General features: G+C 66.7%; 190 protein-coding genes and 2 pseudogenes. 77 read left to right on the top strand and 115 right to left on the bottom strand.

Annotated elements, in window-relative coordinates; genetic code table 11:
* The 15 genes from U858_RS0129335 to U858_RS0129265 all read right to left on the bottom strand — a co-directional run.
* On the bottom strand, window positions 1–210 hold a 210-nt coding region (locus tag U858_RS0129335; RefSeq protein ID WP_198529764.1), incomplete at its 3' end, for a hypothetical protein.
* A 346-nt stretch (window positions 211–556) separates the two neighbouring features.
* On the bottom strand, window positions 557–1039 hold the full coding sequence (locus U858_RS0129330; RefSeq protein ID WP_025140682.1) for an RES family NAD+ phosphorylase: 483 nt from the start codon (window positions 1037–1039) through the stop codon (window positions 557–559).
* On the bottom strand, window positions 1036–1431 hold the full coding sequence (locus U858_RS0129325; protein ID WP_232786629.1) for an MbcA/ParS/Xre antitoxin family protein: 396 nt from the start codon (window positions 1429–1431) through the stop codon (window positions 1036–1038). Before U858_RS0129325 ends, U858_RS0129330 begins: the two co-directional genes overlap by 4 nt.
* 19 nt (window positions 1432–1450) lie before the next feature.
* A complete protein-coding gene (locus U858_RS0129320; RefSeq protein WP_029954470.1) occupies window positions 1451–2524 on the bottom strand; it encodes a peptidylprolyl isomerase in 1074 nt (357 codons plus the stop codon).
* Between the two features lie 99 nt (window positions 2525–2623).
* Window positions 2624–3100, bottom strand: coding sequence for a YbjN domain-containing protein (locus tag U858_RS0129315; protein ID WP_025140679.1), 477 nt, complete (start codon window positions 3098–3100; stop codon window positions 2624–2626).
* Window positions 3101–3142: 42 nt separating this feature from the next.
* Window positions 3143–3850 carry a DNA repair protein gene (locus U858_RS0129310; RefSeq protein ID WP_232786628.1) on the bottom strand — a complete coding sequence of 236 codons (708 nt, stop codon included), beginning with the start codon at window positions 3848–3850 and terminating at the stop codon, window positions 3143–3145.
* Window positions 3851–3860: 10 nt separating this feature from the next.
* Entirely contained in the window at window positions 3861–5555 is a 1695-nt protein-coding gene (locus U858_RS0129305; protein ID WP_025140677.1) for a putative porin, read from the bottom strand.
* Window positions 5556–5591: 36 nt separating this feature from the next.
* A complete protein-coding gene (locus tag U858_RS0129300; RefSeq protein ID WP_025140676.1) occupies window positions 5592–6305 on the bottom strand; it encodes a TonB C-terminal domain-containing protein in 714 nt (237 codons plus the stop codon).
* A 17-nt stretch (window positions 6306–6322) separates the two neighbouring features.
* On the bottom strand, window positions 6323–6742 hold the full coding sequence (locus U858_RS0129295) for a biopolymer transporter ExbD (protein WP_025140675.1): 420 nt from the start codon (window positions 6740–6742) through the stop codon (window positions 6323–6325).
* Window positions 6743–6754: 12 nt separating this feature from the next.
* Window positions 6755–8686 carry a DUF2341 domain-containing protein gene (locus U858_RS0129290; RefSeq protein WP_025140674.1) on the bottom strand — a complete coding sequence of 644 codons (1932 nt, stop codon included), beginning with the start codon at window positions 8684–8686 and terminating at the stop codon, window positions 6755–6757.
* Window positions 8687–8723: 37 nt separating this feature from the next.
* On the bottom strand, window positions 8724–10343 hold the full coding sequence (locus U858_RS0129285; RefSeq protein ID WP_025140673.1) for a ShlB/FhaC/HecB family hemolysin secretion/activation protein: 1620 nt from the start codon (window positions 10341–10343) through the stop codon (window positions 8724–8726).
* A 372-nt stretch (window positions 10344–10715) separates the two neighbouring features.
* On the bottom strand, window positions 10716–23267 hold the full coding sequence (locus U858_RS0129280) for a filamentous haemagglutinin family protein (protein ID WP_081821760.1): 12552 nt from the start codon (window positions 23265–23267) through the stop codon (window positions 10716–10718).
* 101 nt (window positions 23268–23368) lie between these two features.
* The gene (locus U858_RS0129275) at window positions 23369–24361 is read right to left on the bottom strand and encodes a DUF4880 domain-containing protein (RefSeq protein ID WP_369797748.1); all 993 of its coding nucleotides are present in this window, start codon (window positions 24359–24361) and stop codon (window positions 23369–23371) included.
* Window positions 24337–24957: an RNA polymerase sigma factor gene (locus U858_RS0129270; RefSeq protein WP_025140670.1), complete on the bottom strand. Its 621-nt coding sequence runs from the start codon at window positions 24955–24957 to the stop codon at window positions 24337–24339. The genes U858_RS0129275 and U858_RS0129270 overlap by 25 nt, the downstream gene beginning before the upstream one ends.
* Complete coding sequence (locus U858_RS0129265; RefSeq protein ID WP_232786627.1) at window positions 24947–25642, bottom strand: STN domain-containing protein; 696 nt, start codon at window positions 25640–25642, stop codon at window positions 24947–24949. The genes U858_RS0129270 and U858_RS0129265 overlap by 11 nt, the downstream gene beginning before the upstream one ends.
* Before the next feature lie 216 nt (window positions 25643–25858).
* Between U858_RS0129265 and U858_RS0129260 the strand changes: the two genes are divergently transcribed.
* Entirely contained in the window at window positions 25859–26242 is a 384-nt protein-coding gene (locus U858_RS0129260; protein ID WP_025140668.1) for a hypothetical protein, read from the top strand.
* Window positions 26243–26249: 7 nt separating this feature from the next.
* Here U858_RS0129260 and U858_RS0129255 read toward each other — a convergent pair whose 3' ends face one another.
* The 5 genes from U858_RS0129255 to U858_RS0129235 form a co-directional block, all read right to left on the bottom strand.
* Window positions 26250–26615 (bottom strand): cupin domain-containing protein, encoded by a 366-nt coding sequence (locus U858_RS0129255; RefSeq protein ID WP_025140667.1) that lies wholly within the window; start codon window positions 26613–26615, stop codon window positions 26250–26252.
* A gap of 17 nt (window positions 26616–26632) precedes the next feature.
* Window positions 26633–27190: a helix-turn-helix domain-containing protein gene (locus U858_RS0129250; protein ID WP_025140666.1), complete on the bottom strand. Its 558-nt coding sequence runs from the start codon at window positions 27188–27190 to the stop codon at window positions 26633–26635.
* A 62-nt stretch (window positions 27191–27252) separates the two neighbouring features.
* The gene (locus U858_RS0129245) at window positions 27253–28035 is read right to left on the bottom strand and encodes an aldolase (RefSeq protein ID WP_025140665.1); all 783 of its coding nucleotides are present in this window, start codon (window positions 28033–28035) and stop codon (window positions 27253–27255) included.
* A gap of 12 nt (window positions 28036–28047) precedes the next feature.
* Window positions 28048–28707 (bottom strand): glutathione S-transferase family protein, encoded by a 660-nt coding sequence (locus U858_RS0129240; RefSeq protein ID WP_029954464.1) that lies wholly within the window; start codon window positions 28705–28707, stop codon window positions 28048–28050.
* 53 nt (window positions 28708–28760) lie between these two features.
* Window positions 28761–29723, bottom strand: a complete 963-nt coding sequence (locus U858_RS0129235) for a tripartite tricarboxylate transporter substrate binding protein (protein WP_025140663.1) — start codon at window positions 29721–29723, stop codon at window positions 28761–28763.
* Window positions 29724–30153: 430 nt separating this feature from the next.
* Here U858_RS0129235 and U858_RS0129230 point away from each other — a divergent pair, with 430 nt between their 5' ends.
* The gene (locus tag U858_RS0129230; RefSeq protein ID WP_025140662.1) at window positions 30154–31647 is read left to right on the top strand and encodes an aldehyde dehydrogenase family protein; all 1494 of its coding nucleotides are present in this window, start codon (window positions 30154–30156) and stop codon (window positions 31645–31647) included.
* A gap of 7 nt (window positions 31648–31654) precedes the next feature.
* Window positions 31655–33442, top strand: a complete 1788-nt coding sequence (locus tag U858_RS0129225) for a thiamine pyrophosphate-binding protein (RefSeq protein ID WP_025140661.1) — start codon at window positions 31655–31657, stop codon at window positions 33440–33442.
* A gap of 54 nt (window positions 33443–33496) precedes the next feature.
* Here the strand turns inward: U858_RS0129225 and U858_RS0129220 are convergent, their stop codons facing one another.
* The gene (locus U858_RS0129220) at window positions 33497–34798 is read right to left on the bottom strand and encodes a citrate/2-methylcitrate synthase (RefSeq protein WP_025140660.1); all 1302 of its coding nucleotides are present in this window, start codon (window positions 34796–34798) and stop codon (window positions 33497–33499) included.
* 185 nt (window positions 34799–34983) lie between these two features.
* Here U858_RS0129220 and U858_RS0129215 point away from each other — a divergent pair, with 185 nt between their 5' ends.
* The 4 genes from U858_RS0129215 (at window position 34984) to U858_RS0129200 (ending at window position 38845) form a co-directional block, all read left to right on the top strand.
* On the top strand, window positions 34984–35988 hold the full coding sequence (locus U858_RS0129215) for a tripartite tricarboxylate transporter substrate binding protein (RefSeq protein ID WP_025140659.1): 1005 nt from the start codon (window positions 34984–34986) through the stop codon (window positions 35986–35988).
* 5 nt (window positions 35989–35993) lie between these two features.
* Complete coding sequence (locus U858_RS0129210; RefSeq protein WP_025140658.1) at window positions 35994–36611, top strand: hypothetical protein; 618 nt, start codon at window positions 35994–35996, stop codon at window positions 36609–36611.
* Window positions 36611–37618: an ornithine cyclodeaminase family protein gene (locus U858_RS0129205; protein ID WP_025140657.1), complete on the top strand. Its 1008-nt coding sequence runs from the start codon at window positions 36611–36613 to the stop codon at window positions 37616–37618. Before U858_RS0129210 ends, U858_RS0129205 begins: the two co-directional genes overlap by 1 nt.
* Window positions 37619–37726: 108 nt before the next feature.
* Entirely contained in the window at window positions 37727–38845 is a 1119-nt protein-coding gene (locus U858_RS0129200; protein WP_025140656.1) for a cupin domain-containing protein, read from the top strand.
* Between the two features lie 72 nt (window positions 38846–38917).
* Here the strand turns inward: U858_RS0129200 and U858_RS36550 are convergent, their stop codons facing one another.
* From U858_RS36550 to U858_RS0129175, 6 genes are all read right to left on the bottom strand, one after another.
* Window positions 38918–39076: a hypothetical protein gene (locus tag U858_RS36550; RefSeq protein WP_369797747.1), complete on the bottom strand. Its 159-nt coding sequence runs from the start codon at window positions 39074–39076 to the stop codon at window positions 38918–38920.
* The gene (locus tag U858_RS33985) at window positions 39039–39656 is read right to left on the bottom strand and encodes an AraC family transcriptional regulator (protein WP_232786626.1); all 618 of its coding nucleotides are present in this window, start codon (window positions 39654–39656) and stop codon (window positions 39039–39041) included. Before U858_RS33985 ends, U858_RS36550 begins: the two co-directional genes overlap by 38 nt.
* Window positions 39657–39811: 155 nt before the next feature.
* The gene (locus U858_RS0129190; RefSeq protein ID WP_025140655.1) at window positions 39812–40783 is read right to left on the bottom strand and encodes a tripartite tricarboxylate transporter substrate binding protein; all 972 of its coding nucleotides are present in this window, start codon (window positions 40781–40783) and stop codon (window positions 39812–39814) included.
* 82 nt (window positions 40784–40865) lie between these two features.
* The gene (locus U858_RS0129185) at window positions 40866–42209 is read right to left on the bottom strand and encodes an NAD(P)H-dependent oxidoreductase (RefSeq protein WP_025140654.1); all 1344 of its coding nucleotides are present in this window, start codon (window positions 42207–42209) and stop codon (window positions 40866–40868) included.
* Entirely contained in the window at window positions 42206–43114 is a 909-nt protein-coding gene (locus U858_RS0129180) for an NAD(P)-dependent oxidoreductase (protein WP_025140653.1), read from the bottom strand. Before U858_RS0129180 ends, U858_RS0129185 begins: the two co-directional genes overlap by 4 nt.
* Window positions 43114–43494, bottom strand: coding sequence for a VOC family protein (locus U858_RS0129175; RefSeq protein WP_025140652.1), 381 nt, complete (start codon window positions 43492–43494; stop codon window positions 43114–43116). Before U858_RS0129175 ends, U858_RS0129180 begins: the two co-directional genes overlap by 1 nt.
* Before the next feature lie 104 nt (window positions 43495–43598).
* Here U858_RS0129175 and U858_RS0129170 point away from each other — a divergent pair, with 104 nt between their 5' ends.
* Window positions 43599–44519, top strand: coding sequence for a LysR family transcriptional regulator (locus tag U858_RS0129170; protein WP_025140651.1), 921 nt, complete (start codon window positions 43599–43601; stop codon window positions 44517–44519).
* 24 nt (window positions 44520–44543) lie between these two features.
* On the opposite strand, the gene acnA (U858_RS0129165) is transcribed toward U858_RS0129170, so the two are convergent.
* From acnA (U858_RS0129165) to U858_RS0129140, 6 genes are all read right to left on the bottom strand, one after another.
* Window positions 44544–47156, bottom strand: a complete 2613-nt coding sequence (acnA, locus tag U858_RS0129165; RefSeq protein ID WP_025140650.1) for an aconitate hydratase AcnA — start codon at window positions 47154–47156, stop codon at window positions 44544–44546.
* A 15-nt stretch (window positions 47157–47171) separates the two neighbouring features.
* Window positions 47172–47957, bottom strand: a complete 786-nt coding sequence (locus U858_RS34465; protein WP_025140649.1) for an IclR family transcriptional regulator — start codon at window positions 47955–47957, stop codon at window positions 47172–47174.
* A 68-nt stretch (window positions 47958–48025) separates the two neighbouring features.
* Window positions 48026–48760 (bottom strand): amino acid ABC transporter ATP-binding protein, encoded by a 735-nt coding sequence (locus U858_RS0129155; RefSeq protein WP_025140648.1) that lies wholly within the window; start codon window positions 48758–48760, stop codon window positions 48026–48028.
* 22 nt (window positions 48761–48782) lie between these two features.
* Window positions 48783–49466: an amino acid ABC transporter permease gene (locus U858_RS0129150; RefSeq protein WP_025140647.1), complete on the bottom strand. Its 684-nt coding sequence runs from the start codon at window positions 49464–49466 to the stop codon at window positions 48783–48785.
* Between the two features lie 13 nt (window positions 49467–49479).
* Window positions 49480–50232: an amino acid ABC transporter permease gene (locus U858_RS0129145; protein ID WP_025140646.1), complete on the bottom strand. Its 753-nt coding sequence runs from the start codon at window positions 50230–50232 to the stop codon at window positions 49480–49482.
* Between the two features lie 50 nt (window positions 50233–50282).
* Window positions 50283–51212: an amino acid ABC transporter substrate-binding protein gene (locus U858_RS0129140; RefSeq protein ID WP_025140645.1), complete on the bottom strand. Its 930-nt coding sequence runs from the start codon at window positions 51210–51212 to the stop codon at window positions 50283–50285.
* 181 nt (window positions 51213–51393) lie between these two features.
* Between U858_RS0129140 and U858_RS0129135 the strand changes: the two genes are divergently transcribed.
* The 3 genes from U858_RS0129135 (at window position 51394) to U858_RS0129125 (ending at window position 54638) form a co-directional block, all read left to right on the top strand.
* Complete coding sequence (locus U858_RS0129135; RefSeq protein WP_081821757.1) at window positions 51394–52737, top strand: PrpF domain-containing protein; 1344 nt, start codon at window positions 51394–51396, stop codon at window positions 52735–52737.
* A 19-nt stretch (window positions 52738–52756) separates the two neighbouring features.
* Window positions 52757–53695: an ornithine cyclodeaminase family protein gene (locus tag U858_RS0129130; RefSeq protein WP_025140643.1), complete on the top strand. Its 939-nt coding sequence runs from the start codon at window positions 52757–52759 to the stop codon at window positions 53693–53695.
* 79 nt (window positions 53696–53774) lie between these two features.
* Window positions 53775–54638, top strand: coding sequence for an alpha/beta fold hydrolase (locus U858_RS0129125; RefSeq protein ID WP_025140642.1), 864 nt, complete (start codon window positions 53775–53777; stop codon window positions 54636–54638).
* Window positions 54639–54693: 55 nt separating this feature from the next.
* Here U858_RS0129125 and U858_RS0129120 read toward each other — a convergent pair whose 3' ends face one another.
* The 4 genes from U858_RS0129120 to U858_RS0129105 all read right to left on the bottom strand — a co-directional run bounded on the left by U858_RS0129120 (window position 54694) and on the right by U858_RS0129105 (window position 57812).
* On the bottom strand, window positions 54694–55065 hold the full coding sequence (locus U858_RS0129120; RefSeq protein ID WP_025140641.1) for a RidA family protein: 372 nt from the start codon (window positions 55063–55065) through the stop codon (window positions 54694–54696).
* Complete coding sequence (locus U858_RS0129115) at window positions 55062–55784, bottom strand: GntR family transcriptional regulator (RefSeq protein WP_025140640.1); 723 nt, start codon at window positions 55782–55784, stop codon at window positions 55062–55064. Before U858_RS0129115 ends, U858_RS0129120 begins: the two co-directional genes overlap by 4 nt.
* A gap of 66 nt (window positions 55785–55850) precedes the next feature.
* Window positions 55851–56921 (bottom strand): pyridoxal-phosphate dependent enzyme, encoded by a 1071-nt coding sequence (locus U858_RS0129110; protein WP_025140639.1) that lies wholly within the window; start codon window positions 56919–56921, stop codon window positions 55851–55853.
* A gap of 57 nt (window positions 56922–56978) precedes the next feature.
* Complete coding sequence (locus U858_RS0129105) at window positions 56979–57812, bottom strand: tripartite tricarboxylate transporter substrate-binding protein (RefSeq protein WP_157838870.1); 834 nt, start codon at window positions 57810–57812, stop codon at window positions 56979–56981.
* A gap of 383 nt (window positions 57813–58195) precedes the next feature.
* Between U858_RS0129105 and U858_RS0129100 the strand changes: the two genes are divergently transcribed.
* The 9 genes from U858_RS0129100 (at window position 58196) to U858_RS0129060 (ending at window position 66516) form a co-directional block, all read left to right on the top strand.
* Window positions 58196–59338: a 4-oxalomesaconate tautomerase gene (locus tag U858_RS0129100; RefSeq protein ID WP_029954458.1), complete on the top strand. Its 1143-nt coding sequence runs from the start codon at window positions 58196–58198 to the stop codon at window positions 59336–59338.
* 43 nt (window positions 59339–59381) lie between these two features.
* On the top strand, window positions 59382–59744 hold the full coding sequence (locus U858_RS0129095) for an antibiotic biosynthesis monooxygenase (protein WP_025140636.1): 363 nt from the start codon (window positions 59382–59384) through the stop codon (window positions 59742–59744).
* Between the two features lie 208 nt (window positions 59745–59952).
* On the top strand, window positions 59953–61344 hold the full coding sequence (locus tag U858_RS0129090; protein ID WP_025140635.1) for an MmgE/PrpD family protein: 1392 nt from the start codon (window positions 59953–59955) through the stop codon (window positions 61342–61344).
* 24 nt (window positions 61345–61368) lie between these two features.
* Window positions 61369–62259 (top strand): transporter substrate-binding domain-containing protein, encoded by an 891-nt coding sequence (locus tag U858_RS0129085; RefSeq protein WP_081821754.1) that lies wholly within the window; start codon window positions 61369–61371, stop codon window positions 62257–62259.
* A 107-nt stretch (window positions 62260–62366) separates the two neighbouring features.
* Window positions 62367–63215 (top strand): transporter substrate-binding domain-containing protein, encoded by an 849-nt coding sequence (locus tag U858_RS0129080; RefSeq protein ID WP_115597039.1) that lies wholly within the window; start codon window positions 62367–62369, stop codon window positions 63213–63215.
* Window positions 63212–63961, top strand: coding sequence for an amino acid ABC transporter permease (locus U858_RS0129075; RefSeq protein ID WP_025140632.1), 750 nt, complete (start codon window positions 63212–63214; stop codon window positions 63959–63961). The genes U858_RS0129080 and U858_RS0129075 overlap by 4 nt, the downstream gene beginning before the upstream one ends.
* A gap of 52 nt (window positions 63962–64013) precedes the next feature.
* Window positions 64014–64769 carry an amino acid ABC transporter permease gene (locus U858_RS0129070; RefSeq protein WP_369797749.1) on the top strand — a complete coding sequence of 252 codons (756 nt, stop codon included), beginning with the start codon at window positions 64014–64016 and terminating at the stop codon, window positions 64767–64769.
* Complete coding sequence (locus tag U858_RS0129065) at window positions 64756–65604, top strand: amino acid ABC transporter ATP-binding protein (protein ID WP_025140630.1); 849 nt, start codon at window positions 64756–64758, stop codon at window positions 65602–65604. The genes U858_RS0129070 and U858_RS0129065 overlap by 14 nt, the downstream gene beginning before the upstream one ends.
* A 12-nt stretch (window positions 65605–65616) precedes the next feature.
* A complete protein-coding gene (locus U858_RS0129060; RefSeq protein ID WP_029954454.1) occupies window positions 65617–66516 on the top strand; it encodes a transporter substrate-binding domain-containing protein in 900 nt (299 codons plus the stop codon).
* A gap of 50 nt (window positions 66517–66566) precedes the next feature.
* Here U858_RS0129060 and U858_RS34460 read toward each other — a convergent pair whose 3' ends face one another.
* A complete protein-coding gene (locus U858_RS34460) occupies window positions 66567–67490 on the bottom strand; it encodes a LysR substrate-binding domain-containing protein (RefSeq protein WP_025140628.1) in 924 nt (307 codons plus the stop codon).
* A gap of 166 nt (window positions 67491–67656) precedes the next feature.
* On the opposite strand from U858_RS34460, the gene U858_RS0129050 reads away from it, so the two are divergent.
* Both U858_RS0129050 and U858_RS0129045 read left to right on the top strand, forming a co-directional pair.
* Window positions 67657–68631, top strand: a complete 975-nt coding sequence (locus U858_RS0129050; RefSeq protein WP_157838869.1) for a tripartite tricarboxylate transporter substrate binding protein — start codon at window positions 67657–67659, stop codon at window positions 68629–68631.
* Window positions 68628–69839, top strand: coding sequence for an aminotransferase class V-fold PLP-dependent enzyme (locus tag U858_RS0129045; RefSeq protein WP_025140626.1), 1212 nt, complete (start codon window positions 68628–68630; stop codon window positions 69837–69839). The genes U858_RS0129050 and U858_RS0129045 overlap by 4 nt, the downstream gene beginning before the upstream one ends.
* Before the next feature lie 52 nt (window positions 69840–69891).
* On the opposite strand, the gene U858_RS35130 is transcribed toward U858_RS0129045, so the two are convergent.
* Window positions 69892–70239: an Ada metal-binding domain-containing protein gene (locus U858_RS35130; protein WP_081821752.1), complete on the bottom strand. Its 348-nt coding sequence runs from the start codon at window positions 70237–70239 to the stop codon at window positions 69892–69894.
* 298 nt (window positions 70240–70537) lie between these two features.
* On the opposite strand from U858_RS35130, the gene U858_RS0129040 reads away from it, so the two are divergent.
* Complete coding sequence (locus U858_RS0129040) at window positions 70538–70747, top strand: DUF4287 domain-containing protein (protein ID WP_025140625.1); 210 nt, start codon at window positions 70538–70540, stop codon at window positions 70745–70747.
* A gap of 162 nt (window positions 70748–70909) precedes the next feature.
* A complete protein-coding gene (locus tag U858_RS0129035; RefSeq protein WP_157838868.1) occupies window positions 70910–71167 on the top strand; it encodes a hypothetical protein in 258 nt (85 codons plus the stop codon).
* Between the two features lie 9 nt (window positions 71168–71176).
* Here the strand turns inward: U858_RS0129035 and U858_RS35785 are convergent, their stop codons facing one another.
* Both U858_RS35785 and U858_RS0129025 read right to left on the bottom strand, forming a co-directional pair.
* On the bottom strand, window positions 71177–71389 hold the full coding sequence (locus U858_RS35785) for a hypothetical protein (RefSeq protein ID WP_157838867.1): 213 nt from the start codon (window positions 71387–71389) through the stop codon (window positions 71177–71179).
* 180 nt (window positions 71390–71569) lie between these two features.
* A complete protein-coding gene (locus U858_RS0129025) occupies window positions 71570–72475 on the bottom strand; it encodes a LysR family transcriptional regulator (RefSeq protein WP_081821751.1) in 906 nt (301 codons plus the stop codon).
* Window positions 72476–72691: 216 nt separating this feature from the next.
* On the opposite strand from U858_RS0129025, the gene U858_RS0129020 reads away from it, so the two are divergent.
* Window positions 72692–74077 (top strand): MFS transporter, encoded by a 1386-nt coding sequence (locus tag U858_RS0129020; protein ID WP_232786625.1) that lies wholly within the window; start codon window positions 72692–72694, stop codon window positions 74075–74077.
* Here the strand turns inward: U858_RS0129020 and U858_RS0129015 are convergent.
* Together U858_RS0129015 and U858_RS0129010 are read right to left on the bottom strand one after the other, a co-directional pair.
* The gene (locus U858_RS0129015) at window positions 74040–74798 is read right to left on the bottom strand and encodes an alpha/beta fold hydrolase (protein WP_025140621.1); all 759 of its coding nucleotides are present in this window, start codon (window positions 74796–74798) and stop codon (window positions 74040–74042) included. The genes U858_RS0129020 and U858_RS0129015 overlap by 38 nt on opposite strands.
* Before the next feature lie 16 nt (window positions 74799–74814).
* Window positions 74815–75789, bottom strand: coding sequence for a tripartite tricarboxylate transporter substrate binding protein (locus U858_RS0129010; RefSeq protein WP_025140620.1), 975 nt, complete (start codon window positions 75787–75789; stop codon window positions 74815–74817).
* Between the two features lie 508 nt (window positions 75790–76297).
* Between U858_RS0129010 and U858_RS0129005 the strand changes: the two genes are divergently transcribed.
* The 5 genes from U858_RS0129005 (at window position 76298) to U858_RS0128985 (ending at window position 83080) form a co-directional block, all read left to right on the top strand.
* Complete coding sequence (locus tag U858_RS0129005; protein ID WP_025140619.1) at window positions 76298–77236, top strand: ABC transporter permease; 939 nt, start codon at window positions 76298–76300, stop codon at window positions 77234–77236.
* Window positions 77233–78138 (top strand): ABC transporter permease, encoded by a 906-nt coding sequence (locus tag U858_RS0129000; protein ID WP_029954448.1) that lies wholly within the window; start codon window positions 77233–77235, stop codon window positions 78136–78138. The genes U858_RS0129005 and U858_RS0129000 overlap by 4 nt, the downstream gene beginning before the upstream one ends.
* 52 nt (window positions 78139–78190) lie before the next feature.
* Window positions 78191–79768 carry an ABC transporter substrate-binding protein gene (locus U858_RS0128995; protein ID WP_025140617.1) on the top strand — a complete coding sequence of 526 codons (1578 nt, stop codon included), beginning with the start codon at window positions 78191–78193 and terminating at the stop codon, window positions 79766–79768.
* 70 nt (window positions 79769–79838) lie between these two features.
* Window positions 79839–81293, top strand: a complete 1455-nt coding sequence (locus U858_RS0128990) for an amidohydrolase family protein (protein WP_025140616.1) — start codon at window positions 79839–79841, stop codon at window positions 81291–81293.
* 11 nt (window positions 81294–81304) lie between these two features.
* On the top strand, window positions 81305–83080 hold the full coding sequence (locus tag U858_RS0128985) for an ABC transporter ATP-binding protein (protein ID WP_025140615.1): 1776 nt from the start codon (window positions 81305–81307) through the stop codon (window positions 83078–83080).
* Between the two features lie 66 nt (window positions 83081–83146).
* On the opposite strand, the gene U858_RS0128980 is transcribed toward U858_RS0128985, so the two are convergent.
* On the bottom strand, window positions 83147–83809 hold the full coding sequence (locus tag U858_RS0128980) for an aspartate/glutamate racemase family protein (protein ID WP_025140614.1): 663 nt from the start codon (window positions 83807–83809) through the stop codon (window positions 83147–83149).
* 76 nt (window positions 83810–83885) lie between these two features.
* Between U858_RS0128980 and U858_RS0128975 the strand changes: the two genes are divergently transcribed.
* A complete protein-coding gene (locus tag U858_RS0128975; RefSeq protein ID WP_025140613.1) occupies window positions 83886–84842 on the top strand; it encodes a LysR family transcriptional regulator in 957 nt (318 codons plus the stop codon).
* Between the two features lie 36 nt (window positions 84843–84878).
* Here the strand turns inward: U858_RS0128975 and U858_RS0128970 are convergent, their stop codons facing one another.
* Complete coding sequence (locus U858_RS0128970) at window positions 84879–85811, bottom strand: N-carbamoyl-D-amino-acid hydrolase (RefSeq protein WP_025140612.1); 933 nt, start codon at window positions 85809–85811, stop codon at window positions 84879–84881.
* 80 nt (window positions 85812–85891) lie between these two features.
* Window positions 85892–87358, bottom strand: coding sequence for a dihydropyrimidinase (hydA, locus tag U858_RS0128965; protein WP_025140611.1), 1467 nt, complete (start codon window positions 87356–87358; stop codon window positions 85892–85894).
* A 326-nt stretch (window positions 87359–87684) separates the two neighbouring features.
* On the opposite strand from hydA, the gene U858_RS0128960 reads away from it, so the two are divergent.
* Window positions 87685–89382 carry a hypothetical protein gene (locus U858_RS0128960; protein ID WP_025140610.1) on the top strand — a complete coding sequence of 566 codons (1698 nt, stop codon included), beginning with the start codon at window positions 87685–87687 and terminating at the stop codon, window positions 89380–89382.
* Between the two features lie 18 nt (window positions 89383–89400).
* Here the strand turns inward: U858_RS0128960 and U858_RS0128955 are convergent, their stop codons facing one another.
* Together U858_RS0128955 and U858_RS0128950 are read right to left on the bottom strand one after the other, a co-directional pair.
* Entirely contained in the window at window positions 89401–90534 is a 1134-nt protein-coding gene (locus tag U858_RS0128955) for a DKNYY domain-containing protein (protein WP_025140609.1), read from the bottom strand.
* Between the two features lie 47 nt (window positions 90535–90581).
* The gene (locus tag U858_RS0128950) at window positions 90582–91061 is read right to left on the bottom strand and encodes a hypothetical protein (RefSeq protein WP_025140608.1); all 480 of its coding nucleotides are present in this window, start codon (window positions 91059–91061) and stop codon (window positions 90582–90584) included.
* A 122-nt stretch (window positions 91062–91183) separates the two neighbouring features.
* On the opposite strand from U858_RS0128950, the gene U858_RS0128945 reads away from it, so the two are divergent.
* Window positions 91184–92218 (top strand): DUF1254 domain-containing protein, encoded by a 1035-nt coding sequence (locus tag U858_RS0128945; RefSeq protein WP_025140607.1) that lies wholly within the window; start codon window positions 91184–91186, stop codon window positions 92216–92218.
* Window positions 92219–92507: 289 nt separating this feature from the next.
* Window positions 92508–93875 carry an amino acid permease gene (locus tag U858_RS0128940; protein WP_232786632.1) on the top strand — a complete coding sequence of 456 codons (1368 nt, stop codon included), beginning with the start codon at window positions 92508–92510 and terminating at the stop codon, window positions 93873–93875.
* Window positions 93876–94032: 157 nt separating this feature from the next.
* On the opposite strand, the gene U858_RS0128935 is transcribed toward U858_RS0128940, so the two are convergent.
* Genes U858_RS0128935 through U858_RS35780 form a run of 3 tightly spaced genes read right to left on the bottom strand, consistent with a single transcriptional unit; the run spans window position 94033 to window position 95307 of the window.
* Window positions 94033–94227 carry a hypothetical protein gene (locus U858_RS0128935; protein ID WP_025140605.1) on the bottom strand — a complete coding sequence of 65 codons (195 nt, stop codon included), beginning with the start codon at window positions 94225–94227 and terminating at the stop codon, window positions 94033–94035.
* 58 nt (window positions 94228–94285) lie between these two features.
* Window positions 94286–94945: a zeta toxin family protein gene (locus U858_RS0128930; protein ID WP_025140604.1), complete on the bottom strand. Its 660-nt coding sequence runs from the start codon at window positions 94943–94945 to the stop codon at window positions 94286–94288.
* Window positions 94945–95307 (bottom strand): type II toxin-antitoxin system prevent-host-death family antitoxin, encoded by a 363-nt coding sequence (locus tag U858_RS35780; protein WP_025140603.1) that lies wholly within the window; start codon window positions 95305–95307, stop codon window positions 94945–94947. The genes U858_RS0128930 and U858_RS35780 overlap by 1 nt, the downstream gene beginning before the upstream one ends.
* 368 nt (window positions 95308–95675) lie before the next feature.
* On the opposite strand from U858_RS35780, the gene mqo reads away from it, so the two are divergent.
* The gene (gene mqo / locus U858_RS0128920) at window positions 95676–97388 is read left to right on the top strand and encodes a malate dehydrogenase (quinone) (protein WP_025140602.1); all 1713 of its coding nucleotides are present in this window, start codon (window positions 95676–95678) and stop codon (window positions 97386–97388) included.
* Window positions 97389–97489: 101 nt separating this feature from the next.
* Here mqo and ligD read toward each other — a convergent pair whose 3' ends face one another.
* Both ligD and U858_RS0128910 read right to left on the bottom strand, forming a co-directional pair.
* On the bottom strand, window positions 97490–100012 hold the full coding sequence (ligD, locus tag U858_RS0128915; RefSeq protein WP_025140601.1) for a DNA ligase D: 2523 nt from the start codon (window positions 100010–100012) through the stop codon (window positions 97490–97492).
* Window positions 100013–100014: 2 nt separating this feature from the next.
* Window positions 100015–101031 (bottom strand): Ku protein, encoded by a 1017-nt coding sequence (locus U858_RS0128910; RefSeq protein WP_025140600.1) that lies wholly within the window; start codon window positions 101029–101031, stop codon window positions 100015–100017.
* Window positions 101032–101246: 215 nt separating this feature from the next.
* Here U858_RS0128910 and U858_RS0128905 point away from each other — a divergent pair, with 215 nt between their 5' ends.
* Window positions 101247–101846, top strand: a complete 600-nt coding sequence (locus U858_RS0128905) for a DUF4304 domain-containing protein (RefSeq protein ID WP_025140599.1) — start codon at window positions 101247–101249, stop codon at window positions 101844–101846.
* 59 nt (window positions 101847–101905) lie between these two features.
* Window positions 101906–102691, top strand: coding sequence for a helix-turn-helix domain-containing protein (locus U858_RS0128900; RefSeq protein ID WP_025140598.1), 786 nt, complete (start codon window positions 101906–101908; stop codon window positions 102689–102691).
* A 10-nt stretch (window positions 102692–102701) separates the two neighbouring features.
* Here the strand turns inward: U858_RS0128900 and U858_RS0128895 are convergent, their stop codons facing one another.
* The gene (locus U858_RS0128895; RefSeq protein WP_025140597.1) at window positions 102702–103079 is read right to left on the bottom strand and encodes a hypothetical protein; all 378 of its coding nucleotides are present in this window, start codon (window positions 103077–103079) and stop codon (window positions 102702–102704) included.
* A 377-nt stretch (window positions 103080–103456) separates the two neighbouring features.
* Between U858_RS0128895 and U858_RS0128890 the strand changes: the two genes are divergently transcribed.
* Both U858_RS0128890 and U858_RS0128885 read left to right on the top strand, forming a co-directional pair.
* Window positions 103457–103612 (top strand): hypothetical protein, encoded by a 156-nt coding sequence (locus tag U858_RS0128890; RefSeq protein WP_369797746.1) that lies wholly within the window; start codon window positions 103457–103459, stop codon window positions 103610–103612.
* A gap of 126 nt (window positions 103613–103738) precedes the next feature.
* Window positions 103739–104425 carry a hypothetical protein gene (locus U858_RS0128885; protein ID WP_025140596.1) on the top strand — a complete coding sequence of 229 codons (687 nt, stop codon included), beginning with the start codon at window positions 103739–103741 and terminating at the stop codon, window positions 104423–104425.
* A 52-nt stretch (window positions 104426–104477) separates the two neighbouring features.
* On the opposite strand, the gene U858_RS0128880 is transcribed toward U858_RS0128885, so the two are convergent.
* On the bottom strand, window positions 104478–105374 hold the full coding sequence (locus U858_RS0128880; RefSeq protein WP_025140595.1) for a LysR family transcriptional regulator: 897 nt from the start codon (window positions 105372–105374) through the stop codon (window positions 104478–104480).
* An 85-nt stretch (window positions 105375–105459) separates the two neighbouring features.
* On the opposite strand from U858_RS0128880, the gene U858_RS0128875 reads away from it, so the two are divergent.
* The 5 genes from U858_RS0128875 to U858_RS0128855 all read left to right on the top strand — a co-directional run bounded on the left by U858_RS0128875 (window position 105460) and on the right by U858_RS0128855 (window position 111317).
* Window positions 105460–106425 carry an esterase gene (locus U858_RS0128875; RefSeq protein WP_025140594.1) on the top strand — a complete coding sequence of 322 codons (966 nt, stop codon included), beginning with the start codon at window positions 105460–105462 and terminating at the stop codon, window positions 106423–106425.
* Between the two features lie 46 nt (window positions 106426–106471).
* Entirely contained in the window at window positions 106472–107443 is a 972-nt protein-coding gene (locus tag U858_RS0128870; RefSeq protein WP_025140593.1) for a tripartite tricarboxylate transporter substrate binding protein, read from the top strand.
* A gap of 174 nt (window positions 107444–107617) precedes the next feature.
* Window positions 107618–108916, top strand: a complete 1299-nt coding sequence (locus tag U858_RS0128865; RefSeq protein WP_025140592.1) for an ArgE/DapE family deacylase — start codon at window positions 107618–107620, stop codon at window positions 108914–108916.
* Entirely contained in the window at window positions 108913–109992 is a 1080-nt protein-coding gene (locus U858_RS0128860; protein WP_025140591.1) for a phosphotransferase, read from the top strand. Before U858_RS0128865 ends, U858_RS0128860 begins: the two co-directional genes overlap by 4 nt.
* The gene (locus U858_RS0128855) at window positions 109989–111317 is read left to right on the top strand and encodes an aspartate aminotransferase family protein (protein WP_025140590.1); all 1329 of its coding nucleotides are present in this window, start codon (window positions 109989–109991) and stop codon (window positions 111315–111317) included. Before U858_RS0128860 ends, U858_RS0128855 begins: the two co-directional genes overlap by 4 nt.
* 24 nt (window positions 111318–111341) lie before the next feature.
* Here the strand turns inward: U858_RS0128855 and U858_RS0128850 are convergent, their stop codons facing one another.
* Window positions 111342–112844: a PLP-dependent aminotransferase family protein gene (locus tag U858_RS0128850; RefSeq protein ID WP_025140589.1), complete on the bottom strand. Its 1503-nt coding sequence runs from the start codon at window positions 112842–112844 to the stop codon at window positions 111342–111344.
* Between the two features lie 128 nt (window positions 112845–112972).
* Here U858_RS0128850 and U858_RS0128845 point away from each other — a divergent pair, with 128 nt between their 5' ends.
* The 4 genes and pseudogenes from U858_RS0128845 to U858_RS0128830 all read left to right on the top strand — a co-directional run bounded on the left by U858_RS0128845 (window position 112973) and on the right by U858_RS0128830 (window position 118596).
* Window positions 112973–114301, top strand: a complete 1329-nt coding sequence (locus U858_RS0128845; protein WP_025140588.1) for an MFS transporter — start codon at window positions 112973–112975, stop codon at window positions 114299–114301.
* A 146-nt stretch (window positions 114302–114447) separates the two neighbouring features.
* A complete protein-coding gene (locus U858_RS0128840; RefSeq protein ID WP_025140587.1) occupies window positions 114448–114951 on the top strand; it encodes an RNA polymerase sigma factor in 504 nt (167 codons plus the stop codon).
* Between the two features lie 77 nt (window positions 114952–115028).
* Window positions 115029–115652 (top strand): annotated as a pseudogene (locus tag U858_RS36545) (FecR domain-containing protein); the annotation flags it as partial.
* A 745-nt stretch (window positions 115653–116397) separates the two neighbouring features.
* On the top strand, window positions 116398–118596 hold the full coding sequence (locus U858_RS0128830; protein WP_025140585.1) for a TonB-dependent siderophore receptor: 2199 nt from the start codon (window positions 116398–116400) through the stop codon (window positions 118594–118596).
* A gap of 38 nt (window positions 118597–118634) precedes the next feature.
* Here the strand turns inward: U858_RS0128830 and U858_RS35775 are convergent, their stop codons facing one another.
* The 8 genes from U858_RS35775 to U858_RS0128790 all read right to left on the bottom strand — a co-directional run bounded on the left by U858_RS35775 (window position 118635) and on the right by U858_RS0128790 (window position 125897).
* On the bottom strand, window positions 118635–118790 hold the full coding sequence (locus tag U858_RS35775) for a hypothetical protein (protein WP_157838866.1): 156 nt from the start codon (window positions 118788–118790) through the stop codon (window positions 118635–118637).
* Between the two features lie 143 nt (window positions 118791–118933).
* Window positions 118934–119470, bottom strand: coding sequence for a hypothetical protein (locus tag U858_RS0128820; protein ID WP_025140584.1), 537 nt, complete (start codon window positions 119468–119470; stop codon window positions 118934–118936).
* A 129-nt stretch (window positions 119471–119599) separates the two neighbouring features.
* Window positions 119600–121762 carry a TonB-dependent receptor gene (locus U858_RS0128815; RefSeq protein ID WP_025140583.1) on the bottom strand — a complete coding sequence of 721 codons (2163 nt, stop codon included), beginning with the start codon at window positions 121760–121762 and terminating at the stop codon, window positions 119600–119602.
* Window positions 121763–121795: 33 nt separating this feature from the next.
* Window positions 121796–122422 (bottom strand): hypothetical protein, encoded by a 627-nt coding sequence (locus U858_RS0128810; protein WP_025140582.1) that lies wholly within the window; start codon window positions 122420–122422, stop codon window positions 121796–121798.
* Window positions 122419–123021, bottom strand: a complete 603-nt coding sequence (locus U858_RS0128805) for a hypothetical protein (RefSeq protein WP_025140581.1) — start codon at window positions 123019–123021, stop codon at window positions 122419–122421. The genes U858_RS0128810 and U858_RS0128805 overlap by 4 nt, the downstream gene beginning before the upstream one ends.
* Window positions 123022–123027: 6 nt before the next feature.
* Window positions 123028–123765, bottom strand: coding sequence for an ABC transporter ATP-binding protein (locus tag U858_RS0128800; RefSeq protein WP_025140580.1), 738 nt, complete (start codon window positions 123763–123765; stop codon window positions 123028–123030).
* A complete protein-coding gene (locus U858_RS0128795) occupies window positions 123758–124834 on the bottom strand; it encodes an iron ABC transporter permease (RefSeq protein ID WP_029954438.1) in 1077 nt (358 codons plus the stop codon). The genes U858_RS0128800 and U858_RS0128795 overlap by 8 nt, the downstream gene beginning before the upstream one ends.
* Window positions 124818–125897 (bottom strand): ABC transporter substrate-binding protein, encoded by a 1080-nt coding sequence (locus U858_RS0128790; protein WP_025140578.1) that lies wholly within the window; start codon window positions 125895–125897, stop codon window positions 124818–124820. The genes U858_RS0128795 and U858_RS0128790 overlap by 17 nt, the downstream gene beginning before the upstream one ends.
* Before the next feature lie 110 nt (window positions 125898–126007).
* On the opposite strand from U858_RS0128790, the gene U858_RS0128785 reads away from it, so the two are divergent.
* Entirely contained in the window at window positions 126008–126706 is a 699-nt protein-coding gene (locus U858_RS0128785) for a Crp/Fnr family transcriptional regulator (RefSeq protein ID WP_029954435.1), read from the top strand.
* Between the two features lie 20 nt (window positions 126707–126726).
* Here the strand turns inward: U858_RS0128785 and U858_RS0128780 are convergent, their stop codons facing one another.
* A complete protein-coding gene (locus U858_RS0128780; protein WP_025140576.1) occupies window positions 126727–127485 on the bottom strand; it encodes an alpha/beta fold hydrolase in 759 nt (252 codons plus the stop codon).
* Between the two features lie 126 nt (window positions 127486–127611).
* Between U858_RS0128780 and U858_RS0128775 the strand changes: the two genes are divergently transcribed.
* Window positions 127612–129060, top strand: a complete 1449-nt coding sequence (locus tag U858_RS0128775; RefSeq protein ID WP_025140575.1) for an HD domain-containing phosphohydrolase — start codon at window positions 127612–127614, stop codon at window positions 129058–129060.
* Here the strand turns inward: U858_RS0128775 and U858_RS0128770 are convergent.
* Complete coding sequence (locus tag U858_RS0128770) at window positions 129032–130225, bottom strand: serine hydrolase (protein WP_232786623.1); 1194 nt, start codon at window positions 130223–130225, stop codon at window positions 129032–129034. The genes U858_RS0128775 and U858_RS0128770 overlap by 29 nt on opposite strands.
* Before the next feature lie 201 nt (window positions 130226–130426).
* On the opposite strand from U858_RS0128770, the gene U858_RS0128765 reads away from it, so the two are divergent.
* Window positions 130427–131470: an alpha/beta hydrolase gene (locus U858_RS0128765; protein ID WP_025140573.1), complete on the top strand. Its 1044-nt coding sequence runs from the start codon at window positions 130427–130429 to the stop codon at window positions 131468–131470.
* Between the two features lie 741 nt (window positions 131471–132211).
* Here the strand turns inward: U858_RS0128765 and U858_RS0128755 are convergent.
* The 3 genes from U858_RS0128755 to U858_RS35120 form a co-directional block, all read right to left on the bottom strand.
* Window positions 132212–134053: an ATP-binding protein gene (locus U858_RS0128755; protein WP_081821750.1), complete on the bottom strand. Its 1842-nt coding sequence runs from the start codon at window positions 134051–134053 to the stop codon at window positions 132212–132214.
* Window positions 134050–135339 carry a dsDNA nuclease domain-containing protein gene (locus tag U858_RS35125; protein ID WP_081821749.1) on the bottom strand — a complete coding sequence of 430 codons (1290 nt, stop codon included), beginning with the start codon at window positions 135337–135339 and terminating at the stop codon, window positions 134050–134052. The genes U858_RS0128755 and U858_RS35125 overlap by 4 nt, the downstream gene beginning before the upstream one ends.
* Before the next feature lie 265 nt (window positions 135340–135604).
* On the bottom strand, window positions 135605–136957 hold the full coding sequence (locus U858_RS35120) for an SIR2 family protein (protein ID WP_081821748.1): 1353 nt from the start codon (window positions 136955–136957) through the stop codon (window positions 135605–135607).
* Window positions 136958–137114: 157 nt separating this feature from the next.
* Here U858_RS35120 and U858_RS36540 point away from each other — a divergent pair.
* Together U858_RS36540 and U858_RS36300 are read left to right on the top strand one after the other, a co-directional pair.
* Window positions 137115–137162 (top strand): annotated as a pseudogene (locus tag U858_RS36540) (hypothetical protein); the annotation flags it as partial.
* Between the two features lie 222 nt (window positions 137163–137384).
* Complete coding sequence (locus U858_RS36300; RefSeq protein WP_232786622.1) at window positions 137385–137867, top strand: GyrI-like domain-containing protein; 483 nt, start codon at window positions 137385–137387, stop codon at window positions 137865–137867.
* Between the two features lie 55 nt (window positions 137868–137922).
* Here the strand turns inward: U858_RS36300 and U858_RS0128735 are convergent, their stop codons facing one another.
* Genes U858_RS0128735 through U858_RS0128725 form a run of 3 tightly spaced genes read right to left on the bottom strand, consistent with a single transcriptional unit; the run spans window position 137923 to window position 140511 of the window.
* Complete coding sequence (locus U858_RS0128735) at window positions 137923–138822, bottom strand: IclR family transcriptional regulator (RefSeq protein WP_025140569.1); 900 nt, start codon at window positions 138820–138822, stop codon at window positions 137923–137925.
* Window positions 138823–138848: 26 nt separating this feature from the next.
* On the bottom strand, window positions 138849–139703 hold the full coding sequence (locus U858_RS0128730) for a fumarylacetoacetate hydrolase family protein (protein WP_025140568.1): 855 nt from the start codon (window positions 139701–139703) through the stop codon (window positions 138849–138851).
* 37 nt (window positions 139704–139740) lie between these two features.
* Window positions 139741–140511, bottom strand: a complete 771-nt coding sequence (locus U858_RS0128725; RefSeq protein ID WP_025140567.1) for an SDR family oxidoreductase — start codon at window positions 140509–140511, stop codon at window positions 139741–139743.
* A gap of 253 nt (window positions 140512–140764) precedes the next feature.
* Between U858_RS0128725 and U858_RS0128720 the strand changes: the two genes are divergently transcribed.
* Genes U858_RS0128720 through U858_RS0128690 form a run of 7 tightly spaced genes read left to right on the top strand, consistent with a single transcriptional unit; the run spans window position 140765 to window position 146437 of the window.
* On the top strand, window positions 140765–141091 hold the full coding sequence (locus U858_RS0128720; RefSeq protein ID WP_025140566.1) for a UxaA family hydrolase: 327 nt from the start codon (window positions 140765–140767) through the stop codon (window positions 141089–141091).
* 9 nt (window positions 141092–141100) lie between these two features.
* Window positions 141101–142333, top strand: a complete 1233-nt coding sequence (locus tag U858_RS0128715; RefSeq protein ID WP_025140565.1) for a UxaA family hydrolase — start codon at window positions 141101–141103, stop codon at window positions 142331–142333.
* Window positions 142334–142370: 37 nt separating this feature from the next.
* Window positions 142371–143054: an amino acid ABC transporter permease gene (locus tag U858_RS0128710; protein ID WP_025140564.1), complete on the top strand. Its 684-nt coding sequence runs from the start codon at window positions 142371–142373 to the stop codon at window positions 143052–143054.
* An 11-nt stretch (window positions 143055–143065) separates the two neighbouring features.
* Entirely contained in the window at window positions 143066–143725 is a 660-nt protein-coding gene (locus tag U858_RS0128705; RefSeq protein WP_029954430.1) for an amino acid ABC transporter permease, read from the top strand.
* Window positions 143709–144440: an amino acid ABC transporter ATP-binding protein gene (locus U858_RS0128700; RefSeq protein WP_025140562.1), complete on the top strand. Its 732-nt coding sequence runs from the start codon at window positions 143709–143711 to the stop codon at window positions 144438–144440. The genes U858_RS0128705 and U858_RS0128700 overlap by 17 nt, the downstream gene beginning before the upstream one ends.
* 55 nt (window positions 144441–144495) lie before the next feature.
* On the top strand, window positions 144496–145311 hold the full coding sequence (locus tag U858_RS0128695) for a transporter substrate-binding domain-containing protein (RefSeq protein WP_025140561.1): 816 nt from the start codon (window positions 144496–144498) through the stop codon (window positions 145309–145311).
* A gap of 22 nt (window positions 145312–145333) precedes the next feature.
* The gene (locus tag U858_RS0128690) at window positions 145334–146437 is read left to right on the top strand and encodes a mandelate racemase/muconate lactonizing enzyme family protein (protein WP_025140560.1); all 1104 of its coding nucleotides are present in this window, start codon (window positions 145334–145336) and stop codon (window positions 146435–146437) included.
* Here the strand turns inward: U858_RS0128690 and U858_RS0128685 are convergent.
* The 4 genes from U858_RS0128685 to U858_RS0128670 are packed head-to-tail and all read right to left on the bottom strand — an operon-like array spanning window position 146434 to window position 150694.
* Window positions 146434–148035, bottom strand: a complete 1602-nt coding sequence (locus U858_RS0128685; protein WP_025140559.1) for a GMC family oxidoreductase — start codon at window positions 148033–148035, stop codon at window positions 146434–146436. The two genes, U858_RS0128690 and U858_RS0128685, sit on opposite strands and share 4 nt — an antisense overlap.
* 17 nt (window positions 148036–148052) lie before the next feature.
* Window positions 148053–148862, bottom strand: a complete 810-nt coding sequence (locus U858_RS0128680; protein WP_025140558.1) for a shikimate dehydrogenase — start codon at window positions 148860–148862, stop codon at window positions 148053–148055.
* A 29-nt stretch (window positions 148863–148891) separates the two neighbouring features.
* Window positions 148892–149878 carry a transketolase family protein gene (locus U858_RS0128675; RefSeq protein ID WP_025140557.1) on the bottom strand — a complete coding sequence of 329 codons (987 nt, stop codon included), beginning with the start codon at window positions 149876–149878 and terminating at the stop codon, window positions 148892–148894.
* Window positions 149879–150694 (bottom strand): transketolase, encoded by an 816-nt coding sequence (locus U858_RS0128670; RefSeq protein ID WP_232786621.1) that lies wholly within the window; start codon window positions 150692–150694, stop codon window positions 149879–149881.
* Window positions 150695–150874: 180 nt separating this feature from the next.
* Here U858_RS0128670 and U858_RS0128665 point away from each other — a divergent pair, with 180 nt between their 5' ends.
* A complete protein-coding gene (locus U858_RS0128665) occupies window positions 150875–151579 on the top strand; it encodes a GntR family transcriptional regulator (protein WP_025140555.1) in 705 nt (234 codons plus the stop codon).
* Window positions 151580–151588: 9 nt separating this feature from the next.
* Entirely contained in the window at window positions 151589–152656 is a 1068-nt protein-coding gene (locus U858_RS0128660) for a glycerol dehydrogenase (RefSeq protein WP_025140554.1), read from the top strand.
* Between the two features lie 95 nt (window positions 152657–152751).
* Here U858_RS0128660 and U858_RS0128655 read toward each other — a convergent pair whose 3' ends face one another.
* From U858_RS0128655 to U858_RS0128645, 3 genes are read right to left on the bottom strand one after another with little or no spacing between them, the layout of a single operon-like run.
* Window positions 152752–153687 carry a 3-keto-5-aminohexanoate cleavage protein gene (locus U858_RS0128655; RefSeq protein ID WP_025140553.1) on the bottom strand — a complete coding sequence of 312 codons (936 nt, stop codon included), beginning with the start codon at window positions 153685–153687 and terminating at the stop codon, window positions 152752–152754.
* Complete coding sequence (locus U858_RS0128650) at window positions 153680–154684, bottom strand: 3-hydroxyacyl-CoA dehydrogenase (RefSeq protein WP_025140552.1); 1005 nt, start codon at window positions 154682–154684, stop codon at window positions 153680–153682. The genes U858_RS0128655 and U858_RS0128650 overlap by 8 nt, the downstream gene beginning before the upstream one ends.
* A complete protein-coding gene (locus U858_RS0128645; protein ID WP_025140551.1) occupies window positions 154684–155466 on the bottom strand; it encodes an SDR family oxidoreductase in 783 nt (260 codons plus the stop codon). The genes U858_RS0128650 and U858_RS0128645 overlap by 1 nt, the downstream gene beginning before the upstream one ends.
* Before the next feature lie 331 nt (window positions 155467–155797).
* On the opposite strand from U858_RS0128645, the gene U858_RS0128640 reads away from it, so the two are divergent.
* The 6 genes from U858_RS0128640 (at window position 155798) to U858_RS0128615 (ending at window position 162272) form a co-directional block, all read left to right on the top strand.
* The gene (locus U858_RS0128640; RefSeq protein ID WP_025140550.1) at window positions 155798–156997 is read left to right on the top strand and encodes an ABC transporter substrate-binding protein; all 1200 of its coding nucleotides are present in this window, start codon (window positions 155798–155800) and stop codon (window positions 156995–156997) included.
* Window positions 156998–157123: 126 nt separating this feature from the next.
* Window positions 157124–157990 carry a branched-chain amino acid ABC transporter permease gene (locus U858_RS0128635; RefSeq protein WP_025140549.1) on the top strand — a complete coding sequence of 289 codons (867 nt, stop codon included), beginning with the start codon at window positions 157124–157126 and terminating at the stop codon, window positions 157988–157990.
* Between the two features lie 22 nt (window positions 157991–158012).
* Window positions 158013–159794 (top strand): ATP-binding cassette domain-containing protein, encoded by a 1782-nt coding sequence (locus U858_RS0128630; protein WP_025140548.1) that lies wholly within the window; start codon window positions 158013–158015, stop codon window positions 159792–159794.
* Window positions 159787–160491, top strand: a complete 705-nt coding sequence (locus U858_RS0128625; RefSeq protein WP_025140547.1) for an ABC transporter ATP-binding protein — start codon at window positions 159787–159789, stop codon at window positions 160489–160491. The genes U858_RS0128630 and U858_RS0128625 overlap by 8 nt, the downstream gene beginning before the upstream one ends.
* A 21-nt stretch (window positions 160492–160512) precedes the next feature.
* Window positions 160513–161508, top strand: coding sequence for an NAD(P)H-quinone oxidoreductase (locus tag U858_RS0128620; protein ID WP_025140546.1), 996 nt, complete (start codon window positions 160513–160515; stop codon window positions 161506–161508).
* Window positions 161505–162272 carry an SDR family NAD(P)-dependent oxidoreductase gene (locus tag U858_RS0128615; protein WP_025140545.1) on the top strand — a complete coding sequence of 256 codons (768 nt, stop codon included), beginning with the start codon at window positions 161505–161507 and terminating at the stop codon, window positions 162270–162272. Before U858_RS0128620 ends, U858_RS0128615 begins: the two co-directional genes overlap by 4 nt.
* A 97-nt stretch (window positions 162273–162369) precedes the next feature.
* On the opposite strand, the gene U858_RS0128610 is transcribed toward U858_RS0128615, so the two are convergent.
* Window positions 162370–164577, bottom strand: coding sequence for a TonB-dependent siderophore receptor (locus U858_RS0128610; RefSeq protein WP_025140544.1), 2208 nt, complete (start codon window positions 164575–164577; stop codon window positions 162370–162372).
* A gap of 186 nt (window positions 164578–164763) precedes the next feature.
* Window positions 164764–165744 (bottom strand): pirin family protein, encoded by a 981-nt coding sequence (locus tag U858_RS0128605; RefSeq protein WP_025140543.1) that lies wholly within the window; start codon window positions 165742–165744, stop codon window positions 164764–164766.
* 121 nt (window positions 165745–165865) lie between these two features.
* Between U858_RS0128605 and U858_RS0128600 the strand changes: the two genes are divergently transcribed.
* Complete coding sequence (locus tag U858_RS0128600) at window positions 165866–166774, top strand: LysR substrate-binding domain-containing protein (protein WP_025140542.1); 909 nt, start codon at window positions 165866–165868, stop codon at window positions 166772–166774.
* A gap of 23 nt (window positions 166775–166797) precedes the next feature.
* Here the strand turns inward: U858_RS0128600 and U858_RS0128595 are convergent, their stop codons facing one another.
* From U858_RS0128595 to U858_RS0128585, 3 genes are all read right to left on the bottom strand, one after another.
* On the bottom strand, window positions 166798–167781 hold the full coding sequence (locus tag U858_RS0128595) for a tripartite tricarboxylate transporter substrate binding protein (RefSeq protein WP_025140541.1): 984 nt from the start codon (window positions 167779–167781) through the stop codon (window positions 166798–166800).
* A 71-nt stretch (window positions 167782–167852) separates the two neighbouring features.
* A complete protein-coding gene (locus U858_RS0128590; protein ID WP_025140540.1) occupies window positions 167853–169388 on the bottom strand; it encodes an AMP-binding protein in 1536 nt (511 codons plus the stop codon).
* Window positions 169385–170272, bottom strand: a complete 888-nt coding sequence (locus tag U858_RS0128585) for an SDR family oxidoreductase (protein WP_025140539.1) — start codon at window positions 170270–170272, stop codon at window positions 169385–169387. The genes U858_RS0128590 and U858_RS0128585 overlap by 4 nt, the downstream gene beginning before the upstream one ends.
* A gap of 118 nt (window positions 170273–170390) precedes the next feature.
* Here U858_RS0128585 and U858_RS0128580 point away from each other — a divergent pair, with 118 nt between their 5' ends.
* Window positions 170391–171311 (top strand): LysR family transcriptional regulator, encoded by a 921-nt coding sequence (locus U858_RS0128580; RefSeq protein ID WP_232786620.1) that lies wholly within the window; start codon window positions 170391–170393, stop codon window positions 171309–171311.
* A gap of 314 nt (window positions 171312–171625) precedes the next feature.
* Window positions 171626–174331, top strand: a complete 2706-nt coding sequence (gene acnA, locus U858_RS0128575; RefSeq protein WP_025140537.1) for an aconitate hydratase AcnA — start codon at window positions 171626–171628, stop codon at window positions 174329–174331.
* A 117-nt stretch (window positions 174332–174448) separates the two neighbouring features.
* Here acnA (U858_RS0128575) and U858_RS0128570 read toward each other — a convergent pair whose 3' ends face one another.
* Complete coding sequence (locus U858_RS0128570) at window positions 174449–175414, bottom strand: OmpA family protein (RefSeq protein WP_025140536.1); 966 nt, start codon at window positions 175412–175414, stop codon at window positions 174449–174451.
* Window positions 175415–175588: 174 nt separating this feature from the next.
* Entirely contained in the window at window positions 175589–176362 is a 774-nt protein-coding gene (locus U858_RS0128565; protein ID WP_025140535.1) for a class III extradiol ring-cleavage dioxygenase, read from the bottom strand.
* 256 nt (window positions 176363–176618) lie between these two features.
* Here U858_RS0128565 and U858_RS0128560 point away from each other — a divergent pair, with 256 nt between their 5' ends.
* The 3 genes from U858_RS0128560 to efp all read left to right on the top strand — a co-directional run bounded on the left by U858_RS0128560 (window position 176619) and on the right by efp (window position 179715).
* Window positions 176619–177821 carry a DUF2863 family protein gene (locus U858_RS0128560; protein WP_025140534.1) on the top strand — a complete coding sequence of 401 codons (1203 nt, stop codon included), beginning with the start codon at window positions 176619–176621 and terminating at the stop codon, window positions 177819–177821.
* 9 nt (window positions 177822–177830) lie between these two features.
* Window positions 177831–178946 carry an elongation factor P maturation arginine rhamnosyltransferase EarP gene (gene earP / locus U858_RS0128555; RefSeq protein ID WP_025140533.1) on the top strand — a complete coding sequence of 372 codons (1116 nt, stop codon included), beginning with the start codon at window positions 177831–177833 and terminating at the stop codon, window positions 178944–178946.
* A 208-nt stretch (window positions 178947–179154) separates the two neighbouring features.
* Window positions 179155–179715 carry an elongation factor P gene (efp, locus tag U858_RS0128550; protein WP_006220534.1) on the top strand — a complete coding sequence of 187 codons (561 nt, stop codon included), beginning with the start codon at window positions 179155–179157 and terminating at the stop codon, window positions 179713–179715.
* Between the two features lie 137 nt (window positions 179716–179852).
* Here efp and U858_RS0128545 read toward each other — a convergent pair whose 3' ends face one another.
* The 17 genes from U858_RS0128545 to U858_RS0128465 form a co-directional block, all read right to left on the bottom strand.
* Window positions 179853–180311, bottom strand: coding sequence for a DUF1178 family protein (locus U858_RS0128545; RefSeq protein ID WP_025140532.1), 459 nt, complete (start codon window positions 180309–180311; stop codon window positions 179853–179855).
* A 150-nt stretch (window positions 180312–180461) separates the two neighbouring features.
* Window positions 180462–181169 carry a DUF2968 domain-containing protein gene (locus U858_RS0128540; protein ID WP_025140531.1) on the bottom strand — a complete coding sequence of 236 codons (708 nt, stop codon included), beginning with the start codon at window positions 181167–181169 and terminating at the stop codon, window positions 180462–180464.
* Between the two features lie 175 nt (window positions 181170–181344).
* Window positions 181345–182751 (bottom strand): sigma 54-interacting transcriptional regulator, encoded by a 1407-nt coding sequence (locus tag U858_RS0128535; RefSeq protein ID WP_025140530.1) that lies wholly within the window; start codon window positions 182749–182751, stop codon window positions 181345–181347.
* A 49-nt stretch (window positions 182752–182800) separates the two neighbouring features.
* A complete protein-coding gene (locus tag U858_RS0128530) occupies window positions 182801–184912 on the bottom strand; it encodes a pilus assembly protein TadG-related protein (RefSeq protein ID WP_025140529.1) in 2112 nt (703 codons plus the stop codon).
* A 26-nt stretch (window positions 184913–184938) separates the two neighbouring features.
* Window positions 184939–185394, bottom strand: a complete 456-nt coding sequence (locus U858_RS0128525; protein WP_025140528.1) for a DUF3613 domain-containing protein — start codon at window positions 185392–185394, stop codon at window positions 184939–184941.
* Window positions 185395–185415: 21 nt separating this feature from the next.
* Window positions 185416–186315, bottom strand: coding sequence for a tetratricopeptide repeat protein (locus U858_RS0128520; RefSeq protein WP_025140527.1), 900 nt, complete (start codon window positions 186313–186315; stop codon window positions 185416–185418).
* A complete protein-coding gene (locus U858_RS0128515) occupies window positions 186315–187313 on the bottom strand; it encodes a type II secretion system F family protein (protein ID WP_025140526.1) in 999 nt (332 codons plus the stop codon). The genes U858_RS0128520 and U858_RS0128515 overlap by 1 nt, the downstream gene beginning before the upstream one ends.
* 11 nt (window positions 187314–187324) lie before the next feature.
* On the bottom strand, window positions 187325–188254 hold the full coding sequence (locus U858_RS0128510) for a type II secretion system F family protein (RefSeq protein ID WP_029954418.1): 930 nt from the start codon (window positions 188252–188254) through the stop codon (window positions 187325–187327).
* Complete coding sequence (locus U858_RS0128505) at window positions 188254–189615, bottom strand: CpaF family protein (protein ID WP_025140524.1); 1362 nt, start codon at window positions 189613–189615, stop codon at window positions 188254–188256. Before U858_RS0128505 ends, U858_RS0128510 begins: the two co-directional genes overlap by 1 nt.
* A gap of 21 nt (window positions 189616–189636) precedes the next feature.
* Complete coding sequence (locus U858_RS0128500; protein ID WP_025140523.1) at window positions 189637–190977, bottom strand: MinD/ParA family protein; 1341 nt, start codon at window positions 190975–190977, stop codon at window positions 189637–189639.
* On the bottom strand, window positions 190974–192356 hold the full coding sequence (locus U858_RS0128495; protein ID WP_025140522.1) for a type II and III secretion system protein family protein: 1383 nt from the start codon (window positions 192354–192356) through the stop codon (window positions 190974–190976). The genes U858_RS0128500 and U858_RS0128495 overlap by 4 nt, the downstream gene beginning before the upstream one ends.
* A 66-nt stretch (window positions 192357–192422) precedes the next feature.
* Window positions 192423–193379, bottom strand: a complete 957-nt coding sequence (gene cpaB, locus U858_RS0128490) for a Flp pilus assembly protein CpaB (RefSeq protein WP_025140521.1) — start codon at window positions 193377–193379, stop codon at window positions 192423–192425.
* Complete coding sequence (locus tag U858_RS0128485) at window positions 193376–193867, bottom strand: TadE family protein (RefSeq protein WP_025140520.1); 492 nt, start codon at window positions 193865–193867, stop codon at window positions 193376–193378. The genes cpaB and U858_RS0128485 overlap by 4 nt, the downstream gene beginning before the upstream one ends.
* Window position 193868: 1 nt before the next feature.
* Complete coding sequence (locus U858_RS0128480) at window positions 193869–194309, bottom strand: TadE/TadG family type IV pilus assembly protein (protein WP_025140519.1); 441 nt, start codon at window positions 194307–194309, stop codon at window positions 193869–193871.
* The gene (locus U858_RS0128475) at window positions 194276–194797 is read right to left on the bottom strand and encodes a prepilin peptidase (RefSeq protein ID WP_025140518.1); all 522 of its coding nucleotides are present in this window, start codon (window positions 194795–194797) and stop codon (window positions 194276–194278) included. The genes U858_RS0128480 and U858_RS0128475 overlap by 34 nt, the downstream gene beginning before the upstream one ends.
* A gap of 161 nt (window positions 194798–194958) precedes the next feature.
* Complete coding sequence (locus tag U858_RS0128470) at window positions 194959–195135, bottom strand: Flp family type IVb pilin (RefSeq protein WP_006390266.1); 177 nt, start codon at window positions 195133–195135, stop codon at window positions 194959–194961.
* A 120-nt stretch (window positions 195136–195255) separates the two neighbouring features.
* Window positions 195256–196086 carry an MHYT domain-containing protein gene (locus tag U858_RS0128465; protein ID WP_025140517.1) on the bottom strand — a complete coding sequence of 277 codons (831 nt, stop codon included), beginning with the start codon at window positions 196084–196086 and terminating at the stop codon, window positions 195256–195258.
* A gap of 601 nt (window positions 196087–196687) precedes the next feature.
* Between U858_RS0128465 and U858_RS0128460 the strand changes: the two genes are divergently transcribed.
* The 3 genes from U858_RS0128460 to U858_RS0128450 all read left to right on the top strand — a co-directional run bounded on the left by U858_RS0128460 (window position 196688) and on the right by U858_RS0128450 (window position 200935).
* Window positions 196688–198286 carry a ShlB/FhaC/HecB family hemolysin secretion/activation protein gene (locus U858_RS0128460; protein ID WP_232786630.1) on the top strand — a complete coding sequence of 533 codons (1599 nt, stop codon included), beginning with the start codon at window positions 196688–196690 and terminating at the stop codon, window positions 198284–198286.
* A gap of 357 nt (window positions 198287–198643) precedes the next feature.
* The gene (locus U858_RS0128455) at window positions 198644–200368 is read left to right on the top strand and encodes a collagen-like triple helix repeat-containing protein (RefSeq protein ID WP_025140515.1); all 1725 of its coding nucleotides are present in this window, start codon (window positions 198644–198646) and stop codon (window positions 200366–200368) included.
* A gap of 27 nt (window positions 200369–200395) precedes the next feature.
* Window positions 200396–200935 (top strand): MarR family winged helix-turn-helix transcriptional regulator, encoded by a 540-nt coding sequence (locus tag U858_RS0128450; protein WP_025140514.1) that lies wholly within the window; start codon window positions 200396–200398, stop codon window positions 200933–200935.
* A gap of 118 nt (window positions 200936–201053) precedes the next feature.
* Here the strand turns inward: U858_RS0128450 and U858_RS0128445 are convergent, their stop codons facing one another.
* The 12 genes from U858_RS0128445 to U858_RS33980 all read right to left on the bottom strand — a co-directional run.
* Entirely contained in the window at window positions 201054–202211 is a 1158-nt protein-coding gene (locus U858_RS0128445) for an NAD(P)/FAD-dependent oxidoreductase (protein ID WP_029954415.1), read from the bottom strand.
* A 238-nt stretch (window positions 202212–202449) separates the two neighbouring features.
* Window positions 202450–204144: an ABC transporter ATP-binding protein gene (locus tag U858_RS0128440; RefSeq protein ID WP_025140512.1), complete on the bottom strand. Its 1695-nt coding sequence runs from the start codon at window positions 204142–204144 to the stop codon at window positions 202450–202452.
* On the bottom strand, window positions 204141–205649 hold the full coding sequence (locus U858_RS0128435) for an ABC transporter permease (RefSeq protein WP_025140511.1): 1509 nt from the start codon (window positions 205647–205649) through the stop codon (window positions 204141–204143). The genes U858_RS0128440 and U858_RS0128435 overlap by 4 nt, the downstream gene beginning before the upstream one ends.
* A gap of 5 nt (window positions 205650–205654) precedes the next feature.
* Window positions 205655–206632 (bottom strand): ABC transporter permease, encoded by a 978-nt coding sequence (locus tag U858_RS0128430; RefSeq protein ID WP_025140510.1) that lies wholly within the window; start codon window positions 206630–206632, stop codon window positions 205655–205657.
* Window positions 206629–208866 carry an ABC transporter substrate-binding protein gene (locus U858_RS0128425; RefSeq protein WP_025140509.1) on the bottom strand — a complete coding sequence of 746 codons (2238 nt, stop codon included), beginning with the start codon at window positions 208864–208866 and terminating at the stop codon, window positions 206629–206631. The genes U858_RS0128430 and U858_RS0128425 overlap by 4 nt, the downstream gene beginning before the upstream one ends.
* Window positions 208867–208955: 89 nt before the next feature.
* Window positions 208956–209612 (bottom strand): thermonuclease family protein, encoded by a 657-nt coding sequence (locus U858_RS0128420; protein ID WP_025140508.1) that lies wholly within the window; start codon window positions 209610–209612, stop codon window positions 208956–208958.
* A gap of 94 nt (window positions 209613–209706) precedes the next feature.
* Window positions 209707–210714, bottom strand: a complete 1008-nt coding sequence (locus tag U858_RS0128415) for a magnesium and cobalt transport protein CorA (RefSeq protein ID WP_025140507.1) — start codon at window positions 210712–210714, stop codon at window positions 209707–209709.
* Window positions 210715–210836: 122 nt separating this feature from the next.
* Window positions 210837–212933: an ATP-dependent helicase gene (locus U858_RS0128410; RefSeq protein WP_025140506.1), complete on the bottom strand. Its 2097-nt coding sequence runs from the start codon at window positions 212931–212933 to the stop codon at window positions 210837–210839.
* A gap of 138 nt (window positions 212934–213071) precedes the next feature.
* Entirely contained in the window at window positions 213072–213632 is a 561-nt protein-coding gene (locus tag U858_RS35110; RefSeq protein WP_157838865.1) for a DUF3304 domain-containing protein, read from the bottom strand.
* 2 nt (window positions 213633–213634) lie between these two features.
* Entirely contained in the window at window positions 213635–215773 is a 2139-nt protein-coding gene (locus U858_RS0128400) for a DUF2235 domain-containing protein (RefSeq protein WP_025140504.1), read from the bottom strand.
* On the bottom strand, window positions 215770–216636 hold the full coding sequence (locus tag U858_RS0128395; RefSeq protein WP_025140503.1) for a DUF4123 domain-containing protein: 867 nt from the start codon (window positions 216634–216636) through the stop codon (window positions 215770–215772). Before U858_RS0128395 ends, U858_RS0128400 begins: the two co-directional genes overlap by 4 nt.
* Window positions 216629–217010 (bottom strand): DUF2345 domain-containing protein (locus U858_RS33980; RefSeq protein ID WP_042885708.1); only part of this gene is annotated, 382 nt, incomplete at its 5' end. The genes U858_RS33980 and U858_RS0128395, both read right to left, overlap by 8 nt.

Genomic DNA, 217010 nt, shown 5'->3' with positions numbered 1-217010 from the left:
GACGTTGAACTGCGTGTAGCGGTTGTTGGACACCCCACCGGCCGAAGGCGGTGCGATATTCACCACCGGCACACCATTGGCCACGCCCACCACGGGCCTTTGCCCGCCGACGCTCTGATCTACCGAGATGGGCAAGGTCTGCGCCAGGACGGGCGTCCAGACCTGCGCAAAGACCAACAACCAGGCAATCGTGCGGCGTAACGTCGACATATCGGGCAAGACTCGGCAAGGGGTGAAACCACAACCGTTGCCAAGACAGCCGACCCTCAGCCCGCCCAAACCCCGCGGACTATCGACAAAGCCAAAAGCACCGATCCGGAAATTGCCCGCTTACGCTACGCAACCCGGATCAGATAGAACATTGGAAGATTCTGATTTTTAACCAAGCGGGAGGAACCGACGGAAATCGGACCCAACGAAGATTGACCCGTGACCCATGGGCTGGCCGCACATCACGCGCGGCCCACCGACGATTCGGTTACGCGTGTGCCGGGCGCCTCGTCCATGTCGACCAACCCCGCGCCGACCCATCCCGCGCCAACCAATCCCGCACCGATCAATCCCGCGCCGACGCCAGCCACCCCGCCCCGTCCAGCACCGCCCCGTCGATGCCCGTCAGATGCGGCGTGAACGGGTACGCCACCGACGAGACAATCTGGCATTGCGCCAGCTGCGGGTGGTCGGCATTGAGCAGGTACTGGCAGCCGCCGGCCGCGGACGGCACCTTCAGCAGCAGGGCCTCGCCCTGCGCCAGCCAGGCGTTGCCGAAGGCGCGGGATGCCTGCAGGTCGGTCTGCCAGGCCGCAGGCGGGCGCGGGTCGGCCACCGCCTGCGGCGGCACCCGCACTTCCAGCAGGAAGTAGTTGCGCGGCAAGGCCCGCGGGTGCGCGACCTCGGCTTGCGCCAGGCGCGCGAATACCGCGGCCGCGGGGGTGGCATCCAGCACCACCACCGCGGCGCCCGCGCCATGCCAGCGACCGGCTGGGCGCGCGCGCGGCAGCAGGTCCTGGCTGTTGCTCAAGCGCCAAAGCGCGGTCATGGGCCGTTTCCTTCGTCGATGTTGATCAGCCACTGCTCGATCATGGCGGCGTAGCGGCCGTGCTGGCACAGCAGCATCGGCACCCGGCCGTGCAGCCGGCGCTTGGGGCTGCACAGCCAGCGCCGTGCGCCGTCCGCGCCGCCGAACACCAGCTCGGCCAGCCAGGCCACCCGCAGCGCCCGGTAGAGCACGCGCAGGTCGGCCAGGTCCAGGCTGTGGTCGCGCAGCGGATCGCGCGCGCGGCCGGCCTCGACCTGCGGCACCAGCGCCAGCCAGTGCAGCAGCTCACCGGCAAACGTGGTGCGCAGCGACTGCAACAGCGCCGGGGCGCATTGCAGGCTGGCCGGGGGCCCGGCCTGGCCCAGGGCCAGGTCCAGCCGCGCGTCCAGCAAGGCGGCGACGCCGTCGCCGTCAGGGCGCGCGGGCCGCGAGGGCGGGCTGGGCTTGCGCGGCGGACGCGCTTTGTTCGAAGGCGGCATTGAGGGCCGCGCCATCAATGCTGACGGTTCCTGCATTGAGCAACCCCTCCAGGTAAGCCCGTGCCGCCAGTTCCTGGCGTTGGCTGCGCAACGCGGCGCGCAGTTCTTCCTTGACCTGTTCGAACGGCGTGACGCTGGCCGCGCGCAGATCGACCACCTTCAGGATGTGGAAGCCCGCCGCCGATTGCACCGGCGCCGAGACCTCGCCGGCCTTCAACTGCTCGATGGCCGGACGCATTTCCGGCGTCAGCTGCGCCAGCGGCACGTAGCCGATGTCGCCGCCCTGGGCGCGGGTGGTCGTGTCCTGCGAATAGGTCTTGGCCAGCGCGGCGAAATCGGCCTTGGGCGCCTGGGCCCGCTTGACCAGGTCCAGCGCCTGCTTGCGGGCGCTGGCCACGGCGTCGTTGTCGCCCAGCGCGGCGGGCAGGAAGATCTGGCTGACGCGATACATGGCCGGCTGCGCCAGCTGCGGCTTGGCCCGTTCGTAGGCGGCTTGCAGGTCAGCGTCGGCCGGATAGCCGTCGGGCGCGCGGCTGACGGAATCCAGGTAGGTCTGCAGCACGATGCGTTCCTGCGCGGCCTGGAAGGCGCGCTTGAGTTCGGGCTTGTCTTGCCAGCCCTGGGCGCGGGCCTGTTCGACCAAGGCCTTTTCGGCCAGGCGCGAGCGCAGCCATTGGTCGAGCCCGGCGCGGTTGCCCTGCAATTGGGCGCGGGCCTCGGGCGGCATGGCTTGCAGCTGGCGCACCAGTTCGTCGCGGTCCACCTGCACGGCACCCAGCGTGGCGACGGCGGGGGCCTGCGCGGCGGCGGGGGCTGCCGGGTTGGCAGCCTTGGCCGGCACGGCGGCAGGTTTGGCCGGGTCGGCCGCGGCGACCTTGGCGGGCGCGGCTTCGCTGCTTTGGGCTGGATTGCCGCGCATCAGCGCCACGGCGCCGGCCAGCACCGCGATCAGCAGCACGGCGGCGGTGACGCGCAACCGGGTGGGCTTGTCGGAAAGAATAGTCATGGTCGAAACCTCGCTTGCTTGAATGCGCCATTCACCCGGAACGGCGGCCGGTGGTTGGGGTCATCGCCCCCGCCGCCGGGCGCCGGCCCGGCGGATGGATCAGTTCGCCGCCTCGGCGACGGCTTCTTCCTGCGGTGCAGGTGCCTCGGTGGCCGGGCTGGTGGCGTTGGCGCGCAGGAACAGCAGGAATTCCTGCAGCAGGCGGTCCCACAGTTCGGCGGTGGCGCGCAGGTAGTTCTCGGACACGCCGCCGGCCAGGATCACGTCCAGTTCCAGCACCAGCAAGGCGCCTTGCACGGTCAGGCGGGCAAAGCGCTTTTCCACGTTCCAGCGGTCGGCCAGGCCGGCAGGCAGCTCGCCCTGCACGCGCAATGCGCAGCTCAGCGTGTAGTCCAGGTAGTGGCCGTCTTCGGCGGCCGGGTTGCCCAGGCGCACGGCGAAGCCCACGCCCTGGCTGGCGCTGAGCAGTTGCACCATGCCGTTCTGCTCGGACACGGTGACGCGGTAGCCGGCGGATTGCAGCAGTTCCTGCAGGCGTTCGGCGTTCACGTCGAGAATCAGGCTGGAGTCGGTCATTACAGTTTTCCTAGATGAAGAAATGAAGACAGGTCTTGAAAATCAGGGTTGGGCGGTCGGGGAGGCAGCCGAGGCAGCGGCCGGGGCCGCCGACACCTGCGCGTCGTACAGCTTGTCGCCGTATTCCTGCGCCTGTTCCTCGAACTTGACGCGGGCGCTGCCGGCAAAGGGCTGTTTCATGGCCAGGATGCCGCCGGTGCTGATGCGTTCGTAGGCGTTCAGGATTTCCTTGCCGGCCTCGTACATCTCGCGGTTCTTGGTGACGCAGGTCTTGACCTGCTCGTCGCGCTGCGCCAGCGTGCGGGCCAGCGCCACGCGCTCGGTTTCCTTGGCACGCGACAGCGCCAGCAGCTCGTCGTAGGCGCCCTTGAACTTGCCCAGCTGGGCATGGCTGGCCGCCACCTGCGCCTGCGCGCTTTCCATGACGGCGCCCTGCTGCTCGGCCAGCTTGTCGGCCTGGCCCTTGGTCTTGGCGAGCTGACCGCGCAGCGCTTCCAGCTCTTTCTGGGCGGCATCGCGCTGGGCCTCGGCCGCGGCCTTGGCGGCGTTGACCTGGGCCTGCTCGCTTTGCAGCTGCTGCAGTTGCTGGGTGGTGCTGCGCAACTGGGCGCGCAGGCGCTCTTCCATGGTTTCTGCCTGCGCCGGGCCGGTCAGGCTCAGGCCCGCCGCGCACAGGGCCACGGCGGCGGCCAACCGCCGGCCGCGGCCCAACGCCTGGGGTTGGCGGGATTCATCCCATACGATGTGCATGTCCATGGCCTCAGAACCTGGCGTTGATCTCGAACTGCATCGTGTCGATGGACAGCGGCGCGCCGTAGACTTCGCGGGTGCTCATCCAGCGCAGGACGCCGTACACGTTCTTGTCGAAGGCGTAGCTGCCGCCGATGTAGTAGCCGCGCGCGTTGGTGCCGCCCTGGTGGAACGACGAGTCGTTGAAGGCATCGGGCAGTGCATCGGGCTGGATGTACTTGTAGCCCACGAAGGCCAGCCAGTCGCCCTTCTCCTTCATGTCGTACGAACGGCCCAGCGTGGCCTGCAGCATCCAGGCGTTGGGGCCGCTTTCCACGTCGCCGTTGTCGCCGAAGTTGTTGACGATATTGCCTTGCGAGCGGCTGGCCATCTTGCTCTTGCTGTAGGCCAGGTTGCGGATGTAGTTGGCGTTCAGGCGCAGGCCCAGGCCGTTGAACACGCGCGTGTCCCAGCGCAGGTTCAGGTCCAGCAGGTCAAACTTGGACGCCAGGCCCACGTATTGCGGCTGCGGCGTGTTGGCCGGATCCAGCGGGTTGGCGGTGATGTTGCGCAGCAGGAAGAGCGTGTTGCCCTTCTGCATGAAGGCCGGACGCGACCAGTCGGTGTCGCAGTTTTCCTGGCCGGCCCACGGCGAGCAGGCGCTGGAGCGCTTGCCCGCGATGTTGTCGAAGTGGTAGTAGGCCAGCGCGCCGCGCACGCTGTTCTGCTGGTTGATCTTCCAGTCGGCGCCGGCCTGGGCGGCCAGCAGCCACTTGTCTTCGCTCTTGCCTTCCGAGAACGACGACGAATTCCAGCCATTGGAGCCGTACTCGGTCGAGAACGCGCCCAGCGTGCCGAACAGGGTCACGTCGCGGCCTTCCAGCGGCTGCTTGAAGATCGCGGCCACGCCGTCGAAGTTCAGGTCGTTCGAGAACAGCATGTCGGTGGATTCGAACGGGTTGGCGATGCGCCCGCCGGTCACCGTGGCCCACTTGGCGGGGCGGTAGGTCAGGTAGGCCTGGTCCAGCCAGATGTCCTTCTTGCCCATGCCGCCACCCAGCGTCTGCGACGTGGACACCGGGCTGTCGTCGCTGCCGGTGGCCAGGCGGATGCCGGCCGACCACGACTCGGAGATTTCCGCCCGCACGCCCAGCCGCGCGCGGATGCGCAGCTGGTTGCGGCGGTCTTCCCGCGTGTTCAGCATCGGCGGGTAGTTGTTGTTGGTGTTGCGGTTCAGGTCGTACGGACCCTTCGCATTGAGCTTGGCGAAATCGACGATTTCATTGCTGTTGTTGCCCGAGTACAGGCGCGATTCGTCGCGCACGCGCACGTCGCCGTCGATGGTGATGCGCGACACCCAGTCCGGGAAGGTGTTGGGCTGGGCCCAGTTCTCTTCCTTGGCCTGCACCATCACTTCCGCCTTGACCTCGTCGCGGATCTGGTCGCGCACGGTCTGCGGAATGTAGGGCACGCGCACGTCGCCGGGCTGGGCGGCGGCCGCGCCGCGGTCTTGCGGCGCGGCGCGCGCGGCTTTGGCTTCGGCTTCGGCCTGGGCCACCAGGGCTTCGGCCTGGTCCGCCTTCAGCACGCCCTGCTGCACCAGCAGGCGGATCAGGTTGATGGTGGCGTTTTCGGACGGGGCGGGCGCGGCGTGGGCCGGCAGCGCGGCGGCGCCCGCCGCAGCCAGGGCCAGCGTTGCCGCCAACCGGTTCATTTGGAACTTCATTCTCTTGGCACTCCAGGATCGGTTCAATTCAGCACTTCAGGAGGGGCGGCGGCCGGTCAGCGATGCGCGTATGGGCATGCTGGCCGAGGCCGGCGGACGTTCATCCAGGCCAGGCACCGCGCGCAGCGCCGCCACCACGCGGGCATCGACGTCGGCATCGCCGCTGGAACGGGTCAGTTCCACCCGCGTGATCTGGCCGCTGGCCGTGAGCCAGATGTTGGCTTGCAGGCGGAAGGTCAGATTGCGCGTGCGCTCGTCTTCGCGCAGGATCTTCTGCAGCGCGTAGGCGAGGTACTGGCTGTAGGTGGCGTTGCCGGCGCGGCCACCGCCACCGCCCGCCATGCCCTTGCCCTGCCCCGCGCCGATGTTGAACGCGTCGCTGCCCGCCTGGGCGTCGCCGTCGATCTGCATCGGGTTGGCCAGGTCGTCGGCCGGGCGCGGCGGCGCCTCGTCCTGCGGCTTGGGCGGTTCGGGCGTAGGCTGCGGCTCGGGTTCGGGCGTGGCCACGGGCTCTTCCTTGGGCGGCTCGGGCTCGGGCGGCTTTTCCGGTTCGGGCGGCGGCGGAGGCGGCGGGGGCAGCGGGATGATCGCGGTGACCTTGGGCGCGTCGCGGCGCACGCCGGCCATGTCATTGGCCCAGCGCCACAGCGCGTAGGCGGCCGCGATCAACACCACCGCCACGGCCGCCAGCTTGAGCCAGCGAAGCGCGGGGTGCGGGGTGCGCGGGGTATCGGATGCGTGTTGCGGCATGGCGGTAGCCTCGGCCCCTATCTCGGCTTGCCGGTGACCAACCCGACCTGGGCCAGTTCCAGGCGGCGCAGCAGATCCAGCACTTCCACGACCTTCTGGTATTGCACGGCGGCGTCGCCGCGCACGATCACCGGAAAATCGGGATTCAGCGCTTTCTCCGTGCGCAGCCGGTCTTCCAGCTCGGGCAGGGTGACCGGGTAGGCGTCCAGGAATACCTGGCCGGCGTCGTTGACGGAAATGGCCTTGGTCTTGGGCTGCGACAGCGCGATGGACGAGCTGGCCTTGGGCAGGTTCACCTTGATGCCGGCGATCTGCGCCGTGGCGGTCAGGATGAACATGACCAGCACGACCATCAGCACGTCGACCAGCGGCGTGATGTTGATGCCGTCGACAGGCGCGTCATCATCATCGTCCTGGGAAGCGGATACGGAAGCCATGGGGTCGTCTCCTTACGCTTCGGCGGGCTGCGGCTCGCGCACGGCGGGGCGGGCGGCGGACGCGCGCGCGGCGCTGTGGTGGGCGGCTTCCTGGGCCTGGGTCTCGCCATGCACTTCGGCCAGGCGCGTCACGAATTCGTCGACGAACACGCGCATGTCGGCGCTGACTTCCTTGTTGCGCGAGACCAGGCGGTTGTAGCCAAACAGGGCGGGGATGGCGACGAACAGGCCCATGGCGGTGGCCAGCAGCGCGGCGGCCATACCCGGGGCGATGGCGTTGATGTTCACGTCACCGGCCATGGCCGTGCCCAGGAACACCACCATGATGCCCAGCACCGTACCCAGCAGCCCGATGTAGGGGCCGCCGGCAATGGCGTTGGACAGCACGCCGAGCTTGGCGCCCAGCAGCTGGTTTTCCTTGGTGCGCACGGCGTCCAGCGAGGCGCGGATGGCTTCGATGGTGGCGGCCGAGATCGAGCTGGTGTCGGCGCCCTGCTCGCGGCGGGTGCGGATTTCGTTGATGGCCACGCGGTACAGGCGCCACAGCGAAGCGTGTTCCAGGCGGGTGGCCAGGTTCTTGTCGTCGGCCAGCAGTTCCAGGCGTTGGCCGACCTTGGCGAAGGACTCGCGGAACTGCTCGTTGGCACGCGCCACGCGGGCCACGTTGCGGCTCTTTCGGATCATGATGATCCACGACTGCACCATCATCAGCACCAGGATGGCGATGATGACCCAGGCGTCGATCGGCACGGCCTTGAGCAGGAAGCCCAGGCCGCCGAAGCCGAAGCCCGATTGTTCTTCGTCGGTGCCGTAGGCCACCAGGCGCGATTCCGACCCCTGCGACAGCGCGTCGGCCAGGATCAGCGCGGCCGGACGGGCCACGCGCGACAGGCGCACTTCGTCGATGGCGCCGACGAACGGCGCGTAGACGTGCGGGGCGGCAGCGGGTGCAGCGTCGGCAGCCGGGGCGGCCGGGTTGGCGGCGCCATTGGCAGCGGCGCCTTCAGCAGCGGCGGGCGCCACGGCCACGGCCGGGGCCGGCACGTCGCCGCCCAGGGCGGCGGGCGTGTTCAGCGGCGGCAGGCTGGCGGCCAGCGACGAGGTGGCGCGGCCATTCACATACAGCGTGACGCGGCTGCCGTCGGCCGTCACGGCCAGGTGCTGCCAGGCGGCCGGGGTCAGCGACTGGCCGGGCTGGCTGCGCTGGCCGTTCACTTCCACGAAGGGCACGCCCTGGTTGATACCGATCAAGAGCGCGTTGCCGGCATCGCGGCGGGCATAGACCAGCTGTTCGCCGGCCGGTTGGTCGGCGCGCACCCAGGCGCTGAAGGTGAAGGCGCCGGCGGCCGGCACGGCCAACGACGGGCTGGCGGGCAGCATCAGCGGGGCGCCGCCCGTGAACTGCGCGGCACGGCCGATCACGCCGTCGACGGCAGCGGCCATCGGCGTCTGGGCATTGTTGCTGTTGCCGGTGGTATCGCGCGGCGGGGCGCCGGCGGCGCCGTCGAAGTGGTAGACCAGCGTGTAGTTGGGGTCGAACGTCAGTTGGCCATTGGCGGACGCCGGGGCCTTCTGGTTGCCGTAGTACATCCAGATGTCCTGGCGCTGGCCGTCGGCCAGCTCGGGCAGGTCCACCCACACCAGCGCCATGCCCAGCAGCGGGTCGAAGGCTTCCAGCTGGTGGTTCAGCACGGTCTGGTCGTCGCCCGCCACGAAGCGGATGTCGGCGCCCTTTTCGTTGATGCCGTCGAACGAGAAGTTGCCGGTGTGCAGGCGCACCAGCAGCGGCGTGCGGCCCGCGGCGCCGCCCAGCGGCGCGCCCTGCGGCGTGCTGTCGACGGTGATCTGCTTGCGGTACTGCCAGTCAGGCTGCCACCAGGCATGGGCGGCGGACGGCAAGACGCCGGCCAGCACGGTCAGTAGGAGCATCAATAAGCGTTGCATGGTCAAGACTCCGGGGTAAATACGGTTTCGCGAGCGCTCAGAAGCTGGCGCGTACGCTGAAGTTCAGGCGGGGATCGTGTTTCTTGGTGTTGGGGCCGTCTTTGAGCGGATAGCCCCAGTCCAGCGAGCCGGACAGCCAGTCCAGCACCTGCAGGCGCGTGCCCAGGCCGACGCTGGCCAGCGAGTAGCTGGAATCCTGCTCGGGCAACGGGTCGCGCAGGCGCAGCGTGGCGGCGTCGGCAAACGCATAGAAGCGCCATTCATTGACATTGCTGCCCAGCCAGCGGGCCAGCGACGGCGTGCGCCACTCGACCGAGCCCAGGAAGCCGTCGTCGCCGGTGCGTTCGGCGGCCAGGTAGCCGCGCACGCTGGTGCTGCCGCCGGCCGAGAACTGTTCGTTGGACACCAGCGCGCCGGACGACAGCTGAAAGCCCGTGCGCAGGCCCAGCTGCCAGTCGCCGAACAGGTTCTGCGTGTGGGTGCCGTCGCCGCGCAGCAGCGCGAAGCTGGGGCTGGCGCGATAGCGCTTGTCGTCGAATTCCTTCCAGTCGCTGCCCATGCCGAAGAACGAGCGGCTGGCGCCCACGACCGACAGGCCCAGGCTGCTTTGCGACGATTCGGAATAGCGGTAGCCGTTGTACGAGAACGTGAACGGCACGTATTTCAGGGGAATGCGGTCTTCGTTGTTGCCGAAGCGCGTGGTCTCGTCGAACTTCTTGTAGTCCAGCCCGACGGACAGCGAGTTGTACCAGTCGCCCTGCGGCGCCAGCGTGTAGATGGCGCTCATGCCGAACGAAAAGCCCTTGCCCAGCACGTTGGTGCCGCCGATGGTGGCCACGTTGCTGTCGCTCTTGTAGCCGGTGAACTGCAGGCTCCACTGCTTGTCCAGCGGCATCGAGTACGAGCCGGACCAGACCTTGGCGTTGTCGGTTTCCTGGGGCGCGGTAAAGAAGGTCAGGCTGACCGAATGGCCCAGCTGCCACAGGTTGTCGTAGCCCAGCGAGGCCGTGCTGCGCAGGCGCTTCGTGTCGGCGCTGTAGTCGTTGTTCAGGCCCAGGCTGGCGTGCCAGGGGTTCTTGTCCTCGACCTTCAGGTCCACGTCCATCGTGCCGGGCACGCGGCCTTCCTTGACCAGCGGCACCACCTGGCGGCTGGCGCCCTTGTTCAGGTCGGTCAGCTGGGCCTGCGCCTGGTTGAAGTTGGGCACGGCGCCTTCCTGCAGCGCGGGCACTTCGTCGCGGATCGTCAGCGGCGAATAGTGCTTGGCGCCCACCACCCGCACCCGGCCCACCTTGGTCTCGGCCACTTGCAGGAACACGATACCGTCGGCCACCTGCTGCTCGGGCAGGTCCACGTACACCGACTGATAGCCGCGTTCCTGGTAGATGGTCTGCAAGGCCTCGCGCGCCGATTCGATATCGGCCAACGTGCGGTCCGGTCCCAGGTAGGGGTAGACGGCCTTTTCGATGTCGCGCGCATCCAGTACGGTGTTGCCGCGCACGATGTATTCGTTGATGTTGACGCGGCGCGCGTTGCTGTCCGCGGCCGGCGCGGGCTGCGCCCAGGCCGCGCCCGCGGCCAGCGCCAGCACCATCGCTCCCGGCGCCCGTCGCATCATGGCGCGCAGCGCGCCGACCCTGCTCTCGAAATCATGCATAGCGATGCACTCAGTTCCTTGTGTGATAACCGGTCTGGCACCGGCCGCTACCGTGCAGTGCGCTTGCGACATTCCCGTTACGGTTTTCTGCCCGCATACCCGCGTCTACAGCTTCTGCTTGTTACTAGACGTTCCGGGACCGCACGGACTGCGCGTTGTAAGAAAAATTTCATGAAACAGCGCCGGCCTGGGGAAACGGTGCGCAGAAATGAATCAGGGCCCGGTTTTTGCCGGACCCTGATGCGCTTTTTGCCTGGGGTTCATATGACGCCCGCATTACAGGCCGTATTACAGGCCGACGGTCTTTCACGCGCGGCCGTCAAAGGCGCCGGGCGGACAGCCGCCACGGCCGTCGTCCCGGCGCGCCACTCCCTACATCGCCAGCTTGCTCCTTTCCTGCGCGGTCAACGCGCGCATCTCGCTGTCATCCAGCGTGCCGGCGCCCAGCACCTGCACGGCGCTGGCAGCGTCGTAGCGCGGGGCGGCCGCCGATGGGCCGGGCGGCGAAATGGCGGCGCCGGCCACCGGCTCCTCGCCATACCCCAGGATCTGCACATTGATCACCGACGGCTGGTTCTGGCGCGCCTGGTTCTGGGCGCGCTGCGCCGATTCCTGCGCGGCGCCCACCGCCGAGGTCGCCGCCGCGCTGGCCGACGACATCGCCCCGGTGTTCACCGCCGCCGTTACCGGCACCCCGCGGCTTTCGCCCTGGGCCTGGATGTTGGCCGCGTTCACCACCTGCAAGGCGGCAATGTTGACGTTGCCCGATACCCGGATGCCGGCCTCGCCCGCGTCGATGGTGCCCAGCGGCGCGTACAGGTCCACGTCGCCCGCCGGCACCTCCGGCAGCGGCGCCAGGGTGGCGATGCCCGCGCCGGTGGCCGGCGCGTTGGGCGACAGGGTGACGTTGCCGACCGCGTCGTACACCCGCTTGGGCGGGGTGTACAGCACCGTCGTCTTCGAGCCGCGCCCGGCGTTGATGTCGCCTTGCGCCGACCACGCGGTGATGCCGCCGCCAAAGGTCGTCATGACCCGGCTCTGGCCCAGCAGGATGCTGCCCTGCGCATACAGCTGGATGTCGCCCTGGCCCTGCGTGATGATGCCGGCGCTGGCGGGCGGCGCCGCGCCTTCCACGCCGAACACCTGCTGGCCGCCGGGCGTGAGCAACTGGATGTCGCCGCCGAAGCTGCTGCGGATGCCGGCCGCGCCGTACAGCGTCAGGTCGCCCTGCCAGGCGCCCGGCGCTGTCTCGGGGAACAGCGCCGCGATGGCCTGGCGGCCGCGCAGGTAGCTGCCCTGGCGCGGGCTGGCCTTGTCGTTGTATTCGCGTCCGCCGGCCCGCAGCTCGGCGAAATACACCTGCCGCGCGAAGATGCGCTGCTGTTCGGCCGGCAGCGCGCTGAAATACGCCCGCGCGTCGTCGCCATTGCCGGCAAAGCCGTAGCGCTGCGTCAGCCACAGCAGCAGTTCGGCCTCGTAGGTCTTGAACGCCAGCCCCTGGTCCGCCAGCGGACGGCTGGCGTCGGCCTGGCGCGACGGGTCCAGGTAGCGCGCCAGGAAGCCCGCGTAGTCCGGACCGCTCTCGCCCACGCCCGCCAGCACGGCGATCGATGCGCCCGGGCGGCGATCGCCCGGCAGCACCGGCCCCACGCTGGTGATCGACGCGCGGTCGGCCATCAGCACGTGGCGGCCGGCCGAGACTTCAAGGGCGCCGGGGCCGGCCACCTGGAACGAACTGTAGAGAATGTCGCGGCCCGCCGACACGCGCGACACGTCGTGTGCATCGCCGTGCACGAACAGGTTGCCGGACGACGTCGCCGAGCTGGTGACGCCGAGCGCGAAGATATAACCGTTGGTCGACGGCACCGCCTGCTGCACGCCAGGGCCGGTGCCCGAGGCCACGATGTCGCGGCCGGCCATCATCCAGACCGGGCCCGCGGCTTCGTACCAGACCTGCCCCAGGTTGGGGCCTGCGATGAGCGTGATGGCCTCGCCGCTGCGCAGCCCCACGATGTCGCCGTCACGGGCGTACAGACGCGTGACTTGATCTGATGCGGCGGCGCTGGCCGTGGGCGCATCGAAATAGAACAGCGGGAAGTGCGAGTTGCGGGCGCCGGCGATGCCGTTGGCGCCCTGGTTGTTGAGCGCGGCCGTGCTGGTGCCCTGCGAGGTGTAGCCGGCGAAGGCCGGCGCCAGCACATTGGCCACACTGGCCGGGTCCGCCCCCGAACGGTTGATGGCGTAGCCGCCCGCGTAGATCGAATTGCCCGCCAGCAGTTCAAGCTGGCCGCGCGCGCCCGGTGCCAGGGTCAGCGAATACGCCAGGCCAGTGTCTTCGGAATTGAGGTAACCGGCCGACACGCCCGCATAGATGCTGCCGTCATACGCCGTGGCGCGCAGGATCGACGGATACAGGTAGCGCGCATCCGACGCGGACGTGTTGCGCCCGACCTGCAAAGACAGGCCCTGCGCACTGTGCGAAGTCTGCCGGCTGGGCGTCAGGTTGCCGCCCGCGCTGGCCAATTCAATGGCGGTGTTCGCCGTCCACATCGAGAACCAGCTGTAGCCGCCGCCTGTGACGGGCGTGCCGTCGCGCAGCCGGAACGGCGTGCTGTTCTGCAACGCCACCCGGCCCGGATCGCCCGCGCCGCCCACCACCAGATCGCCGCGCGTATCCAGACGCATCACGGCATCGCCCGGAATCAGCGCCAGGCCGCCCGTGGCACTGGCCTGCGTCGACGCATAGGGGTCGTAGCCGCGGCTTTCCTTGGCGTCCTGCAGGCCGGCGGTATTGCCATATTGCAGGTCCAACCCGCCGATCGCGGCGCCCGCGAACTGCACATTGCCGCGCAGGTTGATCAGCGCGCCCTGCAGGTCGATGGCGGGGCTGCCATAGTAGGGTTTGGGGCCGCTGGTGGACGACACCTGGCCGCGCGCGCTTTGCGTCGGATTCAGCGCGCCGCCGATGCGCACGTCGATATCGCCGCCGCCCGTCAGTGTCATGGTGCCGTCCGCGCCGATCCGCCCGGTGCTGCCCACCGCCACGACCAGCCCCTGGCTGCGCGGGTTGGCCAGCGAGCCGCGCGCCTCGATGTTGCCGGCGTCGCCATCGGTGCGCACGCTGACGTTGCCGCCGCCCAGCGCGCCAAAGCCCGTAAAGCCCACCAGCAGCGGCGTGGGGTCCTTGAAGTCCGTGGGTGCACGGGTGTAGCTGCCGAAGTTGATCCACCAGGCGGTCGGCGTGTCGCCGCCATTGGCGCTGCCGGTGCCCTGGCGCCACAGCCAGTTGCCGACGCCGACGCTGGGCTCGATGCCACGGCCGTCGTAGGTGGGAATCACGGTCTTGCCCCAGACATCGCCCCGCAGCGAGCCGCCCGCGTACAGGCCGAGGTTGCCGCCCGCTTCCGGATACCAGGCCTGATAGCCTGAACCGGCCGTGACGAAGGGTTCGTAGGTGCTTGCATAATCGTCGCCCAGCACCGTAGAGCCGAAGCGGCCGCGCGGCAACTGGTAGGCTGGCGCCACGTTGGGTGACTGGGTGCCTGCGGTGTACACGCCATAGGCCGACATCAGGTTGATATCGCCGCCCGCGGCCAGGTCCAGGTCGCCCGTGCCGGTGCGCAGCACGCTGAAATTCTGCGTGTGCGGCGTGACCGATACCGCGCTGGAATCGCCGCGTTCGCACAAGCCTTCGACGATGTCGCACAGCCAGGCCATGTCGTCGGGCACCGGGGCGCCGGGTTCAAAGCCCGACTGATCGGCATCCGGACCCCAGACCCAGCCGCCGCCCTGCACCAGGCTGGCGTTGTAGTGGGTGTCGGCCAGCGTCAGCTTGCCGGCGCCCGGGCCGGTCAGCACCCGCCGCGGATCGGCCGCGTCCAGGTCGGCGCCGGCCACCAGTTGCACGGACCACGACTGGCTGCCCGCCAGCAGCATCTGGGCCACGGCCCAGTTGCGCCGCTGGTCCGCCACCGTGCCGGGACGCAGTTCCACGTAGTCGGTGCCGGCCGGGAACACCAGCTTGGCCTGTGACGGAATCAGCGCGCCCTGCTGCAGCGTGATGGTGCCTTCCATCAGCAGCACGTTGGCCTCGTAGCCCTGCGTGGTGTAGAGATTGGGCAGCGCTACGTTGGCCGGCCAGGTGAAGGCGCGCAGCGACGTGCCGTCGGTCAGCAGCGTGCCCGCGCCCAGGCGCGTGCCCGCCGGCAAGTCCACCGCCTGCTTGAGCACCGAACCCGCGGTGTACAGCAACTGGTTGGACGCGTCGCGCACATCGCCGGACAGCACCGTGCCGGCGGCCAGCGGCAGCGCCTGGTCCAGCACGGCCTCGACCGGCAGCCGGGTGCCGGCCGCCAGCTTCACGGCCTTCAGCGGCAAGGGGTAGTTCAGCGTTTTGCCGCCAGGGAACTCGGTGCCGTCGGCAAGCTGGACGCCGCCGCGCGGCAGCACCACGTCGCCGCCGAAAGGCTGCGCGCCGGGCGTGAGGATCCAGCCATGCTCGTCGTCCGGCGTAGTGGCCGGCGGCGCAAAGCCGTCGTTGATGCTGCCGTAGACATCCAGGTTGCCCTTGGCCCGCAGCGTCAGCGCGCCGGCTTCACCCGAGCCGTACACCGACGTGTACGGCGTGCGCGGGTTGACGCTGGCGTAGCGATAGCCCGACAGGTCCAGGTCGCCTTGCACCACCAGGTCGCCGTCCGCCGTCTTGCTGATGATTTCCACGCCGGGGCGCAGATGGAAGGCGTCGCGGTAGGTGGCGTTGTTCAGGCCCGCCAGCTTGCCGTTCATCAAGGCGGCGTTGGTCAGCGCGTCGGTCATGAAGTCAACGCTGTCATCGTGCTTGGCTTTCAGGTAGGCCTGGTTGATGATCTGGTAGGTACGCCCGCCGATGCGGTCGGCGGGGTTGCCCACGTCGGCATCGTCGTAGCGCTGCATGGCGGTCAGCGTGATGGACCGGGCGCCATCAATCGCAATCGGGCCGCGCGCGTCGATGGCGATGTCGCCATACGTGGCGGCGCTGCCGGGCGCCCCGCCGCCGTTCATGCCGACATTGCCCGCCGCGTCGATGCGCGGCGCCAGCAGTTCCAGCGTGCCGCGCGACGCGCCGTCGTGCTGCCCGGCCGCCGTGCCGGGCGTGGCGGCGGTGCCGTGGCGCAGGTCGATGCGGGCGCCGCCGGCCAGCGTCAACACGCCCTGGCCGGAATTCAGTTCCACCATCGCGCGGTTGGGCGCGTCGATGATCTTGCCGTAGCTGTCCACCCGCAGCACCGTGCCATGGGCATCCAGCACCGAGCCCGCCGCCAGCGTCAGGCCGTCACGCGCCGCCAGGCGGATGCGGCCCACGCGTTCGCCGCTGGCGTCCACCCGGCCCGCCACCGTCAGGCTGCCGCCGTCGATGGACAGATTGATGTCGTTGGCGCGCAGCGTGTCGCCCACCGTCAGGCTGCCCTGCTTGATCTGGAAGCCGCGTGCGCCGAACACGCCGCCGTCGTTCAGGCGCTGGTTGAGCGCATCGAAATCGGCATTCAAGGCCGCCGGGTTGCCCAGGCGCTGGGCGCGCACGTCCACGCTGCCCGCGCGATACGGCACGGCGGTGCCGCCCGCGTCGTAATGGCCCGAGGCCGAGCCCACGATGCGGCCCAGCAAGGCCACCTGGCCATCCGCCGCCGCCAGCGCCACCGCGCGCAGGCTGCCGGCGTTGTTTTCCACGGCCGACAGGTCGATCAGCGCGCCAGCGTCCTGGCGGATGCCGCCCTGGCTGCTTTCCAGGATCAGGTCACCGCCCCAGCTGTAGCGCAGCACGTCATTGAAGGCGATGGCGCGGCCGCTCAGGTCCAGTTGCGACGCACCGGTCAGCACCACGCCGTCGCGCCCTTGCAGCGTGAGCTTGCCGCTGGGCAGTACGATCGTGCCGTCCACGCGCACCGAGGCGCCTGCCAGGCTCAGCTCGGCGCCCAGGTCCTGCACCGCGGCCGGCTGCGCGCCAGCGGCGGCCAGCAGCCGCACGTCGCCGCCCGCCGTGATGCGGTTCACCGAACCGGCCGCGCCGGTCACGAGCGGCGTATTCAGCGTCAGGTTGCCGCCGCTGTAGGTATAGCCGCTGCCACTGACGTAGGCGCCCTGCGAGGCGTACACCGCCAGGCTACCGCGATGATTGGCCGTGATGCGGTCGCTGGCGTTCAGCGTCACTCCGGCAAAGCCCAGCACCAGGCGGGCGTTGTCGTCCAGGCCGCTGGGCTGGGTGCCCTGGCCGTAGCCGAATTCGATGCGTTCGGCGTCGATGCGCAACGCGCCCTGTCCGGTGCCCGCCCCACCCGCCGCCACCGCGCCGGGCGCTTGCGTGGCGCCGTTCCAGACCAGGTTCTGCGTGCGGATGCTGGCCTCGTCGCCCGCCGCGCCAACCCCGTAAAGGGCCGGCGTACCCAGCGCCAGCGTGGCCAGGCTGTATTTGCCGGTGACCGGGTCGCGCGTGTCCAAGGCCACGGTGCCGTAGAAATTCATCGACTCGCGCGCCGTCAGCGTCAGCTTTTCCAGCGCCGGGGCGCCCGTGCTGGTGTCGCCGCGCAGCAAGCGCCCCAGAATCGACTGGTTCAGCGTCAACCCGGCCGGCAGCACGCCGCGCGCGGCGGCCTGCGCCAGCGCGTCGGCCGTGCCCGCGTTCACCGCAGCGACCGCCAGCGTCAAATTGCGGGTGCCGTACAGCACCTGATCCCCCAGGTCGAACGTGCCATTGGTGGCGGCGGCGATGGTGCCTTCGGAATACAGCCGCGTCACGCCCTGGCAGGCTTGCGCCGCGCAGGTGCCGATACGGATCGAACCCGTGCCGGTGGCCGCCGGGGCCAGCACGTCCAGGCGGCCATTGGACACGGCCAACAACCCGACACTGCCCGGTTCGAACGCGTAGCCTTGGGTCGAGTCGGCCGACGGCGCGCCCCGGCCCAGCGTCGAGATGCCCGCGCCCGCCTCGATCTCGATCGTCCGCGCCGAGACCAGCACTTCCGGCGCCACCAACTGCGCGCCAGCGCGTATCAACACGTCGGTGGCATTGCCCTGGAAGGTATAGAAACGCCCGCCCTGGCCATATTGCACCACCGGCAATGCGCCGATGACCAGGCGGTTCGCGCCCAGCGCGGCCAGGGCATCCGCGTGCACCGAAGCGCCATCGTAGCCCGCCGTGGGCGCCTGGCCCGCGGCCAGGATTTCCATGCCGAAACTGCCGCCCACAGCCGCCGCGCCGCCAAAGCCGCCGGCCGCCGGCTTGAAGTCAGCCAGGCCTTCGACGCGCAACGTCTGCCCGTCTTCCGAGCCGCGGTGGATCGCCAGGCGCAAGGTGCGGGCATCGGCCGGCAGCATCGCGCGCGGCACGCCGCGCGTGGCCGCATCGGCACGCACGAAGCTGGCGTAGCTGGTCTCGTTGTATTGCGAATAGTTGCGCAGTACATTGGCCGGGGTCAGGATCACCTGGGTTGCCAGGCTGTCGGCCACTTGCGTGCCCGCCACCGACAATCGGCCACTGGCCGCCCACGACTGGTTGCGCAGTTGCGCCGGCGCCATGGCGGCGCCCGCCGCCGCGCCGGTATTGAGTTCGACCCGGAACGCGCCGGGCAGCAAGGCGTAGGTGGACGGCATCAACGTATAGGTGCCGGCCGGCAGGCCCGGCACGCCCGCCCCGATCGTGATGCGCTGCCCCAAGGCAGACTGGGACGCGCCGGCTTCGCCGCCTACCGGCGCGTAGTTCGGCTGTGACCCGGGCACGATGGCGTAGACGGGGTTGCCCGCCAGCCCCGGCAGGGTGAAACCGCCCTGGGGGTTGTTGCGCACCAGCGGCGCATAGCGCGCATCGGTCGAGCCGCCGCGGCCCGACACAAAGCCGGCGCCGGTCAGTTCACCGCCACCCGACAGGTCCAGCACCGAACCGGCCAACAGGTCCATGTCGCGAAAGCCCAGCGTGATGCCCGTGCGCAGCGACGCCCCGCTGCCCGCGCCAATGGCGCCGCCCGCCCCCACCAGCGACACGTCCGCGCCCTTGAACTTGTACGCCACGCCGTCAGTGGTGCCGCCATAGGGCATCAGCAGCCCGGCGCCGCTGACCGACGTAACGCTGCCCGGCAACAGCGTCAGGTGCCGCGTCCCCACGGTTTCGCTGACGTCGCCCAGCACGATGGCGCCCAGCGGCGCGCGCACGACGCCGCCCTGCTCCACCGTGGCCGCCGCCAGCCGCAGCGAGCCGAACGCCGAATACGGCACCGCCGGCAGCGGCGCATCCGCGCCGCCGGCGCGTCCCACCCGCAGCGTGCGGGTCGGGTCGAACACATTGGCATTCGAGATCGGGTTGCGTGTATAGCCGGCCAATACCTCGGCCTCGGCGCCCGTCACCGGATACAGCTGCGCGGCGACCAGGTCCAGGTCGCCGCGGGTCCAGAGCCGCGTGCGCGGCTCGTCGTCGTTGCGAGCCAGGAAGCGCAGGTCGCCGCCGCTGGCCAGCGTGACTCGGTCAAAGCCCGTGCGCGTCACCGCCAGCAAGCCGCCCACCGGGCGGTTGATGGTGCCCTGAGTGCCGAAAGACAGGCTGTTGCCCACTTCCAGCAGGTCGGCGGCGTGCACCGTGAACGCGCCTGCCGCTACCGACGGCGCATCGCCGAACAGCACGCGCGGCCGGATCACGCCGTTGGTCGAGTAGTACTTGCCGGGGCCCGAGAGCCGCACCTGCGACGCCGCCAGGTTGACACGGGTCGTGGCGGCCGCGTCCGGCGCCAGCGAGAAGGCGCCCGCATACAGGCGCAGGCTTTGCGCCACCGCGATGTCCACGGCGCCGTCAAACGACATCAGGCCGTTGGCCAGCAGACCCAGTTGGTCAAAGCCGCCCCCCGCCAGCAAGCGGGCGATATCCAGGCGGGTCTGGCCATAGCGCAACGCGTCGGCGCCTTCGCCCGGTTTCAGGTCCGTGGCCAACGGTTTGCTGCCTCCGGCCGCCAGCACCATTTCGCGCGGCACCTGCACGGCCGGGTTGGACGGATTGTCGCCCTGCGAACGGTACAGCGGCGTTTCCAGCGCAATGTCCAGCGCGCCGCCTGCCGCGGTGGCGCCGCCGGCCCGCGCGATGAAGGTGCCGTCCAGGAACAGGCCGTTGTAGGAACTGAGCGCGATGCGGCCGCCGCTGCGGTCCAGCGACACCGGCCCCACGCCGTTCACGTCCACCACCGCGCTCGCCCCCGACGCATCCAGCACGGCGCCCGGCCGTATCACCACATAGGCGTCGGACGAGGTGGCCGTGGCGCGGTCGTGATTGAGCTCGCCGCCGATCACGATCACGCCGCCCGCATCGGCCACGCCATAGCGGCGGCCCTGCGTGTCCACGCCGGTCTCGGCGCGGCCGGCCACGTTCAGCACCGCCTGCTCGCCGATCCAGATCGACCGGTTGTGCACCTGGCCCGCGGCCGTCTCGATGGACTCGGCCACGTCGATGTCGCCCAGGCGCAGTTGGCGGATATCGATCTTGCCGCCGGCCGCCGTCAGCGCGCCCAGCACCGTGATCTGGCCTGCGCCGCGCAACTGGATGGCCTGGCCCGGATCAACCGCGACCTGCGCGCCTTGGCCAATCGTCAGCGCCGCATCGGCGTCCGCCCCGGGCAGCGCCACGGTACGTCCGCTTTGCAGCGACAGGCTGGCGCCGCGCCGCCGCGTCACCGTGCCCGCCACGGGGTTGTGCAGGTAGACGGGCGGCAGCCAGGTTTCCAGGGCGGCGCCAGTCGGCGTACCGGTCGCCAAGCCGGCCGCGTCGGCCACCGGCCGGTAGACCGGCATCGTCACGTCGATGCGCGCATTGTCGGCGACAGATGCGCCGCCGCTGCCGGTGATCTCGTAGCGCGAAAAACCCTGCTGGAAGAACGGCGCCGCCAGCGCCAGCACGTCATCGCCGGCATCGGCCGGCCGGTCGCCCAGCACCACCTTGCCCGCCGTCACCGCCAGCGTGCCCCCGCCATCCACCCCATAGCCGCGCAGCGCGGCATCCAGCACCACGCGCCCGCCGCCCGCCGCACCACCGGGCACCGCTTCCACCGTCACACTGCCGCCCTTGCCGCCGGTCAGCTTGCCCTTGGCGCGCAGCGCGGCGCCCGATCCCACGTCGATCACGCTGCCGGCCTGCAGATCGATATCGCGGTTGCTGCGCAGCGACACCGTGCCGCCGTTCAGGTACGGCAACGCCCCCGTCTGCCCCGGCGCCAACGCCAGGTTGGCCCACAGGCCCGACGTATCCAGGCGCGCCCGCGCGCCCAGCGTCAGCCGGTCGTCGGCAGTGGTCCCGCCCGCGGTCGTATCCACCAGGCCGCTGGACGAGATCTGATTGAGCACATTGCCGAGCCGGATGCTGCCGGCGTTGGCCGTCAGCGCGGCGTCCACGTTGACGTTGTTCGCGAACAGCGTGATGTCGCCCCCCGGCCCCACGGCCAGGTCCGACTGCACCGCGACAGCGCCCGCGGCGATCTTGATGGCGCCCAGCCCAAAGCCATTGAGCCGGGTGGTGTCGAGCAGCAGCTTGCCGGCGCGATCATCGGGCAACGCCGTGGCCAGGTCCAGCCCGGCCGCGATCGCGTCGACGCGATCAGACAGCACCACCTGGTTGACCGTGCCGTCGCCACGCCCCAACGCGTATTGCAGCGCGCCGGTGCGCTTGTCGTAGTATGGCGTGTACGTGCCCACCACCAGTTGCGCGCCGCGCGCCACGGCGCGCTGCGATTGCTGGTAGCCATCCAGTCCGGCCTGCGCGGCGGCGTTCTGGCGATCGCCCTGGAACGTCGTGCCGATCAGCTCGCCTTCCAGCACGGCGCTGCGCGTGCCGATCACAAGGCGGCCCGCATCGCGGCCCACGGTGTAGCCGGTCTCGAAGCGTTCTTGCGGCGCAATCAGCGGGTTGTAGAAATAGCGCGTCTGGCCCCAGCGCTGGCTGCTGGCCTCGTAGCCCTGGTACAGGCCGGTATAGGCCAGGTCGCCCGGCGCGCGCGTCACCTCGTACAGCCTGCCGTCCACGCCGCGCAGCCAGCTCTGGCGGATCATGCCGTCCTGCACATCCAGCGTGCCGCCCGACAGGTTGATCTGCGAGCCGGCGCGCGTCACCACGTCGCCCCCCGTGAATTCGACGTTGCCGCCCTGCGCCATCCACTCGTTGACGCCATGCCCCTGCGTGCCCAGGTAGCCGCTCACTTCCAGCAGGCCCCCGGCCGTGTACCAGCGGTCCGTCGCGTAGCCGTTGGTGCCGGCCGGCACCAGCACCAGGTCACGCACGTCCACCCAGACGTCCTTGCTGTTGAGCTTGCCGCTTTCCCGGTTGACCGGCGCGTCGCGTTGCTCGTTGCCCTGGACGTTGATCTTGAGGTTGTTGTTTTCCATCGCCACGGGCACGCCCACGGCGCCCGCCACGTCCAGCACCGCGCCCTCGCGCAGCAGGCTGCGCTTGGCCGCCTGCACCGCGATCTGCCCGCCGGTGGCCAGCGTGATCGAGCCGGACGCGAAATCCACCGTACCCGAACTGCTGATTTCCACCCGCGACAGTTCGCGCCGGTCGGCGCCCGCCGCCAGCAGCGGCGCATCGCTCTGCGCTGCGGGCGGCACGCGCAGGCCGTCACGCTGGCTGTCCAGCGCCTGCGCGCCGCTGCGGTCCAGCAGGATGGCCGTGGTGCTGTTCTCGGCCACCGTCACGCGGCCCTCCGTGCCCGTCGCGGTCAGGTGCAGCGTGCCGCGCGTATCCACCGACGTGCTCGACAGCAGCACGCCGCGCTGCGCGACATCGCCGCCGGTCAGCGTCACATCGCCCAGCGCCGCCTGGATCAGGCCCGTGTTCTCGACGCGGCCGGGCGTGCCGGCCGGCGTCACTTCGTTGCCCCGGGTCGTGGATGCCAGGTTGCCCGACGTGCCCTGCCCGCGCTTGATGACGAAGCTGTCGCCCGCGGCCAGCAGCGCCTGCCCGGACGGCGTGTCGATCGTGCCGGCATTGGCCGCCGTCTTGCCCACCAGCAGCACATAGCCGCCGCCCGTGGTGGACGAGCCGGGCGCCGCGGTCTGCAAGCGCGCGCCGGCCTGCACCTCGATGCCGCCCAGCGCGTCCGTGAAGGTCGGCTGCGCGCCGTTGTCGGCGTACAGGCCTTTGGTCTTGAACTGTGCGTCGGTGATCGTGGCCGCAGCAGCCACCAGGTTGCGCGCGTTGACCTGGCTGGTGCCGGTGAAGATCACCCCGTTCTGGTTCACCACCAGCACCGTGCCGTCGGCCTTGATGGCGCCCTGGATCTGGCTGGGCCTGGCGCTGGCGCCCACCACCCGGTTCAGCACCGCGTCGTCCGCGCCCTGCTTGAACTGCACCGTGGTGTTGCGCCCGACGTTGAAGGTGTCCCAGTTCAGGATGGCGCGCGATTGCGTCTGTTCGATGGTGACGACCTGGCGGCCGCCTTCCTCGCTGGGCTTGGCGGCCTTGGCGCCTTCCCATTTGGCCAGCGCGCCGCGGGCTTCCCACAGGCCGCCTTCGACCAGGCCATCGGGCACGTTGCCGCCATTGGCGGCGGCTGCGGCACGGGCCGCCGCCTGCGCCGCCTGCTGCGCCGCCACGGCAGCCGCCGTGCGGTTCAGGTTGCCCAGCGACCGCTGCAGCTGCTGGCGCGATTCGGCCTGCTGGCGCGCGCCGTTGCCGATGCCCGCCAGGCTGCCGTCCGGCATGCGGCCGGTGCGCTGCGCCGTCGACTGCACGGCATTCTTGTCGGCGAACCAGCCCGGGCTGAAGGCCCGCGCCTGGGCCTGGGCGGCGCTGCTCCAGCTGCCGGCGATCAGCAGCGCGGCAACGGCCTGCGCCAGCGGCGTCGGACGCCATTGCGGACGGCCACGCCTTGCTGCGCGCGCCATGATTGCCTTGCCGTCCCGTTGCGCCATCCGTGCCTGCATGATCGTCCTTCCTTATTCCAATCGCGAGTGTTCGCCACCTAGAACAAGACAGACGGATGGAAAAATGCCGACCGGAACCCTGTCATAAATAATTCATGGAATCACGACAGCAGCACCACCCCGCCCGGCAGCCGGGTCACCTCGGCGCCATAGGCGTCGCGGATCAACTGTTCCGCGTCCGCCACCTGCGCCAGGGAAAAGCGCGCCTGCACCCGGCGCTGGGCCAGCTGCTTGTTCAGCAGCACCAGGCGGCCGCGGCGGTAGCGGTTGATCTCGTCCACCACGTCGGCCAGCGGCACCCGGTCAAACACCAGCCAGCCGCGCCGCCAGGCCGTCACGGCCTCGGTATCCACCTGGGTCGGCGGCAGCACGCGCGCATCGTCGTAGCGCAGCTCCTGGCCCGCGGCAAGATCAAAGTTTCCTTGCGCATGCGCCAGCTGCAAGGTGCCGGACAGGCAGCACAGGCTGGCCGCGCCATCCAGGTAACGCAGGTTGAACACCGCCTGACGCGTGGTGATGCGGCCGGCGCCGGCAATCACCTGCTCGCTGCGCGCCGCCTGGGCCGCCCCGCTGCCCACGCGAACTTCCGCCTCGCCCGCCGCCAGTTCGATCACTGCGCCGTCGCGCGGCCCGGACCGCACGTTGATCCGGGTCTGCGTGTTCATCTCGAATTCCAGCGCATCGCCCAGCGCCACCCGGCGCTGTTCACCCGTTGCCGTGCGGTAGTCGGCGCCCAGCTCGTCCAGCCCCGGCCACAAGCCCAGCGGCGGACGCCAGGCCAGATAGGCGGCCGACGCTGCCAGCGCGCCGCCCAGGAACGCCCGGCGGCCCGTCACGCGGGGACGGCGCGCGGCCGCCGCGGCGATTTCTTCCTGCACCGCCGGGCCCAGCCCCTGCCACAGGCGCTTTTGCTCGGCGAACGCGGCTTCGTGGCGCGGATCTGCGCCCAACCAGGCGCGAAATGCCTCGGCGTCGTCCTGCGTCGCGCGGCCCGAGGTCAGCGTCAGCAGCCACTGCCGCGCGGCATCCGCAGGCGTTGGGCCGCGCTTGCGGCGGCCCGGCATCATCATCAGCGCCATGGCGGTGTTTCCCATGGAGGTCCTTCCTTCTGTACAGCCGATGGGTGGGCGGATTGTCGTGCCACCGGTTTCTGCGCGCCCGACGGTTGCGTCACCGGCTCGGCTTCCGCCTCCAGCACCTTGCCGCAATGCTCCAGCGCGCGCTTGAGCTCCTTGGACACGATACGTTCCGACACCCCGTAGCGCTTGGCGATCTCGGCATGCGGCAGCTCATGCACCCGCGCCGCCATCAGCATCTGCTGCGTGCGTTCGGGCAATTGCCGCAGCGCGCGGCGAAAGGCGTCGATCTGGCTGCGCCCCTGCGCAATGCGCGCGGGGTCTTCGGCCTCGTCCGTGCCGCCGATCAGCTCGGCGATCTCTACCCCCGTCAGCAACCGCGAATCGCGCCGCCGCTGGTCTTCGGCAATGTTCAACGCCACCCGGAACAGGTACGCCGCCGGCTGCTGGATCGACCCGCCCGGCGGCATGTCGTTGACCTTCAGAAAGGCTTCCTGCATGGCGTCGTGCGCCAGGTCCTCGGACCCCAGGCGGCGCTTGAGCTGGCTGCGAAAATCGTTGTAGCGCTCCAGGAACAGCGCGCGCAGCGAGCCGGACGGCTTGTCATCCCGCACGGCCGTCTCCTCGCAGCGCGCCGCAGTCGTCCGCGCCGGCAGGCTGCAACAGCACCGTCACCGGTTGCGCCATGCCGGCGGGCAGCGGCCCGGCCGTCACCCCGCGCAGCGCCGCTTCCAGCCGCCGGTTCAGCGGTGCCGAACCGGTATCGGCCACCCAGTCCACCTGATTGACGCGCCAGGCCTTGTCGAACCACAGCTTGACCAGCGCCCGGTAGGCGCCCGGCTCGGCGCCCTGCCCCTTGCACAGCGCACGCTTGAGCGCGCCCTGCAGGGCCGCCGCATACGGCGTATCGCGCAGCCGCGCCGCGCTGGCCGGCCGAGCCGGCGCCGTCTCGCGCGGCGCCGCCACCACCGTAAAGGAATGCGGGCTGGCGTAGCGGATCGCCAGCGGCGAACCGGCCAGCAGCCGGCGCAAGGCATCGCCCGGCGTATAGGTACCCACCACCGCGGGCGCCTCGCGCCCGGCCGTCAGTGCACTGTCCACCAGCACCGTCAGACCGCTGGCCAGGCTGTACTGCGCCAGCGCCTGGTCCAGCGGCTGGGCGGCAATGGCAAACGCGATCTCGCGCGGCGGCGTCTGCGCCGCGCCCGCGCCGGCCAGGGCGCACAGCCCCAGCGCCAGGCAGGCACGCCGAATCCAGCCCCCGCCTGCCGGACAGGCCAGGGTCATCGACGCCAACACGTAGGAAAATTGCCAGGCATGGCTGTTGCCGCGAACGCCCGCGCGCCCGCCTCGATGCGAAAGGCGCCATGCTAGGGTGCGAGAATGACGTAATCGTGACACGCCACACACGCGTGCCGTCCCGCCGCCACGCAAACGTCACCTGCGCGGCGTTATCCGTCCCTATACTGATTGCATGGCGGCAACTGGCCGCCGGGCCTTTTCCAAGGAACCCGCATGCGCCCATTCAGCCTGATTCCGGATCGCGCCTGCCTGCTGTTGCTGGCGGCGCTGGCGGCCCCGCCCCTGGCGGCCTGGGCCCAAGCCCCGGCGCAGCCGCAGCCCGTGGCGCCCGCCGCGTCCACGGCAACCCCGCCCAAGCCCGCCCCCGGCGCCTGCATCGACACCGAGGTCAACGGCTACCGCGCGCTGTCGTATGACTGCCTGAACCAGAAGATGGCGCCCGACGCCGCGCCCAAGCCGCCGGCCACGCTGGGGTCCGAGGCCATCACGCAAAAGCCGCCCAACCAGATGGGCCTGCCCACGCCGGCCACCATCGGCAACCGCATGGGCAATACCTTCGGCACGTCGGCGTATCCGCAGCGGCCGACGCCGCCGTAGCCAGACCTTACGCCGTGCGGCTGATGAAATAGATCTTCTTGACGAACGTATCCACTTCCCAGCGGCCGGTATAGCCTTCCGGCATCACGAAGGCCTCGCCCACGGTCAGCGCGTGCACCGTGCCGTCCGGGTCGACCAGGCGCGCCGCGCCTTCGACGATGTAGCCGAATTCGATGTAGCCCGTGGTGTTGGACTGGAAGCTGCCCGCCGTGCTTTCCCACACGCCGGCTTCGGCGCGGCCCGCGTTGCCTTCAAAGGCCGTCACGGTGCGAAACGCCGCATCGCCGGAAATCGGCCGCTTGGGCTTGCCCGGCACCGGGTTCTTCATGGGGCCGGCATCGATGCGGACCAGCCGCGATTGATCGTGCTTCAAAGCGCTTTCCTTGGAAATCAATGCGCCGCCACCACCAGCACTTCGGCCGCGCCGCGGCTGACCGTGCGCATGCGATGCGGCAGTTCGGAATCGAAATAGAGCGAATCGCCGGCATCCAGGCGAAACTCGCGTTCGCCCACCTGCACCTCGATGGCGCCCTTGAGCACCAGCAGGAATTCCTCGCCCGGGTGCGGAAACACCGCCGAGGCATCGGGAAATTCGCGCGGCGGATGCACCAGGAAGGGCTCCATGGCCTTGACCTTGCGGCGCCCGGCCAGCGACTCGTAGTGGTATTCGCTACCCAGGCCGCGGCGTTGCAGGACCTCGCGGTCGGCCACGCGCACCAGGCTCACGACCTCGTCCTGCGCTTCGCCGTCGCCCCCGCCCACCAATTGCGACACCCCCACGCCATAGGCTTCAGCCAGGCGCAGCACGGTCGAAATCGACGGCTCGCTCAACCCGCGTTCGAGCTTGGAGAGATAACTTTTGGTCAGGCCCGTGCGTTCGCCCAGCTGTTCCAGGGACAGGGACTGCTGGCGACGCAACGTGCGCAAACGGTGAGGCAGGTCGATCATGGGCGGCAAAGGGCACGGTAACGACCGGTAAGCATGCCCTAAACCGACGGCTTCGTCGAGTTTCAGCCCAGCACGTCGGGATGCTGGCGCAGTGCCCGCCGCGCGTAATACGCAAAACCCACCTGCGAACGCTTGGGCGTCAGGATCCAGTCGTGCGCCTCGTGGCCCAGCGCCGGCGGAATCGGCTGGATCTTGCCCGCCGCCATCGCCAGCAGCTGCATGCGCGCGGCGCGTTCGAACTGCAATGCCAGCACGCAGGCCTCTTCCACCGTGCCCGCCGCCACCAGCATGCCGTGGTGCGACAGCAGAATCGCGCGCTTGTCGCCCAGCGCGCCCGAGATGATCACGCCTTCCTCGTTGCCCACCGGCACGCCCGGCCAGTCCTTCAGGAACGCCACGTCGCCATACAGCGGGCAGTTGTCCATGTGCGAGACTTCCAGCGGCACTTCCAGCATCGACAGCGACGCGGCATGCAGCGGGTGCGTGTGGATGATGCAGTTCACGTCCGGCCGCGCCCGGTAGATCCACGAATGAAAGCGGTTGGCCGGATTCGGCATGCCGCCGCCTTCCTGCACCTGCAGGTCTTCGTCCACCACCAGCAGGTTGCCCGCCGTGATCTCGTCAAACCCCAGGCCCAGGCGCTGCGTGTAATAACGGTTGGGCTCCGGCGCGCGCGCCGTGATCTGGCCCGCCAGGCCCGAATCGTGCCCGCCGTCGAACAGAATGCGGCAGGTCAGCGCCAGGCGCTCGCGCAGCGTCCAGTCCGGCGTATCCAGCTTGCGCTGCATGTCGGCCTGCGCCCGCTGTATCAATTCGTCCTTGCCCAAGTGCATCGTATCGGCCATCTCGACTCCTTTCTATGCCGTTTCCAACAACGGCGTAAAGCCCGGCAAGGCGCGCATGCGCGCCAGCCAGGCACTGATATGGGTAAAGGCGGACAGGTCGTAGCCGCCCTCGTCCGCCATGCTGGTGTAGGGGTACAGCGCAATGTCCGCGATGGTCGGCGCATCGCCCACCAGGAATGAGCGGCCCGCCAGGTGCGCATCCATCCAGGCCGCTGCGCGCAGGCCGATGGCGCGCCACTGCACCATGGCCGGGTCGTCCACCCGCGCCGTCCGGCGCAGATGGATCAACAGCCGCGGCTGGGCGTACGCATGCATGTGCTGGGTCTGCTCGAAACTCAGCCAGCTGGCCACCTGCGCCTGTTCCAGCCGGCCCTCCGGCAGCCAGGGCGTGCCGCGGCCCAGATACCACAGGATCGCCTGCGACTCGGCCAGCCACTCGCCTTCCGGCGTCAGCAGCGCCGGCACCTGGCGCCACGGATTGATGCGGCCAAAGGCCTCGGTTTCCAGATCGCCCTGCACGATGTCGAAAGTGCGGCGCGTCAGCGCCAGGCCCATGAAACCGCAGGCCAGCCGGATCTTCCAGGCGTTGCCCGAGCGCAGCGTGTCCGCCAGTTCCAGGGGTTTGCCGGCCAGCGGATGCAGGGCCGGGGTCGTCTCGTTCACCGTGTGCATCGGCGTAGTCTCTATTTGCGGCATCATCGGGTTCGTCTCGGACGTTGCCATCGTCAATCCATCTTGATATCGGCGCGTTTCACGATCTCGGCCCACTTCGCCTTCTCGGCCGCGATGAAACGCGCGTATTCGTCAGGCGCGCCGGTGTACAGCTGCGTGCCCTGCGCCGCCAGGCGCGCCTTCAGGTCGGGCGAGGCCAGTGTCTGGCGCAGCGCCGCGTTCAACTTTTCCAGCACCGCGGGCGGCGTACCCGCGGGCGCAAAAAACGCATTCCACGAACTGATCTGCAAGGCGGCATCGCCGGCCTCGCTGGACGACGGCACCTGCGGCGCCGACGGCAAGCGCTGGTCCGAGGCCACCGCCAGCGCCCGCAGCTTGCCCGATGCCGCGTGCGGCATGATCACCGGGCTGGCGTCCATCACCACATCCACCTGCCCGCCGATGGCCGCATTGACCGCCTCGCTGCCGCTCTTGAACGGCACGTGCACGATATCCACGCCCGCGGTCAGCTTCAGCAATTCCAGCCCCAGGTGCGGCGAACTGGCCGTGCCCGCCGACCCGAAATTCAGCTTGGCCGGATGCGCCTTGGCATACGCCACGAACTCGCCGAAATTCGCCGCCGGCAGATCGCCGCGCACCGCCAGCAGATACGGCGACCCGGACACCAGCCCCACCGGCACGAACTTGTCCGGGTCGTAGCTGAGCTTGGCGTAGATCAGCGGGTTCACCACCTGCGTGCCCACCGTGCCCATGAAAATCGTATACCCGTCAGGCGCCGCCGTGGCCGCCACCTGAGCGGCGATCACCCCGCCCGCGCCCGGCCGGTTTTCCACCACCACGCTCTGGCCCAGCGCATCGCCCATGCCCTTGCCCACCTGCCGCGCCACGATATCCGTGATGCCGCCGGCCCCGAAAGGCACCACCAGCCGGACCGGATGATCCGGAAAAGCTGCCTGCGCCGTGCCGCCCAGCCCCGCGGCCAACGCCAGCGCGGCCGCCATGATCTTGCGTTTCATGCCATTCCCCTTGTGTCCGCCGCTTGGATGCGGATATGACACAAAGTGTCCTATAGGCTATTGATTTTCCGCAAGAGGAATTTAATTGGGGGATACCCTGAACGGGGGGAAAGTGGCCTCGACAGAGGGATCTCGCGAATACTCGGGCGTCATTCGAAAACCCGGGTCTCGTCCAGGACGACGGGCACTTCCCTGTTTCGCTCGGAATAGCCGTCGAACGGCTGGCCTTGGTCGTCGACTCGGGCCAGCACGTCCGCGCCCGGATCCCTGGCCGCGTCATGCCGTCCGCCGTCCTCCAGCTATACATTGATTTCAAATCAAGATTGACCGCTATCAATCCACTGAATAGCCTATCCGTTCTTCATCACCCCCGCCGTCCGCGCGCACTCCGCATTCCTTCGCGCAAGCCGGCCCGTCAGCGAGCACATCGATGATCACTACCGACCTGGGTCCCGACCTGTCCGCGCAGGTGCCCCACGCCCTGCCCACCCATCGCGACCTGTATTACGGCGGCGCGTGGCACCCGCCCGGCAGCGGCAACTACGCGCATAGCCACAGCCCTGGCACGCAGGCCGACCTGGGCCGCTATGCGGTGGCCGACGCCGCCGACGTCAATGCCGCGGTGGCGGCAGCCAGGCAGGCCTTCGCATCATGGCGCGAAACGCCGCCGCTGACCCGCGCCGCGCTGCTGCGCCAGGCCGCGGCGGTCATCCGTGCGCATGGCCTGGAACTGGCCTTGATCGATGCCGTCGATTGCGGCAATCCGGTCAAGCAAATGCAGGACGACGCGGTGTTCGCCGCCACGCAGCTGGAGTATTTCGCCGGCCTGGTCATGGAGCTGAAGGGCGAGACCATCCCCACCCTGAACGGCTCGCTGGACTACACGCTGCGCGAGCCGCTGGGCGTGGTGGCGCGCATCATTCCGTTCAACCATCCGTTCATGTTCGCGGCCGGCAAGATCGCAGCCCCGCTGGCCGCCGGCAACACCGTCATCGTCAAACCGCCCGAGCAGGCCCCCTTGTCGACGCTGCGGCTGTTCGAACTGATTGCCGACCTCTTTCCGCCCGGCGTGCTGAACTGCCTGACCGGCGACCGCGACACGGGCGCCGCGTTGTCGGCGCATCCGGACGTGGCTGCGGTGGCGCTGATCGGCAGCGTCAATGCGGGCAAGGCGGTGATGCGCACAGCGGCGGACGACCTGAAGAAGGTGCTGCTGGAACTGGGCGGCAAGAACGCGATGGTCGTCTACCCCGACGCCGACCTGGACAAGATGGCGCTGGGCGCGGTGCGTGGCATGAATTTCACCTGGTGCGGCCAGTCGTGTGGGTCGACCAGCCGGCTGTTCCTGCACGAGTCCATCCACGACGACGTGCTGGCGCGCATCGTCAGGCTGACCGGGGAACTGCATACGCCGGGCCTGCCCACCGACATGCGCACGACCATGGGCGCGCTGGTGTCGAGCCAGCAACTGGACAAGACGCTGTCCTATGTGGACTCGGCGGTCGCCGAAGGCGCGCGGGTGGCGCATGGCGGCCAGCGCAGCCAGGATCCCGCCCTGGCCCAGGGCTACTTCGTCGAGCCGACCATTCTGGCCGACGTCACCCCGACCATGCGCGTGGCGCGCGAGGAGATCTTCGGCCCGGTGCTGTCGGTGCTGAAGTGGTCGAACGAGGAAGACCTGTACGCCGCGGTCAACGGCGTGGAATACGGCCTCACCGCATCGATCTGGACAACCGACCTGCGCACCGCGCATCGCGCCGCGGCGCGCGTGCAGGCCGGCTACGTATGGATCAATGGATCTTCGGCGCACTTCCTCGGCGCGCCATTCGGCGGCTACAAGCAGTCGGGCGTCGGCCGCGAGGAATGCAAGGAAGAGCTGCTGGAATTCACGCAGATCAAGAATGTCAACGTCACCCTGGATTGAACCTTCGATGTCTACTCCCACGCACGCCACGTCTCACCCGGACACTCCCCCGCCCCAGTGGGGCAGCGACTACCTGGCCGCGCTGATGCGTCACCTCGGCCTGGAGTATGTGGCGCTCAATCCGGGCGCCAGCTACCGCGGCCTGCACGACAGCCTGGTCAATTACCTGGGCGACGAATCGCCCAAGATGCTGACGGTGCTGCACGAAGAACACGCCGTCGCCATCGCGCACGGCTATGCCAAGGTGACGGGCCGGCCCATGGGCGCGATCCTGCACGCCAACGTGGGACTGATGCACGGTTCGATGGCCATCTTCGACGCCTATTGCGACCGTGTGCCGGTGCTGGTGTTCGGCGCCACGGGGCCGGTCGACTCCGCGCGCCGCCGTCCGTGGATCGACTGGTTGCACACCTCGAAGGACCAGGGTGCGCTGGTACGCTCGTTCGTCAAATGGGATGCAGAGCCCTCTTCGCTGGAAGGCGCGCGCGACGCGGTGCTGCGCGCGCGGCAGATTGCCACGATGCAGCCGCAAGGCCCGGTCTACGTGTGCTTTGACAGCGCGCTGCAGGAAGCGCCTTGCACGCAAGCCCCGCCCCTGCTGCCGCTGGCGCGCCACGCGCCGCCCGCGCGCCCGGGCATCGCCGACCGTCTGGCACGCGACGCGGCGCAGCGGCTGTATTCGGCCAGACGGCCGGTCATTCTGATGGGCCGGGTGTCGCGCGACGAAGCCGACTGGCAGCGCCGCGTCGCACTGGCCGAACACTGCGCCGCCACGGTGCTGACCGACTTCAAGGTCGGCGCGGCGTTTCCGACGCGCCATCCGCTGCACGGGACCACGCCTTCGTTCTTCATGGCCGACGAAGGCCTTCAGGCCCTGCGCGAGGCCGACGTGGTGCTCAGCCTGGATTGGGTGGACCTGGCCGGCACGCTACGCTCGGCCTGGGGTGCGGAACACGTGCCGGCCCATGTCATGCAGGTATCGCTGGACCAGGTGCTGCACAACGGCTTTGGCGGCGAACATCAGGCGCTGGTCAGCGCAGACACCTATCTGTTGTGCGACCCCGACGAATTCGTGGCACAGACGCTGGACGCGCTGCGCGACCTGGGCGATCCGCGCATGGCCGCGGCCGACCTGCCCGCCGAGCCCGACACGCTGCCCGCGCAATCCGGTGACGCCGCCCAAGACATGTCGCTGGCCGTCTTCGCCGGCACGATCAGCCAGCGCCTGCGCCGCCATGCGCCGGCCTGCCTGATCCGCGCCAACCTGGGCTGGCCCGGCGATGCGCATCCGCTGGCGCATCCCCTTGATTACCTGGGCTATGACGGTGGCGGGGGCATCGGCTCGGGCCCGGGCATGGCGGTCGGCGCGGCCCTGGGTCTGCGCGGCACGCCGCGATTGCCGGTCGCGGTGCTGGGCGACGGCGACTTTCTGATGGGCGCAACGGCGCTGTGGACCGCTGTCAGCTATGGCATTGGCCTGCTCGTCATCGTGGCCAACAACCGGTCGTTCTTCAACGACGAAGTGCACCAGGAAAAGGTGGCGCAGATGCGCGCGCGTCCGGTGGAGAACAAATGGATCGGCCAGCGCATCGAAGGACCCGAGATCGATCTGGCCGGCATGGCGCGCGCGCAAGGGGCGCTGGGCTGGGGGCCGGTACAGACCGCGCAGGAGCTGGCCCGTGCGCTGGATGAGGCCATTGCCGCGGTGAAGGCGGGCAACGTCGCCGTGATCGATGCGCGCGTGGCGCGTGAATACGCCAAGACCATGACCAAGGCGCTGGGGCGCGGCCACTGACGCGGACCGGACGGCACGGGCCTTGGCAAGCCGCGCGCAAAGGCCCCCCCCCGCCTACGTCGGCCCGATGTACCGCGCGCGCGGCCGCACCAGGAAGCCGGCCAGGCGCTGCTCCAGCGCATGCGCCACCCAACCTGCCGCGCGCCCCACCGACATCAGCGCGCCGGCCGCGCCTGCGGGCGCGTCCAGCACCGCCGCCAGAACCGCCAGGGCCAGCGGCAAGTTGGGCTTGAGGCCCAGTTCATTGCTGGCTTGGTCCACCCCCTGCAAGGCCAGCTCGCCACGCGGGCCGGCGGGTGCGACCTCTCGCACCAGGTCCAGGAGCAGGATGGCGCGCGGATCGCCGTCGGGATAGATAGGATGCCCGAACCCCGGCACGGGGCTCTTGCGCGCCAGCAGGCTCTTCAGATGATCGAGATAGGCGTCGCGCGACCGCGCCTGGCCCAGCGCCGACTCGGCCTGTTCGCAACCCAGCCCCGTGAGCATGCCCTCGAAGGCGCCCAGCGCCGTCGTCACGCAAGAGAACAGGTCGGCCGCTGCCGACGCGGCGATGCGCGCGGCAAACGTGGCGGGCGCCAGTTCGTTGTCGGCGCTCAGGATCAAGGCCGCATCCAGCAGGCGCAGGTGTTCGGGCGAGTCGCCCACGCGCAGGTTGATGGCCAGGATCTGCGCGATCGATTGCGGCGCCTCGTTCAGCGCATAGGTGGGCCGGGAGGTCAACAGCCCGGTGGCCGCGGCCATGGCCTGGATCAGTTGGCGCGCGGCCAGGGTGGGCGCGCCCAGCGCCAGTTCGGGATTGCGGCCCAGGCTGGCCGCATAGGCCTCGACCGCCACCGACAGCAGACGGCGCGAGTGATTGCGCGCCGCCACCTGCACGATGCCGTCGGCCAGGGCCTGGAAGCCGGCGCCGGGCCGGGCGGGCTGCCACGCCACCGAGGTGTCGGGCAGCATGCCGTTCCAGAGCAGTTCGGTGCAATCCTCGAAGGTGCGATGGTGCAGCACCAGTTCGGCCGCGGGCTTGCCGCGATAGCGCGGGCCATCGGGGCCGATGGCGGTGATCGAGGTCTGCATGACGGCGTTGCCGCCCCAGCGGATCATGCGTTCGGCGCCCGCGCCGGTCATGGAACGGCCCCGCCCGCGCGCCGCCAAAGCGTCCAGGTCTTCCACGTAGTACAGGTTGCCCTTGCCGCCCACGGCGGGCACGACGCGCACCCAGCCGCGGCTGACGTAGGCGTACAAGGTCTGCATCTTGATCCCCAGGCGCTCGATGGCGGTGCGCGCATCGACCAGCGTGCCGCCGGCCGGGTCGTTGTCGTCGGCCGTCCGCGTGGCCGTCTTCTTGCGTCGGTTTTCCATACTTCGGCTTTTCCTGGCCGGCAGCGCGGCGCGCCCGGCGGTAGCGGTTCTTCGGCGTTCGATCACCATGGTAGTTGATTGATTGTAAATCAATCTATACATAGGTTGATTGCGATTCTACGATGAGGTCAGCAATCACAACACGAAGTGGGCAACAAAAACCCACACCCCCAAGGAGACAAACCATGACGGAACGCCCCCGCCGCCTGCAGCCATCCCCGCGTCGCCGCGCCATCCACTGGGCCGCGCGGCTTGGCCTGACCTTGATGCTGGCCGGCGCCGCCCATGCCGGGTATCCCGAGCACCCGGTGACGATGATCTCGGCCTTCCCGCCCGGCGGCAGCACGGACGTGATCGGCCGCATGCTGTCGCCGCGGCTGGGCGATATCTTCAAGCAGACTTTCCTGGTGGAAAACCGCGCGGGCGCATCGGGCAACATCGCCAGCGACTACGTGGCGCGCTCGGCCCCCAATGGCGAGACCATCCTGATCGGCAACAACACCATGACGGTGAACGCCGCGCTGGGCGTGGCGCAGAAATTCGATCTGCAAAAGGACCTGACGCCCATCATGGCCATCGCCGAAACGCCGGTGGCGCTGGCCGTCAGCACCAAGCTGCCGGTCAATTCGGTGCAGGAACTGATCGCCTATGGCCGCGCCCATCCCGGCACGCTCAGCTTTTCGTCCTGCGGCACCGGCACGGCGCAGCACTTCGCCGGCGTGGAATTCGCGCATCGCGCCGGCATCGACATGGTCCACGTGCCCTACAAGGGCTGCGCGCCCGCACTGACGGACGGCATCGGCGGCCAGGTGCCCGTGATATTCAATGCCATCTCGAACATCAGCCCGCAGTTGAAGACCGGCAAGATCCGCCTGCTGGCCGTGGCCACCAAGAATCGCGTGCCCTTCCATCCCGACGTGCCGGCCCTGGCCGAGCTGCCCGGCTTTCAGGACTACGACTTCGCCGTCTGGCTGGGTTTTTTCGTGACCGCGAAGACCCCGCAACCCATCGTCGACGAGCTGCGCAAGGAGTTCATGGCGCTGGCGCAGGACAAGGCCACGCAGACCGCGCTGTCCGATCGCCTGTTCGTGCCCAAGACCCTGACCGGCCCTGAACTGCAAAAACAGATCGCCGAAGAACTGGTGAAGTGGAAGCAGATGGCCGACCAATATCACATCACCATCGACTGACGATCATGAGCCACGCCATTGCCCGCTTGCAACTCGAAGACATGCGGCCCGACCTGGCCGACTACCTGACGCCGCGCGTGCGCCGCCTGGGCTACCTGGGAGAGTTGTTCCAGGTCAGTGCGCACGCGCCTGACGTGCTGCTGGACTTCATGCGCTTTACCGAGTCGCTGAAAGACGCGCTGCCCGACAACCTGGCCGAGACCACGGTGCTGACCACGGCCACGCTGATGGAAAACGCCTACGAACGCCACCAGCACGAACGCCTGTGCGTGCGGCTGGGCCTGGGCCGCGAGTGGGTGCGGGAAGTCGAACGCCTGCAACCCGACACGGCAGCGCTGCTGTCCGAACCGGAACGCGCCGTGCAGCGCTACGTCATGGCCGCGGTGCGCACCCGCGGCCTGCAGGCGCAGGACGATTTCAAGTCGCTGGCGACGCTGCTGCCCGCCAGCCAGGCCGTCGCCATTGCCATGCTGATCGGCCGCTATGTCACCCACGCGCTGGTGGTCAATACCTTCGGTCTGCGCCCGCCGGTTCCCTCGATCTGGGAAGACGGCTTTGGCGCCGACACCCCGGCAGGCGCCTCGCCGGCCGCCCCCGCGCCCCCCAAGCAAGGAAATCAATGATGACGAATACGGACCCCGTGTGGATCACCGAAGCCCAGGTCACCTCGCTGCTGACGCTGGCCGAGGCCATCCCCGCGCTGAGCACCGGCCTCAGCCTGCAGGCCCAGGGCCTGGCAGCCAGCATGCCAAAAACCATGCTGCAGTTCGGCCACAACAATCTGCATGCGCTGGGCGCGCGGCTGGGGAACTACGTGGGCACCAAGACGTGGGCCCACACCGAGGGCGGCACCTGCCCGCTGCTGTTGCTGTGGAATGCCGACGACGGGCAATTGGCCGCCATCATCGAGGCCTTCGCGCTGGGCAACCTGCGCACCGGCGGCACCACGGGCGTCGCCACCGATTGGCTGGCCCGGCCGGATGCGCGCGTGCTGGCCATGGCCGGCACCGGCAAGCAAGCCCTGTCGCAAGTCGCCGCCGTGCTGGCCGTGCGCAACATTGACGAGGTACGCGTCTACAGTCCGACGCCGGCCTCGCGCGAGGCCTTCGCCGCCCGCATCCAGGAGGCCTTTCCCGAGTGCGGACTGCGCGCCACGGCCGTCGGCAGCATGGCCGCCGCCTGCGACGGCGCCGACGTGGTCACGGTGGCGACCCGCGCCAGCGCCCCCTTCGTGGACGCCGCCATGCTTGCACGCGGCGCGCATCTGAACGCCATCGGCGCCATCGCCCCCGACCGCGAAGAATTCTGCCAGGACGTATTCGACCGCGCCGACGTCGTGGCCGTCGACGACCTGTCCAGCACACAGCGGCTGTCGCGCGAGTTCCGTACCCGTTACGGCGAAGACTGGCAGGGGGTGCAGACCCTGTCGCAACGCATCCACGACGGTGCGCGGCGTCCGGCCGACGCCGACCTGACGCTGTTCAAAGCCATGGGCATGGGCCTGTCCGACCTGGCGCTGGGGGTGGAAATCCTGCAACGCGCCCGCGACCAAGGCGCCGGCCGCGCCATTGCCGCGCCGGTCAAGAGCAAGCCACGCTTTTTCGCGACGCCGCTGGCGCAACGCGCCTGAGCCCGCCAGACAACCACGGCAATCTCGACGTCATACCGCTGGCGTGCCCCGACAGCCCGACTCTCGATACACAGATCCGCTACGAACATCCCACCCGGAGATCGAACCATGAACGAATACACCCGCGAATTCGAGCGACTCAACGGCCGCTTCCTTGATTGCAACGGCGAACCGCCCGTTTCGTACAACACGCAGTGGGCCCCCATCGTGGTGACCAAGGAAGAGATCGACGCCGAAGTCGAGCGCCTGGCCGCCTCGCCGCTGCCGGCCTCGGGACGCCGCGAATCGTTGATCGCGCATCCGAACGCGCGCGAATTCGCGCCCGGCATGGCGCCGGGCATCCAGGTGCGCCTGTCGGTACTCAAGCCCGGCGAGCGCACTCTGCCCTTTCGCCACAACGCCACGGAAGTCAATTTCTGCATCCGCGGCCAGGGCGTGACCGACGTGGGCGGCAAGCAGGTGGCTTTCAAGCAATATGACGTCTGGAACCATCCCAGCTACACGCCGTACAGCCATTACAACGACGGCCGGGACCTGCAGGTGCGCCTGACCTATTCCAACGTGCCGCTGCTGCAGTTCATGGACGTATACGTGACCGACGGACAGCCGGACATGAACGCGCGCGCCGGCACGGGCCAGCGCGAAGCGTCCGACGACCCGCGCCGCCGCAACCCCTTCGGCATCTTCCCCATCAACGACGACGGCGGGCTGCTGATGCCCTACGAAACCCTGATCAACCCGACCGCGGTGGATTCACGCACCCTGCATTTCGCGTGGGACCAGGTCAAGCCGCAGCTGGACAAGCTGGAAGCGCTGGGCAAGGAATACGTGGGCCGGCGCCTGTATATGTATTACAACCCCGCCACCGGCCGCTTCAACGGCATCACCCCCAACTTCTTCGCGACCATGACGATCCGGCCGCCGAAGATCATCGACCGCCCGCATCGGCACGTCTCGGCCGCGATCAACTACTACTTCTCGGGCAGTGGCTACAGCAGCGTGGCGGGCAATCGCTACGAGTGGAAGGCCGGCGACCTGATGCTGTCGGCGCCGGGCTGGGCCGTGCACAACCATGCATCCTACGATGACTATGTGTACGAGCTGACCGTGCAGGATCAGCCCCTGAACATCTTCATGGAATCGTTGCTCTGGCAGGAAGACCTGCACCATCCCGCCGCCGTGCTGGGCAAGCAGGAAGGCTTCATCACCAACCGCAAGGCGGCCTGAGCGGTGCCAAGATGCCGGGCCGACCGGCCCCGCCCGCGCGCGCCCTGTTTTGCGGGCGTCGAGCGGGCGCGGCTACATGACCGGCATTTCGGGACCCTGCCGCTGCATCAGCACGGTCTTCATCCGGCTCACATCCCGCTTGGGCGGTGCGCCGAACATGCGGACATATTCACGGCTGAACTGGGATGGGCTTTCATAGCCCACCGTGAAGGCCGCGCTCTCGACATTCATGCCGCCCAGGAACATCAGCCTGCGCCACGTCCGCCAGATCTTCGATCTTCATGGGGGTACGGAAATTCATCCGCAGCCGATGCATGGCGGCGATCACGCCTTGTGAGGGGCTGGCCAAGGCAAGGCGCGCGACCTCCCCCCCTTTCGGACCGGCCAGCAACCAATAGCAGATTTCGCGGATGATGAGCGGATAGACCATCCGGATGGCTTTCGGCGTATCCATCAACCGAACGAGCCGCACGGCGCAATCGGTCAACGGGCCCCCGATATCGGCGACCCACACGCCGCAGCCCGGGTCTCCCGCCAGGACGGGAGGGTCCTCCAGTTCTTCGATGACGCTGCGGATGATCCCGAGGTCCAGTTCAAGCGCAAGCACCAGGCACGGCTGGCCCGGACTGGCTTCGAAGACCCGTCCCACAGAAGGCGTTTCGATGCCGACGACAAGCGCCTGCCCCGCTCGGTATTCCAATTGGTTCGTGCCGAAGGTTGCCCATTTCGCCCCTTGCGCCACGATGCACAGGGCGGGCCGCGAGATCATGTGCACCGGCGGCTTGGGCCGGTCGGACCGCAGGATTGCCACGCCTTCGATCGCCGTGGCAAAGACGCCCTGCTCGGGCGAGCGCTCTGTGTACTGCAGCAGGGTTGCCGCCCTTGCGGCTGGCCGGCCGCTGCCGCCGGGTCACCGCCGTGGACCTGTCCACGACCGCCGTCAGCCTGCGCCGCCAGCCCCCGCCCCTACTGCGTCGTCACATTGCTATCCCGTATCACCCGGGCCCACGTCGCCAGCTCCTGGTCCACGAACTGACCCAATTCGTCCGGCCCCATGAACGCCGCGAAGGCGCCCTGTTCGTCCATCTGCTTCCTGTAGCCGTCGCTGGCGACGATCTTGCGCAGCTGGTCGGTCAGCCTGTCGATCACCGGCTTGGGGGTTTTTGCCGGGGCAAAGACCGCAAACCAGGACTCCACTTCGTAGCCGGCCAGCCCCGCCTGCGCCGTGGTGGGCACCTCCGGCATCGACGGATTGCGCATTGAGCCGGCGTAGGCCAGCGCCTTGAGCTTGCCGGCGCGAACCTGGCTGATGACCGAGGGCGGCGTGGTGATGAACATATCGACCTGGCCGCTGATCAGGTCGGCCACGACCGGCCCCGCGCCCTTGTAGGGCACGTGGGTCATCGGCACCCCGGCGGCGCTGCCGAACATTTCCCCCGCGATGTGCTGGATCGATCCGTTGCCCGACGAGGCGTAGAACAGCCCCCGGTTGTCTTTCCTGGCATAGGCGATCAGCTCTGCCAGGGAATGGACGGGCAGCTTGCCGCTCACGGCGATGACGTGCGGGGCGCGCATGACCAGGGCGACCGGTGCAAAGTCCGCCGGTTTCCACCGGATATCCTTGAACAGTGCCGGGTTGCCCACGTGATAGCCCGAGTATTGCAGCAGCAGGGTATAGCCGTCTGCCGGCGCACGGGCGACGTATTCCGTGCCGATATTGCCGCTGGCGCCCGGCCGGTTTTCCACGATGACCGGCTGGCCCAGCCCCTTGGTCAGCTGCTCGCCCAGCAGGCGCGCGACGATGTCCGTGGACCCGGCCGGCGAGCTGGGCACCACGATGGTGACGGGGCGACGCGGATAATCGTTGTCCGCCGCGACCGCCGGTTGCGTGAGAGTCAGGGCGAGCGTCGCCGCGACTCGTAGAGCCGATATCTTCATGGGTTGTCTCCTCTTGGGGATTGCCAGGGCGGCCCCGCGCCCTGTTTCTATTTTTCGTGCGCCTGCGCACATTCAGGGGCGTTCAGGACTGCGGAAACAGCTGCTCCATTTCCTTGCGTACGCGGTAGGCGGTCAGGGTGTCGTCGATCCGCACGTCGTCCCAGGTCAAGGGCTGGTCCTTGGGCACGGGCCGGATCAGTTTCAGGTCGTGCGCCAGGCCCAGCGGCACGTTGCGCCGCGCCACCGAGTCGCGGGCCGGGAACAGCTTGCCGAACACGGTGTAGCCCCCTTCTCCGTCAAGCACTTCACCGGGCTTCAGGTCTCGCTTGGCGGTGGCGACCACGTCGGCGTTGAAGCAGCGCGCCACGCCGGTGGGTTCGCCGCGCAAACCGACGTTGGCCACCGAGATGCCCAATTCCAGGCCGATCAGGTGCCACTTCTTGTACTGCACCATGCAGCGCCCTTCCGGGTCGGTGAACACCTGGTATTCCTTGAAGCAGCGGGCGATATAGTCGTTGGGCGCCTCGACGCACACCCAGACGCCCTTGCGGATGTCGTACCCCACCGAACGGCCATCGGGATGCAGCGACGATGCCACTTCGACCACGCCGGTCTGGTCCAGCACGCCGCCTTGGCTGCGCAGGCGCATGACGGTCGGAATCTGTTCGACCGATGCGGGCGGGAAGCTCAGGCCGTTGGCGGGTGCGTGCAGCCCCGTCGCGTTGGCGATCGCCGTGCTCTCGATGGCGGGCTTGGAGCCGTCCAGGAAAGCATTGAACATTTTCGGGTTCATGCCGCCGATGCGCGCCTGCTCGGCGGTGACGCCCCAATGGTCCCAGACCGTATCGGGCGTGGATTCGCGGAACTTGGGCAGCCACTTGTGTCCGCGCCCCGCCGCCACGATGGGAAAGCCGCAGGTGCGTGCCCAATCCACCAACTCGCACGCCAGGCCGGGCTGGTCGCCATACGCCAGGGAATAGACCACCCCGGCCTGCATGGCCCGGTGCGCCAGCAACGGGCCGCAAAAGGCGTCGGCTTCCACCGTGACGTTGATGACGTGCTTGCCCTGCCGGAAGGCTTCCAGGCAGTGCTCGACGGCAGCGATCGGGTTGCCGGTGCATTCGATGACGATGTCGATGCCCGGATGCGCGATCATCGCCTGCCAGTCGTCGCCCACGAACGTCGTGCCCAGTTTGGCGGCCTCGTCCAGCGAGCGCGCCTGGGCCCGTTCGCTGGGCCAGTGAATCCGTTCCAGGTTTCGATGCGCATTGGCGGGCGACAGATCGGCAATGGCCACCATGTGGATGCCGGGGGTCTGGGGCACCTGAGCCAGGTACATCGAGCCGAACTTGCCGGCGCCGATGATGCCCACACGCAGGGGCCGGCCTTGCTCGGCCCGCTGCAACAGCTGGGAGTGAAAATTCATCGCGCACCTTTCCTGAAACGAACGTTGAGCAGATCCTCGTACATCAGCACCATGGCGCCCTTGTCGGCGGCGCCATGCCCGCGCAGCAAGGTCGCCTGATAGGTGGCCGTGGCGGCCGCCAGCACCGGCATCGGGATGCAATGCCGCGCGCCCAGCTCGGCCGCGCTGACCAGGTCTTTGTAGGCCGCTTGCAGCGGATAGCCATCGGTGAAGTGGCCCAGCAGAATGCGTGGCAGGAAGAATTCCGAGGCGTAGCTGCGGCCGGTTCCACTGTTGATGACATGGGCCGCCTTTTCCGGGTCCAGGCCCATGCGGCAGGCCATCGGCAGTATTTCCGCCAGCGCCGCACAGTTCACGTCGAACAGCAGCTGGTTGACCAGCTTGGCCAACTGCCCCGTCCCGGCGGTTCCCATGTGCAGCACGTCATTGCCCATGCGCTGCAGCAGCGGCTTGACCGTTTCGAACAGGCCCGGGTCGCCCCCGCACATGATGGTCAAGGTGCCTGCTTCGGCGCGCGCCTGCATCCCCGACACCGGAGCATCCAGAAAGCCGATGCCGCGATCGGCCAGATCGTCGTGCAATTGCAGCGTGGCGCCGTGCTCGATCGTGCTCGTGTCGATGACGATCGCGCCCGGCTTCAGGATCGACGCCAGGCCGCCTTCGCCCTGCAACACGCCGCGCACGGCGTCGGTGCCGGGCAGGCTCAGCACGACGATGTCGGCATGCCGAAAATCGGCCAGCGTGTCGGCAATGCGGGCGCCGCGTGCGCGCAGGTCGCCATAGGCTTCGGGCGTCTTGGCGGTGACCAGCAGGTCGATATCGTCGTGGATCAGATTGAGGGCCATGGGCTTGCCCATCTGCCCCAGTCCGACGAAGCCTACCGTGGTTCGAACGCGCGCGGTCATCACTGGGCCCTCTCGGAAATCTCGATCAGGTTCAGATCGGGGTCGCGCAGGTAGATCGATCGAATCGGATAGTGGGCGCCCGTGCGCATCACCGGGCCTTCGATGATCGTGGCGCCGCGTTCGGTCAGCGTGGCGATCACGGTGTCCAGCGGCACGGCGGCGATGAAGCACAGGTCCAGCGCGCCGGGCACGGGCAGATGCGCCTTGGGCTCGAATTCCTTGCCCTTGACGTGCAGATTGATTTTCTGTTCGCCGAACTTGAACGCCTTGCGGCCCTGGCCGAAGCTTTCCAGCGTCATGCCCAGCAGCCCGACATAGAAATCCACGCACGCCTGCTCGTTCGTCGTGGTCAATACCAAGTGGTCTAAATGATCTATCATCGCTTCCTGCCTTGCTGTTTTACGAATACTGAAACTTTATCTCCGTAAAAACAGCCGCAGAATTGCTATTTCGAGATTATCAATTCGCAAAACGCGAAGGGTTGATGATGAATCCGGCCAGGGTCGACTTTGTTACGTTGCGCTTGTTCTGTGCCGTCGCCGAGACGGGCAGCCTGACCAAAGGCGCCGCGCGCTGCAACCTGGCGCTCTCCGCCGCCAGCCGCCGCATCGCCGACTTCGAAGCCGCCGCCAAGGCCGTGCTGCTTGAACGCCGCTCGCAAGGCGTGCGGCTGACCCCGGCCGGGCACATCGCCCTGCAACATGCGCTGCGCCTGTTCCAGGGCTTTGAACTGTTCGGCAACGAACTGGATGAATACTCGAACGGTTCGCGCGGCCACATCCGGTTATGGGCCAACATGTCCGCGCTGGTGGAATTCCTGCCCGCCGCCCTCTCGCGCTTTCTGGCCCGCTACCCCGACACCCACGTCGAAGTCGAAGAGCAGCTGTCCGGCGATATCGTGCCGGCGCTCATCGACGGCATTGCGGACATTGGCGTGTTCGTTGGCGGCGTGCCCGCCGACGGGCTGGACGTGCAGCCCTTCCAGACGGATGAACTGGTCTTGCTGGTCGCGGCGTCGCACCCGGTCGCCGCGCGCAAGAAGATCGCCTTCGAAGCATGCCTGGACTACGATTTCGTCGGCCTGAACCGGGGCAGTTCGTTGCTGAACCTGATCCGCGCGGCCGCCCAAGAGGCCGGACGGCCCTTGCGCCTGCGGGTCCAGGTCAGAAGTTTCGATGCCATGTCCGAGATGATCGCCAACAACCTGGGCATCGGCGTGCTGCCCGCGGGCGCCTGCGCCCACCGGCTGCAGCCGGGCAGGCTGCGGGCCGTGAAGCTGACCGACGCCTGGGCCAAACGCGACCTGGTCCTGGCCACCAACCCCAACCGGCCGTTGACCCGGGCGGCTGGCTTGCTGGTGGCTCACCTGATGGACGTACCTGCGCCCCTCGCAACGGGCGAATAGCGGTCAGCCTCACCTTCGCGCAGACTACGCCGCCTGCCCCAACGCCCGGCGCAGGATATGGGAAATCATGCCGCCGCCCTTGAGCAAACCCGCCTCCCTTTCGGTATCGATGGCGGCCTGGGCAATGAACTCCAGACAGGCCCCATCGCGGCGGACCAAGCGCACCCGCACTGGGCTACGCGGCTGGAAAGACGCCTCGACAATGTCGATCTCGATCCGTTCGCCTGCCTTGATACCCAACGCCAGCGGATGCATCGCCGCCGGCAGTTGCAACGGAAAAATCCCCATGCCGATCAAATTGGATCGATGTATCCGCTCGAAGCTGATTGCCAGCACGGCGCGCACGCCCAGCAGCCATGGGCCTTTCGCGGCCCAGTCGCGGGAAGAACCGGCACCGTAGCGCGCCCCGGCCACGATCACGACCGAATCCCCAGCCTGGCGGTACTGGCTGGCCGCCTCGAAGATCGGCATGACCGTCATGGACGGCACATGCAGCGTGTGCCCGACCGGACAGTCAGACTGCAGCAGGTTCTTCAGCGCCTTGCTGTAGAAGGTGGCGCGCTGCATGACTTTCCAGTTGCCGCGCCTGGCGGAAAATGCCCCCAGGCGGTCTCGCGCCAGGCCTTGCCCAGCCAGATAGTCGGCGACGAACCCCTGCGGCGGTATCGCGCTGCCGGGCGTGATGTGGTCCGTCGTCACATCATCGCCCAGAACCAGCAGCGGGTAAGCGTTCACGCGGCCAGGCTGCCAGCCATCGGACAGCGCCACATACGGTGGCCGCCGCAGCATCGTCGACGCGTCATCCCAAGAAAAGCGCGGCCCGCAAGGATGCGCCAACCGATCCCATCCGGATCGTCCAGCCGCGGCCTTGAAGGCACGGGAAAACACCCCGGGGTCGTCGGCCGCCCGAAGGCAGGCGTCGATCTCTTGCGCCGCGGGCCAGAGGTCTCTGAGGAATACCGGTTCGCCCTGCGCATCGACCTGCAGGGCGGTACGATCCAGATCGACCTGGGCGTTGCCGCACAGTCCATACGCAATCACCAACGGCGGTGACATGATGAAGGACAGATCCAGCTCGGGATGCACCCTGCCGGGAAAATTCCTGTTCCCCGAAAGTACCGCCACCGGACGCACGAGCCCGTCGCCCAGGGCTTGCTCGATGGGTTGCGTCAACGGACCGGCGTTGCCGATGCAGGTGGTACAGCCAAATCCGACGATGTCAAAGCCAAGCGCGGACAGATCATCCAGCAACCCGGCCCGGGCCAGCACCTGCTGCGCCGCAGGCGAACCCGGCGCCAACGACGTCTTGACCCACGCGGGAACTCTCAGGCCTCGCTGGCGGGCCTTGCGGGCGACCAGGGCCGCGGCGACCAGCATTGCCAATGCAGTCGTGTTGGTGCAACTGGTGACCGCCGCGATCGCAATCGGGTAGGCAGGCAGACCGGCCGCCCCGCGAGGCGATGGCTCAAGCGCTTCCAGTGCCTGGCCCATCTGGGCGACGTCCAGCATGTCTTGCGGCCTGGCAGGGCCGGCCACGCGCCGCCTGACGGCAGCCAGGTCGATGGTGACGCGCCGGCTGTACCGGGGCGTCGCCTGCGGATCGAACCACAGGCCGGCCGCCTTCAGATAGTTGGCGGCGATGTCGATGGCGGACTCCGCCCTGCCGGTGGCGCGCAGATACGCCAGCGTCATCGCGTCGGCGGGAAAGAATCCCGTCGTGGCGCCGTACTCGGGCGCCATGCTGGCGACAACGCACCGTTGCCCGGCGTCCAGGGTGCTGACGCCCGGCCCGAAGAACTCGACAAACTCGCCCGATACGTGCAGCGCACGCAAACGCGCCGTGACCTCCAGCGCCAGGTCGGTCGCCAGGATGTCCGGGGCCAACTCGCCGCGCAGCTCAACGCCGATGACGTCCGGAATCCGAAGCGTCATGGCTTCGCCGAACATGGCGGCTTGCGCCTCCAGCCCGCCTATTCCCCAAGCCAGCACGCCCAGGCCATTGACCAGCGGCATGTGGCTGTCCGTGCCGACGACAAAGTCCGGTGCCAGCCATGCCTGCCCCCGATGTGATATCGGCCCCGCCACAGGCGTCAGTTGCTCGGCGTTCAGCGTATGCATGATGCCCGTACCCGGCGGATGAATGCGTACCCCCTGCATTTCCTCGCCCACCCAACGCAGGAAGGCAAAGCGTTCCCGATGTCTGTCCTGTTCCAGACGCTGATTCAACATCCAGGCATCGGGGCGGCCGAAATGATCCACGCTGATCGAGTGATCCATCGATGCGTCGATGGGCACGACCGGATTGAGCACGGCAGGGTCACCCCCGGCCTCGGCGATCACGTCGCGCATGGCTGCAACGTCGACAAAGACAGGAATGCTGGTCGTATCCTCCATCAATAGACGAAGGGGACGAAACGCCAATGAAGCGGCGCTGCTCCCTGTCTCCAGCCAGCCGGTCAGCGCCTGGACGGCGTCGTCCGGATCATCCGGTTCGGCATTGCGCAGCGCGTTCTCCAGCAACAGCCGCAATACATAGGGCAAGCTGGACAACCGGTCTCCCAGGCATGCCTTCAGATCGACCATCAGATAGTCGGTCTGCGCGATGCGCAGCGGTAAGGGAACGTGCCTTGCCTGCATGGAATTCAGTCTCTGTCAGGGGGACGTATGCTGCGCCGTGCTGTTCAGCGCCTCGTCGATCGACTTGCATGCCGCCAGGATGGTCGGTATCGCCGCCTTCATCGTCGGTACGCTCCAGCGGGTTGCCGGACCCGACACGGTGAGCGCCCCCACTACGCCCCCCAGCCCATGGACAGGCACCGAAACCGACCCCACGTCCGGGGTTCGCAACCCCAACGCCGCGATCCACCCTTGCTTGCGCACCGTTTGCACCTCATGCAGCACCGCATCGCGATCCAGCCCATTTTGCGAAGCGACCGTCAACTGGTGATGCAATTCCGGTTCGGACATCCCCGACAGCAGGACGCGGCCGGACTCCCCCGCGTAGACCGGGTGCACCTCGCCTACGGGCACCACCCGACGGATCGGGAAGGTGCCTTCGACCACTTCGACACACACCCGCAGATCGCCGCTGCGCACATGCAGCGAGACCGTTTCCCCGTATGTGCGCACGATCTGTTCCATGAAAGGCTTGGCCGCGCGGCGGATATCCACCCGGCTGGCGATCGCGACACTCAAGGACAGCAATTCAGGCCCGACCGAATAGCCGCCGACACCCGCGTCCCGTCCGATGAATCCGGCGTGCTCCAACGAGCGCACCAGGCGGTAAGTCACACTCTTGTGCAACTGCACTTGTCCGGCGATATCATCCAGCGATATCGGCTTGCCGTGTGCGATGATGGTGCGGAGCACCTGCAAGGCCCGGTCGACCGTCTGCGACCCGCCAGAGGCTGGATTATCTGCAGTATCTGTTTTTCGCATTTCTAAATCGAGAACATCAGTTTCGGAATACGAAATTTAGTCACGCCTACCGGGTCTGTCAATGACGCTCAATGCGGCAGGATCTTGGACAGAAACTGCTGTGTCCGCTCCGTCCTGGCCCCCGTGTTCTCGAAAAACTCCGAGGCCTCGCAATCTTCGATGATCGTGCCCGCATCCATGAAGACGACGCGGTCCGCGACCCGCCGGGCAAATCCCATTTCATGGGTCACTACCATCATCGTCATGCCTTCATGCGCCAGATCGGTCATGACATCGAGCACTTCGTTGACCATTTCAGGGTCCAGCGCCGACGTCGGTTCATCGAACAGCATGGCCAGCGGGTCCATCGACAGCGCCCGCGCGATCGCCACGCGCTGCTGCTGGCCACCTGACAGACTGCCTGGGTATTTGTCCTGGTGCGCCCGCAGGCCGACACGGTCCAGCAAAGCCACCGCGCGCTTGCGCGCTTCGTCCTTCGAGCGTCCCAGGACTTTGACTTGCGCAAGGCAAAGGTTCTCCGTGACGGTCAGGTGGGGGAACAGTTCAAAATGTTGAAACACCATGCCGGCGATGCTTCTGAGCTTGGTGAGCTGCGCATTGTCCGCCGCGACCGACAGGCCATTCACGTGAATGTCGCCGCCCTGGATGGGTTCCAGCGCATTCACCGTCTTGATCAGCGTGGACTTGCCGGACCCCGACGGGCCGCATATCACCACCACTTCGCCCTTGCCTACGGACAACGAACAATTGTTGAGCACCTGGACGGCGCCGTACCACTTGCTGATACCGGAAATCTCGATCATCACATTCTTTCCAAAAATGCCGTCAGGCCGATTTGAGGCGCCGCTCCAGCCGCTTGACCGACCAGGAGGCGAGGAAACAAAGCACCAGATACACAATGGCCACGAACGTGTACAGCTCGATCAGGCGCCCATCGCGCTGGCCCACCTTCGAGGCCGCACCCAGGAAGTCCGTCAGCGCCACCACGTAGACCAGCGAGGTGTCCTGAAAAATCACGATGGCGCGCGTGAGCAGCGACGGCGTCATGTTGCGAAGCGCCTGCGGCAACACCACGTTGAACATGGTCTGCCGATAGCTCAGGCCCAGCGCCTTGGCCGCGAAGATCTGCCCTCGCGGCAAGCTGCGGATGCCGGCGCGGACGATCTCGCAGAAATAGGCCGCCTCGAACAGCGTGAAGCTGACCAGCGCCGAGCGGAAAGCGCCGACCTGAATCGGCTGGGGCGAACCGATGATCCAGGCGCCGATATAGGGCACCAGGAAATAGAACCAGAAGATCACGAGCAGCAGCGGAATCGACCGCATCAGGTTGACGTACGCGGCGGCAGGCGCCGAAATCACCCGATATGGCGACATTCTCATCAAGGCCAGCAGGACGCCCAGCGCCAGGCCAAGCACGATCGCCAGCGCCGACAGCTGCACGGTCAACCACATGCCCTGCATCAGGTAGGGAAAAGAGGTGAAGATGACACCGAAATCGAATTGATGCATGGTGTGCTCCCCCTCAATGCGCCTTGGCGCCGGCCACGCCCAACAGGCCAGGCACCGCGACACGGCGTTCGATGGTGCGCATCGAGAGCACGATCAGGCCGTTGATCGCCAGGTAGCCCAGGGTGGCGGCCGAGAACGCCTCGAAGATGTGAAAGCTGTACTCCTGCATCGACCGCGCCTGTCCCGTCAACTCAAGCAAGCCGATGGTCAGGGCCACGGACGAATACTTGACCGTTCCGATCAGCTCCGAAGTCAACGGTGGAATCACGATCCGAAACGCCTGCGGCAGGATGACGTAGCGGTACACCTGCCCCTCGTTCAGTCCCAGGGCGGCGCCAGCCCGCGCCTGGCCAGCCGGCAGCGACTGTATGCCGGCGCGGATCTGCTCGGCCATGCGGGCCGAGCCATAGAAAGCCAGGCACAGCCACGCCGGCAGGAAGGCTCCCCAGGGCTGCGGCATCTGCTTGAGCGAGTCGCCCAATGCAATCGGCAACAGTTCCGGCACGACGAAGAACCAGAGGAACATCTGGACCAGCAGGGGAATGTTGCGAAAGACTTCCACATACAGCATCGCCATGCGGTTGAGCGAACGCGAACTGGCGGTTCGCAGGATCGCCAGCAACGACCCGAACAACACCGAACAGATGCTCGCGCAAAGCGCCAGCACGATCGTCCATCCGGCCCCCATCAACAAGGTCTGCAGATAGGTATGCACGCCATCGGGTGACAGTTCCAGAAAGACACTCCAACTCCATTGATAGTTCATTGCAATGCGGGCTCGGCTGAAATAGGTGGATGGGACAAGAGGCTGCGTGGCTAGCGATAGGCCGCCGGGTCGCTGGAATCGGTAGGATTGGCGAGCGCCTTCTTCAGTCCTTCGCTCATGGGATAGTGCAGATTGATGTTGCGAGGCGGAATGGGCGAATTGAAATAGCGCTCGTACAGCTGCGCCACCTTGCCCTGCTTGATCAGATCGACCACGATGTCGTCGACCGCCTGCTTGAACGCCTCATCGCCCTTGGGCAGTACGATGCCGTAGGGGTAGAGGTCCAGGCCCGTCGTGCCGATGACATAGATGGCGGGATCGGGCGACGAGGCCACGTTGGCATAGGCCAGCGCGTCGTCGGTCGCCGCTGCGCTGACTCGCCCGTTCTGCACCATCAGCAGCATCTGGGCCAGGTCGTTGGCCGGCATCACAGCCATATTCAGCTTGCGCTCGACGTTGAGCTGCCCCAGGTACCTGATGGTCAGGCTGCCGGCCTGGGCGGTCACCGTCTTGCCTCGCAGCGATGCGATGTCATTGACATCCACGCCGCTGTCCTTGCGCGCGAACAGCACCGTATGCGTGACGTACGTGGTCGGCGCAAAGTCGACGAATTTATGCCGCTCGCTCAGGTTGGACGTATTGCCGCATTCCAGGTCGATCGTGCCGTTGGCAATCAAAGGAATGCGTGTGGCAGAGGTGACGGGGTTGTAGCGAATGTCCAGCGATGGCAGCGCCAATCGCTGCTGCAACGCTGCGGCAATGGCGCGGCAGATATCGACGGTATAGCCGACAGGCTTCTGGTTGGCATCCAGATAGGCGAACGGAATCGAGGTTTCCGGGTGGCCGAGCGTGATGGCACCCGACGCCCGGATCTTGTCCAACCGCCCGGCGGCCGCGGCCTCGGCAACCAGAAGCAGGCTCATTGCGAACGCCAGCGCCCAAGTCAGCAGCGCACGCGTCTTGAATACAGTGATCTTCATATTTCCCCCTTGCGGACCCCGCGTGCGGTGCGCGGCCCGTCGGCAATCGTGCGCAACACAGGGTGTACGCGGCACGGGTTGGTCAATCCGGCTGAAGCGCCAACGCGTCTTCTCACCGCTTACGATCCCATTACTTTCTAATATCGGAACTTAAGTTTCTATATTAGAAATAAGAAGCCGTATGGTCGCATTGCGCCGCGCCGCATGTCCATCAGGGTTTTCTCGCAAAAACGCAGTTTTTTTAAACACGGAAGCGCAACATCAGGCCCATTCTGTTTCTATTATCGAAATAGAAAATATGTATTCCGCTATTCATGAATTTTGGACTTATACTTTATTTTTGGGATTCCAGAATCCAGAATTCCGGCAAGGTGCAAGACACCCATCGCCATCAAGCCTGCGAGCCGGACCAACCGAATCAACGACCATGCCGCGCCAGTCTTCCACTCGATATCCCGCCGCCTACATGCGTGGCGGCACCAGCAGGGCCATCCTCTTTCGCGGCCAGGACCTGCCGCCGGACCCAGCGCAATGGGCCGACATCTTCCGCTGCGCGCTGGGCAGTCCGGACAGCTACGGACGTCAGCTGGATGGCCTGGGCGGCGGGATCTCATCGCTATCGAAAGTGGCCGTCATCACGCCTTCCCGGCGCACGGATGCCGACGTCGACTATCACTTCTTTCAGGTGGACCCGCGCACCGGCGCCGTGCTCACCCGCGTGAACTGCGGCAATATTTCCTCCGCGGTGGGCCCCTTTGCATTGAGCCAGGGGTGGATCGCCGACCAGGAACAGTGCCTGGCACGCATCTACAACGTGAACTCCGGCAAGATCATTCACGCCTGCTTTGAACAAAATCCGGACGTAAGGAATTTCATCGGCATAGACGGCGTGCACGGAATGGCGCCGCGCATACGCCTGCGATTCCTCGACCCGGCCGCGAGCCTGGCGGGCCGGCTGTTCCCGACGGGCAGGCGACAGGAAGCGTTGGTGGTGAACGGCCTGGGCACGGTGCAGGCGACCTTGATCGACGCCACCCTGCCCACCGTCATCGTGGATGCCCGCAGCGCCGGATTGCGGGGAGACGAAAGCCCGGACGAGCTCGCCGGCCGCATGGACTACGAAGCGCTGCGCATCGCGGCGGCCCTGAAAATGCGCCTTGCCGATGATCCCCGCGAACTGCACGGCGAGTTCGCCAATGTGCCCGACGTCGTGTTCGTCAGCCCCGCGCAGGCCGGCGCGATCCAGGCCCGCTTCTATTCAAGCGGCAATGTGCATCGGGCCGCCCCCGTGACCTCGAGCATCGCCCTGGCCTGCGCCTGCCACATCGAAGGCACCGTGGCCCAGGCCCTGATCCCCGGATGGCAAGCGCGGGAACACCAGGCATGGAAAATCCTGCACCCCGCCGGCACCATGGAGGTCGGCGTGCGCGCCGACGCCATGGCCGGACAGGTCGCCAGCGCCGACGTCGATCGCACGGCGCGGCTGATCATGCTAGGCAGCGTCGTCATCCCGACCTGCCTCTGACCCTCACCCAAGAGACCCCATGCTGCATATCACCGACGCCATGGTTGACGCCGCGGTCACGCCACTTGCCGCCCAGGCGGTCCTGCGTAATGCCTTTCTGGACCTGGCCAGGGGCGAGGCGGCCATGCAGGCCAGAAAACGGACACAAGCGTCGGGCGTCAAGCTGTCGACGCTGGGCGCCGTCATTCCCGGCCAGGGGCATGCTGGCGCGAAAGTCTATACCACCATCGAAGGCAAGTTTTCCTTTGTCATCGTGCTGTTTTCGTCGCGCACCGGCCAGCCATTGGCCACCGTTGACGCGGGTGCGCTCACGCGTATCCGGACGGCGGCCTGCACCACCCTCGTCGCGCAGCGACTCGCGCCGCGCGGCGCGCGCACGCTGGGCCTTTTCGGCGCGGGCACCCAGGGCGCCGAGCACGCGGTCCAGTTGAGCCGCGCACTGCCGCTCGGCCGGATACTGGTGTCGGACCCCTACCTCTCGCCGCAGGCCTGCGCCGCCCTGCAGGAACGCACCGGACTGACCGTTCAAGCGGCTCAGGCAGAAGAGGTCGCGCGCCAGGCGGATGTCATCGTCACCGCATCCCGCTCGACGACTCCCTTGTTCGAGGGCGCATGGCTGCGCCCGGGCGTGCTGGTCGCCGCCATCGGGTCGAGCCTGCCGACCACGCGCGAGCTCGACGATGCCACGCTGCGCCGGGCCAGGATCGTGATAGCCGAGTGGCAACCACAGACCTGGGAAGAAGCGGGAGATTTCATTCTGGCGGCCGACGGCGCACTGGACCCCGACCGCGTGGTCGACCTGGGCGTCTACCTGACCGATCCCAAGGCCGTCGACGATACGCTGCCGCCCGAAAATGGGCGCGACATCCATCTGTACAAATCCGTGGGCGTGGGTCTGGAAGACATCGCCCTGGCGGGCCACGCCTATGAGACGATTGTTGCCGCTTCGCGCGGCTGAACGCGACCCCGGCTCGAGCAGGCAGCGGGCGGCATCGGCCGGCGCTGCCGCCGCGGCCCTACCCTACCAGGAGCACACCATGCCAGACACGGCCAGCCAACGCATTGCCACCACGCCCGACCTGACGTTCGACGTTTCGGTCGGCGGCCCCCCCGACAGACCGCTGGTGATGCTGCTGCACGGCTTCGGTGTGTCGCGCCATTCCTATGACGCGCAGGTCGCCGCGCTGGCTGACGCAGGCCTGCACGCAGCGGCGCCCAACCAGAGAGGCTACTCGCCCCAGGCGCGGCCCGATCCCGCGGTCTTTTCCCACTACCGGATGGACAATGTCATCCAGGACGTCTTCGATATCGCCGCGGCACTCGGCCATGGCGACCAGCGTTTTCACCTGGTCGGTCACGACTGGGGCGCGAGCGTGGCTTGGGAAATCGCGGATCGCCACCCCGAACGACTGGCGTCTCTGACCATCCTGTCGCGCCCCCACCCGCTGTCGTTCAATCGCGCGCTGGCGCAGGACGCGGAGCAGGCGGGGCGCTCAGGCCATCACGGCCGCTTCCTGGACCCTCAGGCCGGCCCTGACATTCTGGCCGATGACGCCAAGTGGCTGCGTTCGCGCCTGACTCGCAATGGCGTGCCGCAAAGCGCGATCGACACGCACCTGACCGTGCTGGGCAATCCGGCCGCGATGGAAGCGGCATTGGCCTGGTACCGTGCGCGCGGCACCAGGCATGCCCCGGTGGGCCGCACCGTCGTGCCGACGCTATATATCTGGGGAAATGCCGACGATACCGTCGGCCGTGCCGCCGCCACGGGCACCGGTGAATTCGTCGATGCGCCGTATGAATTCATCGAATTGCCGGGCGTGGGCCACTTTGTCGCGGACCAGGCCCCCGAGGCCGTGACTGCGGCACTGCTCGCCCACCTGGCGCGCCATCCCGCCTGACCGGCCCCCGCGCCCCGGGGCCGTCAAGGCCCCGGCAGGCCCGGCACGAAGACCGCTATGCCTGGACAGTGCCCAGGAGCACCTGGGCTTCGAGTTCGATCGCCCCCTGACGCGCGATCTCGGTGACCCCCACGACCGTGCGGGCCGGCAGGTGGTCGCCAAAGAAATCCAGGTACATCTCATTGAGGCGTTGACGATTCGACATGTCGGCCAGGTAGAGATTCACCTTGACGATGTTCCGTATTCCCAGGGAATGCTCGTCGAGCAACGCGCTCAGGCGATCGAGAACGCAGGAAAATTCTGCCTCGAATCCGCCTGAGACCAGCGTGTCGCCGCGCCTGCCGGTTATTCCGGAAATGAAACCCCATTCGCCCACCTTGTACAACGGTGTATTGACGGGCGTCTTGTCCTGGCCAAATTTGCTCATGCTCTCCTGCTCTCCACGTGTGGTTGTTCGATTGAACCCGCCAAGTCTTCCACCGTCGTTGCGACGTGTTCGTTCATGAGCTTGGCGGCGAGTTCGTCCTTGCCCGCGGCAATCGCGTTGACGATTGCCCGGTGGTGGGCCTGCTTTATCTTCAGGCGCTCCAGATAGATATCGGTGTCATCGGCAGACGATTGCGCCTTGCTGAGTGCATTGCCGCGATAGAACCGGATCATCCGCTGCAACGAAGCCAGCATGTCCTTGATGAAACCGTTGCCACAGCCCTCGATGATCACCTGGTGAAACTGCGTATTCAGATCAAAGGCGCGCGGCAGATCGGCGCCGGCAATGGCCTCGTCGGTATCCTGCAGCACTTGCTCCAGCGCCTTGAGCGCGGCGGGGTCGCCCGCCTGCGCAAATTCCCGCGTCGCGGCAGATTCCAGGGCCGCCCTGCAGCGATACAGCGCCGTCAGTTCCTGGTGCGTGAACTTGCGCAGCTGATACCCGCCCGTCGGCAGTTCGACCATCAGCCCTTCCTGGTGAAGCTTGCGGATGGCTTCACGCACCGGCGTGCGGCTAACGCCAAGCCTGGTCGCCCACTCGCTGTCCTTGATCCGCTCGCCGGGCTTCACGGCGCCGGTCGAAATCAGGTGCAGCATGTGCTCGTAGACCCGATCGAACATGTGCTGCTTGGGAAGGGAAAACAGAGGGTTATCAACCATGGGAATTCCTGAATGACGTCGCAAGGGAAAAGATCCGTCGCCACAACGGACGTGGCTGCGATTTTATCAGTTGGAATACTGGAATTCTGGATTCCAGCCCTCTGCGCCGCTCGGCGTACGCCGCAAATACGCCGGATCGGATTTCAGCGGTGACGCCGTGTTCAGCACGACCACTTCGGCATCCTCGGACAGTGTGCCCACGCTCAGCGCGTGTTCAAGCGCCACCAGCGCCGAACCGGTTTCCAGCGCGACCTGCACCCCATCCAGCCGAGCCAGCCGATAGACCGCATCGACGGCCAAGCCTGGCGCCGCCGCGTGGGCGCCGCCACCGGCGATGGCGCGCAGCACCTCTTCGCCACGCGGCGGGTTGGGGGTGCGCATGCCGCCTCTTGGCGTGTCGATCATGCCCCAAGGGCTGAGGGCGCGCCCCAGCGAGTAGGCCTGCGCGATCGGCGCGCAGCCGGCGAACTGGCTCGCATGCATTTTCGGAAGCGCCTGGCCGGCCATCGCGTCCTGCGCGGCTAGCCATTCAAACGCCTTGCGGATGGCCAACAACGCGATACCGCCGCCGGTCGGGCAAAACACTGCCGCGGGAAAACGCCATCCCAATTGCTCGACGATTTCAAGTCCGACAGTCTGCTTGGCCTGCTCCCGGGTCGGCGCGTTGTCCGCAGACACATTCATGTAGCCGGTCTGGCGTGCCAACCCCTGCGCAAATGAACGCGCCCCCGCCCAATCCGACAGGCAGTGCACGCGCGCCCCGGCAAGGCTCATCTGCAGCAGGTTCTCGCCCAGCACGTCGGTGGGGACGACCGTCACGCAGGCCATGTTGGCGCGGGCGGCATAGACAGCGAACGACGCTGACGCATTGCCCGTGCTGTTGAGCACGATCCCCGCGCAGCCCTGTTCCCGCAACCGGGAAATGGTGTAGGCGGCGCTTCGATCCTTGAAGGTGCCCGTGGGGTTTTGCGCCTCGTCCTTGATCCAGACCGCCCGGCAACCCACCCGCGCGGCATAGCGTGGCGCCGGCACCAACGGCGTCCAGCCCTCCCCCATGCTGATCCGCGCCCCGGCGTCGGCCAAGGGCAAGTGGCTCGGGTATCGCCACATTGAAGCTTCATTGAGCAGGACATCCATTGCTGCACCACAGGAAAAATGTCAAAAAAACCGGATCGCGACCTGCGCGACGGCATATCAATTGGCGGTGATGTGCGTCGCCTGGACGACGCGCACCCACTTCTGCGTGTCTCGTGCAATCAGCGCCTGGAAGTCTGCCGCCGTCACCGAGGGAAACGGCGTGCCCATCTGGGCCGCAAGCATCTCCTGGACTGCCGGCGACGCCAGCGCCGCATTCACCTTGTCATGCAACTTCCCGATGATCTCGGGCGGGGTCTTCGCCGGCGCGACCAGGCCGAACCAGTTGTCGGCCGTCAACTGCGGATATCCCAGTTCTGCAAATGTTGGAATATCGGGCAGAACGGCGGAGCGCTTGCTGGCCGTCACCGCCAGCGCCTTCAAGCGCCCTTCCTTGACATAGCTCACCACGGTGGGGGCCGATGCGAACATCAGGTCAGCCCGCCCCCCGATCACGTCCAGCGCCGCGGGTCCCATTCCACGATAGGGAATGTGCGCCCATTCGATCCCGGTGACATGGGCGAATTGCGCGCCTTGCAGATGCGCCACGCCGCCCGTGCCGCCCGAGGCCATGTTCAATTCGCCCGGACGCTTCTTCGACAGTTCCACCAGGTCGGCCAGCGTCGCCACGGGCAACTGCGGCCCCACCACGACAATGGCCGGTACCGTGGCGATCGTTGCCACGGCGGCGAAGTCTTCCAGTCGATACGAGGGCTTGGGATAGACAGCCAGATTGGCAGCGAATGGGACGTCCGCCAGCATCAGCGTGTAGCCATCGGGCGCGGCGCCAGCCACGTAGGCAGTGGCCACCATGCCCGCCGCGCCCGGCTTGTTCTCGACCACGACGGACTGACCAAGCGACTTGGTGAGTTCGGCGCCGATGACTCGGGCCATGGTGTCGGACCCTCCCCCAGGACTGAACGGCACGATGATGCGCACGGGCTTGGCGGGATACGTATCCGCCGCCCAGGCGCCCGACGCCGCAAATGAAAAGAGGACTGCGATTGCACTGCCTAGCACTGCCTTCATGGTGACGCCCCTTGAATTTTGGAATCCTGGATTCGGAATCCTAAAATTATGCTAACACGGTGATCGTCACACTGAAAATATCAGTATAAACCCTTAAATATGCGCGTTTTTCGCTATTTTTTTACTCGAAACAGGTCTTGAATTTGAAATACTACTTTTATTTGGGATTCCAGAATCCCAAATAAAGCGTAAGATTGCCGCATCAGCCCGCGGCGACAGCGGCGCGGGCAGTTGTCCAGGAGACCTGCATGAGTGATCTGTATTCCATCCCAGCCACCCTGTTCCGCGGCGGAACGTCCAAGGGCCCCTTGTTCCTGGCCCAGGACCTGCCGGCCGACAAGCAAACGCTTGACGCGGTACTGCTCAGCGCCATGGGCTCGCCCCACAAACGCCAGGTCGATGGCGTGGGCGGAGCGGAATCCCTGACCAGCAAAGTGGTCATCGTGTCCGGGTCCAGCCGTGAAGACGCTGACATCGACTACCTGTTTGCCCAGGTCAACCCCGACTCCCCGATCGTCGACTACTCGTCCAACTGCGGCAACATGCTCAGCGCCATCGGCCCATTCGCGATCGAGTCCGGCCTGGTCAAGGCCGCTGGCAATGAAACGCGGATCCGCATCTACAACGCCAACACCGATTCGGTCATCGTCGCCACCATCCAGACCCCCGATGGCTCGATCACGTATGAAGGCAATGCCGCGATAGACGGCGTTCCGGGCACCTCGGCGCCCGTCATCGAGAACTTTGCCGGCACGGTGGGCAGCAAGACCAAGAAGATGCTTCCCACCGGCAAGGTGACCGAGCGCATCGAGGGCATCGAAGTCACCTGCATCGACGTTGCCGTGCCGGCCGTGCTGATCGCGGCCCAGGCCCTTGGCCTGCGCGGTGACGAATCAAAAGCCGAGCTGGACGCCATGCCCGACTTGATCAAGCGCCTGGACGACCTCCGAGTGGAAGCGGGACAGCGCATGGGCCTGGGCGACTGCCGCAAGCTCGTCATACCCAAACCTCTGGTTGTCAGCGCAGCCAGACATGGCGGCGCCATCACTTCCCGCGATTTCGTGCCCTACAACTGCCATGCCACGCATTCGGTGACCGGCGCGACAGCACTGGCCGCGGCCAGCATCCTGCCCGGTTCGGTCGCGCAGCAGATAACGGGCCTGAGTACGGGCGAACGCCATACCGTCGGCATTGAGCACCCCGCGGGAACCATGGCCATGGACGTGCGGGGCGAGACAGGTGCGGGCGGCCATCTGGAGCTGGTCGAGGCCAATCTGTTGCGCACGGCCCGCCGGCTGTTCTCGGGCGGCCTGGCCATTCCCTCAAGAATCTGGAATGGCGACGGCAAGGCTGCCAACGTGGCCGACATCGCCCGGCACATCGATTTCTAGCGCCCCCCTTCCTCCCGCGAACACGCTGCCGTTCAGACCGCCCATGTACACCTCGACCTTTACGCTTGCCCCAGGCCCGAACAACGACGAATTCCAAACTTCGATGCGGGCTCTGGCCGCAGCGGCGAAAAGCGTGCCCGGCTACCTGGGCGAGGAAACCTGGGAAAACCAGGAAAGCGGGGTGATCTGCATCACCTTCTACTGGCGCACGATGGATGCGCTCCAGCACATGGCCGCCTATCAGGACCAGTTGCGGGCCGCACCGCCTGGGCAGGCATGGCGTCAGGGCTATCAAGTCGTCGTCGCCGAAGTCGTCACCTTCTATGGCGACGGGCGCATCGTGCATCCCCTGAACGACGTGAACGGCCATCGAAACCACGACGGCCCAGGCGCCATCGATTATTGACGCACGCCTCTCACTGCTATGGGCGGTTAATAGCTAATAGCAACTTCGCCATTGACGAGCCTTGTTGGCCTGAGAGAACATATTCCTAAATACGAAATATAAGTTCCTATATTAGAAACCAAAACAAAACCGTCTTCCGTCAGCGCGCATTGCCAATGGCCGGGGACGGTTTTCTTTTGCCGCATAGACCAAGAAAGTGAGAATGGAAATGTCTGGACTGAAGGAAATGGATTCCCGCGGACAGTCGATGGTGCAGTTCTGCCTCGATGTCACGCAATTGCGCATCGAGGACGCGGTTCTCGACATGGTGCGCCGCACCTTCCTTGATTACCTGGGATGCGTGCTGAGCGGCTCCAATGACTCCTCGACCGTCGCGGTGCGCAAGATGGTCTCGGGATGGGGCGTGACAGGACGTTCAAGCGTGCTCGGCGCCTATGACACGATTCCGGCGTTTGCCGCACTGGTGAACGCCACTGCCGCGCATTCCCAGGACCTGGACGATACGTTGCCCAAAGGCGCAGGACACCCGAGCGGCCCCTGCTGGTCAGCCGCGCTGGCGATCGCCCAACAACAGAACAGCGACGCCCGAACCCTGGTCGCCGCCTACCTCGCCGGGTTCGAGATCATGGCCCGGTTAGGCGGCGGCGGCCCTGCGGGCATCGGCCGCAACCTGCAACGCGTCGGCTATCACCCCACCGCGGTCGTGGGCCGTGTCGGCGCGACGGCCATCGGCTCGGTGCTGTATGGCCTGGATCGTGCGCAGATCGCCAATGCATTCGGCGCGGTCGCCACCACGTTCTCCGGCTTTCAGTCCTCTCATGGCACGGATGCCAAGCCTTTTCACGTCGGCAAGGCCGCCATGGACGGCGTGATGGCCGCGGAACTCGCCCTCAACGGCCTGAGCGCAAACACCACGTTCTTTGAAAGCACCGGCGAGAACTGGCTTTCGATCCTGATCCAGGACGGCAATATCGCGGAAATCCCCCCCATGTCCGACCTGGGCACCCAATGGCATCTGTTTGGCAATGCATTCAAGCTGTTTGCCAGTTGCCGGGCGACGCACGCATCCACGGAAGGCGCCCTGCAGGTGTATGAAAGCGTCAAGGGCAAGAAGATCACCTCGGTGGTCGCCAGGACGGCGCCCAATGTCCTGGCCATGGCGGGATTTCAGAATCCGCAAACGCCGACCGAAGCGAGATTCAGCGTCTATTGCTGCATTGCCATGGCGCTGGCGGGCTATCAGCTCGGCCCCGACGACTTTTCCCAAGCCACCCTGCAGGACCCGCGCGTGCGCGAAATCCTGCCGACGATTCAAATCGAGCTCAACGATGACATCCCCTATCGCGAGGCCCATCTGACCGTCACGACGGAGGACGGATCGGTCTATCACGGCGATATCTCCGCGCGCAAAGGCGACCCGGAGAATCCCCTGAGCTGGAATGAACTCGAGCACAAATTCCTGTCGTTGACCGAGCCGCTCTATGGCGCCGTGGTCAGCCGGAAACTGGCGCAACTGGCCTCGCAAGTCGATGAAGAAGGCGCTGTCCGCGAAGTGCTTCAGTTGCTCAAGCGCAGTGAGCGCAAACCGGCCTTGATCTAGTCACCTCTTTCGCCCCCCCTCTCCATGCGATTCCACTCTCTGACCCGCCATGCGCCGACGATCGCAATCGTGATCGCGGCGTTCGCCTGCACCTCGGCACGCGCCGACGCGACCCTGGACAAGATAAAACAACGCGGCAAGCTCGCCGTGGGCGTCAGCTCTCCCCACCCGCCGCTGGGCATCCTGGATCCGGTCACCGGAAAGACGGGGGGCTACCAGACCGAATTGGCCGCCGATATTGCACGCCGACTGGGCGTGCAGCTGGAAACCGTCGCGGTGCCCTCATCGACCCGCGTCCGGCTCCTGCAAAGCGGCAAGATCGACTTGATCATCGCCGCGATCGGCTGGACGCCGGAACGCGCGGAGATCCTCTCCTTCGCGCCGACGCCCTATGACGTCATCGGCGGCGTCGCGATGGTGCCCAAGCGCAGCGGGATACGGCGCTGGGAAGACCTGCGCGGCAAGATTGTCTGCGTGTCGCAGGGCAGCAGTTATGCCAAGCCGCTGGCCGACGTCTACGGCGCCGTGGTCAAGGGCTTGCGCGGCCTGTCCGAATCGCTGTTGGCGCTCAAGGGCGGCGCATGCGAGGCGTCAGTGCACGACTATCCCGAGCTGTACAGCAAGTTGAATGACGAGAATGCCCGCGAATGGTCGGACTACACCCTGACGCCCCAGGACGCGCTCAACCCGACACCGGTCGTCGTATGGATGCGCAAGGGCGAGACGGATACGCAGGCCTTTGTCGACCAGGCCATCCAGGATTGGCATCGCTCGGGGTTCGTGCTGCAGCAGGCCCGCCAATGGGGCATGGTCGACACCTGGGTGGCCAGCCGCCACGCGCTGGCGCTCCAGGGCAAATTCGACCAGGCGCCGGCTGATTTTGACGTGTACAAGGCCAGGCAAGCCAAGCCATGACGCCCGATCTCGAATCCCGGGCCGCGGCGCCGGCCCACGCCTCGCTTGCCTTGCGCCAAGCCACCGCGCGCGCAGCGCTGCCGCGCCGCCTTGTGACCCTGGCCGCCATGGCGGCCTTTGCGCTCACCTGCCAGGCCGCCCGAGCGGACGCCACGCTCGACAAGATCAAGCAGCGCGGCAAGGTCGCCATCGGCATCAGCGCGCCGCACCCACCCCTGGGCATCCTGGATCCGGTCACTGGAGAGACGGGGGGCTACCAGACCGAATTGGCCGCCGACATCGCCCGCCGCCTGGGCGTGAAGCTGGAGACGGTTGTCATCTCCGCCTCCACGCGCGTACAGCTCCTGCAAAGCGGCAAGATCGACTTGATCATCTCTTCCATCGGCTGGACCCAGGAGCGCAGCGATATCCTGTCGTTTGCGCCGACGCCCTACGATCTGTTCGGCGGCACCGCAATCGTTCCCAAGCGCAGCGGCATCAAGCGCTGGGAGGATCTACGAGGCAAGACCGCCTGCGTGTCGCAGGGCAGCAGCTTCGCCAAGCCGCTGTCCGAGACCTACGGCGCCGTGGTCAAGGGCTTTCGAGGCATCAACGAGTCGCTGCTTGCGCTCAAGGGCGGCCTGTGTGATGCGTCGATCCATACCTATCCCGAGCTTTACGTCAAACTGCATGACGACAACGCCCGGGAATGGTCGGACTACACGCTGGCGACAGATGACCAGATTGCCCCCGCCCCGCTTCTGATCTGGATGCGCAAGGGCGAAACCGATACCCAGGCCGTCGTCGACGACGCCATTCGGGACTGGCACCGCTCGGGTTTTCTGCTCAGGCAGGTTCGTCAATGGGGACTGCCCGATGCCTGGGTGGCCAGCCGCCACGACATGGCGATCAAAGGCCGATTCGACCACGCGCCCGACGACGTCGCCGGGTATCGGACGAGGCAGGCCTCACCATGACGCTCGACATCATGACTCAGGCCGTGCAGGCGCTGAAATCGATGGGGCTCAACTACGCCTTCCTGCTCGACAGCGCCGAACGCGAATCTTTCATTCGCGGTCTCGGGGTGAGCGCGTTGCTCTGCCTGTTGACCATTCCGGCCAGCCTGGTCGCGGGTGTGTGCCTGGCCGCCATGACCACCTCGGGCCGCCGCGGGCTCGCGGGTCCTGCGCGGGTCTTCATCGAAGTCACACGCAATACGCCCACGCTCGTGCAACTGTATTGCGCCTTCCTGGTGTTCAACATGCTGATCACCCAGCTGTTGCGCGAGTGGGGGATCAGTCAGAATCCGCTCACGCCATTCTTCTGGGTCGTACTGGTGGTCTCCCTGCACAAGGGCGTGTTCCATGCCGAAGCCTTGCGCGCCGGCATCGAGGCCGTCCCGGCCACGACACTGGAAGCCGCGCGCTCCCTGGGTTTTTCACGACGCCAGATACTACGGGACGTCCAGTTGCCATTGGCGTTGCGGTTCGCGCTGCCAGCGCTTACCAACAACCTGGTGGAACTCGTCAAAGGCACGGCAATCGCGTCGGCCATTGCCGTGGGCGACGTGACCTATCAATCCATCATGATCTGGTCACAGCGCGACAACGTTCTTGAACTGCTGCTGCTCATCGTGCTGTGGTTCGGCCTGCTGACCTGGCTGGTCGGCAGGGCCGGCCGCCGCCTCGAACATCATTGGAGGATACCGGGCTATGGCAGCTAAGACGCTTGCAGGGCCCATGCCCCTGACGCTTGTCGCGCAAACGCTCAAGCGCATGGCCCGCTCCGGTTCATTGTGGATCGTGCTGATTGCGGCCTTGTTGGCGGTCTGGTGGATGAACAGCGACAGCCTGCCCCCCGGATTGGCCTACCTGAGGAACTGGATGCCGGCGCTGCTGCGCGGCCTGTGGGTCAATGTGCAGATCAGCGTGATGGCCATGGCAATCGGCACGATGCTGGGCCTGGTGCTGGGCGCGGTCTCCCTGTCACCCGTCAGGGCCGTCCGGGACGGGGTTCGCGTCTACGTGCAGGTGTTCCGCAACGTGCCCCTGCTGGTGCTCATCTACTTCACCACCTACGTGCTCCCATTTGAAGTGCGCATTTCGTCCTGGACATTGCCATTTCCGGACGGACTCAAGGTCGTACTGGGTCTGGCCCTGCCCACCAGCGCATACGTCGCCGAGATTTTTCGAGGCGCGATCCAGTCCATCCCCAGCGCTCAATGGGAAGCCGCGCACTCGCTGGCGTTTCGGCGCACACAGATATTCCGGCTGGTCGTCTTGCCGCAATGCGTGCGCAGGATGCTGCCGCCCTGGATGAACCTGTATGCCAGCATCACGATGAGCACCTCGCTGGCATCGCTCATGGGGGTGCACGAAGTGGTGGACACAGCGCAGATTGCCAGCAACACGGTAGGCCGGACCGACTTCACCATCTTCGTGTACTTCACGCTGCTCGCACTCTTTCTCGCCTACTGCTATCCGATTGCGCTGCTTACCCGTGCGCTGGAGAAACGCTATGCCCGCCACTGACCTGCCCTCATCGCCGGTTTCCCGGCACTCGCCCCGCCCGCCGGGCTTGCTGGTGGAGCTCCAGGGGGTTCATCTCTCTTTCGGCCAGAACGAGGTGCTCAAAGGCATCGATGTGCACGTTCACCGCGGCCAGGCCGTTTCCATCATCGGCCCTTCCGGATCAGGGAAATCGACCATCCTGCGCTGCATCACCGGCCTGCTGCGCCCGCAATCGGGCCATATCTCCGTGGGCGGCGTACGCGTCGACACACTCAGAACCGAGGCGGAATTCATCGCATTGCGCAAGAGCGTGGGCTTCGTGTTCCAGCAGTACAACCTCTTTCCTCATCTCACGGTGCTCGAGAATCTGGTGATCGCGCCGATTCGCGTGGGCGGGCGGGACCGTGCCACCGCAGAGCAGGAAGCGCGCCTTCTGCTGGACCGCGTCCGCCTGGGCCATAAATCGCAGTCCTACCCCGGAGAACTCTCCGGCGGCCAGCAGCAACGCGTGGCGATCGCGCGGGCGCTGGCCATGCAGCCGGAACTGATCCTGTTCGACGAGGTGACGTCGGCGCTGGACCCCGAGACGGTCGGCGAAGTACTCACCGTCATCCGGGACCTGGTGGCAGATGGCATGACCTGTGTACTGGTCACCCACGAGATGCGCTTTGCCGCGGAGGTCAGCGATCAGATCTATTTCACGGAAGCGGGAAAAATCGTCGAGCACGGCCCCGCCAGCCAGATATTCGACACGCCCCGCAGCGACCGCACGCGAGAATTCCTGCACAAAGTGCTTGGCGCGGGTGCACGCACGACTCAACCCACGCCCAACGCGTTGTTACGCGTTGCCCTCTGAGCGATTTGACCCATGCCCTTTATGCCCCTGCCCTCTCCTTCCCGTCTGTCACTGATCCTGGCATTGCTGATCGCGGCGTTCATTGCATTGCCTGCCAGCGCCGATGCCACCCTCGACAAGATCAAGCAACGCGGCAAGATTTCCGTCGGCATCAGCCCGCCGGCGCCCCCCCTCGGCGTGTTCGATCCTGCCACGGGCAAGACCGGCGGCTACCAGGCCGAACTGGCCGCAGACATTGCCCGCCGCCTGGGGGCCGAACTGGAAACCGTGGTTGCCCCCAACGCGACTCGAGTCCAATTGCTGCAGAGTGGAAAAATCGATCTGCTCATCGCCGCCTTTGGCTGGACACCGGAACGCGAGGCCATCCTGTCGTTCGCCCCCACCCCCTATGACCTGGTCGGCGGCGGTGCGCTGGTGCCCGAGAACAGCGCCATCAAGCGCTGGGAAGACTTGAAGGGCAAGGCCGTGTGCATGTCGCAAGGAAGCAGCTACGGCAAGCTGCTGTCGGAGAACTACGGCGCAGTGGTCAAGGGCTTTCGCAGCAGGGCCGAATCCGTGCTGGCCCTGAAAGGTGGCGTCTGCGATGCGGCCATACATGACTATCCAGAGCTGTATGCGAAGCTGCACAACGACACGATGAGTGAGTGGTCAGGCTACAGGCTGGCCACCCGAGACCAGCTCAATCCGACGCCCATCGTGGTCTGGATGCGCAAGGGAGAGGCCGATACCCAGGCCTTCGTAGACCAGGTCGTGCAGGATTGGCACCGATCAGGCTTCGTGCTCGAGCAAGCCCGAAAATGGGGCATGGACGACGCCTGGGTGGCGGTCCGCCATGACCGGGCGTTGCAGGGACGCTTCGACCGCGCACCCTATGACTTCGAGATATACCAGGCGCGCCCATCCGCTCCCTGATCCTGAAGGGCGCCGACCGGCAACGGGCCACGCGCAGGCAGGCGGGACGATCAGGGTCTTGCGGCAACGAATTCCTCGTCCAGCCACTGCAGAAAGGGCTCCAGTGCCGGCTTGTCGCGCGGCGCGCTGATGGCGCGATAGCACAGTCCGTCGTGGATGTCCTGTTTCCAGACTCGGATCAACGTACCCGCCTCGATCGCATCTCGGACCAGCGCTGCCCGCGCCACGCAGAATCCCAAGCCGGTCTCGACCGCCTGCAGCATGGGGGCTGAGTCGTTGAATTTCAGGGTCGCCTCGTCCAGCGGAATCGACGGGTTTCCCGCGTCCAGCCAACGATTCCAGTCATCCCGTTCAGAGTTGCTCAACAATACCGGCTTGAATCGCGCGCCTTGCGATTGGCGGGCCTTCATGCGTCGCGCCACGGCCGGGCTGGCGACCGCCCAACTGGCATCGTCGGTCAGCCGCTGCTGGCGATAACCGCTATCGAAGTGGCCGTCGGTGAGGCGGATGGAGACATCTGCCCCCGACGTCTCCAGGTCGGCGAAATAGCGATGCGTATCGATCTGCACGTCAACCCAGGGATACGCTTGCAAAAAACGCGGCAGGCGGCTCGCCAGCACGCGTAGGGCGAAGCTGCGCGCCACCGACACGACCAGCGTCTGTCGCCCGGCCACCAGCGACAGCCGGCGCAGGCCGGCATTGAGCGTATCGAAGGCCTGCTGCGAATAGGCGTACAGGGTTTCACCTTCCTGCGTGAACGCCAGGCCCCGGGGCAAACGGCGAAACAGTTCCACGCCCAGGTGCTGTTCCAGCATCTTGACCTGCCGGCTGAGCGCGCCTTGCGTCAGATGCAGCTCCTGCCCTGCGCGCACCAGGTTCAGGTGCCTGCCCACGACATTGAAAAAAAGCAGCGCCTTCATCGAAGGCAGACGGCGTATTAGATTGGCTTGCGCCACGGTATCCAGGTTTGTCATAGCTGGGGCGACGTGATGGTTAGCCCGCAAAGGCGTATTGCTGCATGGATTGTACGCATCCGCTATGAGGAAATCGAATACCGGATGACAAAGACCGTGCATTGTCCGTCAGCAGCCGCAGCGGCATATTGAACGCCTCCTTTCCCTTTCCGGAGCAATCATGTCCATGTTGCACAGTATTGTGGCCCGCGCCGTGGCCGCCGCCGGCCTGCTCGCCAGCCTTGGGGTATCGGCACAGGCCGCTGGCTTTCCCGAGCGTCCCATCACCATCGTGGTTCCCTACACGCCGGGCGGCAGCTCGGACGTAGTGGCGCGACTGCTGGGCCAGCAGTTGGCGATCGAACTCAAGCAATCTGTCCTGGTCGAAAACAGGCCTGGCGCGGGCGCTACCCTGGGCACCGCGGTGGTCGCGAAGGCCCCGGCCGACGGCTACACGGTCCTGCTGGCCGACAATGCCCAGACGACGGCGCCGTCGCTTTACCCCCGGCTCCCGTATGACGCAGTGCAGAGTTTCCAGGCCCTGGGCATGGTAGGCATCGCACCGGCCATGCTGTTGTCCAACCAGCAATCGGGCCTGCGCAGCGTCAAGGACATGCGTGAGAACACCGAACGCAATCGCAAGGGCTACACCATCGGCGTGGGCGCCGGCAGCCCCAGCCACCTGATCTCGGCGCTATTCCAGCAACGATCCGAACTCAACCTGATGATGGTGCCCTACAAGGGGGCCTCCCAGGCGGCAACCGATGTCGTGGGCGGACAGATCGACCTGATCTTCACCAATCCCGCCTCGGCGGAACAGTATTTGCACGCTGGCCGCATGAACGCCATTGGCATGACAGGCACCCAGCGCTTGCCCACGCTCGCCCAAGTGACCACGTTCCAGGAGCAGGGCGTCATGGGCCTTGAGAACGTCAACTACTGGTTCGCCTTGCTGGCGCCCGCCGGCCTTCCCGGCGAGGTAAGCCAGGTCTGGGAGAAAGCCATCGCCGCGACCTTTGCCAACGCCGCCGTCATGCGCCGCCTGCAGGAGCTTGGTATCACGCAAGTGCCGATGACGCCCGCCGAATTGCAACTTTTCATCGCACAAGATCGAGAAACCTGGGCCACTCTGGTCAAGAACAACGGAATGCAACTGCAATGACTCATCCCGCCAAGAACCTCCCCACTACCGACACCCTGTTGCGTGACGCGCGCGACCTTTTCCCCGGCGCCAGCGGCCAGACCTACATCGACGTCGCCAGCCGAGGCCTGATGCTGGCCAACGCGCCCCAGCAGGCCTACGATCATCTCCAGCTTCGCGTGTCGGGTCGTGCCGACAAGACCGCCTACTTCACGATGGCCGAAGCCGCACGAACCGGCATTGCTCACCTGCTGAACTGTCACCCCGATGAGATTGCCATCACCAAGAACGTCTCGGAAGGCTTGAATTTCGTTGCCAATGCCATCGACTGGCAAGACGGCGATGAAGTCCTGGTTTGCCCGGGCATCGAACACCCCAACAATCTGTACACCTGGCGCAATCTTGAACCACGCGGCGTGATCGTTCGCTACCTGCCCTCGCCAAATGGCGAATTGTCCATCGATGCCGTCCGGCAAGTACTGGCGGGAAAACACTGTGCTCGGGTGCTGGCCGTCTCCGCCACGTCCTTCATTCCAGGCTCCCGAATCGACCTGGACACGCTTGGCGAGGTCTGCCGCGCCCACGGCGTGCTTCTGGTGGTCGACGGCGCGCAGAGCGTCGGCGTCAGCCACATCGACTTGGGCAAGACCTCGATTGATGCGATGGCGATGAGCACGCAGAAAGGGCTGTGCGCAGCCTATGGCATGGGCTTTCTGTATGTCAGGCAATCGCTGGCGCGAACACTGCGGCCGCAAAGCCTGGCGAGATTCGGCGTGCACGTCTCGGCGTCGCACGAAGCCGACTACGATGCCGGCCCGATCGTGCTGCAACCGGGCGCGCGGCGCTTTGACCTGGGCAATTACAACTTTCTGGCGGCCCTGCTGGTCAAGAACAGCCTGGACGTGCTGAACGATATCGGCACCGCAGCGATTGACCGCCATGTCACGCGGCTGGCGCAGGCGCTGGCCGATGGCCTCGAGGCGCTGGGCGCACCCGTGCATCGACCGGCCTGCGGGCGCCGTGCCAACATCGTCTGCGTCCCCTCGAACAACGGCCCGGCCGCCGCAGCCGCCTTGCAGAGCCATCTGGAAGCGAGAAAGGTGCGAGTCGCCCTCAGGCGAAACTTCGTTCGCTTCTCGTTCCATCTGTATAACAACGACGACGACGTCGCGGCGGCGCTGAATGCCGCGCAAGGCTGGCTCAAGCAGCACCGGGGCAGCTTGCTGTGATCCTCGGGGCGGCGAAAGGGGCGGCGCGTCGGGTTTGCGCTGCCGCGGCGAGTCAAGCGTGTTCTTCAGACTGTCCAGACGATGCAGCGCATGCGTGACGCGTCGCAGACTGTGCCCGCACCCACGCCGCATACGCCTGCGGCAAGCACACCGCGCAGGGCCGATAGCCCGCGGCAATCGCCGTGGCCTCGTCCGCGAAGAAGACGCGATATTTGACGTAGCCGCCCCGGGCAATCGCTTGCCGGGCCGCGCGGCAATCCAGACGGCCATAGCGCTTTCCCCCGCGATGACCGCCAAGATTGCCGGGTACGGCGCTCTCGTAGGGCTTGCCGTCCGGCCCCAGCAGCCTGAACGGGCGATCCGGGTCGCCCGGTGGCGGCGGTTGTCTTGCGTCTGGCATCGATCTCCTCCCGGCCACCGACCTTGAACCCTGCCACCGATCGTGGATTCGAATGGCACGTCAACGGATGCGTCGGCGACAATTTCGCCCATTGAAAGCTTCGAAAAGCGTCGTCAGTGTATGGGCCGCAATCCGCCTGGGCACTCCGATAATTGCGGTGGGGTTTGCGCTGCCAGACAGCGGCGTCGGCATTGGCGCGAATGACAGTGATCCCTAGCCAGCGCCAGGCAACTGCGTCAGAATGCCGAACCAGAACAATGGCCTGCGGGCCAAGACAAGCCCCATCAAAGGAGCCCCCATGGCCGAGACAGCCCAGGTAAAAGGACCCGCGTCCTACTTTCCGTCCATTGAAAAGAACTACGGCAAGCCCATCTCGCATTGGATGGAGGTGCTGAAAAAAGCAGGCCCGCTCAAGCACATGGAACTGGTCAATTGCCTGAAGACCCAGCACCAGATGGGGCACGGGCATGCCAACGCCCTGGTGGCGGCATTCCTGGCCAAGCCATAGCGGCATCATGCGCCAGGCCGCGGCGGCGCAATGCCGCCCGGCCTTTTTCAACTTGGTGACAATCCGCAACGCCCCACCGATCCCGGCACGGTGCTTGCTCCCCGGCAATCCCCCTTCACCCATCTCAGCGGGCCAGCACCGACGCCGAAGGCAGGATTTACCGTGATCTCCCCGGAAATTGCTTCGTCCTCTACCTTGATCGGCAATACGCTGGTGTCGCCCCAGCCAGGGGCGCCGCTGCGTCCGCTTGCCGCCGCCAACGCCGACTGTCTTCAGGCGGCAGCGCGGCCGACGGACACGCCACGGGCGGCCCGTCGCGCACAACTCATGCGCTTGTGGCCTGCCGTGATGCTGTGGCTGATCGGGACGGGTCTGCTGACGCTGCTCAACCTGGCGTCCCGCTTTCTGGCGCCGTCGTGACGCCCCCGCTCAGCCGTCCGCCCAGACGGATTTGCGCGGCACATAGGCCGCCTTGACGTACCGCGCCAGCTCAAGCTCGATCGTCGAGGTCGTGCTGAGGGGCGGCTGGTCGGGATGCAGAAGCCGTTGGGCGGCTTCCAGGGTGCGGCGGGCGCATCGTTCGGCTTCGGTGACCACGGGTTGCTGCGGGGCAGCATAGGTTCCAAGCAAGGGGGTAGGCATGGCATGCACTCCTGGAGAGCCATCGGATATGGCCGACCCACCGTAGCAAGTCGCGTGCCCAAGCTGCGCTCACGCTATTGCGAGCCACCCGCTTGCCGATGGAGTCGACACTGCGGTCGTAAAAATTCCTGCTGCTGGCCTGTGCGACTGCCGTCGCGGGTTGCCTGATCGACGCCTGCCTTACAGATCGTTCAGCGCCTTTTCCCGCAGGTGCCCGACCAGGTATTCCACCAGCGACCGCACCTTGCTGGCCATCAGGCGCTGATGGGTCATCAGCGCGAACACGGGCCGCGGCGGCGGTTCCGCTTGCGGCAGCAAGGGCACCAGCCGGCCCGCCGCGACGTGGTCGGCGATGGCCCAGGCCGGGGCAAAGACAATGCCGGCGCCCGCCGCTGCCGCGGTCACCACGCCGTCCACCGTGTTCGAGCGCATCCGCGTGGGCACCCGCACTATGACGGGCTGGCCGCCTTGCATCAGGGTCCACATCTCTTCGTTCGCCTGGTGGCTGTAGACCAGGCCGTCGTGCTGCGCCAGGTCGTGCAGGCTGGCGGGCGTGCCACGCCGCGCCAGGTAGTCGGGTGAGGCGCTCAGGACCCAGCGGATCGACCCCAACCGCCGCGCGACCAGGCTGGAACTGGGCTGCTCGCCCACCAGCACGGCCAGGTCGATGCCTTCTTCCAGCAGATTGACCGGTCGGTCGAGCAGGTGCAGGTCCAGCGTCACGTTGGGATGGCGCATCAGGAACTTGGCCAGCAAAGGCTGTAAATGCACCCGGCCGTACAGCGTCGGCGCGGTGACGCGCAGCCGGCCCGAGGGTTCGGCGGCGTCGGTCTGCATGCTGCTTTCCAGTTCGTCGATGTCGGCCAACAGGCGCTTGGCCTCGGCGTAATAGCGTTGGCCGGCCTCGGTCAGGCGCAAGGCTCGGGTGGAACGCACCAGCAGCCGCGTGCCCAGGCGTTCTTCCAGCGCGCTCAAGTGGCGGCTGACCGACGCCAGTGAAATCCCGCTGACGCGCGACGCGCCGCTGAGACTGCCCTGGTCCACCGCTGCCACCAGCAGCGCCATGCCTTCCGATCTGTTCACCATATGCCTGCCTTTCACGTCTTTCCGTCGCGGTTTCATGCGCCTTCAGTATTTCATATCTGCAAGGCTGCTTTACAGATTTTGCTATTCCCTGCAAGGCTGGGGACTTCCATACTGAGGCCCGAACTTTCCTGTGCAGTGCTTGCCGGCTGCGTTTTTCGCTGCTTTCTGCTGCCCGCTTTTCAGTCCGATCTACAGCCCCGTTTTCCAGTTCTCCCCATGTCTGCCTCTCCCCTTCCCCCCGCCCCCCTGACGCCTGCCGCCCGCCGCTATGCGATGCTGGCCGTCTCCCTGTCCATCTCGATGGCGACGCTGGACACGTCCATGACCAACACGGCGCTGCCGTCGATTGCCACGCAACTGGGCGTCAGCGCGGCGGACGTGATCGGCGTGGTCACGATCTATCAGTTGGTCATGGTGGCGACGATGCTGCCGCTGGCGGCGCTGGCCGGCAAGATCGGCCACCGGCGGGTGTTCATGCCGGCGCTGTGGCTGTTCCTGGTGGCCTCGGTGTGGTGCGGCGCGGCGCCGTCGCTGTGGTCGCTGCAAGCCGCGCGCGCGGTGCAGGGCCTGGCCGCTGCCGCGCTGATGGGTTGCAACATGGCGCTGGTCACCGCCATCTATCCGAAAGAACAGCTGGGCCGGGGCATGGGCCTGAACGCCATGATCGCGGCGGCCTCGCTGGCCGGCGGGCCGGTGCTGGCCTCGGCCATGCTGACGGTGCTGAGCTGGCACTGGCTGTTCTACGTCAACGTGCCGTTCTGCCTGGTGGCGCTGGCCCTGGCCGGCGGCCACCTGCCCCGCAGGCCCGGCGACGGCAAGGCGCTGGACGCGGGCGCGGCCGTGCTTTGCGCACTGGCCTTTGGCCTGGCGGTGCTGGGCCTGGAACGCGTGGCAACACCGGACTGGAGCGCCGCGCTGGTCTGGGGCCTGGGCCTGGCGTGCTGGGCGCTGCTGCTGCGGCGTGAACGCGCCAATGCGCACGCCATCGTGCCGCTGGACCTGCTGCGCCTGCCGCCGTTCTCGACGTCGGTGCTGATCTGCGTGCTGGCGTTCGCTGCCCAAGGCGCGGCCATGGTGGCGCTGCCCTTTCTCTTGAACCAGACGCTGGGCCGCGACATTGCCGAAGTCGGCCTGCTGATCGCGCCGTGGCCCGTGATGGGCGCCTGCCTGGCGCCGTTCTCGGGCAAGTGGTCGGACCGGATTTCCGCCGGCGTGCTCGGCCTGGTCGGCCTGGCCTTGCTGGCCGCCGGCCTGGGGTGCGTGAGCGCGCTGCCGGCCGGCGCGCCGATGTGGGCGGTGATGCTGCCCATGGCGCTATGTGGCACCGGCTTTGGCCTGTTCCTGTCGCCCAATCAGCGGTTCATCATGTTCAGCGTGCCTGCGCATCGCGCCAGCGTGGCCAGCGGCCTGTCGGGCCTGGCCCGACTGCTGGGGCAGACGATGGGCGCGGCCTTCGTGGCGGCATGCTTTGCCGTGAATGCCCGGCTGGGGGCCACCTGGGCGCTGTGGGCGGCGGTGGGGTTTGCGCTGGCCGGCAGCGCGGCCAGCGGCCTGCTGGAACGCGTCACGCGGCAGGCCAGGCAGGCCGTGGCGGCCTTGTAGCGGCCAGGAACCCCTGGATCGCATCCAGATAGCGCTGCGGCTGGCCCTTCCAGTCTTCGACCAGCGTGGCGGACGGCGCCAACTGCGCCAGTTCCAGCGAGACGGCGCGCGGGTGCAGCGCGTCGTTGCCGCCCAGGATGAGCAGCGGAATCGGATTGCGCTGCACGAAGTCGCGGCTGACGCTGAAGACGAAATCGCCGCCGAACAGGTTGTGCCGCAGGCCGTCCAGCGCCCTGTCGTTCACGCCAGGGTCGCGCGCCCGGACGGTGTCGGCCCATTGGTCGAACGATTCGCCGCGCTTGCCGTCCTGCCCGGCGATGCCGATGGGCTGCTGCAAGATGGCCGACACGACCCGCTGCGGCGCCAGTTCGCACAGTTTGAGCGCGAACGACGAGCCGATGCACGAGCCGATCACATGAAACCGCTGCACGCCCAGCGCATCCAGCAGGCCCAGGTGATCGAGCGCGTAGGTCGTCCAGCCGTCGCTGGCCCGCACCGGCGCCCGCGAGCGGCCGGCGTTGCGCTGGTCCGGGGCGATGACGCGGTACTGGCTGGCCAGCGCCGCCACGGGGTCCGGATACTCGCGCGGCCGGCCGTCACGCGTTACGCGCCACAGTTCACGATGCGACAGCATGCCGCCCGGGGCCAGGGCCAGCACGGCGTCGCCCTGGCCCTGGATGTCGACGTGGAGTTCGGCATCGCCGATGTTCAAAATGGGCATGTCGGTCTCGTTCGTGTCATTGCAGCGCCACGCCGCTTTCGCGCAGCAGCGTCGGGAATTTGTCGGCGTCGCTGGCGATGCGGTCGGCGAAGGCCCGGGGCTGGTCGGCGATCGGATCAAAGCCGATGGCCAGCAGGCGGGCCCGGAAATCAGGTTCGGTGACCGCCTCGCGCACGGCGCGCCAGACGTCGTTGACCACGTCGGGCGATGTGCCGGCCGGCGCCAGCAGGCCGAACCAGCCGGTATCGCCGTCCATCCGCAGGCCGACCTGCGCCGCAGTCGGCACCTGCGGCACCGTGTCGCTGCGGTTGTCCTGCAACACCGCCAGCGCGCGGACCTGGCCGTTGGCGATCAGGCTGGACACCGCCGGCAGCGCCACGATGGCCGCATCGATCTCGCCGCCCAGCAGCGCCACGACCGCCGGCCCCGCCCCTTTGTAGGGCACGTGCTGCACCGTTCCCGGCACCTGCTGCTGCAGGCGGGTCAGCGCGCGGTGGTTGCTGTTGCCGTAGCCCGGGGTGCCGATATTGACGACCTGCTGGCTGGCCGCCTGGCGCAGGCCGGCAATGTCGTGGATGGGCGAGTCCGCCCGCACCACGATCACCGGCGGCGTCGCCGCCACGATGCTGATGGGGGCAAAGCTCTTGATCGGGTCGTAATTGATGGTGCCCTGGAACAGGGTCTGGTTGGCCACCAGCATGTCGCCGGTCAGCAGCAGGGTGTAGCCGTCGGGCGTGGCCCGCGCCACCTGGTCGGCAGCGATATTGCCGCCGGCCCCAGCCCGGTTCTCGACGATGACCGGCACTTTCCACAGCGCCCCCAGGCGTTCGGCCAGGCCTCGCCCCAACACGTCCATCGCCCCGCCCGGCGCCAGCGGCAGCACCAGCCGCACCGGTTTATCGGGATAGGCCGCCTGGGCGGACCCGGCCATGCCCAGCATCAGAACCACCACCAGGCGTTGCACCCGGGTCCAGAATCGAGAGAACTTCACCCCACACGCTCCACAGAACCGCGGGGCGCCGGCCTCGATCATCCATCGCGGTGTCGCGACGCCCCGCATGACACAGCAGACAGGCTACGGCGCCCCCCCGCGCAGGCCAACGAAGGTTTCCAACTATGGATATGCGCCGCCGCAGACCGCCGCGCCTGTCGATCCGCTGTCGGCCGGGCCGCCGCCGGGCCTTCCGCCGGCTATCAATCTTTAGGCAGGCGTCATAACACCCCGTTATTGCAGCCTCGGCCCCGGCGCGCAAAAAGGCAGAAATACTCTTTTCAATTCAATGACTTGAAAACCTCAGCGGCCTATCCGCGCACCCCGTCCCATAGTGGATTTCCCTGGGTCCCCGGCGCCGGACCGCGCTGGCATTCTTGCCCCACCCCAGCACCTGGACGCCACAGAGACGAGGTTGAGTCATGCCCAGACCAGTTCCCCCCTGCCCCGCACGGCGCGCCCCCTTCGGGCCGGCCGCCACCCTACGCATCACCGGCGCGGGCCACGCATGATCCGGCAGATTCTCAACCGTTTCACGATCTCGCTGCCCGTCCTGCTGGGCGTGGTGGTGGTGTGCTTCGTGCTGCTGCAAGTGGCGCCGGCCGACCCCGCCGCGGTGATCGCCGGCCCCACCGCCACGGCGGACGAACTGGCGCAGGTTCGCCAGGAACTGGGCCTGGACAAGTCCATCGTCCAGCAGCTGTCGCTGTATGTCTGGCGCCTGCTGCACCTGGACCTGGGCCGCTCGATGATCTCGAACGTGCCGGTCATCGATGAAATCGGCAGCACCATCGGCGCCACGGCCGAGCTGATGCTGGCCAGCGTGATCTGGTCGATTCCGCTGGCGATCCTGCTGGGCACGCTGGCCGCCTACCGCCGCGGCAAGCTGACCGACCGCTTCGTCATGACGCTGTCGGTGGTGGGCGTGTCGCTGCCGGTCTTCTGGGTCGGCCTGCTGCTGGTGCAGCACGTGGGCGGCGCGGGCCTGTTGCCGTACATCGGCCGCAACGGCCCGATCTGGACGCTGGCCGGGCTGCAATCGCTGGCGCTGCCCGCGCTGACGCTGGGCTCGGTGCTGATCGGACCGGTCGCACGCATCACCCGCACCGCCGTCATCGAAACGCTCAGCGGCGATTACGTGCGCACGGCGCGCGCCAAGGGCGCGGGCGAAGGCCGTGTGCTGCTGCGCCACGCCTTGCGCAATGCGTTGCTGCCTATCGTCACGCTGGTGGGCCTGCAAGTGGGCAACCTGCTGGGCGGCGCGGTGGTCACCGAACAGATCTATTCCTGGCCCGGCGTGGGCCGCATGGCCGTGGGCGCCATCTTCGCCGGCGATTTCCCGCTGGCCCAAGGCGCCATCCTGGTGACGGCGCTGGGTTTCATCCTCATCAACCTGATCGTGGATCTGCTCTACGGCTACCTGGATCCCCGAGGCAACAAATCATGAGCGCAGGCACCACTTCTTCATTGAGCGGGCTGCCGCCCCAGGCCATGGCCACGCCGCTGGCGCGCATTGCGTCGCGCCTGCGCCGCGATCCCATCCTGCTGCTGTCGCTGCTGGCGGTGATAGCCATCGTGCTGGTGGCGCTGCTGGCGCCCTGGCTGGCGCCGCACGACCCCTATTCCACCAACATGGCCATCGCCCGCAAGGCGCCGGGCTGGATCTCGGCCGACGGCATCCGCTACCTGCTGGGCACCGACGTGCAGGGCCGCGACATCCTGTCGCGCATCATCTACGGCATCCGCGCCACGCTGAGCCTGAGCGTGCTGGCGGTGATCGGCGGGTCGGGCCTGGGCGCCCTGCTGGGCATCCTGGCCGCCTACTACCGGCCGCTGGAAGGCGTGATCATGCGCGTCGTGGACGTGCTGCTGTCGTTCCCGGCGATCCTGTTCGGCCTGAGCCTGTCGGCGCTGATGGGCCCGGGCACCACCAGCATGGTGCTGGCGCTGGGCATCTCGGCCATTCCCGGCATGGCCCGCATCGCCCGCGGTTCGGCCATGGTGGTGATGAAGCAGGAATACATGGAAGCCGGCCACGCCATGGGCTTTGGCAACTTCTACCTGATCACGCGCTACCTGCTGCCCAATTGCTCGTCGATGCTGATGATCTACGCCACGCTGCAACTGGGCCACACCATCCTGCTGGGCTCGGTGCTGTCGTTCCTGGGGCTGGGTCCGCAGCCGCCCTTCGCCGAACTGGGCAGCATGGCCGCCGACGGCCGCAAGTTCCTGCAGATCTTCCCGCACATCTCGACCATTCCCACGATGACCATTTTCTTCATCGTGCTCGCCTTCAACCTGCTGGGCGACAGCCTGCGCGACGCGCTCGATCCCAAGCTGCGGTTCTGAACCGCGGCAAGACCGACCACACCACACACCAACACACAGGGGAAACCGCAACATGAAGATCACTCAGGGACTGGCCCTCGCGCCGCTGGCACTGGCCTGCCTTCTGTCCACGCCCGCCGCCGCGCTGGCGCAGGCCGACAAGACCGTGCTGATCCTGCGCGAGCTGGACACCGACAAGTACGACCCGCACCGCACCACCGCGCGCGGCGCGGCCGAGGTGCTGTTCATGGCGGCCGACACCATGGTCGGGCTGGACTACGACATGAAGACGCCGGTGCCGGCGCTGGCCAAGAGCTGGACCATTTCGCCCGACGGCCTGACCTATACCTTCAGCCTGCGCGACGACGTGACGTTCTGCAGCGGCCGCAAGATGACCGCCAAGGACGTGGTGGCCAGCTACGAGCGCTGGCTGAACCCCGAAACGAAGGGCCTGGAACGCTGGCGCGCCGGCCCGGTCGACAGCATCACCGCACCCGACGACGTCACCGTGGTCTACAAGCTGAAAAAGCCCTACAACGAGCTCTTGCAGCAGATGGCGCACTACATGCACTCGGTCATCAACATCGACCAGGTCAAGGCGTTGGGGCAGGATTACGGCGTGAAGGCCTTCGACGGCACCGGCCCGTACTGCTTCCAGAGCTGGTCGCCGCGCAACGAAGTGGTGCTGACCCGCCACGCCGGCTACAAGTGGGGCCCGTCCATCTACAAGGACCCGACGCCCAAGGTCGACAAGATCATCTGGAAGATCGTGCCCGAAGAAAGCACGCGCCTGACCGCCCTGCAAAGTGGCCAGGCCGACCTGTCGCGCTACCTGCCGCAATGGGCTATCAAGGACCTGAAGGCCGACAAGCGCCTGTTCGTCAGCAAGGCCGACCCGTTCTACTGGACGTTCTTCCTGGGCTTCAAGATCGACAAGCCGGTGCTGGCCGACGTGAACGTGCGCCGCGCCCTGAACCTGGCCATCAACCGCCGCGCGCTGACCGAGGCCATCACCTTCGGCGAAGCCGTGCCGGCCACCAGCATGCTGGCCACCGCCACGCCCGCCGGCTCGAACGACGCCTACCGCTACGACCCGGCTGCCGCCAACAAGCTGCTGGACGAGGCCGGCTGGAAGATGCAGTCCGACGGCTACCGCTACAAAGACGGCCAGAAGCTGTCGATCCTGCACTACGGCATCACCGGCTACTGGAAAGACATCATGGAAGCCGTGCAAGGCGACATGAAGAAAGTGGGCGCCGACCTGCGCGTGCAGCTGTTCGATTCGACCTCGGCCTGGGGCAAGCTGGCCACGCAGGAATTCGATGAATTCAGCATGAGCTTTGGCTACATGAGCACCGGCGAAGCGCTGAACAGCTACTTCCTGTCCAACAGCATCCCCACCCCCAACCGCATGAACTGGAAGGATGCCGACACCGACCGCTGGCTGGCCGAAGGCAGCGAGGCGCTGGACGCCAAGACGGGCGACGCCATCCTGTCCAAGGCGCTGACCAAGATCTCCGACGGCGTGGCGTGGATTCCGCTGTACCACGACTCGCTGTACCTGGTGGGCGGGCCGCGCCTCAAGCCCATGCGCGCGCACGGCATCTTCGGCGCCGCCGCCTACAAGGGCCTGGACATCGAGTTCAAGTAAGCCGCATCCGGCGGCGCGGCACGAGCCGCGCCGCCGCTTTTTCATGAATCCGCAGCACAGAGAGCCAGTCGTGAGCGACACCAATCAAGCCAGCATCACCCATTTCAAGCAGCTTTCCACCCTGGTGGCCTGGGACGAGGCGCTGGGTTCGCACGTCTACATCGAAAACGCCGACCTGGTGATGCGCGGCAACACCGTCATCCACGCCGGCACCGGCTACGCCGGCCCGGCCGATCGCGTCGTGCCGGGCGCCGGCCTGATGGCAATGCCGGGCCTGGTGAACGTGCACAGCCACCCCTCGTCCGAACCGGGTAACCGCGGCCTGCTCGAAGAGCTGGGCAGCGACAAGCTGGGCCAGAGCTCGCTGTACGAATACATGCCGGTGTTCCGCATGGGCATCGAAACTGCGCAGTACGCCAACCAGGTGGCCATGGCCGAAATGCTGCTCAGCGGCGTCACCACGTTCGTGGACATGTCGTTGCCGCGCCCCGGCTGGGCCGACGTGGTGGCAGCCGCCGGCATCCGCGGCGTGCTGGGACCCATGTTCCGTTCGGCCGCCTGGCGCACCACCGACGGCCATTCGGTGGAATACACCTGGGACGAAGCCGCCGCGCTCAAGTCCTTCGAAGCGGCGCTGGCGGTGGCCGACAGCGCCATCAACCATCCCAGCGGCCGCCTGGGCGCCATGCTGTGCCCCTCGCAGGTCGATACCTGCTCGCCCGAACTGCTGAAGGAAGCGCAGGCGGCGGCGCGCCGCCTGGACATTCCGATGCAGATCCACGCCGCGCAAAGCGTGGTCGAGTTCGGCGAAATGACGCGCCGCCACGGCCGCACGCCCATCGAATGGCTCGACGACCAGGGCCTGCTCGATGACGACCTGATCATCGGCCACGGCATTTTCCTGAACGACCATCGTGCGCTGTACTGGCCGCACGCGGACGATTTCGGCCTGCTGCAACGCTCGGGCGCGCACGTGGCGCACTGCCCCACCGTGTTCGTGCGGCGCGGCATTGCGCTCAGCTACCTGGGCCGCTACCTGCGCGCCGGCATCAACGTCGGCATCGGCACCGACACCTTCCCGCACAACATGCTGGATGAAATGCGGCTGGCCTGCTATGTGGCCCGTTTGCAGGCGGGCCACTTCCGCGCGGCGTCCACCGAAGAAGTCTTCAACGCCGCCACGGTCAACGGCGCGCGCATGCTGGGCCGCGACGACATCGGCCGCATCGCCGTGGGCGGCAAGGCCGACTTCTCGCTGATCGACCTGTCGCACCCCTACATGCGCCCCGGCCGCGAGCCGCTGCGCAGCCTGATCTATTCGGCGGGCGACCGGGCCATCCGCGACGTCTACGTGGACGGCGCCCAGGTGGTCAAGAACGGCCAGCTGCTGACCATCGACATCGAACGCGCCATGCAGGAAGTCGAACGCGCCCAGGCGCAGACGATTGCCACCGTCGCGCAGCGCGACTATGCCGGCCGCGACATCGACGCCATGTCGCCGCGCGTGTTTCCCAGCCGAGCATGACGGAGAGCCCCATGACGGAGAGCCCCAAGACCGAGACCTTGCTGGCGGTGCAGGACCTGTGCGTGGAATTTGGCGCGCGCGCCCAGCCGTACCGGGCGGTGAAGTCGCTGGACTTCACCATCGGCCGCGGTGAAACGGTGGCCCTGGTGGGCGAGTCCGGCTCGGGCAAGTCGGTGACGGCCCTGTCCATCCTGCGCCTGATCGAGCGCGCCGGCGGCCGCATCGCCCGCGGCAGCGCCCGCTTCGTGCCGCGCGACGGCCGCGAGGTGGACCTGTTCGCCCTGGAAGAAGCGGCGCTACGCCGCATCCGCGGCAACGAGATCTCCATGATCTTCCAGGAGCCCATGACTTCGCTCAACCCGGTCATGACGGTGGGCGATCAATTGGCGGAAGTCTATCTGCTGCATCAGGACATCTCGCGGGCCGAGGCCTGGCAGCGCGCCCAGGCCATGCTGACCGCCGTGAAGATGTCGGAGCCCGAACGCCGCATGACGCAGTACCCGGGCGACCTGTCCGGCGGCATGCGCCAGCGCGTGATGATCGCCATGGCGCTGGCCTGCCGGCCGCAGCTCTTGATTGCCGACGAACCCACCACCGCGCTGGACGTCACGGTGCAGGCCGAGATCATCGACCTGATCCGCGAATTGCAGCGCGAGGTCGGCATGGCCGTGCTGTTCATCACCCACGACATGGGCGTGGTGGCCGAAATCGCGGACCGCGTGGTAGTCATGCGCCATGGCGACAAGGTCGAGGAAAGCGCCACCGCGACGCTGTTCGATGCGCCCACCCAGCCCTACACGCGCGACCTGCTGGCCGCCGTGCCGCGGCTGGGCGACGGGTCCCCCGACGAGGCCGCGGTGCGCGAGCGCCCGCCGGTGCTGCAAGTGGCCGGCCTGGCCAAGCGCTTTCCGGTCAAGGCCGGCGCGTTCGGCAAGGTGGTGGCCAATGTGCATGCGGTCGAAGGCGTGTCGTTCGACCTGCGCGCCGGGGAGACCCTGGCGCTGGTGGGCGAGTCCGGCTCGGGCAAGTCCACCACCGGGCGCCTGTTGATGAAGCTGGTGCAGCCCACCGAAGGCTCGATCCGCCTGGACGGCCAGGACGTCACGCATATGTCGCCTGACCAGATGCGAGCGATGCGGCGCCACATCCAGATGATCTTCCAGGACCCGTACGCGTCACTGAACCCGCGCCTGCATGCCTGGGACCTGGTCAGCGAGCCGCTCAAGGTGCATGGCGGCCATACCCGCGAACAGCGCCGCGAACGCGCCGCTCAATTGCTGGAACGCGTGAGTCTGCCGCGCGAGTTCCTGGACCGCTATGCGCATCAGTTCTCGGGCGGCCAGCGCCAGCGGCTATGCATCGCCCGCGCGCTGAGCGTGAACCCCAAGATCATCGTGGCCGACGAACCGGTGTCGGCGCTGGACGTGTCGGTGCAGGCGCGCGTCATCGAGCTGATGAAGGAACTGCAGGCCGAAATGGGCCTGTCGTACCTGTTCATCTCGCACGACATCGCGGTGGTGGAAAAGGTCAGCCACCGCGTGGCCGTCATGTACATGGGCCAGATCGTCGAGATCGGCCCCACCCAGGAAGTGCTGCACCGGCCGCGCCATCCGTATACCCAGCGCCTGCTGTCGGCAGTGCCGGTGCCCGATCCGACACGGCGCCACCAGCGCAGCGTGCGCGCGGCGCGCGACATTCCCAGCCCGATCCGCAAGGTGGGCGACAACCCGGTCGTGACGCAGTTGGTGCAGGTGGCCGCGGGCCACTACGTGCAGCAGGCGGCATAGGGGCTGCCAGCATAGGGGCTGGCCCGCCATGGCGGTCATCAAGGCCCGTCGCGGCGGGCCGTCGGATCAGGCGCGGCCGGCCACCCGCCCGACCGCCATCGCCACCGCCGCCTGGGTCGGCTCCACCACCGGCAGGCCGCAAGCGTCTTCCAGCCGGGCGCGCAGGTCCGCCATGCCGGCGCAGCCCATGATCAGCACGTCGGCGCCGTGGCCATCGCGCAGCGTCTTGCCCACCGCCGCCATGCGCTGGAACGCCAGGTCGGCGTCGGCCAGCTGGCTCACCTGCATGTCCAGCGCCAGTTCCCCGCAGATGCGATCGGCCACGCCCATGGCGCGGAAATAGCGCAGGTGGCGCGGCACCGCGGCGCTGGCGATGGCGATCACGCCGACCCGGGTGCCGATGCTCATGGCCGTCAGCACCGAGCACTCACCGATGCCCAGCACGGGCACCGGCACCAGGTCGCGCAAGCCGTGCAGGCCCGGGTCGCTGAAGCAGGCCACGATGAAGGCATCGGTGGCGGCGGCTTCCTGCCGCACCAGCCGCGCCATGGGCGCGATGCTGGCGTCGGCTTCGGCCTGCGTCTGGATGCCGGCCGGGCCATCCGTGGACGTCAGGCAGCGGAAATCCAGCGGCAGATGGCCGAATGGCAGGACGGCGCGGCCGATGGCCTCGGTGACCTTGACCAGGGAGTTCGGGTTTACCAGGGTGATGCGAGCATTCGTCGCCATTGAGTAGAATCCTTGCAATTCGAGGCGAACCGGATGAATTCCGAGTAGCGCCCAGGTCAAGAGGAAATCACGCAGCATGTCTCAATTACCCGGAAAGGTCCGGTCTGCGCCGTTGAATTTGCGCCAGATCGAGGTTTTCCACGCCATCATGATCACGGGCTCGCTGAGCGCGGCCGGCCGGCTGTTGCATGTGACGCAACCGGCCATCAGCCGCGTGCTGGCCTCGATCGAACTGCGGCTGGGCTACGCGCTGTTCGAGCGCTTCAAGGGCCGCCTGCACCCCACCAAGGAAGCGCGCAAGCTGTTCCAGGAAGTCGAATCCATTCAGGCGGGCGTCAACCGCCTGAACGACATGGCGGCCGGCCTGGCCGGCCACGGAGGCGGCCTGGTCAGCGTGGTGTCCAGCCCCAGCTTCGGTGAATGGCTGATTCCCGCGGCCACGGCAAAGTTCTGCGCCCGCAATCCCGGCGTGCGCATCCGCTACCGGCCGCTGGGCATGGATGCCCTGCTGCCCCAATTGCTGCTGGGCTATGCCGACATCGCCATTTCGATCTTCAAGCCCGAACACCCCAACCTGATCACCACCGAACTGGCGCACGGCGAAATCGTCTGCGTCCTGCCGGCGGGGCATCGGCTGGCCCGCGAAAGCGTGATTGCCCCGGCGATGCTGGCTGGCGAAATGCTGGTGGGCTACAGCCGCGACACGCCGCTGGGCGAAACCCTGTTCGAGCACCTGGACCCGCTGGGCCACATCCTGACCCCGGCGATCGAAGTGCGCTCGTCGCAGACGGCCTGCTCGTTCGTGCGCCAGGGCGTGGGCATCGCCCTGGTGGATTCCTACGGCCTGACGGACGCCCTGATGCATGGCCTGGTGGTGCGCCGCATCGAACCGGCCATACCGCTGTTCGTGCACGTGTCGCATTCCCGCATCGAACCGCCGCCCTCGATTGCCAAGGCCTTCCTGACGCAGTTTTCGCAGATCGTCAAAAAGGAACTGCCTGCGATGACGCAGGCCATTCTTCAGCGGGCCTAGGGCGTGGGGTGACACGGCACGAAGCCTGGCGCCGGCCTAGCTGATTTCCGCCACGGGCAGCGGGTCGCCGGCGCCCGTGCGCTCGACGATCAGCTTGTAGTGCTGCGGGCTGCGGTGCTTGGCGAAGTTGAAGACGTGGTCGCGGAACGTCTGGCCCATGGCCAGGTCGATGCGCGCGGTGATCACTTCGTCTTCCTCGCCGCTGGAACGCGCCACGATCTCGCCCGACGGCGCCACGATCATCGAGCTGCCGATCATGTGGTGGCCATCTTCAAAGCCGCACTTGGCGGCGGCAGCCACCCACACGGCATTCTGGTAGGCGCTGGCCTGCAGCACGATTTCGTGCGTGGTGGTGCGCAGGTGCGCGGGTTCGTTCCAGTGGATGTTCAGCGACGGCGTGTTGTAGCCCAGCACGATCAGCTCGGCGCTTTGCAGCGACATCACTCGGTACGTTTCCGGCCAGCGGCGGTCATTGCACAGGCACATGCCGATCTTGACGTCGTTGGTGTCCCACACGCCAAAGCCCAGGTCGCCGACTTCGAAGAACTTCTTTTCCAGATGCTGGAACGGCGCATCCGGCTTGTGGTCGGAATGGCCCGGCAGGTGGATCTTGCGGTACTTGCCGATGATCTTGGCCTGGCGGTCCACCAGGATGGCGGTATTGAACTGGCGGCCTTCCGGCGTCAGTTCGGCATAGCCCAGGTAAAAGCCGATACCCAGCTCGCGCGCCGTGTCGAACAGCGGCTGCACGTCGGCGTTGGGCATGGTCTTTTCGAAATAGCGCTCGACCGCCTCGGCGTCTTCCATCCAGTAGCGCGGAAAGAAGGTCGTCAGCGCCAGTTCGGGAAAGACCACGAACTCGGCCTTGCGGGCGGCGGCCTCGCGCATCATGTCGACCAGGCGGCGCACGACGACCGCACGGGTGTCCGCCAGATTGACGGCGCCCATCTGGGCGACCGCAAGGTCCATTTTTCGCGCGGGTTGGGTGTTGCTCACGATATCAGTCTCCGGGGGGCTATCGCTGGGGTTCGAGGGCCGTGCGCCGTCCTTCAGGACGTGATCTCGGCCGGGAAAATCTTGCGCAGCAGGGCGGCGCGCGGGCTGATCTCGCGCGCTTTCTGCAGCGGCGCGGGCAGGCCGCGGGCAATGAAGTTGCCACGGCCGCGAGCGGCCTGCAGCACGCCATCGTCCACGATCACCTCGCCGCGGCTGATGACGGTGGTGGGCCAGCCGGTGACCTGGCGGCCTTCGTAGGGGGTGTAGCCCACGGCGTCATGCAGGTCGTCGGCGCGCAGGGTCACGGTCTTTTCCGGGTCCCAGATCGCGATGTCGGCATCGGCGCCCACCGCCAGCGTGCCCTTCCTGGGGTACAGGCCATACATGCGGGCATGGTTGGTCGAGGTCAGCGCCACGAACTGCTGCAGTGTCAGGCGGCCGCTGCGCACCCCTTCGGAAAACAGCAGCGGCATGCGCACTTCCAGGCCCGGCAGGCCGTTGGCGATCTGCTTGAACGTGGTGGCGTCGCCGGCCGGCAGCTTGCCCGATTCGTCGTAGCGGTACGGCGCGTGATCGGACGACAGCAGGGCCAGCGTGCCGCTGTCCAGGCTTTGCCACAGCGCATGTTGCGACACCGGGTCGCGCGGCGGCGGGCTGCAGCAGAACTTGGCGCCTTCGACGCCGGGAATGTCGATATCCTCGGCGGTCAGCAGCAGATAGTGCGGGCAGGTCTCGCCGTACACCGGCGCGCCCAGCGTCTGCGCGGCATGGATCGCCTGCGCGCCGCCCTGGGTCGACACGTGCACGATCAGCACCGGCACTTCCAGCACCGCGGCCAGGCTGATGGCGCGCTGCGTGGCTTCGCTTTCGGCGATCGGGTCATGGCTGACGGCGTGGTACTTGGGCGCGGTGTGACCGGCCGCCAGCAAGTGGCGCGCGATCCAGCTGATCACGTCGTTGTTCTCGGCATGCACCATCGGCAGCGCGCCTTCGCGTGCGGCAATGGCGAACACGTCCAGCAATTGGCGGTCGTCCAGTTTGAGCTTGTCGTAGGTCATGAAGACCTTGAACGACGTAATGCCTGCGCGAATCAGCTCGGGCAGGTCGCGGTTCAGGGTCTCGGGCGTGGGGTCCGAAATGATCAGGTGGTAGCTGTAGTCGATCACCGACTTCTCGGCGGCCGACGCGGCATAGGCATCGGCAACCTGGCGCAGCGACTGGCCGCGATGCTGCGCGGCGAACGGCACGATGGTGGTGTTGCCGCCATGCGCCGCCGACACGGACGCGGTGTACCAGTCGTCGGCGCACAGCACGCCCATGCTGGACAGCTGTTCCACGTGGCAATGGCTGTCGATGCCGCCCGGCATGACCAGCCGGCCGGTCGCATCGATGGCGCGCCGGCCCGGCGGCAGCGTCGCCGCGATGGCGGCAATGGCGCCATCGACGATACCGATGTCGCCGACAAAGTCGGCCTCGGCCGTGACGATGCGGCCGTTGTGCAGGGTCAGATCGAAGGTCATCAGAAGTTCCAACGCATGGGCAGGCGCACTGCGGCGCGCCTGGCGGAAGACCCCATCATGCATGCGTCGGCGCAAATCCGAAATGGCTTCATAGCCCTTGCGCCACGTTACGCACGACTTTTCCAGCGACGGCTTAACGCATTGATTTCAATGACTATTCCCTATCATCAAGACGCCCCTCCCTGGTATCACGCATAACGCTGGATCATGGAGGCTATGCAAAGTTTTATATCGGGTTTCCCCGTGACGCGCGGGGCCCGCCGGACGCCCTGGCTCGAATCAATACAATAGGCATCCCTGATCGGAACCCGCCAGGACCGCATACCGTGACCCGTCTATCCGCCACGCTTGCCCGTCTGCTCCTGACCGCCAGCCTGGGCCTGGCCCTGCCCGCCCACGCAGTGCCTGCAACGCCCGTGGTCACCGAGGCGCGCCAGGCCCGCATAGCCCAGGTCGCCGACGCCCCCACCCGCCAGGCGCTGACCGACATGCTGTTCATCCTGCACCAGCAATGGCGCAGCGAAGACATGCTGCGCCAGCCGCCGGCGCAGACCTTGCATACAGGGTCGCCCTTTCAGGCGGTCAACGACTACCCCGACACCGGCCGCATGGCCGATGTGTTCGCGGCCGGCGTGGTCGGCGCACTGAACGAGCGCGGCGACATCGGCGTGGTGGAGCCCTTTGCCCTGCCCTACCCGCACACCTACACCTGGCGCAAGGTCCGCTTCCTGGATGGCGGCGACATCCCCCTGGACGCCCCCGCACGCAGCGGCGTGACCATCTCGGTCGGCCAGCAGGGCCAGGCGCTGACGCTGACGCAGCCGGCCGGCACGCTGCGCACGCCCGAATCGCTGGACGGCGAACTCACCATCGCGCTGCCCAAGTCCACGCCGCATGTCGACTTCACGCCCGCCGACCTCGGCAAGCCGCGCACGCTGGGCGGCTTCGCCTTCACGCTGCGGTCCATCGACGGCCACCGCGTCGAGATCGGCGTCACCCAGGCCGACGGCGTCAGCCCGCAGGGCTTCAACAGCAATGCGGTGTTGATCGAGGCGCTGGATGCGGGCGGGCAGCCCTTGTTCAATCACGTGCGCCTGTGGGGCAGCGCCACGCCGCTCGATGCCCGCGTGCAGGCATTCGACCGCCTGAGCGCACAGGCCGCCGCCGGCACGCTCACCGTGCCCGACACCGCCACGCTATTGGACCGCGCGGGTTTCCGCGAAACCGGCGGCCAGTTGCGGGCGCACTACGCCTTCCAGGGCCAGGTGGCCCGAGTGCGCGTCACGCTGATGGTGCCGGGCGGTGCCACCTTGACGCGGCCGCTGGCGACGTCGGTGCTGCCGCTGGGCCATACCCTGCGCAACGTGGACCTGACGCCGTTGGCGCTGGCCGGCTCCGTCTATGACCACGTGGCCCCCGACCGCCCGCAGGAGCTGTCGCGCCCGGACGTTGCCGCCCGCCTCACCACCGCGCGTATCGAACGCGAAGGCCAACCCGTCATCCGCTTCGGCTACCCCGACGTGCTGAGCGACCGCTTCATTGCCCCGGCCACGCGCTTCGGGCTGGACCGCGCGGTGTCCGTCACCTTCCTGGACGCCCGGGGCAAGCCGATCGATGTGCGTGAAGGCCAGGCCTATGATCGCGTGGAAGACGGCATCCGTTTCGACCCGCGGCAATTTCCCGTGGCGCCCGTGCGCGCCAAGGGCCGGCTGTCCGTCACCCGCATGGTCTCTTTCGAACGCCATGCGCTGCCCGTGGACGGTTCCGTGGCAGGCATCACCGTCCGCGACAACCTGGTGCTGCTGGACCCGGCCAGGCTGCCCTACGTGCAGTCTCCCATGGTGCTGACCGCCGCCGATGCCACCGGCCGCGCGCTGCGCCAGATCGGCGCCATGGCCCTGGACAATACCGACGGCCCGCCCCTCATGGCGGTTTTCTTCCAGGGGACAGTCGCGCGGCTGGACGCCACCCTGCCCGGCCCGGTCGAAACGGTGCCCGTGGATTTCGATGTCCCGCTACGCTGACAGCCCTTGTCCGCGTCTTCAGCCGCCCCGGGCCAGGCGGTGCCACCACCAGTCGTGCAGGTCAGGGCGGGCTTCGAAGTAGGCCCGCCAGTCTTCGACGCATTGCGCCGGGGTCAGCGCGACGCCGCGCGCGTAAGGCCGGTGGCGGTCACTGGCGGCGCGTTGGCCTGAGCGGCCCTGCACGCCGGGTTCGCCCGGGCCCGGCACGACGAAGGTCGCGGCATCGGCGCCGTCCAACACCTGCTTGGCCTCCAGATACCAGACGGTCGCGCCGTCCGTGGCATAGCCATGCCCCAGATCGCGAAAGGCCTCGGGCCGCGCGCCCTTCAGGCGGGCGCCGTAGAAGTACACCGCCTCGCGGTCGCGGGCGATGACGCTGACGTCGAACAAGGGTTCGCGCGCAACGTCGCGGTAATTCAGCCGCAGCTCGGGCACGACCTCGAACGCCTCGGCGCTTTTCGTGCGGATCGTCTTGCCCGTGATGTAGTAGGCCCGCGCCGCATCGCGTGCATAGCGCAGGTTCAGCGCCTGGAAGCTGGCGCGGTCGGCGCCGTCCACCACGTACCAGTACGGGGTCGGGCGCGAGCCGAATTCCCCCTGGCCATAGACGTGATTCCTGTCGCGCAGCCAGCGCCCGCCCACCGGCTCGAAGCTGGGCGCATCCACCGCCAGCGCCTGGCCCTGGCGATCGGTCAGCGCACGGCCATTGAAATACACGGTCGTGCCATCGTGGATATAGCCGCACAGCGAGGCCTCCGGGTGCGCCGCGATCCAGGTGACAGGCCAGCCACAGTCGGCGAACGGACCGATATAGGGGTTGCGCCGCACCGCCTCGCGAATGTGCCAGGTGCCACGCAATACCGCCGCGTCTTCCGGCGGCACCTTCCAGCGCGGCGGCAGCACCCGGCGGTAGATCTCGCTGTCGTCCAGGCCATTGAAATACGCGCGCCGGGCGCTGCCATCCCCGGCATACGGAAACCACTTGTAGATGCCGGAGAGGCGGTCCCATTGCGGTTCGGTCAGGCCGATGCGCGCCAGCACCTCTTGCCGCGTTCGCCCGGCCGCCAGGAACAGATTGGCGGCCTCGAACGTGTCGTAGGCAATGATGGGCGCGTCCGGGCTGCCCGGGAAAGCGTCTGCGTGTTCAGTCATGGCAAGGTCGGGTCGGCGCAACCATGGGGGCTGTATGCGACGCGGCGTCAGTCGCCCAGCGACGGCCGCAGCGTCTCGGTAATGGTATCGATATTGGCGGGCGTGACCTGCCACCGATGCGGATCGTCGTATTCGAAATCGGCGTTGGCGCGGCGGGTGTCGCGGTTGAACTGGAACAGCATCTTGATGAAGCCCTTGTCCGCCTGCGGCCGCAGCCACTCGCGGTAGCGCCGCACTTCGCGCTCGATGGGGTCTTCCAGAAAGGCCACGGCGTGGGGCTGGCCCGCGCGGTCGTAGGCGTAGCCATAGCTTTCGTTCACGTCGCCGTCGCCGTCCACGCCGAATACCGCGGTCACTTCCACCCAGTCGATGCCGGCCAGCTCGTCGCTGTGGGCGATCTCGCGCGCAATCGCCTGCATCAACGCCGTGTTCTGCGTGACCGCCTGCGCGGCCCCGCCGCCCGACAGGCCGATGACGGTCAACATGCCGCCCAGCCATCCCGCAAGCCTCCTGCTGCCGTATTTCATGGGGCCTCCCTCAGCAACGTCTCATTGTTCATGGCGATCTGTCTCGCCCGTGCATTTTCCACGGTTTTCGCCCAGACCCCCAGGGTACATTCGCGGCGATTTCCCATTCCAGAGGCTTTCCCATGTCGCATTCCTTCGCGCCCCGCATCATCGCCCTGACACTGGCCGCCATCGCCAGCGCCCACGCCCAGCCCGCGCCCGACGCGGCCACCCTGGTCACGGTCGACAACTTCGCCCGCGCCGAGTCCGACCTGTACCTGGGCAAGATGGTGGCCGACGGCGGCCTGGGCAAATTCGTGCACAGCCGCGCCATGGTCGCCATCGACGCCCAGAACGTCATCCGCATGAATCGCGACACGCTGTATTCGCAGGCCGTCTTCGACCTGGACGCCGGCCCCGTCACGATCACGCTGCCCGAAGCCGGCAAGCGCTTCATGTCGACCCTGGTCGTTGACGAAAACCATTACGTTCCCGCCGTGTTCTACGGCGCCGGCACCCACACGCTTAAAAAAGAGGATATCGGCACCCGCTACGTGTTCGTTGCCATCCGCACCCTGGTCGACCCCGCCGACCCAAAGGACCTGGCGCAAGTGCACGCGCTGCAAGACGCCATCAAGGTCAGCCAGGCCCAGCCCGGCGCCTTCACCGTGCCCAAGTGGGACACAACCAGCCAGAACAAGGTGCGCGACGCCCTGCTGGTGCTGGCCGCCACCATGCCGAACTACGACCGCGCGTTCGGCACCGCCGCCACGGTGGACCCGATCCAGCATCTGCTGGGCACCGCGGCCGGCTGGGGCGGCAACCCCGCCAAGGACGCCACCTACCTGAACGGCAAGATCGCGCAGAACGATGGCAAGGTCGTGTACCGGCTCAAGGTCGACAAGGTGCCGGTCAAGAGCTTCTGGTCGGTCAGCGTCTACAACGCCGAAGGCTATTTTCAGAAGAATCCGTACGACGCCTATTCGTTGAACAACCTCACCGCCAAGCAAGGCAGCGACGGCTCGATCCTCATCCAGTTCGGCGGCTGCGACGGCAAGATCGCGAACTGCCTGCCCATCATGCCGGGCTGGAACTACACGGTCAGGCTATATCAGCCCGGTGACGAGATCCTGAATGGTTCGTGGCGCTTTCCCGACCCGCAGCCCGTCGCGCCCTGAGTCCGCAGCAAGTCTGCCTGGGCCGGCCCACGCGTGAGACACACGCCCCCACGCCGGCCCGGCAACAAAATTCTTGCACTTGCAACAGAGCGTGGCTCGGGTGCCTGTGCGCCCGCGCGCTGACGTATCCTCTTTCGCACAACCAATAGCGATAAACCGGCTGGGGACAGGCCTCTTTTCCATTCCGATGGCGGACACGCCATGGCCCCTGCCATTCGGAGAGGAGAAGACGTTGGCCAATACCCCCAACACGGAACTCAAAGGCGGCCTGAAATCGCGCCATCTCACGATGATGTCCATCGCGGGTGTCATCGGCGCGGCGCTGTTCGTGGGCTCGGGCAAGCAGATCGCGCTGGCCGGCCCGGCCGTCATCCTGGCCTACATCGGCGGCGGCCTGCTGGTCATCCTGGCCATGCGCATGCTGGGCGAAATGGCCGTCGCCCAGCCCGACACCGGTTCGTTTTCCACCTACGCCGACCGCGCCATCGGGCGCTGGGCCGGCTTCACCATCGGCTGGCTCTACTGGTATTTCTGGGCGCTGCTGATGGGCTGGGAAGCCTACGTCGCCGGCCAGATCCTGCACGGCTGGTTCCCCATGGTGCCGGCCTGGGGCTACGGCCTGCTGGTCACCGTGTCGCTCATCGTCGTCAACTTCCTGAACGTGCGCAACTACGGTGAATTCGAATTCTGGTTCGCCCTCATCAAGGTCGTGGCCATCGTCATCTTCCTCATCATGGGCAGCCTGGCGCTGGTGCACGTGTGGCCGTGGGGCAATGCCAACGGCTGGTCGCACCTGACCAGCCAGGGCTTCATGCCCAACGGGCCCAAGGCCGTGGTGGTGGCGCTGCTGGGCGTGATGTTCGCCTTCATCGGCGCCGAGATCGTCACCGTCGCCGCCGCCGAATCCGCCAACCCGGGCCGCGAAATCATCAAGACCACGCGCTCGGTGGTCTGGCGCATCTGCCTGTTCTACGTGGGGTCGATCTTCATCGTCGTGTGCCTGGTGCCCTATAACGCGCCCGCCCTGACCGACCCCACGCACGGCACCTACAACGTGGCGCTGGACGCGCTGGGCATCCCGCACGCACAGCTGATCGTGAACTTCATCGTGCTGACCTCGGTGTGCAGCTGCTTCAACTCGGCGCTGTACACGGCCTCGCGCATGCTCTATTCGCTGTCCAAACGCGGCGACGCCCACCGCATCATGCAGATCACCGGCCGCGACACCGGCACGCCCTATGTCGGCGTGCTGATTTCCAGCGTCTTCGCCTTCGTCGCCGTATGGATGATGGCCACGTCCAAGATGGACGTGTACGACGTGCTGATGCAGGCCACCGGCACCATCGCCCTGTTCGTCTACCTGGCCATCGCCTGCTCGCAGCTGCGCATGCGCCAGCGCCTGCAGGCACAGGGCGTGGAACTGAAATTCAAGATGTGGCTGTTTCCGTGGCTGACCTACCTGGTCATCGTCTGCATCATCGCGGCGCTGGTGACGATGGTGCTGGAAGGCACGTACCGCAACGAGGTGCTGTACACGGCGATACTCGCGGCGGTGATCGTGACGATGGGCATTGTTGCGCAGTGGCGGGGTATTGGCACGCGCCGCGAGGACACACCGGACGCACCCGCTCCGCGCCTGTCAGAGAGCCGCGCGTAACGCCTGCCGTTGCAGGCGTGCGATCAGATCAACGGGTATCGGCCGATCCGCCGGAGCCGGCCAAGGTCGTCAGGGCAATCAGTGCTGCCACAGCGTGTCGAGTTTTCATGAGAGGCCTCCAGAGGGCGGCTGCGGGTTCAGGTGTCAAGACCGCCATTCACAGCCGGTCGATGCCTGGCGTCTGTTGCGGATCGACATCCGGCATCGGATTGGGCAGGCTGTCGGGCGGCGAACGGCCCTTGTCGTCAGTCTGGCCCTTGCCCGGCACGGGCTCGGGCGTCTCGGCGGGTGACTGGTCCGGCGCGTCACCGCCTGGGGCGGCGGGTTTTCGATGATTCGGTGCAGTGCCCATGATGGTCCGATTCCTTCAAGAGATTCGGCAAGCCGCCCATGCGGCTCGCCCTGCTCCGTCAGCAATCGCCGTGCCGCGCTCGCCCGGTACTGTCCGCCGACAATGCGGCTTCGACAAGCGGCTTTGCCCATTCCGGCGTCGCCGCCATATCCTGCATCGCCGAGGGAAAAATGACGTTGCCTGCGTCGATTTGCAGCACCCGCCGAGGCTCGGGAACGGACTGCCCCGCCAGGACATCGGCGCTGTTGTCATACACCCGCAGGTACGCCAGACGGGGCATCAGATCCAGCAGATTGCGATACGACGTCAGGCAGCGTTCGCGAATCCGTTCCTCGGGAATGGGATGCCCGCCCTGCGTCACCCGGAACGCCACGCGCGCAATGTGCTGTTCGGCATCGCGCAGTCCGCAGAACCACATGAGGATGTCGTGAGAGCCCGCGGCCGCGATCAGCTTCTCGACGATGGTCCGGCCGCCCAGCGTGGTCTCGAAAGCGAAGCTGAAGCCGCCTTCGATTGCGTCGTCCAGGCGGCGTACGCCCTCTTGCCAGGCCTGCCCGTTGGCTTCTTGCAGCGCACCGCCACGCAATTGCATCAGTTCCCGGGCGTAGCTGTCCGGGTTGAACCAGGTCATTCCGGCTTGCGTCAGCACATGGCCGCCCACGGAGCTCTTGCCGGCGCCATTCACGCCGGCCAGCACATACAGGACCGGGCGGCTCATCAGTACGTCGACCCGGCCTTGACACCGCCGTCGAGCTTGCCCGGGTTACGCATGATGTCGCGCAGCCGGTCTGCCGCCGAGGCTTCTTTCAGGGCCGCCAGGCGTTGATCGAAACGCTGGCGCAGTTCTGCCATGGGGTCTGGTGTCGCCTCGCGGGCCGCTTGCAGGGCGTCGACCATGCCGGTGTATTCGGCGATGCTGAGGATGACCGCTTCAGGTTCATTGTGGTTGGTGACCAACAACCGGCCTTCGCCCGCTGCGAGGGTGCGAACGATGCCGCGCCATCCGTCTTTCTTGACCGCCGAGGCCGGTGCGACGGGCAGGCGGGCCAGGGATTGGGCAAAACGCGCAGAGGCAGCCATGATTGATCTCCAACAGGGTAAATAGGACATTTTGTCCAATTTGGGAATTTTACCTATTTTCAACGGATCAAGCTTGTATACAATCTCGCCCCTTGGAAACCACCACGCTTCATCGGGGTATTCCCCTAGACGGAACGAGAATCGTCTAGTCTCTGGCCAGCCTGCCCTCATTCCAAGCTGCAGCGACACCCCACGCCGGCCCGGTCGGCGTTTGATCCACTTTTGCCCGATTGCCTGATCCCGGCGCATGTCCACAGACGCCCGGGCGGCCTTTCGCGTGCTTGACCGCCACGGAGGTGCCCACCCCTGTCTACCTGTAAGTCCCCATAAGAAAAAAATAATCCTTTGAACCAAAAGGTCTCTAACCCATGAGAAAGTTCCTCAAAATCGTGGGCAGCCTGGCTGCATTGCTGGTCATTGCGGCGGCGCTGTTTCTTTATTGGCCGCTGCACCAGCGGTCAGTCCCGGCAGCCGAGAACGACAAGCCGGTCGACGCCGTGCTCGTCGGCGGCGGCATCATGAGCGTGACGCTGGCCACCTATCTGCAGGAATTGCAGCCGGACTGGCACGTCGAGCTCTTCGAACGCCTGGACGGCGTGGCACTGGAAAGCTCCAATGGCTGGAACAATGCGGGTACCGGCCACTCGGGCTTTGCCGAACTGAACTACACCCCCGAAATGCCCGATGGCTCGGTCGACATCAAGCGCGCCATCAACATCGCCGAACAGTTCGAGATCTCGCGCCAGTTCTGGGCGCATCAGGTCAAGGCCGGCCGCCTGGGCCAGCCCTCGGACTTCATCAATCCCACGGGCCACATGAGCTTCGTGTGGGGCGATGACCGCATCGAATACCTGCGCAAGCGCCGCGACGCGCTGGTCAAGAGCCCGCTGTTCTACGGCATGCAATATTCCACCGACGCCGCCCAGATCAAGCAATGGGCGCCGCTGTTGATGGAAGGCCGCGACCCCAATCAGAAGGTTGCCGCCACCTACATGCCGCTGGGCACCGACGTGAACTTCGGCGTCATCACCAACCAGCTCACCCAGGGCCTGCAGCGCAACCCCAACTTCAAGCTGCAGCTGCAGCATGAAGTCACCGCCCTGCGCCAGAACGACGACAAGACCTGGAACGTCACGGTCAAGGACCTGAAGACCAACCAGGAACGCACCACCAAGGCGCGCTTTGTCTTCATCGGCGCCGGCGGCGCTTCGTTGAAGGTGCTGCAGATGTCGGGCATTCCCGAATCGAAGAACTACGCCGGCTTCCCGGTGGGCGGCCAGTTCCTGGCGTTTGACGCGTCGTCCATCGCCGGACGCCACGACGTCAAGGCCTACGGCATGGCCGACACGGATTCCCCACCGATGTCGGTGCCCCACCTGGACGCGCGCAAGCTCGACGGCAAGCCGGTGGTGCTGTTCGGCCCGTTCGCGCTGGCCACGACCAAGTTCCTGAAGGAAGGCTCGGCGTTCGACCTGTTCTCGTCGGTGAACCACAACAACGTCACCAGCATGGTCGACGTCGGGCTGGAAAACCTGGACCTGGTGAAGTACCTGGTCAACCAGGCCCGCCTGACGGACGAAGACCGCCACGCCCAGTTGCTGAAGTATTTCCCGCAGGCCAAGCGTGAAGACTGGCGCCTGGTGACGGCCGGCGAACGCGTGCAGGTCATCAAGCGCGATCCGGAAAAGGGCCCGATCCTGCAGTTCGGCACCGAAGTCGTGACCGACAAGGACAACACCATCGCCGCGCTGCTGGGTGCTTCGCCCGGCGCATCGACCTCGCCCCCCATCATGCTGAACCTGTTGGCCAAAGCCTTCCCGCAGCAGATGGAAGCCGGCTGGAAGACGCGCCTGAAGGAAATCATCCCGTCGTATGGCCAGAAGCTGAATGACAGCCCCGCGCTGACCAACCAGATTCGCGCCATGACCAGCCAGACGCTGCACCTGCCGTACGTGGAAGTGCCGGTGACGGACAGCGCCGCAGCCAATACGGCCGTGCCGGCGGTGAACCCGCCCGCGGCGCCCAAGCCGGCCGCAGCGCAACCGGCTCGCAACGCCAACACCGAGATGCAGGCCCTGTAAGCCAACAGGTACTGTTTCCCTGGAAAGCCTCGGGGGGAAGCCGGCATGCGCCGGCTTCCCCCCGATTTTTTTGGCGGCGGCGGCGGCGGCGGCGGCGGCGGTCAGGTGCCGTCCGGCTTGAACCCCATGGCCTTCATGGCCGCCCCCAGCGCCTGCGGCCGGTAGTCGTCCCAGGGCGTATCGCCGACGTCCAGCCGAGTGTGGATGTTGGCGACCGTCCATGTGTCGCTGGCGGGCACGTCGCCCAGCTCGTCCCAGGCCAGCGGCACCGATACGCCCATGCCCGGCCGCGCGCGGGCCGACCAGGCCGCCACCGTGGTCGCGCCAAAGCCATTGCGCAGGTAGTCGGCAAAGATCTTGCCGACGCGATTCTTCGGGCCGCTCTTGGCCACGAACAGCTGGGGCAGCGTCTTGGCCAGGTGCTGCACGATGGCCTGCGAAAACGCCTTGACCGTGTCCCAGTCGTACTGCCGGCGTAGCGGCACGACGATGTGCAGGCCCTTGCCGCCGCTGGTCTTGAGCCAGCTTTGCAGGCCGATCTCGTCCAGCATCACGTGCAGCAGGTGGGTGGCGCGCTGCACCGATTTCCAGGACACGCCTTCGCCGGGGTCCAGGTCGAACAGCATGCGGTCCGGCTTGTCGATGGCCGTCTTGACCGCGTTCCAGGTATGGAATTCGACCACGTTCATCTGTACGGCCGACAGCACGGCCTGCGCGGTGGGCACTTCCACCAGTGGCGCATGGCCGGGGTCCAGCGATTTAGGCAGCGCGCGCACGCCGGGCATCGGCGCTTCCAGGTGCTTCTGAAAGAACCGCTCGCCGTCGATGCCGTCCGGGGCGCGCAGGAACGACACCGGGCGGGCCTTCAGGTGGCGCAGCAACAGCGGCGCGACCAGCGCGTAGTAGCGCGCCAGGTCCAGCTTGGTCAGGCCGGTGGATGCGTCGACGACGCGTTCGGGATGGGTCAGCTTGCCGGCGGTGGCCTTGCCGGATCGCTTGGCGAGCGCCGTTTTCGCGGCCTTTGCCCGGGCAGGCTTGCCGGCACTACGATCGGTTTTCACAGCGGTTGCGCTCACGGGCGTCTCCTGGGTGATGGCGCGCGCCGGCTTGTCCTTGCGCAGGCCCTGGAAGACCGGATGCCGCACGTGGCCCGCGCCGGTCCATTCGCTGAACGACACTTCGGCCACGAGCTGGGGCTTGACCCAGTGCGTATCGCGGCTGCTGCCCGGGACGTGGGCGGCAGGCTTGGCGGTTTCCAGCCGGGCCAGGCGTTGTTGCAGCGCGGCCAGGCCCGAGTCGTCGAAACCCGTGCCGACCTTGCCGGCGTAGACCAAGGCCCCATCGTCGCCGTGATAGGCCAGCAGCAAGGCGCCCAGCCCGACGCGCGCCCCCTTGGGGTCGGTGTAGCCGATGACGACGAATTCCTGGCGGCGGCCGCACTTGAGCTTGATCCAGCTGTCGCTGCGCCGCGAGGCATAGGGTGATGAGAGGCGCTTGGCGATGATGCCTTCCAGGCCCATCTTGCAGGCCGACGCCACCAGGTCCGCCGGTGCGGCGTCGAACGCCTCACTGAAGCGCAGGGCATCGTCATCAGCCACGTCCATCACTTGCGCCAGCAAGCCGCGGCGCACGCGCAGCGGCTCCTGGCGCAGGTCGCGGCCTGCCACGTACGGCAGGTCGAACGCGTAGAACACGATGCCGCCGGTGCGTTGGCCGTCGAAGGCATTTTGCAGCGCCTGGAAGCTGGGCGCGCCGTTATCGCCCAGCATCACGATTTCGCCGTCGATCCAGGCATTCTGCACGGGCAGCCGGCTGAAGGCCTGCACCAGGTGCGGCAGCTTAGGGCCCCAGTCGTGGCCATTGCGGGTGTACAGCTTGACGTCGCCCTTGTCCACGCGGGCCAGCAGCCGGTAGCCGTCGAACTTCATTTCGTACAGCCAGTCGGGCGCGGCATCGGGCACGCCTTCGACCAGGGTGGCCAATTGCGGCTTGAGCGTCTTGGGGCAGTCGGCCGCCTCGCCAGGCAGGCGGGGCGCGGTGGCTGATGCGCGCTTCGATGCAGGCGCCTTGCGCAGCGGCACCACGCTGTCGGGCTGTTCGTCCACGACACTGAACGCGTCGGCATCGCGCGCATAGTCATCCCGGTCTTTCACCAGCAGCCATGGCGGCTGCTTGTCCGAGTCCTTGCCCTTCATGCGGATCAAGGCCCAGCGCCCCCGCAGCTTCACGCCGTGCAGGTCGAACTTGAGATGCCCGCGCCGATAGCCATCTGCCGGGTCACCCACCGGCGCCCAGGTGCCCTCGTCCCAGATGATGACCTTGCCCGCGCCATACTGGCCCTTGGGAATCTGGCCTTCGAACTGGTTGTAGGCGATGGGGTGATCTTCGACCTGCACCGCCATGCGCTTGACGGCAGGGTCAAAGCTGGGGCCCTTGGGCACGGCCCAGCTTTTCATGGCGCCATCCAGTTCCAGCCGGAAATCGTAGTGCAGGTGGCTGGCCCAGTGCTTCTGGATGACGAAGGCGCGCGCCGCCTCATTCGCTTCGCCGCCGTCCGCGGGTTCCGCGGTGACGTCGAAATTGCGCTTGGCGCGGTACTTGGCAAGGGTGTCGGTGCCCGCCATCGTCAAGCCGCCTTGCGCGTCCTGGGCGCGGACTTCGCGGTGGGCTTCGCGGCGGATTTTGCGGCTGCCTTGGATGCTGTCCTGGATGTCGTCTTAGTGGCCGTCTTAGTAGCCGTCTTAGTGGCCATGTTGGTGGACGTTTTACGCGCCGCCGTTTTCGCGCTCTTGGACGCCGCCTTTCGGGCCGATTTTGCCGGTGCATCCTGCGCCGACTTGCCGCCCGATTTCCCCTTCAGGCTGCGCTGCAGCAGCTCCGTCAAGTCGATCACGTTATCCGCATAGGCCGGCGATTCTTCCTGCGGCTCGACCACCGTTTCCGTCTTGCCCGCCTTCACTTTCTTGGCCACCAGCCCCATCACCGCGGACTTGAACTCGTCCTTGTATTGTTCGGGGTCCCAGGCGCCGGACATGTCGTCCACCAACATCCGGGCCATCTTCAATTCGGCGGCGCTGGGCGTGGTGGCCTTGGCGCCGGCCTTGGGCAGGTCCAGCTCGTCGGTGGATTTGACGTCGTCGCCCCAGCGCATCAGGTTCAGCACCAGCGCATCGCCCAGCGGAATCAGCGCGGCCAGGTGCTGCTTGGTCTGGATGACCACCTTGGCAATGCCGATCTTGCCCGACTTGGCCAAGGTGTCGCGCAGCAAGGCATACACCTTCTGCCCCTTGTTGATCGGCGCCACGTAATAAGGCCGTTCCAGGTACACGAACGACACGTCGGCGGCATCGACGAACTGGTGGATCTCGATGGTCTGGGTCGTGCGCGGATAGGCATCGGCGATCTCTTCGGGCGAGATCACGACATACTGGCCGTCTTCGTACTCCACGCCCTTGACGATGTTGTCCTTGTCGATTTCCTTGCCGGTGCGCTTGTTGATGCGCTTGTAGCCGACCGGGTCCATCGACCGCTTGTCCAGCCAGTCGAAGTCCACGCCGGATTCGGTGGTGGCCGTGTGCAGGCCGACCGGAATATGCACCAGCCCGAACGAAATCGCCCCTTTCCAGATGGTTCGCGTCGCCATGATGCCGCTCCTTTCAAAAGCGTCTGTCCGCCAGCATATATCGTTCCCGAAGGGTGTTGGCAACGCCCGGCGCAGGCAAGCCACCTGTCGCGGCGCCCTGCCGCCCAGGGTTCGCTTCGAGCGTTCCGGACTGGTTTCAACTGTCATGATTTGCCACACGGCCCGGCGCGGGATGCGGTTCAATCCGATCCAACTTCTCCAGCCAAGGCCCCGACATGGCGACCGTCACCCGCGCGGCATTTCTCAAGTTGCTGACCCAGCACCTGATTCCCGTCCTGAAAGCCGAAGGCTTCGAAGGCACGGGCCAGACTCTGCGCCGCATCCGCGGTCCGATCATCCATGTCTTCAACATCCAGGGCGCCAGCGGCGGCAAGGCCTGCTACCTGAACCTGGGTGCGCACTACGATTTCCTGCCCTGCGAAGGCGGCGCCTTCGTGCCGCCGGCCGAGATCGAGGAATCGCACTGCGTGTTCCGCGACCGCATCGATCCGCCGCCGGGCGAAGCCTATGGCTGGGCCTACGGCGCGGACCTGGCGCAGGCCGAAGAAAACGTCGAATTCATCGTCAGCGAATGGGCCCGCGTGGGCCATGCGTTTTTCGCGCAGCACGACAGCTATCCGGCCAGTTGCGAACGGCTGGTGCAAGGCACCGATCCCGATTCCCTCCACCCCGCCAAGACCCTGATCTACGCGCGCATGGCCAAGCACCTGGGCGACACCGCGCGAGCGCATGCCTTCATCCAGTCCGGCCTGGCCCGCGCGCCCGCCGCCGCGACCTCGCTCAAGGCCAAACTGGAAGCCGCGCTGGCGGGCTGATCGACACTGCTTGCTGGCTTGGCTAGACTATCAGCCCCAACAAATCGTTTTGATCCGCCATGGCCGACCTCAGCATCGACCGCAGCCTGGTCGACCGGGCCGATGGCCCCACCCTGTTCGTGGTGGCCGGCCGCTGCGAAGACACCGACTTTGCCACCGATCCCCACCAGCATTCCCGCGGCCAGCTGTTTGGCTCGCTGCAGGGCCTGCTGTCGGTCGGGCTGGACAGCGGCGTCTGGGTCGTGCCGGCCATTCACGCCGTCTGGCTGCCGCCGCACCAGGCCCACTGGGCCCGTTCGCACGGCCCGTTCCACGGCTGGAGCGCCTTCGTCACCGAAGCCCTGTGCGCCGACCTGCCGGCCCAGCCCTGCACGCTGCGCGTGTCGGGTTTGCTTCGCGAAGCCGTGCTGCGCGCCAGCACCTGGCCCTTGGTCCCCCTGGCCGGCGCGCACCAACACCTGGCCGCGGTCATCCTCGATGAAATCCGCCAACTGCCCGTGGAAAGCCTGGGCCTGCCCATGCCGCAGGAACCGCGGTTGCAACGCATCGCCCGCGCGCTGATCGACGACCCGTCCGACGCCCGCGACCTGGAGCAATGGGCCGATTGGGGCGCGGTCAGTTCGCGCACGCTCAGCCGGCGCTTCGTCACGGAAACCGGCTTCAATTTCTCGACCTGGCGGCAACGCGCCCGCCTGCTGCGCGCGCTGGAACGGCTGGCCGACGGCGCCCAGGTCACCACCATCGCGCTGGAACTGGGCTATTCCACCCCCACGGCCTTCATCAACCTGTTCCGCCGCGCGTTCGGGGAGACGCCTGCGGTGTATCGGGAACGGTTGGTGAGATAGGCGCCCCCAGCTAGGCGCCCCCCATCCACTCCCTGCCGAGCCGGATGGCGGCGTCCTCGTCATCCACGAACCCCACCTTGAAGCCGAACGCCTTGCTGGCCCCCGCCGCCGCCAGGCGCATCGGCGCCGGGGTCGGCTTGCCGCGTTCCAGCACGATCATGCCGCGGCACAGGCTGCGCATCTGCTCCTTCACCCGCTTGAAGAACAGCGCTTTCTCGCGGCGTTCCTCCACGGTTTCATCGTGGTGGTAGTCGGGGGAATGATCCATCACCAACACGAACGGCTGGCCCTGGTCGAGCAAGCGCTGCAACTGCTGCTCGACAGGAGTATCCGATTCCCCCTGGGACCGGAGAAACATCAGGGGAGCGCGCGATTCATCAATCAACATGGCCGCAAATTCCAGGTAAGAGAACGAGCGGCGCCGGCCGCGCAACGGAGCATTGCGCTGGCAGGTCCGCCGTATGTGAAGCATCTCACCGGCAGGCCTCGGCCGCGCTCACGCGCCCGCCAAGTGATAGCGGTCAGCCGCCAATCTGGTGGCTGCGCCTCAAGACCGGATCGGCGCCCAAAGCGACTCGCCCTGCAGACACTTCCCACCCGCCGTAGGAAGCGTCTGTTTTCTTGCAGCCATGCTCAACGGGCAGGTCAACCGCAATAGACTCGAACGCGCGTTGTCGGAAGTTGGACGACGATGTCCAGCCCGCAAGACAAGCGCACCCCTGATGCACGGCATCGGAAAAACCGGAATACGAGGAACGGCAAGCCATGAAGATCGACACTGAAATCCGCCATGTCACCAAAGCAGATGCTGACCTGTTCTTGGAACTGGGATTCCCGCCAGAGGAAGCCCGACGGCTGCACTTGGCGTCACAACAGAAAATCAATGAAATCAAGCTACTCAGGGAGCTTGAGAACGAGTGATAGCAATCGGCCGCCAATCGGCGCTGTCGTCCCCCGCGCAGGCATAATGGCATCGCTACGCCTTGCCGCGCACTTGATCGACAGGGCGACTGCGGCCCGTCCCCCAACGCCCAGCCCTCGTCCGCCATGCGCCTGATTCAGAGCTTTCCCCGTGCCGTCGCCGCTGCGTTGTTCGGCTGGGTATCTCTACTGCCCATCGCCCCCGCGGCAGCACAATCGCTGACGCCCGAACAAATCGGGCAGCTCTACCTCGATTACGTCATCCACGACGACATGAACAGCGCGCGCCAACTGGATGCCTACACGAAGCGCTTCTATCCCGACAAGCTGCCCATCCGCGTCGAGGTCTTGCGCAACGTGGAAAACATGCGGGAAGGCGCGTACCGACGCACGGCGGAAATTCGGGTGAAAGCGCTGCTGAATGCCACCGAGCCACAGGCGGTAAAGGAACGGTTGATCGAGGCCCTGCGTCTACAGCGGGCACTCGTTTCACAATCAAGCTGCAAGGTCCTGTCCAAGACGATCAAGCCCAATCCGGCGCTGCCCGGACAAAAGACGGCGACCGTCCGCTACGAATGCGTCATTGCCGACATCCGCTACTCGCTTGACGATGCGCTGGCCTCGCTGCCGCCCCACGACGAGGCCGGCCTGCGCGACGCGGTGAACGCCTTTCTCGACGCCGCGCGCCATCCGCAAGGCATCAAGACGGTGACCGGTAGCCAGGAGCTTTACGGTGGACGAGAGAACGGCCCCTGGGACAGCGGCGGTGGCCAGGAATGGATCGCGCCGATCCTTGCGGGCTTTCGTCCGTGACGACTGATCGGGCAGCGCACGCCTGACAACGGGTCGGCGCAAGGGCGCCCCACTACCCCGCCCCCAACCGCGCCCGAATCAACCCCAGCAGCGACTGCCCCGCCGGTGACAGGCTCACGTCGTGACGCCTGACCAGGTAGATATCTCGGACGATATCCGGCGCCCCCACCGGCACCGATTGCAAACCATAGCCCGCCGCGTCGAACAGGCCGGGCATCACCGCCACGAAATCTCCCGTCTGCACCAGGCCGACCATGGTGGCCAGCTGATCGACCTCGATCTTCCAGGGCAAGGCAATGCCGCTGGCGTGCAGCACGCTGTCGATCTGCAAGCGCGTCGAGCTCAAGGGGTGCAGGCCGACCACGGGCAAGGCGGACACCTGCGTCCACGTCAGCGTGCGGCGCCTCGGACGCAGCGCCGAGCCTTTGGCGTACACGAGGTTGTAGCCATAGACCGCGGCCTTCTCGATCACCAGCGATTGCGGAAACGACACCACCGTCGTCACGCCGAATTCGACCTCGCCGTCTTCCACCAGCTTGGCCACGACGGTGGCATTGGCATCGCGGATCGACAGGTAGGTGTGCGGGTGCGCGGCGTAGAACACGGGCAGCACCTTGGGAAACACGGAATACCCGACTGATGCCACCGTGCCTACCGCCAGGTTGCCGCCCTGCCCCAGCGCCGCGCGTGACGCTTCCAGCAGGCAGGCGTCCAGGCGGCTGACGGCGGGCAGCACGCGTTCGTACAGGGTGCGCCCAATGGGGGTGACCACGACGCGGCGCGTGGTGCGTTCGAACAGTTTGCCGCCGATGCGGTCTTCCAGCTTGGCCACGCGCCGGCTCAGCGCGGACGTGGTGATGCACAGCTGCGAGGCCGCTGCCGTGTACTGGCCGGCGCGCACCAGGGTGCAGAACGCCCGCAGATCCTCGATGTCGTAATTGATTCCCATAGGTCAATAATCTTTGATTTTTATTCGATTGACGTAACTATAGGCCGAATCGCAAGCTACGCCCGTCATCGAAACCGGACCTGTCATGCCTTGCGAAGCGATCCGCCTGAAATCCGTGGGCTCATTTTTTGTCGGCGGCCAGACCGCCACCGTGACGGGGTTGCCCGTCGAACAGCGCAGCATGGTGCTGAACGGCCATCCCCGCGAAGTCGACCCGAACGGCGAACAGGTCTACGGCCAGATGTATGTGCAGGCCTTCCGGCTGGCGCAGCCGCGCCACCCGCATCCGGTGCTGCTGTGGCACGGCGGCGGCATGACCGGCTGCACCTGGGAAGACACGCCGGACGGCCGGCCGGGCTGGCTGATGCGCTTTCTGCAGGCGGGCTACGACGTGCTGGTCAGCGATGCGGTCGAGCGCGGCCGTTCGTCCTGGGCGCGATACCCGGAGGTCTACGGCGAAGCGCCGGTGTTTCGCACCAAGCGCGAAGCCTGGCTGACCTTTCGCCTGGGCCCCCGCTACGAACCCGCGCCTGCGCCGCGCCATCCTTTTCCCGGGCAGCAATTTCCCTGCGACAGCTTCGACCGCTTCGCCAAGCAGTGGGTGCCGCGTTGGCCGGGCCACGAAGCGATGATCCTGGCCGCCTACGAGGCGCTGGTCGATCAGGTTGGCCCCTGCCACCTGGTGGCGCACAGCCAGGGCGCCGGGTTCGCCGCCGAGATTGCCCGGCGCCGGCCGCGCCTGGTGCAGTCGGTGGTGGGCGTGGAGCCCGGCGGCATGCCCGCGTCCAGCCCGGCCGGCCCGCTACCGCGCCATCTGCATGTGTGGGGCGACTTCATTGAAGCGTCCGGCTCGCACTGGATCAACTACCGACGCCAGGCCGACGCCTACCTGGACAGCATCCGCGCCACCACGCCGGTCAGCGTGATCGACCTGCCCGCCGAGAGTGTGCGCGGCAATTCGCACCTGCCCATGATGGACCGCAACAGCGACGACGTGTTCGAGCGCGTCCGGGCGTGGCTGGAATCCTCGGACCCACGACCCGGCGCATAGCGCCGCCCATGACGACAACCCATAACAACACCCCAAGGAGACAACCATGAACCCCTTCACGCTGCCCGCGCTGGCGCTGGCCCTTGCCATCGGCGCGGCCCCCGCCGCCGCGCAGACCTACCCCACCCAACCCATCAAGTTGATCGTGGGCTACGCCCCCGGCGGCTCGGTGGACGCCTTTGCCCGTCTCGTCGCGCCCAAGCTCGGCCAGGAACTGGGCCAGACCATCGTCATCGAGAACATCGCCGGCGCCGGCGGCATCATCGGCGTCACGCGCGCCGTCCATGCCAGGCCGGACGGCTACACCGTGCTGATGGGCATCGTGTCGGACGTGGTGATCGCGCCGCAAGTACAGGCCTCCGCCAAGTACACCTATCGCGACCTGCAGGCCGTGGCCCCGCTGGGCACCAGCGGCCTGGCCGTAGTGGCCAACCCCAAGCTGGGCGTGCGCTCGTTCGACGACCTGATCCGGCGCGCCCGCGCCGAACCCGGCCGGCTGACCTACGGCGCCACTGGGGTCGGCTCGCTGCCGAGCATCGCGATGGAAAGCCTGAAGAAGATGACCCGCACCGAGATCACCTTCATTCCCTATGCCAGCGCCTCGAAGATCGCCACCGACGTCATCGGCGGCACGGTCGACCTGGCGGTGTCCGGCCTGCCCGCGTTGCTGGAACTGGTCAAGAGCGGCCGCGTGACGCCGGTAGGCGTGATGAGCCGCGACCGCGACATCGGCAACCCGGACATGGCCTCCGCCGGGGAAACCGCGGCCTTGAAGGGCATGGACTTCTATTTCTGGACGGGCCTGTTCGCCCCTGCCGGCACGCCAGCCCCGGTCGTGGACACCCTGAACCAGGCCTTTGCCCGAGTGATGGCGCAGCCGGATGTGCAGGCGCGTTTCCAGGAGCTGGGCGTGAAGGTCAGCGCCCCTGCCAGCCCGGCCGAATTCACCCGCTTCGTTGAGGCGAGCGACACGCAGTGGCGTGAGGCCATCGCGAACGCGGGCATTACCCGCCAATAGGCCGGCGCGGGCGGCCCGGCCGGGCCGCCCCTCAGCGCCCGGCGGCGCAATGACCGTTGTCGCATCACCAGCCCGCCCCAAAAGTGGCTATACGAAATAACCCGGATTGGCTATTTTTGACCGATCCAATTCTCTTTACGATGGCTCGCATCCCAGTCAACCTCGAGCACATCCATGCCAGAACTGACCCCGGCGCTCCGGCAGCGCATCATCCAAGCCGTGGACGCGGGCTTTGCGGCCCAGACCGAACTGACCGCGCAATTGGTGCGCCTGCCGTCGCAGCGCGGTGAAGAAGCCACCGCGCAGGACTTCATGGCGGCGCGCTATGCCGAACGCGGCTACGGCGTGGACCGCTGGAAGATCGACGTCGACGCCATTGCCCACCTGCCGGGCTTTTCGCCGGTGGCGGTGTCCTACGACAATGCCTACAACGTGGTCGGCGCGCACCGCGCCCGCAGCCTGAAAGGCCGTTCGCTGATCCTGAATGGCCACATCGACGTGGTGCCGGTCGGCCCGCTGTCGCAATGGAGCCGCGATCCGTACGACCCCGCCATCGTCGATGGCTGGATGCACGGACGCGGCGCGGGCGACATGAAGTCAGGCCTGGTCGCCTGCCTGTCGGCCATGGATGCGCTGGCCAGCCTGGGCCTGGCCCCCGCGGGCGACGTGTTCCTGCAATCGGTGGTGGAAGAAGAATGCACCGGCAACGGCGCGCTGGCCTGCCTGGCGCGCGGCTACCGGGCTGATGCGGCCTTCATTCCCGAACCGCTCTTGCCCATGCTGATGCGCGCGCAGGTCGGGCCGATGTGGTTCCAGGTGCAGGTCGAAGGCGACCCCCAGCATGCGTCGGCCGCGTTCACCGGCGCGGGCGCCAATGCCATCCAGAAGGCCATCTTCCTGATCCAGGCGCTGGACGAACTGGAAGCGCGCTGGAACGGCCGCAAATGCGACCACCGCCATTTCTGCGACCACCCGCACCCCATCCGCTTCAACCTGGGCAAGATCGCGGGCGGCGACTGGCCGTCCAGCGTGCCGGCCTGGTGCACCTTCGACATGCGAGTGGCGGTGTATCCCGGCCAGAGCCTGGAAGAGGCGCGCGCCGAGATCGAGGCCTTCGTGGCGCAGGCCGCCGCGCGCGACCCGTTCCTGGCCAAGCATCCGCCCAAGGTCATCTACCACGGCTTCATGGCCGAAGGCTACGAGCTGAAGGATTCCGACGACGTCGAAGCCGCGCTGCGCAGCGCCCACGAGCAGGTGTTTGGCGAGCCGCTGCGCGAGTACGCCACGTCCGCCGCCACCGACGCGCGCTTCTATGGCCTGTACGCCGACACGCCGGCCATCGTCTACGGCCCGGAATGCCGCATGCCGCACGGCTACGACGAAGCGGTCAACCTGGAATCGGTGCGCAAGGTCACCCAGACCATCGCGCTGTTCATCGCCGAATGGTGCGGACTGGAAGAGCGCCAGGCATGAACCGCAGCACCCGCCCCAGCGCCGGCCAGGCGCTGTTCGCCGCCGAGCCCCCGAAACTGACCCTGGCCGACGCCGAGGCCCTGGCCTTGTCGTGCTACGGGCTGACCGCCCGCGCCAGCATCCTGTCCAGCGAACGCGACCAGAACTTCCTGATCCAGTGCGCGGATGGCGCGGCCTTTGTGCTCAAGGCCACGCACCCCGCCGAAGATCCTGCCGTCACCGACTTTCATACCCAGGCGCAGCTGTGCCTGATGCGGGCCGGCGGCGAACCGCCGGTGCCGCGCCTGATTCCCGGCGTGGCCGGCGACTACGTGCACTGGCACGAGGACGAAGACGGCGCCCGCCGCGCCATCCGGCTGATCACCTATATCGATGGCGTGCCGCTGTACAAGGTGGCCCGCAGCCCCGCGCAGCACCAGGCGCTGGGCCGCGCGCTGGCGCAGTTCGATCTGGCGCTGGCGAATTTCAGCCACCCGATGGCCGACCACGAACTGCTGTGGGACCTGCAGCACGCCGACCGCCTGGCCGACCTCTTGCCCCGCATTGCCGAACCCGAACGGCGCGCCCTGGCCGAACGCCACCTGGACCGCTTCATCCGCCACACCCAGCCGGCGCTTGAAGGCCTGCGCCGCCAGGTGATTCACAACGACCTGAATCCGTACAACGTGATGGTCGAACCGGCTCACCCCGAACGCATCGCCGCGTTGCTGGATTTTGGCGACATGGTGCGCGCGCCGCTGGTGCAGGACCTGGCCGTGGCCGGCGCCTATCTGCTGCAAGACGCGCCTGATCCGCTATCGCCCGCGCTGCGGCACTGCGTGGCCAGCTACCACCAGGCGCTGCCCCTGACCGACACCGAAATCGCCCTGCTGCCCGACCTGATCGCCGCGCGCCACCTCATCACGGTGGCCATCACCGGCTGGCGCGCCGAGCAGCATCCCGAAAACCGCCAATACATCCTGCGCAACAACGGCCAGGCCTGGACCGGCCTGGCCCGGCTGGACACGATGCCGCGGCAACAGGCCAGCGACATCCTGCTGGCCGCCAGCCTGACCCCGATGGAGAGTTTCACATGAGCCGAGACAAAGCCATGCTCAATGCCTTCGACCCCGCGGCCGCCGATGCGCTGCCCGAGGCCGAACGCGCCCTGATCGCCCGCCGCCAGCGCGTGCTGGGCCCGTCCTACCGCCTGTTCTACGACCAGCCCCTGCACATCGTGCGCGGCGAAGGTGTGTGGCTGATCGGCGCCGACGGCCAGCGCTACCTGGATGCCTACAACAACGTGGCGTCGGTCGGACACAGCCATCCGCGCGTGGTGCAGGCCATTGCCGAGCAGGCCGCCATCCTGAATACCCACACCCGCTACCTGCACGACGGCGTGCTGGATTACGCCGAACAGCTGCTGGCGACCTTTCCCGACCCGCTGTCGCAGGTGATCTTCACCTGCACCGGCAGCGAGGCCAACGACCTGGCGCTGCGCGTGGCGCGCAGCCACACCGGCGGCACCGGCGTCATCGTCACGCAGCTGGCGTACCACGGCGTGACCTCGGCGGTAGCGGCCGTGTCGCCGTCGCTGGGCCAGGCCGTGCCGCTAGGGCTGGACACGCGCACCGTGGCCGCCCCCGACACCTACCGGCAGGACCCGGCCACATTGGGCGCCTGGTTCGCCGCGCAGGTACAGGCCGCCATCGACGACATGCGCCGCCATGGCATCCGCCCGGCCGCGCTGCTGGTGGACACCATTTTTTCCAGCGACGGCGTCTACAGCGACCCGGCAGGCTTTCTGGCGCCGGCGGTGCAGGCCATCCGCGACGCGGGCGGCCTGTTCATTGCCGATGAAGTGCAGGCGGGCTTTGCGCGCACGGGTTCGAAGATGTGGGGGTTTGAACGCCATGGGCTGGTGCCGGACCTGGTCACCATGGGCAAGCCCATGGGCAACGGCCACCCGATCGCGGCGATGGTGTCGCGCCCGGACATCATGGAACGCTTTGGCCGCGAGGCCCGTTACTTCAACACTTTCGGCGGCAATCCGGTGGCCTGCGCCGCCGCACAGGCCACGCTGGCGGTGATTCAGGAAGAAGGCCTGCAAGCCAACGCCGCGCGCACCGGACAGTATCTGCGCGAGGGTTTCCGGGCGCTGGCCGAACGCCACCCGCTGATCGGCGACGTGCGCGGCGATGGCCTGTTCATCGGCGTGGAACTGGTGCGCGACCGCGCCGCCAAGACGCCGGCCAAGGAAGAAACGCACCGCTTCGTCAACCTGATGCGCGAACGCCGCGTGCTGCTCAGCGCCACTGGGCTGCATGGCAACGTGCTCAAGCTGCGGCCGCAACTGCCCTTCGGGCAAGAGCATGCCGACCTGTTGCTGGCGGCGGCAGACCAGGTGCTGGGCGAACTGTAGGCGCGGCAACGGCGCGCAAGAAGATCAACGCTTGCCGCGGCGCGCGGGCTTGGTATCCGTGGCCCGCGCCAGCGCGCGGGCAAAGCGCATCACGCCATCATCGATGCGCTCGCACGGCACGCCGCCATACCCCAGCACCACGGCCGGCTGGCCATGGCGAGCGGCATCGGGCAAATACGCAGGCTGCCCCAACACGATGCCTTCTTCGCGGGCGGCATCCGCCAGCCGCGCCACCTGCACCTTGGGCTGCAACCGGGCATACACGTGCAGGCCGGCGCGCGCCTGCGACAGTTGCACCGCATCGCCCACGCGCGCGGCCAGCGCCTCGCGCAGCACCGCCTGGCGGCCGGCGTATTCGGTACGCAGGCGCTTGATGTTGTGCGAGAAATGCCCGTCGCCCATGAAGTCGGCCAGCGCTGCCTGCAAGTGCAGCTGGCCCGGCCGGTAGATGCTGGCGGCCGCCTGCGAAAACGAGGCCGCCACTTGCGGCGGCACCACCATGTAGCTCATGCGCAGGCCGGCGAACATGGTCTTGCTGAAGGTGCCCATGTAGATCACGCGGCCATCGGCGTCCAGCCCTTGCAGTGACGGAATCGGCGCGCCGTCGTAGCGGAATTCGCTGTCGTAGTCGTCTTCGATGACCCACAACCCGCGCGCCCGCGCCGCCTGCAACAGTTCAAGCCGGCGCGCCAGCGGCATCACCACGCCGGTGGGGTACTGGTGCGACGGGCTGGTGATCAGCAGGCGGGCGCGGCGCGGCAGCTTGCTGCTGGCCAGGTCCAGCCCCTGCTCGTCCACCACCGCGGCATGGGCCCGCACGCCGGCCGCGCCCAGCACCGGCGGAAAGGCCCAGTGGCACGGGCTTTCGACGAGCGCGCTGTCGCCCCATTCGGTCAAGAGGCGCGCGCACAGGTCCACCGACTGGTGCGTGCCTGCGGTGACGATGACCTGTTCCGGTTCGCACACCACCGACCGCGCCAGGCGCAGGTAATTGGCAATGGCCAGCCGCAGCGGCATGAAGCCCGCGCCGTCCTTGGCGTAGCCGGACAGCGCCAGGTTGGACTTGCCCAGATGCCGCGATACCAGCCGGCGCCAGATATGAAACGGAAACAGGCTGGCATCGGCCACGCCCGGCACGAAGGCGCCGGTATGCTGCGCCAGGCCGCCCGCGCCGCCCGCGATGACCTCGCCGCGCGCCGACAGGCCGGGGCGATGGCGTTGCACGTGTTCGGGGGTTTCAGGCGGCAGCAGCGGCCGGTCCACGGTTTTTTCGACGAAGGTGCCGCTGCCGCCGCGCGCACTGAGGTAGTTTTCGGCGATGAGCCTTTCGTAAGCCAGCGTCACCGTGATGCGCGATATGCCCAGGTCGGTGGCCAGCGCGCGCGATGACGGCAGCCGCTGCCCCGCCACCAGCGTGTGGTCCAGCACGCCGCGCCGCACGATGTCGTAGATCTGCTTTTGCAGCGGCTCGTCGGACTCGCGCGAGAGCGACCCGGCAAGCAGATCGGCGAGCAGGACTTCCTTCATGAAGTGGACCTATGTCTGAACGGATTGTGGCTATACAAGATATAGCCAGTAGTTGCTATCGTCAACGCCGTTATCAGACAGCGCGGCGCCGGTTCGGCAGCCGCGAAAAAACAAGGGGAATTCCTTCCATGAACGACTCCACAGGCCGCAAGCAGCCCGTCCGCGCCGCGGCCGCGGCTTTCTTCGGCACCATGATCGAGTGGTACGACTTTTACTGCTACGCCACGGCGGCCGCCCTGGTGTTCGGCGATGTGTTCTTCGCCACCAATGATCCCTTCATGGGCACGCTGGCTTCGCTGGGCACCTTTGCCATCGGCTTCTTTGCGCGGCCCGTCGGCGCGGTGCTGTTCGGCCACGTCGGCGATCGCTTTGGCCGCAAGCAAAGCCTGGTCATCACGCTGCTGCTGATGGGCGTGGCCACCACGCTGATCGGCCTGCTGCCCTCGTACCATTCCATCGGCCTGGCCGCCGTGGTGCTGCTGGTGGCGCTGCGCCTGGTGCAGGGCATCGCGGTGGGCGGCGAATGGGGCGGCGCAGTGCTGATCGCCGCCGAACACGCGCCGCCCAAGTGGCGCACCTTCCTGGCGTCGGCGCCGCAATACGGCAGCCCCATCGGCCTGATCCTGGCCACCGGCGTGTTCCGCCTGGTGTCCGACCTGCCCAAGGAAGACTTCCTGTCCTGGGGCTGGCGCCTGCCGTTCATCATCAGCGGCGTGCTGGTGCTGGTGGCCTTCATCATCCGCCGCGGCGTCAACGAAAGCCCGGAACTCGAAGCCCGCCTGAAGGCGCAGAAAAAGGAGACCACCGCGCCCATCCGCCTGGTGCTGCGCGAACGCAAGCGCGCGCTGCTGCTGGGCATCGGCCTGTGCCTGCTCGGCATCTCGGGGTTCTACTTCGTGACCACCCTGATGATCACCTACACCACCACCTACCTGAAGATCACGCGCAGCCAGATCCTGGACGTGGTGACCTGGGCCGGCGTGGTCGAGCTGATCAGCTTTCCCATCGCCTCGTACATCGCCACCCGCATCGGCGAACGCCGCTTCCTGATCTGGGTCACCGCGCTGTCCACCCTGTGGGCCGTGCCGATGATGATGCTGATCCTGACCGGCGACATCCAGAACATCGCCATCGGCATTCTCACGGCGATCTTCCTGATCGGCGCCTACTACGCCGTGCTGGCCCCCTACCTGCCGCTGGCCTTCCCGGTGGAGATGCGCTACACGGGCATCTCGCTGAGCTTCCAGCTGTGCGGCGCGATCTTCGGCGGCACCACGCCGCTGGTGGGCCTGTGGGTGGCGCACACCTTCGGCCTGACCTGGCAGCCGATGGCGCTGATGTTCGCCATCATCGCGGGCGCCAACTTCCTGTGCGCGGTGTACCTGCCGACGCCCGAACGCGAAGCCGCTCGCCAACGCGGCCGCGGACTGACGGCCGAACACAGCCGGGCGCACTGACGGGGACGGATGCGGGCGCCGCGCGGGCCCCCGCCGTTTCCGTCCCACCGCCAAGGGCAGGCGCCACCGCCGCCTGCCCTTGGCTTTACAAGAATAATTTTTATTTGCAATAATCCGCGGTTTCGTCCCTTACCCGTTGCCCCCGCATGCGCCGGACCCGCCTCGCCGAACACGGTTGGCTCGCCTACTATCGCGAGTTGCTGGGCACATGGAAGCGCAAGGGACACGCGGCGGGCGACGTCGAAGACACCACCCACGACGCCATTGCCAACCTGCTGGAAGGCGATGTGTCCGCGATCCGCAATCCGCGGGCCTACCTGCATCGCAGCGTCTACCACGGGCTGGTCAACCAGCATCACAAGCAGCAGCGCGCCGCCGCCATCCCGCTGCAAGATCTGGACGAAGACGAACTCCCCGCCCAGGACGGCCCCGAAGCCGGCGCGCGCACCGCCCAGTTGTCCAACGCGCTGCGCCAGGCGCTGGATGAGCTGCCAGAACCCTGCGCCGCGGTATTCGCCTGGCACCGGCTGGAAGGCTGGACCGTGCCCGAGATTGCCGCGCACCTGGGCCTGTCGGTCAGCAGCGTCGAAAAGCACCTCACCCGCACCATGCGGCACCTTCACACCCGCCTGCACGCCTATTCGCGATGAGATTACGGACTTTCGCCGCCAGATTGTCTAATCCCATGGGGCACGGCGCGATGCGCTGATGCCGGCACGGGAGCACCATGGACCACTCTGACGTTTCGAACCTGCCTGGGGACACCCTGGACGCCGCGGCCTATTGGTTCGCCCGCGACCAGGGCGGCCTGATGACGGCCGGCGAACGGCGGCAGTTCGAGGCCTGGCGCCGCGCCGATGCCGCGCACGAGCGCGCCTACCAGGAAATGCTGGACGTCTGGCGCCTGACCCAGGCCGTGCCCGACCAGGACCTGCGCGCCTACGCCACGCGCAAGCCCGCCCCGCCTCGCGCGGTCTCGCCGCAACGGCGTCGCCTGACCTGGGGCCTGGCCACGGCCGGCGCCGCCGCCGCAGCCGGCGTGGCCTGGCCGCTCTGGTGGCCGGTCGACACCCTGTTCGAGCAGCGCTACGCCACCGGCCGCGGCGAACGCCGCCAGGTCGCGCTGCAGGACGATTCGGTACTGACGCTGAACACCGCCACCCAGGCCGAGGTGCGCTATACCCGCAACGAACGCCACGTGGCCTTGCAGGAAGGCGAGATCATGTTCGAGGTCTCGCACGACACCGCGCGCCCCTTCATCGTCGACACCGCCGCGGGCCGGGTGCGCGTCACCGGCACGCGCTTCAACGTGCGCTACGACCGCGAACGGCTGACGATCGCCGTCGAATCCGGCTCGGTCGAAGTCTCGACCGGTTCATGGTGGGACCGCCAGCTGGCGCAACTGACCGCCGGTGAAGGCGTCACCGTGGCCCATCGCGGCGATGCGCTGCGTGTCGAATCCGTCGACGTCGCCTCGCTGACCGCCTGGCGCCAGGGCAAGGCGGTGTTCGACAACGTGCCGCTGGCGCAGGTGGTGGACGAGATCAACCGCTACCGCAGCCAGCCGATACGCGTGGCCGCCGCGCTGCGCGGCATCCGCATTGCCGGCGTGTTCGACGTGGACAACACCGCCGGCTTCCTGGCTGCCCTGCCTGCGTTGATCCCCGTGCGCATCGTGCCGCGCGCCGATGGCGGCAGCGACATCGCGGCCCGCTGATACAAACAGTATCAATTTTTAGTTGAGAATCATTACGGGGTTTGCCCGCCGATTCGCTCATAGCCAGTAAGCGGGGTTTGCCCCGCATGACCCGTCGGCCGGATCGCCCCGATCCGCCGCCCCCAATGAGCCCATCGTGACCGTGACCCCCGCCAGGCCCTACGCCCTACGCCGCACTGCCCCCCTGACCGCCGCCCTCGCCCCCCTTGCCCTGGCCGTTGCCGCCGCGCTGGCCGTGGCGCCGCCCGCCGCCCACGCGCAGGCGCGGACCCAGGCCGCCGGCGCAGTCAAGGTCAACATCCCCGCCCAGCCGCTGGCGCAGGCGCTGTTGCAGCTGGGCCGCCAGACCAACCTGCAGATCTACTACCTGCCCGAGGCCGTGCAGAACCGCCGCGCGCCCGCGATCAACGGCACCTTGACGCCGCAACAGGCACTGGACCGGCTGCTGGCCGGCACCGGGCTGGCCGCCAGGATCAATGGCAATACCGCCGTGGTGCAGCAGCCCGGCTCGGACACCGCCACGCTGCCCGCCGTGTCCGTCTATGGCGATGCGCGCGGCGAAGCCGTCGAAGGCCTGGTCGCGCGCCGCAGCCGCACGGGCACCAAGACCGACACGGCGCTCAATGAGATTCCGCAGACCATCAATGTGGTCACGGCGCAGCAGGTCGAGATGACGGGCGCCACCGACATCAACCAGGCCCTGCATTACGTGCCCGGCTTTTCCAGCTACGGCTCGGACAACCGTTCGGACTGGTATTCGGCGCTGCGCGGCTTCACGCCCACCGCCTATGTCGACGGCCTGCAAGTGCCCAACACGCTCAACCTGGCCAGCTGGCGGGTCGACCCCTACCTGATCGACAGCATCACCGTGCTGCGCGGGCCGACCTCGGTGCTGTACGGCCAGGGCGACCCCGGCGCCATCGTCGACGTGCAGAGCAAACTGGCCAACGGCGAACGCACGCGCGAAATCGAAGCCCAGGTCGGCAACTACGCGCGCAAGCAGCTCAGCTTCGACATCGGCGACACCCTCGACGAGAACGGCACGCTGTCCTACCGCGTGCTGGGCGTGGGCCGCGACGGCAACGCGCAGTCGGGCCCCAACAAGGACCAGCGCGTGGTCTTCGCCCCGTCGCTGCGCTGGCAGCCCAGCGCCGCCACCACGTTGACGCTGTCGGCCACTTTCCTGGAAGACTGGGGCGACACGTCCAGCAATTTCCTGCCCGCCCAGGGCACCGTCATCAGCAACCCCAACGGCAAGATCTCGCGCGATCTCTACACTGGCGAACCGGACTTCGACTACTACCACAAGAAGCAGTGGTCGGTTGGCTATGCGCTAGAGCACAAGCTCGATTCCGTCTGGACGCTGCGCCAGAACACCCGCCTGATGCACCTGCAACTGAATGACCGCTCGGTCTATGGCGGCGGCCTGGACGAGAGCGATCCGACCATGCAGTCGATGACGCGCTACGCCGGCATCTTCCAGTTCAACTACAGCCGCTTCGACGTCGACAACCAGGCCGAGGCCAAATTCCGTACCGGCGCGCTGGAGCACACGCTCTTGACCGGCCTGGAATACAGCCGCCAGTCCACCACCGACAGCGAATGGCTGGCGCTGGCGCCGTCGCTCAACCTGTACCACCCCGTCTACACGCCGATCAACCGGTCGATCTTCTACGGCGAAAACGCCTATCCGCGCACCGACACCTACACCACCATGAATTCGGTGGGCCTGTACGCGCAGGACCAGATCAAATGGGACCGCTGGGTGCTGACGCTGGGCGGCCGCAAGGACTGGGCCAAGACCGAACAGACCGACCGCGAAGCCGATACCCGCGCCTCGCAACTGGACCAGGCCTTCACCGGCCGCGTGGGCCTGACCTACCTGGGCGACTATGGCCTGTCGCCGTACGTCAGCTACGCCACGTCGTTCAACCCGGTGTCCAACACCCGCCTGGCCGACGGCTCGTGGGCCAAGCCCACCAAGGGCGAGCAGGTCGAAGCCGGCTTGCGCTGGCAGCCCGACGGCAAGAACCTGACGCTGAACGCGGCGGTCTACCAGATCAAGCAGACCGACGTCGTCACCACCAACCCGGCCGACCCCACCAGCAGCACCTATGTGCAGACGGGCGCGGTGCGGTCGCAGGGCGTGGAATTGAGCGCGGTGGGCAAGATCACGCCTGAACTGTCCATCGTCGGCGCGTACGTGTTCCAGAACGTCAAGATCACCCAGGCCAACGACGGCACCGAAGGCAAGTGGCCGGTGGACATTCCCCGCCCGCGCCAGATGGCCTCGCTGTGGGGCGACTGGACCTGGCGCACCGGGCCGCTGGAAGGCTTCGGCCTGGGCGCGGGCGTGCGCTACCAAAGCTCGGCCGCGGGCGCGTCGGACAACTCGTTGAAGATCCCCAGCTACACCGTGTATGACGCCGGGCTGCACTACGAGATGCCCAACTGGCGTTTCGCCTTGAATGCGGCGAATCTGTTCGACAAGCAATACGTCAGCGGCTGCCAATCGTACGGCGTGTGCATGTACGGCAATGGCCGCACGGTGGTGGCATCGGTGAAGTACTACTGGTGACCAGACGCCGCCGCCACGGCTGACCGTGGCGGCGGTGCCTAGACCAGCAGCAGCGCGCTGCCGCTGGCCGCCACGGCGCCCAGCCCCGCCAGCGCATAGGTGTCGCGCCGTTCGCAGCCGGCGCGGTGCGTGCCATAGGCCGCATGCAGGCATACGACGCCAAGAACGGCCAGGGCAATTCCAAATCCAAACATGGGGGTCTTCCTCGATCCGGTAAGCGGGCCGGCCGACGGCAGGCCCGTTGCTATGGACCGCGCCGAATGCTTACAGTTCCCTGAAAGCATAGATCGGTAATCTGGGGACAGTCCACCGGCTGGGATGCCGCTGCCCCCTGCCGTTACAGCTGCCTTTCCCCGAACACGAACAGCGCCTCCGGCGCCTGCGCCAGCACCCGCTCGGCGATCCTCGCCCGCAAGGCCGCATGCTCACGCTGCGCCTCTGGCGCCGGGTTGCCCAGCAAGGCGAAGAATTCCGGCGGCAGCACGCCTTCGCGCAGCACCGCCTGCACGGCCCGGTCGCCGCGCCGCAGCCAGAAGCTGTACGACTTGTCGGCGGCGGCGCTGTAGCGGGCCTCGGGCAGAGACAGGTCCACCCGGTAACAGCCGCGCGTGACGGCGCGCGTCACGAATTCGAACGCGTCGCGCACGCCGGGGCCGGGGTGGCCGCTGACCACGCTCAGTTCGCTTCTGGGCACCGGGTCACCGCCCGCTTCCAGCCGCGCCAGCGCCCCGCGCAGGCCCTGGAACACCAGCGCCAGCATGGCCAGCGCGCCATGGCCGTGGTAGGCCATGACGGCGTCGAACGGAATCGGGATGGGGCCTTCTTCGCCCTGTACGCGCAGCACGCTGCCGGCGGGAATGGTCGGGATGGTCATGAGTCTGTCTCCGGAAAAGCAGGAAAAATGTCGGCCGCGCGGCGGCCGGCGGTAATTGCGTCAAAAGCGCATCGAATGAAGCAAGTCAGAAAGGCATCAAGCGCGCATCAGGCCCGCATGCCCGAGGCGTCAAAAGCGCGTGCGCAGCGTCACGCTGAAGCTGCGGCCCGGCTCCAGCAACGGGTTCAGGTCCGTCATGGCATAGGCCACGTTCGAAGAGGTGGCGGCGGTGCGATAGGCGCGGTCGAACAGGTTGTTCACGCCCACCACCACCTGGGTGTTGCCCGCCTGCGGCAGCCCCAGCTTGTCCAGCTGCAATTGCGCATACAGGTTGACCACGCCGAAGCCCGCGGCCGGGTACTCGGTGCGGGCGTCGTAGCGGCTCTGGCCCTTGGCCCACTGCACCTCGCCGCTCAGGGCATACGCCTCGTTGGCGCCCACGTACTGCAGGCCCACCAGGCCGCTCAGCGGCGCAATGGAGGCCAGCGGCCGGTCGGTCTTGCGGTTGGTGGCATGCAGGTAGCTGGCGTTGCCGTACAGGTTGACGGCGCGCGTCAGCTGCCAGCGCCAGTCGGATTCCACGCCCTGTATGCGCACCTGGCCGACGTTGCGGCGCTGGGTGGCGGGCAGGCCCTGGTACGACGTCGTGGCGTTTTCCAGGAAGTCGCGGTAGTCGCTGCGAAACGCCGTCAGGCCCACGGTAGCGGTGTCGAAATGCAGGCGAGTGCCCGCTTCGACGGTGGTGCCGCGCTCGGGTTTCAGCGCGGGGTTGGGAATGGTGTAGCTGGTGCCGGTGTAGCCGGCGCTGAACATTTCCGACGTCCACGGCATGCGGAACGACGTGCCCACGCTGCCCAGCAGCTCGACCACTTCGGTGGCGCGGTACGACAGGCCCAGGCTGCCGGTGGTAGCGGTCTGCGTGTTGTTCTGCGCGGCCTTGAAGGCCGGCAGCAGGTTGGGCGACGGCAGCGCGTCCAGGTCCACGTCAGAGCGGAACCAATCGAACCGGCCGCCCGCCGTCAGCGTCCATTTGGGCGCGGGCTTCCATTCCGTGGTGACGAAGGCGCCGACGTTGGTCTGGTACTGGTTCGGTCCGCCCTTGGTGTAGGCGGTGCTGGTGGTGGTGGACGTGCCGTTGGGCCGGACCACGGTGGTGTCGCTGCGGCTTTCCGACCCCGGCCGGCGTTCGTGCATGAAGTCCAGGCCGAACGTGGTGTTGGTCTGGGCCCATGGCACGGTGGCCGCGACGCTGCCGCCATACACCACCGGGCCGATCACGTTGGTGCGGCTGTCGACCACCCGCGCCGGGTTGGTCTGGTTGTGGGTGGCCTGCACGGTGTTGAATTCGTTGACGTAGACGCTGGCCTTCAGGTCGCGGATGACGCCGTCGAATTCGCCGGTATAGGCCAGGCGGCCTTGCTTGACGCGGTTGGGGTCGCGCCGGCTGCTGCTGGCCGGGTAGGCCGGCACGGTGCCGGCAGCGCCGTCTTTCACGTAGGCGACGCGCGCGCTGGCTTCGATGCGCTGCCTGGCGTCGGGCATGTAGCCCAGCACGATGCCGCCGCCCGCGCCGCGGTAGTCGCTGTTGGGCACTTCGCCGGTGGCGCTGTCGTAGTTGCTGGCGCGCCGGCCGGTGGCGTAGACGCGCAGGTCAAAGCCGTCGCCCGCGCCTTCCACCGCCACGTTGCTCAGCACGCCGTGGCCGTTGCTGTTGTAGGTCACCGAGGCCTCGCCGCCATTCAAGCTGAACGGCTGGGTCAAATTGCCGTGGCCGCGCTTGGTGACGAAGTTGATCAGGCCGCCCAGGCCGTCGCTGCCAAAGCGCGACGAATCCGGGCCGCGCACCACCTCGACCTGCTCGATCTCGGTGGGGCTGATCAACATGAACTGCAGCGTGTTGCGGCCGCGGAAGCGGTCGCCGTCGATGAACATCGGCACGCGCATGTCGTTGGTGTTCAGGCCGCGCAGGAAGACGGTGCCGGCAATGCCGCCGCTGCGGCTGACGGTGGCGTTGGGCACGCGGCCCAGCAGGTCCAGCGTGCTGGACGTGTTGATGCGGTCGATGTCCTGCCGATCGATCACCGTGACGGACTGCGTCACGCTGTGGTCGATCGTGGCAGGCGCGGGCGTGGCGCCCAGGGCATGCAGGCGGCCGTCATCGGCCGGACTGTCGGAGGTGACCTGAATGGCGGGCAACTGGGGCGTGTCGGCGGCAAAGGCCGGCGTACCGGCGGCCGCGGCGGCCAGGAAAAGAGCGCGGGCAAGGGGCGAGAGCGGGAAAGGACGTGGCATACGAAGACAACCAAGGGTCGAAACGGGGCCGCCTCAGGCGGCGGGAGTGGAATCTTTCAGCCAGGGCAGAAAGCCGCGCAGGAAGCGGCTGGCGGCGGGCATGAAGTAGCTGCCGTGGTGGTACATCGGGTCGAGCGACGTCACGATCAGCCGGCCCGGCGTGCTGCGCGTGTCTTCGTACAGCACCGAACCGGCGCCCGCCTTGTCGATCAGCGACACCGCACCCGGCGGCGGCGTGAAGGTGCCATGCTGGTGCCAGGTGGCATCGGCCAGCGTCAGGTAGGAAAACAGCGGATGTTCGGGCCGCGCCACGCGCAGGCCGGAATCGGCGCCCGGCGTTTTCCACCACCAGAAATTCACTTCGCAATCGGTCCACTGCACGCCGTCCAGCCAGCGGTGCGACGCGGTTTCGCCCATCGCCACCAGCGTCTTTCCCGCGGCCAGGAAGCGGGCAAAGCGCGCGCGCTGCGCCACCAGCAGGTCCGGGTGGGTGCGGCACGACACGATCAGCGCATCGCAATCGGCCAGCGCGGCGTCGTCCAGCTCGGGCAGGTAGATGCGGCGGCCGAAATACGGCGCCAGGTCCGGCGTCTGGAACGTGCGGTCGTGGTAGTAGGTGCCGGCGTCCAGCGCCGCGATCAAAGGCGTGCGCCGCGTCATGCCGAATCCCCGCGCAACCAGGCGAACAACTGCGGCACGATGCGTCCGGCGGTATCCGTGCTGCCGGCATACATCCACAGGTCGTTGCCGGCATGCGCCAGCAGGCGGCCGCCGCCCGGCAGCGCCAGCACCCAGTCCACCGGCAGGGCATCGGGCCCCAAGGTGTTGAGCACCTGCGCGCCTTCGGGCGGTGGATTGCCGCCGCGCGCATAGAAGCCCGCTACGCCACGACGGAAAGTCAGGTGTTCGCCCTGCACGCCGTCGAACACGGGATGATTGGCCGCGCGATGCACCCGCAGGCCGTCCAGGCCGCGCGCCGCGCCCGGCACGAAGGGCGCAAGCCAACGCAGGAAGGGATAGGCCACGTGGCCGTTGAACACCATGGCGCCGCCTGCCAGCAGATACGCTTCCAACCGGTCGCGCTGCGTCAGCAGAAAGCGCTGGTCGACATTGGCCGGCACCAGCAGCGCCCGCACGCGGGTCAGGTCCCATTGCGCCAGCTCGTACAGCGGCCGGGCCTCGGCCCGCGGCGATTCGCCGCCCGTCAGCGCGGCGGGGCCGTTGCCGCTCCAGTGGTTCAGGTAGACGATGAGGGGCATCTTCACTCAGCGAAAAAGCGGAATCACGCCACGCACCTGGCCGCCCTCACCCGCCAGCGTGGCCACACGCACGGGCAGCCGATACAGGCGGGAAAGGCGTTCGTCGGTACACATCTGCGCCGTGGGGCCGACCTCGCAGGCGTCCATGTGCATCAGCAGGGTCTGGTCGGCGATGTGCTGCGCGTGTTGCGGCTGGTGGGTGGAAAACACCACGGTCAGGCCTTGTTCACGGGCCAGGCGGCGCAATAGCGACAGGATGATGTCCTGGTTGTGCAGGTCCAGCGCGGCGCTGGGTTCGTCCAGCACGATGACGGGGCTGGCGCTGGCCATGGCGCGCGCAATGCAGGCCAGTTGCTGCTCGCCGCCGCTCAAGGCCTGGAACGGCCGCTCGGCCAGGTGTTCCAGCCGCACGGCGCGCAGGCACTCGTAGGCGATCTCGCGGTCGCGCGGGCCGGGCGACGCATACCAGCGCAGGTGGCGGGCGCGGCCCATCGTCACCATCGCCAGCACGTCGTAGGCAAACAGCGCATCGGTGCGCTGCGGCACGTAGGCCGCGTGGCCTTGCAGGCGCACCCGTCCGGCCGCGGCGGGCTGCAAGCCCAGCACGGTCTTGAGCAGCGTGGTCTTGCCGCGGCCGTTCGGCCCCAGCACCGCCAGGATGTGCCCGGCGGGCAGGCGCAGCGACAGGTCCGACAGCAGCCGGCGGCCGCCGGCCTGCACCGCCAGGTTTTCCAGTTCAAGCATGGTGCGCCCCCCTGCCCTGCGTGCGGCGCAGCAGCCAGGCGAACAGCGGCGCGCCGATCAGCGCGGTGATCACGCCCAGCGGAATCTCGGCGCTGGTGGCGCTGCGCGCCACCGTGTCGACCCACACCATGTAGGTGCCGCCCAGCAGCGCGCTGGCCGGCAGCAGCACGCGGTGATCGGGGCCGACCAGCATGCGCGCGATGTGCGGCACCACCAGCCCCACCCAGCCCACCGTGCCCGACACCGCCACGCTGGCCGACACCACCAGCGTGGCGCAGCCCAGCAGCACCCAGCGCAGCGGTTCGACGGCGATGCCCATGGCGCTGGCCTGCTCGTCGCCCAACGACAGCACGTTGATCCGGAACCGCAGCGCATACAGCAGCCCCATGCCCAGCGCGATCGGCAGCGCGGCCGCCGCCAGCTTGACGTAGGACGCGGTGGCGAAGCTGCCCATCAGCCAGAACACGATGGCCGGCAGGCTGTCGTTGGGGTCGGCAAAATACGTGGCCAGCGAGATCAGCGCCGAGAAGAACGCGCTGGTCACCACGCCGGCCAAGACCAGCATCAGGATGGTGGTACGGCCCTGCGTGCGGCCCAGCAGGTACACGATGGCCACCGCCAGCAGGCCGCCCGCAAAGGCCAGCCCCAGCGTCGCCCACAGCGACGAGAACAGCAGAATCGCGGCGCAGCCGCCAAACGCCGCGCCCGACGAGATGCCCAGTATTTGCGGCCCCACCAGCGGATTGCGAAACGCCCCCTGCAAGGCCGCACCGCACAGCGCCAGGCTGGACCCGGCCAGCACCGACAGCAGCACCCGCGGCAGCCGCACCTGCAACACGACGCGGTGTTCGGCGCTGCTGACCGCCGGCAGCCAGTCCGTCAGCCCATCGGGCAACGCCAGCCCCGCCAACACGCTGGACACATGCGACAGCGGCAAGGGATAGCGGCCCACGCACAGCGCCGCCAGCACCGACGCCGGCAATGCCGCCAGCATCAGCAGCCAGGGCCACGCCAGGCGCCGGCTGGGCGCGGCCAGGCGCGCCGGGGAAGACTCAACGCAGGCGGTCATAGCCGACGGCTCCGTGGTTCTGGTCGACGTGCAGCACGGCATCGATGGCGCGCGCGTCCGGTTGATAGCCGTACAGCTGCCCATAGGCCTGCGCGATGTGCTCACGCAGCGGCCAGTCAAAGCGGTCCGGGTGCAAGAGCAGCGCCAGCCACTGCCAGTACAGCGGCGATTCCTGGCTGGGCGGGTCCCACAGGTAGCCGCCCGCGGGAATCTTGTAGACGCGGTGATGCCGCACCGCCGGGATATCGGCAAACAGCGGGTCCTGGTAAAGCATCGCGGGCGTCAGGCCCGGCTCGAAATTGTTCAAGAGGATCACGTCCGGCGCCCAGGCCATGATCTGCTCGATGTTGATGGTCTGCCCGCTGCCGATGGCGGCCGCCACGTTGCGCCCGCCGGCCAGGCGGATGTCGTCGTCGAAGCTGGTGCCCGCGCCCGACGCCCGCAGTTGCGGCGCATAGCGCGCCAGGTACAGCACGCCCGGGCGCTGGTCCGCCGGCAGCCGGTCGGTCACCGCGGCGATCTCGCCGCGCACCTGTTCGCGCCAGGCCAGTTGCGCCGCCGCGCGCGTCTCTTGCCCCAGCGACAGGCCCATCAGCCGGATCCATTCGCGGCTGCGCGCCTCGGTGCCGTACACCAGCGCCGCCACCGGCAGGCCGGCGTTGCGCAAGGGCGCGATCAGGTCGTCGCCCATGTGCCCCCACTGCCACACCAGGTCCGGCTGCATCTGCAGCAGCGTTTCGACGTTCGGCGCAAAGCCTGACCGGGTGATGTCGGTGCGCACCTGGGCCAGCGCCGGAAACAGGCGCGCCAACAGGCCGCCCTGCATCAGGGCGTAGGCGCTGGGATGCATGCCCGCCAGATGGGCCACGCCGCCGTCCAGTGAAATCATCAATGAACCGGCCGGCATCGGCAGCGTCACCACGCGGCGGGCGGGCCCGGCCAGCGACACCGGATTGCCCAGCATGTCGACGAACGCGACCGGGGCCGCGGGGGCCGCCGGGACGGCAGCCGGCAACAGGAACAGCGCCGCCAATGCGGCCCTGCGCAGAAATGAGATAGCCATGGGAGGAAGCGATGTGCGGGCGGGCGCCGGGCTGGCCGGACGCCGTGGTGGTACCATTACAAATAAGAATCAATCTTATTTAATTCTAAGCGCCTGCCCCGCCGCCTCAAATGACTATTGTCAATTCGTCCCAGTCCCTGTTGATCGACGCCCTGCGCCGGCATCCCTGGTTCGGCGGCGTGGCCGACGACGCCCTGGCCGCGCTGGCCGCACGCAGCCGCTGGCTGCGGTTCGAGCCAGGCGACACGCTGTTCTCGGAAGGCCAGGCGGCCACCTCGTGCCTGCTGGTGTGCGAAGGGTCGGTACAGGGATTGCGCTACACCGCCGACGGCGGCGACAAAGTCTTCGGCCACGTCGGGCCGGGCGGCTGGCTGTCGGTGCTGGCGCTGTTCGAAGCCGCGCCGCGCCACCTGCACAGCGTGCGCGCCCGCACCGCGGGCAATGGCTGCCTGCTGCAGGGCGACGCCTTTCGCCAGCTGTGTCAGGACGACGCCCGCTTTGCCTGCCGCGTCCTGTCGCACGCGGCCAACCTGGTGCGCCACCACACCGACCAGATCGACTGGCTCACATCCAGTTCCGCCGAAGAGCGGCTGGCGGAATACGTGCTGCGCGCGGGCAAGCCCCAGGCCAATCAGCCGGTGGTGCTGCCCCTGAGCCACTCGCAGATCGCGGTCAAGCTGGGCATGCGGGCGGAAACGCTCAGCCGCATCTTTTCCAAGTGGCGGCGCGAAGGCACCATTTCAGACCGGCGCGGCGAGCTGTACGTGCTCAAGATCGACTCGCTCAAGCAGCTCGCGTCCGGCTTCTAGGGCGCCTTCGCGGCCCGCGCTCACTTCACGCTGGCAACCGCGTCCAGGATCACCTGCGCCACATCCGCCGGGCGCGATTGCTGCGGCACGTGGCTGGTCGGCAGCTCGGTCACCTTGGCCTTGATGCGGGCGGCCATCTGGCGTTGCAGCGCCGGCAGGATCATGCGGTCTTGCTGGCTGACGACGAAGTACGACGGCTTGGTCTTCCAGGCTGCCACCGACACGGGTTCGGCAAAGGCCGACGCCTTGATCGGGCCCTGCGTCGCCGCCATCACGTTCGCCTGCTCGGCCGGCACGTCCTGCGCGAAGTCGCGCGCCAGGCCCTTGGGCGACAGGCTCAGCCAGCCATGGCTGTCGGCCGCGATGCTGTCCGAACCCGGCGCCTTGGGCGTGCCGTCGGTCAGCGTGGCCACCGATTGGCCGGCGTCGGGCGCAAAGGCCGCCACGTAGACCAGGCTGGCCACCTTGTCGTTCTTGCCCGCTTCGGTGATGACGGTGCCGCCCCACGAGTGGCCGACCAGCACCACCTTGCCCGGCTGGTTGTCGATGGCGCGGTTGGCGGCGGCGACGTCGCCGGCCAGCGATTCCAGCGGGTTCTGCACGGCCTGCACCTGCACGCCCTTGGCTTGCAGCAGGGCCACCACCTTGGCCCAGTCCGAGCCGTCGGCAAAGGCGCCGTGCACGATCACGACGGAAGGCTGGGCGGCCTGGGCGTGCGATGCCGCGCCAGCCAACAGGCCGGCTGCCAACAGGGACGCTGCGATAATATGGCGCTTCATGGAATTTCCTTTTGCTTGGGTGCCGAACACCGACGCGGCGTTAGCTGGATGCCAGTGTCGTCTTGCCGCCTTCGCCCCGGTATCGGTTGATTGACCGATGCGCCCTTCCCTCACATCGCCCGCCCCATGACCGCCGATAGCGCCATTGAACTCACCGACGCCGTGCTGGCCATGGCGTTCGTCGGCGACCTGAGCATGGGCCGCGCCACCGACCATTCACGCCGCACCGCTTGTCTGGCCGGCCTGCTGGCCGCTGCGCTGGGCGCCGACGCCGCCGGCCAGAACCATGCCCGCGCCGTGGCCCTGTTGCGCTGGTCCGGCTGCACCGCCAACGCGGGCGGCTTTGCCGAACTGCTGGGCGACGACATCGCCTCGCGCGAAGCCATGATGGCGCAGACCCTGCCGCCGCTGGACGCGCGCACGCAATCGATGATTGTGCCGCTGGCCTTGATCCATTGCGAGATCTCGGGCGACGTCGCCGTCAGCCTGGGCATGCCGCAAGCGGTCGTGACCGGCCTGCGCCACGCCTTCGAACGCTACGACGGCAAGGGCATGCCGCAAGCGCTGGACGGCGCCGACGTCTCGCGTGCGGCCTTCATCGTCAACGCCGCCAGCGACCTGGAAATTCTCAGCCGCGCGCACGGCCGCGACAGCGCCCTGGACTTCCTGCGGCGCCAGGCCGGCGCCAAGTATCCGGCCGACATCGCCGCGCTGGCCGTGCAGCACGGGCCGGCCTGGCTGGACGACATCGACGCCGCGCCACCCGATGCCTCGCAATGGCGCCTGGCCGACGGCCGCGCCGACGCCCCGGCGGCCCTGACCCTGCTGGCCGACGTGGCCGAACTGAAGCTGCCGTGGCTGGCCGGCTACTCGCGCCGCGTCGCCGCGCTGGCCATGCAGACCGCCGCCCGGCTCGACCTGGATGGCGACGCGCAGGCGCAATTGCAGGCCGCCGCCCTGCTGCACGGCATCGGCCGCGCCGCCTTGCCGAACCGGCTGTGGGACACGCCCGGCCCGCTCACGCCCGACCAGTGGGAACAGCTGCGCCTGATGCCCTACTGGACCGCCCGCGCCGCGCGCCAGATCAAGGGCCTGAGCCAGGCTGCCGACCTGGCGTCCTACGCCTACGAACGGCTGGACGGCAGCGGCTATTTCCGGGGCGCATCAGGCGCCGCGCTGCCCCTGCCGCAGCGGGTACTGGCCACCACCGTGACCTTGCAAGCCCTGCTGGAAGACCGCCCGTGGCGGCCCGCCCATGCCTTGCCGGACGCCGCGCGCATCCTGCGCCAGGAGGCCGCCGCCGGCCGCTACGACACCATGGTTGCCGAAGCCGCCATCGCCGCGGCCGGCGGCGACGCCAGCGCCGCCCCGCGCCGCGCGGCCTCGTCGCTGTCGCAACGCGAACTGGACGTGCTGCGCCAGATCAGCCTGGGCGCCAGCAACAAGGAAGCCGCGCGCGCCCTGAACATCAGCCCCAGCACCGTGCGCACCCACGTGGAAAGCGTGTTCCGAAAACTGGAATGCTCGACCCGCGCGGCCGCCACGCTCAAGGCGTTGACGGCAGGGATCCTGTAATCGCGCGCAGCGCGTCGTAGGTTTCCTTTTCGTCCTGGTTCTCGCCGTAGTCGCTCAGCTTCACGATCACCACGCGCCTGGCCGGATCGATGTACAGGTACTGGCCGTGGATGCCCACCGCCGCGAAATCCGGACTGCCTTGCGGATCGCGTTGCCACCACTGCGCCGAGTAGCCCCAGCCGTCCACCGGATGCGTCGGCGGCCGGGCGATGCGCGCCACCCAGGCCGGGGGGATGACGCTGTGGCCGCTTCCTGCGTCCAGCACCTGCTGGCCGATGCGCGCCACATCGCGCGCCGTGGCATTCAAGCAGCAGAACGCCTTTTCGGTACCGCCCGGCGTATCCAGGTTCCAGGTCGCGGCCGTCTCTGCCCCCATCGGCCGCCACAGGCGTTCGGCCAGCAGGTCGGCCAGCGGCCGGCCCGTCACGCGGGTCAGCACCATGCCCAGCAATTGCGTGTCGATGCTGCGGTAGTCGCCCTGGCTGCCCGGCACGAAATGCATCTCGCGATGGGTGCGCACGTAGCCGGGCAGATCGCGGGTCAGGTACATGCGGGCCGTGCCAGTAACAGGCCAATACGGCCGGTAGTTTTCCGCCACATTGATCCCCGAGGCCATGTCCAGCAACTGGCCCAGCGTGATGCGGTCGTAGTCGCCCGCGCCGGCCAATTCGGGCAGCAGCGCGGTCAGGCGGTCGTCTTCGCGGATTTCGCCGCGCGCAATCGCCTGGCCCACCAGCAGCGACACGACAGACTTGGCCATCGACCACGACGACAGCCGGGTGGACGCGTCCACGCCCGGCCGGTACCACTCGTAGGCCACCTCGCCATCGCGCAGCACCACGAACGCGTTGGTGGCGGTGCCTGGCAGGAACTCGGCGAATGGCCGTTCTCCGCCCTTCCAGGGCACGGTTGCCGGCATGGGCAGCGGGCGGGACGGCAACGCGAACGCTTGCGCGGGCACCGCCACCTCACGAACCGGAAACAGATCGCCGCGGCGCGACGGCGCCGACACCTCCAGCCGCAGCAATTGCTGGGGCGGCGGAATCTCCATCACGGCGGTCGCCGCATAGGCCGCCGCCACCAGCGCGGCCAGCCCCAGCGCCAGCCGCAAGACCGTGCGGCCGGGGCGAGAAGAGGTCGTGCGGAAAGCGGGTGCCGTTGCCATGGCGCGGATCATGCCAAGTCCGGGCCGAATGCACAACCATGCGCGGGTCAAGCCCCCTTCACGCCCCCGTGGGCCCCCAGCCAGGCAAGAGATTTACGTCCTTATGTATCCACACCTTCGGCCCGTACATTGCGACACCCTTCGCGTCCTGGGGCTGGCTACAACGTCCCTGCACCCCATCCCCTTCCGGAGACCCCCACCATGCCCGACCCCATCGACACTCAACGCCGCCGCCTGCTCGGCACCACCTCGGCCCTGGCCGGCGCCAGCCTGTTGAACCTGGGCCTGAACGCCAAGGCGCTGGCCGCGCCATCCACCGCCAACGGCACGCCATCGGCCGCCGGCACCACGTTCAGCGCCATCCGCCAGATCCGCGCGGGCGACCTGGACATCGGCTATGTCGACGCCGGTCCGTCCAGCGGCCCGGTCGCCGTCCTGCTGCACGGCTGGCCCTACGACATCCACAGCTTCATCGACGTCGTGCCGCAACTGACCGCCGCCGGCTATCGCGTCATCGTGCCGCACCTGCGCGGCTACGGTTCGACCCGCTTCGTGTCGGCCGACACCGCCCGCAACGGCGAACAGGCCGTGGTGGCCGTCGACATCATCGCGCTGATGGACGCCTTGAAGATCCCCAAGGCCGTCGTCGCCGGCTTCGACTGGGGCGCGCGCACCGCCAACATCATGGCCGCGCTGTGGCCCGAACGCTGCCAGGCGCTGGTGTCGGTCAGCGGCTACCTGATCGGCAGCCAGGAAGGCAACCGCAAGCCCCTGCCGCCGGAAGCCGAATTCCAATGGTGGTACCAGTTCTACTTCGCCACCGAACGCGGCGCGGCCGGCTACGCCGCCAACCTGGACGCCTTCAACAAGCTGATCTGGAAACTGGCCTCGCCCAAATGGGATTTCGACGACGCCACCTACGCGCGCAGCGCCAAGGCCTTCGCCAACCCCGACCACGTCGCCATCGTGATCCACAACTACCGCTGGCGCCTGGGCCTGGCCCAGGGCGAAGCGCGCTACGACGAGCTGGAACGCCGCCTGGCGGTGGCGCCCAGGATCACCCTGCCCACCATCACCCTGGAAAGCGACGCCAACGGCGCGCCGCACCCGCCCCCCGCCGCGTACGCCAGGCAGTTCACCGGCAAATACCAGCACCGCGACATCACCGGCGGCATCGGCCACAATCTGCCGCAGGAAGCGCCCAAGGCGTTTGCCGACGCGGTGTTGCAGGTGACACGGCTGTAGGGACCGAGGCGCGGGGCAAAGGCGTGCACGATACTCAATGCGTACATTGCCCCGCATTACCGAAAACAAAGTACAGGCTGTATTTTCGTTTTACAAACGCTGGGCTGTAGGGCGAAAGCCACAAAGAGCGGCCTTGAACAATGACGACGCACAGCGGTCACGAGCAGTTGCGATGCACACGCCACCCGCACAATGCAGCATTTTGGCTGGCCCGCATTGACAACCGGCATTGCCCCGCCTTAGGATGGCGCCCTGCTTTTCACGCAGCCTTCTTTTCACCCCCTCTCTTTCCGAGTGCAACCGTGTCTGCCATCCCTCAATTCGCCTAATCGCCGACCGTATGGATTACCCAGTACTATGGTTCTGGGATTTTTCCCGCAACAGTGACGTTCTTTGAATAGTGTCTCTTCTTCAACCTCTAGATTGCGGGAATTGAGTTTTGCCTAGTTAGGCAATCCACCGCTCACGAGACAAACTGCTCTTAAACTGAGTCAAGAGTCATAGGTGAATTGGCGCCGGAGCAGTATGTGGCACACCGAGGCTTATGCTGAGGCGCTATTGCTAGCGACGCGCGTGGAGGACGTTCCTCACTTCGATACTATTTTGGTGAAGGATATGGAGCGCCTCGGTCTTACGGTCTGGATTCTTCACCCTGTAGAGTTGACGGGTGACGTTATACAGATGGCGCGAGGCTGGGTTTGGCAATCGGTGCATCCCTAGTAATGGGAAAGCCTCGCGGCCCTACTCACCGTCAGCAGCCTCATCCTCATCCTCATCTAAGACTTTGGGTTCATTAGCTTCGGAGGCTAAGGAATCTTGGCTCTCAGACTGGGTAGAGGCGCTGTCAGCTAAATTGTTCACCCGTTCCTGACGAACTGCTTCTTCCATAGCTTGAACGTAAGGCGACAACAGTGCAACGCCATCGGCGTAAACGTCTGACTGGAGGAGTTTTCGCTTCTCATCGAAGGCAAAAATGGAACAATCTTCATTGGGCTCCCAGCCTTCAGGCACGTCCCCATTGGCAATAAATAGTTGATGCGTGGCAGCCTTTTTCGCGATGGTCCTCAGTAGAGTCTGCGCGTTGTCCTTGTCGAGGTCCTGCTGCCGTGGAGTGTCGACAATGAACGGAAAACGAGGGCCATTCCCGAACTCATCGTTGACCTTTAAAAGCGCCATGTGGGTCGCCAGAACGATGCGCGGGCCAGAACTTCCAGAGCCGAGCTTTGGCCGCGACCCGATTGGCGCGACTTTCACTTCAGTTCGGTCAATCAGCAAATTGCTCGCATAGGAATTGAAGTGGTCTTTATAGGCCTTTCGAACGTTTCGCATTCGTTCGTCGTCAGTCAGTCGCGCGAGCTCATCCTTCAAGTCTTGGTAATCTTCATCGAGGTCATCGATACTTGCCTTAAGCTCGAGCTGGGCTTTTTGATATGCGATAGTGATAGTATCTAAGCTCTTGGCTGTAACTACGTCCGAAACGCTATGGTCTCCTTCCCGGTGCTCCAAGTCTTTTCGAATCTCGACAATCTGCGATGAGATTCTCCCCAACCTGGCACGAAGTCCAACCTCCTTGCCTTTCAATTTATTCAGCTGATCTCTGACTTTTATAACTAAAAGATGAGCGTCATTCGCGCTGGATGCAAGCTCGAAGCGAGCTTGAAAATTCACTTGATGCTCTTGGCCGCAAGTCGGACAAGTCAAACTTCCCTCGTCGGGGGCTTTAGAGAGATATGCGAGGTCGCTGACCAATTCGTGCTCTGCTCTTGACACAATCCGAAGTTCAACGGAGCGCGCCTGAAGCTGCCTAGCGACGTCTAGCAGTTCCGCGCGAATTTTTGCCTCATCTTCACCCAGCAAAATAACTTTGGAGGACAGAGCCTTGAGTTCGTGAGCGAACAGGTTCTCATCAAGTTTAGTTGGGCTTTGGGGCAGCATCTTCTTAACCTGCTGGAAAGCTCTTTCCTGCACCTTGACCTGCGCGCGAGCCTCTCGGATTTGAAAGGACAGGCTGTCGCGCGCCAGCTGCGCGTCGAAGTAACGAAGAGGCCTTAAACCAGTAAATGCCCCGAACACCATCGGTTCCCAGCGGGCGAATTGAGTGAGTCGGGTAAAGCTTGCCCATTTACTTGTCCAGCCACCTTCCTGGTCAATGTAGAACGGCAGCAGCGCATATTCTGGCCCGGCGAGCGCAAAGACACCTTCACTGTGCCTCTGAAGCTTTAATGGATAGCCAAAAATAGACGAAAACACATCTGCCCAAACAGATGCGCTCTCGGTTGCCCGGATTAGGTCCCCTGACTCATCAAAAACTGCGCGCTCGTGCAACCCACGCCGCAGGAAAGTGTAGCGTTTGCTATCTACCGCTACACCAAGTGCCGCAATGACATTTACGTCCCAGTTTCCTGCGTCACGAGATGTGGGCTCACCACCGAGCGCCCACACTATGTGTTTCAGAATTCGCGATTTCCCAGTTTCATTCCCGCCCGTGAGCAGGTTCAGCTTTGGGTTGAACGTTATCTTCCGTGCCTTCAGGTCTCTCTCGGACAGAAGCCAAATTCCTAGATATACGACGGTTGGCCTCATTCTTCGTCCTCAGATTGCGCACTAGACGTAATAGATGGTAGGTGTTGGATTGAGGTAGCATTCTGAATAATCATAGACATTAGACAGTACAAATACTCGCGACTATAGATACTCGTATCGCAAGGGTATAGGTCGAGAAAATCTTGGTGCCACACTGCAAGTATGTCGGTTACGCGGCCGTACGCGTCATACTCGTTTTTCGAAGAAAAAAGATGCTTTAGCTGGGCAGCCATCAACGGTACGGGGCCAGCACGGTTAAGGATATCAACACACGCTTGAAACGCTGCATCGCGCATTTTCCTAACTATGGAGAATGACGCGGTCTCTCGGTCCATTCTCTCTACTATTTCAAGAATTTGGTCTTCAGGGGAGACACCTGCTTTATTAGCTGCTGACAACCATTCTGAAACGTCAGTCCGAGTAATTGCCCGGCTTAATAGCTCTTCGAAGGTCCTTGCAAATTTCCGGTTTCCGGAGCGCTGATGAACATAGGACGCAATGATGAGTACGGCTATCATCGTCGCCGAACCGCTTAACTGTAGGCCGCCACTCATTTGCATGGCGGCAAGCTCGCCTGTTGCATGCTTGTGTGAGTCCGTCAAAGGGCAGTCACTAATGAGCAAGTCAATGTCAGAGAAGTCGACATTCTCTTCAGGCGGCAGTTCAAGCTGTCGTCGAATTTTGTCCTCGAGCTCTGACAAAATCTTGGCATCTAGCGTAGCCAACGTGACGGTGTCATAAGTCTTCTTTGCCCCGTCCGGTCCCGTAACTTGATACTTTACGTTCGAGACAAACTCCAGTCGCGACTGCTCAAGTGCTTTGAAGCGCCGACGTTGCTGATACAACTTAGCGAGAAAAGAGGGCTTAGTAGTTTTGCGCGATTTAGCAGCCTTACCTGACTTACCAGATTGCTTCGTCGAGGGCGGAGCTGCTGCGCTGGCATCGTGGACATCGCTCTGGTCTGACTGAGACGCGTTAGACTGTTCGGGAGCGGAAATCTGATGAAGTGTCCAGTGCGCGGCTCTTTCATTCTTCTTGAGCTGAAGAAATCTCGCGCCAGTCGGCGTCTGTGACGAGTTTAGGACAGCAATATCTTGCTGCCACTCGAGTACAACTGCGAAGTCCTCGCCCTGCTTAAATGCTCGGAGAACCTCTATAACAGCATGCCAGACCTGAAAATTGAAACCGCGAGAGGCGTCTTGGCCTCCGGTTTCATCATTCGCATAATCTCGGAACAAGTCGTGCAGGACTTGTTGAAGCGGTAGCTCTGTCTGTAGTCCACTCATATGCCAATCATCAAACGCCACATTCAGTCGGTGTTGGTTGGGCTGCAACGGAGGACGTCAGTGAAGGCTACGCCCCGCAGAAATAAGTTACATATAGTACAGGTTTTACTGCTTTCGGGCACTAGGCTTCCGCAGGAGCGAAGGACACGCTGGCTAGGGCAGCCTGAGCTTGAGATTGCATTTGCCCATAAATTCTGCCGCTGCCGTGCTGGGACCGCCTACCTGACAGGCCATGCGAGTGCTGGATTAGAGGTAAGCGGCGATATCAAGCGGAGAGTCTTTTCAGAATTTTCTCTACCAGTGCTAGGTACGCCGGTACTGAGGTTGGTGTTTCACCTAACTCATCAAAGTCTTTGCCAGAAATCCCGCCTCTGTCGGTCGCTGGCAGGCTCCTCATCTGTTGCCACAGCTCTTGCGCTGCACCGCCGGAGAATCCTAGGGGGACGACGAGGCGTCCGTTGGACCGTGCGATTATTGCCTTTGCTATAACGCTGGGAGCGACAGCAAGCTGTCGATTCTGTTTCTTTATGCCGCCCACAACGACGCAGATGCCGCCTTGCAGAACTAGGTCTTCACGATAGCGGGCAAAGAAATCGTCCTTCGTGGCCCTCGGAATACTCTGCGGGAAAGGGCGAAGCAACAGAGCACTATCGAGATGTACATGCTTGTGCTTATACACCTCACCCAGTCTGCCTGCGATGGCGGCACTGCCCACGGTCAGGTCAAATCCCGAGACTAAGCGGCAGCCAAGAGTACCAATGAGTCGCCCTAATCCGTCGGACACTTCGACCACCAGACGGCCCTCAGGAGTCTGTGTGCGCTCCTCTGGGTAGCTGCCCGATACGAAGACACTAGTGCGCGATACGCGGCGCCCCACCTCTTTTCGGATGTCGCAGATTTCGCTGTAGTCATCAATCTCAACGCATTGAATTCCATATCGTTGCAAGTCTGCAACCCAATGCCGATGACGGGGGAGCTCTCGTCGACTACGTTCTTTCGTTTTTGCACTTGCTCGACCTTGAACAGCAGCAGGACGATTGACTATCGCATAGTGCTCCTTTGGGGTGTCCGGCAGCACTTCGCGCAGTAAGCTGAAAAGATGCGATATGCTGGCATCGGTAAAGCTGAAGCCAGGAAAAAGGAAATGCATGCCAATCGCATGACCAGTGAGGAGATAAAAGAACGCTCCCTTTTCGCGCCGGTAAAACTCGTAATCCTCTTTTGCGATAACGACGGCAGATGAGTCGTCAACGGAACCATGCATCTTATACAAAGTGCCATGAGATGCAGGGTCTGGAACAGAAAGCTGTTCGGGACGAGTTCGGACAGCCAGGTATTTACCTGCGTGGTCCCAAGCGGCCTCAATCAACTGGTCATAGTTGGTCGTCCATAGATGGCGCAAGGGCAAGCGGGCAAGCACGCAAAGAGTTTCAGGTGGAGCTTCGACCGGTGGAAATGCTTTGGCTATCACACGGCCAATCTGCGTGCACTGCTTCTTCTGATAATTGATGTACCACTGCGCGACGCCAGCCAAATCGGACTCGGCATCCCAATCAATGTCTAGTTCGTCCGCAATATCTGCCAGAAGTTGCTTCCAACTTGGATGACCCGCGGCCATTGACAGCCCTGCGCCGACAAACGCAGACGCTGACCCCTCAAGCAGTTTTTCAGAGTAGGTACGAACGAACTTCTATCTATCCATCTTGAGTTCCTGGAACAAGAATGCGCACGAGCATCGTTGGTGAAATAGCTTCGAAGGTCAAACCGCTCGCAAGATCGCGCTGGCCACGGGCTTCGGCTCGGGTGAAGCCTTCGCCCGTGCCTTCAAACAGAAATTCGGCTGCACGCCCACGGCCTGGCGCGCAGGCGCCGAACATCGTCGCCAGGCGGAAATCCTTGACCGCCACCAGCGCCGCCCGACCACGTATTACCGTCCGGCGGCCTTTCCTTCCGGCCTGGCCGATAGCAATCCTGATCAGGTCGACCGCAACGCCGATCAGGCTTCCGGCGGCGAATGCCGCGAAGATGGCGGTTCCTCTTTCCCCATGAGCGAGCCCCCCATGAACGTCAGCCTGATCGACCTGCCCCCCACCCGCGTCGCCTACCTGCGCAAGATCGGCCCGTACGGCCCGGCAATCGGGGATTTCTGGCGAGGCGTGGTCAGGCCCTGGATGCTGTCGCATGGCCTGGAGCATGCTGAATGTTTTGGCGTGGGCCTTGACGACCCGACCATCACACCGCCAGCCAAGTGCCGCTACGACGCCTGCGTGGCCGTGCCGGTCGGCTTCCAGGCCGGCGGCCAAGCGGTGCTGACCACCTTGCCCGGCGGCCGCTACGCGGCAGCGGCCTTCAACGCGCCGCCGTCGCAGATCGCCGACGCCTGGATGACGCTGTGCCGCGAATGGCTGCCCGGCAGCGGGCTGCAATGCGATGAACGGCCGCTGTTCGAGCGCTTCCGGGTCGCCGACCAGGATCCGGCCAGCGGGCGCTTCGTCTGTGAGTTGTGCGTGCCCGTGCGGGCGCTGTAGTCGTCAGGCGCAGTCGTCGTCGGCCGCTTGAGGCCCGCTCGGCACGCCGCTTGGCCTACGCCTGCTCCGGCAGGTAGCCGCTGTACCCCATCAGCGTCGACAGCCGCTTGGCCACGTTGCCGACGATGTCCTGCACCTGGGCGATGCTGGGCGATTCCTTCTGGTCGATGCGTTCGATGTGCGGCACGTTGATCGCGGCGATGACGTGGTTGCCCACGCCCATCACCGGAAACGCCACGTTGGTGATGCCGCGGATCTGGCGGCTGGCCATGCAGGCGCAGCCGTCCTTGCGCACGTCGGCCAGGATGGAAAACAGTTCGCCCGGATCGGACTCCAGTTCGCCTTCGACCTTGATGTGCGCGGCCAGCATGCGGGTGCGCTCGACCTCGTCGCGAAACGCCAGCAGCACGTGGCCCGACGAGGTGTCGGTCAGGCCCATCATCACGCCCACCTTCAGGCCGAACGACCAGCGCTCGGGGCTGTCGACCTGGGCGATCACCACCACCCGGCCGCCCTGGTAGACGGCCAGGTGACACGACTGGCGAGCGCGGTTGGCCAGCTCGCGCAGAAGCGGCAGGGCCACACTGACCAGCGACTTGAGCGGCTGCTGGCGGTGCGCCAGCTCGAACATCTTGAGCGTCAGCGAATAGCGGTCATTTTCGTCGACTTGCACGAAACCGCGCCGCTGCAGCGTCACCGCCATGCGGAAGATCTCGCTGACGCTGCGGCCGATCTTCTGAGCCAGCTCGGCCAGCGTATAGCCGGCCGGGCTGGCCGCCAGCGCTTCCAGAATATCCAGGCCCTTTTCCAGGGCAGGCGCCGCGTAGCGTTGCGCGCCCTGGGGTTCGGCCGACAGGTCGGCCGGCACGTCTGCCGACGAATCCGCCGACGAATCGGCCAGACCTGCGGTTTTGGACGTAGCGCGTGCGGAAGCGGATTTCTTGGTTGCGGTCATGGCGGGCTCAGGGTTGGAACCGGATTTTATTCGACCCGGGACCAGGCCTGCAGGGCTTGGCGCTGTTCGCCCAGGCCGGCGATGCCCAGGCGCATCACGTCGCCCGCCTTCAGGTAGACCGGCGGCTTCTGGCCCAGGCCCACGCCCGGCGGCGTGCCGGTGCTGATGACGTCGCCAGGTTGCAGCGTCATGAACTGGCTGATGTAGCTGACCAGCGTGGCCACGCCGAACACCATCGTGCGGGTGCTGCCGTTCTGGTAGCGGTGGCCGTTGACCTCCAGCCACATGTCCAGGTTCTGCGGGTCGGCGATTTCGTCGCGGGTGACCAGCCACGGGCCGATCGGGGCGAAGGTGTCGCAGCCCTTGCCCTTGTCCCACTGGCCGCCGCGTTCGATCTGGTATTCACGCTCGGACACGTCGTTGATCACGGCATAGCCGGCCACGTAGTCCAGGGCGTCGCTTTCTTCGACGTAGGACGCCTTTTTGCCGATGATGATGCCCAGCTCGACTTCCCAGTCGGTCTTGACCGAGTTGCGCGGAATGATGACCGGGTCGTTGGGGCCGGTGATGGACGAGCTGGGTTTCAGGAACAGCACCGGTTCGGCCGGCACCGGCAGGCCGGACTCGGCCGCGTGGTCGGCGTAGTTCAGGCCCACGCAGACGATCTTGCCCACGCCGTTCACGGGGCAGCCGTAGCGCACCGCGCCGTCCACGCGCGGCAGCGAGGCCGCGTCAAGCTTGGCCAGTTTGGCCAGCGAAGCCGGGGCGATGGCGCCGGCATCGATGTCGCCGACCACGCCGGACAGGTCGCGCAAGGCGCCCTGGGCATCGATCAGGCCGGGTTTTTCCTGGCCGGGTTGGCCGTAGCGTACGAGTTTCATGCGTAATCCTTGGAATGGAATGAAAGATGCCGGCCGGTCAGTTGGACCAGCCGCCGTCGATAACCTGGATGGTACCGGTAGTGAAGCCGGATTCGTCGCTGCCCAGGTAGACCACCAGCGCCGCCACTTCTTCCACGCGGCCGACGCGGCCGATGGGCTGGCGCGCCACGAAGGCGGCGCGCACCGCGGCTTCGTCGTTGCCTTGCTGGCGCGCCTGGGCCGCGATGCGGTCGCGCAGCGACGGCGATTCGATGGTGCCGGGGCAGATGGCATTGCAGCGGATGCCGCGTGCCACGAAGTCGGCGGCCACCGCCTTGGTCAGGCCGATCACGGCGGCCTTGGACGCGCCGTAGACGAAGCGGTTGGGCACGCCCTTCACGCTGGATGCGGCAGAGGCCATGTTGATGATCGAGCCGCCGCGCTCGAGCATCAGCGGCAGGTAGGCGCGAATGGTGCGGTACATGGCCTTGACGTTCAGGTCCATGCTGAAGTCCCAATCGGCTTCCTCGCATTCCAGGATGCTGCCGGCGTGCACGAAGCCCGCGCAGTTGAACAGCACGTCCACCGCGCCGGTCTCGCGGGCGCAGTCGGCCACCGCGGCGTTGTCGCGTACGTTCAGCACGCGGGTGCGCAGGCCGGTCAGGCCCGCCTCGCGCGCCTCGCGCGCCAGGTCGGCCAGCGCCGCTTCGCTGATGTCGGTGGCCCAGACCTGGGCGCCTTCGCGGGCCAGGGCCAGGGCGCTGGCGCGGCCGATGCCGTTGCCGGCCGCGGTGACCAGCGCGCGCTTGTCTTGCAAACGTAGGGTCATGTCTCTTCTCTTGGGTGGGTAAGGCGGCCCGGCGTCGTCCGCTAGGGAAACGCCGGATTTATCTCATGAAAACTAAATTTCATTTGTAAAACACAATACACGGGAAATTTAGCATGCAGCAAGCATGCGTACGCGTTAACCCATCGGTAATTACCCGAATTTTCCCCAAAATATTCCAAGATTCGGGAAAACCAATGTTGACCAAGGATATGAAAATTGCTTTTATATGCGAAACAATCATTCCTAAAAAATCATGACGAGACAAGCCACCCTGGACCCTCAGCTATTGCTGATTTCCCCCGAAGACAACTGCCTGATCGTGCGCAGCGCCCTGCCCGCCGGCGCCCGTGTGCAGCTGGAAGCCGGCACCGCCGTCATCCCTGCGCCGCTGGGCCTGGGCCACAAGCTGGCGCGCCACGCCATGCCGGCCGGCGAAAAGATCCTGAAGTACGGCGCCGTCATCGGCAGCCTGACCACCGCCGTCGCCGCCGGGGACCACATCCATACCCACAACCTGAACAGCGACTACACCCCCACCTACACGTTGGAAGAAGGCCACGCCTTCACCGACCGGCACTGAGGTTTTCCCATGACGGATCTGACCCCGCCCTTGCAGGGCTACCCGCGCGCCGACGGCCGCAAAGGCATACGCAACGTGGTCGTCGTGGCCTACCTGGTGGAATGCGCCCACCACGTGGCCCGCGAGATCGCGCTGGATTTCCGCGACCTGACCGGCGACGTGCAGGTGCACCTGGTGGGCTTTCCCGGCTGCTACCCCAACGCCTATGCCGAGCAGATGATGACGGCCATCGCCACGCACCCCAACGTGGGCGCGGCGCTGCTCGTGTCGCTGGGCTGCGAAAGCATGAACAAGCGCAAGCTGGAAGCCGCCATCGCCGATTCCGGCCGGCCGGTGCACACGCTGACCATCCAGCAGCGCGGCGGCACCCGCAGCACCGTGGCGGCGGGCCGCGACTGGGTCCGCGCCACCGCGCAGCAGCTGGCTCAGCAGACGCGCGTGCCGATGGGCTGGAACGAACTGGTGGTGGGCACCATCTGCGGCGGCTCGGACGGCACCAGCGGCATCACCGCCAATCCGGCAGTGGGCCGCGCCTTCGACATGCTGATCGCCCAGGACGCCACCTGTATTTTTGAGGAGACCGGCGAACTGGTCGGCTGCGAATTCCACATGCGCCGCCGCGCCGCCACGCCCGAGCTGGGCGAGGAAATCGTGGCCTGCGTCAACAAGGCCGCGCGCTACTACAGCATCATGGGCCACGGCAGCTTTGCCCCCGGCAACGCCGACGGCGGCCTGTCCACCATCGAAGAAAAATCGCTGGGCGCCTACGCCAAGAGCGGCGCCTCGCCCATCGACGGCATCATCAAGCCGGGCGACGTGCCGCCCTTTGGCGGCCTGTATCTGCTGGACGTGGTGCCCGACGGCGAACCGCGCTTCGGCTTTCCCAACATCAGCGACAACGCCGAAATCGTCGAGCTGATCGCCTGTGGGTCGCACGTGATCCTGTTCACCACCGGGCGCGGCTCGGTGGTCGGGTCGGCGGTGTCGCCCGTCATCAAGGTCTGCGCCAACCCCGACACCTATCGGGCGCTGGGCGAAGACATGGACGTGGACGCCGGCCGCATCCTGGAAGGCCGCGGCACGCTGCAGGAAGTGGCCGAGGACATCCACGCCCAGGTTGCGGCGGTCGCCAACGGCGCACCCAGCAAATCCGAAGACCTGGGGCACCGCGAATTCATCCTGACCTACAAGGCATTCGAGCCCATCGGCCCGTCCTGCCTGCCGCTGACCCGCGCGGCCTGACCGGCCCGCGCAGCCAGCCGGCCCAAGGAGTGACGTTGTGAACTACACGTTTGATTTCGCGTCCGTGCTCGAACAATGGCCCTTGCTGGCGCAAGGCGCCTGGGTCACGGTCAAGCTGTCTTTTCTGGCCACGGTGCTGGGCTTCGTGCTGGGCACCCTGTGCGCCCTGGCACGCAACAGCCGGCTGGGCTGGCTGCGGGCGCTGGCCGGCGGCTACGTCGAGCTGATCCGCAACACGCCGCTCCTGATCCAGGCCTATTTCCTGATCTTCGGCCTGTCCAGCGCCGGGCTGACGATGTCGATCATGACCGGCGCGGTGCTGGCGCTGGTCATCAACATCGGCGCCTATACCTGCGAAATCATGCGGGCCGGCATCGAATCCATTCCCAAGGACCAGCTCGAAGCCGGCGAATGCCTGGCGCTGTCGCGCCCGCAAGTGTTCTGGCACGTGGTGCTGCGCCCGGCCGTCGAACGCGTGTACCCGTCGCTGGCCAGCCAGTTCATCCTGCTGATGCTGGCCTCCAGCATCATGTCGGCGGTGGGCGCCGAGGAACTGCTGGGCGTGGCCAACCGCATCCAGTCCGACACCTATCGCAACTTCGAAGTCTTCATCGTGCTGTGGGGCGTGTACCTGGCGCTGTCGTGGCTGATGCGCCTGGGTTTCTGGCTGCTGGCGCAGATCGTGTTTCCGCGCCGGCGCAAGCTCGGCACGCCGCTGTAAGGACCCGCGCCATGGCTTTCTTCATTCCCGACGAACACGCCCTGTACCTGCTGCAGGGCGCCTGGGGCACCATCAAGCTGTCGGCCTGGACCTTCGTGGGCGGCGGCGCGGCCGGCCTGCTGCTGGCGCTGGCCCGGGTGGCGCCGCGCAAGCCGCTGCGCCTGGCGGCCGCCGGCTATATCCAGGTCATCCAGGGCACGCCGCTATTGGTGCTGATGGGCCTGTGCTTTTTCGGGCCCAGCCTGTTCGGCCTGGGCGAACTGTCGGCGCTGGCCGCCGCCGCGCTGGCCATGTCCGTGTACGCCAGCGCCTTCCTGGGCGAAATCTGGCGCGGCTGCATCCAGGCCGTGCCGAAGAACCAATGGGAAGCGGCCGAATGCCTGGGGCTGTCGCGGCTGCAGCGTATGGCCAAGGTGGTGCTGCCGCAGGCCCTGCGCATCGCCACCCCGCCCACCGTCGGCTTTCTGGTGCAGATCATCAAGAACACCTCGATCGCCTCGCTGGTGATCGGCTACGCCGAGCTGGCCTACAACGCCAAGATCCTGAACAACTCGACCTTCCAGCCCTTCGTGTATTTCGGCTGCGCGGCCGTCCTGTACTTCCTCATGTGCTACCCGCTGTCGCGCTGGAGCCGTTCTTTGGAAAGGAGACTGAATGCAACCCGTCGTTGAACTGGACCAGGTCCACAAACGCTTTGGCGGCACCCACGTGCTGCGCGGCGTGTCGTTTTCCGTCAACCGCGGCGAGGTCGCGGCCATCATCGGCAAGAGCGGCTCGGGCAAGAGCACCGCGCTGCGCTGCATGGACCGCCTGGAAACCACCGACGGCGGCACCATCCACGTCTGCGGCCATGCGCTGCATGACAGCGACAAGCTGGATCTGCGGGCGCTGCGCAAGGACGTGGGCATCGTGTTCCAGAGCTACAACCTGTTCCCGCACATGACCGCGTTGCAGAACATCACGCTGGCGCCGCGTTCGGTCAAGGGCGTCAAACCCGCCCAGGCCCGCGAACAGGCCATGCAGGCGCTGGAACACGTGGGCCTGGCTGACAAGGCCGACGCCTATCCCGAGCAGTTGTCGGGCGGGCAGCAGCAGCGCGTGGCCATCGCCCGGTCGCTGGCGATGCAGCCCAAGGTGATGCTGTTCGACGAAGTGACCTCGGCGCTGGACCCGGAACTGACCGGCGAAGTGCTGAAGGTGATGGAAAACCTGGCCGCCGACGGCATGACCATGATCCTGGTCACGCACGAAATGGCGTTTGCGCGCGAAGTGGCAGACAAGGTCATCTTCATGCACCAGGGGCAGGTCTGGGAACAGGGGCCGTCCAGCATGCTGTCGGCCCCCGCCACGCCGGAACTGCGGCAGTTCCTGGGCAGCGGCCTGTAACGCCGTCGCCCTCTCGCAGCAATAACCACAACACCAAGACACTGGAGACACCTGCATGAACAAGCCCGTATTCCTGCGCCTGCGCGCCGCCTTCCTCGGCCTGGCGCTGACCGGCGCGCTGGCCGCCACCGGCGCCGCCCACGCCGACCAGCTCGACGACATCATGAAGGCCAAGAAGCTGCGCGTGGCCATCGACCTGGGCGTGCCGCCCTACGGCATGAAAGACGCCGCGCTCAATTCCACCGGGTCCGACGTCGAAACCGCGCGCCTGTTGGCCAAGGGCCTGGGCGTGGAACTGGAAATCGTGCCCACCACCGGCGCCAACCGCGTGCCCTTTCTGCAGACGAACAAGGCCGACATCGTCATCTCCAGCATGTCCGTCACGCCCGAGCGCCAGAAGGTCATCGACTTCTCGGTGCCCTACGCCGCCATCCTGGCGGTGGTGGGCGCCCCCAAGAGCATGACGCTGACCAGCGCGGCCGACCTGTCCAACAAGAAGGTCATTGCCACCCGCGGCACCACCAACGACACCGAGCTGACCAAGATCGCCCCCAAGGACGCGCAGATCATCCGCTTTGACGACGACGCCACCTCGATCACGGCCGTGGTCAGCGGCCAGGCCGACATCTTCGCCACCGCCCCCGCCCTCTTGCGCACCATCAACGAAAAGGCGCCCGCCAAGCAGATGGAATCGAAGTTCGTGATGCGCCTGAACATGCTGGCCATCGGCATGCGCAAGAACGAACCGGCGCTCAAGGCCAAGCTGGATGACTGGGTGCGCGTCAACCTGAAGAACGGCGAACTCAACACCATCTACAAGCAATTCCACGGCGTCGACCTGCCGCAGGAAGTCGCCAAGGTCGGCAGCTGACACTCAACCAGGAGAACCCGGAATGGCCCGCATCGTTTCCGTCGATATCCTGCAGGTGGACCTGCAGCCCAAGGTCAAACGCACCGACGCCGTGCAAAGCTTCGAGCGCCAGGAAACCCCCATCGTGCGCATCACGGATGCCGACGGCGTCACCGGCACCGGCTACAGCTACACCATCGGCACCGGCGGCTCGTCGGTGGTGCGCCTGCTGGACGATCACCTGGCGCCGCTGCTGCTGGGGCGCGACGCCGATCACATCGAGCAACTGTGGCGCGACCTGATGTACCGGGTTCACGCCACCACCGTCGGCGCGCTGACGTCCATCGCGCTGGCCGCCATCGACACCGCCTTGTGGGACCTGCGCGCCCGCCGCGCCAAGCTGCCGCTGCACCAGCTGGCGGGCGGCGCCAAGGCGGATATCCCGCTGTATTCCACCGAAGGCGGCTGGCTGCACCTGACCGAGACGCAGCTGGTGGAAGAAGCCCTGAAGGCGCGCGAAGCCGGCTTTGGCGGCGCCAAGCTCAAGGTCGGCAAGCCACACGTGGCCGAAGACGTGGCGCGGCTGGCCGCGGTACGCGCCGCCGTCGGCCCGGACTGGGACATCATGACCGACGCCAACCAGGGCTTTTCCCTGCCCGAAGCCATCCGCCGCGCCCGCTGCTTCGAACCGCTGGACCTGGCCTGGTTCGAAGAACCCATCCACGCCGACGACGTGCAGGCCCACCGCCGCCTGAGCGCATCCACCACCCTGCCGATCGCCGTCGGCGAATCGCTCTACAGCCTGTCGCAGTTCAAGGACTACCTGCAAAGCGACGCCTGCTCGATCGTGCAGGTGGACGTGGGCCGCATCGGCGGCATCACGCCCTGGCTGAAGGTGGCGCACATGGCCGAAGCCTACAACGTGCCGGTGTGCCCGCACTTCCTGATGGAAATCCACGTGACCCTGTGCTGCGCCGTGCCCAACAGCCGCTGGCTGGAATACATTCCGCAGCTGGACATGGTGACCGAACGCGGCATGCGCATCGAGAACGGCCGCGCCATCCCGTCGGACGAACCCGGCCTGGGCATCGCCTGGGACTGGGACCGCATCGGCAAGCTGACGCTGCACCGCAGCCGCCACGGCTAACCGGCGGCCGCGGCGTCCTCCAGGATCATCTCGGCGCCGCGCTCGGCCACCATCATCACCGCCGCCTGGGTATTGCCGGAGACCATCTTCGGCATGACCGAGGCATCCACCACCCGCAAGCCGGACACCCCATTGACCCGCAGCCGCACGTCGGTCACGGCGGCGGCGTCCGACCCCATGCGGCAGGTCCCGATGGGGTGATAGATGGTCTGGCCGTTGCGGCGGGCAAAGTCCAGCCATTGCGCATCGGTTTCCACCGCCGGCCCCGGGCTGAGTTCGGCCTCGACATAGTGCTGCAACGCCGGCCGCTGCACGATGCGCCGCGCCACCCGCATGCCGCCCACCAGGCTGTCGCGGTCGACCTGGGCCGACAGGAAATTCGGCCGGATGGCCGGCGCCGCCTGCGGATCGGCCGACTTGATGTGAATGGTGCCCACCGATTCAGGCCGCAACTGCGCCACACCCAGCGTCATGCCCGGATGCCGGTCCAGGATGCGTTCGGCCGCGTTGGCGTAGCTGGCATGCACGAAGAAATACTGCACGTCGGGCGCGGGCAGGTCCGGCGCGCTCTTGATGAAGCCGTGCACGAGGCCCGTGCCCAGCGTCAGGATGCCCTTGCGCTGCGTGTAGTAGCGCGCCACCTGCTGCACCAACCGCCAGCCGCGCGACATCTCGTTCAGCGTCACCGTATTCTTGACCCGCCAGTTCATGCGGGTGGCGAAGTGGTCGATGTAGTTTTCGCCCACCTGCGGCTGCGCATGTACCAGCGGGATGCCAAACGACTGCAACAGCGCCGGGTTGCCGATGCCGGACAATTCCAGCAGTTGCGGCGACTGCACCGCCCCCAGGCACACCAGCGTCTCGCGGCGGGCGCGCACGGTGAATTCGCGGCCATTCTGGCGGTAGGCCACGCCTACGCAGCGCTGGCCCTCGAACAGCAGCCGGGTCACGTGCGCGCCGCATTCCACCGTCAGGTTCTTGCGCCCGGCGGCGGGTTTCAGGTAGCCGTCCACCACGCTCCAGCGGCGGCCGCGGTGCTGCAGCACCTGGTAATAGCCCACGCCATCCTGCTTGCCGCCGTTGTAGTCCGGGTTCAGCGGCAGGCCGTCTTCCTGGGCGGCGCGCAAGAACGCGTCGGACACCGGAAAGCGCTCGGCCACTTCTTCCAGGTGCATCGGCCCGTTCTTGCCGCGGGTGGCGTCGCCGGGTTCGTAGTGTTCGATCTTGCGAAATACCCGCTCGGCCTGGCCGTAGCCCCAGCCGGTGGCGCCCGCGGCTTCCCAGCCGTCGTAGTCGGCCGGCTGGCCGCGCACGTAGATCATGCCGTTGATCAGCGTCGAGCCGCCCACGCCCTTGCCGCGCGGCACGGCGATGGTGCGGCCCTGGACGTTGTCTTCGGGTTCGGTGGCAAAGCGCCAGTTGTAGTCCGGGTTGACCAGCAGCTTGGAAAAGCCCGCCGGAATGCCGATCCACATGCTGCGGGCTTCATGGCCCGCTTCCAGCATCAGCACCCGGTGGCGGCCGTCGGCCGACAGCCGGTTGGCCAGGATGCAGCCGGCGGTGCCGCCGCCCGCAATAATGAAGTCGTAATCGCCCATCGTCAGGTTCCGCGGGGTCAGGCTTGGGCGGCGGGCGCCACGCCCATCATTTCCGCCATCAGCTCGATCTGCCCGGCCAGCATCGGCGCGCCGTAGTGCACGTTGCAGCCGCGCGCCTGCGCGGCCCGCAGCAGCGGCGTGTCCTTGGGCTGCATGATGACCTCGCACACCAACTGGTCCGGCGTCAGGCGCTGTACATCCAGCGGCAGCGCATCGTCTTCCTTCATGCCCAGCGACGTGCCGTTGACCACCAGGTCGTGGCCCGACGGGTCGGCCGTGCCGACATCGATGCGGGCCTGCGGATGCAGCGACAGGATGCGGGCCTTCAGGTCTTCGGCCTTGGCCGGCGTGCGGTTGGCGATGGTCAGGCGCGACACGCCCGCCTGCACCAGCGCAAAGCCGATGGCGTTGGCCGCGCCGCCAGCGCCGGCCAGGTAGGCGCTCTTGCCCTCGGGCGACACGCCCGCCGTGCGCAGGCCGCGCACGAAGCCTTCGCCGTCCAGCATGTGGGCCACCAGGCGGCCATCGGCCTCGCGCCGCACCACGTTGGCCGCGCCGATCTTGCGCGCCACCGGGGTGGCCTCGTCGGCCAGCGCCAGAATCGCCGCCTTGTGCGGCATGGTGACGATCAGGCCGCCCAGGTTTTCCAGGCGGCGCAGGCCCGCCACCACCTCGGCCAGGTTGTCGGGCCGCGCATGGAACGGCACGCACACGCCGTCAAAGCCGATGCGCGCGAAGTGCTCGTTCATGCGTTGCGGCGTCTTCACGTGGTAGATGGGGTCGGCCAGGATGCCGAACAAGCGCGTATTGCCGCTGATTTCCTTCATTGCTTTCTCCATGTCTTTATCTCAATGCCTTAGCGCTGGATGCATTCACGCGCCACGGCCTCGATGCCGGCGCCGTCCAGCTGGTAATGGGCATACAGGGTGGTGGGCGGGGCGATCAGGCTGTATTCATCGTAGATGCCATGGCGCCGCAGCCGCGTGCCGGTGCCGGCGTCCGCCAGCACTTCGGCCACCGCCGACCCCAGCCCGCCCATGACGTTGTGCTCTTCCACCGTCAGCAGCGCGCGCGCCTGGCCGGCAGCGGCCAGCACGGCCTCGCGGTCCAGCGGCTTCACGGTAGGCATGTCGATCACGCCGACCGACAGGCCGTCCTCGCGCAGCCGCGCGGCGGCCGCCAGCGCCGCATGCAGCGTGATGCCGCAGGCGATGATGTTCAGGTCGGTGCCGGTGCTATGGGTGATGGCGCGGCCGAACGTGAACGGCGTGCCGTCTTCGTACACCTGCGGGTCGCGGCCCCGGCCGATGCGGAAGTAGATCGGCTCGGGCCAGTCCACCGACGCCTTGATGGCGGCGGCCAGTTGCGGGCCGTCGGCCGGCGACACCACCGTCAGGCCGGCAATGGCGCGCATGGTGGAAATGTCTTCGGTGGCGTGGTGCGAGGTGCCGTAGAACCCCAGGCTGATGCCCGTGTGGTGGCCGATCAGGCGCACGGGCAGCCGGGTATAGGCCACGTCCATGCGGATCTGCTCGCAACACAGCAGACCCAGGAACGAGGCGAACGTGGCCACGAAGGGCATCAGCCCGGTCGTGGCCAGCCCGGCCGCCGCCGACACCATGTTCTGCTCGGAAATGCCGAACTGCACGTAGCGGTCGGGATAGGCCGACGCAAAGCGGTTCAGGCCATTGGAATACTGCAGGTCGGCCGAGCCGGCCACCACCGGGTGCCCGGCCTGCGCCAGGTCGATCAGCGCGTCGGAAAGATACGACAGCCCGGGGTTCACCGCATTCAGCGCGCGGTACTGCCAGGAATCGGGGGAAGTTATCTGTGCCTGTGCCATTCAGATCTCGCGGGTCATGATTTCGTCGATGGCGGCCTGCGCGTCTTGGGGCGCCAGGTAGCCCAGATGCCAGCCGGGTTCGGTTTCCATGTAGCCCACGCCCTTGCCCTTGAGGGTCTTGGCGATGACGCAGGCCGGCTTGTCGCGCGTCTCGTCGGCGCGCAGGCGGCGCAGCAGCGTGGTCAGGGCCGCCAGGTCATGGCCGTCCACCTCGTGCACGTCCCAACCAAAGGCCAGCCACTTGTCTTTCAGCGATTCCACGCCGATCACGTCATCGACCTTGCCATCGAGCTGATAGCCGTTGCGGTCGACGATGGCAACCAGACGCGACAGCCGCTGGTGGGCGGCGAACAGCGCGGCTTCCCAGACCTGCCCTTCCTGCATCTCGCCATCACCCAGCATCACGAAGACGTTGTAATCGCGCCCGTTCATGCGGCCGCCCACCGCCATGCCGGCGCCGTTGGACAGCGCGTGGCCGATGGACCCCGAGCTGAAATCCACGCCCGGCACCTTGGTCATGTCTGGGTGGTCGCCCAGCGGGCTGCCCAGGCGGGTATAGCCGTCAAGCAGTTCGCGGGCAATGAAGCCGTGGTCGGCCAGCACGGGAAACAAGCCCACCGCCGCGTGGCCCTTGCCCATCAGAAAGCGGTCGCGGTCCGGCCAGGCGGCCTCGCCCGGGCGCAGCCGCATCACGTCGTAGTACAGCGCGGCAAAGATCTCGGCGCACGAGAAGACCGAGCTGTAGTGCCCGACCTTGGCGATTTCGATCAGCCTGATTGTCTCCAGCCGTATGTAGCGGGCCTTTTCCCGCAGCATGCGGATTTCCCCTTCGGTTGGGGCTCCCCGGTCCTGGCGCATGACGTTCCCTTACGTCGTTAGAATATATGATATATAATATACCCATCGCGCTCGAATTGGCTAGGCCGGGCTAGAATTCAGCCGGGCGCTGTTTTCCGGCCCCGGCCCATTCCCTCGAACCCGCAAGCCCCAACCGTCATGCCCAGTCTTAAACCGGTAAAGAAAGAGAACCTCTCCGTCAAGGTCTACAACGAAATCCGCAATGCCCTCATCAATGGGCAGTACGAACCCGGAGAACGTCTGATCATTGGCGAGCTGGCCCAGGAAATGGGCGTCTCGATCACGCCCGTACGCGAGGCCATCTTCCGCCTCATCAGCGAACAGGGCCTGGAAATGCAGGCCGCCACCGCGGTGTACGTGCCCTACGTCAATTCCGAAAAACTGCGCGAAATCCAGCAGATCCGCTTCCACCTGGAAGGCATGGGCGCGGCCGAAGCCGCCAAGAACATCACCCGCAAGCAGCTGGACAACCTGATCGCCCTGCAGAAGGACTTCATCTCCTGCACGTCCACCGATCCCAAGCGCGCCAGCTACCTGAACCGCAAGTTCCACTTCGCCATCCTCGAAGCCAGCAACAAGCCCATCCTGCGCAACACCGTGGAATCGTTCTGGGTCATCACCGGCCCCATCCTCAAGGTGTTCCATGTGAAGACGGCCGGGCTGGACTACTCCGAAAACGAGCACCGCCACGAAGCCGTGATCGACGCGCTGGAAGCCCGCGATTCGGAAGCGGCCGCCAAAGCCATCCAGGCCGACCTGGTCTGGGGCGGAAAAATCATGATCGACTGGCTGGTCGAACGCGAAAAAGAACTCGACTACCGCCCGCCCGGGCCCCGCAAATAGGAAGACCCCATGCTGAAGATTTTTGGCGCTCCCGGCCGTTATATCCAGGGAGCGGGCGCACTGGACACCCTGGGCGACTACGCCGCCCTGTTCGGCCGCCATGCCGCCCTGGTCATCGACCGCTACGTCCATGGCGTGCTGGGCCCAAGAATCGAAGCGCTGTGCGCGGCGCGCCACGTGACGCTGACGCCGCTGCTGGTGGAAGGCGACCTGACGCCCGAGGCCATCGCGGCGCTGCGCGCCCAGGCCGCGGCCGCGGGCATCGACATGGTCATCGCGGTGGGCGGCGGCAAGTCGCTGGACGCCGGCAAGGCCGTGGCCAAGGCCGCGCACTGCCACCTGGTCACCGTGCCCACGGTGGCCTCGAACGACGCGCCCACCAGCAAGAACTATGTGCTGTACGACGCCCATCACAACCTCCTGGCGGTCGAGCACATGCTGTTCAACCCCACCATCGTGCTGGTGGACACCGCCATCATCGCCACCGCCCCCGCGCACTTCTTTCGCGCCGGCCTGGGCGACGCCATTTCCAAGAAGTTCGAAGCCGAGCAATGCGCCCGCAACGGCGGCAGGAACATGTATGACGGCGCCCCGCTGCTGTCGGCCCAGTTGATCGCCGATGGCTGCCTGCGCACGCTGCTGGCCGATGGCGCCGACGCGCTGGCCGTCGCCGGCAGCGGCGCGCCCACACCCGCGTTCGAGCGCGTGGTGGAAGCCATGATCCTGATGAGCGGCCTGGGTTTCGAAAGCGGCGGCCTGTCCATCGCCCACGCGCTTACGCGCGGCCTGCCCAAGATCACGGGCGTGGCCACCGCGCTGCATGGCCTGCAAGTGGCCGTGGGCCTGCTGGTGCAGCTGGACCTGGAAGACCGCCAGGACGGCATGCTGGCCACGCTGACCCAGTGGTACGACCAGGTGGGCCTGCCCACTACGCTGCACGCGCTGGGCGCCGCCAGTCCGACCGACGCCGAACTCACGCTGGCGGCCGACCTGACGCTGAAGGCCCGCCACGCCGCCAATTTCGATCGCACGCTGGACATCAAGACGCTCGCAGACGCATTGCGCCGCCACGCCTGACGTGTCCCGCAGGGCGCCCCGAGGGGCAGCCCCTTGGGGCGCAGGCTGGCGCAAACACCCGGCGTGAAGACCCTCCCACGCCGGCCGTTATCACTTCAGAACGCCACGTTGTCACCGCCCTTGAGCCCCAGCTTGGCGCGGGTTTCCTCGGGCGTGGCCACTTCCAGATTCAGCGCCTCCAGGATGGTGCGGATGCGCTCGACCTGCATCCGGTTCGACTCGGCCAGCTGGCCCGGCCCGATCCACAGCGAATCTTCCAGCCCCACCCGCACGTTCGACCCCATGGCCGCGCCGATGGTCGCCAGCGGCATCTGGTTGCGGCCGGCGCCCAGGATCGACCATTCGTATTCATTGCCGAACAGGCGGTCGGCCGTGCGCTTCATGTGCATCAAGTCTTCGGGGTGCGGCCCGATGCCGCCCAGGATGCCGAACACCGACTGGATGAACGGCGGCGACTTGACCAGGCCGCGGTCCACGAAGTGCGCCAGGTTGTACAGGTGGCTGATGTCGTAACACTCGAATTCGAAGCGGGTGCCGTTGGCGTTGCCCAGTTCAAGAATCGATTCGATGTCCTGATACGTGTTGCGAAAGATCAGCGAACGGCTGTTCTCGAGATGCTCGCGTTCCCAGTCGTGCTTGAAGTCCTGGAAGCGGCCCAGCATGGGGAACAGGCCGAAATTCATCGACCCCATGTTCAGCGACGCCAGCTCGGGCTTGAAGGTGGTGGCCGGGCGCATGCGTTCCTGCACTGTCATGTGCGGGCTGCCGCCGGTGGTGATGTTGATGATGGCGTCGGTCTCGGCCTTGATGCGCTCAAGGAAAGGCTTGAACAACGCCGGGTCTTGCGACGGCTTGCCGGTTTCGGGATCGCGGGCGTGCAGGTGCAGCACCGCCGCGCCCGCGCGCGCCGCGCCGATGGCGGCTTCGGCGATTTCGTCGGCAGTGACCGGCAGGTGCGGCGACATGCTGGGCGTGTGGATGGCGCCCGTGACGGCGCAGGTGATCACGACTTTCTGTTTGGGTTTAGCCAATTTCGTCTCCGTTGCTTTGTTTGTGGCGCATCAGGCGCATCAATTGCTCGTCGCGCCAATAGCGGCGCGCCGTCAGGTCTTCATCGGGCAGCAGGCGCCGCCGCTCGGCCGACAGGGCATCGACCAGCGCGCCCTCCCAGGCCACGCTTTCGGCTTGGGTGGCGCCGATGGATTGGTACAGGCCGCCATAGCGGCCGCAGTAATCGGCGATGCCGCCGGGGGCATTCAAGTCGATGGTTTCGAACGGCCCCATGAACGACCAGCGCAGGCCCAGGCCGTCTTTCACGGTGGCGTCGATATCCTCGGCGCTGGCGATGCCGGCCGCCGCCAGCCGGAAGGCCTCGTGCAGCAAGGCGCCTTGCAGGCGGTTCAGGATGAAGCCTTCGATCTCGCGCGTCATCGACACGGGCTTCTGGCCGATGTCCCGCATGATGTCGCGGGCGCGCGCCATCGTGTCCGCGCTGGTCCAGGGCGCCGGGCACAGTTCCACCACCGGAATCAGGTAAGGCGGGTTGACCGGATGCGACACCAGGCAGCGGTGGCGCCCGGGCAGGTCCTCGGTGAATTCGCTGGCCGGGATGCTGGACGTGGAACTGCCAATGATGGCGTCGGGTTCGGCCGCCGCATCCAGCAAGGGGAACAGGCTGCGCTTGATCTCGCGCGTCTCGGGCGAGTTTTCCTGGATGTAGCTGGCGCCCTTGAGCGCATCCTGCAGGCTGCCGGCCACATGGATGCGCGCGGCTGCCGCGGCGGCATCCTGCAGCAGCCCGTGCGCCTGCAACTCGTCGAGCTGGCGGCGGATCAGCGCGCTGGCCTCGCCCAGCATGGCGGCGTTGACGTCGTACAGGCGCACGTCCCAGCCCTTGCGGGCAAACACGATGGCCCAGCCCTGGCCGATGAGCCCGGTGCCGATGATGGCCGCGCAGCGCCGGCCAGCAAACCCAGCGTCGGTGCCGCGACGATCTGCCCCGTCGCGCGGGTCGGTGGCGGCCGCCATCAGTAGAGCTTCTGCGTGAAGCCGTCCACCACGATGGCCTGGCCCGTCACGCTGCGGGCCGCCTCGCTGGCATTGAACAGCACCATGTTGGCGATATCGCGCGCCGTGACCATGCGGCCCAGCGCAGCCTGGTTTTCGTACAGCGCCGCGATCTCGTCCACCGGCTTGTCCAGCGTCTTGGCCTTGGCGGCGATGACGGCGCGGATGCGCGGCCCTTCGACAGCGCCCGGCAGGATCGCGTTGACGCGGATGCCGTGGCCGCCCAGCTCAATAGCCAACGATTTGGTGAAGCCGATGACCGCCCACTTGGACGCCGAATACACCGAACGCCCGGCGAACCCCAGGTGCCCCGCGGCCGACGACAGATTGATCATCACGCCCGCGCGCGACTCCTTGAGCAGCGGGATGGCCTGGCGGGCGCACAGGAATTGACCCGTGATGTTGACGGCCAGGGTGCGGTCCCAGTCGGCCTTGGACAGGGTTTCGACAAAGCCCGTGGGGCCGGCCACGCCCGCGTTGTTGATCAGGATGTCCAGCCCGCCCAGCGTCTGGCGCACGGCGGCGAACAGCGCGGCCACGCTGTCTTCGTCCGACACGTCGGCGTACACCGCCTGCACGCCGGGCAACTCACCCGGCAGCGCGGCCAGCCGGTCGCGGTTGACGTCGCACACCAGCACCGACGCCCCGGCGCGGTGGAACACCTGCGCCATTTCCAGGCCCAGCCCATCGGCGCCGGCCGTGATCAGTACCCTTTTTCCGGCGAAATCCACTTCCTCGAACATGCGTATGTCTCCTGGATTCTTTTCGTGAAACGCCTTTTGATCATATAGGATATATGATCAAAACGGCCAGTTTCTTGCCGGAGGAATTGTCGGGAAGTGGCCCCATACGCCTCGTCCGAAGGGCGCAATTTTCGCCTCTCCATAGGAGCCAATTGCCTGGAAACGCTTTATTCATGCGGCTTGAGGGAAATCCCCGATTCAGCCTTGCAAGTCCGGCACTAGAATCCAGAACGAGGTTTCCACACCCCGCCGGCACATATATCATATATTTAAAAAAGACGGACGCAGCAGCAGACAGTCCGCATCCCATACCAACAAAGGAGCGTAGACAGTGTTCAAGTTCAATAAATTCGCCATCGCGCTGGGCCTGTGCGGCGTCGTGGTCAGCGGCAGCGCAGCGGCCGACATGAAAGTAGGCGCCCTCTTCCCGTTCAGCGGCGCCCTGGCGTTGCTGGGCCAGGAGAGCTACCGCGGTCTGGAATTGGCCGTCAATGAAATCAATGCCGCCGGCGGGATCAACGGCGAGAAGATCCAGATCATCAAGGCCGACGCCGTCGACCCCACCCAGGCCGTGTCCGAGACCAAGCGCCTGATCTCGTCCAACGTGGTCGGGGTGTTCGGCAGCTACGCCTCGGGCGTCTCGTATGCCGCCTCGCCCGTCACCGAACTGGCCGGCGTGCCCTACTTCGAACTGGGCGCCACCGCCCACAAGATCACCACACGCGGCTACAAGTACCTGTTCCGCAGCAACCCCAACACCGCGCTGTACGGCGTGTCGGTGGTGAACGCGCTGCACGACACCATCGCGCCCGGCATGGGCCTGAACCCCAAGGACATCAAGATCGGCATCATCCACGAAGACGGGCCTTACGGCACCGACGTGGCCGCCACCGAGAAAAAGCGCGCCCAGGAACTGGGCTACACCGTGGCCGAAGTGCTGCCCTACTCCGCCAAGACGGTCGACCTGTCGTCGCTCATCCTGCGCCTGAAGGGCGCCAAGGTCGACGTCGTGCTGCAGACCGCCTACCAGAACGACGCCATCCTGTTCTTCAGCCAGGCGCGCGCCGCGGGCTTCAAGCCCAAGGTCGTGATCGGCGCGGGCGGCGGCTATTCGCTGGCCGACACCGCCAAGGCCGTGGGCGCCGACATGAACGGCGTGTTCGACCTGGACTTCCCGCAATCGTCCATCAACCCGGCCGGCGCGCCCGGCCTGGACAAGTTCCTGGAAGCCTACAAGTCCACCTACAAGAGCGATCCGCAATCCGGCCACAGCCTGACCAACTACGTCGGCGCCAAGGCCTTCTTCGAAGCCATCGCCGCGGCCAAGTCCACCGACAAGGACAAGATCCGCGCCGCCGTGCTGGCCTACAAGAAGCCCGCCGGCCAGACCGCCAACGGCTGGGCCTTCGACTTCGGCGAAGACGGCCAGAACAATGCATCCACGTTCTACGTGATGCAGTGGCAGGACGGCAAGCTGGTCACCATCGCCCCGAGCAACCTCGCGCTGGGCAAGCCTGTCTTCAAGAAATAACAAGCACGACAACTTGCCAGCAACCAGGCGCTCGGGGGCGCCTGGCGTAACACCGGGGCCAGCAGGCCCCGGCCCGGCCGGCGCGGCCGCCGGGCCGGGGCGCTCCCCTTTCCAAGAGGTTGCACCATGGATATCTTCATTCAACTGGTCATCAACGGCCTGTTGCTGGGCGGCGCATACACCATCATCAGCCTGGGGCTGACGCTGATCTTCGGCGTCGTGCGCGTCGTGAACTTCGCCCACGGCGAATTCCTGATGATCGGCATGTACCTGGTCTATCTGATCGCCGCGCAGTTCGGCGTGCATCCGTACATCGGCCTGGTGCCGGTGGCGGTCATCCTGTTCGCGCTGGGCGCGCTGACGCAGAAGGGCATCATCCAGCCGCTGCTCAACGCCGACCAGCACATCCAGATCTTTGCCACGGTGGGCGTGTCCACCATCCTGCTGAACCTGGCCCTGGTGATCTTCGGCGCCAACGTCTACCGCGCGCCGGTCGAGCTGGGCACCAACGCCATCGACGTGGGCGCCTATTCCATGGTGACGGGCCAGCTCATCACCTTCGTGGTGGGCATCAGCCTGGCCGTGCTGCTGCATCTGTTCATGCATCGCACCTACCTGGGCCGCGCGCTGCGCGCGGTGGCGCAGCACCGCTACGCCGCCACCCTGATGGGCGTGAACGTCAACAACGTCTACGCCATCGCCTTCGGCCTGGGCACCGCCTTCGTCGGCATCGCAGCCGGCCTGCTGGCGCCGCAGTACCCCGTGTTCCCGACGGTGGGCACCTACTTCGTGCTGACCGCCTTCGTGATCGTGGTGCTGGGCGGCCTGGGCAGCCTGTACGGCGCGGTGGTCGGGTCCATGATCATCGGCATCGTCGATACGCTGGCCGGTTACTACATCGCCCCCGACCTGAAAGAGGTCGTCTATTTCGGGATCTTCCTCTTGATCCTTGTCCTGCGACCGACCGGCCTGTTCGGCGTCGGCACAGAGTGATCAGAGCCACAAGGAGCGAGACGTGTTTCCCGACTTTCGAAGCCCCAAAGCCTACGTCAGCCTTATCCTGCTGATCGTCATGTTCATCGTGCCCGTCGTCCTGGGCACGCCCTTCTGGACCAACCTGTTCGTCCTGCTGTTCGTCTTTTCCGCCCTGTCGGTGGCCTGGAACATCGTCGGCGGCTACGCCGGCCAACTGTCGCTGGGTCACGCGGTGTTCTACGGAATCGGCGGCTACACCGCCACGCTGCTGACGCAAAACTTCGGCATCTCGCCCTGGTTCGGCATGCTGGCGGGCGCGGCCATTTCCGCGGCCGTGGCCATCCTGATCAGCTACCCCACGCTGCGGCTGCGCGGGCCGTTCTTCGCGCTGGCCACCATCGCCATCCTGGAAGTGGTGCGGCTGCTGGTCATCCACGAAGAAAGCTGGACCGGCGGCTCCAGCGGCATCAGCCTGCCGCTGAACATCGGCTGGGCCTGGATCGTGTTCCGCGAAAAGATCAACTACGTGATCATCGCGTTCGGCCTGTTCCTCATGGTGACCTGGGTGTCGTGGTACATCCGCAAATCGCGCATCGGCCACTACCTGATCGCCATCCGCGAACGCGAAGATGCGGCGCTGGCGGTGGGCATTCCCACCGTGCGCGTGAAGATCATCGCCGCGGTGGTCTCGGCCATGCTGACCAGCGTGATCGGCACCTTCCACATCACCTACCTGACCTTCGTCGACCCCAGCTCCGCGTTCTCGCTGGAATTGTCGATCCAGGTCGCCATGTTCGCCCTGATCGGCGGCCTGGGCACGGTGGCCGGCCCCATCGCCGGCACCTTTCTGGTGCTGCCGATTGCCGAACTGGCGCGCGGCTGGCTGTCCAGCGTGGGCAACGGCATGCACGGGCTGATCTACGGCCTGATCCTGGTGGCGGTGGTGCTGACCATTCCGCGCGGCCTGGCCGGCGCCTTCGGCCCTGCCATCGAACGCGCCCTGGCACGGCTGCCCTACCTGGGCACGCCGCGGGCCAAACGCAAGCTGAACGAACCGGCCCGGCTGCACGATGCGGTCCGCAATGACCAGCCCGTGCTCAAGGCCGACAAGCTGTTCAAGAGTTTCGGCGGCCTGCGCGCCACCAACGACGTATCGCTGACGCTGAACCAGCACGAGATCCTGGGCATGATCGGCCCCAACGGCGCGGGCAAGACCACGGTGTTCAACCTGCTGTCGGGCTTTCTGTCGCCGGACAAGGGCGCCGTGTCGATGCGCGACGCCCAGGGCAACTGGGTCGCCTGCAGCACGCCGGACGAGTTCGCGCACCAGGGCCTGGGGCGCACCTTCCAGATCGCCAAGCCGTTCACGGGCCTGACGGTGCTGGAAAACATCATGCTGGGCGCCTTCATCCGCACCTCGGACCGCGAGGAAGCCGAGCAGATCGCCCTGAAGGTGGCCGAGGAAACCGACCTGCTCAAGTCTCTGAACACCGAGGCGCGCAGCCTGACGGTGGGCGGCATGAAACGGCTGGAGATCGCGCGCGCCCTGGCCATCCGGCCGCGCATCCTGCTGCTGGACGAAGTCATGGCGGGCCTGAACCCCACTGACATCGAGAAGTCCATCCAGATGATCCGCCGCATCCGCGACTCGGGCGTCTCGGTGCTGCTGATCGAACACATGATGCAGGCCACCATGGCGCTGTCGGACCGCATCATCGTGCTGAACGAAGGCGCGGTGCTGGTCAGCGGGGCGCCCAGGGACGTGGTCGAGAACCCCGCCGTCATCGAAGCCTATTTGGGCAAGGAGTACCAGGATGCTTAAGGTTTCGGATCTTTCGTCGGGCTACGGCAAGAGCCAGGTGCTCAACGGCCTGAACTTCGAGGTGCGTGCCGGCGAGATCGTCACGCTGATCGGCGCCAATGGCGCCGGCAAGACCACCACGCTCAAGACCCTGTGCGGGGTCATCGGCGCCACCACGGGCCGCGTGGAATTCGAAGGCCAGGACCTGACCAACCGCCCGCCCTTCGACATCGTCGACGCCGGAATCACCATGATTCCCGAAGGCCGCCAGCTGTTTCCGCACTTCACCGTGAAGGACAACCTGCTGATGGGCTCGTACAAACGCGCCGCCCGCCCCATAGTGCAGCGCAAGCTGGAAGAAGTGCTGCAGATCTTTCCGCGCGTGCGCGAACGCCTGGGCCAGTATGCCGGCTCGCTGTCGGGCGGCGAGCAGCAGATGGTGGCCATTGCGCGCGGCATGATGGCCGACCCCAAGCTGCTGGTGTTCGACGAGCCGTCGCTGGGCCTGTCACCGCTGCTGGTGCAGCAGATGTTCGACATCATCCGCGACGTCACCGCGCACGGCGTCACCGTGCTGCTGGTCGAGCAGAACGTATTCCGCACCCTGCGCCTGGCCGATCGCGGCTACGTGCTGGAAAACGGCGCCATCGTGCGCACCGGCACCGGCGCCGAGCTGCTGGCCGACCCCCACGTCAAGAAGGCCTACCTGGGCCACTGATTCTTCAAGGACCTGTCCTGTATGTCTTTACGCTGCACATTCATCGACCACGGCAAGGGCGGCCCGCCCGACTGCCTGCGCCCGGCCGAACGCGAGATGGAATCGCCCACCGGCCGCCAGGTGCTGATCCAAGTCGCCTACGCCGGGGTCAACCGCCCCGACGTGCTGCAACGCTCCGGCTCGTACCCGCCCCCGCCCGGCGCGTCGCCCTACCTGGGCCTGGAAGTGTCGGGCACCATCATCGCCGTGGGCCCCCAGGCCACGCGCTGGAAGGTGGGCGACAAGGTCTGCGCGCTGACGCCCGGCGGCGGCTACGCCCAATACTGCCTGGCCGACGAACGCCACTGCTTGCCCGTGCCGCGCGGCCTGGACCTGCTGGCGGCCGCCGCCATTCCCGAAAACTATTTCACGGTCTGGACCAACGTGTTCGACCGCGCCCGCCTTGCAGCCGGCGAGAAATTCCTGGTGCACGGCGGCTCCAGCGGCATCGGTCTCACGGCCATCCAGCTGGCGCGCGCCTTTGGCGCGCAGGTCTGGACCACCGTCGGCAACGCTGAAAAAGCCCAGGCCTGCCTGGCGGCCGGCGCGCACCACGCGCTGAACTACCGCGATACCGACTTCGAAGCCGACATTCGCGAAGCGACGCAGGGCGCCGGCGTCGACGTCATCCTGGACATGGTAGGCGGCCGCTACATCAACAAGAACATCCGCCTGCTCGCCGTGAATGGCCGCCTGGTGCAGATCGCCTTCCTGGAAGGCAGCAAGGCCGAGATCGACGCCCTGCCCATCATGACCAAGCGGCTGTCGTTCACCGGGTCCACCCTGCGCCCGCGGTCCGACGAGGACAAGGGCGCCATTGCCCAGTCGCTGGCCGACAAGGTGCTTCCGCTGATGGAACAAGGCCAGTGCCTGCCGCGCATCCACGCCGTGTTCCCGCTGGCGCGCGCCAACGAGGCCCACGCCCTGATGGAAAGCAGCGCACACATCGGCAAGATCATGCTGCAGGTGCAGGCATGAGCGCGCGCTTCACCGATCAGGTCGTCATCGTCACCGGCGCCGTGGGCGGCATCGGCTCGGCCATCGTCGAAGGCTTCCTGGCCGAAGGCGCGAAGGTCGGGCTGATCGACTTCAATGCCCAGGCAGGCCAGGCCTACGAACAAGCGCTCAAGCAACGCGGCCACGCGGTGGCCTTCGTGCCGGCCGACGTGGCCCATTTCGAGCAATGCCAGGCGGCGTATGACCGCATCACCCGCGAGCTGGGGCCGGCCACCATCCTGGTCAACAACGTGGGCATCTCGCCCAAGACCGACGGCCGCGCGCTGAAGGTCTGGGAAATGACGCCCGGCGAATGGGACAAGGTGGTGGCGGTCAACCTGAACAGCGTCTTCTACATGACGCACCTGGCCGCGCCGCACATGGTCAAGCAGCGCCAGGGACGCGTCATCAACATGTCGTCGGTGGCCGGCAAGGCTTACTGCGACATCGTCGCCGCGCACTATGCCGCCACCAAGGCGGCGCTGCTGGGCCTGACGCGCCACTGGGCTGCGGAACTGGGCGAATACGACGTCACCGTCAACGGCCTGGCCCCGGGGCGCATCAGCACGCCGCTGCTCAAGAGCGTGCCCAAGGAAATCAATGACGCCGTCGCCGACGTCACCGCCCTGCGCCGCCTGGGCACGCCGGAAGAAGTGGCCGATGCCTGCCTCTTTTTCGCATCCGACCAGGCGCGCTTCGTGACCGGGCAGGTGCTCGATGTGGCGGGTGGCTGGTTGATGACGTAGAACGGAAAAGCCCTGCTGGTTCATTGAACCACCAGGGCTTTTCTGTCTTGCCGGTCCGCCTCAGACAGACCGGCGATCCGGTGACCACCAAGGGCGATCAGAAGTCCATGCTGGCGCTCAGCGAGAACGTGCGCGGGCCGCCCAGCACCAGGTAGCCGTTGCCGGGGTAGCCGCCCACCGACGACCAGTAGTTGCGGTTGGCGATGTTGTCGACCCGGGCGCGCAGCGTCACCACGTGGCCGTCCACGTCCATCATGTAGCGCAGGCCGGCGTCGAAACGCGTCCAGCCGGGCACCTTGAGCGTGTTGGCATCATCTGCATAGGACGCGCCGGTGTACACCACGCGGCCGTCCACGGCCAGGCCCTGCACGCCGGGAATGTCCCATTCCGCGCCCAGGTTGGCCTGGAAGCGCGGCACGCCGATCACGCGATTGCCGTCGATGGCCGTGTTGCCGGTCGAGCGCTGCTTGGCATCCAGGAAGGTCAGGCCGCCCAGCACGCGCACGGTCTTGATCGGTTCGCCGAACACGGTCAGCTCCACGCCCTGGTGGCGGTCTTTGCCGGAGGCCGTGAACGTGTTCGATGCATCGTAGGAAGCGCGCGGCTTGTCGGTCGAGAACAGCGCCAGGCCCGCGCCCAGGCCGTCGCCGTCGTACTTGACGCCGATTTCCTTCTGCTTGGAAACGTACGGCGCCAGGCTTTCGCCCTGGTTGGGCACGGGCTTGCCGTTGGCCACGCTGGGTGCCGTATCACCGGCCACCAGCGCCTCGATGTAGTTGGCATACAGCGACACGCTGGGCGCCACCTTGAACACGAGGCCCGCGGCCGGCGAATTGCGGCTCTGGTCGTAGGCGCCGTTTTCCTTGCCGGTGTTGTAGGCATAGCTGCGCGAGGACAGGCGCTGATGGCGGATGCCCAGGGTCAGCAGCACCTTGTCGTCCAGGAACGACAGGGTGTCGCCGAACGCGTAGCTGCTGGTGCGCGTGCGGCCTTGCAGCGCCGGATCATCGATATCGTTGCCGCGCAGCGCCTTGGCGCTGAACGCCGGCTGCGAATACGACTGCGGGTCGTAGATATTGGTCGGGAACGTATTGGCGTAGTCCATGATGTAGGCGTTCTTTTTCTTCAGATCGAAGAAAGACGCCGACACCACGAATTCATGTCCCACCGGGCCGGTGCGCACCTTGGCGCGCAGCCCGACTTCACCCGTGTTGACGCTGTCCTTGCGGGTGTTGTCAAAGCGGTAGAAATTGCCCGCGCCCGTGGACGCGTTGGTCAACGTGACGTTGCCCAGCGAATTCGCTTCGTCGCTGCGGCGCATGCCAAAGGCCGCCCAGCCGGTCAGCTTGTCGCTGAAGTCGTGCTCGGCCCGCACCGTGCCGAACCAGTCGCGTTCATTGGAATACGACCAGGGCTGCGCATAGTTCGAGCTGGCATCGGGCGGCGCCGGCACGTGGTCCTTCAGGCCCACCACGCTGATGTTCGGCCGCGCGCGCTTGAGCTTGTTTTCCTGAAAGCCGATGTCGGCCGACAGGCGCGTATCGGCCGAGCGCCAATCCAGGCCCAGCGACACCAGGCTGGTGCGGGAGTGTTCGTCGTCGATGGCCGTGTCGCCGCTGCGCTGGGCCGCGTTGATGCGGATGCCGGTGCTGTCATCCGGGCCGAAACGGCGCGCGATGTCGGTGGACACCTGGAACTGGCCGCCGCTGGACACGCCGGTCGTGATGCGGGTCAGCGGATCGTTCGGCGCGCGCTTGGGCACCAGGTTGATCACGCCGCCGATGCCGCCGCCGTTGGGCGCCGCGCCCGTCAGGAAGGCGGTCGCGCCGCGCAGCACTTCCACGCGTTCGAACAGTTCGGTGGCGATGTACTGGCGCGGCAACAGGCTGTACAGCCCGTTGTAGGCCACGTCGTCCGAGCTCAGGATGAAGCCGCGGATGAAATACGATTCCTGGAAGTTGCCGAAGCCGCGTGCCACGCGCACGCCCGGGTCGTTCTGCAGCACGTCGCCGACGCTGCGCGCCTGCTTGTCCTGGATCAGCTCATTGGTATAGCTGGTGACGCTGAACGGGGTGCTCATGATGTCTTGCGTGCCCAACACGCCGATGCGGCCGCCGCGCGCCACCTGCCCGCCCGCATAAGGCTGGGCCAGGCCGCCGGCCGAGGCGTCGGCGCTGGCCTCCACCTTGATCGCTTCCATCGACACGACCGGGCTGTTGGCGTCGGCGGCGGGCGCGGCGGATTGGGCATGGGCGACGGTGTACGGCAAGGCCGCAACCACGCACGCAAGAGTTCGTAGTTTCATATGGGGATATCAATAAGCGGGCGCTTCGCAAGAAGCAGGGAATCGCAAGTGCGAGCTAGATTCTAGATAAAACGGAATCATTCTCATTGCGTCCCTTATATAGAAATCACCAATTGTTGCAGCCACACAACGGCCGCGAACCGGATTTCCGCTTTCTATTCAGCCACTTGTCAGACCCGCCCGCGCTCAGCCCCGCACGCTTGCCTCTTGGCGAAGCTGGCCGAATTCCCCCGCTTCGTAGGCAGCCATCGCCTGCGACAGCGCGCGTGAATTCGACATCACGAAGGGGCCGCGCTGTATCACCGGCTCGTTGATGTCCCGGCCCGCCACCAGCACGAAGTGCGCAGGCGCGCTGCCCGCGATCAGCAACAGCATGCCGTCGCTGTCCGCCGAGGCCGCCAGGGCTGCCCCCGCGGGCAGGATGGCGAAGTCGGGGTCGACCACGCTTTTGACGACAGGCGCCGGCCGTTTGCCGCCCATGACGGACGGCGCCGACGTCCCGCTCGACGCAGGCGCCGTGGGCGCACCCGGCGCGACCGGCGTGGTCTGGTGCCGCGCACGCACGCCCAGTTCGCCCTGCACCGCATACAGCCAGGCATTCCAGCCGGCCGGCAGCGGCACCAGGCGCGAGGCGCCCGGCCGCAGCCAGCCGTCCAGCACCAGCAAGGGCTCGGGAGTGGCCAGCGGCGCGTCCCAACCGCCGTAGCTGCCCGAGGCCACACGCACTCGGCCCGCGTCGTTCTGGATCACCGGCATTTCCCAGGCGCGCAGCAGTGCGGTGTCCGGCGCCAGCGATTTCAGCTTTTCGGGAAGGTTCACGAACATCTGCAAGCCGTTCAGGCGAGCCTCGCCCACCGGCTGCTGCGTGTGCACGATGCCGCGGCCGGCCAATGTCCAGTGCAGGTCGCCGGCACGGATTTCGTGGTCGTTGTGCACGCTGTCGCGGCTGCGCATGGCGCCGCGTGTGTCTTCCAGCAGCAGGGTCACCGCCGACATGCCGGCATGGGGATGCGGCGCGAATGTCGGACCGGTCATGACGAAGTGGTCCACCAGCACCAGGGGCGACATGCCCTGCGGGAAATCGGTGTAGCGGAATTGGCGGATGGAACAGGCGTCGCCCACAGGTTCAAACGAGGGGGTGACGGGAGGGCTGAGACGGAGGGTCAAGGATGTGCTGCCTGGTTTTATTACCTGGCGCCAAGCTTATGGGTTCTGCCCCGCGCACAGTAGAGTCGGATTTCAGGAATAATTGTCCTGTTAAGCAGGACAATCCTTCGCGTAAACCCCCATGAACACCTACATTCATCACCTCGACGATCTTCTGCTTTTCAGCGAGGTGGTGGAGAAAGGCGGCTTTTCCGCCGCGGCCCGCGTGCTGAACATGCAGCGCTCGAAACTGAGCCGGCGCGTGGCCGAACTGGAGGCGCGCCTGGGCATGCGGCTGCTTCAGCGCAATACCCGCCGGGTATCGCTCACCCCCATGGGCGAACAGATCTACGTGCACGCCCTGGCCATGGCGCGCGAGGCCCGCAGCGCCTTCGACCTGGCCGCCTCGATGGGCGACACGCCCAGCGGCCTGCTGCGTATGACCGCACCGTCGGCGTTGGCGGTGACCCTGGTGGGGGACCTGGTGGCGCGCTTCTGCCTGAAGCATCCGGGCGTGCGAGTGCTGCTCGATACCCGCGACCAGATCATCGACCTGGTGGGCGAAGGCTACGACCTGGCCTTTCGCGCCCAGGGCGCGTCGCTCACGGATTCGCGGCTGGTCGCGCGCGAACTGGCGCCGGTGCCATTGATTCTGGTGTGCGCCCCCGGCGTGGCCCTGGCCGCGCCGCGGCACCCGCGCGACCTGAACACCTTGCCCCTGCTCGCCCACGCCACGCAGGACAGCCCGCAAAGCTGGCACTTCGTCGGCCCGGCTGGCGAAGCCGAATCGGTCGAATACCTGCCGCGCTGCCTGAGCAGCAACCTGGCCGCGCTGCGCGAAATGGCGCGCGCCGGCCTGGGCGTGGCGCTCTTGCCGCATTACCTGTGCGCCGGGGCGCTGGCCAAGGGCGACCTGGTGCAGATCCTGCCCGCCTGGCGGACGGCGCCGGCCCGCATTTACGCGGTCATGCCCGCCCGCCGCGGAGCGCCGCTGGCGCTGCGGCGCTTCCTGGAATTCGCGGTGGCGGAACTGCCGGCGCTGCTGGCCTGACGCAGCGCCACGCGGGCCCGCCGTCAATCCAGCTTGATGGAGTTGGCCTGGATCACGGCGCCCCAGCGCTCGCGGTCTTCAGCCACGTAGGCATCGATCTCGGCCTGGCTGCGCGGCGCCTGGATCACCAGCCCCTGCACCTGGAAACGGTCGCGAAAGTCGGGCTGCCGCATCACCGCCGCCACGGCCTCTTGCAGGCGCGCGGCTTCGGCCGACGGCGTGGCCTTGGGCACGGCCAGGCCGAACCAGGTGGCCGCGCGAAACCCCGGAAAGCCGCTTTCGGCCACCGTGGGCACGTCCGGCAGCACGGGCAGGCGTTCGCTGGTGGTCACCGCCAGCGCCTTGATCTTCTTGTCGCGCACCAGCGGCAGCGACGTGCTGATGACGTCGACCATCAGCTGCGTGTCGTTGCTCATCAGGGAACTGAGCGCGGGCGCGCTGCCGTTGTACGGAATGTGCGCGGCGTCGATGCCGGTGCGCGACTTCAACAATTCCGTGGCCAGCTGCAAGGGGTTGCCGATGCCGACCGATGCGTAGTTCAGCTTGCCCGGCCGGGCGCGCGCGTAGTCGACGAATTGCGCCAGCGTGGCGGCCGGCACGTCGTTGTTGGCCACCACCACCAGCGGCAATTCGGCCACCACCGACAGCACCCGGAAATCGCGCGCGGCGTCGTACGAGATCTTTTGGTAGAGCATGGGGTTGAGCACCATGCTGGCGTTGCTGGCCAGGAACACGGTGTAGCCGTCGGGTTGGGCCCGCGCCACCTGGGTGGCGGCGATCATGGTGTTGGCGCCCGGCTTGTTTTCCACCACCACGGGCTGCCCCAGTTCCTGCGAGAGCCTTTCGGCCAGCACCCGCGCCAACTGGTCGGCCGATCCGCCCGGCGTATACGGCACCACCAGCTTGACCGGGTGGTCCGGAAACGCCGCCAACGCGGTCGACGTGCCGGCGGCACTCAGCAACAGGGCAGCCGCGCAGCGGCCGAACGCGTGAATCATCCTCGACATGGTTGTCTCCCCAGTGTCATTGTTCGATGCGCAATATGGGCTTGCGCTTGTGGTGATGCATGGGCCGCGCGCTACACCTTCCTTTCCTGGCCGGCCCAGAATGTGTCGCGCAGGCGGCGCTTGGCGATCTTGCCGTTGTCGTCGCGCGGCAAGGCCGCCTGCAGGCGCAGTTCGCGCGGCACCTTGAACCGCGCGATGCGCCCCGCCAGCCACTGCAACGCATCTTCGGGCCGCACGTGCGCATCGGCCGCCGGCTGCACCAGCGCCAGCAGGCGTTCGCCGAACTCGTCGTCGGGCACGCCGAACACCGCGCAATCGGCCACGCCCGGGTACTGCATCAGGTGGTGTTCGATTTCGGCGGGGTAGATGTTCACGCCGCCCGAAATGACCAGGTCGGATTCCCGGTCGCACACGAACAGATAGCCGTCTTCGTCCACGTAGCCCAGGTCGCCCAGGCCGATCAGGCCGTCGAGTTCGACGCGGCGGCGGGCCTCGGGGTGGTTGCGGTAGGTGAAATCGGCATAGGCCGGCTGGCGCACGAAAATGCGGCCGACCTGCCCCGGGGCGCAGGCGGCGCCGTCGTCGCCGACGATGCGCACCTGGGCGCCGCCGATGGGCCGGCCGGCGCTGCCGGGCCGTGCCAGGGCCTCTTGCGAGCCGATGGCGGTCACCATGCCGGCCTCGCTGGACGCGTAGGTTTCATGGATGACGGGCCCCAGCCAGTCGATCATGGCGCGCTTGAGCGCCGGTGCGCACGGCGCGCCGGTGGATGCCACGAAGCGCAGCGACGACAGGTCGAACGACGCGCGCACTGCCGGGTCCAGTTTCAAGAGGCGCACATACATGATGGGCACCAGGTAGATCGTGTCGATGCGGTGCCGTTCGATCAGGCGCAGCACGTCGACGGGATCGAAGCGCGGCGTCACCACCAGGGTGTCGCAGACCCGCAGCGCCACCTGCGCGAAAACGCTGGGCGCGCTGTGGTAAATGGGCGCGGGCAGCAGCGCCCGGCAACCGGCGCGCAAACCGTAGGCCTGTTCGACCACGGCTTCGACGGCCGCCAGGCGCTGCGGCAGTTGGTCCAGCGGAAACGGTTCGCGCACGACGCCCTTGGGGCGCCCGGTGGTGCCCGACGTATAGGCCATGTGGCCACGCGGGGCCACCACGGGGCCGTCGTAGGGCGCATGCGCGTCGCGCCAGCCGGCGTAGTCGTCGGCCGCGCCCGGCGCCCCCACCCGCAGGGCGGGCAGGTCAGCGGGCAGCGCGCCCTGCACCGCCGGCCACAGGTCGGCTTCGGCGATCAGCAGCCGGGCACCGCTGTCGGTCACCAGAAAGGCCACCTCGGAAGGCGTGTAGTGCCAGTTGATGGGGCAGTAATAGCAGCCCAGGCGCTTGCAGGCCTGGATGATTTCCAGGTAGGGCATGCCGTTGCGCAGCAGCACCGCCACCACGTCGCCTTCGCCCACGCCCCTCGCCGCCAGCCCGGCCGCGACCTGTTCGCCGCGCAGCGCCAGCGTGGCGCGGTCCAGCACGCCCTCGCCGACGATGATCTGCCCGGCGCCCAAGGATGCGGTGGGCGCCGTGGCGCGATGATCCGACGCCCTCATGCCCGGCCCGCCGAACGCTGCGCCTTGTCTTCGGCATTGCGCGCCTCGATGGCGGCGCGGGCGGCAGCCCAGTCGTCGTCGGTCCATTCGAAGTACTGCTTGAAGTACGCGCCGTTGGCCAGGTAGTCGCCGCCGTCCAGCGCGATGGTCTGGCCGTTGATCCAGTCGTTGCCCGGCGCCAGCAGGAAGGCGGCGAGTTCGCCGATGTCCTGGTCCTGGCCCAGGCGCTGCATGGGGTTCTGCTTGACCAGGGCATCGGTGCCGGTGTCGTTGGGCCGCAGCCGGGCCGACGCGCCCTCGGTGGGAATGACCCCGGGCGCAATGGCGTTCAGGCGGATGCCGCGGCGGCCCCATTCCACCGCCAGCGATTTGGTCATGGCGTCGATGCCGGCCTTGGACATCGCCGACGGCACCACGAAAGGCGAGCCGGTCCAGACCCAGGTGACCACGATGGACACTACCGCGCCCGAGGCGCCCGTGGCGATCCAGCGCTTGCCCACAGCCTGCGTCATGTAGAACGTGCCGCGAAAGACCGTATCGGCGATGGCGTTGAAGCCGCGCTCGGACAGCTTTTCGGTGGGGCTGATGAAGTTGCCGGCGGCATTGTTGACCAGGGCATCCAGCCCGCCGTGGTCGGCCCAGATGCCGGCCACCATGGCGTCCACCGCGCTGGCGTCGCGGATATCCACCGCATGGGCATGGGCCTGGCCGCCGAAATCGCGCCGCAGCGCCTCGGCCGCCTGCTCCAGCACCGCCAGGCGGCGGCCGCAGAGATGCACCGTGGCGCCCAGCGCCGCCAACTGCCGGGCCATGGCGTAGCCCAGCCCGGTGCCGCCGCCGGTGACGAGGATGCGCTGGCCCTGGTACAGGTCGGCGCGGAACATGGTTTGCCGCATGGGGTGTCTCCTTGTGTTTGATTTCAGAATATCAATGGCCTTGTTCCGCGACAATGCCTTGACATGACTAAACTATGTTTCCTGACAGGCAACAATGAGGCAAGCCATGGCCGCCCTGGACCTGAACCTGATCCAGCTGTTCGTGACCATCGTGGAAGCCGGCACGCTGAGTGAAGCCGCGCTGCGCCAGGGCGTGACGCGTTCGCACGTGAGCCGCAACCTGCAGAAGCTGGAACGCGCCTTTGGCGCCCAGTTGATCCGGCGCACCACCCGCCGGCTGGAACTGACCCACGAAGGCACGGTGCTGTACGAACACGGCGCCCGCATGGCGCGCGAGGTCGAATCGGCCCGCCACGCCCTGCAGAAGCTGGGCACCGAGCCCACCGGCCACGTACGCCTGAGCCTGCCCACCGGCCTGGGCGAACTGGAAGCCCTGCGCCCGCTGCTGGTGCGCTTCGCGCTGGACCATCCCAGTCTAAGCCTGCGGGTGCTGTTTTCGAACCGGGTGAGCGACCTCATTTCGTCCGAAATCGACGTGGCGCTGCGGGTCATCTCGACCCCGCCCCAAGATTACGTGGCACGCGAACTGGGCCGCATCAAGTGGCACCTGTGCGCCGCGCCCGACTACCTGGCGCGGCTGGGCGCCCCCGCGCACCCGCGCGACCTGGGCCGGCTGGACTTCCTGGCCCCGCCCGGCCCCAAGCCCCAGGTGACGCTGCGGCTGCACCGCAAGGGCCAGGTCTATGACACCAAGCTGGCGCCCCGCCTGCAATCCGAATACTTCCCCTTCCTGGCCCAGGCCGCCCGCGACGGCGCCGGGGTGGCGCTGCTGCCGGCCTACATCGTGCAGCCCGACCTGCGGGCCGGACGGCTGGCCCCGGTCCTGCAGGCCTACCAGGCCGAAGGGCCGGGCGACAAGCTCTATATCCTGACCTCGCCCACCCCCTACCCGTCCACGGCCCAGCGCGCCCTGGTGGACTTCCTGAAAACAGAACTGGAACCCCTGCTGCGCGATTTCCTGGCCTGACCCCGCCCCGCCATGCACTTGTAGGACTTCTTTGTTAAAAAAAGGGGGACTTGCAGGGATGGCGCGCCTGCTCCAAAGTAGCGCTTTGGGCATGCAGCCCTGGGCAGGCGCCAGATCCTTGGGCGCCCCAGGCCGGACCCCGGATTGCCGGGCATGGCCAGGACCAGACGCCGCCAAGGAACTTTGACGTGCCCTTCAAGTCTTATATAAGATATAAGACACAAGCCAGACCGCGCCGCTGTCGCCTACAATGACAAACGCGTCGAAACGCCTGAAAATGCCGGCTTTACGCGGGCGAAACCACGGAGTCCATCATGCCGCACAACACCCTAGACACACTCAAGAATTTCAAGATCGGCAACAAGTCCTGTCAGTACTATTCGCTGCCGGCGCTGGGCAAGTCCCTGGGCATCGATGTGCAGCGTCTGCCGGTCTCCATTCGCATCGTGCTGGAATCGGTGCTGCGCAACTGCGACGGCAAGAAGGTCACGGAAGAACACGTGCGCCAATTGGCCGCCTGGCAGGCCAACGCCAAGCGCGAAGACGAAATTCCCTTCGTGGTCGCCCGGGTGGTGCTGCAGGACTTCACCGGTGTGCCGCTGCTGGCCGACATCGCCGCCATGCGCTCGGTGGCCGACAAGATGGGCAAAAGCCCCAAGAGCATCGAACCCCTGGTGCCGGTCGACCTGGTGGTCGACCACTCGGTCATGATCGACTACTTCGGCACGAAGAACGCGCTGGACCTGAACATGAAGCTGGAATTCAAGCGCAACCAAGAGCGCTACCAGTTCATGAAGTGGGGCATGCAGGCCTTTGACACCTTCGGCGTGGTGCCCCCGGGCTTCGGCATCGTCCACCAGGTGAACCTGGAATACCTGGCGCGCGGCGTGCACCAGGACAAGAAGAACAACGTCTACTACCCCGACTCGCTGGTCGGCACCGACAGCCACACCACCATGATCAACGGCATCGGCGTGGTCGGCTGGGGCGTGGGCGGCATCGAAGCCGAAGCCGGCATGCTGGGCCAGCCGGTGTACTTCCTGACCCCCGACGTGGTCGGCGTGGAACTCAAAGGCAAGCTGCGCGGCGGCGTCACCGCCACCGACCTGGTCCTGACCATCACCGAAATGCTGCGCCGTGAAAAAGTGGTCGGCAAGTTCGTGGAATTCTGTGGCGAAGGCACGGCCAGCCTGTCGGTGGCCGAACGCGCCACCATCGGCAACATGGCCCCCGAATACGGCGCCACCATGGGCTTTTTCCCGGTCGACGGCCGCACCATCGACTACTTCCGCGGCACCGGCCGCACCGAAGACGAAATCGCCGCGTTCGAAGCCTACTTCAAGGCCCAGAACATGTTCGGCGTGCCCGCCGCCAAGGACATCAACTTCACCAAGCTGCTGACGCTGGACCTGTCCACCGTGGCTCCGTCGCTGGCCGGCCCCAAGCGCCCGCAAGACCGCATCGAGATCGGCAACGTCAAGAACACGTTCATCGACCTGTTCTCCAAGCCGGTGGCCGAAAACGGCTTCAACCAGCCCGCCGACAAGCTGCAGCAGACCTTCACCACCAGCACGGGCACCAAGGTCAAGAACGGCGACATCCTCATTGCCGCCATCACCTCGTGCACCAACACGTCCAACCCCAGCGTGCTGCTGGCCGCCGGCCTGCTGGCCAAGAAGGCCGTCGAAGCCGGCCTGAAGGTGCCCAAGCACATCAAGACCTCGCTGGCCCCCGGCTCGCGCGTGGTCACCGAATACCTGACCAAGACGGGCCTGCTGCCCTACCTGGAAAAGCTGGGCTTCGACGTGGCCGCCTACGGCTGCACCACCTGCATCGGCAACGCCGGCGACCTGACGCCCGACCTGAACGACGTCATCACCAGCAACGACCTGATCTGCTCGGCCGTGCTGTCCGGCAACCGCAACTTCGAAGCGCGCATCCACCCGAACATCAAGGCCAACTTCCTGGCCTCGCCTCCGCTGGTGGTGGCCTACGCCCTGGCCGGCACGGTCACGCGCGACCTGATGACCGAACCCGTCGGCCGCGGCAAGAACGGCGACATCTGGCTGGGCGACATCTGGCCCACCACCGAAGAAGTCGAAGCGCTGCTCAAGTACGCCCTGGACCCCAAGGCGTTCGAGGCCAACTACGGCCAGGTCAAGAGCAACCCGGGCAAACTCTGGGAAAACATCAAGGGCGTCAACGGCGACACCTACAACTGGCCTGATTCCACCTACATCGCCGAACCGCCGTTCTTCGATGGCTTCGGCATGACCCCGGGCGCGATGCCCACCGTCAAGAACGCCCGCGCGCTGGGCGTGTTCGGCGACTCGGTCACCACCGACCACATCTCGCCGGCCGGCTCCATCAAGGAAACCTCGCCCGCAGGCAAGTGGCTCAAGGAAAACGGCGTCATGAAGGCCGATTTCAACAGCTACGGCTCGCGCCGCGGCAACCATGAAATCATGATGCGCGGCACCTTCGCCAACGTGCGCATCAAGAACCTCATGATTCCCGCGCTGCCCGACGGCAGCCGCTTCGAAGGCGGCGAAACGCTGTTCCAGCCCAGCGGCGAACAGATGTCGATCTACGACGCGGCCATGAAGTACGTGGCGGCCGGCACGCCCACGGTGGTGTTCGGCGGCGAAGAATACGGCACCGGCTCGTCGCGCGACTGGGCGGCCAAGGGCACGCAGTTGCTGGGCGTGAAGGCCGTGATCACCCGCAGCTTCGAACGCATCCACCGCAGCAACCTGGTCGGCATGGGCGTGCTGCCCCTGCAGTTCAAGGGCGGCGACAGCGTGCAGTCGCTGGGCATCACCGGCGAAGAGACCTACGACATCTCGGGCCTGGAAAACGGCATCAAGCCGATGATGGACGTGACGCTGACCATCACCCGCAAGGATGGCTCCAAGCAGGACGTCACCGTGCTGCTGCGCATCGACACCCCGATCGAAGTCGACTACTACCAGCACGGCGGCATCCTGCCCTTCGTGCTGCGCCAGCTGCTGGCCGCCTAAGCGCCCACACACGCACCTGCCTCCCGCAGGCAAGACAAAGCCCCTGGAACCGCAAGGCTCCAGGGGCTTTTTTCATGGCTTGCGAACGCTCGCGCGAGGTTCAGGCCATGCGGCGCACTACTGGCTGACCAGCTCGACGCGGCGATTCTTGGCGCGACCGGCCTCGGCGTCGTTGGCCGCCACCGGCGCCAGCGAGGCCACGCCGCGCGGCGACAGGCGCGCGGCGGCAATCTTGTAGTCGGCCTCCAGCGCCTTGACCACGGCGTCCGCGCGCTTTTGCGACAGTTCCAGGTTGCGCGCCAGGGTGCCCTGGTTGTCGGTGTGGCCCACCACGTAGACCTTCAGATTGGGGTTGGCCTTGAGCAGCTTGCCCATTTCGTCCAGCGCGGCCTTGGATTCCGGCTTGACCTCGGCCTTGTCGGTATCGAAGTACACGCCGTAGACGGCCACTCGGCCCGATTCGGCCAGCGACTTCTGCATGGCGGCCATGTCCAGCACCTGGACCTGCCCGGTCTGCATGGGTTTGGTCTCGACCACCTGCACGTAGACCGGCGTGATCTGGTTGGCGCTGTCTTCCATCACGTCCAGGAACACATACAGGTCGCCCGACGGCGCCTCTTTCTTGGCCAGCACCACGTAGTACTTGCCGCCGAACGCGGCATCGCCCTTCCCGGGCGGGCTGACCTTGCCGCCGTTGATGACGAACGACTGGAAGTCGCTGCCGCATTGGTTGTCGCCCTTGCACTCGAATACGGTCTTGAAGCCGCCCGACTGCAACGCGCCCTGGTAGTTGCGGTACACCTCGAGCGCCGACTTGCCGCCGCTGATGCGATACGAAATGCGCGTGACCTTGCCCTCCAGTTGCAGCCCCTTGGCGGCCGATTCCTGGGCGATCGGCTGGTTGGGCATGAAGGCTTCGTCGTAGTCCTTGCGTTCGTAGGCGCGGATCTCGGCGCCCTTGAAACGCGTCAGCGCAGGATGGTCGCTCGACCCCGGCACGTCTTCGGCCCAGGCGGGCTGCAAGGCGCCCAGGCACAGGGCGGCGATGGCCAGGCATGCGGATGCCACGATAGGCGCTTTCACGATCTTGATCTCCCCGCCGGCGGCGCCGGCATGCGTCCAACACAAGGAAACGCCCGCGAGCGCGGGCGGCAGCCATTATGCATAGTCGCTGTGTCGTTTCCAACCCGCGGGGCGTAACAAGGCGTAGAGGCGCCGAGCCGCTGCGCCACTCAGCGGCTGGGCGCACGCCACGCCCTAGTCGAACGCGTAGGCATCCATCGCCAGCGCGCCGTACGAGATCTCGTCGGTCAGCCGCGTGGCCTGTGCACCGCCCGCCCCCAGCGCCACGTACAGCGGCATCAGGTGATCGTCGTGCGGATGCGCCTGCGACGCGCCCGGCGCCTGCGCCTGCCAGTCCAGCAGCGCCGGCACGTCGTGGGTGGCCAGGTGGCGGGCGTACCAGTCCTGGAACGCCGGCACATACGGCACCGGCGGCGCGTCCTGCGGCATGCGCACGTGGCGCAGGTTGTGTGTCAGCGAACCCGATCCGATGATCAGGATGTCTTCGTCGCGCAGCGGCGCCAGGGCGCGGCCCAGCTCGAACTGCGCCGCCGCGTCGCGCCCCATGTCCAGCGACAGTTGCACCACCGGCACGTCGACCTCGGGATACAGATAGCGCAGCGGCACCCAGGCGCCGTGATCCAGCGGCCGGCGCGGATCGCGATCGGCGGCAATGCCGGACTCGGCCAGCAGGCTTTGCACCCGCGCGGCCAGTTCCGGCGAACCGGGCGCGGCGTATTGCAGCGTGTAGAGCTCGGGCGGAAACCCGCCGAAATCGTGCCAGGCCACCTGCTGGTCGCGGGTGGACAGGGCCAGGCCCTGGCCCATCCAGTGCGGCGAAACCACCAGGATGCCGCGCGGTTTGCGGCCCTGGGCCTGGCTCCAGGCGGCCAGCGCGGGGCCGGTCAAACCGGGCTCCACGGCCAGCATGGGGGAACCATGGGAAACGAAAAGCGTAGGCCAGCGCATGGCGGTGACTCCAGGAAATCATGTCGATGGGAAGATTGTCGGTCGATTCCGTTCGGCAATAAACCCCCGCCAAAGGGATAATCTGTTGCCCGATCAGCATCAATGCGACACGCACCGGCCCGTCGGCAACGGCGGCACAGGTCCTGCCGCCGCGCCCGCCTGACCCGCTGCCGGCGTTGCCGCGCGCCCCTGCTGCCCGCGGCCGTGGCGGGCGTTAAACTACGTCGTTACACACTTACTGGACGCCCCCGAAGTTATGGCCCGATCCCGCAGCCAATCCGCTCCCCGCATGAACCGCGATGCCACCCGCCTGGTCACCCTTGCCCAGTCGCTCAACCGCTCGGGCAGCCGCGTTGAAGACGTGTTCTGGGAGAACCAGCTTGGCGAAGCGATTCCGAAGCTGCTCAAGGCAAGCCAGGACGCCCCGTTGGAGGCCGCCCTGGACCATCTCGCCCAAAGCGACGTGGGCGCCTACGAAGTCCTGATCGAACAGGCCGAAACCCTGTCCGAATCGATGAAGATCGAGAAAAACGGCGTGCGCTACGACGTGCTGCTGATCGTTGCGCCCATCGTGGCCTGGACCCGCTACGCCATTCCCACCGGCGCCGTGTCCGCCAGCGCCCAGCAGGCGCTGCTGGCCCAGCTGCACGGCCACGTGCTGTCCAGCCAGGCCCGCACGGCGCTGATGCCGTGGCTGGTCAGCGTCGACCAGATGCCGCGCACCTTCTCCGAAACCTGGCAGTGGCTGCAACGCCTGGGTTCGCAGGCACTCGGCGCCGAAACCACCAAGCCCACCCTGAACACCGAAGCCGAAACCGCCAACATGCTGGCCGACACGCGCTACATCGTGGCAGCGGTGGCGGTGCCGGAATTCGCGCCCGTCTTCCGCTGGCAGGAACAGATCGGCGAGGCCGACGCCAGCCGCGACGCCTGCCAGGAACAATGGGCCGCCCAGGCCCAGCCCACGCTGGCCGCCTTGCTGCCGGGCTGCGGGTTTGAATCGCTGCTGCCCGACGCCTACTACGTCAGCAACCGCGAAGCCGACCGCCGCGTGCGGCCGCTGTCGCTGCGCGCTGCCATCAGCTGGCTCGAAGGCGCGGTCAGCCTCGACGCCTCGCAACTGCGCGCGGTGGTGGCTGGCTGCGGTGAAAACCGCGTGGACGAATACCGCATCAGCTTCACGGCGCGCAACAGCAACGACGTCTACTATGGCTGCGTCTGGCCGCTGTACGGCCGCGAAGAAGACCTGCCCGGCGACGAAGGCCAGCCCGACGTCGTCGACGAAATCGCGGCCCTGCTCAAGGAATATGGCGTGAACGACGTACGCCGCATTCCGGGCGTGCTGCCGCCGGAATACTGCGAAGACTGCGGCGCGCCCTACTTCCCCAATCCCCTGGGCGAACTGGTGCACGCCGAACTGCCCGAAGACGCCGAAGCCGCTCCCGCCAAATTCCACTGATCGGCGGCCATGCAAGCGGACATCTTCTGCCGGGTCGTCGACAACTACGGCGACATCGGCGTCTGCTGGCGGCTGGCACGCCGCCTGGCGCACGGCTGCGGCTGGGACGTCCGCCTGTGGGTCGACGACCTGGCCAGCTTTGCCCGCATCCAGCCCGGCATTGCCGCCGACCAGGCGCGCCAGGCCTGCCAGGGCATCGACATCGTGCATTGGTCCGACACGCCCGACCCCACGTTGGCGGCCCGCGACGTGGTGATCGAGGCCTTTGCCTGTGATCCCCCGGCCGGGTTCCTGGACAGCATGCGGCGCACCCATCCGGTCTGGATCAATCTGGAATATCTCAGCGCCGAAGCCTGGGTCGAAAGCTGCCACGGCCTGCCGTCGCAGCGGCCCGACGGCCTGGTGAAGCATTTCTTCTTTCCCGGATTCACGCCCGCCACCGGCGGCCTGCTGCGCGAGCCCGCCCTGTCGGCCGAACGCAACGCTTTTCAAGCCGATCCCGGCGCGCAGGAGGCCTTTCTGCGCAACCTGGGCGTGTCGGACGCGCTGCTGTCGCCACGGCGCACGGGCGCCCGTACGGTGTCCCTGTTTTGCTACCCCAGCGCCCCGCTGGACGGCCTGGTCCAGGCCCTGGCCGACGATCCTGTTCCCACCCTGCTGCTGGCGCCCCAGGGCGTGGCGCCTGGCCTGGAAGCCGCCTGCGCACGAACCGGCGGCCCAGCCGTGGCGCGGTTGCCCTTCGTCGCCCAGCCCGACTACGACCGTGTGCTGTGGTGCGCCGACCTGAATTTCGTGCGCGGAGAAGATTCCTTCGTGCGCGCCGCCTGGGCCGCCCGCCCGCTGGTCTGGCAGATCTACCCCCAGGAAGAAAATATCCACCTGGAAAAGCTCGAGGCCTGGCTGGCGCGCTATCCGGCCCCGGAAACCGCCGCGGCGCTGATCCGCGCCTGGAATCTGCCCGCCAACCCCGGAGCCACGGCCCGCGCCCTGGCCGACGCCCTGGCGCCCGCCGCCTGGCCGGCCTGGACGCAAAGCGCCCGCGACTGGGACCTCGCACAGGCCGCCCAGCCGGATCTGGCGGAAAATCTGGCTGGTTTTTGCGCAGAGTTAGCCAAGAAACGTTAGAATAGAGAGTTTTCTGAGTCGCCCAGGAATTACCGGGCCTCAACTATGTCGCCTCCCGGGGTGTGCATGAAGCCGAGAACGCTGGCCAGGTCAGGCAGCTGTCGCCGTTGACACGTTATCAACGTGATTGACTCGCGGGCCCTGCAAAGGGGCGTTGCGGCTTTTTGCTAGCACGGCGAGTGCACCCATCCCCCCCGGAGTTTTATCGATGAAAACCGCTCAGGAATTGCGAGTCGGCAACGTGGTCATGGTCGGCAAGGATCCCCTCGTGGTCCAGAAGGCCGAATACAACAAGTCCGGCCGTAACGCCGCTGTTGTGAAGCTGAAGTTCAAGAACCTCTTGACCGCCTCGGCCAGCGAATCGGTCTACAAGGCCGACGAAAAGTTCGAAGTCGTCCAACTGGATCGCAAGGAGTGCACGTACTCCTACTTCGGCGACCCGATGTACGTCTTCATGGACGAAGAGTACAACCAGTACGAAATCGAAGCCGAAAGCATGGGCGATGCCCTGAACTACCTGGAAGAAGCGATGCCCGTGGAAGTGGTCTTCTACGACGGCCGCGCCATCTCGGTGGAACTGCCCACGACCATCGTCCGCGAAATCACCTACACCGAACCGGCCGTCCGCGGCGACACGTCGGGCAAGGTGACCAAGCCGGCCAAGATCAACACCGGCTACGAACTGAACGTGCCGCTGTTCTGCGCCATCGGCGACAAGATCGAAATCGACACCCGCACGAACGAATACCGCAGCCGCGTCAACAACTAAGCCGGCAGCAGGTACAAAAAAGCGCCAGCCCTAACGGGTCTGGCGCTTTTTTATGCCCGGCCGCCCGGCCGCCCGAAGGCCGGGCAGCCCCCACGGGGGGCAGCAAGCGCAAAGCGCGCAGCGTGGGGGCCCACCATTTATTGCAGGCGATCGTCGTCCAGGAAATCCGGCACGGCCATCACGTCGATGCCGTCTTCGGCCAGCGCCTCGCGCTCTTCAGGCGTGGCCGTGCCGCGGATCGGGCGCTCATCGACGTCACCCTCGTGCATGCGGCGCGCTTCCTCGGCAAAGCGCGGTCCCACGTTTTCGGTATTGCGCAGCAACGCCCTGACCTGGCGCATGACCACGGCCTGCAAGGCCGACATCTTCTCGGCATCCGACGCCCCGGCCGGCGGCGCCGGCGGCGTGGCGGGCGCGTGCAGGTGCGCCACGTTCAGGCGCGGCGCCGACAGGCGCTTGGTAATGGTGGCCGAGGCACAGACGGGGCACGACACCAGGCCTCGCGCCTGCTGCGCGTCATAGTCTTCGTGCGAACCGAACCAGCCTTCGAAAATGTGGCCGTGCTCGCACTGGAGGTCGAAAACTTTGAGAGCCATGGATGGAATATGGGGGTTGGCAGCCAGAATACAAGAAAGCCCTGGCGCGGGCCTTACGGCCATGCCGCCGACGGGGTTTTGGCCGATTCAAAGAAAAAGCGGGCCCGCGGGCCCGCTTTCGCCTGCGCCAAGGCGCTGACGTGTCCTGGCTTACTTGCCGCGCTTGGGGGCCGCGGTAGATTGGCCGATCTGCGCCTGCTGGGCTTGCAAGGCGTCGATCTGGCGTTGCAGGTCACGCAGTTGCTGGCGCACGTCCTTTTGCTGGTCGGCCAGCGCGGTGGCTTCCTGGCGCGACTGTTCCTGGCGGGCAGCAACCTGCTCTTCCTGCTGCATGCGCAGCGTGCGGTCGGCCTGCAGCGTGCTCAGTTCGGCGTTGCGGCTGGCCAGGAGCTTTTCGGCGTGGGTGTATTCAGCCTGCAGCTTGATGCGCTTGATATCCACTTCCGCCAGGTCGACGGACTGGGCGGCAAAGGCCCGGTACGTGGCTTCGGCCTGCTTGTCGGATTGGGTCTTGAGCACCCGCCAGAAATCCTTCTGCTGGAACAGGGCCACGTAGTAGGTCAGATCGTCCGGTTTGAACAGCAGGCTGGCGCCGTACGTGCCGTTATAGCTCGTACGCAGCTCGGAAACCTGGCGGTTCTGGATCAACCCCTGCAACTCGGCCACCGTGGATGACGGGCGCGCGGCAGGCGCCGGCGCGGGCGGGGTCACCGGCGTGGACGCGGCCTGCTTGTCCTCGACCTGCTGGACCGTGGGCCGCGGGGGTTCGGATTGCGCGCTGGCGCATGCCGCCAGGCCGGACAGGGCCGTACCCAGCAGCGCCATGCGCGCAGCGGCACGGATAAAGTGGACGTTCATGCCTTCCCCAAAAAAATCGTTGCGGAACTATAGCAATTTATTTCGCTTGAAGCAGACGCACTTACATAGCACGCCCAGATAATGTCGTGCGCTAAGGGGGATTCCCTATTGCGCGTTATATGGCCGTCCAGAAAACCGCGTTGAAAATACCGGCATACTGCGCGCCCCATACCCATCAGGACGCTTCGATAATGCCGTCGGCGGTTTCCCCCTGCCCGCCGCCCAAATGCAGTTTGCGCATTTTCTCCCAAAGCACCTTGCGGCTGATGCCCAGGGTATTGGCGGTATCCTGCCGCCGCCAGCCATTCACATCCAGCGCGGCCAGGATGCGGGCGCGTTCGGCGCGCTCGGCGTCGGTGAACACCGGTGGTTCGCACTGGGTATTGGCGCCCGCCCCGCCCAGCGCCCCCGTGGCCCGCAGCGGTTCGGCCAACTGGTCGAAAATGCGTTCGATGCGCGGCTGGTCCCAGGCCTTGAACTGACGCCGCACGATCGCCACGCGCTCGGCGACGTTGGACAGTTCACGCACATTGCCCGCATAGCGCGTGCGCGCCACCCGTTCGATCAGCCAGGGCGGCGGTTCGCCTTCGCAACCCATGCGTTCAAGCAGGCCGCGGAAAATGGCGGCCTTTTCTTCGGGGCCACGCTGCTCCAGGTTGGGAATGCGCAATTCAATGACGGCCAGCCGGTAATACAGGTCGGCGCGGAACTCATCCTGCCCCACCAGCACCCGCAGGTCCTTGTTGGTGGCGGCCACCAGGCGGAAATCGACCGGAATCTCCACCGTCGACCCCAGCCGGGTCACGGCGCTCTGCTCCAGCACCCGCAACAGCTTGACCTGCTGGTATAGCGGCAGGTCGCCGATTTCATCCAGGAACAGCGTGCCGCCGCTGGCCTGCTCGAAGTAACCCTTGTGCGCGCCTACCGCGCCGGTGAAGGCGCCCTTGGCATGGCCGAAGAAATGCGCCTCGAACAGGCCCTCGGGAATGGCGCCGCAATTGACCGCCACGAACGGCCCGTCGGACCAGGCCGCATGGTCGTGCAGCAGCCGTGCGATACGTTCTTTGCCGACGCCGGTCTCGCCATGGATCAGCGCATTGCTGCGGCAGTCGGCGAACATGTCGGCCTCGGCCAGCAGCGCCCGCATCGGCTCGGAAACCGCGATCAGCGGCTGTTCGCGTCGCGGCGCAGACCGGTTGACCTGGTCCAGCGTGCCCAGCAGCTCGAACAGCAGCTTGCGCAGGTCGGTGGTGGTGAACGCCAGCGGCAGCGTGTAGGAATATTCGGGCGGGTAGTAACGCGGATCACGGCCGCGCGCCTCGGCGGCCACCCAGATGACGGGCATGGCCTGCACCGACAGCCAGTCGTAACCGCTGAAACGGTTATCGCCCATGACCGACACCGATACCAGCGCGACGGCGGGCCGGGTCGGATCACGCGGCGGCGGAAACGCCGTGCCGGCATCCGCGCGCACCAGGGACACGTCCATGCCCACCAGGCAGCGCTCGGCGCGGCTGGCGATATCGGACGTGCCCTCCCAGACATACACGTCGAATTCTTCGCGCGAGAATTTCTGGGTCATGGCGAGCACCGGGCCGGCCAGGGCGGGACAGGGTTCAAGGGCTTCATCATCAATACACCAGACGGGGCTTGCCGCAGTCCACGGACAGCAGCGATACATCGGTTTGGCCGACGCTCAGGCCAAGCATGTCAAGCAGTTGCTGCAGCAGGGTCGACAGCATGCCCAGCAGCGGCTGCAGCAACGCCACCACGATCGACAGCACGCCGCCGATCTGGTTGCCGCCGCTGAGCGCCAGCGAGGCCACCGCGTTGACGCGGCATTGGCGGATGGCGTCGGGCACGATCGCCAGCGAGCAGGTCAGGTCGCTCAAGGGCGCCAGCAACAGCGAATTCAGGATGTTGCCCACCAGTTGCAAGGTGCCGCCCAGCACGCCGGTCAGGCCGCCGGTGGACAGGCGCTGGCTCAGCTGATTGAGCGCGGTGGTCGACCACTGCATGTTGTTGACCACTTGCGAGATCGAATTGCCGGGGTTGTTGCCGCCCCCGCCCACCAGGTCGGTGGCCAGGCCAGTACGTTGGTCCGGTGTCAGCGGCGTGCCGGTCCCGACCAGATCGCCCAGGATGCCGCCGATCAGTGCGTCGGCCAGGTTCGAGGCCAGCGCGCCCAGGTTGATGGACGTGGCGTTGACGGTGGCCGTGGAATTGGGCGAAGGCGGTTGGGTCAGCGTGACGGACACCGGCGCCGTCGAATTGAAGATCGGCAGCGTGACCTTGGCGGTCAGCGGCAGGATGCCCAGCACATTCAGGATCTGGTGGCGCTGGATGGCGGCGAACGAGCTGGGTTGGCAGCTGTTGGTGATGGACAGGAAGTTCGCCTGCACGTTGTCGGTGGCCGACGACATGCCGGGGAAGCGGCCCACGCAGATGTTGGCCACCGACGACGTGACATCGATGGTGGCCTGCTGCTGGGTCAAGGGCGCCTGGCACAGCTTGGACACGGTGCCGGTGGATTGCGCCACATCGATGATGACCGGCAGGTCGACCTTGGTACCCAGCGTGTTGGCCAGGAGCGGCCCCAGCAGCGGGATGTTGCTGGTGTTGGCGCGCAAGTACACGCGAATGCCGGCGCTGGTCGCCTGCGTGCCCACGCCGCCCACGCCGATGGTCGGCGGCTCGACGATGCGCACTTGCGACTGCACCCCCAGCAACGGCACGTTCAGGCCCAGGTTGACGAGGTTCTGGCCGTTGGCGATGACCAGCGCGGTCTCCAGCACGTTCAGGGCATTGATGTTGGCCTGCAGGGCCGAGTTGATGTCGCCGCCCACCACGTTCAGGTCCAGGATGCCGCCGTCGCCGAACAGCTTGACCGGCAGGTTCACGGGCATCACGTTCAGCACCACGTTGATAGCATTGCTCAGCAGCCCCAGGCTGGCGCCGGCGGTGTTGCCGGCCTTGTTCATGACCGTCAGCGTGGCCTGCAGCAACTGGCCCAGCGTCAGGTTGTTCAGCGCCGCCAGTTGCGACGGCGTGCCGACGCCGGTCGCCACCGACACCGGCAGGCCCAGCGCTTCCAGCAGGCCGGACGGGGTGATGTTGACGGTAGCCAGGCCCGCCGCGTCCAGGATGTCCAGCTGCGCGGGCGACGCGCCCACGGTGGACAGCAGCTGCGACAGCAGGCCCCCCTTCTGCAAGCGCAACAGACGCGAGCCGACGGTGAAGACCGCCACCGGCTGCGTGCTGGCCGCCACCGACACCACCTGCACTGCCGTGCCGCCGGACGTGCCGCCGGAAAAACTGGGAATCAGGCTGGTCAGGGTCTTGTTGATGGTGATGCGCAGCGCGTTCGGCACCTGTCCGCTGGCCGGATCGAACACATACATACCGGTGGGATCGGCGCGGGTGTTGTCCCACACCTTGCACTCCACCGTCACGTCGCCCGCGGAAAACGTGTCCAGGATATTGGGCACGTTGGCCAGCACGGCCGTCTGGCCGGCCGCCTGTGCCCGCGTGCAATCGGCGGGCGCGCCCATGCCCAGCACCTGCACCGCCGACAGCGCGGCCAGGTCCGAGGCCTTCTGCATTTCCCGCTTCATGTAATAGGCATAGCCCAGCTGGGCAACGCCCAGCAGCACCAGGCCGACGATGACCGCGAATACGATGGCCACCGTCATGCTGCCACGCTGCCGCAGGGGGAACGCAGGACAAGAAGAAGGGGCTGGCATGATCGCGACTCCGGAACGGAAGAACGCTAATTGGTGTTGTTGGTCTGCACGCGCTTGGTGAACCACTCGGGGATCGGCCGGGTGAAGCTGTCCACGTAGCGGTTCCAGGCGGCGGTCGACACCGGGCCCAGCACCGGCAACGCCGCGCCCGCGCGGCGGCCGTCGGCCTGGGCGGCCAGCAGGCCGCGCGTAATGTCGCCGAAAGCCTCCGGCGCCTCGGCGGCTTGCGGGGCGGCCTGGGGGGTGGGCTGGGGCATCGGGGTCTGCACCTGCTGCACCACCGGACGCGACGGCATCTGCGCAGCCGGCGCGGCCGGTGCCGCCGCGGGCGGCGCAGCGGGCACGGGCGTGGCCTGGGCCACGCCGCCGCCGGTCATGCTGCCGGTCAGGGGCGCGTTCGATTGCGCGTGGCCGACCGACGGCGCAAGGGCCGCCAGAATCAGCGCCAGGGAAAACGGAGCGAAAGCAACGGTTCGAGACATGGCTAAGGTTCCTGGAGTCGGTTAACGCATGATGGGCCCGTTGCCCAGTCTGTCCATCAAGGGGCTCATGACCGGCATCACGATGCCTTCGCCACGAGACACCCGGGTCGCCTGCGTATCGGTGCCCGCGGCCGTACCGCCGCCGGCCGGCGCGGCGGCCATCGGCGCGGCCGTCTGGCTGCGGATCTCGGACGCCAGGCGCAACACCTGGCCGCGAGCCTCGTCGCTGAGCTGGGCGCGATCCATCACGTTCTTGGCCCGCACCGGCTCGCCTTCCACCAGCAGCAGCAGGGCCAGGTTAGCCAGCACTTTGCCGCTGTCCGGCGCCAGTTCGGCCGCCTGCCCCAACGGCACGCGGGCGCCGGCCGGATCCCCGGCGCGCAACCGCGCATAGCCCAGGTCGCCCAGGATGCGCGGGTCCATCGGCGACAGCTTGGCGGCGCGCGCGAAATCGTCGGCCGCCTGCTCGAACTGGCCGCGCGACCCGGCGATCAGCCCCAGGCCATGCCAGCCGTCGGCCGCCTGCGCGGTGCCCAGCAATGCGCGGTAAGCCTGTTCGCTGGATGCCGCCTGCCCGGTCTGGCGCAAGGCTTCTGCCCGCATGACCGCCACGCGCGGATCGTTGCCGAACTTCTGCTGGAACGCCTCGATATAGGCCAAAGACGCGAAATAGCGCTCCTGGCGCTGCGACTCGGCGATCATGGACAGCATCATCTCCGGCTCGGCCGGTTTGCGCCGGTTCTCGGCCTCGTCCTCGCGCTGGCGCATCAGGGCCTGTTCCTGCTGCTGTTGCTGGATCAGCTGCCAGGCAGTTTCCGCGTTGTTGCTCTGGCATCCGGCCAGGCCCCCTGCGCCCACGACGACAGCCGCCGCCAGGGTCCAACGCCACGCGCGTCCCGCGCTTTCGATACCGCCTGCCATCACATGCCCCCCATGCGCGACAAGCCGCGCAACACCGCAACAAACCCCGCCCCGCCGGTCACGATCAACAGCGCCGGCAACAAGGTCACGATCATGACCGCCGTCATCTTGACGGTGGTCTTGCCCACTTTCTCCTTCAACTCCAGCCGCCGCTTCTCGCGCAGCCGTTCTCCGAAACGATTCAGCGGTTCCTGCACCGCGCCGCCGTGCTGGTCCACCTGGGCGATCAGGCGGCAGATGGCCGACAGGTCGTCGTTGTCAAAGCCGCCCGCCAGGCGCGCCAGCGATTGCTCGCGGGTGCGCCCGCGCACATACAGTTCGGACGCCAGCCGCAGCTCGTAGGCCAGCACCGGCATCACCTGGTCGAATTCCTTGATCAACACTTGCAGGCTCTGGTCGATCGACAGGCCCACGCCCTGCAACAGCCGCAGCAGGTCGATCAGCAGCGGCAGCTCGTTGGCGGCCTGCTTGCGGCGCCGCGACAGGCGCCGGCGCACGAACCACTTGGGCAGCATGTAGCCGATGGCAAAGCCGAAGAACGCCGCCACGAACAGGCCCAGCGACGAGTCGCTGACCTTGCGCCCCAGGTCCCAGCCCACCGCCGCCGCCGGCAGCAGCAGCGCCAGCGTGAAGCGCGCCACGATGAAACGCAGCCGCGCCGTGGCGGGGTTCTCGTAGCCGGCCATATCCACCAGCTTGCGGTCCTCGCCGGCCAACAGGGCCTCGGCGAAGCGGCCTTCGCTCAGGCGCTTGCCGAACGAATCGGCGGCGCGCGTCGCCGCGGCCAAGCGGCCCTGCCCGCCCTCGGCGGCCACCGCCGCGGCCGTCTTGGCGCGGCCTTCACGCGTGGCCAGCGCCTGCTCCACCACCTGCCGGCTGCGATCTTGCCCGCGCAGGCGCCGCGTCATGCTCAGGCCCAGGATCAGCATGGCGGCGGCCACCAGCATCAGCGCCACGGCCAGCACCGTCGAGACATTCCAGGATTGAAGGGCTTGCATCCGCGCCGTCCTCAAATGGCCTTGGCCATGCGATACAGGATGTACGAGCCGGCCAACTGCAGGCCCACCGCGGTCATCAGCATCTTGAAGCCCAGGGGGTCCACCCACAGCCCCATGAACAGATCGTTGTTGGCCACCATGATGAAGCCGGCGATGCCCAAGGGCAGCAACGCCAGGATCCAGGCCGACAGGCGGATCTCGGCCGAACTGGCCGTGAGTTCCGCGCGCGCCTGGCCGATGTCGCGCATGAAGGCAGCCATGCGTTCCAGCACCTGGTCGCTGCGGCCGCCAAAGCGCAGCGCGACCGACACCACTGCCGCCACCATGTAGAGTTCCTTCATGTCGTACTGGCGCGATACCTGCACCAGCGCCGCGTCCAGCTCCTTGGCCGAACGGCTCAGGGCGGCTGCGGTCTCGACCACTTCGCGCAGCGGCTCATCAGTGGTCGCCGCCGCCGTCTGGAACGCCGACGCCATGCTGTTGCCGATGGTGACCAGGCGCACGATGTTGTCCAGGAAGGCCGGCAGTTGCGACACGCGCCGCCGCTGGCGCCGGTCGGCGCGCAGCCACAGCAGGAAATACGCGAACACCGACAGCAGCACCAACGCCACCACGCCCGACAGCCAGCCCAGGAACAGCCAGGCCAGGAGTGCCCCCACCACGACGGGCAGGATCAGCTTGGCGTAAAAGCCCGGGCTCTGGCGCACGCCGCCTTGCAGCAGCAGCATGTCCCAACGCGAAAAGCCGCTGCGCAAGGCGCGCGCGCCTTGCGCGAACGGCATCTTTCCCGTGACCGGCGCGCCGCGGCTGCGCCGCAGCTGGTCTTCCAGGAACGCGGAACTGGCCGCCCGGCGCGCGCCGCTATTGGCGTGACGCCACAGCAGCACCGCCGCCACCGCGAACAGCAGCGCCAAGCCCCCGATGACGGCCGCTTGCAGCATCAGCGCCTCCTGCTCCAGAAGCCGCCGCCTGCGCCGTCCGGCTCGCCCGGCGAGGGCTCGGCGGGCCGCTGTTCGTTGCGCATCTTCGCCAGCTTGGGCGTATGCGGATGGATGCCCAGCCAATTCCAGCGGTCCTTCTCCTCGCCTTCCGGCGTGGCGAAGGTTTCGTGGCGGTACAGTTCCTGCGTCGAGATCACGCTGTCGCCCATGCCGGTGACTTCGGTGACCGACAACACCCGGCGCTTGCCGTTGGACAGGCGTCCGATCTGCACAATGAAATCCAGCGCGCTGGCGATCTGGCGCCGCAGGCTGTCCTCGCTGCCCTGGAAACCGGCAAAACCGGCCAGCATCTCGATCCGGTACAGGCATTCGCGCGGCGAGTTGGCGTGGATGGTGGCCATCGACCCTTCGTGGCCGGTGTTCATGGCCTGCAGCATGTCCATGACCTCGGCGCCGCGCACTTCGCCCACCACCACGCGGTCCGGCCGCATGCGCAGGCTGTTGCGGATCAGTTCGCGGATGCTGACGGCGCCACTGCCGTCAAAACCGCCCTGGCGCGATTCAAGGCGCACCACGTGCGGGTGGTTCAGCGACAGTTCCGCCGTGTCTTCCACCGTCACCACGCGCTCGGTCTCGGAAATGAAGAACGCCATCGCGTTCAACAGAGAAGTCTTGCCCGAGCTGGTCCCGCCCGACACCAGGATGTTGCAGCGGTTCTTCACCGCTTCGTGCAACAGGCGATAGATCTCTTCGTCGAAGGTGCCCAGCGTCAGGAGGTCGGCCGGCTTGAGCGGGTCCTGGCGGAATTTGCGGATCGAGACCATCGGTCCGTCCACGGCCAGCGGCTCGATCACCACGTTCAGGCGGCCGCCGTCGGGCAGCCGCGCATCGACCATGGGGCTGGATTCATCCAGCCGGCGGCCGATGGGCGCCAGAATGCGCCGCACGATGCGCAGCACGTGCTGGTTGTCGGTAAAGCGCAGCGTCTCGCGCGCCAGCACGCCGCGGCGCGAGACGAATACGTTGTCGTAGCCGTTGATCAGGATGTCTTCGACGGCCGGATCGGCCAGCAGGTCTTCCAGCGGCCCCAGGCCGGCCAGTTCCTTGGTCAGGGCCTCGGCGATCTGCCGCATCTCCCCTTCGTTGATCGGCACCCGGCGCAGGCGCACGAAGCTGGCCACCTCGATATCCACGAACTCCTGGATGGCCGAGCGCGCCCATCTGCCGAACTCCGCCCCCAGCTCTTCAATACGGGAAAGCAGGTGCTCGTAGGCCGCCGTCTTCACTTCCTGGAAGCGGTTGGACGACGCAAAACCCTTGTCGCCCTCGCCGCCGAATTCTATGGTCGCTGTCATGATCATGTCGGATTCCGCCGCCGTCCGTTATTCGACCACCATGCGGCGGTGCACGCCGGGCAGCCATGTGGCCAGCCAGCTTGCCCGGCCGCCCGGTGTGTTTTCTTCCGCGCTCAGCTTCTCGGCCAGCGCCTGGACCGCGCGGACGTAGACGTCGCGCTCGGCTTCCTCGTGCAGCAGATGGCCCTGGTTGGTGCACACCATCAGCGCCAGCGTGCGGTCCGGCAGCGTGCCGACCAGTTCCAGCTGGAAGCGTTCGGCGATCTGCTGGGCCGTCATGCCGTAGCGTTCGTCGTAGCGGTTCACGATCAGGCCCAGGCTGCGACGATCGACGTGCAGTTGCTCCAGTTCCTGCAAGAGACCGGCCAGCGACACCAGCGCGCCCACGCTCTGGTCGGTGACGATCCAGTTCTGTTGCGAGGCGCGCGCCAGGCCCGCGACGAATTCAGGGTTGGTAAATCCGCCGGAGTCCGCCACCACCACGCCGAAATGCTGGCGCATGCGTTCGAACACCAGCAGCGAGTCGGACTGCGATACGTCGCGCATCTGGCCCAGGTCACGCGGCAGGGCCAGCACGCTCAGGCCGCTGGCGGTATGCGCCATGGCCGAACTGAGCAAGGTGGAATCCAGGCGGCGCAGGTTGCGCGCGGCCTCGGCAAAGTCGAAATCGCTGCCGATGTTCAGGTACAGCTGGCAGTCGCCCACCGGCCAACCCAGGTCCATCAGGGCGACGCGGCTGCTCAGGGGCAGGTTGCTGCCGCTATCGGCGGCCGGCTTGGCGGCCTTGGCGCCGGACGCCGTCGCCCGCACGCCGTGCATGTGCTTCAGGCGGTCCTGCACCATGCCGGCCAGATGCACAGCCAGCGTGCTGGTGCCCACCCCCGGACGCGCGCCCAGCAGCAGCACGCTGCGCCGCGAGCCATCCATCCGGACGCCGCCTGCCGGCACGTCCAGCAGGCGCTGCACCACATCCTTGACCTCTTGCGGGGCCACGGTGGGATCGACGAAATCGCTGACGCCGGCACGCAAGGCCGCGATGGCGCCCTCGGGCTGGCTCAGCAGCCCTACGGCCACGCGCGGTATCGTCGGCGCGATGCGCGCCAGCAGGCGCGCCAATTCGGCCGACTTGAACAGCTTGCCCGGCTCGTCCTCGCTCAACGTGAAATCCAGGAACACCACCTGGGGCTCGATCTCGGTCAGGCGGCGGCCCAGTTCTTCGACGCCGGGCACTTCCTGGGTCAACATGCCCATGTCGCCCAGCGCCTGTCCGAGCTGTGCGGCCACGCCGTCGCCCTTGGAACAAAACAGAAACCGGTTGCCGTTTTGCAAGCCAACCCACTCCCTGGCATGTGTCTTCATATTGCTCACCGTGAAAAGCCCGGCATTTGCTGCCCGCCCATGGGACCCATCAGGTAGTAGCCCCAAGCATTGAACGCAGTGTCGGTCGCTTCCTGCTTGGCCCCGGGCAGCGGCAATGTCACGCCGCGTGCAATGGGCCGCACCAGTCGCGGCGTCACCACGATGACCAGCTCGGTATCCTCCTGGGTGTAGTCCAGACTGCGGAAGAACGACCCGATGATGGGCAGGTCGCCCAGCATCGGCACTTTATTGACCAGCGCCTTGGTCTGGCGCGACACCAGGCCGCTGACCACGAAGCTTTCGCCATCGCCCAGTTCGACCGTGGTGTCGGCGCGGCGGGTGCGCAGCGCCGGGATCAGCGTGGTCGAATTGGTGCCGTTCGATACCGCGATGGCGTTGCTGTAGTCCAGCTCGCTGGCCTCGGGCGCCACCTTCAGCGCGATCCGGTCGCGCGACAGCACGGTCGGCGTCACCGTCAGGCCGATACCGAACGGCTTGAACGTCACCGTGGTCGTGCCCAGGCCGCCCGCCTCGGGAATCGGCAGCTCGCCGCCCGCCAGGAAGCTGGCGCTTTGCCCGGTCAGGGCCACCAGCGTGGGTTCGGCCAGCACGCGCGCCATGCCGTTGTTCTGCAACAGACGCAGGCGCGCGCTGAAATCGTTGGAATCGTAGAACAAGGAAAAGCCCGACGACAGCGCCGCAGTCTTGCTGAAGCCCAGCGGCGCCGTGAATCCGTCAGGCGTGATCGAGTTGGTTCCCCCCCAAGGACCACTGCGGCCGGCAAAACTGATGCCCGCCTGCTTCATGACCGAACGCGACACCTCGACCACCTTGACTTCCACCTGCACCACCCCGCCTGTGCCCGCGGTGGACACGTCGACCACGTTCTTGTCGCCGACGGCGGCGCCCGCGGCGGCCACTGAGGCCTGGTGCGACTGCGGCGACTCGGCCTGGCCGGACACCACGGCGCGGTCGCCCGCCACGTCGATATTGGCGCCGCCGGCCACCCCACGCCCGGCCAGTACCTGCTGAACCGTGCCGGCCACCCGCACCGTCCAGAGCTGCGGCGCGGCATTGGCGCCCGTCCAGATCTGCAGCGTGGTAGTGCCCGCCTTCTTGCCGTACAACAGCACCGACGCCTGGCGCTTGCCCGAGGCGGACAGCACCTTCACGTCGGCCACATCGGGATCGCCGATGGCGATGCGCGCGGGCGCACCATCCAGCATGAGCGTCTGCTGGCCTTTGACGGCCACCGCGATATCGCGGGCGGGCGCATTCAGGCTGGACGCGGTGGGCAAGGCGTTCTGCGCCAGGCTCATCGCGCCGTAGGTCATCGCCGCTGCGGCCGACAGGACGCAGATCAAAGGGGTGCGCTGGGTTCTCTTCATTGTGCGGGATCAAGTTGACAGGTCGGGTCCAGCCACGGGCGGCATCTGGCCACGCGCAGCCGCGTTTCAATAGCGCACGCGCTCGGATTTGTCTCCTCGCAGTATCTCGACGGAACGGCCGCCGCCCCCGCCGCCGGAGGCACGGGCCGGCGCGGGTTTCGCGGCGGGCGACGTGCCTTCCAGCTGCGCCAGGCTTTCGCCGGCATAGGCGCGGTTCGGACCGGTTTGCAGCAGTGCGCGCTGTTCGGGTGTCAGGTCGGTGCGCACAGGCAACACGGCGCTGCGCTGCGCGAACAGTTGCGTGTCGGGCACGGCATCGTCGCCCACCGGCCGCAGGGCCAGTTGCAGGCGGCCGGTGCGGCTGGCCAGCATCAGCTCGCTGACCTGTTCGACCGGCACGGCCAGCACGGCGGTCTTGGCCGGTTGCCCGGGCGGACCGGGCAGCGATGATTTTTCTTCAGGACCGTCCACCGACGCCGCGCCGTAGGCCAGCACGCGGACCTGCGATTGCAGCAGCCGGGCCTGGCCGCCCTGGATCTCGACGCCCTTCTCCAGCATGAAGAACACGTCCACCAGGTCGCCCGGCGCAATGCGGTTGCCCCCGCCCACGACTTCGTCCACCGCGATCGCCACCGCGCGTTCGCCCGGCTTGAGCTGGCGGCCCAGGCCCTGCGCCAGCATGCTGGGCAGCACCGGATCGCCGGCCGCGATGTCGATGCGCGCATAGGCGCCTTCCAGCGGCGTGGGCGAGCTGTAGCTGCCCGACAATGCCACCTGCCATTCATCCACCTTGAGCATCTTGGCGCCGTCGATGCGCGTGCCGGCCGGAATCGGCGTCGACGCGACCACCACCGGATAGCGCTTGGCCGGCGGCTCGGACGGCGCGGGCGTCGTCGCTGCCACCGGGCCCGCGGACGCCGGGGCAGGCGCCGGCGGCTCGGACGCCAGGCGCCACGCCACGAACGCCAGCACCAGGCCCGCCGCCAGCAACACGCCCGCAATGATTTTGCTCAGACTGCTCATGGTGTCCCTTGGGAGATTTGCACGATGGCTTTGGACGACAGCCGGGTCGGAATCCAGTTCTTGTCCGTCCCGGGCAACATGGCGATGAAGGCCTGGAAGGTCGACAGCACCGGCCAGGCCTGCACGTTGAATGTCATGGCGACCGTGGCGCATTGCGCCGTCTGGCCGCCCGAACCGCTCCAGGTGCAAGGCGCGCTGGTGGTGGCGCACGCGACCGTCGAGCCGGTGCCGAACACGCTCATGGCCGCCGTGCAGGCGGAACCCGGCACGTCCGCCTGGCCCGCAAAGCGCGCATAAACGGCTGCCCGCGCGCCTTCGGAGGCCGCCGACGCCAACTGCTGCTGCATCCAGAACAGCACGCCGTAACCCACGACGGCGCAGACGAACATCAGCAGCATCGTCACCATCAGCGAGAACTCAAGCGTGGCGATGCCGCGTTGGCCGGCCTTGCGGTTGCGCGGGGGGTCCAGGTCGGCGCGCGCAGCCATGTCAGTTGCTCCCGTCCAGCGAATTGCCCAGGTGGACCGTGGCGCGCGCGGTCAGCACACTGGTGGGCGGCATCAAGGCCTGCGCCAGGAAGGGAAAATTCGGAATCAGGGGATTGGCGCCGTAGGGATAGCTGACCGTCACTTCGATCTGGTCGGCCGTCAAAGGCAGGCCGCTGCACGTGCCGCCAGCGGTGCTGCTGAGCGTGCCGGTCGCGCCGCACACGGCCACCGCGACGGCCGCCGAGGACATGGTCGTGATCCAGCCCGAGCGATCCAATGCGATATCGCGCCCGGCGTTGGCGCGCACGGTCAGCGAGGTGGCGCCCGGCTGCCACTGCAGCACCTTGCGTGCGCCATCCTGGGCGGCAAGGGTCACGGAATGCTGCGCGGTAAAGACCAGGGCGTAGGTCAGGATCGCGTAGAACACCAGGAAAAACACCACGAATACCAGTCCGAATTCAAGGGAATAAACACCACGCTGAGCGCGGCGGCGCCCAGGTAGGTTCCGTACGGAATCTGGCGAGCCCGAAGCGGCAATGCCCAGCTTCGGGAAACAAACAGGTAGAGCAAGGCGTGCAGCCCGGCTAGCAGGCTGGCGAACACCAGAGTCAGCACCAGCGGCGCAAAGCCCGCCAGCAGCCCCAGCACGGCGATCGCCTTGACGTCGCCCGCGCCCATCAGGCGTCGGGTCCAGAGCGGAAAGAACGGCAATGCCAGTGCGAAGCCCGCCAGCGCCATGGGCCAGCCGGCCCAGCGTGGCGGATAAGCCCATGCCGGCGCGAGCCAGGCGGCCAGCAGCCACAGCGCCTGCCCCGCGAATCCCGCGACGATGAGCGTGTTGGGTACGCGGCGATAGCGCAGATCGGTGTAGATCAACACCAGATTCCAGCATGCGAACAACAGCCACCACAGCACTTCCCCTGGATACAAGGCAGGACCTTCTGACGGTTTCGGTTTGGACTACCGGGTGTCCGCCCGGTGGGACACCGTCTCCTTCAACATCTGCTCCGTGCCGAGCGGGGCGGCAGGCCCGGCCGACCGGGGCTGCCTGGCGGGAGCCAGGCGCGCCGAGGCGGCCGGGGCCTTCGGTCTCACTTGGACGCGTTGGCGAGCTTGGCCTGCAGCGACGTGAACAGGCCGCTTAGCGCGCCCGTGAATGTCGCCAAAGCCGCCACCAGCGCCACCGCGATGGTGCCCGCGATCAGCCCATATTCCAGGGCGGTAATGCCTTCTTCGTCGTTCCAGAACTGCGCAAGTTTCGCTTTCATGTCGAGCTCCTGAGTCTCGCTGGATAATTGAGCCTCGCCGCAAAGGCGGCGCTGGCCCCCTAAACCCGGTACAACCGGCGCGCTGGCGTGTTCCTCACCCGCGCGTCTTCCGGGGTACTGCTAACCCGGTCCCAGCGTGGAACCTGGGGTTCTGCCCGGCTCCACGACGGGAGCCGATTCAATGATCGAATCAATGCGTTGCGCCAGGCGCGCACGGAAACGGCGCGAGGCGCGCTGCAAATGCCAGCGCATCACCAGCAGCATGACGGCCGACAGCGCGAAGGCGATATACGGCAGCATCAATCCACCGATCTGCATGCTGGACGAATCCCGCGGGGTGATGCAGACGACCGTGCCGGCCGCCACCCCCGTGTAATGCATGCCGCACACCGCAACCGCCATCAAAACGGCCGCTCCGGCGCGCTGAAACTCATTCTGCGTATTGAAAGCCAGCCACAATGCGGCTGACGCGGCAATAACCGCTATCAATACCGATAAAACAACCATCGGCAGGTTCCACATAAATACGGCCGGCATGCGCATGGCGCTGATGCCTACATAATGCATGGCCGCCACGCCCAGGCCTGCGGCCAGGCCGCCCACCAGGCAACGCATAAATGTGAAGCGGTCACGGCCCACATACCAGAAAGCCCAACCGGAAAAACCGGCGGCAACCAGGAAACTGACCGCGGTCAATCCGAGCTGGTAACCCACTTCGAACGGCAAGTTCTGTGCCTGCATGCCGATGAAATGCATGCTCCAGATACCCACGCCACCCATGGCCAACGCACCGATGATGATGTAACCGATGCGGATTTCGCCGTCCTGCATTTCGGCGCGGATGCCGACGGCGGCGAGCAGGGCCACGTACGAGCCGAGCACTGCGATCAGGAACGACAGCGCGACCAGTCCGCCATGGAAAGAGAGCGGAACGATATCGCCCGGGTTCATGCGCGGCCCCTGGAAATCAAGCGGCCGACGCCGTTTGTGGCCGAGCTTTGTTCGACGTTTGTCTTGCGGTCATCCTGGTCCATCTGCGGACTCCCGATAGCCTGTAAACCCGATGTGTTTTGAAACGTTTATATAGTCTTATCTATTAACAATTAATACACATCAGGGTTTATACCAGTATTCGCAACAGTGCGACAGCTTACTTGTAACGAATACTCGGAAATTCGTAGAGGTCATTTTTTCGCATACCGGAAAACCCTGAATTTTCGGATTCCGGAATTGCCCTCTATTTCACTATGTTGTTATATCCACGTTTCCGGCCAGTCACAATGAAATAATTTGTCATTGCCCCCTTGCGCTGGCAACATACCGCCTGAGCGGCGCGCTGTCGTCGTTTATTTATATAGCGTCCCCGTATATTCAAGTGTTATTCAGGTAATTATCGAATGCTGTTTTAACGGCGCCTGCGGCAAATGAGAGACAACAAGGCATGAGACGTACGCTTCCCGCAAGTCCGCTTTACTTCGCCCTTATCTGCACGCTCGCCGCAACAGGCACGGCGCACGCCGACGGTCCGTTGCGGGGCAACCCCGTCGATTCCATGCCGCAGATCGAGCGCCCGCCCGGCGCCACGCAGCCCCCACCCGTCGTCCAGACCGCCACGCCCGAGCAATTGGCGCTGCAGGCGCGGCTGGCCCAGCGCATCGTGCCCCGGCACTTCGACGTGACGGGCGTGCACGCGATACCGTTCGAAGAGGTCTCCGCCCTGCTCGAACCCCTGTCCGGCAAGGAAATCAGCCTGGGCGAGCTGGTGCAGCAGGTGGACAAGATCACCCAGCTTTACCGCGACCGCGGCTATCCGCTGTCGTTCGCGCTGGTGCAGAACCAGACCTTCGCCAACGGCCTGGTGGTGGTGACGGTGGTGGAAGGCTATATCGGCACGGTGCGCATCGAAGGCGATATCGGCAATGCGCAGGACCGCCTGGAATCGCTGGCCGAGCCGCTGAAAGCCGATAAACCCCTGAAGCAGGCGACGCTTGAGCGGGTGCTGAACCTGATGCGCACGGTGCCGGGCGTGAAATTCACCCCGGCGCTGGACCTGCCGCGACGCGCCGACGGCGCCACGGAGCTGCTGCTGACGGCCACGCGCCAGCCGGTCAGCCTGACCGGCGGCGTGGCGGACCTGGGCACCGGCATGCAGCCGCTGGTCAATGCCGCCACCAACAGCCTTACGCCGCTGGGCGAACAGGTCAAGCTGACGGCATCCATCCCGTTCAACACCGACGACGTGAAGTACGTGTCGGGCGAGATCCGCGTGCCCATCGGCAACGACGGCCTGGCGATCAAGGTCGACGGCTATCACTACGACGCCAAGCCCAAGGACGATGCCATCGAATACCTGGGCTTCCAGCGCCGGGTCAAGAACGACCGCATCGGCATCGGCGTGAGCTACCCCTTCCTGCTGAACAATACGCGTTCGCTGACCGGCACGTTGGGGGTCTATGCCGCCAATTCCAAGGACCGCTACGACGCGAAGGAATCCGACCGCTGGCTGCAGCAGGACGCGCAGGTGCGCGCCGCCAACCTGGAGATGCGCTATATCCAGGTGTCCGAGGCCGCCACCTCCGATGTGACGCTGGCCGTGGCCAAGGGCTTCAATGCGGCCGGCGCCAAGAAAGAGATCAACACCAACTACGGCTACTCGGCCGTGCCGATCCTGGACCTGGACTTCACCCGCTACAACCTGAATGCCAAGCAGACCTTCGCCCTGCCGGCACAGTTCGGCCTGACGCTCTCGGGCGCGGCGCAGTACTCGAGCAATATATTGCCGTCGTCGGAACAGGTGTCGTTCGGCAGTTGGCGCTTTGCGATGGGTTATCCGCAGGGCGAGCAAAGCGGCGACAAGGGCGTGGGTGTTTCGGCCGAAGTGAATCGCCGGTTCGGCATCGGCTGGGAATACCTTTCGAATGTGCAGCCATACGCGCTGATCGACTTTGCCCGCACCTATTACAACAACAAGGGCTTGCAGCAACTGAATCAGCGGCACCTGTCATCGGTGGCGCTGGGCCTGCGCTTCACCGACGACAAGTACTACCTGTTTGATTTCAACGTGGCCAAGCCGATCGGTTCGGCGACGGTGAACAACGACCGCGACATACGTTTCAACGCCAACTATTCGCTGTATTACGACGCGTTCTGATCTGACCGTGGCCATCGCGTGATTGCCCCCTCAAAACCCCAGCGCCCGTTCCGACGGGCGCTTTTTTTTGCCTGTTCCACACACCGCGTTACGTAACGTGGGCCGTAACGTAACGGGCAATTAACGGCCAGACGTAACATTCGCAGGCTCCGCGTGATCGTAAAAATGGGGGATTCCCAATATTGGTATAAACCCTCTAAATCAAACATAAGTCATTGATTCAATTGAATTTTTAAAATCCTAAAAACCCGCTGAAAGCAAACTGGCACGGCATTCGAAAAATATTGGCACGGTTTATGCATGTAGAGACGTATCGGGCAGTTTCGACGCCTGACACTTCCCCCACAGGAGCTCGCCATGAATGCCAAGATTGAAACGCAGCGCGTACAACGTATTCTGACTTCCACCGTTCTGGCGGCCGCTCTGATGAGCTCGCTGGCTGCCTGCGGCGGCGGAGGCGGTGGCCACAAGAGCGGTCCTTCCGCGGGTTTGCCGGGCACCGATATTCCGACCAACCCGGGTGGCCCGAGCAATCCGGGCAACCCTGGCGGTCCGAATAACCCCGGCGGTCCGAGCGATCCGAATCCCCCGGTCAATCCGGTCACCACCGGCCTGCTGCAAACCACGCTGGGTAATACCGGCAAGGCCGTCGACAATACCCTGCCGCTGAATCTGGGCACGACCCTGGGTGGCGTCGGCAAGGCGCTGGACCCCACCGTCAAACCGGTTGTCGATACGGTTGTCGGCCTGACCCAGCAAGTGGGCGCCACGACCGGCCTGGGCCAGCCCGTTGACGGCACGGTCAAGCAAGTCGGCGGCCTCGTTGAAGGCCTGGGCACCACCGTCAAGGGCACCGGCCTGCCCGGCGGCCTGAGCGCCGGTGTCGGCGGCCTGGTCGAAGGCCTGGGCAAGACGGTCGCCAGCACCGGCGGCCTGCTCAATGCCGACCCGAAGAATCCGCAACCCCTGACCACCATCCTCGGCAACGCCACCAACGCGGTCGGCGCCCTGACGTCGGGCCTGTCCGGCAATGGCGGCCTGCTCAATCCCGTGACCCAACTGGTGGGCGGCGTGACGGGCGGCGTGCTTAACGGCCCGTCCAAGCCCTTGCTGGAACCGGCGCTGGGCAATGTCGGCAAGACGGTCGACAACGTCCTGCCGCTGGGCCTGCAGCCGATGCTGGGCGGCATCGGCGCAGCGCTGGACCCGACGGCCAGCCCCGTGGCGGGCACCGTGGTCGGCCTGACGCAGCAAGTCGGCGCCACCACCAAGCTGGGCGCACCGGTGGCCGGCATCCTCAACAGCCTGGGCGGCACGGTCAGCAATCTGGGCAACCAACTGCCTGGCGGCAATGTGGCGGGCCTGAATGGCGTGCTGCAAGGCCTGGGCGGCGCGGTCAGCAGCGCGGGCGGCCTGCTCAATGCCACCCCGGGCAACCCCAACCCGCTCGGCGCCACCTTGGCCAACGCCACCGGCGCCGTCGCCTCCCTGACCAGCGGCCTGGGCCTGGGCGGCGCCACGGGCGGCAATAACGGCGGCCTGCTCAGCCCGATCACCGGCATCCTGGGCGGTGTGACCGGCGGCACCACGGGCGCCAATGGCGGCCTGCTGGCGCCGGTGACCGGCCTGCTTGCCGGCGTGACCGGCAGCGTGGGCGGCGCCACGGGCGGCACCGGGGCCAACGGCGGCCTCCTGGGCGGCCTGCTCGGCGGCGTGACCGGTGGGACCGGTGGCGCCACGGGCGGCGCCAACGGCGGTTTGCTGGGTGGCCTGCTTGGCGGCGTGACGGGTACGGCTGGCGGCGCGACGGGCGGTACGGCGGGTGCCAACGGCGGCCTGCTCGGCGGCTTGCTCGGCGGGGTGACGGGCGGTGCGACGGTCAACGCAGGCGCGGGAGCCGCGGGTGCGGGTGCCGGGGCAAGTGCCGGTGCCGGCGCCGCGGGCACGGCCAACAACGGCGGCCTGTTGGGTGGATTGCTGGGCGGGGTGACGGCAGCGCTTGGCGGCACCACTACCACCAACGGCACCAACAACGGCGGATTGCTGGGCGGCCTGCTCGGCGGCGCGTCGGGCAAGAAGTAATCCACCGGATCCGTGAGGGAGCGAACCATGCTGCAACAAGAAACCATCGTTCACCACGAGCATGTGACCGTGATGCCTGAATCTCGCAACAACGATCTGCGGCCCGGAATGCTTGACGATATCGCCCTGATGCTGGGTCGGCAGTTCGCCGTGTACAACGCGGCGTGCCAGTCGGCCCTGGCGGAGAAACTGGGTATCCCCCTGGCGGATCTGAAAGCGCTGGAACTGGTGATGGAGTTCGATGCCCTGCCCACGGGCCAGCTGGCCCAGCTGATGGGCATCAGCTCCGGCGGCGCCACCGCCTTGATCAATCGCCTGGAAGCCGCCGGGTACGTGCAGCGGGGCCGCCACCCGCTGGACCGCCGGATGATCGTGATCCGGCCGGTCGAGGAAGCGTGCCAGCAACTGGCCCAGGAACGCCAGTGGGTGGCTGAAGCGGTAGTGCTGATGGCGCGCCGCTACGACGCCGCCGAGCTGGAAGTGGTGCATGCTTTCCTGGCGCAATGTGTCCGCGCCCTGCGGCACGACACCCTGGTGTGGCTGGAAACACGCAGCGCACACGAGTGACATCCGGCCGCGCAGGCGGCCCACGCACCGCGCCCCGATCCGCAAGGACCGGGGCGCGGTTTTCTTTGGGTTGCCCGACCGTCGGGCCTTCGTTCCAGGTCGGTGGCGGTGGGCGGATTCAATGCCGGGCGAACAATGCCACCACGCTGGCTGGCGCGTGCGCGCCGAAAAAGTGTTCGTGGTTGCGAGCGGTCTGCGTAGCGGCTAACGCGCTGCGGGGAAACAGGGCCTGTTCGTACGCGGCCAGGCCCGCCTCGATGTCGGCAGGATGCGCGCACAGCGCATGGGCCAGTTCGGCGCCGTCGTACAGGGCCAGGTTGGCGCCTTCTCCTGCAAACGGAGACATCAGGTGCGCCGCATCGCCGACCAGGGTCGCGCCGGGCACACGATCCCAACGATGCGCGAGCGGCAAGGCATGCAGCGGCCTGACGATGAGGTCGGCGTCGCCTTCGGTCACCAGCGCGTGCAATGCGGGAGCCCAGCCGTCGAATTCCTGCGCGATCCGCGCCAGGGCAGACGGCCGGCAGGTGAAGTCGATCGCGCTGAACCAGGCCTGCGGCCGGTTCAACGCCACATAGGCTTGCAGGGTACCGTTCGCGTAGCGATGGCCCAGGATGCCTTGGCCGGGCTCGACGGCCATCAGGGTGCCGCGGCCGATCAGTTGTGCACTGGCGGGATGGCGGCGGTCCCCATCGACCAAACGTGTTTCGATGAAGGTCGTGCCGACGTACGTCGGCATGGCCGCCGACAGCAGCGGCCGGATGCGTGACCAGGCGCCGTCGGCGCCCACCACGAGATCGGCGGTGAACGATGCACCCTGGGCAAATGCCAGGCGGTGCCGGCCATCGCCCAAAGCGTCGGCGTGGGCAAGTTTGTGACCCCATTGGATCGTGCCGTCAGGCAAGGATGCGACCAGCAAGCGGCGCAACGCGCCCCGGTCGATTTCGGGCCGGGCGGGTTGGGTCTGGCCAGGGCGATCGAACAGGATGCGGCCATGGCGGTCGACGACCCGCTTGGCGTCCTCGCCGGGCAGCGCCAGGGCCAGGAAGGCCTCGAGCAGGCCGGCGGCCTTGAGGGCGATCTGGCCGTTATGCGCATGGATGTCCAGCAAGCCGCCCTGGCTGCGCGCGTCGGGCGAGGCATCGGCTTCGAACACGGTGGCGGCGATGCCGTGCCGGTGGAGGACGCGTGCGAGCGTCAGGCCGCCCAGGCCGGCGCCGACAATGGCGATACGGGCATGGGACAGGGAGTTTGCTGCGGGGATGGCGAGGTTCATGGCGCGTTCCGGTAGTACGGGCAAGGCGCGTTGTGGGCGCTGCTGCTCGTGACGGTCCGACGGGATGTCGGGGGATCGCTGGCCAACCTGACGCAAATGCGGGGTGACGTGTGCGCGACGTTCCGGGCGGCGCGGGGCCGGCGGTATCGGAAGGTCGTTTTTCGCGGGGTTCGAAACGACAGTATTGCACGAAACCGCGGCCCCTCGCCCGCCGGGGCGCGAGGGGCTTGCGCGGGTTTCAGTCGGCGGACAAGGGGCCGAACTGCAAGCGCGGTACCGCCTCGAGCAGCCGCCGGGTCATGTCCTGGCGCGGCGCGTGCAGCACGGTGTCGGCTTCGCCCAATTCGATGATGCGCCCGCCCTCCATGACGGCAATGCGGTCCGCCAGGTATTCGACCACGCCGAAATTGTGCGTGATGAAGAGATAGGCGATGCCCAATTCTTCCTGCAATTCGCGCAGCAGGTCCAGGATCTGCGCCTGCACCGACACGTCCAGCGCCGAGGTCGGCTCGTCGCAGATCAGCACCTTGGGTTCGACCGCCAGGGCCCGCGCGATGGCGATGCGTTGGCGCTGTCCGCCCGAGAACTCGTGCGGATAGCGCGCCAGCGTATTGGCCGGCAGGCCGACGCGTTCGATCAGCCGGGCGGCATGGGCCGCGCGATCCTGCGCGCTCATGCCGCGGCGCAGGGATGCCAGGCCCTCGTCCAGGATGTCGCCCACCCGCATGCGCGGGTCCAGCGAGGCGTAGGGGTCCTGGAACACGATCTGGATGTCCTGGCGCAGGCGCTGCAAGCGGCTGCGGTCGGCAGAGAGCAGGTCCTGCCCTTGCAGCATGGCGCGGCCGGAAATATTCGCGCCGTCGATCAGGCGCAGCAGCGCCTTGCCGGTAGTGGTCTTGCCGCAGCCGGATTCGCCCAGCAGCGCCAACGTTTCACCGGCGCGCAGCGTGAAGGTGACGCCGTCGACGGCCTTGACCCACGACACCACGCGCCGCAGCGGCCCCTTGCGCACGGGGTAGTGCACCTTCAGGTCCTGCACGTCCAGCACCACGCCGGGATCGCGCACCCGGCGCCGGGCGGCGGCCGGGTCCTGTGCCTGGGCGTCGCGGCCCGGCTGGCTGAGCGGCACGCCCCGCTTCTCGAAGGTAGGAATGGCATCGAACAATTGGCGCGCGTACGGGTGCTTGGGCGCGCGAAAGAATTCTTCCGCGCTGGCGCTTTCAACGATCTCGCCGCCGCGCATCAGCGCCACGTGGTGGGCCACGTTCTTCACCACCGCCAGGTCGTGGGTGATGAGCAGCACGGCCATGCCCATTTCCTGCTGGATGTCGGCCAGCAGGTCCAGTACCTGCGCCTGCACGGTGACGTCCAGCGCGGTGGTGGGTTCGTCGGCGATCAGCAGCAGCGGCTCGGCCGCCAGCGCGATCGCGATCATGACGCGCTGCTTCTGGCCACCCGAAAACTGGAACGGGTAATCGTCCACGCGCCGCTCGGGTTCGGGAATGCCCACCCGGCGCAGCCAGTCAATGGCCCGCGCCCGTGCGGCCGCGCCGCGCAGCGGCGTATGCGCCACCAGCGTTTCGATGATCTGGTCGCCCACCCGCATGACGGGGTTCAGGCTGGTGGAGGGTTCCTGGAAGATGATGCCGATGCGCCCGCCGCGCACGCCGCGCATGGCGCTTTCGGGCAGGCGGTTCAGGTCTTCGCCGTCCAGTTCGATCTGGCCGCCCACGATGCGCCCGGCATCCGGCAGCAGGCGCAGCAACGCCAGCGCCGTCATGCTCTTGCCGCAGCCGGACTCACCGACCAGCGCAAAGGTCTGGCGCTGCGAAATGGCCAGCTGCAGGCGCTTGACCGCATGCGTCATGCCGCTTTCGCCGGCAATATCGACGTCCAGGCCCTGCACGGCCAGCAATGGGGTGTCATGCGTCACGGGGCGTCTCCGGGCTTGGATGAGCGGGCGTCGGCGGCCAGCACGGCGTCGGGGCGGCGGCCGAACAGGCCCAGGCCCGGCAGGCGGCTGGGCTTGTAGCGGCGGGTGCGCGGATCGAAGGCATCGCGCACGGCGTCGGCGAACAGGTTGGCCGCCAGCACCAGCGCCAGCATGAACAGAAAGGCGGTCATGAGGTTCCACCAGATCATGGGGTCGCGCGACATTTCCAGCCGCGCGCCATCGATCATCGAGCCAAACGAATTCATGCTGGGGTCCACGCCGATGCCCAGATAGGACAGCACGGCCTCGTACAGCACCAGCCCCGAGAATTCGAGCACCACGGTGATCAGCACCAGGTGGGCCACGTTGGGCAGCAGGTGGCGCGTCATGATGCGCCAGTGCGACACGCCGAAGGCCCGCGCCGCCTGCACGTATTCCAGCTCGCGCAGCTTGAGCGTTTCGGCGCGCAGCAGCCGGCACAGGCCGGCCCAGCCGGTCAGGCCCAGGATCATGCAGAGCAGGAACAGGCGCAGGTCCGCGCGCGCGGCCGAGGTATCGAACAGGTCGGCGTGGTTATCGATGTAGACCTGCATCATCAGCGCGCAGGCGGCCACCAGCAGCACGCCGGGAATCGAGGTGATGGTGGTGTAGAGGTATTGGATGGCGTCGTCGACCTTGCCCTTGAAATAGCCGGCCGCGATGCCGAACACGATGGCCGGCGGCAGCATCGCCAGGGTGGTCAGGCTGCCGATGACCAGCGCGGTGCGAATGCTTTTCAGGGCCTGCCACAGCACGTCGTTGCCGATGCGGTCGGTGCCCAGCGCGTGGTAGCCGGTGGACAGGCCCGCCAGCGCCCCGGCCGCCAGGCACAGCAGCGTGAAGGTGATGGCCATGGCGCGCCAGGGCACATCCGAATGGCCGCCGAACAGCGCCTGGGCTGCCGCAGACGCGCCCGCGCGCCGGGCCAGGCCGGCGAACAGCAGGCCCGTGCCGGCCAGCGCCACCGCCAGGCCGGCTGCCAGCCCCAGGCCCAGCCGTCGGGACAGGTCGCCGGCATAGTCTCGGTCGGGGTCGGCCAAGTGCGTGCCCGCCGCCCGCAGGCGCGGAAAATCGCGCACCGGCTTGTCATCGACCAGCAGGGTTTCCTTGGTGAACTGGCGCACGGCCAGCGGACGGGAATAGGTTTTCTCGGGCCGCGTCAGCACCGAGCCGCTCAACAGGCCGTCCAGCGCCGACTTGACGGCCGGCGCATAGACGCGCGGCGCGTCGGCGGCAACGCCCGGCGCGGGCGGCAGCAAGGGGCGGTAGTGCACCGAGTCGAGCAGGCCGACCACGGCAAACGCCGCCAGCACCACGGCGGAACACATGGCCGGCGTATCGCGCGCCACGCGCGCCCAGGTCGAGCGCAGGTTCGGGCTGCGGCGCACCCGCCAGGCGTAGGTCAGCGCGCCCAGCACCATCAGCCACAGCGCAATATCGGTCCAGAGGAATACGAATTGGGGCATGGCGGCTACTCGAATCGAACGCGGGGATCAGCCAGCGTGTAGGAAATATCGGCCAGGATCAGCCCCACGATATACAGCGACGCCCCCAGGAAGACCATGACGCGCACGATGGAGAAGTCCTGTGCGTTGATGGCGTCGATGGTGTAGCTGCCCAGCCCGGGGATGCCGAAGAACGACTCGGCGATCAGGCTGCCCATGAACAGCAGCGGCAAGGCGGCCACGGTGCTGGTCAGGATGGGCAGCATGGCGTTGCGCAGCACGTGGCGAAACAGCACCACGCGTTCGGCCAGCCCCTTGGCGCGCGCGGTGCGCACGTAATCCTTGCCGATTTCCTCGAGGAACAGGGTACGGTAGAAGCGGGCTTCGGGCCCCAGCCGCGACACGATCGCCACCAGCACCGGCAGCGCCAGGAACTTGACCATGTCCAGCCCGCCCTCGAAGCCCGAGAACGGCACCAGCTGCAATAGCTTGGCGAACAGCCACTGCCCCGCGATGATGTAGAACAGGCTGGAAATGGACAGCAATATCACGCAGACCACCACGCCCCAGAAGTCCAGCCGGGTGGCGCGGAAATACACCAGCGTCAGCGAAAAGACGATGCTGGCGAACAGGCCCAGGAAGAAGGTAGGCACGGCCAGCGCCAGGCTGGGGCCCATGCGGGTCTGGATTTCGCGGCCGATGTCGCGGCCGCCGTCGGACCGGCCGAAGTCCATCACCAGGAGCGGCACCGAGCGCTGGTAGAACACGGTGTCGGTCAGTTGGGCGGAACCGCTGGCCTGCGTGTTGTAGAACAGCGGCTTGTCGTAGCCGTGTTCGACCTTCCATTTCTCGACCGCGTCCTGGCTGATGCGCTGGCCGCCGATGGCCAGGCGCGCCATGTCGTCGGGGGTATTCACCGCGAAGAACAGGATGAAGGTGAACAGGTTCACGCCGATCAGGATCAGCACGCCATACAGCAGCCGGCGGATGATGTAGCCGATCATGATTGATGCTCCTTGCGCGGACCGTGGCCAAACGCGGTCTGCCGTTCACGCCGCTTGAGCGCGAGGTACGACGGCCAGATCGCCAGCGCGATCAGCAACGCGAACAGGCCCACCGGCCACCAGATGGGGGAATTCCATTCGTCGATCTTGCTTTGTCGCAGGGCTGGGTCGATCTTCATGTACTGCAGCGTGTTGCGCACCATCTGGGTGGGCTTGGCGTTGCCGACCCACTGCTGGTAGGCGCCGCCTGACATCGGGAAGTAGCCGAACATCCAGGGCGCATCGCGCTGCACGATGGCGACCATGCGGGCGATCAGGGCTTCCTTTTCGGGGCCGTCGTCCAGGAACTTCATCTGCTCGAACAGGCGGTTGTATTCGGGGCTGTCGTAGTTGGCGGCGTTTTCGCCGCCGTCCTGGGCCTTGGCGTTGGGGCCGTAGAGCAGGAACAGGAAGTTTTCGGCGTCGGGGTAGTCGGCGTTCCAGCCCCACAGGAAGATCTGCGCCGACCCGCGCCGCATCTTGTCCTGGAAGCGGTTGTAGTCGGTGGCGCGCACATCCATCTGCACGCCGATCTTGGCCATCTGGCGGCGCATCCAGTCAAACGTGGGATTCGAGCCGCCCCCCTGCATCGAGTCGTAGTAGAGCACCAGGGGCGCACCGGTCACGGCGTTGCGGCCGTCGGGGTAGCCGGCTTCGGCCAGCAGGCGCTTGGCCACGTCGACCGACTTGCGCACCGGCTTGCCGTCGACCAGGTCGTAGACCACCGGGTTCACGCCTTCGGGCGGCTCGCGGTAGCCCAGCACGCCGGGCGGCACCGGACCGTAGGCCACGGACGCCTGGCTGTTCTCGAACACCGCCACGTATTCTTCCCAGTCGAACGCGATGCTGATGGCCTGGCGCAGCTTGCGATTCTTTTCGGCCTGCTCGGGCGTGTCGCCCTTGCCCACCACCGGGTCGAGCCAGTTGAAGCCCATGTACCAGTTGGCGGTTTCGACCGTGGTGGGCAGGCGGATGCCGTGTTCCTGGTACTTGCGCGCCTTGTCCTGGCTGTCGCCCGCGGCCACCAGCATGGCCACGCCGTACTCGCCGCGCTCGATCTGCGGCACGTCGTAGTAGCCCTGCATGAACTTGCCGGTCAGCGGAATGGCCTCTTTTTCGACGCTGAATACCGCGCGGTCGATGAAGGGGGTGGGCTTGCCGCAGTCGGCCAGCAGGCCGGCCGCCTTGTCGCCGGGCTCGCCTTCGCAGGGATAGGGCTCGCCGTGGAAGTTGGGGTTGCGCGCCAGTACGTGGCGGCGGTTCTGCAGCGATTCTGCCAGCATGTAGGGGCCGGTGCCGACGGGCCAGGTGTTCAGCGACAGGTCGTGCTCGGCCATGCCGGGCTGGTTGTAGAAGCGGTCGGCTTCCCAGGGCACCGGCGCCGTGAAGGTCATGGCCAGCCAATACTTGAACTGCGGGTACTTGCCGTTGACGCGGATGCGCAGCGTGTGCGGGTCCAGCGCCTGCACGCCGGTGAAGCCGTCGGGCTCGCGCAGGTCCAGCCAGGACGCGCCCGCGCCGCCGGGCAGGTCGCGGCGCAAGGCCTGGTCGCGCTGGCGCAGGCGGTCGCCGTAGTCCTTCAGGCCGCTGACGTATTCGGCCATCAGCGAATAGATGGGCGACACCACCCGCGGGCTGGCCAGGCGGCGAAACGCGTAGACGTAGTCGTCGGCGACCAGCTCGCGCGTGCCGGTGCGGGGAAAGTCGGGAATGGCGTATTTGTCTTCGAGGTCTTCCGGCGCAAGCGGGAAGTAGTCGTAGCTGCCGTCGGTCTTGCGGGCGAAGGCGGGGTGCGGCGCAAAGCGCACGCCCGGCTTGATCTTGATGTCGTAGACGCTTTCGGCGATCTGCTCGCCCGGCGTGTCGGCCGGCAGGACCTTGCCCTGCGCATCCAGGTAGACCGGCGGGTCGATGGACGCGGCGGCCCGCGGGATCAGCTCGTACGGCCGCTTGAGGTAGTGGTACCCGTAAAGCGTCTCATAGATGCTGTAGGTATAAGGGGTTTCGTCGCCGGAATAAGAGCTGGCCGGGTCCAGGTATTTGGGCGAACGCTTGACGAAGGCGGAATACAGGGTGTTCTGGCCTTCGGCGCCGGACGGGTACGGGCTGTTGATGGGGCTGCTTTCCTGGGAGCAGCCCGCCAACGCCAGCAACAGCAGCATGGCCGCCGCCCAAAGCCGCTTCAAAGCAAGCATGGAAACCTTTCCTTCTATTCAGTGCGACAGAGGATAGCAAAGGTGCCCCTGCCCCAGTACCCAGGCATCCCCTTAGGATGCCGGGCGGGTCAGCCGCACTGGCGCTGGCGCCAGCAGTCGTAGCGCCATTTCCAGGGTTGCATGGGGTCTTTGCCGGCCCACAGGCCGCGGCCGGCGGCCTTGGCCTGGCGTTGCAGGCCGGGCATGGCCTGGTCGTGCAGATAGGCGCCCTGGCGCGCGGTGTAGGCCCAGGCATAGCCGGCCTCGACCTGCAGGCGGTTGGCCGAGCGGCCATCGTCCAGGATCAGCGCGCAGACGTCGCGTCCGTATTGGTCTTTTTCGTAGCACTGCGCAGTCAGGGTCTTGCCGGCCACCAGGTCGGCCAGGTTCTTGCGCGCGGCCTCGGCGTAGGGCTGGCCGGGCTGGTCGGCGCCGTGGCCCTCTTCGGGTGCGTCGATGCTGTCCAGGCGGATGCGGCGCTGGCCGTCGGGCGCGCGCAGCGTGACAGTATCGCCGTCGGCGACGTTGACGATCATGCCGGTCAGGGTATAGCTGCCGGCCGGCACACCGCCAGCAGGCGCGGCGCCGGGCTTGCCTTGAGAGGCCGGTGCGCTGGCGCCGGGCCGCTGGCCGCCCTGCCCCGACGGCTGCAGCCAGTTGACCAGGGCGCCGGCCGCGGCCAGGACCAGGGCGACGATCAGGGCGGTCAGCTTGCTGGCGCCGCCAAAGGGAGATTTGCCGCGCACGAGCCGGGCTCCGGATAGGGAAACGAGAGGCAGTGTGCCACAAGCCCGGGCGGCGCAGGCAAGGCGCGGTGCCCCCCCCGCCGCCCTGACGTGGCTACAGCCAGCCCGACTTGCGGAACCGCCAGTACAGGAACGAACAGACCGAGACAATCACTCCCAGGGTGATGGGGTAGCCGAACGGCGATTCCAGTTCGGGCATGAACTTGAAGTTCATGCCGTAGATGCCAGCGATGGCGGTGGGCACGGCCAGGATGGCCGCCCAGGACGCCAGCTTGCGGGTGGTGTCGTTCTGCGCGGCCTGGCCGATCATCAGGCTGGCTTCAAAGGCGAAGGCCAGCGATTCGCGCAGCGCGTTGAACAGTTCATCGACCCGCGACACGCGGTCGGCCACTTCGCCGAAATACGGCCGGGCGTGCTCGTCCACGGCCGACATCTCGACCCGGGCCAGGCGGCGGCTGATCTCGACCAGCGGCGACACCACGGTATGGATGCGCAGCAGGTCGCGGCGCTGGCGGTACAGCTTGCGGATGTCGGAATCTTTCGCGCCGCGGATCAGCAGCTTCTGCTCGGCGCCCTCGACCACCGATTCGATCTTTCCGGCGGCGGCCACGTAGCGGTCCACCAGCCAGTCCAGCAGTTCGGAGGCCACGTAGTCGCTGCCGCGCTTGAGCAGGTCGGGCGAGGCTTCCAGGCGTTCGCGCAAGGGGCTGTGGCCGGCGGTGGCGCCGCGCCGCACGGTGACCAGGAACCCTTCGCCGATCAGGAACTGGGTTTCGCCGAAGATGGGGCGCTCGGCTTCGACCTCGACCGTGATGGCCACGATGAGCACCATGTTGCCGTAGTCGATGATCTTGGGCCGGCGGTGCGGCTCAAGCATTTCTTCCTGGTTCTTGTCGCAGGCGCCCAGCTCGCGGGCCACCTGGCCCAGCAGTTCGGGGCTGGGGTTGCGCAGCCCCACCCACAGCATGCTGCGGTCTTGATTGACGTACTGGCCCACCTCGCTGATGGGCACCTCGCGCTCGCGCCTGCCGTTCACATAGGCAATGGACGCCACGACCTCGCCTTTGTGGGGATCGGTGGCGGCGTTTTCTTCGGTAGACATAGGCATCCTCCGGCTATGCGAGCCCTTGCGGAAACAGCGTATCGATATGGGCCGATGATAGCCCAGCGCCGCTGTTCAGCCCCAGCCGGTCAGCCCCATCTGCCGTCCCTGCCGAGGCCCCCCTAGGCGAACAGGTTGCGCACCCGCTTGGCCACGTCGACCTGCGGCGCCTGGGGCGACTTGGGTTCGCGCGGACTGCCGGGCAGGTCGGGCAGCTTGGGCAGGTGGTCGAACAGCGGCAGCATGGCGTTGGTGATGTAGCGGGTGCGCGACCCGTACACATGGCGGTCGCCCATGCCGGTCTGCTGGTGCACGTAGAAGCGCTGCGGCACGATCAGTTGCAGGCGTTCCTTGGCGCGCGTCATGGCCACGTACAGCAGGCGGCGCTCTTCTTCGATTTCCTCGGCCGTGCCGGTGCTCATATCGGACGGAATGCAGCCGTCGACCACATTCAGCACGTACACGGCCTTCCATTCCTGGCCCTTGGCGGAATGGATGGTGGACAGGATCATGTAGTCTTCGTCGCGCGACGGGGCGCCGGATTCGTCGCTGGTGGCATCGGGCGGGTCCAGCGTCAGTTCGGTCAGGAAACGCTCGCGCGACGGGTAGCCGGCGGCGATGCGCACCAGCTGGTCCAGGTCAGTCTTGCGCACCCGGGCATCGTCGTACAGGCGTTCGAGCTGGCCGGCGTACCAGCGCAGGGCCAGGTCGACGTCGGCCGGCCAGCGCAGGCCCGGGTCGGCAAGCGCGGCGTAGGTATCGGCAAACGCGCCCCACTCGGCCTGGGCCGCCGCGCCCGGCTTGAATTCGCGCAGCGCGCGCAGCGGCTCGGCCGACTGCGCCATGGCGTCCATCAGCTTGCCGGCCGTGGCCGGCCCGATGCCGGGCAGCAACTGCACCACGCGAAAACCCGCCATGCGGCCGCGCGGGTTTTCGGCCCAGCGCAACAGCGACAGCAGGTCCTTGACGTGGGCCGCTTCCAGGAAACGCAGCCCGCCGAATTTGACGAACGGGATATTGCGACGGGTCAGTTCGAGTTCCAGCGCGGCGCTGTGGCTGGCCGTGCGAAACAGCGCCGCCTGCGACTTCAGCGTGGCGCCGCCCTCGCGCTGGGCCAGCACCTGATCGGCCACCCAGCGGGCCTGCCCGCCTTCGTCGCTGACGGTGACCAGTTCGGGCAGTTGTGACGACGTGCGGTCGGTCCAGAGGTCTTTGGCGTAACGCTCGGTCGCCAGGCCGATGACCGCGTTGGACGCGGTGAGAATGGGCTGGGTCGAACGGTAATTGCGGTCCAGCGTGATGACCCGCGCCGGCTTGGGAAACTGCGTTGGGAAATCCAGGATATTGCGCACCGTGGCGGCGCGGAACGAATAGATGGACTGGGCGTCGTCGCCTACCACCGTCAGGCCGCGGCCGTCCGGCTTCATGGCCAGCAGAATGGCCGATTGCAGGCGGTTGGTGTCCTGGTATTCGTCCACCAGTACATGGTCGAAGCGCCCGCCGACGTCGGCGGCAATGGCCGCATCGCCCATCATTTCGGCCCAGTACAGCAGCAGGTCGTCGTAATCGAGCACCTGCTGGTCCTGCTTGGCCGCCACATAGGCGCGAAACAGGTTCTTGAGTTCGTCTTCCCATTGGGCGCACCACGGAAAGGCGCCGTGCAGCACGTCGGCCACCGGCGTCTGGCTGTTGACCACCCGCGAATAGATCGCCAGGCAGGTGCCCTTGAGCGGAAAGCGCGACTTGGTGGACGACAGCCCAAGCTCGTGCCGGACCATGCCCATCAGGTCTTCGGCGTCGCCCCGGTCATGGATGGTGAAGGCTTCGGACAGGCCGATGCGCTGGGCGCAATCGCGCAAAAGGCGCGCCCCGATGGCGTGGAACGTACCCGCCCACGGCAGCGACGGCGCCTGCTGGGTGCCGCGCAGGTTCATGACCCGTTGCAGCACCGATCCCACGCGGCGCTCCATTTCCTGGGCGGCGCGGCGCGAGAACGTCAACAGCAACATGCGCTGCGGGTCGGCGCCGTTCAGGATCAGGTGAGCAACCCGGTGCGCCAAAGTGTTGGTCTTGCCTGACCCCGCCCCGGCGATGACCAGCAAGGGACCGTCGTCACCCGCGCCGGCCACGCCGAATTCGGCGGCCTCGCGCTGGGCCGGATTCAGGTCGGCCAAGGGGTCGGGACGGCTGTTGGAAGGCGGAAGGGTCGGGTCGGACATGGCGCGCGGGGCTGGCAGCCAGGCGCGCAAAGGCCGGCCTGACAACTGGTTATATATCCAGGCATCATAACAGCCGCGGGCCGCCTGCCGGGGTGGCGCCTGGCGGGGATGCGGGCGAGGTGCGCGGTCGCCCGGGGGTCAAGGCTTGGGTTGAGTCTTCTCGATGAACTGCTTCAATTCAGCCTCGGTCGCCTTACCGGGTTCAGGCAACCCATTCATGAACCCTTCAGCGCCAGGACCAGATGCCGAAGGCTGCACGAATATCTCCCCGCTGGGTAGAAACACCGCCCATGCATAGCCGCTATACGAAATGTCGTAAGGCAAGACAGGCGCGTCCCACACCATCAACGCGTTTTGTCCGCGCTCGAACATGGAATCCGAATTCCACTCGACCCGCATTGTCATGCCAGGCACCCATTTCTTTGGTACCGAAACACAGCAGGTACTGGAGGTATAGGCTTGAGAACGAACGCTTCCCGCCCAACCTTGGTTTATGTAGACAGGGCTCAACCCTTCACCCAGGTAGTTGACGATTCCAAGCCGCAAAGCAATCGTCTCCGGCGCGGGTGCGTGTTGCGCCCAGGAAAGCGTGGCAACCAGTCCTTGTGCCACAACCAGGATCCCGGGAACGACAAGCCGAGCAGCACGAAATAAATAGGGAGACAACGAGCGACGTTTACGTATGCTTGAGGACTGCATGACTAAAACCTGGGAATCGCGTTGAAATTGATCGGCATGTTCTGAAGGGCACGCTGCGTATTCTCCCGGTCCTGCTGCGCCTCCCGTTGCGCCCGAACCTGAGGATTGGAGTAGACAGAGCGCCAGCGCAAATAGCCCCATTGAGAGTAAAACTCCCGTCCACCGGCCTGCAACGGCACGGCATTGGGATTTGCTCGATAGGCAACCAACTCTGCCCGCTCTTCCTTGCTGGGCATCATTGGCCAGGCCAGGTCAGCCCGACCGGTCGATACATATCGTTCGGCCAGCTTTTCACGCTGGTCCAATTGCTTGAGACGATCACGCTGGATGCTCATCCACACGTCGTCATCCTTGCCCAGAGGCTTGAACCAGGCCCTTGAATCGTGCACATAATTGTCCAGAAGATCAATCACCGCGGCGACGGGCCTGCCAGGAAGGTTCCAGACGGTGCGCATCTGATCCAGCCACATCTTCTCTTTGTTGCCTCGCAATGCCAACATGACACTGTCATAGAGCCGAGCGCCTTCCGCACCCGGCATCACATTCGGGGTTGAGCTGCGTTCAAGCGCATTGTTCGCAGTCAACGTTCGAACCTCCAGCAGCAACTCGTCGTTGGCTTGCACCAGATCCTCGTAGTCCTGAGGATTGTTCGCCTTGGCCCGTAGCGCACTGGGAATGCCGCCCAGCCACTCAGGCCCGCGATCAACACGAAGGCGTCGCCAGCGCACGTACTGAACGTAGTGGTTGTACATGATTCGGCGGGTCGATGATTGCCCACTGGATATATCGCGAGTGTTCTCGACGTAGGCATTGAATGCATTACGCAGGTTGGCCGACACTTCAAACCGGGCCTTGTCGCGAGCAGGCGCCGTGTGCAACCTCAAGGGCACGCCGGCCGTCACGGCTTCCCGATACATATCGCACAGAGGAATTTGCGACAACTTATCGTTATCCGCCATCCCTCGGCCTTGCTCTGCAGGCTTGTAGCCGCCTCCCACGTCTGAATGCACCCCCGGATAGACGATCTCTTCAAAGCCACGACCATCAATCAAGTCCAGCGGAAATGATCCTCGCACTTCGTGCGCCCCGACCATATGGACGCAGCGAGTGACCATACTTGGAACTTCCATGTCTTCCTTGCTTGCCCACGCGCCGTGGCCGTCCCACAATTCGCCAGGCGCCGACTGTGCAATGCCGGCCGAGGCCACGGTGTCGTACAAGCCCATGAAATCGATGACCACAGGAATGCCCCCAAGGCGCAAGACGCCGTCGCCGCGAGGGGTGTAAAAAGACATTCCTTCGGGAACATCGCAGGCGTCCTTGAGCCAATTGGCAAACACCCGTGCCTCGGCCGCGCCACGAGAGAAACCAAAGATAGAGACGCGAATGCGCTCCACTTTTGGATTTGTGGACAGGTAGCCGGACAGCATCTGCCGCATATCACGGTTACGACGCGACAACACGGAATAGCGTGCCATATTGTTCGGTCTGGCTTTATGAACGCTCAGAACTCTCCAAACAGATGAAGCCAGACCTTGGGCGCGTCGAATCGCCACGTCCGCCGCGTCACCAGGCGTTGGTCCAAAAGGAAGGGTGGCGCCCTTTGCCAGCTCTTCGATCTGCAAGCCGGACATCGACATATCCGTACTCATTTCCCGAACCAGGGCTCTGGGACTTTGGCGCAGGTCTTCGAACAGGTCTCGCTCTGTGTAATGAAAATACAGATGGTTCTGGAATTCCAGCAGAGCCCAATTGATGCGACCTTCTCCCCCCCATCCCGCTGCGGCTCCCGCCTGCGCATGCACGCCAGTTCCCGGATCACCCACCTTATCTACGCAAGGAGTCCCCACGCCTTCGACATAGGTACGAAATCGGTGTTGGCGCGCGCTGTAGCTAGGGTCTTTCTTATCGTCAAATACGTTATGCAACCTCGCCACATTCGTCTGCGTGTTGTCTCGCGCTTTGTCCGACACATACATGTTGTTGCGCGTGCCATCGAAGAAAAACCCGAAGAACAACTCGATCGAGCAATCCGTGCCGGCCTTTTCGCCCATTTTCTGGCAGGCCTTGCGTTGCTCCTGGAAATCCAGGTCCGTGGGAATCTCGCGGCATGGGCCGGCGAAGCGGAACTTGAACGTCATGATTGCGGCTCCAGGCTGGAGACAACAGGCGTGGGGGAGGAATGGGCGGGGGTCAGCAGGCCGTGGCGGCGCAGCAGCGTCAAGGCATGGCGATAGGCCAGCGCGTCGTGATCCACGCCGCGGCGTGCCAGGCGCTGCACGCCTTCGTCAATCAGGCGATGCGCCGCGGCCGGGCGGCAGGCCAGCTCGCCGAACAGGCCGGCGCGCAATTGCACGAAGCGCAGGATGGCGTCCGGCAGAGCCAAGTGCTGCAGCTGGCGCTGTTGATCCGCGTCGATCTGATAGGGCGTCGGCTCGATGGCGGGTTCGGCCGGCGGGCCGCCTTCGATCGATTGCAGGTCACCCGCGCGGTCGACGTAAGACCAGCGCGCAATGCCCGCCAGCAGGCGCTGGCGTTGCATGGGCGTCAGCACGTCGAGCAGCGCGGCCAGCGCGCGCGTGTCCGCCAGGCGCAGCAGATAGGCGCGGCCATCGGCGCCCACGGCCTCGATCTGCGCGCGCAGGTGGTCGGCCAGCTGCTCCAGCGTGGCCGCGCTGAACAGCAGGCTGAGCATGGGTCTACCCCGAGTCAGCGCCATCAGCTTGTCGCACAGCGGTTGGCGCAGCGCGGGCACCCAGGGCAGGCGCAGCAGGTAGGGCGCGACCTCGTCCAGGCCTTCGCCTTCGTAGCGTCCGGCATAGAGCGAGCAGTAGTCTTCGGGCTCGAGCCAGCGCGCCAGCCGGGCGGGCAACCCTGGCGCAAAGGCGGCATCGAGCAGCACATAGCGCTCAACGGGCTGCGGCTGGGTCCACGCGGCGTCGTACAGCGCCTGGCCGACGGCGGGGCCGGCCGGATCGATCCAGGTATCGCGGTCCTCAAGCATTCTTCACCGTCATGGCCTGGCCGCCCGCCGCGGCTTCCACGGCGCAACTGACGCAGACGCTCTCGGGCATCTGGGGAAATGGATAAGGCAAGCGGTCCGGTCCGGCGAATTGCTTGTTGCCGGTCTTGACGTCGATGCGCCCCGGCGCGGTGACGGTGATGTTGCCGCCTTCGAGCACGATGCTGGCGCCCGCCGCCGTCGCGATGCGGATGCGCTTGGGCGCGGCGTATTCCACCGCGGTCTGCGCACTGCCTATCGTGATGTCTTTCTGCGCCTGCACCCGCAGGATGTCGTGCTGGGCCTGCACGTCGACGTTGCCCTTGGCCGAGATCAGGTCCAGCCCCGAGTCCGCCCCGCCCTGCTGCAGGCCCGCC

Origin of the sequence: Achromobacter sp. DH1f (assembly GCF_000633435.1) — a bacterium.
In the GTDB taxonomy this organism is placed as follows: domain Bacteria; phylum Pseudomonadota; class Gammaproteobacteria; order Burkholderiales; family Burkholderiaceae_B; genus Achromobacter; species Achromobacter deleyi.
Note: the sequence above shows the minus strand (reverse complement) of the source record. Positions and strands in the feature narration are given on the sequence as shown.

Bases quoted from the DNA above. Each gene is read 5' to 3' on its own strand.
- U858_RS0129045 (WP_025140626.1), top strand. From the start codon at position 68,628: ATGACTCATCCCGCCAAGAACCTCCCCACTACCGACACCCTGTTGCGT.
- U858_RS0128455 (WP_025140515.1), top strand. From the start codon at position 198,644: ATGAATGCCAAGATTGAAACGCAGCGCGTACAACGTATTCTGACTTCC.
- U858_RS0129260 (WP_025140668.1), top strand. From the start codon at position 25,859: ATGCGCCCATTCAGCCTGATTCCGGATCGCGCCTGCCTGCTGTTGCTG.
- U858_RS0129020 (WP_232786625.1), top strand. From the start codon at position 72,692: ATGTCTGCCTCTCCCCTTCCCCCCGCCCCCCTGACGCCTGCCGCCCGC.
- U858_RS35775 (WP_157838866.1), bottom strand. From the start codon at position 118,790: ATGTTTGGATTTGGAATTGCCCTGGCCGTTCTTGGCGTCGTATGCCTG.
- U858_RS0129090 (WP_025140635.1), top strand. From the start codon at position 59,953: ATGTCTGGACTGAAGGAAATGGATTCCCGCGGACAGTCGATGGTGCAG.
- U858_RS0128520 (WP_025140527.1), bottom strand. From the start codon at position 186,315: ATGGCAGGCGGTATCGAAAGCGCGGGACGCGCGTGGCGTTGGACCCTG.
- earP (WP_025140533.1), top strand. From the start codon at position 177,831: ATGCAAGCGGACATCTTCTGCCGGGTCGTCGACAACTACGGCGACATC.
- U858_RS0128675 (WP_025140557.1), bottom strand. From the start codon at position 149,878: ATGGCACAGGCACAGATAACTTCCCCCGATTCCTGGCAGTACCGCGCG.
- U858_RS0129025 (WP_081821751.1), bottom strand. From the start codon at position 72,475: ATGGTGAACAGATCGGAAGGCATGGCGCTGCTGGTGGCAGCGGTGGAC.
- U858_RS35130 (WP_081821752.1), bottom strand. From the start codon at position 70,239: ATGCCAGACGCAAGACAACCGCCGCCACCGGGCGACCCGGATCGCCCG.
- U858_RS0129150 (WP_025140647.1), bottom strand. From the start codon at position 49,466: ATGCATCAATTCGATTTCGGTGTCATCTTCACCTCTTTTCCCTACCTG.
- U858_RS0128985 (WP_025140615.1), top strand. From the start codon at position 81,305: ATGACGGAGAGCCCCAAGACCGAGACCTTGCTGGCGGTGCAGGACCTG.
- U858_RS0129075 (WP_025140632.1), top strand. From the start codon at position 63,212: ATGACGCTCGACATCATGACTCAGGCCGTGCAGGCGCTGAAATCGATG.
- U858_RS0128995 (WP_025140617.1), top strand. From the start codon at position 78,191: ATGAAGATCACTCAGGGACTGGCCCTCGCGCCGCTGGCACTGGCCTGC.
- U858_RS0128850 (WP_025140589.1), bottom strand. From the start codon at position 112,844: ATGAAGGAAGTCCTGCTCGCCGATCTGCTTGCCGGGTCGCTCTCGCGC.
- U858_RS0129220 (WP_025140660.1), bottom strand. From the start codon at position 34,798: ATGGAAAACCGACGCAAGAAGACGGCCACGCGGACGGCCGACGACAAC.
- U858_RS0128940 (WP_232786632.1), top strand. From the start codon at position 92,508: ATGATGTCCATCGCGGGTGTCATCGGCGCGGCGCTGTTCGTGGGCTCG.
- U858_RS0128725 (WP_025140567.1), bottom strand. From the start codon at position 140,511: ATGACCCTACGTTTGCAAGACAAGCGCGCGCTGGTCACCGCGGCCGGC.
- U858_RS0129060 (WP_029954454.1), top strand. From the start codon at position 65,617: ATGCCCTTTATGCCCCTGCCCTCTCCTTCCCGTCTGTCACTGATCCTG.
- U858_RS0128610 (WP_025140544.1), bottom strand. From the start codon at position 164,577: ATGAAACTACGAACTCTTGCGTGCGTGGTTGCGGCCTTGCCGTACACC.
- U858_RS0128705 (WP_029954430.1), top strand. From the start codon at position 143,066: ATGGCTTTCTTCATTCCCGACGAACACGCCCTGTACCTGCTGCAGGGC.
- U858_RS0128680 (WP_025140558.1), bottom strand. From the start codon at position 148,862: ATGAAGGAAATCAGCGGCAATACGCGCTTGTTCGGCATCCTGGCCGAC.
- U858_RS0128875 (WP_025140594.1), top strand. From the start codon at position 105,460: ATGCCTTGCGAAGCGATCCGCCTGAAATCCGTGGGCTCATTTTTTGTC.
- U858_RS0128465 (WP_025140517.1), bottom strand. From the start codon at position 196,086: ATGAACCCGGGCGATATCGTTCCGCTCTCTTTCCATGGCGGACTGGTC.
- U858_RS0128430 (WP_025140510.1), bottom strand. From the start codon at position 206,632: ATGATCGGCTACATCATCCGCCGGCTGCTGTATGGCGTGCTGATCCTG.
- U858_RS0128815 (WP_025140583.1), bottom strand. From the start codon at position 121,762: ATGCCACGTCCTTTCCCGCTCTCGCCCCTTGCCCGCGCTCTTTTCCTG.
- U858_RS0129140 (WP_025140645.1), bottom strand. From the start codon at position 51,212: ATGAAGATCACTGTATTCAAGACGCGTGCGCTGCTGACTTGGGCGCTG.
- U858_RS0128565 (WP_025140535.1), bottom strand. From the start codon at position 176,362: ATGCGCTGGCCTACGCTTTTCGTTTCCCATGGTTCCCCCATGCTGGCC.
- U858_RS0128690 (WP_025140560.1), top strand. From the start codon at position 145,334: ATGGCCCGCATCGTTTCCGTCGATATCCTGCAGGTGGACCTGCAGCCC.
- U858_RS0128770 (WP_232786623.1), bottom strand. From the start codon at position 130,225: ATGGCAACGGCACCCGCTTTCCGCACGACCTCTTCTCGCCCCGGCCGC.
- U858_RS0128865 (WP_025140592.1), top strand. From the start codon at position 107,618: ATGCCAGAACTGACCCCGGCGCTCCGGCAGCGCATCATCCAAGCCGTG.
- U858_RS0128695 (WP_025140561.1), top strand. From the start codon at position 144,496: ATGAACAAGCCCGTATTCCTGCGCCTGCGCGCCGCCTTCCTCGGCCTG.
- U858_RS0128820 (WP_025140584.1), bottom strand. From the start codon at position 119,470: ATGACCATCCCGACCATTCCCGCCGGCAGCGTGCTGCGCGTACAGGGC.
- acnA (WP_025140650.1), bottom strand. From the start codon at position 47,156: ATGCAGGCAAGGCACGTTCCCTTACCGCTGCGCATCGCGCAGACCGAC.
- U858_RS0128855 (WP_025140590.1), top strand. From the start codon at position 109,989: ATGAGCCGAGACAAAGCCATGCTCAATGCCTTCGACCCCGCGGCCGCC.
- U858_RS0129120 (WP_025140641.1), bottom strand. From the start codon at position 55,065: ATGAGCAAATTTGGCCAGGACAAGACGCCCGTCAATACACCGTTGTAC.
- U858_RS0129135 (WP_081821757.1), top strand. From the start codon at position 51,394: ATGGTCGCATTGCGCCGCGCCGCATGTCCATCAGGGTTTTCTCGCAAA.
- U858_RS0128410 (WP_025140506.1), bottom strand. From the start codon at position 212,933: ATGTCCGACCCGACCCTTCCGCCTTCCAACAGCCGTCCCGACCCCTTG.
- U858_RS0128505 (WP_025140524.1), bottom strand. From the start codon at position 189,615: ATGATCATGACAGCGACCATAGAATTCGGCGGCGAGGGCGACAAGGGT.
- U858_RS0128685 (WP_025140559.1), bottom strand. From the start codon at position 148,035: ATGGGCGATTACGACTTCATTATTGCGGGCGGCGGCACCGCCGGCTGC.
- U858_RS0129305 (WP_025140677.1), bottom strand. From the start codon at position 5,555: ATGAAGTTCCAAATGAACCGGTTGGCGGCAACGCTGGCCCTGGCTGCG.
- U858_RS0129200 (WP_025140656.1), top strand. From the start codon at position 37,727: ATGAACGAATACACCCGCGAATTCGAGCGACTCAACGGCCGCTTCCTT.
- U858_RS0128635 (WP_025140549.1), top strand. From the start codon at position 157,124: ATGGATATCTTCATTCAACTGGTCATCAACGGCCTGTTGCTGGGCGGC.
- U858_RS35110 (WP_157838865.1), bottom strand. From the start codon at position 213,632: ATGCAGTCCTCAAGCATACGTAAACGTCGCTCGTTGTCTCCCTATTTA.
- U858_RS0128980 (WP_025140614.1), bottom strand. From the start codon at position 83,809: ATGGCGACGAATGCTCGCATCACCCTGGTAAACCCGAACTCCCTGGTC.
- U858_RS0128615 (WP_025140545.1), top strand. From the start codon at position 161,505: ATGAGCGCGCGCTTCACCGATCAGGTCGTCATCGTCACCGGCGCCGTG.
- U858_RS0128395 (WP_025140503.1), bottom strand. From the start codon at position 216,636: ATGCTTGAGGACCGCGATACCTGGATCGATCCGGCCGGCCCCGCCGTC.
- U858_RS0129065 (WP_025140630.1), top strand. From the start codon at position 64,756: ATGCCCGCCACTGACCTGCCCTCATCGCCGGTTTCCCGGCACTCGCCC.
- U858_RS36550 (WP_369797747.1), bottom strand. From the start codon at position 39,076: ATGAATGTCGAGAGCGCGGCCTTCACGGTGGGCTATGAAAGCCCATCC.
- U858_RS0128600 (WP_025140542.1), top strand. From the start codon at position 165,866: ATGAACACCTACATTCATCACCTCGACGATCTTCTGCTTTTCAGCGAG.
- U858_RS0128660 (WP_025140554.1), top strand. From the start codon at position 151,589: ATGCTGAAGATTTTTGGCGCTCCCGGCCGTTATATCCAGGGAGCGGGC.
- U858_RS0129130 (WP_025140643.1), top strand. From the start codon at position 52,757: ATGCTGCATATCACCGACGCCATGGTTGACGCCGCGGTCACGCCACTT.
- U858_RS0128800 (WP_025140580.1), bottom strand. From the start codon at position 123,765: ATGCTTGAACTGGAAAACCTGGCGGTGCAGGCCGGCGGCCGCCGGCTG.
- U858_RS0129050 (WP_157838869.1), top strand. From the start codon at position 67,657: ATGTTGCACAGTATTGTGGCCCGCGCCGTGGCCGCCGCCGGCCTGCTC.
- U858_RS0128805 (WP_025140581.1), bottom strand. From the start codon at position 123,021: ATGCCCCTCATCGTCTACCTGAACCACTGGAGCGGCAACGGCCCCGCC.
- U858_RS0128955 (WP_025140609.1), bottom strand. From the start codon at position 90,534: ATGACTGAACACGCAGACGCTTTCCCGGGCAGCCCGGACGCGCCCATC.
- U858_RS0128545 (WP_025140532.1), bottom strand. From the start codon at position 180,311: ATGGCTCTCAAAGTTTTCGACCTCCAGTGCGAGCACGGCCACATTTTC.
- U858_RS0129245 (WP_025140665.1), bottom strand. From the start codon at position 28,035: ATGGCCGATACGATGCACTTGGGCAAGGACGAATTGATACAGCGGGCG.
- U858_RS0129115 (WP_025140640.1), bottom strand. From the start codon at position 55,784: ATGGTTGATAACCCTCTGTTTTCCCTTCCCAAGCAGCACATGTTCGAT.
- U858_RS0129275 (WP_369797748.1), bottom strand. From the start codon at position 24,361: ATGGGAAACACCGCCATGGCGCTGATGATGATGCCGGGCCGCCGCAAG.
- U858_RS0128930 (WP_025140604.1), bottom strand. From the start codon at position 94,945: ATGAGCCGCCCGGTCCTGTATGTGCTGGCCGGCGTGAATGGCGCCGGC.
- U858_RS0129175 (WP_025140652.1), bottom strand. From the start codon at position 43,494: ATGATAGATCATTTAGACCACTTGGTATTGACCACGACGAACGAGCAG.
- U858_RS0128765 (WP_025140573.1), top strand. From the start codon at position 130,427: ATGCCCGACCCCATCGACACTCAACGCCGCCGCCTGCTCGGCACCACC.
- U858_RS0128935 (WP_025140605.1), bottom strand. From the start codon at position 94,227: ATGGGCACTGCACCGAATCATCGAAAACCCGCCGCCCCAGGCGGTGAC.
- U858_RS0129190 (WP_025140655.1), bottom strand. From the start codon at position 40,783: ATGAAGATATCGGCTCTACGAGTCGCGGCGACGCTCGCCCTGACTCTC.
- U858_RS0129205 (WP_025140657.1), top strand. From the start codon at position 36,611: ATGACGAATACGGACCCCGTGTGGATCACCGAAGCCCAGGTCACCTCG.
- U858_RS0129235 (WP_025140663.1), bottom strand. From the start codon at position 29,723: ATGAAACGCAAGATCATGGCGGCCGCGCTGGCGTTGGCCGCGGGGCTG.
- U858_RS0129100 (WP_029954458.1), top strand. From the start codon at position 58,196: ATGAGTGATCTGTATTCCATCCCAGCCACCCTGTTCCGCGGCGGAACG.
- U858_RS0128400 (WP_025140504.1), bottom strand. From the start codon at position 215,773: ATGACGTTCAAGTTCCGCTTCGCCGGCCCATGCCGCGAGATTCCCACG.
- U858_RS0129290 (WP_025140674.1), bottom strand. From the start codon at position 8,686: ATGCAACGCTTATTGATGCTCCTACTGACCGTGCTGGCCGGCGTCTTG.
- cpaB (WP_025140521.1), bottom strand. From the start codon at position 193,379: ATGAGCAGTCTGAGCAAAATCATTGCGGGCGTGTTGCTGGCGGCGGGC.
- U858_RS0129015 (WP_025140621.1), bottom strand. From the start codon at position 74,798: ATGCCCATTTTGAACATCGGCGATGCCGAACTCCACGTCGACATCCAG.
- U858_RS0128975 (WP_025140613.1), top strand. From the start codon at position 83,886: ATGTCTCAATTACCCGGAAAGGTCCGGTCTGCGCCGTTGAATTTGCGC.
- U858_RS0129320 (WP_029954470.1), bottom strand. From the start codon at position 2,524: ATGACTATTCTTTCCGACAAGCCCACCCGGTTGCGCGTCACCGCCGCC.
- U858_RS0129040 (WP_025140625.1), top strand. From the start codon at position 70,538: ATGGCCGAGACAGCCCAGGTAAAAGGACCCGCGTCCTACTTTCCGTCC.
- U858_RS0128415 (WP_025140507.1), bottom strand. From the start codon at position 210,714: ATGTCTACCGAAGAAAACGCCGCCACCGATCCCCACAAAGGCGAGGTC.
- U858_RS0128720 (WP_025140566.1), top strand. From the start codon at position 140,765: ATGACGAGACAAGCCACCCTGGACCCTCAGCTATTGCTGATTTCCCCC.
- U858_RS0128650 (WP_025140552.1), bottom strand. From the start codon at position 154,684: ATGGCGGCCGCCACCGACCCGCGCGACGGGGCAGATCGTCGCGGCACC.
- U858_RS0128450 (WP_025140514.1), top strand. From the start codon at position 200,396: ATGCTGCAACAAGAAACCATCGTTCACCACGAGCATGTGACCGTGATG.
- U858_RS0129095 (WP_025140636.1), top strand. From the start codon at position 59,382: ATGTACACCTCGACCTTTACGCTTGCCCCAGGCCCGAACAACGACGAA.
- U858_RS34460 (WP_025140628.1), bottom strand. From the start codon at position 67,490: ATGACAAACCTGGATACCGTGGCGCAAGCCAATCTAATACGCCGTCTG.
- U858_RS0128905 (WP_025140599.1), top strand. From the start codon at position 101,247: ATGGCGACCGTCACCCGCGCGGCATTTCTCAAGTTGCTGACCCAGCAC.
- U858_RS0128515 (WP_025140526.1), bottom strand. From the start codon at position 187,313: ATGCAAGCCCTTCAATCCTGGAATGTCTCGACGGTGCTGGCCGTGGCG.
- U858_RS0128845 (WP_025140588.1), top strand. From the start codon at position 112,973: ATGAACGACTCCACAGGCCGCAAGCAGCCCGTCCGCGCCGCGGCCGCG.
- U858_RS0128785 (WP_029954435.1), top strand. From the start codon at position 126,008: ATGACTATTGTCAATTCGTCCCAGTCCCTGTTGATCGACGCCCTGCGC.
- U858_RS0129005 (WP_025140619.1), top strand. From the start codon at position 76,298: ATGATCCGGCAGATTCTCAACCGTTTCACGATCTCGCTGCCCGTCCTG.
- acnA (WP_025140537.1), top strand. From the start codon at position 171,626: ATGCCGCACAACACCCTAGACACACTCAAGAATTTCAAGATCGGCAAC.
- U858_RS0128445 (WP_029954415.1), bottom strand. From the start codon at position 202,211: ATGAACCTCGCCATCCCCGCAGCAAACTCCCTGTCCCATGCCCGTATC.
- U858_RS0129125 (WP_025140642.1), top strand. From the start codon at position 53,775: ATGCCAGACACGGCCAGCCAACGCATTGCCACCACGCCCGACCTGACG.
- U858_RS0128460 (WP_232786630.1), top strand. From the start codon at position 196,688: ATGCCGCAGATCGAGCGCCCGCCCGGCGCCACGCAGCCCCCACCCGTC.
- U858_RS0128585 (WP_025140539.1), bottom strand. From the start codon at position 170,272: ATGTTCCGCGCCGACCTGTACCAGGGCCAGCGCATCCTCGTCACCGGC.
- efp (WP_006220534.1), top strand. From the start codon at position 179,155: ATGAAAACCGCTCAGGAATTGCGAGTCGGCAACGTGGTCATGGTCGGC.
- U858_RS36300 (WP_232786622.1), top strand. From the start codon at position 137,385: ATGAGCGAGCCCCCCATGAACGTCAGCCTGATCGACCTGCCCCCCACC.
- U858_RS0128525 (WP_025140528.1), bottom strand. From the start codon at position 185,394: ATGTCTCGAACCGTTGCTTTCGCTCCGTTTTCCCTGGCGCTGATTCTG.
- U858_RS0129000 (WP_029954448.1), top strand. From the start codon at position 77,233: ATGAGCGCAGGCACCACTTCTTCATTGAGCGGGCTGCCGCCCCAGGCC.
- U858_RS0129110 (WP_025140639.1), bottom strand. From the start codon at position 56,921: ATGGATGTCCTGCTCAATGAAGCTTCAATGTGGCGATACCCGAGCCAC.
- U858_RS0128470 (WP_006390266.1), bottom strand. From the start codon at position 195,135: ATGAAAGCGAAACTTGCGCAGTTCTGGAACGACGAAGAAGGCATTACC.
- U858_RS0128890 (WP_369797746.1), top strand. From the start codon at position 103,457: ATGAAGATCGACACTGAAATCCGCCATGTCACCAAAGCAGATGCTGAC.
- U858_RS0129225 (WP_025140661.1), top strand. From the start codon at position 31,655: ATGTCTACTCCCACGCACGCCACGTCTCACCCGGACACTCCCCCGCCC.
- U858_RS0128795 (WP_029954438.1), bottom strand. From the start codon at position 124,834: ATGACCGCCTGCGTTGAGTCTTCCCCGGCGCGCCTGGCCGCGCCCAGC.
- U858_RS0128880 (WP_025140595.1), bottom strand. From the start codon at position 105,374: ATGGGAATCAATTACGACATCGAGGATCTGCGGGCGTTCTGCACCCTG.
- U858_RS0128645 (WP_025140551.1), bottom strand. From the start codon at position 155,466: ATGTTCGAGGAAGTGGATTTCGCCGGAAAAAGGGTACTGATCACGGCC.
- U858_RS0128860 (WP_025140591.1), top strand. From the start codon at position 108,913: ATGAACCGCAGCACCCGCCCCAGCGCCGGCCAGGCGCTGTTCGCCGCC.
- U858_RS0128735 (WP_025140569.1), bottom strand. From the start codon at position 138,822: ATGACCGCAACCAAGAAATCCGCTTCCGCACGCGCTACGTCCAAAACC.
- U858_RS0128755 (WP_081821750.1), bottom strand. From the start codon at position 134,053: ATGAGGCCAACCGTCGTATATCTAGGAATTTGGCTTCTGTCCGAGAGA.
- hydA (WP_025140611.1), bottom strand. From the start codon at position 87,358: ATGACCTTCGATCTGACCCTGCACAACGGCCGCATCGTCACGGCCGAG.
- U858_RS0128870 (WP_025140593.1), top strand. From the start codon at position 106,472: ATGAACCCCTTCACGCTGCCCGCGCTGGCGCTGGCCCTTGCCATCGGC.
- U858_RS0128540 (WP_025140531.1), bottom strand. From the start codon at position 181,169: ATGAACGTCCACTTTATCCGTGCCGCTGCGCGCATGGCGCTGCTGGGT.
- U858_RS0128790 (WP_025140578.1), bottom strand. From the start codon at position 125,897: ATGGCTATCTCATTTCTGCGCAGGGCCGCATTGGCGGCGCTGTTCCTG.
- U858_RS0129280 (WP_081821760.1), bottom strand. From the start codon at position 23,267: ATGCAGGCACGGATGGCGCAACGGGACGGCAAGGCAATCATGGCGCGC.
- mqo (WP_025140602.1), top strand. From the start codon at position 95,676: ATGAGAAAGTTCCTCAAAATCGTGGGCAGCCTGGCTGCATTGCTGGTC.
- U858_RS0129155 (WP_025140648.1), bottom strand. From the start codon at position 48,760: ATGATCGAGATTTCCGGTATCAGCAAGTGGTACGGCGCCGTCCAGGTG.
- U858_RS0129105 (WP_157838870.1), bottom strand. From the start codon at position 57,812: ATGGCCCGAGTCATCGGCGCCGAACTCACCAAGTCGCTTGGTCAGTCC.
- U858_RS0128810 (WP_025140582.1), bottom strand. From the start codon at position 122,422: ATGACGCGGCGCACGCCTTTGATCGCGGCGCTGGACGCCGGCACCTAC.
- U858_RS0129070 (WP_369797749.1), top strand. From the start codon at position 64,014: ATGGCCCGCTCCGGTTCATTGTGGATCGTGCTGATTGCGGCCTTGTTG.
- U858_RS0129295 (WP_025140675.1), bottom strand. From the start codon at position 6,742: ATGGCTTCCGTATCCGCTTCCCAGGACGATGATGATGACGCGCCTGTC.
- U858_RS35120 (WP_081821748.1), bottom strand. From the start codon at position 136,957: ATGGCCGCGGGTCATCCAAGTTGGAAGCAACTTCTGGCAGATATTGCG.
- U858_RS0129240 (WP_029954464.1), bottom strand. From the start codon at position 28,707: ATGCACACGGTGAACGAGACGACCCCGGCCCTGCATCCGCTGGCCGGC.
- U858_RS0128595 (WP_025140541.1), bottom strand. From the start codon at position 167,781: ATGTCGAGGATGATTCACGCGTTCGGCCGCTGCGCGGCTGCCCTGTTG.
- U858_RS0128910 (WP_025140600.1), bottom strand. From the start codon at position 101,031: ATGGCGACGCGAACCATCTGGAAAGGGGCGATTTCGTTCGGGCTGGTG.
- U858_RS0128895 (WP_025140597.1), bottom strand. From the start codon at position 103,079: ATGTTGATTGATGAATCGCGCGCTCCCCTGATGTTTCTCCGGTCCCAG.
- U858_RS0129285 (WP_025140673.1), bottom strand. From the start codon at position 10,343: ATGCATGATTTCGAGAGCAGGGTCGGCGCGCTGCGCGCCATGATGCGA.
- U858_RS0128590 (WP_025140540.1), bottom strand. From the start codon at position 169,388: ATGAGGGCGTCGGATCATCGCGCCACGGCGCCCACCGCATCCTTGGGC.
- ligD (WP_025140601.1), bottom strand. From the start codon at position 100,012: ATGGCGGGCACCGACACCCTTGCCAAGTACCGCGCCAAGCGCAATTTC.
- U858_RS0128625 (WP_025140547.1), top strand. From the start codon at position 159,787: ATGCTTAAGGTTTCGGATCTTTCGTCGGGCTACGGCAAGAGCCAGGTG.
- U858_RS0128580 (WP_232786620.1), top strand. From the start codon at position 170,391: ATGGCCGCCCTGGACCTGAACCTGATCCAGCTGTTCGTGACCATCGTG.
- U858_RS0128885 (WP_025140596.1), top strand. From the start codon at position 103,739: ATGCGCCTGATTCAGAGCTTTCCCCGTGCCGTCGCCGCTGCGTTGTTC.
- U858_RS35780 (WP_025140603.1), bottom strand. From the start codon at position 95,307: ATGGCTGCCTCTGCGCGTTTTGCCCAATCCCTGGCCCGCCTGCCCGTC.
- U858_RS0129185 (WP_025140654.1), bottom strand. From the start codon at position 42,209: ATGAATTTTCACTCCCAGCTGTTGCAGCGGGCCGAGCAAGGCCGGCCC.
- U858_RS0129315 (WP_025140679.1), bottom strand. From the start codon at position 3,100: ATGACCGACTCCAGCCTGATTCTCGACGTGAACGCCGAACGCCTGCAG.
- U858_RS0128775 (WP_025140575.1), top strand. From the start codon at position 127,612: ATGACCGCCGATAGCGCCATTGAACTCACCGACGCCGTGCTGGCCATG.
- U858_RS0128780 (WP_025140576.1), bottom strand. From the start codon at position 127,485: ATGAAGCGCCATATTATCGCAGCGTCCCTGTTGGCAGCCGGCCTGTTG.
- U858_RS0128530 (WP_025140529.1), bottom strand. From the start codon at position 184,912: ATGCCAGCCCCTTCTTCTTGTCCTGCGTTCCCCCTGCGGCAGCGTGGC.
- U858_RS0128950 (WP_025140608.1), bottom strand. From the start codon at position 91,061: ATGAAATACGGCAGCAGGAGGCTTGCGGGATGGCTGGGCGGCATGTTG.
- U858_RS0128620 (WP_025140546.1), top strand. From the start codon at position 160,513: ATGTCTTTACGCTGCACATTCATCGACCACGGCAAGGGCGGCCCGCCC.
- U858_RS0129210 (WP_025140658.1), top strand. From the start codon at position 35,994: ATGAGCCACGCCATTGCCCGCTTGCAACTCGAAGACATGCGGCCCGAC.
- U858_RS0129215 (WP_025140659.1), top strand. From the start codon at position 34,984: ATGACGGAACGCCCCCGCCGCCTGCAGCCATCCCCGCGTCGCCGCGCC.
- U858_RS0128970 (WP_025140612.1), bottom strand. From the start codon at position 85,811: ATGGACCTTGCGGTCGCCCAGATGGGCGCCGTCAATCTGGCGGACACC.
- U858_RS0128560 (WP_025140534.1), top strand. From the start codon at position 176,619: ATGGCCCGATCCCGCAGCCAATCCGCTCCCCGCATGAACCGCGATGCC.
- U858_RS0129230 (WP_025140662.1), top strand. From the start codon at position 30,154: ATGATCACTACCGACCTGGGTCCCGACCTGTCCGCGCAGGTGCCCCAC.
- U858_RS0128900 (WP_025140598.1), top strand. From the start codon at position 101,906: ATGGCCGACCTCAGCATCGACCGCAGCCTGGTCGACCGGGCCGATGGC.
- U858_RS0129080 (WP_115597039.1), top strand. From the start codon at position 62,367: ATGGCGGCCTTTGCGCTCACCTGCCAGGCCGCCCGAGCGGACGCCACG.
- U858_RS35785 (WP_157838867.1), bottom strand. From the start codon at position 71,389: ATGCCTACCCCCTTGCTTGGAACCTATGCTGCCCCGCAGCAACCCGTG.
- U858_RS0128495 (WP_025140522.1), bottom strand. From the start codon at position 192,356: ATGAAGAGAACCCAGCGCACCCCTTTGATCTGCGTCCTGTCGGCCGCA.
- U858_RS0128840 (WP_025140587.1), top strand. From the start codon at position 114,448: ATGCGCCGGACCCGCCTCGCCGAACACGGTTGGCTCGCCTACTATCGC.
- U858_RS0129300 (WP_025140676.1), bottom strand. From the start codon at position 6,305: ATGCCGCAACACGCATCCGATACCCCGCGCACCCCGCACCCCGCGCTT.
- U858_RS0128485 (WP_025140520.1), bottom strand. From the start codon at position 193,867: ATGGCTGCGCGCGCCGACCTGGACCCCCCGCGCAACCGCAAGGCCGGC.
- U858_RS0128670 (WP_232786621.1), bottom strand. From the start codon at position 150,694: ATGCTGCGGGAAAAGGCCCGCTACATACGGCTGGAGACAATCAGGCTG.
- U858_RS0128715 (WP_025140565.1), top strand. From the start codon at position 141,101: ATGACGGATCTGACCCCGCCCTTGCAGGGCTACCCGCGCGCCGACGGC.
- U858_RS0129145 (WP_025140646.1), bottom strand. From the start codon at position 50,232: ATGAACTATCAATGGAGTTGGAGTGTCTTTCTGGAACTGTCACCCGAT.
- U858_RS0128945 (WP_025140607.1), top strand. From the start codon at position 91,184: ATGTCGCATTCCTTCGCGCCCCGCATCATCGCCCTGACACTGGCCGCC.
- U858_RS0129085 (WP_081821754.1), top strand. From the start codon at position 61,369: ATGCGATTCCACTCTCTGACCCGCCATGCGCCGACGATCGCAATCGTG.
- U858_RS35125 (WP_081821749.1), bottom strand. From the start codon at position 135,339: ATGAGTGGACTACAGACAGAGCTACCGCTTCAACAAGTCCTGCACGAC.
- U858_RS34465 (WP_025140649.1), bottom strand. From the start codon at position 47,957: ATGCGAAAAACAGATACTGCAGATAATCCAGCCTCTGGCGGGTCGCAG.
- U858_RS0129250 (WP_025140666.1), bottom strand. From the start codon at position 27,190: ATGATCGACCTGCCTCACCGTTTGCGCACGTTGCGTCGCCAGCAGTCC.
- U858_RS0128435 (WP_025140511.1), bottom strand. From the start codon at position 205,649: ATGCCCCAATTCGTATTCCTCTGGACCGATATTGCGCTGTGGCTGATG.
- U858_RS0128730 (WP_025140568.1), bottom strand. From the start codon at position 139,703: ATGAAACTCGTACGCTACGGCCAACCCGGCCAGGAAAAACCCGGCCTG.
- U858_RS0128665 (WP_025140555.1), top strand. From the start codon at position 150,875: ATGCCCAGTCTTAAACCGGTAAAGAAAGAGAACCTCTCCGTCAAGGTC.
- U858_RS0128700 (WP_025140562.1), top strand. From the start codon at position 143,709: ATGCAACCCGTCGTTGAACTGGACCAGGTCCACAAACGCTTTGGCGGC.
- U858_RS0129170 (WP_025140651.1), top strand. From the start codon at position 43,599: ATGATGAATCCGGCCAGGGTCGACTTTGTTACGTTGCGCTTGTTCTGT.
- U858_RS0129180 (WP_025140653.1), bottom strand. From the start codon at position 43,114: ATGACCGCGCGCGTTCGAACCACGGTAGGCTTCGTCGGACTGGGGCAG.
- U858_RS0128535 (WP_025140530.1), bottom strand. From the start codon at position 182,751: ATGACCCAGAAATTCTCGCGCGAAGAATTCGACGTGTATGTCTGGGAG.
- U858_RS0129330 (WP_025140682.1), bottom strand. From the start codon at position 1,039: ATGACCGCGCTTTGGCGCTTGAGCAACAGCCAGGACCTGCTGCCGCGC.
- U858_RS0128510 (WP_029954418.1), bottom strand. From the start codon at position 188,254: ATGCTGCAAGCGGCCGTCATCGGGGGCTTGGCGCTGCTGTTCGCGGTG.
- U858_RS0129310 (WP_232786628.1), bottom strand. From the start codon at position 3,850: ATGCACATCGTATGGGATGAATCCCGCCAACCCCAGGCGTTGGGCCGC.
- U858_RS0128425 (WP_025140509.1), bottom strand. From the start codon at position 208,866: ATGCTTGCTTTGAAGCGGCTTTGGGCGGCGGCCATGCTGCTGTTGCTG.